Raw genomic sequence first — 173,207 nt, 5'->3', positions numbered from 1 at the left:
CAACTGAACCCGCAACGGCTCCGCCGCATGAATGTCCAGCACCGATCCCAGCCTCAACTCAACCGACATCAGCAACCCTCCCCAATCGCCGTCGCTGTGACGGGTTGATGTTTCTGCACCGCAAGGCTGCAACCGAACGTCTTCAGGCCCGTGACCGCGTCAGACGCCAGGGCGATGGCGAGGGCCGATCGGACTGCAAGGCGTTCCGCCAAGCCGGCGACAGGCCGCGCCGCGCCGCGGGGCGTGGCGATCCGGAGCGGCAGCCCGGATCGCGCCAGACGCATGGACACAGGACGATTCGCTGGCATTTTGCGTAACGGGGCTCTCTCTGTAGAAGGAGCCTCAACGTCGTCCCAACGCTAATATTATTGATGAATCACAGACTAGGTAGGACTACTTAAACTCCGTTCGATTCTGTTTGCCGGGATCAAGGAAGACGAGGCTCCTTTTCAACGCCCCATCCCGGCACCGTCAGGGTTTCCGGCATTTCGTGAAGGACGGGCACAGCGATGACACCCCTGTTGCCCGCCACCGCCAACCACCCCCTGCTGCCCCGCCTTGCAAGGCGGCGAGGCCTTCAGGCCTGGCTGATCGCCCTGAGCCTTGCGGTCATGGCGCTGGCACCCCGGATCTGGATCGGAACGGAGAGCCATCTTTTCTATCTTCTCCCGATCATCGCGGTCGGGCTGAGCGCCACGGTCACGGGACGCAAGCCGACCTTTCTCGTGCTGGCCATCACGACGGCTGCCAACATCTGGACATCTGCCCTTCCGACCGACCTGCCCGCCCTGGCACTTTCCATGCTGTTCGGGGTCATCGCCTGGCTCCTGGCCGAAGTCTTCTGGGAGCTCGGGGCCTATCGGCGGCGCACCGATCAGCTTTCCGTGCATCTGGACCGGCGCCAGGTCATGCTGGAGACGATCCTTGCCTCCGTGCCTGTCATGACCGTCACCCGGGAGGGCATGATCCAGATGTTGACCCACCCCGCCTGCCAGCTTTTCGGAACAACCCAGGCCAGCGTGGGGAAGCCCGTATCGGCCTTTATCGATGGCTTTGATGCCATCGAGGAGTCCGCGTCGGTCGGCCCCAACGACCATGTCTGGACCGGACGTCGCGAGAACGAGATCACCTTCCCCCTCAACGTCCAGGTCGGCGTCCTGCCCGAGCAGCCCGCCAGCGATCATCTGATCCTGTGCCTGACCGACCTCAGCCTGGCACACGCCGCCGATGCCCATGCCCGGGATCTGCATGCCCAGCTGAACCGTGTCTGGCGACTGAACTCCCTTGGCGAGATGGCGGCCACCCTCGCCCACGAGCTCAATCAACCGCTGAGCGCCGCAACAACCTATCTGCACGCCAGCCAGGTGGACGTGGCGCGGGCCGGACTCATGGGAGAGAGCGCGGGACGCACGATCGAGCTGGCCAAGGGCCAGATCCTGCGCGCAGGCTCGATCATCCGTCGCATGCGCGAACTCCTGGCCCACCAGGCGCGCAGCCTGGGGCAGGAGCGCGTCGGGGCCATGGTGGCGGACCTCGCCGGTGTATTCTCGATGATCGAACGGGCGGGCGGGGTCCAGATCCAGATCCAGATCGACGATGTCCACGACCGCGTGCGGGCCGATCGCATCCAGTTCCAGCAGGCCATGGTCAATCTGGTCCGGAACGGCGTCGAGGCGCTGGCCGGCACGGCGGACCCGCAGTTGAGGATCGTCGGGCGGGTCCTGAGCGACGCCGAGTTCCAGATCGTGGTCGAGGACAACGGAATCGGCATCGCCGCCGAGAAGATCGACACGATCTTCAGGCCCCTGATGACGACCAAGGCCGGCGGAATGGGCTTGGGATTGTCAGTGACTCGAACTATCGTCGAGAGTCATGGAGGTGTGCTTCAGGTGGAGAAAAGCGTCCTTGGCGGGGCGGCTTTCAGCTTCTGCCTGATGCGCGAGCAGGAAATGGAGCCTGAGTGAAGAACCATTCGGTCTTCGTGGTCGAGGATGACGAGGCCGTCCGGGACTCGTTGCTCACGCTCCTGCGCGTTCAGGGGATTCGCGCCCGGGGCTTCACCAGCGGCAAGGACTTCTTCGACAACCTGCCTGACGAGCCCTCGGCCTGCGTCATTACCGATGTGCGCATGCCGGATTTCGACGGGACCGAGGTGGTGCGTCGCCTCGCCGAAACCCGCGGCCATGCCTGGCCGGTCATCGTGATTACCGGGCATGCCGACGTGCCGATGGTCATCCAGATGATGAAGATGGGCGTAGCCGACTTCATCGAGAAACCCTTCGATCCCAGTCGCCTCATCGAAGCCGTGAAGGGTTGCATCGGACACCTGGCGGAGTGGGAAGGGGCACAGGAGGCCCGCAAGGCTGCCGAGGCCCGGCGAAGCCAGCTGACCCCGCGCGAGGCCCAGGTCTTCCAGGGCTTGATCGAGGGCAAATCGAACAAGGAGATCGCCCTGGATCTCGATATCAGTCCCAGAACGGTCGAGATCTTCCGCGCCAAGGTCATGGACAAGATGCAGGCTCCAACGCTGTCGGCGCTGGTCAGAATCGGTGTGACCCTGTCGGCCGCCTGATAATCCGGACCGACGGCCTGAACCCCGGCAGGGATGACGGTCTTTCGCGCATGTCCCGGTGCGCCCGGTTCACCGCCACGTGTCCACCCTCATCCAGGACCCGCAGGCTGGAAATCGCGAAAGGACTCAATCACATTGCGGCCTCGGCAGTGCGCCTCTAGCATGCCGGGACGGCTCTGCTTTTGTGAACGAGGGTCCCCGGCCGATGACCACCATCCAAGGCGTGACCAACGATCGCCTCGGGCGCATCGTCGAGGATGCGGCCAGCGAGGTCTATGTCTTCGGCGCCGAGGACTATCTGTTCCGGATCGTGAACCGCGGCGCGCGCGACAACCTCGGCTATACGATTGACGAACTGAGGTCCCTCACGCCCTGGGATATCAAGCCTGAAATCAGCAGGGAAGCCTTCGTGGCCCTGGTCCAGCCCCTGATCCGGGGGGTCGTGGAACGCCTCGACTTTGACACGGTCCACCGTCGTCGCGACGGCACCCTGTACAGCGTCTCCGTCAGGCTCCAGCTGTTCGAGGAACAGGGTGACCGCGTCTTCTACGCCGCCATCCAGGACATTACTGAAAGACAGCAGATCGAGTCGGACCTGCGCGACGTGACCCGACGCCTGGACGCCATTCTCGACAACACCACCATGTCCGTCTTTCTGATGGATGACCGCCAGCAATGCGTGTTCATGAACAAGGCGGCCGAACAGCTGACGGGCTACGCCTTCGCCGAGACCGCGGGGCGGCCCCTGCACGACGTGATCCATCACTCCTACCCGGACGGACGGCCCTTTCCCCTGTCGGAGTGCGCGATCGACCGCGCCTTCCCCAGGAATGCCGGCACCCAGGGCGAGGAGGTGTTCGTGCACAAGGACGGGTCCTTCTATCCCGTCGCCTTTACGGCCAGCCCCGTCCGCGATGAGCGCACCAATGTCGTCGGTACCGTCGTGGAGGTCCGCGACATCAGCGAGGACAGACGCAACAAGGAGGCACGGGACCTGTTGATGCGCGAGGTCGACCACCGGTCGCGCAATGTCCTCGCGATCGTCCATTCGCTGGTTCACCTGACCCGAGCCGATGATCTGGCGACCTACAAGGCGACCCTGGCGGGTCGTATCGACGCCCTGTCGCGGGCGCAGACCTCCCTGGCCAGCCGCCGCTGGGAAGGTGGCGAGCTTCGCGACGTGGTACGGGATTCGCTGGACGCCCTGTGTCCGGGGGACCGTGTCGCCTGTGAGGGGTCGCAGGTGTCCCTGTCGCCGGAGCAGGTGCAACCCATCAGCATGCTGCTGCACGAACTGGCGACCAACGCCAACAAATACGGGGCCTTCAGCGCGGGCGACGGTTTCGTCTCGGTCACCTGGCGGGTGGACGACGGTCAGGTAAGGCTGAGCTGGAAGGAAACCGGCGGCCCACAGGTCGTCGAACCCGAGCGGGAAGGGTTCGGTTCGATCCTCAAGAACAGCCTGATGCGCCAGCTTCGGGGCCGGATCGACCGGCAATGGACCGCCACGGGCCTGGCTGTTGAAATGACCTTCCCGCTCTGAGACCGGATCTGCTGCCTGCGTCAGCAGAGGCCTTGCCCGCGAACAGTCGATGGTTGATCGTGTCTGGAGAACTCCCGTGTCCCCGACAGGACCCCGGAGGACAAGGGGGGCATGATGGTTGATGCAGACAAGCCGGGGGCGGCCCTGGCCGATGATATGCTGGGGTTCGGCGGGCGCGAATTCGTCACGGTCAAACAGCTCGTCCTGCGACCGGCCGGCGTGCTCCAGGCCTGGATGGAACAGGGGGCCGAAGGCGGGGGGGCCTATGCCCGTCCCCTGCGCCTGTATCTCGCCCTGAACGCCTTCCTGATGCTGGTCCTGTTCCTGCGTGGCGGGGCTGGCTACATGCTGGAGGGCCTGCCGCCGGACATGATGGGCGCGCTTCAGGAACGGTCGGGCAAGTCAACCGATGCCTTCGCCGCCGACGCTGACGGCTGGATGACGCTGGTCATGGTGCCCCTGCTGTCCCTGTTCTATGCCCTGGCTGCGGCTCCGCTGCTTCGGCTCTGGGACCAAGAGGACCTGGGCTGGCGGCGCGGATTCAGGGCCGCCTTCGCCTGGCTGTGCGCCTGGACCGTGCTCATCCTCCCCCTCACCTGGTGGGCGTATGGCAAAAGCCCGTTGGCAGCGCTCATCTCCCTTGTCGTCATCCTCCTGGGCGTCATCGCCTTCCTTCGCATGGGCCGGGGACGCTGGTTCCGCACCACCCTCGCCGGCATCGGCAAGGCCATCCTGCTGATGCTGGCCGTGCAGATCAGCGGCCTGATTGGCGGAGCCCTGGTGGTCGCGATCGGCCTGCTCGGAGCCTCGGCCATGCCCTAGGGGGCGAGGTGACGGATTGCAGGAGAAAATGGCGCGCCCGGAACGATTCGAACGTCCGACCCTCAGATTCGTAGTCTGATGCTCTATCCAGCTGAGCTACGGGCGCGCACAGGCCTTTCGGCGAGGGCGGGTCTTTAGCGGAGGGGGGACGGGAGTGCAAGCGGGATCGGCCGGGATTCTGACTTCGTGTGTCCGGGGTTGGCGAAGGGCGGGTGGCGGCCTAATCGTGACGGCCTCCCCGTTTGTCGTCCTGCAAGAAGAGGGTCGCCCATGCGCCCGTTGACCTCCCCTTTCCGGCCCGGTCCGAAGTCACAGCGGCGGGCGGGCATGACTGCCGTCGTCATGGTCGCTGCAGGAGCGCTGGCGGCCTGTCAGGGCGTGGCCCGCACAGCGTCGGGTCCGGCACCGGTCGTGCCGGTCGTGGCCGAGGCCCCGATGGCGCGGGGGCCGTTCGTGGCGGCGGCCAATCCCCTGGCGGTGGAGGCCGGGATGGCGGTGCTGCGGCGCGGCGGGACGGCGGTCGATGCCGCCGTGGCGATCCAGGCCGTGCTGGGACTGGTCGAGCCCCAGTCGTCTGGACTGGGCGGCGGGGCCTTCATGATGCTGTACGACGCCGATACCCGCGAGGTGACGGCCTATGACGGGCGCGAGACGGCACCGGCCTCGGCTACGCCAGACCTTTTCGTCGAGGACGGCCGGACCCTGTCGGTCCCGGATGCCATCCTGAGCGGACGGTCGACCGGCGCACCGGGCGCCGTGGCCATGCTGGGCATGGCGCAGAAGGCGCATGGCGTGCTGCCCTGGGCCTCGCTGTTCGGCGATGCCGAGCGGCTGGCCGACGAGGGGTTCACCGTGTCGCCGCGGCTGGCGGGGATGATCGCCGGCACCCGGGGCCAGGCGCGAAGCCGCTGGGCCAGTGCCTATTTCACCAAGCCGGACGGGACCCGCTATGTCGCCGGCGACACCCTGCGGAACCCGGACTATGCCCGGACCGTGCGGACGCTGGCCGAGGGCGGGGCCGAGGCCTTCTATCGCGGGCCGATCGCAGCCGGGATCGCCGCCACGGTGGCCGAGGCCCCCCGTCCCGGCGGGCTGACGGAGGCCGATATTGCCGCCTATGTGCCCCTCGAGCGCGGTGCCCTGTGCCGTCCGTTCCGGGTCTATGTGGTCTGCGTGCCGCCCCCGCCGTCGAGCGGCCTGGCGGTCCTGCAACTGCTGGCCATGGCGGAAGAGACCCCGGCGATCGATCAGGGGCCCGACAGCGTCGAGGCCTGGACCGCCTTCGCCCAGCTCCAGCGGCTGATGTATGCCGACCGGGACCGCTATGTCGGGGACCCGGCCTTCGTCGGCGTCCCCGTGCAGGGGCTGCTGGACGAGACCTATGTGGCCGAGCGCGCGGCCCTGGCCCCCGGTCTGACCGGGCCTGTCGAGGCCGGCAATCCGCCCGGTGGCGTGTTCCGGGCGGGGGATGCCACCCGGGAGGTCGCCGGCACCTCGCATTTCGTGGTCGTCGACGACCAGGGCAATGCGGTCAGCATGACCACCACGGTCGAGAGCATCTTCGGCTCGGGCCGGATGACCGGCGGTTTCTTCCTGAACAACCAGCTGACCGACTTCTCGTTCAGCGCCACCGACGACCAGGGGCGGCCGGCGGCCAATGCCGTGGCGGCCGGAAAGCGGCCCCGGTCGTCGATGTCGCCGGTGATCGTGCTGGATGCCCGCGGGCGGCTGGTCGGGGCGATCGGGTCACCGGGCGGACCCTCGATCCTGGCCTACAATGCCAAGGCCCTGATCGGGACGCTGATCTGGGGAATGGACACCCAGGCGGCCTTCGACCTGCCCAATCTGGTGGCACGGGGGACCGGGATCGGCGCGGATACCGACCGGTTCTCGCCGGCGCTGCGCGACGGACTGAACGCCAACGGGATCACCCTGCGCCCCAATGCGTCGGAGAACTCGGGCCTGCACGGGGGCTTCTGGAAACAGGGTCCGGCCGGCTGGGGCTGGGATGGCGGCGCCGACGACCGGCGCGAGGGCGTGGCCCGGACCCAGTAGGATCGCGGGGGGCTTTGGCCCCTCACCCTTTCGGCTGACGCATCGCTTCGCTCTGCGAGCCTCAAGCCCTCTCCCGCCGGGAGAGGGGTCAGTAAAAAAAAACCGTCCTGATCGTCTTGATCGTCTTGATCTCCAGAGAGTCTGGAAGGGCTGGAACAGGACCGGGATGTCAGAGACCGGTGTGCAGTCTCCCACGGGTTCGGGTCGTGCTGGAACATCGCCTGCTCTTTTCAGGCAAGCGCTTGTTCTGACGGGCATCACGCGCGGGATTTGTGCGGACTGGAGGGGTCAGGTCTCTCAGACCGGCCACAGAAGCGGGCCCGAAAACCGGTGTCGCGTCACCCGTGAGACCCCCAGAAGAGCTATCGATGGAGCCCAACGAATCTCGCTCGTGCGGGATCTGATCTCCTCATAATCCTGAGCTATGGGCCCCATGGAACCGGGGTGTGAGGGATTTATCGGGCATGAAACGCAGCGGATTGCATCGACGACGGCTCTGGCTCGGCAGTGTCGCCGCATTAGAAATACTGGTGGCAGGCCCGGCCCTGGCCCAGTCGGCCGAAGGACCGCCTGGTCCGGACCGATCGCCGACCGCCCGACTGGGGGACATCGTGGTCACGGCGCGGCGACGCGAGGAGAATGTCCAGGACATCCCGATCGCCCTGAGTGTCGTTTCCAACGAATTGCTGGACAGTACCGGAACCAGCAATGTGGGGCAGCTGACGCAGCTCGTGCCCAGTCTGCAGATCCTGAGTTCCAACCCGCGCAACACGTCCTTCACGATCCGGGGTCTGGGGGCCAGCTATGGCCTGGCCAATGACGGTCTGGAACAGGGCGTCGGCCTGTATGTCGACCAGGTCTACAATGCCCGTCCGGCCACCGCGACGCTGGACTTCATCGACATCGACCGGATCGAGGTGCTGCGCGGGCCGCAAGGCACCCTCTTCGGCAAGAATACGACCGCGGGGGCGCTGAACATCACGACCCGGGCCCCGACGTTCACACTGGAAGGCGTGGGGGAGGTCACGATCGGCGACTATGGTCTGCGGCAGATCAAGGGGACGGTTGCAGGGCCGCTGTATGGCGATGTGGTTGCCGGACGCCTGTCGTTCGTGTCGAACCAGCGCGATGGCTTTCTGACCAATGTCACCAATGGCGAGAACCAGAACAACGTGAACGGCCTGAGCCTGAGGGGACAGCTGCTGATCCAGCCCGACGACCGGCTGAGCGTGCGCCTGTCGGGCGATCACAGCCGTCAGGAGACCAACTGCTGTGCCCAGGTCTATGTCACCTACGGACCGACGCAGCGACCGGCCGCCCAGCAGTTTCCGAACCTGGCGGCGGGCCGTGCCTATGCGCTTGCCAGCCTGAACCCCTATGACCGGCTGTCAGATGTCGATTTCGACATCCAGGCCGACCAGTGGCATGCAGGCGGTTCGGCCATCGTCGACTACGATTTCGGGGACATCGGCTTCACCTCGGTGACGGCCTATCGCGAGTGGGACTGGGAGCCCGCCAACGATCGCGACTATACGGCCCTCGACATCATCCGGCAGTCGGCCAACCCGTCCCACCAGAACCAGTTCAGCCAGGAGTTCCGCATCGGCTCGCAGGGGTCGCGGACGATCGACTGGACCGCAGGCCTCTATTATTTCGACCAGACGATCGATACCGACGGGGTCACCGAATACGGCCGGGATGCGTCCTACTGGCTGCTGGGCCCGACCGTCCCCTCGGCCCTGCTGGACGGCTACAAGGTGTTCAACGTGTCGAGCATCAACACCGAGTCCTGGGCGGTCTTCGGTCAGTTCACCTGGAACATCACGGACCGGTTCCGTGTCACGCCGGGCCTGCGTTACACCGACGAGTCCAAGTCCGGCACCTATACGGCGACGACGGCCGGAGGGCTGGTGACGACCGATGCGACCCTGATCTCGCGTCGCCTGGGTATTGCGCGGCCCCAGACCTATTCCGCCGAGATCTCGGACGGCAGCGTATCGGGCCAGATCGCCGCCTCCTACGACATCAACGACGACGTGCTGGTCTATGGCTCCTATGCCCGGGGCTTCAAGTCCGGCGGCATCAACATGGCGGGCCTGCCGACCCTGGCCAACGGCCTGCCCGCCCTGAACAGCGTCGAGGTCGACCCCGAAGAGGTCACCACCTATGAGCTGGGGCTGAAGACCCAGAGCTTCGACCGGCGCCTGACGGCCAATCTCGCGGCCTATTACACCGAGATCGCGGACTTCCAGGCCAATGTGGTCGATGCGGGGCCGGGCGCACTGCGCGGCTATCTGGCCAATGTCGAGAAGGTCGAGATTCGCGGCGTCGAACTGGACCTGACCGCGCGGCCTACGGACCGGCTGGACCTGTATGCCAATCTTGCCTGGACGGACGGTGAGTATGCGTCCTTTGCCAATGGCCCCTGCCCGCTCGAACGGATCGGCCCCGCGACCGCAGCCTGCGATCTGTCGGGCAAGGAGTTCCCGGGTGTGTCGCCCTGGGCCGGGTCCATCGGCGGCGAATACCGGTGGCGGGTGGAGCGGACCGGGGGCGAGATCCTGGTCGGGGCCGACGCCAGCTATCGCTCGGCCTATTTCGCCGATGCGGCGGTTTCAGAATATGCGCGGATCGACGGCTATGGCCTGGTCAACCTGCGAGCCGGCTATCGATCCGACGCCGGCTGGGAAGCCCAAATCTTTGTCCGCAATGCCCTGGACGAGGACTATCTGCAGTTCGTCAGCATCCAGACCGGCAACTCGGGCCTTGTGATCGGCAATCCGGGCGACCCGCGGACCGTCGGCGTCACCCTGCGCGCGCGGTACTGAGGGCGGGTCAGCCGAAGGCCAGCGCGCCGGCAAGACCCGCCAGGGCCACGATGACCACCGCATTGAACCGGCTTTTCCAGAGGTAGACGATCGCAAGGGCTGCGGCGAAGATCGGCAGGGCGGGCCACAGGGTGGGCAGGCGCGGGACGGTTGCCCACGCCAGCTGGAGCGTGGTGGCGGCGATGATCCCCACCACGCCGGCCGCCACCCCGGCCAGCAGGGTCTGTAGCCCCGCCATGTCCATCACCCGCTCGAGCCGCTCGTAGAAGATCATCAAGAAGGCAAAGGCGGGCAGGAACACACCCGCCGTGATCGCGAGCGCCCCCAGGGGTCCGCCCGCCACATAGCCCACGAAGGTGCAGAAGATGACGAGCGGTGCGGGCAGGACGCCGCTGAGCGCCACACCATCCAGGAACTGGCCTTCGCTGACCCAGCCCCGCCCGACCGTGTCGGCACGGACGAAGGGAATGGCCGTATAGGCTCCGCCGAAGGTCAGGAGCCCGGCTTTCAGCCCGGCAAGGAACAGGGCCAGGATGCCGGCCGCCCCGGCCTGTGTCGCTCCCGTGCTCGCGACGCCCAAATCGGGGCGGGACAATGACGGCCAGCCAACGCCGCTTTCTGCCGCGAGCATCAGCCCGACCGCGCCCGCTGTCGCCGCGAACAGACCGGCGGCGATGGCCAGGCGGGTGCGCCCGGCGTGTCCCAGCCCGTAGACGAGACCGGTCCCGGCCAGAACGATCCAGAAGCTGACGCCCAGCAGGGTGGCGGCACCGGCGATGATCGCGAGGCTCCACAGCAGGCGATCCTCGAGGATATGCTGGCCGATCCGGTGCACCGCGCGCACGATCACGGCGAGGACCGCCACCTGGATTCCGAGGAAGGTGGCGGCGAGCCCGGCCTGTCCGGGCCCGAAAGTCACATAGGCCCAGGCAGCCGCCATCATCAGCACGAGGCCCGGCAGCATGAAGCCGATCCCGGCCAGCAGACCGCCCAGCCGCCCCCTGGCCCGTATGCCGAGGTGGACGCAAAGCTCGTGGGCTTCCGGTCCCGGCAGGACCTGCATGACGGCCAGCAGCCGGTTGAAATGGCCTGGCGACATCCAGCGGTCGCGTTCGATGAGGTCGCGCCGGATCATGGCGATCTGGGCCACAGGCCCGCCGAAGGCCAGGCAGCCGAACATCAGGAACCGCCCGAACAGGGCCGGGAGGCTCATCCGGGCCGGACGAGGGTCATCTGAAGAATCGTGGGTCAGATCCGACACAATACGCGCTCCGAACCCCGCACATCGACGTGCGGCTGAAGGAGCGGACCTTGGACGGCGGGCCGTCTGGACGGGCGTCCGCGACGGCCCGTGCGGAAAGCCTAACGGAGCGCTTCGGCTCGGACAAGGCAGAAGTCACCCCGGGGGAATGGTCCCGGCCTGTCAGGGCAAGGGGATGTCCACCCGCTCATCCTCGGCATAGATGTAGGTCGCCGCGGGCTTGCGGTGCTGGTCGGGGATCTGGCGCTCGAAGCGCTGTGCGGCCCCCAGCGTCTCGCCCGGAAGCCATTCGAGGTGGGGGCGAAGCAGGTCGGTTTCGACCAGACAGAAATAGAACATGCCCACACTCCCCGTGCCCAGCCGCATGTGCGGCAGCTTGACCGTGGCACGCGCCCGCAGCGCGCGAGCGAACATAGGTTGAGATGCGGGGGTGCCTGTTCCCTAGCGGTCCTGGCCAGCAAAGGCCGTCCGCAACCGGCGGTGCAGATAGTTCTCGTCGAAGCCGGCGATCCGGTTCAGCTGAACCGGATCCTCGATGATGAGGCTGCCGCGCTGGAGGGTCATCGCGCCGGTGCCGCGGAGTTCCTTCAGCACCCGGTTCAGGTGAACCGGCGTCATGCCGAGCGAGTCTGCCAGCATGGTCTGTGAAAGGGGCAGGGCAAACGGCGGTTCGAGGGTGATGCCGATGTTGTGGGCCCGGAGGTAGAGTTCGCACATCAGGTGAGCGACGCGCTCAATGCTGGCCCGGCGACCCATGCTGGTGATCCAGGCCCGCATCGTGCCTTCGTCGATCAGTTGCGACAGGTACAAGGCTTTGGCGATGCCGGGATAGCGGGTGAAAACATCATCCATCTCGGGACGGGAAATCGTCGCCACGAGGGCGGGGGTGATCGTCTGGATACTGTGGTCCATTTCGGCCAGCAGGCCGACATGAAGATCGCAGCTGTCACCCGGCATCAGATAGGCCAGGATCTGTCGCGAACCGTTCGGCAGGATCTTGTAGCGGCAGGCCCAACCGTCGAGCACGACAAAGACCGGGCCGGGTCGGTCGCCTTCGCGGATCAGATCATGCCGGGCGGTGTAGAGCCTCTGATCCGCTGTGGCGGCCGTCAGGGCAGCAATGTCATTTGGAGACAGGCGCGAGAACCCGTTCAGCTTTTCGACGAAACGGTTACTCATCGCGCACCATCACACGCCAGCTCAGGCTTAGATATTGATCAAAGTTATAGTTCATTGTTGATGTAGGTGATAGATAACGCCGGACGGTCCCCTAGAAAGCCAGTCAAGCGGCGGCTCGGGCGAACCTTCCCTCGGCCAGAAGTGCGCCGAAGGAATCCGCAGCATGTCCATCGACCAGTCCAACGACAAAACGGATCTTGACGCCGCTCATGGCCCCGACGCCCATGGCCAGGCCGCGATGCTGCTGATCGAGAGCCTGATCCATGGCCTGATCTCGCGCCAGGTTATCACCGTGGCTGACGCGGTCGACATCGTCGACACGGCCATCGAGGTGAAGATTGATGGTGCCGCGGACAGGGGCGATTCACCCGCCAGTCTTCGACAGTCGCTGGGACTGTTGGATGCCATCGGCAACAGCCTGAGCCGGGACGTCCTGCTGGACTGACGCAGACGAGGCCCGGGCTATTCCGGCAGGCGGAGCTCGAAGGTCGTGCCCAGCGGGCCGGTCTCGACCAGCTTCAGCTCGCCGCCGTGGTTGGCCGCCAGTTCGCGCGAAATGGTCAGGCCGAGCCCCGTGCCGCCCGAGGCCTTGGAACTGACGAAGGGCTCGAACAGATGTTCGGACAGGCGCTGGGGGATGCCGGGGCCATCGTCCGCGATCCGGATCACGGTCATTCCATCCCGGCTTTCTGCCGTCAGGCGGACCGTGCCCCGGCCCTTGCGGTCGCCGCGACCGGCATCGGCCTCGATGGCCTGGCGGGCATTGCGCATCAGATTGACCAGGATGCGGTGCAACTGGTCCGGATCGGCATCGACGGCGAACCGGGCGGGGATGGAGCGGGTCAGCCGGACCCCTTCGGGCTCCAGGCCAGCATCCTCGGCCGCAGAGGCTGTCGCGGCGGCCAGCGGGATTCGGATGCGCTGGGGGGCCGGTTCCTCGCTCTTGCCATAGTCCAGCACATTGCGGGTCAGGGCGGCGGCCCGGCCCAGGGCCCGCTCGAGGCGCGGCAGGACGGCGGCGACCTGGGGGTCGGCGGAGCTCGCGAGCCGCTCTGACGCCATCTGGGCCGAGGTCAGCATGTTGCGCAGGTCGTGATTGATCTTGGCCACCGCCTCGCCCAGCGCGACCAGACGGGCGCGGGCCCGCAGCGACAGGCGGACCTCCTCCTGCATCCGGGCCAGCTCGCGCTCGACCCGACCGATCTCGTCGGCGCGGTCGGACGGGTCGGGGCTGGCGTGCTCAGGGTCGCCGGCAAAGCGTTCGATGGATCGCGTGACGCGCCGCAAGGGGTGGATCACAAGGAAGACCAGCGAGGCATAAAGCAGCGTGCCCGCCAGCACGGAGATCAGGACCGAGACCAAGAGGCTGTTCAGCAGGAAGGTCCGCAGTTCCTGTTTCAGCGGCTCGGCGGGGGCCAGGACCTCGATATAGTCGCCCGGGCGGTAGCGGGGCTCGGCCCGGACCCGGATGGAGCGGTCCGGGTGCCCCGTCAGGGTGCGCCAGGGGTCGGTCAGGCGCAGGGGGAGAGGCCGGTTGCGCAGATCGATGAAGTCGGGCGTGCGGGGCAGGCTGGGGGCCTGCAGCAGCTGTGACAGCACCCCCTCCTCGCTCACGGCCACGGCGGACACGCCGCCGATGCGCAGCAGCTGTTCGGCGACCTCGTCGGACACGGCATTGTAGGGCAGGGCTTCGACCCCGACCGAGGCCAGTTCGGCCGACTGGATCCGGTCGCGCAGCCAGCGCTCCTGGAAGGACGAGGCGCTGGGCACGATGATCAGCCCCCCCACTGCGACGGTGAAGACGGCGGTCAGCAGCAGCAGGCGCGAGGACAGGCCGTCGGGGGCCTGGAACGGCGGGCGTCCGGCCAGACGGCGAATTGGACCGGGCATGAGGGCCTTCATGCCGGCCTCGCAGCAGAAACGACGCAGGCGAGCTCCAGCAAGCGCGAGCCCTTCCCCTGGAGGGGGAAGGGTTGGGATGGGGTGGAGGCACGCTGGCACCAATGGTTTGCGTTCACCCGGCGCCCAAGGCCCGGGTGTTGAAGCCCCCCTTTGACAGGCTGCCTCCACCCAATCCCCGGCCCTTCCCCCTCCAGGGGAAGGGAGCATGAAGGATCCCATTTCATGCCGGACGCCGCTTCAGACGCGACTGAACTGTCTTCATGGCCAGGGGCAGGATGACAGCCAGCACGAACACGCCCGCCATCGGGGCCCAGAAGGCATAGAAGAGCGACGGGATATCGGGATCGGGATCGACCTGCAGCAGGTCATGCAGGCTGTCCCCGATCCAGCAGTAGATGAAATGAGCCGGCAACAGGCCGATGACGGTCGCGATCGTATAGGGCGTCAGCCGCACCGCCATGACACCCGCCGCCAGATTGATCATATGGAACGGCACCACGACCGCCAGACGACTGGCCAGCACATACCAGAAGGTGTCGCGGTCGATGGCATCGCAGACCCGCTGCATCAGGCCAGCATCGCGGGCCGCGCGGTTGCGAAGGACATCCCCGAGCGCCGAACGGGCGACGGCATAGACGACCAGGGCCCCGAGGGTGGCCGCGATCGAGGTCGCGATCCCGCCGACCCACGGCCCGAACAGATAGCCGGCGGTGATGGTCACGAAGAAGACACCCGGCACCACACTGGCCGTCAGGACGGCAAAGACCGCCACCAGCGCCAGCAGGCTGAGGACATAATGCCGGTCACAATAGGCCTGCAGGGCTTCGCCATGGTCGCGCAGGGTATCCAGCGACAGATAGCGGTTCCAGCCCATGCCGAAGATCAGGGCGATGACGCAGGCCAGGGCCACCAGGGGCCAGAAGCGGCGGATCAGTCTCATATCGCCCTCCTCTCGCTGGCGTTTCCTGCTCTTTCGGGCCTTCGGGCCGCGAGCATCGTGTTCAGCGGCGTTGACAGCCTGTCCGCTTTCGACTTATACGCCCGCCCTTCCCGCGACGGACGCTTTCTGTCTGGCGCGACCCTTTCAACCCGAGGAGCCGATCGTGAAGCGGACCTATCAGCCGTCGCGTTTAGTGCGCAAGCGCCGTCACGGCTTCCGTTCGCGGATGGCCACCAAGAACGGTCAGAAGATCGTTGCGCGCCGCCGCGCCAAGGGCCGCAAGAAGCTTACGGCCTAAGCGACCTTCCATGTTCGTTTGTCCCGTCGCAAGGCGGGACCCCCAGCACACAGCGGTTACGCGACAGGACTGGGTCCCGGGATCGACCGGGGTAAACGGAATGCAGGGTGACACTCCCAAAATCGAACGTCTGACTTCGCGGCCCCAGTTCCTGGCGGCCGCGAAGGGCGTTTCCCAGGCCCGCGGCGCTGTCGTTGTGCAGCGGCTGGACCGCGGCGACGAAGACGCCTCCATCCGCGTCGGCTTTACCGCGACCCGCAAGGTCGGGGGTGCCGTCGTGCGAAACCGCGCCAAACGACGCCTTCGCGAGGCGGCACGGGCTCTGGTTCCGCTTCATGGCGTGGCCGGCAGCGACTATGTGCTGATCGCCCGCATGGGCACGACGGGCCGTGAATGGGACCGGCTGCTTGACGATGTGAAATCGGCGCTTACAAGGCTGGCGACCCCGCAGGGCGCGGCCCAGACCCCTCAACACACGGCTGCCCACAAACCTCGCGATATTCCCGGCCAGGACCGCTTACCCGAATGAAGAACGAGAATACGCGCAATACGGTGATCTTCATCGTCGCGACGATGGTCATTCTGATCGGCTACCAGTTCTTCGTCATGCGCCCGCAGGCCGAGCGCATGCGGGCCGCCCAGATCGCAGAGGCCGCCCAGACAGCCGAGACGGCAGGGGTTGCAGCCGGAACGGTCGGCTCGATTGCCGCCCCGGCCCCGTCCAGCGCCATCTTCACGACAGACCGGACCCAGGCCCTGGGCACCGCAGCACGGGTGCGGATCGATACGCCACGGGTCCAGGGCTCGCTGTCGCTGCAGGGGGCACGGATCGACGACCTGTTCCTGAAGAACTATCGCGAAACGATCGATGCGGACGCCGCCCTGGTCGAGCTGTTCCGGCCGCAGGGCATGGAGCATGCCTATTTCGCCCAGTTCGGCTGGACCGGCCAGAACGTCGCTGGCGGCGTACCAGGGCCCAATACACTGTGGCGGCTGACGGCTGGCCAGACCCTGACACCGACAACCCCGGTCACCCTGACCTGGGACAATGGCCAGGGCCTGCGCTTCACGCGGGTGGTCAGCGTCGACACAGACTACATGTTCACGGTCGCCGATACCGTCGCCAATCTGGGCACGGCGCCGATCGTCATCGCCCCCTATGGTCGCGTCGAGCGCCAGGGCGTCCCCGCCGTCCTGGGCAAGCAGCAGATCCTGCACGAGGGTGCGATCGGTACCTTCTCCAACGACGGCAAGGCCATCACCAAACAGATCAAGTACGGCAAGTGGGCCGACGAGCCGCGTCAGGACTTCACCTCCACCGGCGGCTGGCTGGGCATCACCGACAAATACTGGATGGCCGCACTGATCCCGCCGCAGACGGAAGAGATCGAGGCCCAGTTCGTCATCACCGATCCTGAGCGTACGAACATCCACGAGGCCCGGATGCTGGGCGAGGCGCGTACCATCCAGCCGGGCCGTCAGGTCGAGGAGGTCCAGCACCTGTTCGCCGGGGCAAAGCGCAACGAGATCCTGTCGGCCTATGAGACGCGCCTCGACATCCCGCGCTTCATCTATGCGATCGACTGGGGCTTCCTGTGGTTCCTGACGCGACCGATCTTCCTCGTCGTGGAGTTCTTCTACGGCCTGGTCGGGAATTTCGGCGTGGCCATCCTGCTGCTGACGGCGACGATCAAGCTGATCATGTTCCCGCTGGCCAACAAGAGCTACGAGAGCCTGTCCAAGATGCGTCTGCTCCAGCCCAAGATGGAGGAGATCAAGACCAAGTTCAAAGACGACCCCCAGGCCCAGCAGAAGGAAACGATGGCGCTGTACCAGCGCGAGAAGATCAATCCGCTGGCGGGCTGTCTGCCCATCCTCGTGCAGATCCCGGTCTTCTATGCGCTGTACAAGGTGCTGTACGTGACGATCGAGATGCGGCATGCGCCGTTCTTCGGCTGGCTGCGTGACCTGTCGGCGCCGGACCCGACCAATATCTGGAACCTGTTCGGCCTGATCCCCTGGGATCCGGCAAGTGCGCCGCTGATCGGCGGACTGCTGGGCGGCGGGTCCGGCGGCGGTTTCACCCTGGCGCTCAGCGTCCTGGCGATCTTCTACGGCTTCACCATGTGGCTGCAGACGGCGATGAACCCGCCTGCGACCGACCCGGTGCAGCGGCAGATCTTCATGTTCATGCCCCTGATCTTCACCTTCATCATGGCGGTGTTCCCGGCGGGCCTGCTGGTCTACTGGGCCTGGAACAACATTCTGGGCATCCTTCAGCAGTACTACATCATGCACCGCTTCAAGGCCGAGAACCCGATCGACACCTTCTTTGCCCGGTTCAAGTCGGCCTGATGACCGACTTCACCGACGAGGAACTGGAGGCCGCGCGGATCCTGTTCGCGCGGCCGGCGACCTTCGTCATGGGGGCGGCCAAGATCGAGCAGCTGCCGGACCCCGACCTGCCCGAGATCGCCTTTGCCGGGCGCTCGAATGTCGGCAAGTCGAGCCTGATCAACGGCCTGGTGGGCATGCACAAGCTGGCACGGGCCTCCAACGAGCCGGGCCGGACGCGCGAGGTCAATTTCTTCGACCTGGACGGCAAGACGCGACTGGTCGACCTGCCAGGCTATGGCTGGGCCAAGGCGTCCAAGACGACGGTGAAGAAATTCCAGGATCTGGGCCGCGACTATCTGCGGGGCCGGGTCACGCTGAAACGGGTCTATCTGCTGATCGACGCGCGCCACGGGCTGAAGGCCGTGGATACCGAGGCGCTGGACGCCCTGGATACGGCAGCCGTGTCCTATCAGATCGTTCTGACCAAGGCCGACAAGATCAAGCCGCACGAGGCCGAGGCGGTCCGGGAAGCCACGCTGAAGGGCGTCTCCAAACGCCCCGCCGCCTTCCCCGCCGTCATCGTCACCTCGGCGGAAAAGGGCACCGGCATGCCGGAACTGCGCGCCGAGATCATGCGCACGACCGGCGCGGTGCTCTGAAGCCCACAGGCACGGGGTTCGATCCCCGATGATCGCGCCCTGCCCCGTTGCTCCACGCCGTCAATGCGCTAGTGTCATGAGCCCTTGTCCCAGCGGCGACTCGCTCGCCGCCGCACGCCGAGCCGAGTCCCCATGCAGCTGACCATTGAACGTTCCGCGCTCCTCAAGGCCCTTGGGCACGTTCAGAGCGTGGTGGAACGCCGGAACACCATTCCGATCCTGTCCAATGTCCTGCTGAGCGCCGGTCGCGACACCCTGTCGTTCGCCGCCACCGACCTCGACATGGAGATGGTCGATCAGGCCGATGCGACCGTCCAGGTCGAGGGCCAGATCACCGCCCCCGCCCACACCCTGTACGAGATCGTCCGCAAACTGCCGGAAGGGGCCGAGGTCGCCCTGACCTATAATGGCGACGATCCCCGGCTGACGGTCGCGGCGGGCCGGTCCCGGTTCAACCTGCCGGTCCTTCCGGCGGGCGACTTTCCGGTCATGTCGACCGACACCAGCGGCACCCGCTACACCCTGATGAAGGAAGACCTGGCGCGGCTGATCGACAAGACCCGGTTCGCGGTCTCGACCGAGGAGACGCGCTACTATCTGAACGGCCTGTACCTGCACACGGTGGCGGAGGCGGGCATTCCCCTGCTGCGCGCGGTCGCCACCGACGGGCACCGGCTTGCCCTGGCCGAGACCCCGGCACCCGAGGGCGCTGCTGGCGGCCCCGGCGTGATCGTGCCGCGCAAGACCATCGACCAGGTCCGCCGCCTGCTGGACGACGGCTCCGGCCCGGTCGAGGTTCAGGTCAGCCCGCAGAAGATCCGGTTCGAATTCGGCCACGCCTCCCTGACGTCCAAGGTCATCGACGGGGCCTTCCCCGACTACATGCGCGTGATCCCCAAGGGGAACGACAAACAGGCCGACATCGACAACACCGTCTTCAAGGGCGCGGTCGACCGCGTGGCCACCATCTCGGCCGAGAAGAGCCGTTCGGTGAAGCTGGCGTTCGAACTGGACCGAGTCACCCTGACGGTGCGCAACATGGAGGCCGGCCAGGGCGTCGAGGAGGTCGAGATCGGCTATTCCGACGAGCCGTTCGAGATCGGCTTCAATGCCCGCTACCTGCTGGACGTGGCCGGCCAGATCACCGGCGAGAACGCCACGTTCCGCTTCGCCGATCCCGCCAGCCCGACCCTGGTCCTCGATCCGGGCGATCCGGGCGTCCAGTATGTTCTGATGCCGCTGCGGGTCTAGGGTTCAGACCCGCTCAGGGCCCAATTCTCACATTCCGCTCAGGGCTCCTGTTTAAGATCCGCTCATCCCGGCGAAAGCCGGGACCCAGTGTTGTTGTGAGGCGCCGTGCGCGGGATGAGCGTTGGCCCGAAACGCTACATACCAGTTAGCCAAAGAACTGGGTCCCGGCTTTCGCCGGGATGAGCGGATTTAGAAACTATCTTTGATTGATTGTGGCCAGAACTTCGTGTTTTGGTTATTTCATGACCTTCTTCCCCTATATCCTGGCCAGCCGGCGGAACGGGACGCTCTACACCGGCTCGACGGACCAGTTGATCAAGCGGGTGAACGAGCATCGCAGCGGTCGGTTCGGCGGGTTCACCAGCCGGTATGGCGTGGCGCTCCTGGTCTGGTTCGAACGCCATGAAACGCGCCACGCTGCATTCGTTCGCGAGCGTCAGATCAAGGACTGGAAAAGGATCTGGAAGCTGGAACTGATCGAGCGATCCAATCCCGGCTGCGTGGATCTGATGGACAGGTTCGGACTGGTGGATTGAACCTAGCTCGCTCGTCCGGGCGCGAGCATTGACGCACCTGCGCCACCGCGTTTCAGGGCCCTGGCCCGGATCCACATTTCCACGCGCTGACCCACGACCAGTCCGATGGCGAAGATGAGGAAGGCGTCGGTGACCGCGCCGATGTTGAGGCCCAGGTCGGCATTCTGAAGCCAGAGCCTGACGGCACTGCGCAGCGCCATCAGACCGACGAGCACCAGCACGGCGAAATTCGACGTCCGGGCCATGACCTGAGCCGCATCGGCGTCATAGCGCATCGACACCGTCTTGGCCCGCCACCAGCCGGTCAGGCCACCCAGACCGGCGGCAACCACGAAGCCGATGTAGGCGACGGGGCCGAAGGGATCATGGGGCGTGAAGGCCAGTCCCATCCCGATCAGGAGGGTCACCAGCACGGGGACCATCCACAGCCGGCCGATATGCAACGGTCGCTCACGCCTTGGCTTAAGGAACAGGACCACCGCGATCCCGAGCGGAATGGCGATGGGCAGGATCGCTGGAAGGTCGCTCGCTCGCACTGAAAATCCCCCCGGATTGCAGGTCAGCCAGCCTCGACCACCTGTTCGATGGCACCGAAGATGGAGTGGTGACGTTCGTCAAGCATTTCGATGCGAACCGTGTCGCCATGCTTCAGGAACGGTGTGACCGCCGCCCCGCCGCTCAAGGTTTCGACCGTGCGGACCTCGGCAATGCAGGAATACCCCAGGCCGCCCTCGGACACCGGCTGGCCCGGACCGCCGTCGGCGTCCCGGTTGGAGACCGTACCCGAGCCGATGATGGTTCCGGCGACCAGCGAACGGGTCTTTGCCAGATGGGCGATCAGGGTGCCGAAATCGAAGGTCATGTCGGTGCCGGCATCGGCCTGGCCGAACGGGGCGTTGTTCAGGGAGACGGTCAGGGCTCCCGACAGCCTGCCGCCGTTCCAGCGATCACCCAGTTCGTCCGGCGTGACGAAGACCGGCGACAGGGCGCTGGCGGGCTTGGACTGGACGAAGCCGAAGCCCTTGGCCAGTTCGGCCGGGATTAGGTTGCGCAGAGAGACATCGTTGACCAGGCCGACCAGGCGGATGTGATCCAGCGCCTCGGTCGCCGAGATGCCCCGGGGCACATCGCCGGTGACGACCACGATCTCGGCCTCGAGGTCGCAGCCCCAGGCCTCGTCCATCAGCGGGATCGGATCGCGGGCACCAAGGAAACCGTCCGAGCCGCCCTGGTACATCAGGGGATCGGTCCAGAAGCTGTCGGGCACTTCAGCACCCCGCGCCTGCCGCACCAGGGCGACATGGTTAACATAGGCCGACCCGTCGGCCCACTGATAGGCGCGCGGCAGGGGAGCGGCGGCATCGCGTTCATGGAAACGACCGCGCGGCACGGCCTCATGCTCGAGGCTCTCGGCCAGGACGCGCAGCAGGGGGGCTGTCCGGTCCCAGTCGTCCAGCGCCGCCTGGAGGGTGGGGGCGATCAGGAAGGCGTCGGTGAACCAGTTCAGGTCCCTGGAGACGACGACGAGGCGGCCGTCACGGCCATGCTTCAGCGATGCGAGTTTCATGCCCGAGGGTTAGCCCCGCCTTGCCGGATTGAAAAGCGGGATCGTGAGCATCTGCTCAGGCGATGGTGCCCTCGACCGGCATGGGCTTGAGGTCCAGCAAAGCGAACAGACGGGCATCCTCGTCCTGCTCAGGGTTCGGGGTGGTCAGCAGGCGTCCCCCCACGAAGATCGAGTTGGCTCCCGCGAGGAAGCACAGGGCCTGCATCTCCGGGCTCATGGTCTCGCGACCGGCGGACAGACGGACCATGGCCCCGGGGCAGACCAGCCGTGCGACGGCGACGGTGCGGACGAATTCGATCGGATCGATCTCGCCCGTCTTCAGGACGCGCTCGCCCAGCGGCGTTCCGGTGACCGGCACCAGGGCATTGACCGGCAGGCTGTCGGGATGTTCCGGCAGCGTCGCCAGGGCATGCAGCAGGCTGGCGCGGTCGCGGCGGCTCTCGCCCATCCCGACGATGCCGCCGCAGCAGGTGCTCATGCCGGCGTCGCGTACATGCTGCAGCGTGTCGAGACGGTCCTGATAGGTCCGGGTGGTAACGACCTGGGTGTAGTACTCCGGGCCGGTGTCAAGGTTGTGGTTGTAGTAGTCGAGCCCTGCGTCCTTGAGCTGGCGCGCCTGATCGGCGGTCAGCATGCCCAGGGTGGCGCAGGTCTCCAGACCGAGAGCCTTCACGCCTGCGATCATGCTGGCCAGCTTCGGCGTGTCGCGGTCCTTCAGCTCGCGCCAGGCGGCACCCATGCAGAAGCGCGAGGCTCCGCCGGCCTTGGCGGCCATGGCCTCTGCGATGACGGCGGTGGCATCCATCAGCTTTTCGGCCTTCAGCCCCGTGTCGAAACTGGCGGACTGGGAGCAGTAACCGCAGTTCTCGGCACAGCCACCGGTCTTGATCGACAGGAGCTGGCTCTTCTGGACTTCCGAAGGATCGAAGCGGGCGCGGTGCACGGTCGCGGCCTCGAAGACCAGCTCCATGAAAGGTCGCGCGAACAGGGCCTCGACCTCATCCAGCGTCCAGTCGTGGCGCGGCAGGGTCATGTCGGACCGGGTCGTGGATTGTGGAACGGTGCGGAAGGGAAATGCGTCATCGGCCATGGACGCTGTCCTGTCCCAACCCGCTGCGAGGTGCAAGCCGGAGGTCTGTTTTTGCGTATGAACGAATTCTGTCGAACGACGTTCAGCCGCGGGTCAGCCTGAGGGATCCAGGATTGGCACAGTTCCCGATGCGTATCGGCCACAGTCGACGAACGACTCGTCCTCCGGGGCCACCTTCTGCCCGCCTTCACCGTTGCTTTCCGCCGCAGCGCGCCCATCCTGACCTGACCAAGAGGACCCAAAGCCCATGACCTCCAATGCCAAGCCCGATAACCCCCTGAGGCTGATCTCGCCGGAAAGCGAGGTCTATGACCTGATGCGCGCGCCCGTGACCACCGCAGAGCGGGTGAAACGGCTGCAGGCCGAGGCCAAGGCCCTGGCCGCCGAACAGGTCGATCAGCTGGAAGCGACCCTGCTGTCTGCGGCTGCCCTGGCCGCCGAGATCGCCAATGGCGGCGATGCCTATGCGATCGGGGCCCGGGAACTGGCCGCGCGCCTGTCCGAGGAGCTGACGGCCAAGGCCGAGACGCTCGAGGCCATCATGTCGCGGGTCAACCGCTAGGTCGCGAGGACGTCGCCTGCTTCCGGGTGGCGCTTGAACCAGACGACGGCATAACTGCAGTGCGGCTGCAGCCGGATCTGCTCGCGGCGCGCATGGTTTGCCAGGCTCTGCATGAACTGGCCCGCTGCGCCCGACCCCCGCAGTGCGGGATCGGCCTCGACGTGCAGGATGGCACGGGTGTCTCCGTCGATGCGGTAATCGGCATGGACCACGCGCATCGTTCCTGCCGCGTCGGTGAACCCCTGTTCGAAACGCTGTTTCGCAGTCACGTCGCGCAGATCGCTCATGGGGAATCTCCCGCCGTTACAAGGCCGACCCGCAAGGGGTCATCCGCCCTGAACCCGTCGACGCATCCACTGTTCCCGCGATCACGCAGGCTTGTCTGAAACCAGGTTCAGCAGACCGATCACGCTCTTCACCGTGAACCAGACACTGAGCAGGAACCACAGCACCCAGAAGACGATCAGGAACGGGATCCCGATCAGGACGAACGACATGGCCACGCTGATGGCGATCAGCACCCACAGGGCGATGGTCCACCAGAACACCGACCAGAACAGCACGATCTGGGCGTCCAGATGCTGGCGCGCCAGCCCCGTCGCCGAGCCGCGTCCCGCATAGGCCACCACCAGCCCGACCAGGACCAGAACGTTCGCGCTGGGGATCGACAGGATATACAGCACCCAGGCGATCAGGGCGGCCGGCTTGCCCTGCCCGTCCCGGCCCGGCTGAAAGATCGGTTCGTTGGTCATGTCGCCTCCTTCAGATCCACCAGCCCAGGGGCTTGAGGATCGGCTGGCCCGCCTTGAGCCGGAACACCCCGACCGCGCCGCGCACCATGACCCACACGGCCATCGTGAACAGGACGAAGACACCGAGGTTGATCACGATCAGCAGCACGCCCAGCACGGCCGCCCCGGCTGCCGTCAGCAGGGTGCGTTTCTGGTAGATGAAATGACTCGCAGCCAGATCCTGTTCCGGCGGCCGGCGCGTCATGACGGAGGCAAGGGCCAGAAGGGCCGAAACCCCGAAGGTCGGCACGGCAAACAGGATCAGCACATAGATGGCGAACAGGCCCACGGCCCCCTCCGGCAAGGCGACCGGCCGGGCGTCTGCGCGCCCGAACGCCTTGCGCACCGGGCTGGCGGGGGCGGCTGTTGCAAAGACCGGGGTCTCCACGGCCCAGGCCGGAAGGGGCTGGGGCTCGGACGCGGCAGGCGCGACGGGCTCGCGCGTGCGACCGGCCAGCGCCGCTGCCGAGGCGAAGCCGATCTGGTCGTCAAGATCGTCGTGATCGCCGGGTTCGGCCATCGAATGCCTCATGGGCCGCGCCTGCGGCAGATCGGGTTGGACAGATCAACAATGGCCGGGCCGGTCGTCCGGCGCAACCGTCACCGGCCGAAGACGACCTCGCAGCCGGGGGCCACGGCCCCGTCCAGCGCCCCAGGCTTCTCGATCCGGACGATGACCCGGCGCACCCTTTCGTCCGCCAGCACGGCCAGCGCCAGCCGCTCGGCAAAGCTCTCGACCAGACCGATATGACCCTCGGCGGCGATGGCGCGCGCGGCCTCGGCGATGGTCTCGTAGTTCACGGTGTCGGCCAGCCGGGTCACGGCCTGGGGCCCCATCTCCAGCGTCACATCGATGATCAGGGTCTGGAGACGGCCGATCTCGTGGTCATGGATGCCGATCCCGGCCTCGATCGCCAGGCCGCGCACGAAGACGGTCAGCCCCTCGTGCCGGGCGGACGTCAGGGTCGGAAAGGCGGCCAGGCCAGCCTTGGGGGAGGTCATCACGCTTCATCCAGAATGTCGGGGGTCTGCCAGGCCAGATGCTGGCCCCCGTCGACGGCGATCATCTGCCCTGTCACGAGGGCGGCGCCCACCAGCCAGGTGACGGCTTCGGCCACGGCCTCGGGACTGCCGGCGCGCTGCAGGGGCACGGCCGCCGCCTCGGCATCGAAATCGGCCTGGGTCTGGTGGATCGACGGCAGGGTCGGGCCGGGACCGACGCCATTGACCCGGATGCGCGGAGCCAGGGCCTGGGCCAGGGTCCGCGTCGCCCACCACAGGCCATTGCGCGACAGGGCATAGGAAAAGAAACGGGGGTCCGGCTTGAGCACCCGCTGGTCCAGCAGATTGACGATGGCGGAGCCGTCGGGGGCCTGGGCGGCAAAGGCCTCGGACAAGACCAGCGGCGCCCGCAGATTGGTCTCGATATGTTTGTCCCAGCTGTCGCGCGCCAGGGTGCCGATCCGGTCGTCCTCGAACACCGAGGCATTGTTGACCAGCACGGCCAGCGGCCCGAGCGCGGCAATGGCGGCAGGGACCAGGTCGCGGACCCGGGCTTCGTCGGTCAGATCCGCCTCGACCACCGCCGCCCGCCGTCCGAGCGCGCGCACTTCGACGGCGACCGCCTCGGCAGCCCCGTCCGATCCGCGATGATGGATGGCGACGTCGAAACCGGCCTCGGCCAGCTTCAGGCAGATGGCGCGCCCGATCCTCTTGCCACCCCCGGTGACGAGGGCCGCGCCGGGACGCGGACGCGTGTCAGTCAACCCGGCCGAACTCGATGAAGTTGATCAGGGCGAGAACGGCGACGAAACCGAGGATGATATAGAGGGCCAGCATGGGAAGCTCCTGTTCGGCTGTCGCAATAAGCCGGGATGCGCCGCGGTTCAAGCGGGGCGGTCGGCGCGGCACGGTCGACAGGGTCACACCGGCGCTCGTGTCGCATGGTTCAGGCTTCGGGAGGCCCTAGTGTTACGGGGCGCGCCCAGAGTGGCGCGAGCCCTTGAACAGGACCATTCCCTTGCCGCCTGTCCGTCCTCCCCTTCAGGGTCTGGCCGTGCCCAGCGGGCGGCTGGCGCGGCTGGCCAAATTCGGCGGGCTGGCGTCGGGGATTGCTGGGACCATGCTGGCCGACGGGGCAAGACAGCTGTCGCAGGGCAAGCGGCCCACGGTGGGCGACCTGCTGATGACGCCCGCCAATGCCATCCGGGTCACCGAACAGCTGGCCCAGTTGCGCGGGGCAGCGATGAAGGTCGGGCAGCTGCTGTCGATGGACGCGGGCGAAATGCTGCCGCCCGAATTGGCCGACATCCTGGCGCGGCTGCGGTCCGACGCGCGTCACATGCCGGAGGTCCAGCTGCGCGCCGCCCTGAACCGCCGCTGGGGCCGCGGGTGGGAAGACCGGTTCGAGACGTTCGACTTTACCCCGATGGCCGCGGCTTCGATCGGTCAGGTCCACCGGGGCCGGACGATCGACGGGCGCGACCTGGCCATCAAGGTCCAGTACCCGGGCGTGCGCGACAGCATCGACAGCGACGTCGACAACATCGCCACCCTGATGCGGGTCTCCGGCGTGGTGCCCAAGACGCTGGATGTCACCGCCATCCTGTCCGAGGCCAAGCGGCAGCTGCACGAGGAGGCCGACTACGACCGCGAGGGAAGGTATCTAGCGCGGTTCGGGGCCCTGCTGGCTGATGCGCCGGACTTCCGGGTGCCGGCGCTGCATGCCGATCTGACACGGCCAACGGTGCTCGCCATGTCCCATGTCGCGGGCGTGCCGATCGAGACCCTGGCCGAGGCGTCACAGGAAGAGCGCGACCGGGTCGTGACCCTGCTGGTCCAGCTGCTGCTGCGCGAGCTGTTCGAGTTCGGCCTGATGCAGACCGATCCCAATTTCGCGAACTATCTGTACGACCCGGTCACGCGCCAGATCGTGCTGCTGGACTTCGGGGCGGCGCGAGACCTGCCGCCGGCCATCGTCGAAGGCTATCGCCGTCTGCTGAGGGCCGGGATCACGGCGGATCGCGAGGCCGCGCGCCGGGCTGCGCTCGACATCGGCTTCTTCGCGGCGGATGCCGATGCCGAACGTCAGGACCAGGCCATGGCGCTGTTCGATCTGGCGATGGAGCCGCTGCGCCGGCCCGGCCCGTTCGACTTCTCGGAGACCGGACTGACCACCCCCCTGCGCGAGCAGGGCATGGCGCTGGCCCAGGACCGCAGCTTCTGGCACGTGCCGCCGATCGACACCCTGTTCCTGCAGCGCAAATTCGGCGGGGTCTATCTGCTGGCCAGCCGGCTCAGGGCAAGGGTCGATGTGCGGGCCATGCTTGAGGCCTACATCTGACCGCTCGTCCCGGCGAAAGCCGGGACCCAGTGCCTTCGCGTGGTACCATGCGCGGGATCGGGGTCCGGTGTCCGATCCGAGCATCTGCTTGCCCAAAGCGCCGGGTCCCGGCTTTCGCCGGGATGAGCGGCTAGAGGTACAGTGACTTGCGATCCAGCGGCAGGCCGCTGGGGCCCGGGCGGCGGCGCTGGGCGACGGTCTGGTAGACCAGCACCGACCCGCGCTCGAAACCCTTGGCGAACAGCGCAAAATAGATCAGCCACAGCCGGGCCCGCGCCTCGCCCACCATCTCGTAGGCAGCCTCGCGGTTCTCATACAGGCGCCGGGTCCATTCGCGCAGGGTCAGCTCGAAATGCTCGCGCATGTCCTCGACATCCAGCGTCTCGAACCCGAGCCGGCCCAGGTTGGTGACCGTCATGCCGATGGTGTCCAGCTCGCCGCCGGGGAAGATGAAGCGGGTGATGACCCGGGTCGTGGCCGTCGGCCGGATCGCATCGCGCCCGCCGCGCCGGACCGAGGCCTGGTGGAAATACAACCCGCCCGGCTTCAGCAGCCGGTGCATCTGGTTGAAGTGGCGTTCGTGGTTGGCAAAGCCGGCATGTTCGAACATCTCGACCTGGGCGATGGCATCGTAGCCGCCCGGCTCGTCGACCTCGCGATAGTCCTTCAGCTCCAGGGTGACGCGGTCCTCCAGCTTCAGCAGCCGGACCCGCGCCCGCGCATGATCGAGCTGGGCCTGGGACAGGGTCACGCCGTGGACATTGACCCCGTAGTTCTCGGCGGCCCAGCAGGCCAGCCCGCCCCAGCCGCAGCCCACGTCCAGCAGCCGCTGACCCGGCTGGAGCCGAAGCTTGCGGCAGATCCGGTCCAGCTTCTCGGCCTGGGCCTCCTCCAGCGAGGCGTCCGGCCTTGTGAAATAGGCGCTGGAATAGACCATACGCGGATCCAGGAAGAGGCCGTAGAAATCGTTGCCGACATCATAGTGGAACTGGATGAAGTCCTGGTCCCGGCGAGCGCCCTTGTCGCGACCGACGCCGTCATCGCCCGTGGCATCCCAGGCGGGCAGCTGGGTCGCTGTGTCGTCCGAGCCACCCAGCAGGAAGGGGACGGCTTCTCGCGCGACCATCATCTTGTCGGCACGTTTCGCCAGATGGACGGCGCGACCATGGTCCCAGCGATCGGCGGCCTCCAGCGGACTGCCGCCCTCGACCCGCAGGTCGCCCGAGGCGAACATCTCGAACAGTGTCATCAGGCCTGGCTTGAGCAGCAGGCGGCGCACGACCGAGGGCCGGGCGATGACGATCTGGATATCGTCGCGGGCATCGGGGCCCAGCGGCAGGACCTCGCCGTTCCACAGTCGCACAGACAGGTCCGCCCGAAGCAGGTCCGCGACATGGGCGATGATGCGGCGCGCGGCAGGCAGTCGGCGGTCGGCGTCGGCAGTCATGGAGCGTTCTCGTCTGGACGGGAGTGCGGCGGTCGGTCGGGCCCGTCTTTGCACGATGGGACAAATCAGGGCTAGGCTTCGTCCGGTTTCGACCCGCAAAGCGGCTTTTCGACCCGATCCGGACGGGTTTTCCGTTGACTCGGGAACACCCCTCCGTATATGTCGCCGCTCTTCGCCCGCGGGGTCTCCCGGCGGGCGCATTCTTTTTTGCGTTTACGCTGAGGCTCAATATGTACGCGGTGATCAAGACCGGCGGCAAGCAGTACCGGGTTCAACCGGGCGACGTCATCGTTGTCGAGAAGCTCGATGGCGACGCAGGTGCGAACGTTTCGTTCGGCGACGTCCTGATGCTTGGCGGCGACAAGGGTGTGACCCTGGGTGCCCCCCTGATCTCGGGTGCGTCGGTTGCCGCGACCCTGATCGAGACCCGCAAGGGCGAGAAGGTCAAGATCTTCAAGAAGACCCGCCGTCAGGGCTATCGCCGTACCAACGGCCATCGCCAGATGGAATCGGTCCTGCAGATCATGGGCATCGAAGGCTCCGGCGAGAGCGCCAAGTGGGACGGCGAGGTCAACATGATGACCAAGGCCGAGATCAACGCCCGCGCCCGCGGCCTGGCCCCGCGTGTCGAGACGACCGAGGTCGAGGCCAAGCCGGCCAAGGCTCCCAAGGCTGAAGTCGCCGCCGAAGCCACCGAGACGCCCGTCGCGGCCAAAAAGGCTCCGGCCAAGAAGGCTGCCACGAAGACTGAACCCGCCGCCGACGCTTCGGCCGACGAAGCGTAAGCATAGATAGAGAGACGGGAGACACACCATGGCTCACAAGAAATCCGGTGGTTCGTCGCGTAACGGTCGCGACTCCGAGTCGAAACGCCTCGGCGTGAAGAAGTTCGGCGGCGAGCGTGCGCTGGCCGGCAACATCCTCGTGCGTCAGCGCGGCACGACCTTCCACCCCGGCGAGAACGTCGGCCTTGGTCGCGACCACACCCTGTTCGCGCTTGAAACCGGCGCGGTGAAATTCACCAAAAAGGCCAAGGGTCGCTGTTTCGTGTCGATCATTCCGGCGAATGACGACCAGGCGATGGCCGCCGCCGCCGAGTAGACCGACCTCCCCGCCAAGGATCGGTCTGCACACCACGCAGCCGATCCGGACCAGGGAATATATTCCACGGGGAGTCTGGATCACCAGGCTCCCCGTTTGCGTTTCCCCGTCTCGAAGTCCGCCCGAGCCCTGATTGCCAAGGAGGTGGACGCGAAAGTCGGGAGTTCAGCGTCCATGTGCGTGATCGAAACCTCACCCGTCATCGAGACGCGGCGACTCCTGCTGCGTGCACCCGACATGCAGGACTGCAGCCGCATCGCCGCCATGGCCAACGACCCTGCTGTGGCCGGGATGACGCTGCGCATGCCGCATCCCTATGGAACGGGAGATGCCGAGGCCTTCGTCGTCGCCGTGGCGGGTCAGGACCCTGCCCGGGCCTCGACCTTCGTCATCGAACACGAGGACCACGGGCTGGTCGGGGTGATCGGCATGTTCGAGGACGGCGATCCGACCCCCGAGACGGGCTACTGGATCGGACGCGATTTCTGGGGCCGCGGCTATGCCACCGAAGCGCTCGAGGGCGCTCTGGTCTGGGCCTCACGGCGCTGGAAGCGACGGGCGCTGGTTGCGGGGCATTTCGAAGACAATCCCGCGTCGGGGCGAGTGCTCGAGAAGGCGGGCTTTCTCTACACTGGCGAGGTCCGCAAGAATTTCAGCCAGGCGCGCAATGCGCCTGTCCGGACCCGCCGCATGGTGTGGCTGGCCTGAAGGTCAGGCGACGCCGAGGGCAGGCCCGAACACGACGACGGCGGTGACAAGCCCGCCCACCAGCGCAGCCGCAGCACCGGCCATGAAGGCCAGGGCCATACGGCTCCGGCGGCGTCGCATGCCGCCATTCCTGACCGAGCGGATCAGGACGAAGGGCTCGCGATCAAAGGCTTCTGATCCGACGATATTGTGCTGGGACATGAACGCGCTCCCCGACCATCGCGCCCCATGTTCGGAACGCATGTCCCAATGGGACGCCGGTTGAGGCCGAACAAAGGCGATCACGGGTCGATGAACGATCCGCGTTCTGATTATCCGTCAGAGCGTGACCGCGAGGGTCCTTCCTCCGCGTGTCTCCACCCGGCGCATCAGGACGATCCGCTCGGCCCCCGCGCTGACCGTGGCGATCAGGAACCAGCTGCCGTTCGGCAAGTCGGCGATGCGGAACTGGTTGTCCGTGCACCGCTCCTGACGCACGAAGGTGCGGTAATCGGCGTTGGGGTCGGGCACATTGCGGGCCCGCACGATCGGCTCGGGGATCGCAGCCCGGTTGACGGATCCGTACAGGGTGTTGAACCGCTGGCGCGTATAGTGGGTATCGGGGGTCAGGACGACGGACCCGGTACAGTTATAGGTTTCGCCCCGCAGGTTGAACGCGATGCGGCCATCGATGGCGGCTCGGCCCGATTGCTGCGACCAAGCGAAATCGGCCGTGTTGAAGGCCGCCGGCGCCACCGGATACGGGCTGCCGGAAGGCGCTGTGGCACAGGCGGCCAGCGTGCTGGCCAATGCAGCGACGGCGAGAATGGAACGCTTGAACATACGGATATTCCCTGGAAAGGGCCGGGCTCCCTGAACGGCGGAGAACGGTCGCGGACATCAACCCAAGCCCTGCCCCGAGGTCAAGCCCAAGGGTGGTCGCGGGCCGGAAATCTTGACCCGCGCAGTCCCGCAGCCTACCTGAACGTCATGGCCGTCAGACGTATCCTCACCATCGACAACACCGCCGACCTGGGCATCCTGAAACAGGTCTCCCGTCCCGTGGACACGGTGGACGCCGACGTGCGCGTCCTGATGGATGACATGCTCGAGACCATGTACGACGCGCCGGGCATCGGCCTGGCCGCTGTCCAGATCGGCGACCTGCGTCGCGTGGTGGTCATGGACCTGGGCGATGGCCCCGCACCGGCAGACGAAGCCGAAGCCGTGTCAGAGTCCGAAGCCGGAACAGAAGCCGGGACGGAAGACAGCGCGCGGCACCCCAATCCCCGCTTCTTCGTCAATCCGGAGATCCTGTGGGCCTCGGACGAGCTCTACATCTACGAGGAAGGCTGCCTGTCGATCCCGGAGTATTTCGACCAGGTCGAACGCCCGGCCCGCGTCCGGGTCGCCTATCTGGACCGCGAGGGTGTCCGGATCGAGGAAGAGATCGAGGGGCTGTACGCCGTCTGTTTCCAGCATGAACTCGACCATCTCAACGGCGTGCTGTTCATCGACCACCTGTCGCGGCTGCGTCGCGACCGGGCCATGACCAAGGTGAAGAAGATCATGCGCACCCGGGAAGCCGCCTGATGGCCCGCGTCGGGAAGAGCCGGATCATCGGTCACGACGGCCGGCGTCGCCTGACCCGGTCCGAAAAGGTGGGGATCGGCAGCGTCGCCACCCTGGTGGGCGTGGCGGTGCTCGGGCTGGTGGTCGGGGTGATCATCGACCGCCTGATGGATTTCGACGATGCCCTGGATGCCGGTGGCGAATGGGATGAGGGCGGTGGGGTCACCACCCGCTGGAGCGACCCGGTCTAGCGCGACGTCCTTCCCCTCTTTACCGGAGACGCCGTGATGCGCCTTGCCTTCATGGGTACCCCCGAGTTTGCCGTGCCGTCTCTGGCCGAGCTGATCGCCTCGGGACACGAAATCGTGGCCGTCTATTCCCAGCCGCCGCGTCCCAAGGGCCGCGGGCAGAAGCTGACGCCGTCACCGGTTCAGGCCTTTGCCGAGGCCATGGGGTTGCCCGTCTTCACGCCGGAGTCGATGAAGGCCGAAGAGGCGATCGCGACGTTCCAGAGCCTGGATCTCGATGCCGCCTGCGTCGTCGCCTATGGCCAGATCCTGAAGCCCGCCGTGCTGGATGCCCCGCGTTTGGGGTGTTTCAACCTGCATGGATCCCTGCTCCCGCGCTGGCGGGGGGCGGCTCCGATCCAGCGGGCCATCATGGCCGGGGACGCGCAGACCGGCGTCCAGATCATGCGGATGTCGGAAGGGCTGGACGAAGGCGCGATCCTGCTGTCGGAAGTGCTGCCGATCCGGCCCGACGACACGGCGGCCAGCCTGTCGGAGCGGATGGCCACGATCGGGGCCACCCTGTGGACCCGGGCCCTGGCCGCGATCGAGCGCGGCGGGGTGACCGAGACCGAACAGGTCGGCGAACCGACCTATGCCAAGAAGATCACGCCAGCCGAAGCACGGATCAACTGGGCTCGACCTGCGGCAGAGATCGACGCCCACATCCGGGGCCTGGCACCCTTTCCGGGGGCCTGGTTCGAGGGACCGGACGGCACGCGGATCAAGGCCCTGATGTCTGCGATGGGTCCTGCGGGTCCCGAGGCTCCAGGCACGGTGCTCGACGATGACCTGCTGATCGGCTGTGGCGACGGCGGGGCTGTGCGGCTGCTGCGGGTCCAGCGCGAGGGCAAGGCGGCCCAGGCCCCGGACGAGTTTCTGAGAGGCTATGCTCTGCCCCTCGGCACGGTCCTCGATCCGGCGGGTGCAGGCCGGACCTGATGCCACGGTATCGGCTGACGATCGAATACGACGGCGGGCCCTATGCCGGGTTTCAGGCGCAGGACGGGCTGCCCACCGTCCAGGGCGTGATCGAGACCGCCGTGACCGCCTTCTGCGGCCAGAGGGTGCGCATCGCAGCGGCCGGCAGAACCGACTCCGGGGTGCATGCAACGGGACAGGTGGTGCATGTCGATCTCGATCGCGACTGGCCCGCAGAGACGGTGATGAACGCCCTGAACGCCCACATGGTCCGGGAAGGCGTGGCCGTGCTGGACAGCGCGGTCGTGCCCGACGACTGGCATGCGCGGTTCTCGGCGACGGGCCGAGCCTATCTGTACCGCATCCTGAACCGGCCCGGCCGCCCGGCGCTGGAGCGGGGGCGGGTCTGGCATGTGCGCAAGGCGCTGGACGCCGAAGCCATGCAGGCCGGGGCGATGCACCTGATCGGCCACCACGACTTCACCACCTTCCGCGACCTGGCCTGTCAGTCGAAGTCGCCTGAGAAGACGCTGGATGTGGCGCGCGTCATCCGGGTCGGCGAGGAGGTCCATCTGGCGTTCGAGGCGCGGTCCTTCCTGCACCGGCAGGTCCGGTCGATGGCCGGCACCCTGGTCGAGGTGGGTCTCGGGCGCTGGACGCCGGACGACGTGAGACAGGCCCTGGCTGCGCGGGATCGCACGGCCTGTGGCCCGGTCGCGCCGTCCGACGGCCTGTATCTGACCGGCGTGACCTACCCTAGCGCTTGAGGAAATTGCTGACGATGTCGCCCAGTCCACCGGGCAACTGGTCCAGGACCCCGCTCACGTCCGGCACCTGGCCGTTCGGGGTCAGCCGGTCGACGGCCTCGGGCAGGAGCCCGGCCAGGGTCTCGGAAGCCTGCTCCGGCGAGATTCCCACACGCGCAGCGAAATCCGCAATCGGGCCCGAGCCCAGCACGGCGGCGATCTGTTCCGGCGAGATATTGGCATTGGCACCGGTGCCGATCCACGTGGCGGCCAGGTCGCCCAGTCCCTTCTGGCCAAACTTTTCGGCCAGCCCGGCCACGCCGCCCTGGCTGTTCAGCAGCTCGCCGATCCCGCCAGCGGCATCGCCACCAAGGCTGCCCAGTACGCCATCCAGAAGTCCCATAGTCCTGCTCCATCACCGTTTGAGCGGTTACCTTGCCCGCACAAGGCAACGCTTTCACGTCAAAAAACGCCAGGCGGACCGAGACGGCAGTGAGCCCCGGCTTTGCGCCGTCCATGGCCAAGGCGCGGCCTGATCTGCTAATCGGCTGCCCATGACACAGCCGCCGAACACCGCCGCCCGCCGCATCGTCGAGACCCTGGTGGTCAATGGCATCGATCGCGTCTTCTGCGTTCCGGGCGAAAGCTATCTGGCGGTGCTGGATGCCCTTGCCGATGTCCGCGACCGCATCCAGGTCGTCACCTGCCGCCACGAGGCCGGGGCCGCCAACATGGCCGAGGCCTATGGCAAGCTGACCGGCAAGCCGGGCGTCTGCATGGTCACGCGCGGGCCGGGGGCGACCCATGCCTCGATCGGCGTGCATACGGCCCATCAGGACTCGACCCCGATGATCCTGTTCGTGGGCCAGATCGCCTCGTCCGACCGCGGGCGGGGTGCCTTTCAGGAGGTCGACTATCGCGAGGTCTTCGGCGGCCTGGCCAAATGGGCCACCGAGATCGAACAGGCGGACCGGACCGTCGAGATCGTCGAGCGGGCCTTTGCCACGGCGCTGCAGGGACGAATGGGGCCCGTGGTCGTCGCCCTGCCCGAAGATATCCTGCATGACGACGGTGGCCCAGCCCCCGTCCGTGCGGTCACGCGCGCACGGGCCGGACTGGACCCTGCCTTTGTCGCGGCTCTGACCGAGCGGCTGTCAAAGGCGGAACGGCCCCTGCTGGTACTGGGCGGATCCGGCTGGACCGAGGACGCCGCCGCCGCGATCGGCGACTGGTCGGAGCGGCTCGGCCTGCCCGTGACCCTGTCGTTCCGGCGCAAGGACATCCTGTCCAATGCCCGGACGAACTATGCCGGGGACCTGGGACTGGGCTGTAATCCTGCGCTGATGCAGCGGGCGAAGGATGCCGATCTGCTGATCGCGGTCGGCGCGCGGCTCGGCGAAAACCCGACCCAGGGCTATACCCTGTTCACGCGGGACCACACGGCGCAGACGCTGGTTCACATCCACCCCGGTGCCGAGGAGCTGGGACGGGTCTGGACCCCGCTGCTGAGCGCGACCGCCGACAATTCTCTGGCCGCCCACGCATTGGCCGGGATCGATCCCGGCCGGACCTGGCATGAGGAGGCGCGCGCGGCCCACGATCACTACCAGGCCTTCTCGACCCCGGTCGACGTCACCGGCGCGGTCAACATGAGCGAATGCATGGCGCATCTGGGCGAGGTTCTGCCCCCGACCGCCATCGTCACCAATGGCGCAGGCAATTTCGCCGCCTGGCTTCACCGCTTCTATCGGCATCGCGCCTGCCGGACCCAGCTGGCTCCGACATCAGGGGCGATGGGTTATGGCTTCCCGGCCGCCATCGCCGCCAAGTCGGTCCATCCCGACCGCGAAGTCATCTGCGTGGCGGGCGACGGCGACTTCATGATGACATCGCAGGAACTGGCCACGGCCGTCCAGCACGGGATCAATGTCGTGACCATCGTCGTCGACAACGGCACCTATGGCACCATCCGCATGCATCAGGAGACGCATTATCCGGGCACGGAGCGGGTCATGGCGACGGACCTCAGGAACCCCGACTTCGTGAAATATGCCGAGGCATTCGGCGCATTCGGCATCCGCTGCGACACGACCGAAGCCTTCCCGGCGGCCCTGGCCAGTGCGCGTGCCGCCGGTCGCCCTGCGGTCGTCCACCTGATCACGTCGGCCGAGGACATCGCCCCGAACCGGACGATCACCGGCCTGCGCAACCGCTAGCCGCAAAAGAAAGCGGCCGCTCCCTTGCGGGAGCGGCCGTGAAGTCGGCGGGAGGAAACGAAGTCTAGAAGCGGGCGGTCAGGCTGATCTGGCCAGACGTACCGGTCTCGTAGTTGTTGATCAGGATCTTGTTGCCGAGCTCCTGGTATTCGTCGAACTCGGTGTTCAGCAGGTTCCGCAACTCCAGACCGAAGCCCAGGTCGCGATTGCCGACCGTGAAATCCTTGCGATAGACGAAGTCCAGGGTGACGCCCGGCTCCTGGATGTAGTCCGGCTCGCGCGAACCCGCCGAACCGGCACCGCGGGCGGTGATCCGCTCACTGACGTAGTTTACGATGATCGTTGCCTGGGACCGCGCCGTGTCGTCTTCCCAGCCCAGTTGCAGGTTGGCGACATGTTCGGACTGACCCTGCAGACGGCTGCCGTCCTCGATGAAGAAGCTCGCCGGTTCCGGCACACCGCCACCGCCGAGCGAGAGGACGGTGTCCCCCGTCTCGACCTGAACCTCGGACTTCGAATAGGTGTAGTTGGCCTGCACCAGCCAGCGCTTGTTCGCGATGAAGGTCGAGGTGTTCTCCGGGAATTCGAAGAATTTCTTGGCTTCGAGCTCGGCCCCGAAGATCGTCGCCTTGGGCGCGTTCAGGAACGACTGCTGGCGGCTGTCGCCCTGCAGGACGATCGTCGACTCGACCGGCTTGTCCAGATCCTTGAAGAAGACGCCGGCCGTCAGATACTGCTGTCGGGCGAAGAACCACTCGTAGCGGGCATCCAGGTTCAGGATTTCCGTATCGACCAGGAAGGGGTTGCCGAAGAAGGTCCGGTTGCTCTCCGGGTCGGTATAGGACTGCGGAGCCAGTTCGCGGAACTGCGGGCGGCCGATCGTCTGGGACGCGCCCAGACGCAGCTGCTGGTCTTCGGCAAAGTTCCAGGTCGCCGTGAAGGACGGCAGGTAATACTGCTCTTCGATCCGGGTCGGGGCGAAGGGGGCCGCATTGCCGAACAGGTCGCGGGTCGTGACCGTCTGCTCGCCATCCTCGAAGCGAACGCCGATCGTGGTGCGCACCAGGGGAATGATCTCGGCATCCACCTGGGCATAGATGGCATTGACCTGCAGCTGGGCATCATAGGCCGCCGCTCCGTTGCCGCCCGTCACTTCGCGCAGCTCGATCGTGGTCGGGTTCAGGTTGAAGTCGGAGTAGAGGAAGTCGACGCGCGATTCCCGCTGCTCGTCCGTCAGCGAACCGACGGCGCGGAAGTTCAGGTCGCGACGGATGGCGTCGCGGGTGTTGTCGAACCCGGCCACGCCGACCGTGAAGATGGCCTCGCGGGCATCCGACAGGGCCAGGGTGTATTTGACGTCCGCGCCGCCCGAGACGATGTCATCGGTCAGCTCGCTGAACGAGATCTGGTTCGAGTCGCGGTGGATGAAGTCACCGGCGGCGTTGATCCCATACTCAAAGCGGGTCTCGTACGGCGAGTTGCGCTCGGTCGTCGAGAACGCCCCGCGCCAGTCGATCTCAAGCGCCCCGTCCATGAAGCTGTGCTCGCCGGCCAGCTGGGTCGAGAACAGCGAGCGCTCGAACCATTCCGTATAGTCGCGACGGATGGTGTTGCCCGCCTGCTGGTCGAAGCCGACCTCGGACCGCGTTTCCTTGGTCGTGTTGCGGACGTAGAAATTGGTCCACTTCACCTCGTGGTCGAGGTTCGACAGCGAGATGGCGGCCAGCAGGTTGGACTGGACGTCATTCTGGTTCGAGCGGACGTCGAAGTCGGTCGTCGGGACCAGGATATTGCCTTCGAAATTGGCTTCCTGCTGGACCGCATTGCGGATGCTCCAGCTGTTGTCGTAGCCAGCCACGGCGATCAGACCCAGGGTGCCCAGGCCGGTCTCGGAGGACAGGCCACCAGCGATGTTGAAGCCGACGTTGACCGGGGTCTTCTCTTCCTGAAGCAGGCGAAGCGGGGCATTGACCAGTGACTGGCCGATCCGGGCGATCTGGGCGGCCGAGAAATTCTGGCCGGTGATGACCTGGTTGCCCGAGGCAAAGGCCACGGCCAGGGGACCGGGGACGTCGCGCGTGCCGTCGTCAAAGCCCAGGAAGTCTGTGCGGCCGCCGAAATAGATCAGGCCTTCCTTGCCGGTCGTTTCAGTGTTGCCGCCGAGCGAGGTCGACAGGCTGAAGAAGGGCTCGTTGGGGGCGTCGATGGTGCGCAGATCGATCACGCCGCCGCCGAACTCGCCCGGATAGTTGGCCGAATAGGTCTTCTGAACTGTAACGCTCTCGAGGATGTTGGACGGGAACAGGTCCAGCGGCACGACGCGCTGCAGCGGCTCGGGGCTGGGCAGGGGCGAGCCGTTCAGCAGGGCCGACGAATAGCGCTCGCCAAGGCCGCGCACATAGATGAAGCGCCCTTCGACAACCGTCAGGCCGGTGACGCGGGTCAGGGCCGCCGCGGCGTTCGAATCGCCGGTCCGCTCCAGATCTTCCGACGTCAGGAAGGCGGCGACCTCGGAACTTTCGCGGTTGGGCTCGGGGATGAAGCGCCCCAGGACGACGATCTCGTCGACGGTCGTCTCGACTTCGGGCTCGGCCTCGGGCTCGGCGTCCTGCGCCTGGGTGGCCGGGGTCTGGGCCGTGGGTGGGACGGCGTCCTGGGCCAGGGCATAGCCCGGCGCGATCAGGGCGCTGGTGGCCAGGAGGATCCCGGTCAGGGTCAGGGTGTGGGTCTTCATGATCAGCGCCTCGGAGGGGTCAAAGGAAATGCGAAAAGCCGGAGGAGGGCTGGTGCCCTCCTCCGCATTTCCCTGATCAGCAGGTGGTGTTGCCCGACAGACCGCAGGTCCAGCCGGTGTACCAGGTGTCGGCAGCGTTCTGGACGGCACCGATGTAGGTCGTGGTGACGAAGAACGGATAGACGGCGGCCGCGTTGACCGGCGTGACAGCCGTTTCGTTGGCGCCGTTGATGAAGTTCAGCGCCTGGTTGGTGATGGTCACGCCTGCCGTCGGAGCCGTGAGGGTCGAGGTGCCCAGCGCGGTGTTGCCGACGCTCGGAGCCGTCGTGAACACGGCCGTCGAGCGGGCCGCGTTGTTCGGGCGGTAGGAGATGCCGCACGACATGAAGACCGAGCGGAAATTGGTGCCGGCGGTCTGGGTGTCGGCGTCGGCGATGTCGAGGCAGCCCGCGACCGACCCGGCCTGGCTGGTGAACACCGAGTTCAGGACGGTCGCAGCCGTACCCGTGTCGAAGTGGGCCACGGTGTGGGCGTCGATCGGCGAGTTGCGGCCGACCAGGGTCCAGTTCGCGATCTGCGGACGCGCGTTGTAGCGCGTGGCCAGCGGGGTCGCCGCCGGGGCCGCCGAGAACTCGAAGCCGGCCGAGCGGCTGGTCGAGTTCGGGGCCCGCTGGGTCACGATGCCGAACTGGGCACCCCCGCGCCAGCCGGTGTCGGTGTCGAACGCGTCATCGTCGGCGCCGGTGATCACGATGCGGCGCAGGTTGACGTTGCCGCCGAAGATTTCGATGCCGTCGTCCGAAGAGTTGTGGACCTGGACGAACTCGACGGTCGTGCCCGAACCGACGCCGGCCATGGTCAGGCCCTGCAGCTCGTTGCCGGTCGAGATTTCGAAGCCCGAGAATTTGATCTGGACGTAGCGGATGCGGCCCGAGTTGTCGGTCGGGGTGTTGCCGCCGTAGAAGGCCGACGTGCCCTCGACCTGGCCGGTGCAGGTGACCGGCGCGGTCAGCTGACAGTTGGCCTGCGGTGCGCGACCGGCGATGACCAGACCGCCCCACTGACCTTGCGAGGTCAGGCTGGTGGTGCCTTCGACGTTCTGGCGGCTTGTGAAGATGATCGGGTTGGTCGCGGTGCCTTCGGCGAAGATCTGCGAACCGCGGTTGACGATCAGATAGTCCGAACCGCCCGAGGCGAAGATGCGCACGCCCGGATCGATCGTCAGCACGCCCTGGCTGCCGGTGGTCGAGGCCGTGTCGATGCCGCGGTCGATACCGACCTGGGTGCGGCCGCTGATGGAGTAGATCGTGCCGGCGCGGACCGAGAGGGTCAGGTTACCGGTGATGTCCGAAGGCAGCTGGCAGACGCGCAGGCTGCCGTTGGCAACCAGACCGGCGTTCAACAGGCCGGTGGGGCAGTCAGCGGCAGGACCCGTGACCGGCGGCGTGACGGGCGGCGTGACGGGCGGCGTCGTGCCGCCACCGCCGAAGTCGCCTTCACCGGGGGAAGCCACTTCGGCCGAGCCGCAGGCGGCCAGCGCCAAAACGGCCGCACCGGCCATGAGTACCTTGGTCAGTCGAAGCATCGGACAGTCCCTCGCATTGAAATGGTCGGGACGCCGCGCATCGGTCTGACACAACTCAGCGACCCCTTCGGGCGGCTTTAGGGCGGGTTTGCGATATACGAATGACAGAAAACCGACAGTTTGTGACAGATGATCCGTTACCGGACGGACTGACAAGAAAGGGTCTTGTTTGTGAAAGTCTGTGTGCGGCAGAGGAATACTTTCCGTCTACGGTACACTATTCTGACAAGCCGGACCTTCAGAAGCGGTCCCGTCACAGATTGCGGAGCCCGCCGCGCGCAGATGCCGCTTGAGCCCGCCGCGCGATCCGCTAGTCTGATCCTGCTTCCGCGGGCGTGATGTAGTGGTAGCCTGAAAGCTTCCCAAGCTTTTCGTGCGGGTTCGATTCCCGCCGCCCGCTCAAGCACTTAGGTCCAATGGACCCCGCTGTTTTACACCTTGTTTTACAGTGCCAGCGACATCACCGCCCCTGGCTGCACTATCTCTGGCAACAACGTCACGATGCCGAACGGGGACGGTCTCAGCCGCATCACCATCCGCACCGCGAGCGTTGGCGCCCATGTTCTTCGCATGGCCCAAGGGTCAGGTGTTCCCCTTCTCCGCTCAATCCGGGGCTACAACCGCGCAACGCCGGGCATTCATTTCATCAACCATGGCAGCGGCGGCGCGACATCAACCAATCAAGCGGCCGTCGGGAATGCTCGATTGAACAACGACAGCCTCGGCTTCGATGCGCCCGATCTGACGATCATTCGCTTGGGCCTCAATGACAACAACTCTGGTGTGACCTCCACCCAGTTCCAGGCGAACCTCGCCGCGATCATCACGAAGGCGCGGCTGACGGGTGACGCGCTGATCGTCAACTCAAATGCTGCCAACCCGACAACCTTTAGCTCGCTGGCCATTCAGAACGAATGGCGTGCTGCGGCCCTGGCTACGGCTGTCAGCATGAACGTTGCCTACTGTGATCTACGGGAAGCGTTCGGCGAGTGGGCGACAGTTGCGGCCCGTACGGCTGACAACACCGTTCACCCCAACCGCCAATTCTACGCTGACATCGGCGCGCTTCAGGCGGCTGCTATTCTGGCGATGTAGTCCGCTACCATTGGCGGGCGCTCTCGCACTCCTCGCATTCTTTCGGACCGTGAATGCATGACATGCCCGATGTCTCCCGAGCCCAGAACGCGATGAACCGGCGACGGATCTCGTCAAAGGGTTTCTTCGGCTTAGGTGTCCAAGGGCCCGTGCGGGAGTCGCGGTTCATGCTGTTACAGTGCCTGACAGCTTCTAACCCTGCAACTTAGCATGGCCCTGCTATTTGCCCGCACTCATAAGAGATCTAAGTCGCCGCCTGGGGCTGACGGCGTTTGAACACTAGCGCTGTCAGCCTTGCTCGAAATGCTTCATCGGCTACTTCCAAAATAGCCGCCACGGGCAGAGTGATCAGAAGCGAAAGAAGTGTTCCCCGGTCCAAATCGAAGTGTTGAAGCGCGACATTGATTGGCCAGTGAACGATGTAAACAGCGAAGGATATCCGGCCGAGATAGTTAAGGACGCGTCCAGCAGAGGGTCCCGTCGAGAAAGCTACGATAAGCGGCAGACCGACTAGGGCTACAGAAAGTTCGACGAACGGGCGAATGTCGTCTGGCATTGGAACAAACAGCAGAATCAGCAGTGCGATTGGGCCGAGTCCCCTGATCTCTTTCGGCAGACGGCCAGCTTTAAACAAGCGGTACAGGCCAACGCCGCATGCAAAGCCCCAGATAACGCGCAAGCTGCCAAACCAAAACGTTGTCCAGTAGGACCCAAGGTCATTGCTGCCATAGCTGAGTATCACCCAACACAGCCCGATGGCTGAAACCCCCAAGATTGCCGTGAGTACCCGGTTTGACAGAAACGGCGCGGCCAACCCAAACGCGATGCTGATGAACATCTCCCACGAAAGCGACCAACCTGGTGGGTTGAAGGGGAACACGAAGATGCCCCCCGGTGCGAGATCCGGCGGAACGGGCAAGAAAGCAGCGTTAAGCCCGGCAGCCGCGATCATTTGGGTGGGCCAGAATGAACCATCGCTGATCGAGGTCAGAAGGTAGGCCGAAACTCCAAGCCCCAGACCAAATAGATACAGTGGGTATAGCCTTATGACCCGCCTAACGATGAATGGCGCAAAGTCCCGGAGGCCTTGAAGCCGGGACTGGTAACTGAAGGCCAGAACGAACCCGCTCAGGATAAAAAAGAGATCGACGGCCAGGCCGCCCCTCGCAGGCGTGAGCCAGTCGGTCGTGCTGTGTTGCATCACGACGGCCAAAGCCGCGAGGCCGCGTAACCCGTCGAGCGTGCCAAAGCGATGCGTATGATTAGTTGCGTTTGCCGTCATCCGCACCGCATGCCTCTGCGACCGGCCAGACGCAACCCTAGCGATGGTTTGCGGATCATTTTCGTATCGGACCTTCGCGCCTTAAGCGAAGTGGAGCCTGCCATGACCCTTCAAATTTACGAGGGCCGTCGCGGCCTGTCGCTCCGCAAACAGTGGCGCTGGCGGATCGTGGCTAAGAATGGTCGCGTCATCGCCAACGGCGGCGAGGGGTACACGAACCGCGCAGATCTGCTCAACGCGCTCGATCTCGTCCGGTCCACCCTGGCCGAGCCCTCTTAACCCCCACAACGAAAGGAGCCCGTCATGGGCGGTGAGCATGTTACTGTCGGGCCGGCATTTCAGATGATGACCGTGATTGACGGTCCAACCTGCACGAGATAGCGCTGGGCACGCTCCCATCCCCAAGGTTTTCATGCTCGCCCGAAGAATATTGGCCTTGGATGCTCTCAGGGGCGTCGCGGCAATTCTCGTTGTCGCTGGCCATATTCAGGCCATTGCTTTTCTCGGCTCGGACAGTTTGCAGCACATGTATCTGTGCGTGGACTTCTTTTTCATGCTCAGCGGTTTCGTTATCGCGCGTGCCTATGAGCATCGAATGTTGGCCGGCCTCAAGCCTCGAGAGTACGCGGCTATTCGTCTGGTGCGGCTCTACCCGCTCATTGCGCTTGGAGCAGTGTTAGGGTTCCTAGCGGCCACTGTCGGCGTCTTCTCTACGTCCACACCGGAGCTTCGGCTCATCGCTCAACTCCTGTTCATTCCGTCGTTGTGGGTCGCTGGCCAGGTCTTTGATCTCAACAATGTTCAATGGTCCCTGCTCATCGAGCTTGTTGTCAATGCGATCCATTTCCGGCTGGCGAAATGGCTAACCCTTTCTCGCCTGCTAGCTATCGTGGTGCTTTCCGGCGGCATCCTTATTGCTGCTGTGAACTACTACGGCATTGGAGGCCTTGGCGTCACGCGAGAGACCTATCTCGCTTCGTTTGCCAGAGGCGCGTTCGGGTTTTTCATCGGCGTCTTTCTGTTTCGGCTGAGCCGCAAGGGGTGGCTCCCAGCGATCGGTGCGCCTTGGCCAGTTGTTGTCCTCGCTTTGCCCGCAGTCGTGCTAGGCGCGACCCTGCCCTTTCTAGAGTGGCGCTGGTACGCTGATTTGGCGCTGACGATTTTCGTCCTGCCGGTCATCCTTTGGGTAGGAATCTTCTCTCGCCTACCAACCGGACTGGAGCGTGTGGCCAAGTTCCTGGGTGACTTATCCTATCCGGTCTACGCACTTCACTTGCCTTTGATCTTCTTCCTGAAGGCACTGACGGTGAAGGCATTCGGATCAGGTGTCCCGGCACCCTTGCTGTGTGTAGCCTGGTTCGGCGTCATATTCAGCGTGAGCTGGCTGGCGATGAAATTTGTCGATGAGCCAATTCAGGCCTGGTTTGCAGCAAGAAGCCGCAAATCGCCCCTACCCGCCTCCTAAGTTTTTCGAGCCGACAAGGCCATCATCGGCTTCGATCAGTGCATTGCCCTTATGCACAGCCAGATAACCGCTCCCCAGAACGCCATGGTCAGTGCGCCGACTGCTACGAATAGCAGGTAGGTCAAAAGCTTGGACTGAGGGCGGGGCAGCTCGTCTTCTTTGTCGTCCATTGGGCGCGCTCCACAACGGGTTGGGCGGCCCGGCCCTATTGTTCGGCACTGGTGCCGAGCCGCCCTCTCACCGGGTGAGGCTGGGCAGACTGCCCAGTGAGAACGATTCAAGTCCCCTACCGGCGGTATGTTCCCTGAGAACGAGTGACGATCCTGCAACTATCAATTGTTGCGCCGCGTCACGTCCGCGAAAATTTCCCCGCCCAACCTGTGCCTTACGGAGCCGTCGATCATGGCCTGGCTATTTGCGGCCGCCTTCCTGTCTTGGGGAGCGGTGTTTCTCTACATGGCTCCTTCCGTCTGGCGGATGTACGTCAAACAGCATCACCGGAACGACCCTGCCCGGCTTCACGCCCTGCTGGTCGCCGCGCTGATGATGGGCTTCCTCGGACGCCGCCTGCTGCATGGCGACTTCGCATCAGACGCGGCCATGATCGGGCTGCTGCTGGCCGACATCGCCGTGGCGATCTTCACCCTGTTTCTTGGTCACTCCTATGGGCGAGGTCGCCGTGCTTGATGCTTTGAGCGGAACTGTTGCGTCGAGCTTCGAACGCGCGCCCTGGGGCTGGGGTGTCCTAGTCATCCTTCTGGGGTTCTTCGTCCGGCTGCGGCCGATCATGGCGAAGCTGGCCAGCGAGCGGGAGACCAGCCTGCTTGCGGCGCGCGCTCAGGATAACGACAGCTTGCGCCAGCGTGTCGAGGCGTTGGAGCGTCGACTAGACGATGAACGAAGAGCTCACGACGCCGAGAGGGCCGTAGACCGGCATCGGATCAACAACCTGACGCAGTGCCTGGACGCTTTGCTGATGCTGTTGGAAATGGCACCGGACAAGGCTGGCGATCATGTCGCCCGGATCAAGGAAATGCGCGAGCGCCAAGCGTCGATGGAGTCGGTCGAGAAGGCCACCATTACGGCTGCGGTCGTCACCATGACCGGACCCGCATCGTGACCGAAGCTCAACGCGCTGCGGACACCGTGGCGTCCATGGTGATGGGCCCGGGCACTCCGGATGCCGCGACGCTGACCAAGCCCGCCAGGGGCCCGTTTGTGGCCATTGCGCTGGCTTTGGCCGTCCCATGCCTCTTCGGCGCGGCCATCATCATCATCCTGACCTTCAAAGCCTGGCCGGATAACGTGGCCTATCTGCGGATCCACTTCCTCGGCTGGATGGGGCTTCTGTCTCTCGGCTGCATCCCGGTCGTCGTCCTGGCCTTCGCCACACCATGGATCGGCAAGGTCAGCGCATCTGCCGGCGTCGGCAGCGTGTCGATCGAGGCGCGCGACTAGAGATCAGACCAGGCCGACACGGCGCCCCGTTGGCACTTAAGCGATGTGTCGGCCTGGTCCTGACGGTCACCCGCTGGGATCCCTCTACCAGCGCCCCCGTGAACCGCAGCTAACCTTAGCTTTTCGCTAAATCGCTCACCATCCTCAACTTTCGGGAGACCAACCGATGGCCTTTGTCCTCGGTGCGCAGTCGCGTGCCAAACTGAAAGGCGTGAAGCCCGAACTGGTCGCTGTCGTCGAGAGAGCCATCCAGATCACCGGCACCAATTTCCGGATCACTGAGGGCCTTCGGTCCGTCACGCGGCAAAAAGAGCTGTTCGCGGCCGGCGCCAGTGAGACGATGAACTCTCGGCACCTGACGGGCCATGCTGTGGATGTTGTCGCCCTGGTAAATTGCAACGTGCGCTGGGACTGGCCGCTGTATCCGAAGATCGCCGCGGCTTTCAAACAGGCCTCGAAGGAACTGGCCACTCCGATCGTCTGGGGAGGTGACTGGCCGCGCCTGCGCGATGGCCCGCACTTTGAACTCGACCGGAAGCGCTACCCATGATCACCGATCGCCTGAAGCTGATCGGAGCGGCAGCGCTATGCGCCGTGTTCCTTTCGACGACGATCTGGCTGTTCTTTGCCGAGGCGACGGTGAAGCGAGACCGCGACCGCCTGGATGCCGAGATCGAGACGCCGGTCACCGGCTTCCGCGACCGTCTGGCCACTTGTCAGGCTCAGTCCCGCAACCTTGAGGGGGCGATCACCTTCCAATCCGAACAGGTCGCTGCGTGGAAGGCTGAGGCCGATCGGATCAAGGCCGAGGGTCAACAGGCAACCAAGGCCGCACAGGACCGCGCACGGACACTGGAGCGCCAGCTAGTCGGTGCCCGGCGAGCCCAACCCAACCCCGGCGAGACCATCTGCGAGGCGGCGGACCGGACTATTCTGGAGCGTGTCGGATGAAGCGGCTTGTTCTGATCGCGGCGCTGGCTGCGACCGCCTGCGCCCCTCGCCCTGCCCCGGAGCCTGTCGTCAGGACCGTGACGGTGAATGTCCCGGTGCCCGTTCCCTGCGACGTCTCGGTGGACCGGAACGACGTGGACATCCGGCCCCTCATTCAGGCGGCGGGTGACCACCTCAATCGCGTCGAGATCGTGCTGGATGCGCTGGCCTATACGCTGGCCCAGCGGGACGCTGAACGCGCCGCACTTGATACCTGTAGACGCGCGAACCATCCCCCTGATTGAAGCTAGGTCTGCCTGTTCCATAAGGCCCGTGTTTCGAGCCTTGGCTGCACAGACAAAGCTCGCAAGCGTGGCCTAAAGCGGTACGGAACGCGGCCTAACTATCAGCATCGCGATACGATCAATGATCGACCTTGGTGCTTGATAGAGAGCCTTAAATCCACAGAAGGAGGCTATCATCAGCAATCCCACGCTGAAAGCTATGGCCATCAATGTCAGAACAAAAGCCGAAACCAGAGCGGGTTCGCCATCGATCGGGACGAGCTGCTGATACCCCACCATCAACAGCATGATCGCAATAGGATGGCCAACGTATAGACCCAGGCTGTTCTTGCCGAACCATCCAATGACAACCCTAACTGCATTGATTTTTCCTAACACGTAACATCCAGAGATTGCTGTCGGGACCGCTATCCAGGTGAGAAGAGCGAATACAAACCCATTCAGACCTTCGCTGAATTTACCGGCTAGACCGATCGTGACCATGACATAAATAAGAGCCAAGACGCCAAAGACTGGGATGCTCTTGAGCTTAGACACGCCAGCCAGATCAACTGCGAAAACGCCCACAAAGAAAAACACCGCGTATTTTGCTACGTGATTGTGGACGAGATTGTCCAATACCAAGACGTTGGTAAAGGAACAGAGCGATATAAACGCTGCGGCGACCATCAAGACAGCAGCGGATCGACCAGAGCACATTGCTGATACGAGCGTGAATAAGACCAGCGCCCAGATAAACCATAGATTGGAAATCGGGTTGATTAGGTATCCGACTGGATCGAAGTGACCGACTGAACCACTGATGGCCGTTCGGATAAACGCTTCGATCAGAGACCAGACAACAAAAACATAAAAGAGGTCGAGGACACGAAAGCCCAGCGGTGAACTCAAGCCACCTCGAACCAACTTTTTGCTGAATAGGCCTGATACGAAAAAAAACAGCGCCATCGGGATTGGTGCGAAGACATGGATGAGCACAAAGACTTTCCCATGCACATCACCTATCGCGTCGAGCGCTAGTACAACGTGGAAAAAGATTACTGTTACAATCGCAAAACCACGAGCAATATCGGCCCACGGTTCGCGTACTCGAACTTCCATACAAACCCCAACAACGCACTCAAACGGCCCCCACTACCGCAGGTCGTCGAGCGGCGTCGTTCTGGCAGGCGGCGCGAGCCAAATCAACAAATTAGCCAAGCTGTTGTATAATGCCGCGTGGACGGTTCATCCCCCCGTTCTCCGGCCGCGTTGCACCCTTGAGGCCATTCGGTTGCGAGGTATCGGCCGGATCGCAGGGCTAGCCAGCGGTGCAGACGACTGCGCTGCATGGACGTCGCGGAACCGGACCGCCCCTGGGCCCCGGTTAGACATTTGCGGCCCGTCCCGGAGCCAGATGTGTTTGATGAAAGGTTCGGGGCGGGCCGCTGGACGACGTACGCAGAGGCCGCCCAGAGAGGAAGGCTACGTATAACTACTTAGCGATGGGTAAATCGTCCGACCGCGTTCAAGCCCCTCGCCTTCGGGGCGGGGGCTTTTTGCTGTTGGGCTGTCTTAGTTGATCATCTTGGGACGATCTCGCTCAATTGTCAGAACGGTGAAGCTATGCGATGAGCGCGCGAAAGGTTTGTTTAACGGGGGAATTTGTAGGTGTTCAGTCGTTTTCATTGCATCTTGGCGGGGCTCGCGCTGGCCATAGGATTGGCGATGACGCCGGTTGTGGCGGAGGCCCAGACCATCGGCCAAACCAGCAGCGACACTGTCTTCAGCGGCTCAGGTCAGGGACAAACCTTCGTCGCGACCGTGACCGGGAATGTCACCCAGATCGCGGTACGGCCTGGCACCAGCGTGTCAGGCGACACATTGAGGGTCTACAATGGCGGCTGCGGAGCCTGCGGAGCGGCGATCAGCACCCAGACCGTGAACACGACGGCGGCAGCCGACGATGCAGCACCGCTCCAAACCATCACGTTGTCCACGCCGTTTCCTGTCGTGGCCGGCAATAACTACAGCTTTGTGTTCAACAGTACGCGACTGCGAGTTTCCACGACCAACACCTACCTCAACGGCGCGCATGTTTTCGGTTTCACCGGCATTGCCCCCGCTTACGACGTGGCGTTTCAGGTCACGCAAGTCATCCCACCCCCCGTCGCCGTCCCGACCCTGTCGGAATGGGCGATGATCCTCTTTGGTTTGGCATTGGCAGGGGCGGCGTCTCTGCTGATATCGAGGCGGCGACAGGCCCTCTGAACAATGTCCGCAATAGCTCGGGTTCTGATACGACCTGGCAGGCGGAAAGCGGACATTCGACCCTATGCCCGGAAGCGGACCTTCCGAATGTCGCCTAAGGGTGGAAAGCGGACATTGCGTGCCGTGCGGGGCCGGGCGAATATCTCGTCATGAGCAAGGGCATCGAAGACTGGGCAGAGGCCAAGCGGGCTGTTGCTGAGGTGGTCGCTGCTCGTCCGGACGAATACGCGGCTTCGGTCGTTCGTAATCTGGACGATTTGCTGGCCCACATTCAGAAGTCCAATCGACCTGCTCCGTCCATCTTGCCGGGCTATTGGCCTACCTTCCTTGTGGAGTGGCAGGTCGAAGAAGCGAAGAACCTCCAGATCGAAGTCTTCGACGACCGCTACGAGGTTTCCCGGTTCTTCGATGGCAGGACCGACATTTGGTATGAGCCCCACGCGCCCGGAGACACCTTCTCCGACCACTTCATAGCTGAGCTACCCAACGCGGGCTGAACGTTTGCAACGGGTCGGGAGCGGGCGTTAGGCTTCCTCTTTGTCGCTGCCCCAGATGCGCGGGCTTAGATCGGTCATTGTGGGATTGCCGCTGAGGATCAGGCTTCGCCTCTGATCTTCTGACATCGACCAAAGACCATCCGCACGGGTTTGGGCTAGCGCAACGTCTGAATAGCCCTCGAACCAAACTAGGTTGTCCACGCCGAACTTCGCGATCCATTCCATGTCGAGGAGCGATGCCGAGACGCCGACGTAGGATTGGGTGAGGCCCTCGCTGGTCGCGATGTAGACGTAGCCGGAGGTTGGGGTGCCCATGGAGGCAAGCTAACCGCCAACCCGGAATGTCTGCAACGGGTCGAAACCGGTCATGACTTTCCAAGCACAAAGCGGACGTTCGGTCCGCCGCCTGGAAGCGGACCCGTCGAAGGGCGGCTACGGGTGGATAGCCGACATTGCGGGCCCGCCATTTCGCAGACTTTCAGCGGTTCGCTGCTCTGGCTCTTTTCAGGCGGTGCCGCTCAGCGAACACCCAGTCGCCCTGCGCCTCAAGCCAAGATTTGCCCGCGGCCGGCGATAGTGTGCCCAACCGCGGCGCAAATGTCCGCTAGGTGCTGATGGCGGCTATTTGAAACGCGCCGTCTTAGTTGATCATCTTGGAAACGACAGGATCCGCGAGCGAGGCCATGACCTCGATAAAAAACGCTTCCTCGGCATCATCTTCGCAAGTCAGGACGCGGGGTTGGTTTGGCCTGAGAGTCGACAGCCTGAAGTAACGCTCGATGACTTTGCCATGGGCGCTCAGATGCTCAATTTCCTCGAGCAGCACACCCGCCTTGGCCTGCACCAGTGTCTGTCGAGTTGCCATTTCGGCAGCTTGCCACAGCTTCACCACGGTGGGGAGTCTGGCCCGACGGTTGAGCCCTTGGCTCGAGGTTGGCTCCCGACCGTTCAAGGCCCAACGACGCTGCGACACAGCGGCATCTTTTGGTACGGAACCGGACAGTTTTAAGCGACTTTTTGTGCGCTTACGGAGCTCTAGAACATGGAAAAATTGACGGTTCTCGTGCTCGACGACGAGCATCTAATCGCTTTGCTGGTCGAAACCGCACTGCTTGAGGCTGGCTTTTCGGTAGTTGTAGAGCACGACGCTGCTTCGGGAATGAGCCAAATCAAGGCTTTGGGTGCAGACTTGTCCGCGTTGGTGACTGATATCCGGCTAGGATCAGGCTCTGGCTGGGATGTGGCAAAGCACGCGCGTGGCATGAGGCTTGGTTTGCCCGTGGTCTATATGTCGGGCGATAGTGCGCATGAATGGGCCGCCGAGGGCGTGCCAAAGAGCGTAATGATCCAAAAGCCGTTCACGGTAGCGCAGATCGTAGGCGCCGTCACAACGCTGCTCAATTCTGAGAGCTCGCTGATCTGAAGGTGTCCTTTCTCGCAGACTAGCTCTCGTGCTTGTGATCCTCATGGCCTGGCACGATGTGGACGCAGTCGTAGAGCCCACCAGCGCCCTTGCGGGGGAACGCAACGAACGGTCCAATGTGGTCAGTAACGAGACGGGCCAGCGCATTGAACTGTTGCTCGCGACCAGGGACTGGCCGGATCAGAAATCCGTCGTCGAGCTGCTCGACCGAATGGTCAGCCGATGGCTCGCGGAGGGTCGTAAGGAACAGCGCCATGGGCTCACAGGGGAACATCGTTAACGACGGCTCTGGTCAAACCTACCTACGTTATATGAAGAAAGGGGTCAGCTTTGTCCATTCAAGTGCGAGGCAAAAAGCACCCGTTTTGGGTATAGAGCAGCGGTAATCTGGCAGACGTGAAGGACTTTTGGTTTGATCGTCCGGAAGCGGACCTTCTGCACCGCCCTTAGGGGTGGGAAGCGGACGTCGCGCACTCGACCGCACACCTTTAGAATAGGCCACTAGAAGAACCGGGGTAGCCTTGCTTGATGCCCGGATTAAACTCCGGGTCCCTGATTGGGAGGGCAGCAATGAACTTTGTGACGCTTAAGTTGGCTTTGGCGCTTTATGCCTTGGGGCCGATGCCGGATCATCCCGCCTCGACGACCGGGGCAATGCTGGAAACTGGTGGTCCAGTGACAGCCGCTGCGGTTACGAACCAGGAGCGCTGGGTCTATTTCGCGGCGAACGGAGGCGGTTTCGGATGGCGGGAACCGTCGGCGGGGTCGATTCCCTCGACCATTGAAGTCATCAGCCGTACCAGCGCCCCGATTACAATCGCGGGGCGAGAGGCGCGCTGGTCCTACTACACCGTTAGGCTGAACTGCGCGGCGCAGACGACAACGGTCACCAGTCATGTGATCACGACTGAGATTGGCGAGCGCATCGCCGACGTCCCTGAAGGACCTAAGCCCATCAGTAGTGATACGCCGCCACAGGCCGCCGGGATGGTGATCTGTAACCGCGCGGCGCTCCCCGGCTCTCAGATCGCGACCAGTAGGGAGTCCATGCTGGCTGCATTGCGAGGGGGCATAGCGTCGGCACCTCTCCCTACCTCTGCCGTCGCCTCACGGTCGACAAGTCCAAGCGCGCCGCCAACGGTGTGGGAGGAGCAATACATGAGCCCGCTTGAGCCCCTCTATGTTCTTGCTCAAGACGCACCGAATGCCGCGTTCTATCGCAGCCTTTCGCGGCCAGCAGAGGGCGGTCGTCATGAGATGTGGGTAGTTGCTGTCCTCCGCGGGGTCGCGAACGATCCTGACGGCGCTTACGATCTCGGCGCTAGCCTCTATTCGATAGACTGCACCGCCCGGACTACACAGGTCCTGCGTGGCCGCGTCTATCGCGACATGGCCGCGATGCGAGACACGCCGATCGAACCAGTCGTGCCTCTGCAGCCGGGCACGGTGAGCCATCAGATGATTATCCAAGTCTGCGACGGCGTCCCGCTCCCGCCATTCGCCGGTAGCCTGTCTCAAGTCCGCCGCGCGGTACCGCTGGGCTGAAGTCCAGGAACAGCCGCTAAGAGTCGCGATCAGTCATCGCCTGCCAGGCTGAAAGCGCACATTCGATCCGTCACCCGACATCGGACCCTCTCAAGGTCCGCTATGGGTCGAGATCGGACATCACCTGGCAGGCGGAAAACGGACATTCGATCCGATGCCCGAAAGCGGACCTTCTGAACGGCAGCTAAGGGTGGGTAGCGGACATTAGCTTTAAGCCAAGGATGCCCCACCGCGTTGGCGCGAATGGTTCAGCGGCGAGTCAAATCCCGTTCAGACCGCCGACCAGCACATCTGCGAGGTTGGATAGCGTATGCATGAGTATGATTAGAGCGACGGACCCTGTGCGCAGCCAGACTGACCCGGCGATAAAACCAAAGCCGATGATAAAGGATAACGCTGCAAGATCGTCCTTCAAATATATCGCGACCTGAGTCCAGTCCTGCGCTAGTATTGGTGCATATAGGAAGGCTGGAAGGTGTGCTAATCCGAACGCTACCGACGAAATCACAAGGGACTGGGTTCGAGACCCCGTAACTTTAAACAGCGCCGTTATTAGCAGGACTCTGTAAATGACCTCTTCCATTGTTGCGCCTAAAAGCGTGTAGCTCCCTCCCAGCGCGAGCTCGAAGAACGATGGAACAGCTCTTTCCCCGTTATAGGTCACCATTCCGACCCAGCAATCTAATGCCGCGAATAACGTTGCCGCCGAAGCAACGATGATGAAGTCGCGTTTTGCGGGTGAGCTTTGTCGGCGAGGCAAGCGCACGACACCAAAGCCGATCATGGCAACCGGCACAGCAGTCCAGACGACGATGTAAATCACACTCGCCCACACCACCGTCATTTCAGCGAACGTGCGAACTAAAACACTGACGGCGATCTGAATAACTGACACCAGCACGATCAGTGCGACAACGCGGGGAACTTGCCTGGGCTCGCTCACAGTCGTCCAATGATATGTCCTGTCACTCGACCCGAGCTTGAGGAAGGCCCACGATACCCCAATCATCGCTAGGGCTAGGTAGGGTGTCGCAGGATAGGCAGTCAGCGTGAGTGCGAGCCAACCGAGCAGTGCAGTGATCCCCGCCACACACAGCCATGTGAGGGCGCCATAGGCGGAGGTAGTCTTCATTGAGCAGCCCCTGCGGCACACGCTGAGTGACATGCCAGACTGGAAGTTGCAGCTATTGCGCTGATTCCACAACTTGCTGACCGCAGCGGTGGGCAAGCAGCAGGTTCGCTTTGCAGTCGCCAGCTATGACCGCAACGGGTCGGGAACGGACTTGACCTGGCAGGCGGAAAGCGGACATTCGATCCGATGCCCGAAAGTGGAGCTTCTGAACCGCCGCTATGGGTGGTTAGCGGACTCCTCGATCCTGAGAGCGGGTATCATCCCAGCGGTTGACCGCCCGTAATGAGGTCACGTGACGTCGCGCCGTCTTCCTTCCATCGGCAGCAGGGTTGTCGGCTTGCTCCGACACTCGGAAACTGAGCTAATCGGCGAAGTTGTCCGCTCATGAGTGACCCCGTGCTTATGGAACCTACTGTGCTCGGGATAGCGGCGGTGCTGACGGCCCTCATCGGGCCAGCCCTTGCTATCGCGGTCCGCGACAGCGGCCCGGTTCGCCGAACGGGCTGGGTTGGTCGCCTTTGCGGTGCGGTCGTTCTCTGGGGTGTTGCAGGTCTCGCGCTATGGCTCGGCTCAAGGGCCGTGGGATCGGACCTACTGGTGCCGCCAGTAGATGGCAGCGCGCTAGGCTGGGGTTTGCTTTTCGGAGCGATCGGCCTTGCGACCTTCCCGGTGCAGATGGCGGCGGCGAAGCTGCTTCGTCGACAGCCCGCGCCGGTCGAGGCGATCGAGGCCATTGCCGCTGTCCCGCTGCCCGGGCGCATCTTCCTCCTGCTCACGGCCGGGCTGATCGAAGAGGTGCTCTTCAGGGCCGTGCCGATCATTCTTCTGCACGATCTGACCGGGTCGCTGACCTTTGCCGTCGTCGTCCCGCTCCTGGTCTTCGTCCTTCTGCACAGGTCGTCGTGGGGGCCTCTCCACCTTCTGTTCGTGGCCCTCGCGGGTAGTGTCCTGACAGCGGCCTACCTCATTGGGGGGCTGTGGGCCGCTGTCCTGGCTCATTTGATCATCGACGCCCCCTTGATGCTGACAGCGCGTTCGATCGCTCGCCGCGCTCGAAGTGGAAGCGTCAGTCCCGGGAGACCGGCAATGGACGAGACCGTGTAAATGCGCCTACCGCCATAGTCTGGCGGGATTTAGGTGAGCGACGTCCGCGATGGGTCGATAGAAGACACGGGGGCACGAGCCCGTTCGCAGACTTTCAGCGCTACTCGGCCCTAGCTCTTTTGAGCCGCTGCCGCTCAACAAATACCCAATCCCCATGCGCCTCGAGCCGGGCCTCACCCTCGGCCGTCAGCAGCTTGCGCATCCATGAGCCGATGCGGACCGAAAACCACACTCGGCCAAGGCACCCGGTCTTCTGGCACCAGGGCGTGCGGTCGGTGAGGTCATAGTCGGGCCCGCGGGCTGCCTGGATGGCCGCGAGATCGGCCTCCCCTGACTTTTCGCAGATGACGCAGTGCCAGCGGACAGCCGTGCCGCTCTCGATCAGAAAGCCGACCGTGTGCATCAGTTCGGCCGCGGCGTGGCGATCTTCTGGATCCGGAGCGCAGCCGCCAGCCGTTCTATGGTGCCGGGCTCAAGTGCCTCGATCTCCATGACCAGGGCGCGGATGCGGGGGTCGGTGCTGGTCAGGGCTTCGGCCAGCGGTCGGGTTCTGTCGTTCATGGTCGTCTCCATCGGTGCCGCCGAGGGAGCGCGTTCGATAGGCCGTGAACGAAAAGAGAACAAGAGACTTCGTGGGAGGCCGAAATTGTTTTACAGACGACCCGTAACCTATTGAAAAGCTTGAAGCCCTAAACGGTCTGTTTTACACGCATGCCGTTGAAATCATTGGCTTGCATCGAGCTTCCCAAGCTTTTCGTGCGGGTTCGATTCCCGCCGCCCGCTCCAGGCACACAGGTCGATCGGACCCTGCTGTTCCACACCCTGTTTTGCAGCCTTCGGTTCCGGCTCGGTCCGATAGAGCTTGCGGGTCATGGCCTGCACGACGGCCTTCCGCCCCAAATATCGACAGATAATCGGGTCGCTGCGGCTCTCCTCACACGCACGCAGGGCTGCGGTCTCGCAGTTCGATACGACAGAGTCACGGGCGCGGATCGCGAAAGCGCCGCTCAGATCGTGGGCGAGCAGATCTCGCTCTGGAATGGCCGTTTCTCAGGCAGATGAGCTAATCCAATCAGGTGAACTTCCGTCCAGCCGGTTCACCGTCTCTCGCGGACGGAGGCGAACCCGTCTGGCGGACACACAACGCCGTCCTGTTGTCAGCCTCCCAGCACCGTCACTGTACATTCACCGATCATGATCAACCGGGCCGCGACCGGTGTCGGCCCGACCTCGGTGTTTCGCGAGATTTCGAAGAGATTGGCTGCCCTCATCTCGAGCGCATCGTTGAGATCCGGATACTGGTAATAGGTCATGGTGAGCACCGCGCCAGGGGGAAACGCGCCTGAAGGCGAGGTCGCCGTCATCACCAGATTGCCGCTGAAACTGGCCGGCACGCTGGCATCGAAACCGGTGACCTGATTGCCGTTCACGTCTGGCGCGGGCAGGGTCAGCCTCTGGTTGATCGGACAAAGCTGGTCCGTGCATTGCGCGGTCACGGTCGTGCCGGCAACGAACCCACGACCCAGCACGCGAAAATGGAAATACTCTGGACCGGAGTTGATGCTGGCGAAGCTGAACGTCCGGATCAGCTGAACCGACCCGCTGGGCTGATAGCTGATGTTGCGCCAGCCGACCGCCGGATTGTTCTGAACCCAGACCGAGAATGCCGCGTTCGTCTGGAAGGACGCGGGAACCTGGACCGGGTGAGCGGCCGTCTGCAGGACCGAGATCAGACAGTAGTGAGGCCCGGAGGGAAGGCCTGTCAGCAGAAACGATGGACTCGACAGGGCGACGCCACCTGCCGCGATGCTGGCTGATCCCGCGCCATCGACCAGGGACACCGAGCCCGACCCGCCAGCGGCGGAAACAGGGATCCAGGACGTGGGCAGCAGAAAGAGCGACGCGTCGGCATAGTAAAGACTGGCGGTTCCGGCGGCCGCCACCGTGTTCAGGTTCCTGGCCCTGACATAGATGTTGTTCACGCCGCCGTTGACGATGCTCAACCCCTGATCCGGGCCGGCATAGGTCGAGTTGGCCGTGACCCATGTCAGGGATCCGCTCTGCAGGGGTATGATGTCAGGGGACTGGCAGGGATTCCCTGAAGAGGGGATCACGCCTGTATCCGAGAAATTATCCCGTATATAGAGGTCGTTATAGCCTGTGGCGGTCGCGGTGCCGGACGCGCGGGCCGGGACGAACATCGGTCGCTCCTGTGATTTGAATAGCCATGACGTTAAGCGCTGGCGGCGAAGATCTGCTGATCGACCAGGCGTGCAAAAGGCAGCACAGACACCGGCGCATCGCCGATGCTGCGTGTGTCGACGAGGACGTTGTGCCGAACGAAGAACAGGGCATTCACCTGTTCGTCATGTCCGCAGAAGGTCACGTCCCCGATCAGAAGATCATCCAGGCGCGGCAATGACACCACCATGGAACCCGAGAGCAGCTCAAGCAGGGCCAACAGGGCCGCGTCGTGACTGGCATGTTCCGTGACGCGCACCATGACGCGGTGCTCGGGCTCCGGAACTTCCTGGAAATAGTCCGCATAGCCCCGGTCCCCGTGCGCGATACGGCGCTCCATGGCCCAGCCGGTAAAGGAACTGCGCAGATCCAGTACGAAGCCGGTGGTCCGCCTCGCCGCTTCCACGCCGACGAGGCGGGGCCAGGCGTCGAAATCGAACCTCTCCTTTGCGGCCTCGATCAGGGCTGTCTGGTCCATATGCTGTTCCTAGATGACCGGTCGCCGGCCAGCGTTGCTGCCAGGGTTCGGACCAAACGGCAGGCATCTCCCAATGCCCGGGACGCTGTTGGCGGCCAGTCCTTCTCGATAGCTGTTTGCCGTGAAGGGCGTGGGGAGCGGCAGTTGCGGAAGCGCTGCACCGAGCGTCGAGAACACGACGTTGGTCGGCAGGCCTGCGGTATGCGGGCCCGTTCCCCAGGGATTGGGACCGGTATCGTATTGAAGGCAGGCGTCGTAGATGGCGTCCGGATAGCTGCCGGTACCGCTCCAGGTGACCTCGTGATAGCTGAAACTGTTGCCCGGGGGGAACGGCGCGGCCCAGGTCGTCTGACCCACAGCCAGGATCGGGTTGCAGGCAAAACCCGTGGACGGATTGGCGGTATTGAGCATGATCGAGGCGAAGACATCGACGCCGGCGATGTTGGCGAAGTTGGTGACGATCGTGGCGCAGTCCGTACAGTTCACCGTCCGGCCATTGCCACCGCCCGTCCTGAGATAGTCCAGGAAAAGACCGCAAAGAAAGCGCGACACGCCAGCGCTCTGGGCCGTGTAGAAGGACGCTCCGGACGTCATGTCGTAGCTCAGGCCGATGCCGGAATTGACCCTGGTCGTGACCATCGTGAGGACCTGGCCAGGGGTCGTCGCGCCCTTCGCCCACTCACAGGTGAAGTCCAGGACGTCCGTCCAGGGCAGCTGTTGATTGGTCCGGAGCGCACCCTGCTGCCAGGGCGCGTTCGGCGGCGAGAGCACGACATATACCCGATGCTGGGTGACGGCCATGGTCATCCACGCCCCGCCATCGACCTGATACTGCCAGGTCCAGGCGACGTCGGTGCGCTGAACGCCGCCAGCGGCCAGGGTATGATGCGACAGCGGCAGCGTCAGCGTTGCCGTCGTCCCGGTGAAGGTCACGCTGACCGGATCGACCGCGCCCAGTATGCCTCCACCTGTCGCCTGTATCCTGACCGAATGTGTCGTCACATCCGCGATGTTCAGCACGACCTGGACGGAGGGTGTCGCGCCGCTGACGCTGGAGATCGCATAGGCGCAGGGCGCATCGACGGCATTCCGCCTTCCGGGAACCCATTCAGGCACTGCCACGTCGTTTCCGTAGTTGCGGCGGATCGTCAAGGCGTCACCCGCCGCCGAGGTGGGTGAATAGTCGAACGCCAGGCTGGCCATGTTCACGACCGGCAGCGGGTCGCAGCTGGCAGGCTTCTGCAGATAGACAGAGATGAAGGTCGCCGCGGTCGCGGTCAGGGAGGCGATCACGCGTACGCTGCCGACGCCCGATGCTGTGAGCAGCAGATTGGCGATGATGCGGATCAGGGTCCAGAAACCCACATCGATGAGCGCGACGATCAGCGGACGGAGCAATCCCGCCGTATAAGCGGCACCGAGTACGGCAAAGACCCCTGCTGCGGTCAGCCTGACGCCCGCCGCCATCTGTGCTGCGACCCGAGGCAGGGTCAGCAAACGGCCCAGCTGGACAATCGCCTTGTCGGTCAGGGTGCTCCCCACGCCCGTGAGAGCGTCGATCGCTCCGCCGATCAGGGTGAAGACCAGACGGATCTTCCACATTGTGCAGTCGTCGAGCGCGGCTTCATCAGCGCGATAGGCCACATACGAGCCAGCGGGCCGGTGGACGACGATCAGGCGGTCGCCGGCGATCCTGTGCTCCGTGACCAGGAACGGAAGGCTTGTCGGCTCAAGGGCGAGTTTGCGCCGCGCTTCCCGCCATGCCGAGGCAATCAGGATCTGGTCCCGGGGATCTGCAAAGGCGACGATGTCCGCATCCATGGCTGCGTCGAAGTCCGCGGCATGCCGCTCGACCAGGTCGGAAAAATCCAGCCCCGCGCGGAGTTCGGCCATCAAGTCCGGATCGAGGCCCATGGGCGGTGGCGGAGCCTCTTCAACCGCCATCGGAACGCCGGCAGAGACCGGGGCCGGTCCGAGCTGTCCCGACAGCACCGCCCCTTCCGCCAGACCGATCGGATGGCCATTCACCTGATTGCGCGCAGGGCTGTTGGAGAACACATAGGCGGCTTCCAGGCTGACGGATTCCAGATCCGGCGGCACCGCCATGTTCGTCACGATGCTGGCCGCCGAGAGGGCGACCGACCAGACGTCGACCTCGCGAACATAGCCCTGCAGTGTGGTGGCTCCGGACGCCACGCCCTGCGCGATCGCCGCGCCGATCACCAGATCGCTGAACTGGCTGTAGAGCGGAATCGGAGCACAGACACGGGTTCGATCCAGGACCCCGTTCAGATAGATCGACAGGGTCACGCCGTCGAACGTGGTCGCGACATTGGCCCAGACACCGACCGGGATGGTCCCCGATGACGTCAGGCTCTGGCCACTGTCGCTGTCCGAGCCGCGCTGCGACACAACCCTGTAGGCCGACACCGTGGCGTCATACTGCAACAACAGGGCGATGCCCGTGTCCAGCATCAGGTCGCTGTTGACGAAGATGGCCTGCACGGGATTAAGCCTCGCGGCCACATAGACCCAGGTCTGGACCGTATAGGGATCGGTCTGGCCGCCGCCCGGATTGACCGCCTTTTCCCCCATGGGTCGGATGAACCCGACGGTGCCCAGAGAAGCCGCCGGCGACACCTTGAACGCGAGGGCAGAGCCCTGAAGGCTGATCGGATAGGCAAACGGCCCGCGATCGACCGCGGGATTGACGCTGAAATCGAAATCCGCGGCCAGCGTCCCCGAGGTCGGCGGGCCGTACATATTGTCCAGGACCGCCTGTGCGCTGAGCGGGACATTGTAGATCCGTATGCGGCGGACGAGCCCCTGCAGACCCTGGCCGAACACAACGGGCAACGTCCCGGCCGGGAGCTGCGCCATGGCGTTCTGGCCCGTGTTGAACCGGCCGTCGATATAGAGCCGAACCATGGCACCATCGAAGGTGATGCAGATGTAGTGCCAGCTGTCGTCCTGGAGTTGAGCCTGCGCCAGATCGGAAAGAATGACGGACTGGGTGCCGAACTGGAAATAGACCGCCGGCCCCTGGCTGCCGAACGCGAAAACACCGTCCTGGCCGATCACGACCGTCTCGGCCGGCAAGCCGTTGAACCGTATCCACGCATCGATCGAGAAGGCCCTGGCTCCCGTCAGCAGGTTGCCCGCTGCCGCGCTGGTCCGAGCGCTGGACAGGGCATCAAGCGCCAGGGCGACGTAACTGCTGTCGGTTCTGAAAGGGCTCTGCATTCGGAATCCCCTGGCAAAAGGCTCTCGGGAGGCGACCGCTAGCGCCTCAGCCTTCGAGGGCGCGCGCTAATGTTCAGGATACATACGGAGCACTGTCTGCAAGCGGGAGGATAAACCTAAAATTGTAAAAACTGCAACCTTTAGAATTCTTAAGGTTGAACACCGGGGGTCGCGTCCCTCGCCCCCCCCTGCAACTCTCGGTTCCCTCGAGCGTCACGAGTGAACGTCCGCAACGGATCGAGCCACGACATTGGCATCAAGCCCTGAAGCGGACCCCGACCTGCGGATGGGGGAAAATCGGACAACAGGCTATAGGCGGCATCTCCAGCAGCCGGTGGACTGTCAGGTCGCAGGCGCGCCAAATCGTGCCAGGACTTCCTCCAGTTGCGCGATCAGGGGCCGGCCCCCCTCGGCAAGCGCGCCCTTCGCCTCCAGGTCCCGCAGAATGGCCAGGGACTGCTCAGCATAGAGGCGCTCCCCCGTGACCGCGGCCATGTTCAGATAGGACACAAACACATCCCGCGCCTTGTCTGCAGCAGCCGGATCGGCCGCCAATAGCCGCTCCCTGATCTCGAGGCTGCGCCGATAGAGCCCCAGCGCCCCGGCGCGGTCGCCCAGGCCCAGAAGAACCTTGCCGATCCTCTCCATCGAGACGCTGACAGCCCGTGCCAGCACCGCAGAGGCTGGATCAGCCGCGGACAGCCGCTCGTCGATCTCAAGGCTCCTTCGATAATTCTCGAGCGCCCCTTCGCTGTTCCCCTGTCTGGAAAGCACGTCGGCGATCAGATCCAGGGAGACGCCGACGTCGCGCTCCTTGTCCGCAGACTCCGGATCAGCCTCGGAGAGGCGCTCCCGGACTTCAAGCGCCCGTCGATGAAGTCCCAGCGCGCCGTCAGGATCGCCCTGGTTCAAAAGCACAATCGCGGTGCGTTCCAGCGAGGCCGTCATATACCTGGCAAATATCGCAGCCTCAGGCTCGGCCGCAGACAACCGTTCGGCAATTTCGAGGCTCTTGCGAAAGTATGCCAGCGCATCGTCGCGGTCGCCCTGGCTCAAGAGCACGTCGCCAATCTTGATCAGCGCTGCGCCTACATTTCCGGAGAGCGCAGTGGACTCGGGCGCGTGCCTGGACAGGCGCTCGGAGATCTCCAGACCTCGCCGAAAGAGCACCAACGCTCCGTCGCGGTCCCCCTGGCTGAGGAGGAGATCACCCTTGAAGGCGAGGGCGACCGACCGGTTCTGGTCATTGCTAGCCAGCGCTTCAAGCCGCTCCGCGGCGGCCAGGGCGTCCGCCCTGCGGCCGGCGTTGGCGTAGAGCTTGAACAACTGAAGCCAGTCCAGATACTCACCCGCATCAAGCCGGACGACCTCTTCATAGCGGGCGATCACTGCCCCGGTATCGAAAGCCGGGTCACTCTTGCCGCGGGCATCCAGCGCCAGCGTCGCGATCTGGCGGGCCTCGGCCGCGCTTTCGATGTTGGCCCGGGTCTGGCGGGCGACATCGCGAGCCCGTCTCAGCCGGTCAAGGACGGCGATGGCCCCGACCCGGTCGCCGGCGTTGAAGCGGGCCAGGGCGTTGGCGCCCTCGGGCGTGGAGGCGATGGTCGTCACCTCGCGGCGGAACACCGCGATCTCTTCGGCATAGGCCCGGTCGCGCGAGGCCAGATCGGCCACGAGCGCTTCGCGGGCCTCGATCAGCTGAGCCTGAAACCGCGTGGCCTCGGCGGCACCGCGCGCTTCGGCCTCGGTCAGGCGCGTCTGCAGCACCGCGATTTCCTGCTGCCGGACCCGGTCACGGGCATTCGCCTGGCGCTCGACGGCCTCCAGCGTCGCGCTCTATCCCGCCACCGCCGCCGAGATCTCGACCCGGGCGTTCACCTCGGGAGGCGCGTAAGCCATCACGACCGGTGCCAGCACCATCGCGGCAACGAACCCCGCCGGACCCACCCCTGAACGCCAATCCATCCACAGCCCCCGCCTTTGTGGGAGCAGTTACCGTCAACGAACAACGGGGTGCAACCGACGGAAACCGGCGGTCTTCGTTCGCACTCGGCCGTCAGGTTGCACGTCCTGCGTCTCGCCTCCGAGGCATTACGGGTCTTCGCCTGGCGGAGACCAGCCTCTGAGTGCCATCCCGTTGACGTTGAGAAATGATTGCAGTCCTCTTGTTCACCCCAAGCAAGCGGGCAGTCATTTGGCTCGGCGTGATTAGGTATATCACCCTATCCGACGATTGGCCGGCCATTAACCAATCTTTGTATTAATGATCGCTCGACTGAGCCATGAACTGGTCACCTGTTCTGTAATGATTTTTAACGTTTCATGTATCGGGCGCATTTCATAATATTGGGGGTAAGCTGTGAGAACAAAGTCGTTGCTGTTGGCCTTTGCGCCGGTCGTACTGGTATCAACCTTCAGCTCAGCCGAGGCATCAGAACGCGGGCCTGAGTCCACGGAAGTGATCCAGACGCAGGCGCAGACCCCGGCTCAGGGGCCTCGGAGTCCTGTCAACACCGAGGCGGTTTTCTCGACGGGTGTCGCGCGGGGGCGAGACAGGCTGGACAGCGCGACCTCGACCAGCGCCCTGAGACAGAACGAGATCGAGCTTCTGGGTGCCCGTTCGCTTGCCGATATCATCCGCAACATCCCCGGGATCCGCACCGAGTCGTCAACCGGTGACGGCAACTCCGCCTACACCATCCGCGGCCTCCCCCTGGCGTCCAGCGGGTCGAAATACATGCAGATCCAGGAAGATGGTCTGCCGGTTCTCGAGTTCGGGGACTTCTTCAACGGGGCCTCGGACATCTTCATCCGGGCAGACTTCAACCTGGCAGCCGTAGAGGCCATCCGTGGCGGATCGTCATCGACCTTTGCCTCGAACTCGCCGGGCGGCGTGATCAATCTGCTGTCCAAGACCGGCGACGTCGAGGGCGGTGCGATCCAGGTGACCAGCGGGCTCGACTACGACACCACGCGCGTTGATTTCGACTACGGTGCCCCGCTCAGCGATACACTGCGTTATCATGTGGGCGGCTTTTACCGGTCCGGCGAAGGTCCCCGCAGCGTCGGCTTCAATGCCTTCGAGGGCGGCCAGCTGAAGTTCAACGTGACCAAGACCTTCACGGGCGGTTATGTTCGCCTGTCGGCCAAATATCTCGATGATCGTTCGCCGCAGTATCTTCCAGGTCCGGTGCGGATCACCGGCACGAACGAAAACCCGATCTTCGGCAGCTTCGACGGCTACGACGTCCGGCGCGATTCCATGCTGTCGGGTTCCCTCCCGAACCTGATCACGCTGGACGGCAACAACAACCCCGTCGAACTCCCGATCAGCCAGGGCATGGATGCCCTGGTCCGGTCGGTCGGTATCGAATCGCAGTTCACGGTCAGCGACTGGACGATCACGCAGCGGGCCCGCTATTCGATGATCTCGGGCGGCACCACGCGCAACCTGGTCTCGGCGGTCTATTCGGGCAACGCCCTGCCGGCGTCGCTGGGGAGCGGAACCGGGACGTTCAGCTATGCCACCGGTCCACGGGCGGGCCAGGTCATCACCAACCTGGGCTCCCTGAACGGGAACGGTCTGGTCGTTGCCAGTTCTCTGAACCGGATCGACGCGAGCGGCCTCGACAATTTCATCAACGACATCCGCGCAAGCCGCGTCTTTGCCGTGAGCGACAATGAGCTGACCGTCACGGCCGGTCTCTACAACTCGCGGCAGGACCTCGAGAGCGACTGGCTTTACGGCAACCACATCCAGGACGTGGCCGGCAACGGCAATTCGGCGCTGCTCAACTGGACCAATGCAGCCGGCGTTCCCCAGACCCAGGGCGGTTATCTGGGGTTCAACCGGTCAGGCAGCACAGCCTTCTTCCGGCGGAAATATGATGTTCAGTATGACATCATCGCACCCTACGGATCCCTGAACTACCGCTTTGGCCGGATCGCGGTCGGCGGCAGTGTCCGCTACGATACCGGCAGGGTTCGGGGCGAATTGTTTGGCGCAGATCTCGGCGGTGGCCGTATCGGCATCCGCCCCTTCGACTTCAACGGCAATGGCGTGATCTCGGGGCCAGAATCTCGGACCGCCTTCACACCGCTCGACCGCCCGGCACCGGTAAACTACGACTATGGATACGTAAGCTACTCCACCGGGATCAATTTCCGGGTGTCAGAACCCTTCGCCCTGTTCGCGCGATACAGTCGCGGGGCGCGGGCCAGCGCGGACAAGGTGCTGTTTTCGAACAAGGTCAGCGCGATCGACGGCAGCATGCCCGACGAGGCCGATGGCTACGATATCGTCGAACAGCTGGAAGGGGGCTTCAAGTACCGCAGGCCTGGCGTGACCCTGAATGTGACCGGCTTTTCGGCCGACACCGAGGACACCAACGTCCAGGCCGGGGCCATCACCACCGATCGCAACTACACCGCCTATGGCGTGGAGGCAGAGGGGACCTTCCAGAGTGGTCCGTTCAGCCTGACGGGCGGGGTGACCTATACCCAGGCCGAGATCGTCGGCGACAAGCTGAACGCGTCGGTCGCCGGATTGGTCCCGCGCCGGCAGCCCGACTTCCTGTTCCAGGCGACACCGCAGTTCCAGACCCGCCAGTTCACGGTGGGAGCCAACATCATCGGCGCGACCAGCAGCTATGCAACCGACAACAATCTGATGCGGATGCCGGGCTATCACCTCGTCAACGCCTTCATCCAGTATCGCCCGTTCGACCGGGTGCAGCTGATGGTGAACGCCAACAACCTGTTCGACGAGGTCGCCTTCTTCGAGATCACGACGCCTTCGGTCCCCGCAAACGGGGTCGGCCTGGGACGGACGGCGAACGGTCGTACGATCTCGTTCTCGGCTCGCTTTGATTTCTGACCGCGCCAGGATCGTCTAGCCGACATCCGGCACGGCGGCCCAGATAGCCGCCGTGCCGGATCTCCATGCGATGCGCCAGAGGGTTGGCCGGCACAGACCGCAGGCCTTGATTTCCTTGCCCGGGGTGCGGTCGTTGAACAGACTTGCCTCACGGCATGGACGGATCAGGAGGCCCGGTCATATGCCCTGGCGCAAGACGGCTGTCCGTCAGGCCCCCGACCGTCGGTCAGCGCTGCCTTGCTGCCGTCGCTCCAGGGCTGGGCTTGCTTGCCGGAGCGCGTCTGGCACGGCGTCGATCCATCCGCCGGATTTCGGCATAGCTCATGGACGGATACAGGCGGACATCACGCCTGAGGCGTTCAACGAATCCCGGAACGAGGGCTGCGGTGATCCCTGCAGCGTCGGCCAGCAGATCAGCAAGACTTGCAGAGCGTCCCGTCGCCGCCTGGGCCAGTTCGATGGCCAGGCCGAACCCCAGAAGCATGATCGCCAGATCCGTCCGGCGCCGACCCGGTGCCACGGTGAAGGCGATGATGGTCAGCGCGTAGAAGGCAATCACGTGCGCCGCAGTATCGTTCAGCCCGATGGACTGTTCGAGCCCCTGAAAAGGCCCGAGCATCAGGATACAGAGCGTGAGCAAGCAACCGGCGCCGGCTGCGCGTGCAAGCACGATGATTTTATGGGGCGTTATGATGGGCTTGATCCTGTGTCAGGCCCCACGATGACAATCCACCTTCCAAAATGCCGTTTAGAAACGTCATTACCGTACCGCTAACTGTAACGGGATGGCGGGCAGGACGTGGCTGGTCAGGCCCGACCCGGAGCGTTCTGCTGCATCGGTCTGGTGAAACAGGCCACAGATTTGAAGGCGTTAACGCTGTCGGCGAGCAATTCGATAACGACACTGCGATTACACTGCGCCCATGCTTCAGGACCTCGATCACCCCGAACGAAGGACCCGCGCGCGCCAGCGCATCGCGTCCGCGTGCGAACTGTATCTCTGCGCGACCGGTGAGACCTGCGCGGGCATCCTCCGTTCGCTGGATTTCGGCGGCGCAAGGGTGAAGATCAGTTCGCGCAGCATCGTGCTTTCAGGACGCGTCCAGCTCCGGAGCCGCACCCAGGACCACGGAACCTTTCGGGTGGTCTGGCAGAACGGCCAGGAAATCGGCCTCCAGGCGCTGATCGTCTAGGCACCGCAAGGCGCAGGACCCACACCCCCGTGACACGTCGGGTCGTGACAGGGGTGCTTTAGAACGTCCGGAAGACGGACAGCACCAGATTGTCGTTGGAGCGATCGGGTCTCGCGTTGCCCTTGATCTGCTGGTTCATATAGCCGCCCTCGACGCGAAGGCCGGGCGCTGCCTGCCAGGCAAGACCGGCAAAGGCCCGGTTCTGGTCGAATCCGTCCCCCTGCCCCCAGTCGGTGTCGTTAAGGCCGACAAAGGTTTCGTTCGACAGGACGACCGACACGGGCCCGCCCTCGATCGGGCGGCTCCAGCGCAGGAACTGGCGCAGTCGCCAGCCCGTGTCGTCTCCACCGACCCGAAACCGCTGCTCGATCCGCGTGCGGCCCGTGAGCCGCCCCCCGGCGATCGTGACCACGGGATAGGTCGCCTGTTGCCAGATGCGATGCTCCTCGACATCGGGGCCCGGTCGGCGCGTCGAGACAAGGGCATAGCCCGCCCACAGATCCAGACGCGGCGAAGCGCGCCAGCCGATGCCAGGCCTGAGGATGGTGGTGTCCAGATTGCTGGCATCGTCCCGGAACCGTGCATGGCCGTCAAACCAGACGAGCAGGCGGCTGTTTTCCGACACCGGTCCACTGGCAAAGACGGCGTTCCAGCTCTGGGTGTCGTCCTGCGCCGCCGCGGCCGAGGCCGCAGCGGTCAGGCACAGACAGGCTCCCGCGGTCGGCAGCCGCGCCGTCCTTCGCGGACGACGACTGGCCGGCGGGAGCCTCGTCATCAGCGGGTAGCCTCGGGCATCATCGACGAGTGCAGGTGGTCGATCTTCCAGTCGCCATTCTCGAACCGGTAGATGAAGGAGTAGCGGGCGCGGACGTTGTTCACAGCCCCTGTGGCGGCGTCGGTCAGGGCGACCGTCCAGGTGCCGACGCGCGTTGCGGTGTTGCAGTCGATCTCGACAGTGGAACTGTTGATCGTGCCGACCGGCTTGGCCTTCAGGAAGGACACGAAATAGTCGCGGACACTGGCGGGATCGGTACGGGGCGTGTTCGAAACCGTGGCCAGAAGCACAGGCTCGCGCGTGAACAGCGCCGTCACCGTATCGGGATTGCCGGTCTGCCAGGCCCCGTTGAAGCGGGCAAACTGGGCCTCGACATCAGCGGCGGTTGCGGTGGCGCAGGTGGTGGTCTCTGCGGCGAATGCCGGAGCAGCGACCAGCGTGCCGGCCGCGGCGAGAAGAGCGAGGGAGGTCCGCATGGGAATATCCTGTGAAGTCCAACCGCCCTTTGCGGTCTCTCACAGTGATGACGATCCTCGCCGGACCTTGCGTCTGCATCCCGGCAGGCCGTGACGCCTATGCCGAATGGCATATGACAGCCCCCTACGGCTCAGCTAGGACATGCGATTATCGGGTCCGATCCTCATGAACGCGCTGGCCACTTCCGACCCTGCCTCGACCGATCTCCGGTCCCTGTTTCGCGACTCCGAGGCGCGGGCGGCAAGGCTGCGTCTTCTGATCCAGGTGAGCCGCGAACTCGAGACCGTGGACAGCGACGGGCTGGAGACCGCGCTTTCGAGGGCCAGCCAGAAGGCGGCGCTGTTTACCGGCTATGCCCATGGCGCCCCGTACAGGGCCGGGAATCCCCTGCCCTCCGATGCCCGGCTTCTGGCGTTCGAGCGTCTGGCCGATCAGGGGGAGACGGGGCACGGCCTTGTCCTCTGGGGATCGCGAAATCCTGCGTCTGCGGGTTCCGGTGAAGATGAGGAGGCACTGAAGCTCCTGGTCGAGATGATCGAAAGCCGCCTGATCATGGCCCATCAGCAGAGCGGGCAGGCCCGTTTGCTGGCTCGACTGGCCCAGCGGGAAAGGGAACTGGAGCAGGTTCTGTCGGAAGTCGTACGCGCCCAGGAGACCGAACGCCGGGCGCTTTCGGCCGATCTGCACGACGGCGTGGCCCAGCAGATCACCGCCCTGCACCGGCGGCTCGAACTGCTGCAGCTTGACCTTCCGGCAGAGGCCGACGCCGCCCTGTCCAGGGATGTGGGCATTCTGATCGATGTCGCCAGACGCTCGGTGAGCGATCTCCGGCGGTTGATCGCCGGCCTCCGCCCGACCAGTCTCGACGATCTGGGCGTGGTTGCGGCACTGCAGGAGGAGGGCCGGCGACTCGAGGCCCTGGGACATCGGGTCCATGTGCGCGAGCGGGGGATGCGCCGGCTTCCCGACTGGCAGGAGACGCTGATCTTTCGCGTCGCACAGGAGGGCCTGAACAATGCCGCAAAGCATGCACCCGACTCGACCGTCGAACTGGAGCTGATCCTGGATGACGCGGCAGGACAGGTCGTACTGACGGTTGCCGATGATGGCGGTCGGCGGCCGGCCGACCCCCACTCGGCTGCGGAGCGCCTTGGGCTGGAGATCATGCGTGAACGGCTGACCGCCGTGGCGAGCACGCTGGAGGCCGGCCCCCTGGGCAACGGTTTCCGGATCCGTGCAACCATGCCTCTGGCCGGAGCCTGAGCATGCTGCGCCTCCTGATCGCCGACGACCACGAACTGACCCGCGAGGGATTGCGGTCCGTATTCGAGCGGGAGCCCGACCTGCAGGTCGTCGGAGAAGCCGCTACGGCGGAAGACGCTGTGGCCCGCGCACTGGCCGGCGGTGTGGACGTGGCTGTGCTCGACATCCGCTTCGGCCAGGCCATGACGGGGCTGGAGGCCGCGCGCGCCATAGTCCGGGGATCGAACGTAAGGGTACTCATGCTCACCCTGCACGACACGCCGGAGTATGTGCGGACGGCGATGTCGGCCGGCGCGACGGGGTTTGTGCTGAAGGATGCCGGCCGGAGCGAACTGCTTCACGCGGTCCGGACCGTTGGCGAGGGGAGGACGGCCGTTCCCCCCGATCTGATCCGGCGCGCGCTGGAGCCGACTGCTGGTCCCCGTGAGGATGACCTGGCCCGCCTCACGCCCCGCGAGCGCGAGGTGCTGACCTGCATCGCCGACGGCCTGACCAACAAGGAGATCGGCCGGGCGCTCGGCATCGGGCCCGGGACGGTGAAGGTGCATGTCGAGCGTGTCATCGCCAAACTGGGCGTCACGGACCGGACCCAGGCGGCGGTCCTGCAGACCCGGGCCCAGCGATGAGCCGGCTCCGCGCATGGCTGCGCCCGGCCACCGCGTGGGCGGACCTGGGTCTGGCAGCCAAGGGGCTGGTCGTGGTGGCGCTGCCTCTTGCCATCCTTCTGGGTGGCATCGGTGCCCTGCATCTGTCTAGCCGCGCGGAGGCCGAGGCGGAACGCGCCGTCCGGCTGACCTTCGCCATCCAGCGCGACATCCACGAGGTCCACGCCCTGCTGGCCGAGGCGGCGAGCGGTGTCCGGGGTTACCGGCTGACGGGACAGGAGGCCTTTCTCGAGCCCTACACGAAGGCCGAGGCCCTGCTGCCCCTGACCCTCGCGCGGCTGCGGGCCAGCGTGCGGGACCCCGAGATCCGGGCGCGTCTGACGCGGGTCGATGCGCTGGTGATCCAGAAGCGGCAGGGTCTGGCCCAGCTGGCCGCCATGCCGGGCGCCGGCAGCCAGGACAGCCTGACGACCCGCGAGGTGGCGGAGGCCCTGGTCGCCAACAAGCGGGTCCTCGACGGACTGCGGGCCGAGATCGAGGCCATGCAGCGCCGGGAGGGCCAGTTGCTGGATGCCCGTCGCGCGCGCGCCGATTCGGAGCGGAGCCGGACTCTCGGGCTGACCGCGGCCATGGCGGTCATTGGCCTTCTGGCCAGTCTTGCAGCCGTGCAGCTTCTGTTCAGCGGCATCGTCCGGCGGGTCCGGACGCTGGAACGCGACGCCGAACGCCTGGAACGCGGCGAACCCCTCACCACACGGGATCATGCCCAGGACGAGATCGGACGCCTTGCGCGCAGACTTGTGGAGGCCGGCGAGCTCCTGAGACGGCGCGAGGCCGAACTGCGCGACGGCGAAGAGCGCTATCGGCGGGTGATCGAGGGCGTTCGCGACTACGGCATCTTCGCCCTCGACACCGAAGGCCATGTCACGAGCTGGAACGTGGGGGCCGAGCGGATCAAGGGCTGGAATGCCAGCGAGGTCATCGGGCACCACTTCTCGATCTTCTATCCGCCGGAAAGCCGCAGGGAGACGCCGTCACGATTGCTGGCCGCAGCGGCAGCCGACGGCCGGGTCGAGGACGAAGGCTGGCGCGTGCGCAGGGATGGCAGCCGCTTCTGGGCCAATGTCGTCATCACCGCGGTCCGCGACGAAGCGGGCGAGCTGCAGGGCTTTTCCAAGGTCACCCGGGACATCACCGACCGGAAGCGGGCCGAAGAAGCCCTCAAGGCCGCCCGTAACGAGGCCGAGCGGGCCAGCATGGCCAAGAGCGAGTTCCTGTCGCGCATGAGCCACGAACTGCGCACGCCCCTGACCGCCATCCTGGGCTTCAACCAGTTGCTGGACATGGATCGCGAGCTCCTCGGCCCCGACCAGGGTCACGCGGTCGAGCAGATCGCGCGGGCCGGCGGGCATCTGCTCGGAATGATCGACGAGGTCCTCGACATCGCCCGGATCGAGGCCGGGGGTCACACGATGAACCCCGAGCCGGTCAGGGTCGATGAACTGGCCCGGGAAGCCATTGCCCTGACGACGCCCCAGGCCCAGGCCGCCGGGATCGAGATCCGCTTCCAGCCCGGCGAGGCCAGGGCCTGGGCCGATCGCCGTGCCACGCTCCAGGTGCTGCTGAACCTGCTGTCCAATGCGGTGAAGTACAACCGTCGGGACGGCCGGGTCGTGGTCGAGGTGCGATCCGAACCGTCGCGCACCGTCATCGATGTCCGCGACCAGGGCCCCGGCGTGGCCGCCGACTTCGTCGACCGCCTGTTCACCCCCTTCGACCGGCTGGACGCCGACCGGTGGAGCGGAGCCCAGGGCTCCGGCCTCGGGCTGGCCCTGTCGCGGGGGCTGGCTCGGGCCATGAATGGGGACGTCCTTTACCGCGCCGCCGAACAGGGTGCCGGCTCGGTCTTCAGCCTTGTCCTGCCCACCCGTCCGGTCGCGGAAGCGGCCCCATCCCGGTCGGAGACAGCGGAATGAGGGTGGTCCCGAACGATGCGACGGTGAAGGCTGCGCGGATTCTGGCCGTCGACGACGAGGCCGCAAACCTCAGCCTGGTCGAGAAGGCGTTTGCCCGCGAAGGCTTCCACGGCGTGGTGACCTTCCTTGACCCCCAGGCGGCCCTTGCGGATTTCGCACAGACGCCGCCGGACCTGGTCCTGCTGGACCTGATGATGCCCGGCATCGACGGCTATGAGCTGCTCGACAGCTTCCGGCGGCTGACACCGGTGGACGCCTATCTGCCCATCCTGGTGCTGACGGCCGACACCAATGTCCGGGCCCGACTGAGGGCCCTGGCCCTCGGGGCGCGGGATGTCCTGCTCAAGCCCTATGACGTGGCCGAGATGCTGATGCGCAGCTGGGTGCTGCTGGAAACGCGACAGGCCTTCCAGCGCCGTCCCTGACGAGACCCGTCAGCGAGCCAGCCAGCCCCCGTCCACTGCCAGCACCGTGCCATGGACATAGGCGGCAGCGTCGGAGGCCAGGAAGACCGCCGCCCCGGACAGGTCAGAGGGATCGCCCCACCGGCCGGCCGGAATCCGCGCCAGGATATCGCGATTGCGGCCCTCGTCGGCGCGCAGGGCCTCGGTATTGTTGGTCGCGAAATAGCCCGGCGCGATGCCGTTGACGTTGATGCCCTTTGACGCCCACTCGCAGGCCAGAAGCTTGGTCAGGCCGGCCAGCCCCGACTTGGACGCCGTGTAGGAGGGTACCCGGATCCCGCCCTGGAAGCTGAGCATCGAACAGATGTTGATGATCTTGCCGCCCCGGCTATCCGCAACCCAGGTGCGGGCAACCGCCTGGCTGAGGAAGAAGGCGGTCTTGAGATTGGTGTCCATCACCGCATCCCAGTCCGCCTCGGAGAAGTCCAGGCTGTCGGCGCGGCGGATGATCCCGGCATTGTTGATCAGGATGTCGATCTGCCCTGCGACCGCGATCGCCTGCTGGACGACGTCCGCGACCGGCGCGATCGACGACAGGTCGGCCGGGATGGCGTGGAACGCCCGCCCTTCCGCCTGCACCAGCCCGGCCGTCTCGGTCGGGGCGGAACGTCCGACGGCGACGATGTCGGCACCGGCCCGGGCCAGGCCGACGGCAATGGCCTGACCCAGGCCCGTGTTGGCCCCGGTGACCATCGCCACCCGGCCGCTGAGATCGAACGGGTTCATTTGAGCTGGCAGATGTCGAGCTGGTTGATGTCGGTGTAGTCCAGGTTCTCGCCGCCCATGGCCCAGATGAAGGTGTAGTTGGACGTGCCCGAGCCCATGTGGATCGACCAGGGCGGCGACACCACGGCCTCGCCGTCGGCCATCACGATGTGACGGGCGGCGTCAGGCTCGCCCATGAAGTGGAACACCCGGTCATTGGGGTTCAGGCCGAAGTAGAAATAGACCTCGGAGCGCCGGTCATGCAGGTGCGGCGGCATGGTGTTCCAGACCGACCCGGTCTTCAGGATCGTCAGGCCGAGCAGCAGCTGGCAGGACTGGCAGGTGGCGGGGACGATGTACTGGTAGATGGTCCGCTCGTTCGACGTCTCCAGCGCACCCCGCTCGAGCGGCACGGCCTGCTCGATCGAGATATGCTTGACGGCATAACGGACATGGGCCGGTGTCGAGGCCAGATAGAAGCGCGTGTCGCCCGAGAAGGTCACGTCGACCGAACCCATCGGAATATAGAGGCCATCCCGCGGCGCGAGCGTATGGGCCTCGCCGTCGACGGTGACCGTCCCGGTCTGCGTGCCGACATTGACCACGCCCAGTTCGCGACGCTCCAGGAACGGATGTCCGGCCGCCGAGGCGGGCTCGGTCTGGTGCGGAAGCGTCACGCTGGCGGGGCCCGGCTGGACGCCCCCGATCACGAACCGCTCGTAGTGGGTATAGTTCAGCCGGATCTCGCCCGCAGCGAACAGGCCATCGATCAGATAGCGGTCACGGAGCTGGTCGTTGGTGACCCCCTGCATCATGTCCGGATGGGTGGCGTGGTAGGTTTTCTGGTACATGACGGGCTCCATTCGGGTCGGGGCTAGGTAACCGGTGTCATGACCGGCTGCAAGACGTGTCTCAGGGGCGAGGGCCCGTCGTCGAGTCCCGCACCACCAGCGAGGGGTCGACCTCGGGCTGGATCATCGTCGCGGCATCGAGGCCGTGCAAGCCTGCGGTGAGCTTTTCCGCCGCCATCCGCCCCATGTCGCGGATCGGCAGACGGACCGTGGTAAGATTGGGCCAGACGCGAGAGGCCATCGGCAGGTCGTCGAAGCCCACGATCGACAGATCGCCCGGCACATCCATGCCGGCGTCGCGGGCCGCCTTCATCACCCCGATCGCCATTTCGTCATTTCCGGCAAAGATGGCCGTCGGTGGCTCGGGCAGGGCCAGCAGTTCGGCCGCAGCCTCGACCCCGGACTCGAACGTGTAGGCTCCCTTGCGCACATAGGCCGGGTCCAGCTTCAGGCCATGCTCGGCGAGACCATCCTGAAACCCGCGTCCACGCTCGTGCGAGGACCGGAAACTGTCCGGGCCCGAGATGAAGGCAATCCTGCGATGGCCCAGCTCGGCCAGATGCCGGGCAGCACGGGCCGCGCCCCGGCTGTCGTGGGTCACCACCATGCATTCCGGCACGTCCAGAGAGACCGAGGCGATCCGGACATAGGGGCAGTCCGCCGCCTTCAGGATCTGCACGACCCGGTCGTCCTCGGACACCGAAGGCGGCAGGATTACGCCGAACAGCTTCTGCCGGACAATGAAACTGCGGACCTCGTCCAGAAAGCGATCGCTGGCCCGGTTGCAGGGATGAACGACCAGTTCGAGTCCGGCACCCCGCACCGCGTCCAGCACGCCCTGCTGCATGTTGACGACATAGTTGGGACTGGGGTTGTCGTAAATCATCCCGACCAGAAACGAACGCCGAAAGGCCAGTCCGCGCGCCTGCGGGTCCGGACTGTAGCCATGTTCGGCGATGACCGCCTCCACCCGCCGGCGGGTGTCCTCCTTGACGAAGGGCGAGTTGTTGATCACCCGCGAGACCGTCTTCTTGGACACTTCGGCCAGGCGAGCGATGTCGTTGATCGTGGCCGGCTTGCCGGAGGGCCGTTTCGGTTCGCTCACTCAGGGGTCTTTCAATCGTGTCTCGACGCTCTAGCCCGAATGGCCAGCGGTGTCAGTCCCCCCGCTCAGGTGCCCCGGCGCTGGGCGGGCCGATCCAGCACGTCGTCCCGCAGGGGCGTCATGAACCGCAGGTCCCAGTCTGCCGGATTGAACGGCTTGCGGGTCGCCTCGACGACAGCAGGATAGCCCCCGACCTCGCGCTCGTGGTCAATGATCTCGCCCCGGCCTTCGGCCACCTCGGCGATCAGGAGGACGTCGCGCTGGTCGCGATCCCAGGGCCGCGCGCCGACATTGGCCAGGACAGCCCCCTGCACCCGCTCGGCGGGGATCGGCTCGAGCCCCTGCCACCAGACCGGCGGACGGCGCACCTCTATGATCCGGGCCGGCGAGGTGGTGTAGCGGCCGAACATGCGGATCGGGTCTCCGACCTGATCGACCGCGATATTGTCCCGACCATAGTATTCCACGTCGCCCGCCCCGCCGATCATCATGAAGGCCAGACGGTCGGTCGGCGTCGAGGGCCCTGCCCGCAGCACGTTTCCGACCACCGACATCTTGCCGACCTCATAGGGGACGGTTCCCCATTCCTCGGGCGCAAGGTTGTAGTGGATGGCGCGCGGACCCGGATCGTAGATCAGATTGTTGACGATCACCCCATGGACGCCGCCCTTGAACAAGGGGCTGCGCTCATAGTTGTGGGCATACAGGTTCCCGACGATCAGCAGGTCCGTGACATTGTCGTGGATCAGCGAACCCTTGGAATGTTCGCCCTTGGAGTGGGTCGAATAGGCCAGGCTCTCGCCGTTCAGATTGTTCGAGAAGGTGATGGCATGACTGGTACCTGCCCGCCATTCGGCCGGCGTGGAGCCGGTGAAACGGGGGCCGGACGCCGACAGGTTTTCGTCGGTGGCCCAGGTCAGGCTGCAGTGGTCGATGATGACGTTGTAGGCCCCGATGGTCGAGATGCCGTCCTCGTCCCAGCCACTCATCCATTCGCCGCCCGCTGAACCGGGGCGGATCCGCAGATGCTGGACCACGACATCATGGGCGGTGATGTCCATACCCCCGCGGATCAGGGTGATGCCCGGCGACGGGGCGGTCTGGCCGGCGATGGTGATGAAGGGGTTGCGCACCCGCAGCGTCTTCTTGTCGAGATCGATCACGCCCCCGACCTCGAACACCACAATGCGAGGGCCGTCATGCTCGATGGCGGCGCGCAGCGAACCCGGCCCCTCGCTGTTCAGATTGGTGACGCGGAGGATTTCCCCGCCCCGCCCGCCGGGCGTGCGAGCGGCCCAGCCCAGGGCTCCCGGGAAGGCCGGAAGCGCAGCCTCGTCCGCCGTGACAGCCGGCGTCTGGGCCATGACCGGCGCGCCGAACAGGGGTGCCGCGATCGCTGCGACAAGAGCCAGCAGGCCGGCGAGGATCGGGCGTGACGACATGGTTTCCATTCCTCTCCACAAGGTCGCCAGGGGAGGCAACCCGGATATACGGCCTCTCGACGGGCCGCTTTCGATTCAAATTGACACCGGTTTCCATCCTGCGCAATGCTGAATGCAAACGGGGAGGCCGCGTGAACCACGCAAACGATTTTTCAGGTTCGGAAGCCATTGCGCACGCCTTTGTCCTGGCGCGATCCGGCAGCCGCGCCCTGACCGACTATCCGGGGGAGCCACCGGTGACCCTGGCCGATGCCTATGCGATCCAGGACAGCGCCATCGCGGCATGGCCGGACCAGATCGCAGGCTGGAAGCTGGGCCGCATCAATGCCCCGCATGATGCCGACTATGGTGCCGGGCGGCTGGCCGGGCCGATCTTTTCGCGCAACGTCTGGAGAGCCGGCGCGACGCCGACCCGGTTCGACGTCATCGACGGCGGCTTTGCCGCGGTCGAGGCGGAGTATGTCCTCGTCCTTGGCGAGTCGCCGCCTGATCGCGATGACTGGACCGCCGAAACAGTACGCCCGCTGGTCGCCCGCACCCTGACCGGGATCGAGATCGCGGGCAGTCCCTTTGCCGGCATCAACGCCCACGGGCCGGCCGTGACGGCGTCCGACTTCGGCAACAATGCCGGTCTGATTCTCGGTCAGGAAATTCCAGACTGGCAGGAGCGGCTGGCAGGACTGACCTGCGAGACCCGGATCGATGGCGTGGTCATCGGCACCGGAGGCGCGGCCTCCATCCCCAATGGCCCGCTCGATTCCCTCGCCTTCCTGCTGAACCTGCTGCATCGGCGCGGACGCAGGCTCGAGGCTGGCCAGATCGTCTCGACCGGCGCTGCGACAGGGGTCCATCCGATCGACATCGGCCAGTCGGCGATCGCCGATTTCGGGCCTGACGGCCAGATTCACTGTCTTGCCGTCGCCGCCGAGGGAGCGCCTGCATGAGCCTGACCCGCCGCACTTTGGGGCTGACCGGCCTAGCCACAGTGGGGCTGGCGAGCTGTGCACCGCGAGGGACAGCCAAGGGCCAGACCCTGTTCAGCGCCGTCGACGTCCACCCGGCCGACTATCCCACGGTATCTGCGGTACGCTGGATGGGCGAGGAGCTGGCCCGGCTGACGAGTGGCCGTCTGGGGATCCGGCAGTTCCCGGCCGGACAGCTGGGGTCGGAAGACGACTCCATCGGCCTGACCCGGTTCGAGGCCGTCGACATCTGTCGCGTGGCCGTCGCGGCTCTCAACAACGCCTTTCCCGAGACCCGGCTTCTGGCCCTGCCCTATGTGTTCCGCGACGTGAACCATGTGCGCGCCGTCGTGGACGGCCCCATCGGCACCGAACTGCTGAATGTGTTCGAGGGTCGCGGGCTGGTCGGGCTGGCCTATTACGATGCCGCCCCGCGCAGCTTCTACAATGTCCGCCACCCCGTGACCGAGCCCGGCCAGCTGACTGGGCTCAAGATGCGGGCTCCGCAGTCGGACATCTTCCTGGATGCCATCCGTGCCATGGGAGCCAATCCGACGCCCCTGACCTTCGGTGCCGTCTTTTCCTCGCTGCAGACCCATTTGATCGACGGGGCCGAGAACAACTGGCCCAGCTATCAGTCCAGCCGCCAGTTCGAGGTGGCCCGGTTCTGGTCCGACACCCAGCATTCCTTCTCGCCCGACGCCCTGCTGATGTCCAAGGCGAGCCTCGACCGGCTGAGCGCCGCCGATCGCGACCTGGTGCGGGACGTCGCCCGCCGGTCGGTCGCCGTCATGCGGGCCGACTGGGACCGTCGCGAGGCTGAGGCCCGCGCCGCCGTCATCGCCGCCGGGGTCCAGGTCGCCACGGTCGACCGCGAGGCCTTCGCCGCCACCGTCCGGCCGGTACTCGACAAATACATCCAGGGTCCGCGCCTGAGCGGACTCTTCGACCGTATCGCAGCAACGGCCTGAACCGACGCGCGATCCATTCGGTGCTCAGGGAGGGCCCGTGAATGTCTGAACCTCTTCGCGGCCTGACGGGTGCGCTGGACCGGCTGACCACGATCGTGATCGGGGCGGCCTGCGTGTCCCTGGTCTTCATGGCCCTGATCCAGGCCTGGCAGGTGTTCGCCCGCTACGTCCTGAACGACAGTCCCGGCTGGACCGAACCGCTGGCACTGCTGCTGATGAGCATCGTGGTGATGTTCGGTGCCGCGGTCGCCGTGCGACGCGAGACCCATTTTGCCTTCCAGTCGCTTCAGGACAGTCTGCCGGGCCCGGGCCGGCTGCTGACCCTGACCCTGTCACGGCTGATCGCGGCCGCCACGGGTGCGGCGCTGATGATCTTCGGCGGCACCCTGATGCTGGACGACTGGTCCGTGGCCATGGCCGGAGCCCCCCTGCCTGCCGGGCTGAAATTCGCCGGCCTTTGCGTCGGCGGTGGCCTGATCCTGCTGTTCGCCATCGAGCGGTTGCTGACCGGCGATTATGCCCACCCCCAAAGCGCACCGGAGCTCTGAACATGGAATTCGTGATCCTGTTCGGCCTGTTCGCCGTGCTGCTGGCGATCGGTGTGCCGGTGGCCTTTTCCCTGCTGGCCGCCACCCTGGCGACGGTCCTGTATCTGGCGGTCCCGCCGATCGTGGTGTTCCAGCAAATGGGCTCCGACATCACCTCGGTCTCGCTGCTGGCCATTCCGCTGTTCATCTTCACCGGCGAGCTGATGATGAAGGGCGGGCTGTCGGACCGGATGATCGCGCTGGCCGCATCCATGGTGGGCCATGTGCGAGGCGGCCTCGGTCAGGTCACCGTAGTCGGCTCGACCCTGTTCGGCGGCGTGTCGGGCAGTGCCATCGCGGACGTCTCGGCCATCGGCGGCACCATGATCCCGCAGATGCAGAAGCGCGGCTATGACGCAGACTATGCCGTTAACGTCACGATATCGGCCGCGCTGGTGGCGCTGCTGGTCCCGCCCTCGCACAACATGATCCTCTATTCCGCCGCAGCCGGAGGCGGAGTCTCGATCTCCGACCTGTTCGCCGCAGGCATCCTGCCGGCCGGGCTTCTGGCCATCAGCCTGATGATCACCGCCTATGTCGTGGCCCGGAAACGCGGCTATGCCGCCGAGGCCTTCCCCGGCTTTGGTGTTGTACTCACGCGGCTGGTCGCCGCGATCCCGGGCCTGCTGCTGGTCGCCATCATCTTCACGGGTATCCGCGCCGGGGTGTTCACCGCGGTCGAGAGCGCTTCGATCGCCGTGGTCTATGCCACCGTCGTGACCGGCCTCGTCTATCGCCAGATGTCGTTCGCCGCCTTCAGGGAAGCCTGTATGGGGGCGGTCAAGACTTCAGGGGCCGTGCTCTTCATCATCGGCGCAGCGGGAGCCTTCGGCTGGCTGATGGCCTATCTGCAGGTCCCCGCGATGATGGTCGAAGGTCTGCAGAGCCTGACCGACAGCCGTATCATCATCCTGCTACTGATCATCGCGATCCTGCTGGTGCTGGGAACCTTCATGGACATGGCCCCGCTGATCATCATCTGCACCCCGATCTTCCTGCCGGTCGCCAAGGCCTTTGGCGTGGACCCGGTGCAGTTCGGCGTCATCCTCCTGCTGAACGCCGGGATCGGCCTGATCACACCGCCCGTGGGGTCGGTGCTGTTCGTGGGGTCGGCCATCGCCGGTGTGCCGATGACCGCCTCGCTGAAGTCGATCTGGCCCTTCTACCTGGCCTGTATGACCGTCCTGATGCTGGTGACCTTCGTTCCGGCCCTGTCGCTGTGGCTGCCCAGCCTGATGAAATAGGTGTCAGGCCAGGCTGTTCAGCCAGTCCTCCAGATGGGTGTAGCCGTCGGCATTGACGTCGGTCGCCCCGTCCGAAGGGTCTGCCGGATCGAGGCCATGGGCCGTTTCCCAGTCGTCGGGCATGCCGTCGCCGTCTCGGTCGGCCCAGGCGATTCCGGGCGACAGGTCCGGCCAACCGCCCACCTCTGCCTGGCTGTCGATGATCCGTCCGGACCGGTCGGAAACACCCGCGATCACACGCTGGTCGACGCCATCGCGCATCTTCGAAGCCCCGGCGCGCTCTAGAACCGCAGCGAGGGTCTGGTCCGGTGTTGCCGCGACGGCCTCGGCCCAGTCCGGACGGGCCTGCAGCCGGTAACCGGGGCGGTCCGCCCCCTTGATCAGGCTCCAGGGATCGGCGGGCACCGCGCCATTCATGGCATTGTTCTCGAACCAGGCCCGGGCCAGCGGATTGTCCTCCTCGAAGGCGATGGCACCGGTGGAATTCGGTCCGGTCAGATAGGCATTGCCGATGAAGGCATAGGCCGACAGGCTTTCGGTGTCGGCATTGTAGCCCGCATGGCCGGCCCCCCAGTTGTAAAAGACGTTGGACCGGAACTCGAACAATGGCCCCCGCGGATCGACCGCCGGCCGATTGTAGTTTCCGGGCCTCGGCATCCGCGCCCGGTGGCTGGCCCACAGATTGTGATAAAAGGTCATGCGCGCGCCATGGCCACCCCGGACCAGCGAACCATAGCCATGGTCGCCCTTGTCATGACCCGAGGCATTCAGGCTTTCCGCGATCAGCGACCACTGGACCGTGACGTCATAGATGCCCCGCTCCGGTGGATCATAGCGGCTGCCGACCGACAGGGTCTCGTCCACCGACCATGAGGCGGAGATGTGATCCAGGATGATGCGCCGGCCGCGCGTGATGGACACGGCATCGGCCTCCACCCCGCTCTCGTCCCCCAGCCGGGACCGGACATAGCGGACCACGACATCGTCGGCGGCAATGACAAGGGGATGATCCCTGAGGGTGATGCCTCCGCCGGGCGCCGTCTGGCCCGCGACCGTCACGAGACCCCGACGCACGGTCAGGGGCGAGGCCAGCCGGATGGTGCCGCCGATGTCGAAGATGATGGTCCGGGGTCCCTCGGCCTCGACGGCGGCCCTGAGGCTGCCGGGGCCCGCGTCGGCCAGCGTCGTGACCCGCAGGACCCGTCCTCCGCGTCCGCCCAGCGCCAGCCGGCCGGCACCCTCTGCGCCGGGAAAGGCGGGGACGGAACGGCTATCCGTGCCGGCGTGAAGCAACGGGTGTGTGTCTGCGCGTGCTTCCCGCGCCACAGCGTTCGTCGAAGCGAGCGACAGAACGGCCACCATGGCCACGCTTGCGTACGACAGGCTTGCAACGGAGGTCGTCATCAGGTTAGGCTTCCATGATACCGGTGTCAGAATGCAGCCATGACACAATGACACCGGTGTCAACAAGATTGAACTTCTAAGCTCGACGACGAGGACGGACGGAAGATCCGCCTCAACCACATAGTCGCTGGTCCAGGGCATCATCCCGGGGCCCGATGTGTCCCTGGGAGGAGGCATATGTACAAGATCATGCAATCGGGCGCGCGTAGCGCCCTTCGCCAGACGCTGGTGGCCGGAGCCTCGGGGCTCGCCATCGCCATGACCCTGGGTGTGGTCGGAGCTTCGGCCCAGTCCACACCGGCATCTCAGGACCCGGCCGAGACCACCGTCGACGAGATCGTCGTCACCGGTTTCCGCGCCAGTCTTGACGCCGCGCTGAACATCAAGCGCCGCGAGGCGGGCGTGGTGGATGCCATCGTCGCCGAGGACATCGCCGACTTCCCGGATCTGAACCTGGCCGAGGCCGTGCAGCGCATCCCGGGCGTATCCATCGACCGTGATGCCGGCGAAGGCCGGTCGCTGACGGTTCGCGGCCTGAGCTCGGACTTCACCCGCACCCGCATCAACGGCATGGAGGCCCAGGCCACGACCGGGGGCACGGACTCGTCCGGCGGCGCCAACCGGGGCCGGGGTTTCGACTTCAACGTCTTCGCAGCCGAGCTTTTCAACTCGATCACGGTCCGCAAGACAGCCGCAGCCGAGACCGAGGAAGGCTCCCTTGGCGCGACGATCGACCTGCAGTCCACACGTCCGTTCGACTATGAAGGCTTCACGGCCGCAGCCTCGGTCCAGGCCGGCTACAACGACCTGTCGGAAAACTACAATCCGCGCGTCGCCTTCCTGCTCAGCGACACCTTCGCCGACGACAAGTTCGGAGCGCTGATTTCGCTTGCCTATTCCGAGCGCGATACGCTGGAAGAAGGATTCAGTTCGGTGCGCTGGGCTCCGGCGGTCGGGACCAACTCCTCGGGCGGCTTCTGCTCGCCGCTCGGCGTCACGCCAGCCAACCCCGGCAACAGCACGGCCACCGGCTCGACTGCCGCAAACTGTGCCACGGGCATTCCCCGCCTGCCAAATACGGCAGCGAACGTGGCGGCCTACAACACGGCCAACCAGCCCAACGTCTTCATTCCGCGCCTGCCGCGCTATGGTCGCCTGACCCACAGCCAGGAACGGCTGGGCGTCACGGGGTCGTTCCAGTACCGGCCGGTCGAGACCACGACCTTCAGCCTCGACGTCCTGTATTCGAAGCTGGACGCCACCCGTCAGGAAGACTTCCTCGAAAGCCTGTCGTTCAGCCGCAACGCCGCGGCCGGTGGCCAGACCCAGATCAACGTCCGCGACGCGGCCGTCGAGAACAACGCCCTGGTCTATGGCATCTTCGACAATGTCGACATCCGCTCGGAACAGCGGTTCGACGAGCTTTCGACCGAGTTCACCCAGGTCAGCTTCACTGCCGAGCACGATTTCAGCGATCGCCTGCGGGGCCGGTTCTACGTCGGGCGCGCCGAGTCGGTGTTCGACAACCCGGTGCAGACCACGGTCACCATCGATCGTTCGAATACCCAGGGCTTCTCCTACGACTTCCGGGGCAATCCGAACACGCCGGTCATCAACTATGGCTTTGACGTCACCAGCCCGGCCAACTGGCAGTGGCGCAACTCCACCCTGGCCGTGCCGCGCTCGGAAATCCGCCTGCGTCCCAATGGCGTGGAGACGGTCTTTGAATCGGCCCAGGCCGACCTCGCCTTCGACGTCAACGACAGCCTGACGATCAAGGGCGGCATCAACTACAAGACCTTCGGTTCGGACTCGTTCGAGCTGCGGCGTACCGACGAGACCGTTGTCCCGGCCCTGCCTGCCGGAACCTCCCTGGCCGACATCACCAGCCTGCTGACCGGCTACGGCCGCAACCTCGTTCCGGCGGGTGTCGACACCTCGTGGCTGATCCCGAACCTCCCGGCCATCGCCCAGTTGTTCAACATCTACTGCAACTGCGACACGGGCCTCGTCGGCGGCGACTTCCGCCTGACGGGCATCACAAACGGCAATGCGCGCGGCGGCAACCGCAACATCGAGGAAGAGGATCTGGCCTTCTACCTCCAGGCCGATTTCGAGACCCAGCTGTTCGACATGCCCCTGCGCGGGAACGTCGGCGTTCGTCAGGTCAATACCAAGCTGCTGGCCGAGGGCTTCTCGTCCACGGGCGGCGGCACGCCGGTGTCGGGCACCAATGAATACGACGACACCCTGCCGTCGCTGAACCTGGCGCTGGAACCGATGGAGGACGTCATCGTCCGCTTCGGCGCAGCCAAGGTCATGGCCAGGCCGCAGATCGGCAACACCCTGGCCGGCACCAACTACCTGGTGCCGACGACCTCGCTGGCCGCGACCGGTCCGAACTACACGGCCAGCATCGGCAACGTCGGCCTCGATCCGTTCCGGGCCACGACCTATGACTTCAGCCTCGAGTGGTATTTCGCGCCCGAGAGCCTGCTGTCCTTCGCCTACTTCTACAAGGACATCGACTCCTACATCCAGATCATCCGCCAGGACCTGGAGTATCAGGCCCTGACCGCGCTGAACCCCTCGGCCTTCGCGCCGGGCTTCTGTTCCGGGACCTGCTCGCCGACCACGATCTTCCAGCTGACCAGTGCGGTGAACACCGAGGGCGGGCCGCTGAAGGGCTTCGAGATCAGCTACCAGCAGCCGTTCACCTTCCTGCCGGGCCTTCTGGCCAACACCGGCGTGCAGCTGAACTACACCAAGGTCGCGTCCGAGATCGACTACTGCAACAACGCCCTGTGCACGACCTTCGTGACGGACGATCTGATCAACCTGTCCCCGACGGCCTACAACGGCACCCTCTACTATGAGGATGACACCTTCTCGATGCGGGTGTCGGCTGCGTTCCGCGAGCAGTATCTGCAGAACGTGCCAGGCCGGAACGGCAACTCGATCGAGGGCAAGAAGGACACCTTCAACCTCGACATGTCGGCTTCCTATAACCTGACGGACCAGGTGACGGTGACCTTCGAGGGGCTGAACCTGACCGACGAAGAGAACCACCAGTACGTCGGCGACGGCAGCCGGTCGTCCACCTCTGTCTATCACCACACGGGCCGTCAATATTACATCGGAGCCCGCTACAAGTTCTGAGCCTCCGCTCTTGCCAATCGTTCTCCTGAACGTGACTCTGGGCCGGCGACGGGCAACCGTCGTCGGCCCTTTTTTCGAGCCTGCCCATGTCCAATCCTCTCCTGACCCTCCGACCTGCCGCCGACTGCCAGTGGGACATGGTCGCGCTCGGCGAGGTCATGCTGCGGTTCGATCCCGGCGAGCGGCGTGTCCGCAATGCCCGGTCGTTCGATGTCTGGGAGGGGGGCGGCGAATACAATGTGGCCCGGGCCGCGGCACGGACGTTCGGCCTGCGCAGCAGCGTCGTCACGGCCCTGCCGGACAATGAGCTGGGGCGCCTGACAGAGGACCTGATCGCCCAGGGCGGGGTGGACCGCCGCCACATCCTCTGGCGTGACTTCGACGGGATCGGCCGAAACACCCGCGTCGGGCTGAATTTCACCGAGCGCGGCTTTGGCCTGCGTCCGGCGCTGGGCGTGTCGGACCGGGCCAACTCGGCTGCCAGCCAGATCGCCCCGGGCGAGATCGACTGGGACCATCTGTTCGGGGTCGCCGGGGTTCGCTGGTTCCACACCGGCGGGATCTTTGCCGCCCTGTCGGCCACGACCGCACAGGTGGCCATCGAGGCTGTGGAGGCTGCCCGTCGCCACGGCACCGTCGTCTCCTATGACCTGAACTACCGGGCCAGTCTGTGGAACAGCCATCCGGACCCGGACGCGGCCCGCGCGGTCAACCGGCGGATCGCGAGCAGCGTCGACGTCATGATCGGCGACCGGCACGGGTTCGAGACCTGCCTCGGCCTCGAGCTGGGCAAGCCCCCGGCGGGCGACCCGATGGATGGCGACGACTTCGCCGCCGTGGCTCCGCAGTTCGCCGCGACCTTTCCCGAGACCCGGCTTGTGGCCGCCACCCTGCGGCGGCCGACGACCTCCAGCCAGAACGGCTGGTCGGCCATCGCCTGGGCGGACGGGCAGGTTCACCGGGCCCCGGTCCGCGAGACGGTCGACATCCTGGATCGCGTGGGCGGCGGGGATGCCTTTGTCTCTGGCCTCGCGGTCGCGCTGATGGAGGGCCATGACCTCGACACGGCGCTCGGTTGGGGTACTGCGCACGGAGCCCTCGCCATGACGACGCCGGGGGATGCCTCCATGGCCAGTCGCGCCGAGGTCATCGCCCTGGCCAGCGGCGGCGACGCCCGCACGATCCGCTAGCCCATGATCACCCGGCGCTCCGCGACGGGCCTGCTGGGGCTGGGGCTGGCGGGTATCGCCACGTCCCGCGCGCGCGCGGCACCGGCCTCGCCCGTCGTGGCCACCCGCCATGGACCGGTCATCGGGACCCGCGACGGCCCGACGCAGGTGTTCAGGGGCATCCGCTATGGGGCGGACACAGCCCCCCGTCGCTTCCAGCCGCCACGCCGGCCCGAGCCCTGGACAACGCCGGTCGAGGCGCTGGCCTATGGTCCGGCCTGCCCCCAGAACAGCCCGGAGCCGGATCAGTCCGAGGACTGTCTGTTCCTGAATGTCTGGACGCCCGGGGTGGACGACGCGGCCCGGCCGGTCATGGTCTATGTCCACGGCGGGGCCTATGCGACGGGGTCCGGGTCGGATCCGCTGTACGACGGGACCCGGCTGTCGCGGCGGGGCGACGTCGTGGTCGTCACCCTGAACCACCGGCTGAACCTGTTCGGTCACGCTTTCCTGAAGCGGCTGGACGGGACATTCGCGGCCTCCGGCAATGCCGGGCTGCTGGATCTGATCCTGGCCCTGGAATGGGTCCGGGACAATATCGCGGCCTTCGGCGGTGACCCCGGCCGGGTCATGGTGTTCGGCCAGTCCGGCGGCGGGGCCAAGATCGCGAGCCTGATGGCGACTCCGGCAGCGGCCGGCCTGTTCCACGCCGTGGCGACCATGAGCGGCCAGCAGGTCACGGCCTCGGGACCCAATAATGCCACGACCCGCACTCGGGCCTGGCTGGCGGAGCTGGGACTGGCCGGGGACCGCGTCGCGGAGCTGGCGACGACGGATCCAGCCCGCTTGCTGCAGGCCGCGCGGATTACCGATCCAGTCCTCGGCTATGGCAGCCTGTATTTCGGCCCGGTGGTGGATGACCTGACCCTGACGCGGCACCCCTTCTATCCGGATGCCCCGGCGCAGTCGGCGGCCATCCCGATGATCATCGGCAATACCCGCGAGGAGACCCTGGCCTTCCTCGGGCCCCGGGTCGCACCCGTCGACCTGACCTGGAACGACCTGCCGGGACGGATGACGCCGGATGTCCTCAGGGTCGATGTCGACCCGGAGACGGTCATCGCCGCCTACCGGGCCATGCATCCCGACTGGTCGCCCTATCAGGTCCTGATCCGAGCCACGACGGCGGGGCGCAGCTGGCGGGCCGCGGTGATCGAGGCCGAAGCGCGCGCCACGGCCGGCCACCCGACCTGGGTCTATCAGCTGGACCTGGCCGGGACGCTGGAGGACGGCCGGACCGGAGCCTTTCACACGGCCGACATCCCGCTGGTGTTCGGGACGCTGGACACGCCGGGCTCGCGGATGATGGGGCCAGACGCCCGCAGCGTGTCAGACCGGATGAGCGATGCCTTCATCGCCCTGGCCCGGACCGGGTCGCCGGGCGCGGTGGCGGGACAGGTCTGGCCTCGCTTCGACCTGGCCGACCGGCCGACGATGATCTTCGACCGTCAGACACGGGTCGAGGCCGATCCGCGGGGAGACGAGCGTCGGTTCTTTGCCCGCTATCCCTATGTCCAGCCGGGGACTTAGGACCCGTTCCATCTCCCTCGCTGCTCATCCCGGCGAAAGCCGGGACCCAGTGCTTTGGGCAAGCCATTCGATGGTGCGAACATCAGACCGCGATCCGGACACCGCGAGTCTCGAAATCACTGGGTCCCGGCTTTCGCCGGGATGAGCGGAAACGAAAAAAGGCCCGGCGCGAGGGCCGGGCCCGATCTCTGGATGCAGAAGCCTATTCGCGGGTAACGGTCACGCCGCGGTCACCGAGGATTTCCTGCACGCTGTCGTCACCGGCCAGGTGAGCGGCCCCGACGGCGATGAAGGTCGTGCCGGATCCGGCGAGCAGGGTCTGGATCTGGTCCGCCCAGTCGGTGTTCCGCTTGACCAGCAGGGCCTGATAGATCTCGTCCGAGGCTTCGCGCATGCCGTCGACGGCGATATCCTCGAGCGTCTGGACGTCACCATTGGACCAGGCCACCACCATCCGGTCGAGTTCGGTTGCAGCTTCCTCATAGTCCTCGAGCGAGGAGCGCAGGAAGGCCAGCTGGGTCTCTTCGCTGAGGCCGGCCAGGATGCCGACCTGTTTGTCGATGGTCTCCAGACCGGTGACAGGCTTGCCGGCGGCCTCGGCCCGGGCCTTCAGGACCGTCTCGACGCCGGATTTCGGGTCGTAGCCCGCCTTCTGCAACGGGGCCATGGCGATCGACAGCGCAGCCAGCCAGGGCCGCAGGGGGTCCATCTGGGCCGCGCTGGCGCCGATGGCCTTGGCGGCCTCGTCCAGTCTGGCGATTTCCTCGGCGTTCAGCAGGCTGGACAGCGGACGATCCGGCGAGATGCCCTGCGACTGGACCAGGGGCATGATGGCGGCCTGATCGTCGGGGTTGGAGATTTCGAAGATCACGTTTCCGGCGCTGGCCAGGGCGGCATCGACCTTGGGCGAGCCCCAGGCGGTATCGGGGCGCAGCACATGGACCGTTCCGAACAGATACAGGGTCGAGTCGGCATCCTTGACGACCCAAAGCGCTGGACCGGCCCCTGTGGCGGGCGGGACGGCCGCGACAGCCGCCGGGACAGCGGGAGCAGCGGACTGGGCAAGGGCCTGGCTCGGGAAGCCGGTAGCGAGGGCGGCACACAGGCCGACACCCAGGGCTGCACCGACGACCCAGCGGCCGACACCGGCGGTGGTCGATTTCAGACGGGAAGCGAGGGTCATGTTGGTTTCCTTGAGTTGAGGTTGGTCAGTCGAGAAGAAGAGGGTCAGTGGATGCCGCGCCGGGCGGCGGCGAGGCAGGAGGCACAGAGGTAGACGCCCATGGTGATGCCGATCAGACCCCAGCTGGATACGGGTCCGACAAGGTCCAGCCGTTCGGCCGCGGCATAGACGAACAGGGCCGCCTGGCAGGCGAAGAAGGCCATGGCCCCGGTCTCGGCCATGATCCGGCGCAACATCTCGTCAGCCTTGTTCCAGAGAAGGACATTGGTCACGGTCTGGATGACCAGCAGGACGATGACGGCCCCGAAGACGACATCCGCCGTGGCGAACTGCCCGCCATAGATGGGCAGCAGGAACATGGCGGACGCCAGCAGCAGGGTGGCGATCTGAAGGAGCCCGCAGCCCTTGGGCACGCTGGCCGGTCGGGTCGCCATGACGACGGCACTGGCGATGGCCATAGCCAGCAGACCCACCGCCATCACCAGGGCGACCTCGTCCGACCAGGCCATGGCCCGGCTGGCGGCAAGGCTCGCCACGGCGGCACCGGTCGCGGCACCGAAACCGGCCAGGGCAAGGATGCCGAGGATCTTGAGCGCGAGCGGGGGTGGAGTATCGGAACGCGTCACCATGTCAGTCTCCTATTCCGAGAAGATGGATTCGATGGGATGGCCGAAGACCCGGGCGATCCTGAAGGCCAGAGGCAGGGAGGGGTCGTAGCGGCCCGTTTCCAGGGCATTGACGGTCTGGCGCGAGACCCCGAGCTGTTCGGCAAGGTCGGCCTGGCTCCAGTCCCGCTCGGCACGCAGCACTTTCAGACGGTTGTTCATCGGTCCGCCCTCACCGGTGCCGCAGCCACCAGACCGCCCAGGCGATCGTGTAACCGAGGACCTGGCAGCCCGCGACGGCGCCCATGCCGGCGGCGAAAAGGTCCGGCCCGGACAGACCTTCCAGAAGGGCCGCCCCTTCGTCCGGCAGGACGACCGACAACAGGATGACACCGCCGACAGCCATGCCGCCGGAGCCACCCCACCACCAGGCGACCTTGTGAGCCTCCCGCGCCGCCTCGTCGATCCCGCGCCACCACCAGACGCAGGCTGTCATTCCCGCGGCCATGGCAACGGTGAAGAAGGCGGCATTGATCCCGACGGCTGCCCAACCCGATCCCTCGCCGAAGATGGCCGAACCGGCCCCCGCGATTGCCGCCACCACCACCGTGGCCAGCATCGTCCCGGCATAGGCCCGGAGGCCGAATGGTCGTCGCGGTCTGGACTGGTTCATGACAAGGCCCCCTGTCTGTTTGACAAGGGTGTTTTACATTATGGTGGCCGCCTGTCAAGCACCCTTGTCAGAGCGGGTTTCGGGGCTCATTCGGCGGCCTGGTCCGAGGGTTCGGGCAGCGCGGCGACCGAGACGACCTCCAGCGCAGGCAGGCTCTCGACATTGCGCAGGCTGTGCACCACGGCCCGGTGCTTGCGGCCGACATCGGCGACCTTGTTCTTGGCCTCGTCCAGCTTCTTGTCGACGGCCTCGAGCGTCTCGCCGTATTTCTCGAACGCCGACTTGACCTTGCCCAGCTCGGTCCAGACCTCGCTGGACTTCTTCTGGATCTGCAGCGACCTGAAGCCGACGCGCAAGGCATTCAGCATGGCGGTCAGCGTGCTGGGACCGGCGATCTCGACCTTGTGACGCGCGCGCAGCTCGGCGGTGAAGCCCTCCCGCCGCACGATCTCGGCAAACAGGCCCTCGGTCGGAAGATACATATAGGCGAAGTCGGTCGTATGGGGCGGCTGGATGTATTTCTCGGCCATGATCTTGGCCTGGGCCATGACCGCCCGCTCCAGCGCCTTGCCGGCCGCCTCGGCCTCGACCGGATTTGCGCTCTCCTGGGCCGCGACCAGACGGGCATAGTCCTCGTGCGGGAATTTGCAGTCGATCGGAATCCACACCTGGCCATCGTCGTCCTGGCCCGGCAGGCGCACTGCGAAATCGACCCGCTCAAGGCTGCGAGGCCGAACCTGGACCTGCGCCGCATACTGCTCGGAGGTCAGGGTGTCCTCGAGCAGGGCCCCCAGCTGGACCTCGCCCCAGGTGCCGCGGGACTTCACATTGGTCAGGACGCGCTTCAGGTCGCCGACACCGGTGGCCAGGCTCTGCATTTCTCCCAGGCCCTTCTGGACGGATTCCAGCCGGTCGCTGACCTGTTTGAAATTGGCGTCCAGCCGCTGGTCGAGCGTGGACTGCAGCTTCTCGTCGACAGTCTTGCGCATCTCCTCCAGCTTGGCCTCGTTCTCCTTGCGCAGGCCCGCCAGGTTGTCGGTCAGGGTGACCCGGACCTTCTCCAGTTCCTCGGCCATGGCCTTGCGGCCCTCGATCTGCTGCGCCGTCAGGGTCTCGGTCAGCTTGCCCAGGGTGGCGTTGACGTCATTCAGGCGCAGCCGCTGGGTCTCGGCCAGGGCATCGCCGGTCTTCTTCTGGACGTCGGCGAACGATGTGAAATGCAGGTTGAGATTGGCGGTCAGGCCGCCCAGCCGGTTGTCTAGACTGTCGCTCAGGGCCTTGAGCCCGTTCTGGAGTTCCATCCTCTGGGTGGCGTTGGCCCGATCCAGATCGGCGCGCAGGCTTGCGAACTCGGCGCGAACGGCGGCCCCGGCCCGATCATCGGTCTCGGCACGGCGCTGGCCTTCGGCAACGGCACCAACGGCCCGCCAGGCGAGAAAGCCGACGATGACGGCAATGCCGGCAAGGAGAAGTATCAGAAGCTGGAACAGGTCGGTTTCGGGCAAGACGGTCCTCGTTGATCGTGGGAGAGGCCGTGACCTCAAACACACCGGCACGACCGAAACGGTCGCACGCCCGTGCGTTCCCGCTCCGTTCCTAGCCAGAGTCGGCGCGGTCGCCAAACCCGGCATGGGGGCGGATTGGCTATTGGAATTTCCATGTTCCGCTCATCCCGGCGAAAGCCGGGACCCAGCGTTTTTTTGAGGCAGGATGCGCAGGATCAGGTGCTGCGCCGAACATATGTGCCGGTAGGGCCAAAACACTGGGTCCCGGCTTTCGCAGGGATGAGCGGATTGATTGCGTAGGGGTTGATAGCTTGCATGCAGGCTCCGTCCCTCTAGAACGCCGTCATGCCTGAACTTCCTGAGGTTGAGACGGTCCGGCGGGGGCTGGAGCCGGTGTTGCACGGGGCGACCCTGACGCGGGTGCGCCAGAACCGGCCCGATCTGCGGTTTCCATTCCCCGACCGGTTCGTCGAGCGGCTGGAGGGGGCAACGGTGCTGTCGCTGCAGCGACGGGCGAAATATCTGTTGTTCCCGCTGTCGACCGGGGAGACCTGGGTCAGCCATCTGGGCATGACGGGCCGGTTCACCCTGGACGGAACGCAACTGGGCGAGTTCGTCGAGGCGGCTCCGATCGCGGGCAAGCACGAGCATATGAGCCTGTGCGCCGTGCAATCCGGAGACGCCGGTGATGCCACGACCCGGATCGGGTTTGCCGATGCCCGCCGGTTCGGCTTCATGGGGCTGATCGGGTCCGACGCGGTGGAGACCCACCCCTGGTTCACGGCCATGGGGCCCGAACCGCTGGGCAACAGTTTTTCGGCTGCGCATCTGCTGGAGGCCTTCCGGGGGCGCAAGCAGAACGTCAAGGTCAGCCTGCTGGACCAGCGGATCGTCGCCGGGCTGGGCAATATCTATGTCTGCGAGGCCCTGTTCAGGGCGAGGATATCCCCGACCGTGGCCGCCGGGGCGATCAGCCGGGCCCGGCTGGAGACCTTGACCACCGTGATCCGCGACGTCCTGAACGAGGCGATCATTGCGGGTGGATCGACGCTCCGTGACTTTGCCAATGCCGACGGTGGCCAGGGCTACTTCCAGCACCGGTTCGACGTCTATGGCCGCGAGGGCGAACCGTGTCGTGCGGACGACCGCCATCCCGTCATCCGGCGCATCGTCCAGGGCGGGCGCTCCACCTTCTACTGTCCGGCCTGCCAGAAGCGGTGAGACCTGTCGGCACCGGGGGTGTTGAGCCCCCTGCCCGGCTCGTGTAACCCCGGCGCAACACAGGCGCGCCGACAGGTCGTCGCCTTTTCGAAGTCTGGAGTGCCCCTTGAGCCAATCCCGATATCCGGCGTCGTTCGATCGCGACGCCCTGCTGGCCTCGGGCCGGGGCGAGCTGTTCGGACCGGGCAATGCCCAGCTGCCCGCGCCACCCATGCTGATGTTCGACCGGATCACCCAGATCAACGGCGACGGCGGCGAGCATGGCAAGGGCTATGTCGAAGCGGAACTGGATATCCATCCCGACCTCTGGTTCTTCCAGTGCCATTTCATCGGTGATCCGGTGATGCCGGGCTGTCTGGGGCTGGACGCCATGTGGCAGCTGGTCGGCTTCTACCTCGGCTGGATCGGCGGCCAGGGACGCGGGCGGGCGCTGGGCGTGGGCGAGGTAAAATTCACGGGCCAGGTCCAGCCGGACGTCAGGAAGGTCGTCTACAAGATCACCCTGAAACGCGTGATCAACCGCCGCCTGGTGATGGGAATCGCCGACGGGGTGCTCGAAGCCGATGGCGTCCCTATCTATACCGCAACGGACATGCGGGTCGGCCTGTTCGGGGCGGCTTCGGACACGGCAACACCCGCAGGCGGTTGAAACATACAATAACCGCGGCCAACGCGGATCGTCAGGATTGAAGTTAGGGATCGAGAAATGCGGCGTGTTGTCGTCACCGGACTGGGTATCGTTTCTTCTATCGGCACAGGTGCCGAAGAGGTTACAGCCTCGCTGCGCTCGGCGCGGTCGGGCGTCGTCGCGGCCCCGGACCACATCAAATACGGCTTCCGTTCGCAGGTCTGGGCTCCACCGTCGCTGGGCGTGACGGCCGAGGACTGGGCCCCGCTGGTCGACCGGCGGGCGGCACGCTTCCTCGCCAATGGCACGGCCTGGGGCCACATCGCCTTCGAGGAAGCGCTGAAGGACTCGGGGATGACCCCCGAAGAGATCCGCGACGACCGGATCGGGGTCATCGTCGGTGAGGGCGGGCCCTCGACCCAGGTCATCCTGCAGGCCGCACAGACCACGATCGAAAAGGGAGCCCCCAAGCGGATCGGCCCGTTCGCCGTGCCCAAGGCCATGGCGTCAGGTCCGTCAGCGGTGCTGGCCACCTGGTTCCAGATGCGCGGCGTCAACTATTCGATCAGCTCGGCCTGTGCGACCTCGGCCCACTGCATCGGCGCGGCCGCCGAGCAGATCCAGTGGGGCAAGCAGGACGTCGTCTTTGCGGGCGGGGTCGAGGATATCGACTGGTCGATGTCGAACATGTTCGACGCCATGGGGGCCATGTCCTCCGACTTCAACGAAACGCCCTCGGTCGCCTCGCGTGCCTATGACAAGGACCGCGACGGCTTCGTCATCGCCGGCGGTGCGGGCATCGTCGTGCTGGAAGAGTATGAGCGCGCCGTCGCCCGCGGAGCGAAGATCTATGCCGAAGTCGTCGGCTACGGGGCCAACTCGGACGGCTACGACATGGTCGCGCCGTCGGGCGAGGGTGCCGAACGCTGCATGAAGATCGCCATGGCCCAGGCCGGCAACCGGCGGATCGACTATCTGAACCCGCACGGCACCTCGACCCCGGTCGGCGACCTGCGGGAAATGGGCGCGGTCCGCAATGTGTTCGGAGACGATCTGCCGATGATCTCCTCGACCAAGTCGCTGACGGGCCACAGCCTGGGGGCGGCCGGGGCACAGGAGGCGATCTATTCGCTGCTGATGCTGAACGGCGGATTTGCCTCCGAGAGCGCCCACATCGAAAACCTCGACCCCGAGTTCGAGGGCATGCCCATCCTGCGCCAGCGCCACGACGGCGAACTGACCACTGTCATGTCGAACAGCTTCGGCTTCGGCGGCACCAACGGGACGGTGATCTTCTCCAAGGTGTGAGGCTAGCCTTCCGCAAGGCACCGGTTCCGTCTAAAGCCGTTAGATGACCGAGACCCACATCCACGGCCCCCATCCTTCCGGCGGCTATATTCTTGACGAACTCAGCGTCGGGATGGTGGCGGAAAAGCCGGTCACCGTGACCGAGGGGCGGATCGAGGCCTTCGCCGAGGCGTCGGACGACTTCAACCCCGTGCACATGGACGAGGCCTTCGCGTCGAAGACCGCCTATCGCGGGCGGATCGCCCACGGGCTGCTGTCAGCCTCGTTCGGCTCGGCCGTGGTGGGGACCATCCTGCCGGGGGCCGGGGCCATCTACCTGAGCCAGACCCTGGCCTTCCACAGACCCGTCCGCATCGGGGACGTGGTGGTGGCGCGGATTACGGTGGCCGCCGTGGACGAGGTCAGTGCCCGCGTCACCCTGAGATGCGAGGGCTATGTCGGCGAGGACCTGATCATGGATGGCGAGGCGATCGTGCGCGTGCCCCGGCGTCGGCGCCCCGCCCGCGACTGACATGGCGATCGACGTCATTCGCGACTGGCACGGTCTGCCGGACAGCCAGCGGGGTGCCGCAGCGGCTGTCGGGGCCTTTGACGGCGTCCATCGGGGGCACCGCGCGGTCATCGCTTCGGCACAGGACGCGGCAAGGCGGCTGGACGCCCCCCTGGCCGTCGTCAGTTTCGATCCCCATCCGCGCCGCTGGTTCCAGCCCGACGCCGCCCCGTTTCGCCTGATGACCGCCGGCCAGATGGCGCGCGCCCTGGAGACCCTGGGGGTCGAGCGACTGTATCTGTTGGCTTTCGATGCGCAAATGGCCGCCATGACCGACGAGGTCTTTGCCCGTGAAGTCCTGTCCGAAGGTCTGGGCATTCGTCACGCGGCAGTCGGATTCGACTTCACCTTCGGCAAGGGCCGGTCCGGCTCGCCCGAGGCCCTGGATCGTTATGGGCGCGATCTGGGGTTCACCGTCTCGGTGACCGACCGCGTCGACGATCCGGACGGACTGAAACTGTCGTCCAGCGCGGTGCGCGAGGCCCTGCATGCAGGAGACATGGCCCGCGCTGCGACCGTCCTCGGGCGGCCCTTCTCCATCGAGGGTGAGGTGGTCCATGGCGAGAAGCGCGGCCGCACCATCGGCGTGCCGACGGCCAATATCCGTCTCGGCGAAGCGATGCGGCCCGCCTATGGCGTCTATGCGACCCGGACACGGCTGGCGGACGGACGGATCGTCGACGGCGTCGCCAACCTGGGCATCCGGCCGATGTTCGAGATCGCGGAACCCCTGCTCGAGGTCTGGTTGCTGGATTTCGACGGCGACCTGTATGGCCAGACGGTCGAGACCGAACTTGTGGCGCTGCTGCGCGGCGAGATGAAATTCGACGGCCTGCCGGCACTGAAGGCCCAGATCGAGCGGGATGCCGCGGCGGCGCGGGCGGTTCTGGCCAAATAGATCCGCTCATCCCGGCGAAAGCCGGGACCCAGGGCTTTGGGCAACCCGTGCGGCCTGACATGCGCAGCTTTTCGTCCGAGCACCGGCCTTTTGAAAGGGCTGGGTCCCGGCTTTCGCCGGGATGAGCGAATGAGGGAAAATGCGCCGGTGGCAGGCTTTTGCCAGGATGAGCCGGTTCTGTGGACTTCGCCTCTTCCCTTTCGTTTCGACCTCCGCTATCAGCCCCGCTCCGATGCGAGCGGTCGTGGCGGAATTGGTAGACGCGCAGCGTTGAGGTCGCTGTTCCTTAACCGGAGTGGAAGTTCGAGTCTTCTCGACCGCACCATCAGATGTATCAGGACACGTAACGGCTACTACCAAGGCTGAAACACACTCGAGGAGGCCAAGCGTGAGCGATACCGCCGCCCTCGAACCTGAATACATCAACGAGGACCACGAGGCCCTCGACGAGGATTACGAACTGACCCCGGCCTTCGTCGAGAAGGTCGTGGATGCCGCCGACGACGGCGATGGCATCCGGCTTCGCAGCCTGCTGGAAGACCTGCACCCCGCCGACGTCGCCGACCTGATGGGCTTTCTGACGTCCGAGCACCGGGCGGTCGTGGTGATCTGGCTGCCGCCCGAGCTGCTGGCCGAGACCCTGCCCGAGCTGGACGACGGCATTCGCGACGAGGTGCTGGAACGGGTGACGCCCGGCACCCTGGCCACCGCCCTCCAAGAACTGGACTCAGACGACGCCGCTGCCGTGGTCGAGGACCTCGAGGACGAGCAGCGCGAGGCCGTGCTGTCGGCCATGCCGCTGCTGGACCGGGCCGCGATCGAGAGCAGCCTGGGCTACCCCGAGGACACCGCCGGTCGCCTGATGCAGCGCGAGGTCATGGCCGCGCCGGTCTTCTGGACCGTGGGCGACACGATCGACCATGTGCGCTCACAGCAGGACGAGCTGCCCGAGCTGTTCTTCGACATCTATGTGGTCGATCCCCTGAACAAGCCGGTGGGCGGGATCCCGATCAGCTGGCTGCTGCGCGCCGGGCGCGACATGAAGCTGGCCGACCTGATGGAGCCGGTGAACGAGATCACCGTCGACCAGGACCAGGAAGAGGTCGCCTACATTTTCGAGAAATACCACCTGATCTCGGCCCCGGTCATCGATGCCGCCGGGCGGCTGGTCGGGCAGATCACCGTCGATGACATCGTCAACATCATCCAGGAAGAGAACCGCGAGGACATCCTGCGTCTGGCCGGTGTGTCGGACGAAAGCCGAGCGGCGGGCGTGTTCGGCGTGGTGCGGTCGCGGATTCCCTGGCTGATCGTCAACCTGGGCACGGCGGTGTTCGCCTCGCTGGTGATCGGACTGTTCGAGGGCGAGCTGGAGGCGCTGGTGTCGCTGGCCATCCTGATGCCGGTCGTGGCCTCGATCGGCGGCAATGCCGGAACCCAGGCCCTGACAGTGGCCGTGCGGGCGCTGGCGTCGCGCGAGCTGACCTCTTCCAACCTGCTGCGCATCGTCAGCCGGGAGGTGATGGTGGGCCTGTTCAACGGCGGCACCATAGGGGCCCTGATGGCCGGCGTGGCCTGGGTCTGGTTCGGGATGCCGCTGCTGTCCTTGACGATCGGACTGGCCGTATTGATCAACCTGGTGGCGGCGTCGCTGGCAGGGACGCTGATCCCCGTGGTGCTGGAGCGGCTGGACCGTGACCCGGCGGTGGCCAGTCCGGTGTTCGTGACCTGGATCACCGACTCGGTCGGCTTCCTGTCTTTCCTCGGTCTGGCGGGCCTGATCCTGCTCTAGAAATTCCGCTCAACCCGGCAAAATCCGGGACCCAGTGCTGTGGGCTACGGGATGGATCGGGTTTGCGCGCTGCCCATGCGGCGTACTGTTCTCGCGAAAGGACTGGGTCCCGGCTTTCGCCGGGATGAGCGGATAAAATGGTACTCAGTGCGCCTCGGGCGGCCGGGCTGCGGGGTCCAGGTACTCGCTCTCGGCATGGGAATCGGCGGACAGCACGAATCGCCGGTCGCAGTAGCCGCACTCGACGAAATCGGCGCCGCCCATGTCCAGATAGACCAGCGGGTGTCCCAGAACGCCACCGCCATCGCAGGCCACGCGCTTGGTCGCGACCACGATCTCTTCGGGGGGCGGGACGGGAGCCTGGAGGTGACGAGGGGGCATGGCAGGATCTGTCGTTGGCGGGATGGCCCCTGACTAATGCCAAATCACTGCCGATGCCATCCAGCGCGGGACATTCTCTGTGCCTGCCGGGTCTTGGCGAAAGCGCCGGCGGGGCCTACCTGTCGGGGGTCGGCGATCCAGCCGTTCCGCCGCCCGAAGACATCGCCTGCATGACCGAGACCCAGACCCTGCCCGTCAATGCCATCGAAGTGCACGGGCTGGAGAAGACCTATGCGGGATCTCGCAAGGCACCGGCCAAGACGGCGCTGCGCGGCGTCGACCTGGTCATTCCGCGCGGCTCCATGTTCGGGCTGCTGGGGCCCAACGGAGCGGGCAAGTCGACGCTGATCAATATCCTGGCCGGCGTGGTCAACAAGACCGGGGGCACCGCCGCCATCTGGGGTCGCGACATCGACCAGCGGCCTCGCGATGCCCGCGCCGCCCTGGGCGTCGTGCCTCAGGAGATCGTCGCCGACGTCTTCTTCACCCCGCGCGAGGCGCTGGAGGTCCAGGCCGGCTTCTATGGCGTCCCCGCCCATGAGCGCCGCAGTGACGAACTGCTGGCTGCGCTCGGACTGTCGGACAAGGCCCATGCCTACGTCCGGGCCCTGTCAGGCGGCATGAAGCGTCGGCTGATGGTGGCCAAGGCGCTGGTGCACAATCCGCCGATCCTGATCCTGGACGAACCCACCGCCGGGGTGGACGTCGAGCTGCGTCGCCAGCTGTGGGAGTATGTCCGCCGCATCAATGCCGAGGGCGTGACCATCCTGCTGACCACCCACTATCTGGAGGAAGCCCAGGAGCTGTGTGACACCATCGCCATCATGAACCGGGGACAGGTTGTGGCCTGCGAGCCAACGCCGCAGCTGCTGCGCCGCCTCGATACCCGCAATGTCGTGGTGACCCCGGAGGTGCCCCAGGCCACTGCGCCGGTCCTGCCCGGGTTCGATGTTGCCGTCCGCCCGAACGGGGCCTTTGCCGTCACCTATCGCAAGGGTCAGAGCTCGGTCGAACAGGTGCTGGCTGCCGTCCGGGCCGCCGGCATCACCATCTCGGACATCACGACCGAGGATCCCGATCTGGAAGATGTCTTCCTGGCCCTGACCTATGGCGATGCGGCCCAGGTCAGCCCGACGAAGGACTGACGGCCGCCACCGCAGGGCCGGCGGCGATCACTCACTCCATGTGAAGTGCGACACCCGGCAGCGTCGCAGCTCGTCCGTCCGAACGGTATTCGGCACATCATGCACGATGAGATTGGGCGTCCGGCGCCGGGCCGCCTGGACGACCGGGTCAAGGACCGTGGGCGGGCCGGGCCGCCAGTTCACGGCCACACCGTGGAAGGACGCCTCGCGGTAGACGGTTTCAACATCCGCCGGGGTCCTGACCACGGCCGTGACCACCCGGAAGAAGGGTCTGATCATGGCGACGGTTTCGCGGATCAGACCGGACGGCACCCCGGCATTCAGGCCCGTGATCTCGGCGATCACCGACCGCCGCATGACATCGCTGAGTTCCGCGCAGCGATTCAGAAGGGCCATTCGCGGCCGCCGTGCCGAAAGGGCGGAAAAGGACAGCGGCACGATCAGCGCGAACGTTCCGCCTTCCCTTCGATAGTCCTCGAGGATCGGAAGCAGGTGATCGATAACCAGCTGGCTCAGGGCCTCCTGGTCCAGGTCGGACAGACGGTCGGGGCCTGCGTTCAGTCTCAGGCGGACGGCATAGGCGCTGATGGTTTCAAGATCGAGCCGCCAGACCGGTGCGATTTCGATGTCATAGCCCGTGCGTCCCTGATGGCTCAGCTTGATCGTACCGCTGGCGCGGCGCTCGGTCAGCGGCGGCGTCCAGTCCTGGGGTCGGCGGGGCGGGTCGGCCCTTGCCGGGCTACCCGTGCGGACATCCGTGGAAGGCGAGACGTCGACGGGCTCGGCATGCAGGGCATCGCCGTCGATGCTGGCGATGCGCGACAGGGCAATGTCGGCGTCGGCGGATCGCCCGAGGAAATGGAACAGCAGCGACTGGAGGGTCTCCACACACCGGATCTGGCCCTCATAGCTGTTGGTCGAGGCCACGGCGACGATCACGGTGGTGTCGTTCAGCCGGACGAAAACGTCTGGTGGCGGCATCTTCCTGTGCAGGGACCGCTCCACAGCCTCCCAGATGACCTCGGCCCGGCCGGGCCACCGGGTGCCCATCTGGATCTTGATTGGTTCCAGCGACAGCAGGAAGACCCGGCCCTGGGACACCAGGCCGGCCTCATGGATACGCTGGAGCTGCTCCCGTCGCGAGGCGCTGAGCGTGCTCAGTTCAAAGGCCGGTGTGGTCCATTCCATCGGGGATTCGCACAATTCAGGATAGTATTGTCGAATACTATCCTGAGCTGTCCGTCTAGAGGTCAAGGTCCCCTATTCGACCGGCTGGGATCGGTCAGTCGCCGCCTCCGCCCCCACCCCCGTCGCCGCCACCATCCGAAGAACTGCTGTCGCCACCGCTGGTGAAATCACTGACGGACGACAGACTGTCGAACAGGCCAAAAGCATCGAACGACAGCGCCAGATCGCCCAGTTCCAGCACGGCCTCCCATTCACCTCGATCCTCGGCTTCCATCGGAAGGATGCACAGGGTCACCATATCCTCGCCCCGCTGTTCGAACAGTCTGCGCAACTGCGGGATCTGCCGCTGCGCCTCGGGTGACAGGATCAGCAGGGCCCCCGCCGACCGGGCCAGATGCAGCGCCTGTTCCGGGTCGGACTTGAGCAGGGCAGGCAGCCGCTCGATCGCCGTCATCAGCCGTCGCAGGGGGGCCGTCATCACCTCTCCGCTCGCGGTGCGCTCATAGGTGATGCGGGGAAACAGGCCGAGCCACTTGTCGTCGGTCCGGGTCAGCAGGTTGCGGCGGATCAGTTCGGGCGCCACCTCGTCGCGCAGATAGCGGCCGTAGTCATGGCCGAACCGCTTCTGCAGCGCGTGCAGGACCTCGGCGGCCTTCAGCGGGCTCCCCTTGCCCGCATCGACCAGCGCCGCCTCCAGCACCGCGAGATGGCGCGGCAGCGGCCCTGTCGTCCCCGCTCCTGCTCCCTTGAGCACCAGGGCGGCTGGCCGGGATGGCCCGTCCGGTTTCTCGAACGCGATCCGCCCCGCCGCCAGCAGGGACAGCAGCCCCGCCTGCAGACATTTCGTCGCCGTCCGCCCCGCGGGCGTGATCAGCAGCGCCGCCTCTGCCGGCGTGATCCGTCGCCTGTCCATCCGAGCCCCTCCCACGGTGGTGATGTCGTGCCGAAAGGTATCAGAGAAACCCGGCGTAAGGCCAACAACAGGAGAGGGGCATAGTATAGTTCAAGAAACTCCATGATCACCTGGCCCACCGGAACCACGTAGAAATACGTAGTCTGAGTTCTTCATGTCTAAAAACTTGGACGTCAAACAACTTGGACTGTGACAGCCCGTCACATCTGAGTTCTGGTAACACGTTGTTAGCCGAACCTCCGTAAAGGCTCACACAAGGCGTCAGGGAGCGCCAAACCCCAAATCCGCAGGAGCTGCTGTCATGTCAAGTCAGGCCCTTGAGAGCCGTATCAAGTTCATGAAGCTTGACGATGCTGCTCGCGCACGCATCAAGTCCATCAAGCCGCTCATCATGAAGGAGATGCCGGCCGCTCTGGACGGTTTCTACGAACAGGTTCGAGCAACCCCGGAAACAAGCGCCTTCTTCAAGAATGACGGGCATATCGACACCGCTCACAAGAAGCAGCTTGCCCATTGGGATGTCATCTCGAGCGGTCTTTACGACGAACAGTATGCTGCCGGTGTGACCAAGGTCGGAGAGGTCCACGCGCGGATCGGCCTGGCACCGCGATGGTATATCGGCGGCTATGCCCTGGTTCTTGAAAAGATGGTCGCCAAGCTGCTGGAGGCCCGCTGGCCGAAGCATGCCTTCAACACACGCGGCGTAACGGCAGAGACGACGGCAGGCGAACTGGGTGCCCTGGTGAAGGCCACCCTGCTCGACATGGACCTGGCCATTTCGGTCTATCTGGAATCTCTCGACGCGGTCGAGACCAAGCGTCAGCTCGAAGAGGCCGAGCAGCAGAACGTTCTGCTCACGGCGCTGGCCGATGGTCTCAAGCGCCTGGCGTCCGGAGATCTGACGTCCCGGCTCGAGGTCGAGGTCGATGGTCGCTTCCAGGGCGTGAAGGATGATTTCAATACGACGATTGCAACACTGGCCGAGACCATTGCGTCCATTTCGGGCTCGGCCAACGCCGTGCTGACGGGCTCGGAAGAAATCGCAGCGGCATCGGACGACATGTCCAAGCGATCCGAGCAGCAGGCCGCCTCGCTCGAGGAGACGGCAGCCGCGCTCGAAGAAATCACGGTCACGGTCAACCGGACTGCGGACGGATCCCGTCAGGCCGCAGAAGCCGTGGCCTCGGCAAAGGCCGACGCCCAGGCCTCCGGTCAGGTCGTGGAGCGCGCCATCGCGGCCATGGGAGAAATCGAGAAATCATCCGCAGAAATCACCCAGATCATCGGCGTGATTGACGAGATTGCCTTCCAGACCAACCTGCTGGCCCTGAACGCCGGCGTCGAGGCCGCGCGCGCGGGCGACGCCGGTCGGGGTTTTGCCGTGGTCGCCCAGGAAGTCAGGGCCCTGGCCCAGCGATCGGCGGAGGCCGCCAAAGAGATCAAGGGGCTCATCTCGACGTCCAGCAAACAGGTCAGCCACGGGGTCTCGCTGGTTGGCGAGACCGGCGACAGTCTGGGTCGGATTGTCCAGCAGGTTGCCGCCATCGACGGGCTGGTGTCCGAGATCAGCTCATCGGCCCAGGAACAGGCCTCCAGCCTTGGCCAGGTGAACAGCGCGGTAAACCAGATGGACCAGATGGTTCAGCAGAATGCCGCCATGGTGGAGGAGTCGACAGCCGCCGCCTTTGCGCTGAAGACCGAAGCCACCGAGCTCCAGGGGCTGGTCTCCAGCTTCCGGATCGACGCCGATGCTCGCACGGCCCGCCACGCATCCGGGCGGTCAAACCCGGTTCACGCGGCCCAGGCGCGGATCCAGTCCTATGCCGGTCGCGCCGGCACACCGGCGGCGGCCAAGGCGCAATCTCGCCCAGCGGCCAAGTCCGTCGGCAATACCGCGCTCAAGGTCGTCGACGAGTGGAAGGAATTCTGACCGTGACGCCACTTGAGATAAAGACGGCCGCCGGGCTCGATCTGAACGGGACGCTCGAGCTGATCTCCTTCGAGATTGGTGGACAGGAATACTGCATCGACGTCCGCTCGGTGCGCGAGATCCGCGGCTGGACTCCCACGACGCCCATGCCCCAGACCCCGAACTACATTCTCGGGATCATCAACCTGCGCGGTGCCGTGATGCCCGTCCTGGACCTGCGCTGCCGGCTCGGGCTCGGCACGACAGAACCGACGGCGCGCCATGTCATCGTGGTGATCCAGCACGAGACCCGCATGGCCGGCATCCTGGTCGACGGCGTGCAGGAGACCTTCCAGCTCGCCGCGTCCCTGCTCCAGGCCCCGCCGGCCATGGATTCGGACGCCAACAACCAGTTCGTCGACGCCATCATCCCTCTCGAAGGCCGGATGCTGTCCCGGCTGGTCGTCGGGTCCCTGCTTCCGGTCGAGCACAGGGCCGAGGCAGCCTGACGGTTGTCGCTGGCCTATAAGTCCGCACGGTCCCTGGCGTGCCAAAAATGACCGAACAAGCCTGGTGGAGCCGAGGGGAGTCGAACCCCTGACCTCGTCATTGCGAACGACGCGCTCTACCAACTGAGCTACGGCCCCGTGTCCGGGGTGTCCAGGCAGCGCGGACTTAGGCGGGCGATCCGGCGGGAGTCAACGGGTCAGGTGTTTCGCGTCGCCCGCTACGCGTGCCGCATTGGCCTTGAGCGACGCACGCGCTAGAAGCGTTACGAAATGGCCCCGCGGCGGGTGCCATGTTCGGGAGTTTTCGATGGGTGAAGCGATCGTCTGGCTGGTCAATGCCATCATTCAGCTGATGATCTGGTTCATCATCGCCTCGGCGATCCTGAGCTGGCTGTTCGCCTTCGACGTCATCAACCACCGCAACCGGTTCGTCAGCCAGCTGGCCAGCTTCCTGGACGGAGTGACACGGCCGCTGCTGGAGCCATTCCGGCGGATCATCCCGACCTTGGGCGGCATCGACGTCTCGCCGATCGTGGTGCTGCTGCTGCTGAATTTCGCGCGCATCCTGTTCAACAACACCGCAGCCCCGGTCCTTTACGGGTTCTGAGGCCGGTCTTTCGACCAACGAAGCCTTGCGTCAGGGGCCCGCCTCCGTAAGGTGCCGGGCCACGGGCGAGACGCCGCAAGATCATCACCGACTTCATGACCACCCTTCGTACAGTCTCGATCATCGGCGCCGGACAGATGGGCGCGGGCATTGCCCAGACCGTGGCCCTGGGCGGCTACGACGTGCGGCTCTACGACATCGATACGGCACGACTGCCGGTCGCGGTGGCCAGCATCGCCGCCAGCCTGGCGCGGCAGGTCGGACGGGGCGGGATCGACCAGGCCCAGGCCGATCAGGCTATGGCCCGGATCACCACGACCGAACATCTGGCCGAGGCCGGGGCGGTCGATCTGGTGCTTGAGGCGGCGGTCGAGGACGAGGCGGTCAAGAAGGCCGTCCTGACCGGACTTCTGCCGCATCTGGGCCCCGACACCCTGCTGGCGTCCAACACCTCCTCGATCTCGATCACCCGGCTGGGGTCGGCAACCGACCGGCCCGAGCGGTTCATCGGCCTGCATTTCATGAAGCCGGCACCGGTGATGAAACTGGTCGAGATCGTGCGCGGCATCGCCACTTCGGCCGAGACCTATGAGGCTGCGGTGGCCTTTGCCGAGTCGCTGGGCAAGACCGTGACCCGGGCCGAGGACTTCCCCGCCTTCATCGTCAACCGCATCCTGGTGCCGATGATCAACGAGGCCATCTTCACCCTGTACGAGGGGGTGGGTGACGTCGTCTCGATCGACAAGGCGCTGAAGCTGGGCGCCAACCATCCGATGGGGCCGCTGGAACTCGCGGACTTCATGGGGCTGGACGTCGTCCTGGCCATCATGAATGTGCTGTATGACGGCCTGGCCGACAGCAAGTACCGGCCCTGTCCGCTGCTGGTGAAATATGTCGAGGCCGGCTGGCTGGGGCGCAAATCCGGCCGCGGCTTCTATGACTATTCCGGCGAGACGCCGGTTCCCACGCGATGAGCCTGAAACTGGACCTGCCGTTCCGGTTGCCGGGGCAGCAGCCGGTCAACTGGCGTCGGGGCAGAGGCCGGCTGATCGCAGCGGGCGTGGCCGCCGTATGCTGGCCGCCGCTGGTGCTGACCATGGCCATCTGGCCGCCGCTGAACTGGGTGCCGGGACGCGAGACCGACTGGCGGCTGATGCTGCTGGTGCTGGGAGCCATCGCCATTCCGCTGGGACTGCGCCTCGTGAAGAACGAGCGGGAGCGGTCGGGAAGGCCGGCCACGCGGCTGGGCATCGTCTGGCGGTTCATGTTCTACGGCGGACTGTTGGCAGCCGGGCTTCAGGCCCTGATGGCGGTGGTCATGATGGTGCTGGGCCTGTTCGAGGCCGGCAGTGTCTGGCAGGCCATGGGGGCCACCGAGACGACCCTGCTGATCTATGGCGTGATGATGCTGCCGCCGGCGATCGTCGTCGGGGTCAGCTATGCGCTGTGGGCCGGGCTGTGCGTGGCCTTTCTGGCCTTCGAGCACGCGCCGGAAATCCCGGACCGGCTGGGCGTACTGAGCTCCGCCGCAGACGCGAGCCCCAGCGCCTAGCGACCGACAGCGTGCAGGGCCGGGCCGTGTTCGCGCAGCCAGGCGCGGAACGGTCGGTGATCCCCGACGAGCCCATGCACCACTGACCAGTAGGCGGGGCTGTGATCGGCATGGACCAGATGGGCCACCTCGTGCGCGGCCAGATAGTCGAGCACCGCCGGCGGGGCCATGACCACCCGCCACGAATAGCGGATGGATCGATTGTGCGGACTGCATGAGCCCCAGCGCGACCGGGTGTCGGCAATCGAGATCCGTACCGGCTTCTGCTTCAGAGTCCGAAGATGGACCTCGGTACGGGCGGTCAGGGTATCGCGCGCCAGGCGTTTCAGCAGCGCTTCCACGCGCCGGGCAAAGGCCTCGCCTTCCCCGCCGGACCGGATGACAGGCCCCTCGGCGTCAGCCGTCAGGCGCGCGGCCCCGGTCTTGCCCGAGGCCTCCAGCCGGGTGGGCTGGCCCTGAACAAGGATGGTCTGGCCGGGCGAGAGCGGCTGGCCCTCGAGGCGGGCTTCCAGGCGCTCCGTGATCCATCCGGTCTTCGCACGCACAAAGGCAACGGCATCGCCCAGTCGTCGCTCGCTGGGCGCGATGGCCACCGCCTCGCCCGCACGGCCGTCGATGCGGATGGAGATGCGGCGCGCGCGCGGATTGACGCTCAGACGGACGGTGCCGCCACCGTCAAGCGGCAGCCTTTGTCCGTTGCGGTACGACACACAGTTTCTCGTTTGCGGCGATGAAGTCGCGCGTCCGGGTGTAGATCTCTTCCCGGAACCGGCGACCGTTGAAAACCCCGTAGTGGCCCACGTCCGGCTGGACGTAAAGCACCCGGCGCTCGTCCGCGATATTGGGACACAGGCCATGCGCCGCCTGGGTCTGGCCGACGCCCGAGATATCGTCCTTCTCGCCCTCGACGGTCATCAGGCCGATGTCGGTGATGGCCGTCAGATCGACCCGCTGGCCGCGGTGCTCCAGCAGGCCCCGCGGCAGCAGATGCTGCTGGAAGACGATGTCGATGGTCTGGAGATAGAACTCCTCTGTCAGGTCCAGCACCGACAGATATTCGTCGTAGAAGGCCTCGTGCTTGTCGGTCTCGTCGCCATCGCCGGCCACCAGATTGCGGAAATACTCCCAGTGGGCGTCCTGGTGGCGTTCCTCGTTCATCGACATGAAGGCGTACAGCTGGACAAAGCCCGGATAGACCTCGCGGCCAAAGCCCGGATAGGGCCAGGGCACGGTGTGGATCATGTTCGACTGGAACCAGGTGAAGGGCTTGGCCTCGGCCAGCTGGTTGGTCACAGTCGGCGACAGGCGCGCATCGATCGGCGACCCCATGAAGGTCATCGACGCGGGCCGGTTCGGATCATTGTCCATGGCCATCACGGCCGCTGCGGCGAGTACGGGCGGGCCGGGCTGGCAGACGCCGACGACATGGGCGCGCGGACCGATCTGGGCCAGCATCGTGCGGATGTGGTCGATATAGTCGTGGAAGTCGAACCGCCCTTCCAGCATCGGCACCTGGCGGGCATTGACCCAGTCGGTGACATAGACGTCGTGGTCCTGGAGGAAGGTCTCGACGGTGCCGCGCAGCAGGGTGGCGTAATGGCCCGACAGCGGTGCCACGATGAGGACGCTGGGCGCATTGCCCGGCTTGCCCGCCCGTTTCAGGTCGCCGATGTTGCGGGCGAACCGGATCAGACGGCACCAGGGGCTGGACCAGATCACCTGTTCGGTCGTGCGGACTTCGCGGCCGTCGATGGTCAGGGTCTCAAGCCCCCAGGCCGGCTTGCCATAGCGGCGCGTGACGCTCTCGAAAAGCTCTGCCGAGGCATAGGCTGTGCGACCGATCGCGGTCTCGCTGGCCGGGTTGAAGGGGGAGGTCCAGAACTGGCGGGCGATCCGCGCACCGATCCGGAAGGGGGACGCCGATTGATAGGCGAGCTCGTGAAGGGCGTAGAGCATGCAATCCTGTTCAGGCCGGACTGGCCGAATACCGCAAGGCACCATAGAACGCGCCGCACTGCAAAAGGATTTATGTCGGGTGCCCATTGAGGGCGCGATAAATCCGATCCCGTCCGCCTGGCGGCCGAAAAGGGCAACCGGCCTCACACGCGCCCGAAACATGGCATGAAATTGGCGGTTGGCGGACAGCCTGCGATCGTGCAGGGTTCAATCCTTAACAAATCGTGAGGGACGGTTGGGCCACCGGGGCGTCTTTGTTGTCGGACTTGGGATGCTGGGGGCGCTGGCGTCCCCTGCATCCGCTCAGGTCTGGATCGACGACGCAGAGCCGCCCGCAGCCCGAGCAACGGCGCGGCTGAACCAGCAGGATACGCTCCAGATCGACCCGGCACGGGCGTTTGGCCCCGCCATCAGCCTGGACGCCGTCCGGGACCTCCCCTCCGACCGCTCGCAGGCCTGGGCTGTATCGACCCGGCGGGACGTGTGGCACGAAGGCACGACGTTCACGGATCGGCTGAGCCTGACCACGCGGGGTGAACTGCGCCGCGCCGACGGCTCCCCCCTGCCGGTCACGCCCCTGGATGCCGCGGCGCTGGACATGGCTGACTATGACGTCCGCTTCGTGCGCGGATGGCCGGTCGCGCGGGGCTATACGGCTTCGGGACTGGAAGTCAGCCTGACACCCCATGCCGGGATCGGCGTCGGATCGCGCGGTGGATCGGCCGAGGCCGGCGCCACCCTGCGCATTGGCGGAGACCTCGGGAAGGTCGTCCCGGAAGGGTCCGAAGCCTTCGGCGAACGGGCACGCTGGTATGTCTATGCGGCGGGATCAGGAACGGCCGTCGGCTATAATTTCGCGCGAAACCGCGATGGGGACTTTGCCCGGTCCGGGGTCAGCCGTGACTCGGGGAGTTTCCTGGGGGACGCCTCCATCGGCGTGGCCCTGCGCAAGGGTGACATGCAGGGCTCGTTCGGCGTCGTCTATCGAGAGATCGAGGCCGAGGGCCTGCGCGGCGGCGAGGGGTTCGATCGCGATGTTGCCGAGGGGCTGGTGGCCTTCCAGCTGTCGATCAAGCCGGAATGGTAGTCGCTCGGGCTTGGGCCTTGGGGACGAGCGCACCGCCAAACGCCCAAACTGACTGCCTTCTCGCTACGCACTCCCCCTAGAGCCACCCCTTCTTCCGGAACCACAGCAGCGGGGCAATGGCGGCAACGACCATGGCGGCGAGCGCCATCGGATAGCCCGCCATCCAGGCCAGTTCGGGCATGTGTTCGAAATTCATGCCGTAGATCGAGGCGATCAGTGTCGGCGGCATGAAGGCCACGGCAGCGACCGAGAAGATCTTGATGATCGAGGACTGCTCAATATTGATCAGTCCGAGCGCTGCCGACAGCTGGAAATTGATGCTGGCGGCAATAGCCTGGTTGTGTCCGATCAGGCTCAGGGCATCGCGGCTGAGCGACTTCAGGTGTGCGGTCGTTTCGCCCCGGTTCTCGATCATGTCGTCCAGCGAGACGAAGGCGAACACGCGCGACAGACCCGACAGGCTCTGGTCGATCCGGGCGTTGGCCATCTGGGCCCGGCCCAGCTTGGCGATCAGCTTATCGAACCCGACTGCCTTCTTGTCCTGGAAGATATGGGTCGAGATGACCTCGACACTGACGGAAGTGCTCGAGAGCACTTCCGAGGTCCGGTCTATGATGGTTTCCATCAGATGCAGGAACAGATCAGCGCCCGTCGAGCAAAGCGCAGGATCCCGGTCCAGCTTGTCCCCCAGCATCACGAACGATCGCGGCTCGACATAGCGGACGGTGACCAGCGGGCCGGACGTCAGGACAAAGGTGACCGGATCGACCGCCGGCATGTCCTCCGTCCCCGCATGCATGATGTCGGCTGTGACGAAGGTCGCTCCATTCTCACGATACATCCGGCTGGAGGCTTCCAGCTCGGACATCTCTTCGCGGGTCGGGATCGACAGATGAAGAGCGCGTTCGACCGCGCGGTCTTCCTCGGGTGTGGGATGGATCAGATCGACCCAGATGGCGTCGGCCGGCAGGGTCCAGTTCGCAGGATCACCGGTCGTGTCGAGGCAGGCCTGGTTTCCACGGCAGTAGACGCGGATCATGGAAGCGGCCTCGGCGGTCCGTCAGGGCTGGCCGGACGACGTGGCGGCTTCTGCCATCTGCATGCCGTTCGGCAGGCTGCCCGGTGCTTCCTTGTAGATGAAGCCATAGGTCGGATAGACGGTCGTGCCCAGATCATGGATCGGGCTGTACCAGACCTTGACCTGGCTCCAGTCGTTTTCTCCGGATACGTCAACGACGGTGACGTTTTCCTCGACCTTGCCGCGGCTGCCGCCCCAGTTGGCGTGGGTGATGCGGATCACGCGGTCGGTCAGAACATCAGACACAACGGCCACATGACCCCGGCTCATCCGGCCCTCCGGTCGGAACACCAGCACAGAGCCGGTCGCGGGCGCGTCGCCGGTGCGGAATTTGTCAGCGGCCTGACGCCACCAGGTCCAGGCATCGCCGAAGATGTTGATGCCCGAGAACATCCGGGCAAAGGTCACACACTGCCAGTAGGGATCGTCGGCGCGGGCCGTCGTCGGGGCGACGGCAAAAAATCCGAGGGACGCTGCAACCACAGCGGCGGTGAGCCGTTTGTTCATGTCGTCTTGTTTCCGACTGTTACGCCCACTGACAGACCTAACCGACAAAGAGGCGGTGTCAAACCCCTTTGTTCATATCGCGGGTTGGGCGGTCTGACGCTTTTTGGATCCGAGATTGGCCCCTTCACCCATGCGCCGCAGGGCGCGCCGGGCGGGATATTCCACCAGATGATAGGAAAGGGCGGCCACGACCGGCAGCCCGGCCATGACGGCCAGCCACACGAGCACCGGCAGGGACTTGTCCGGTCCGGCATCGGTCAGGCGCGCCGCCACGTTCACCGCCAGCAGCTTCCATGGCACCACCACCATATAGACCGAGTAGCTTATCTCCCCGAGGTAGACGGCCGGTCTCGAGGCCAGCCAGCCGGCCTTGTCATTGGCCAGCGAGGCCAGGCTGAGGATCAGCAGGCCGAAGAGGGTCACTGTCACAGCATCCGGCAGCGTCAGGGTCGCGCTGATGGCGATGAGCAGAACCGCAGCAAAGGCAGCCAGCCACGGAGTCTTCAGCGGCGACCGGCGGAACAGCAGATACAGCGCACAGCCGAGGGCGAAACAGGGCACGATGCGCAAGGCTCCCCAGGCGATGGTCGCCTGGGTCAACGGAAAGCCGGCCAGAGGCTCGAACGCGGCATAGAGCGCGGCCAGGAACACGACCGCTCCGAAGACGGCCAGGATGGGTCGGTGGCGCAAGGACCATGCGACGACCGCAAAGGCAGGAAAGCCGAGATAGGCAAACCATTCCGCCGAGATCGACCATGACGGATGGTTCCAGCCCGCCTCGGGGGCCAGCCCCCAGGCATGCATCATCGTCAGATTGGCGGGCAGCGACGCCCAGCTCAGGATATTGCCGTCCACGCTCATGCCGGCAGCCAGGGCCGCCACGGCCAGCGCCCCGACCCCGAGCAGGGTCGCGACGTGCAGAGGATAGACTCGCGCGATGCGGGCCCAGAGGAAGCCCCTATAGCTGAACCGCTTCTCGCCGTGCGGTTCGAGATAGACATGGCACAGGATGAAGCCGGACAGGACGAAGAACAGCTCGACGCCGAGATAACCCTTGGCCACGAGGTTCGGGAAAACGGCGACATCGAGGTTCGGCCAGAAGGCGAACAACGCCACCCACATGGCCGCGATGAACCGCAGGGCGGTCAGGGCGCGCAGGTCAGCTGGGGGCGCCGGAGCCGCCATCGGGATCTGGGTCATGACGATCATCATGTGACAAACGGCTTTGAGAACCGTTAAAGGGCCGCCATGAGCCCACAGACACAGCCGACCCTGACCTTCGACACCCTGATTGCACGCGCAGCGGAAGCGGTCGACCTGACCCCCGGTCAGGTCCGCGCAGCCCTGACCGGGGCGCTCGGACTTCTGGACAAACATGCCGATCGCGGGCCGCTGGCCGACCTGTATGCTGCACTTCCGGGAGCCGAGCACGCGGCCGGTTCGCCGGAAGCCCGGCCGCGCGGCGGCGGTCTGTTCGGGGGGCTGATGAAGAGCGCGGGCGGTGTGTCCGGTGCCGCAATCGCCGATGCCATGGGTGCTCTTGACGGCATGAAACGGATCGGCGTGGACAAGGATGACCTGAAACGCCTGCTGCCCGTCGCCCGGGAGCAGGTGACGCAGGCGACCGGGCAGGACCTGCTGGGTGATGTCATCCGCACGGTGCCCGGCGTGGGACCCATGCTGGGTGGCTGAGCTCTAGGGACGGGGTTCGACGGCAAGCGCTGAAACGGACTGGGCACAGCCGTTCAAGGTCTCGTCCCCGATCTCAACGGTGGCCGTGAGGGGATAGAGGCGGTCGCTCATCCCGTCCGAACATTCCGTCGCCATCAGGGTAACGGTCATCGACGCCCCCGCTGCAGCCTCCACCGCATAGACAGCGGTCGTGCCCTGAACATCGGGGCCGGGATTGGCGACTGTCAGCTCGGGACGCTCAACGCCGGACCATGTCAATGCGGCGGGCGTGATCTCCACCGCCCAGAAGGGCTCGGTGCCGATCGCCCGCAGAGGCTGGTTCAGGTCGACCCCGCCCAGCATGACCGGCTCCGCGACCGCTTCGGCGGGCCCGGGTGCCGATGTCTCGCCGGAACAGGCGAGTAGCAGGGGCAGGGTCAGAAAAACGGCGAGAACGCGCATGATGAACCTCTTTCAGCGCTCGCCATCCACACCGCCGGGGTGACCGGGTCAAGACCGGCGGCTCGCCTCCGGCGCCTCTGCCACGTAAGTTGTCACCATGATGGCTTCCGATTTGCCCGGCGACGCACTGACAGCCTTCGAGTTCTTCGCCGGGGGTGGCCTTGCGGGTCTTGGGCTGGAAGGCTTTCAGGTCACGTTTGCCAACGACATCGACCGGGCCAAGGCATCCAGCTGGCAGGCCAATCACGCGGGGGCCTTCCATACCGGCGACGTCCGTGACCTGACGCCGGAGGACCTGCCGGGCCAGCCGGACCTGGTGTGGGCGTCGTCCCCCTGTCAGGACGTCAGCCTCGCCGGGACCAGGGGCGGACTGGCTGCTCGGCGTTCGGGCACCTTCTGGAGCTTCTGGCAGCTCATGCAGGCTCTGGACCGGGAGGGGCGCGGCCCGCGAGCCATTGTGGTCGAGAACGTCGTCGGCCTGCTGACCTCCGGACAGGGGCGCGATTTTCCGGCCATCTGCTCGGCGCTGGTCCAGGCCGGCTACAGGGTCGGGGCGCTGGAGATGGATGCCGCACTCTGGCTGCCGCAGTCGCGTCCCCGGCTGTTCATGGTCGCATTCAGGGATGCGGAAGCCCCGACAGGCTCCCATCCGGCCCCGCCTTTCCACACCCCCCGGCTGATTGCAGCCCATGACCGGCTGCCGAAGCCCGTGCGGTCAGCATGGGCATGGTGGAAGGTCGGCCCGCCATCCCGCCCGAACCTCGACATCGGTGCCCTGCTCGAGCCGGATGACGCGGTGCAATGGCTCGGGCCATCGGACGTGGGGCATCTTCTGGAGCTGCTTGCACCACTGCATCGCGAGCGTCTGGACGCCGCGCAACGCTCCGGTGAACGCCGGGTGGCGACGGGCTTCCGGCGCGTCCGGACCGAGGGCGGCGTCAGGGTGCAGCGACTGGAGCTCCGGTTCGACGGTGTGGCCGGCTGTCTGCGCACTCCGTCGGGCGGGTCGTCGCGCCAGTATGTGCTGGTCTGCGATGACGGCCGTGTCCGCGCCCGTCGCCTGACCGGCCGGGAGGCGGCGCGCCTGATGGGCCTGCCCGACACCTATGTGCTGCCGAAGGGCGAAACGGCCGCGCTGAGGCTCATGGGGGATGCGGTTGCCGTGCCGGTGGTGCGGACCCTGACGGACGCCCTGCTCCGTCCGGCTCTGATCCGGGCCCGGATTGCCGCCTAGTCGATGTCTAGTAGATGTCCTTCGGGGTGTCCCGGCCGGGATCCAGACGGTTGTCCACCTGATCGTCCCAGCCGTCGCGATGGGACCGGAAGGCCAGGCTCATCAGCCCCCAGGCCAGCCCCACGGTGCCCAGGACGCCGAGGCCCATGGCGATCCAGCCATGGACTGACATCGCCCCGCCGCCGATCGCGATCCAGAACAGGCCGAGGCCCAGGGTCGCGACCGCTGCGACGAACAGCGACAGGCTCAGCAGCAGCAGAAATCGGAGGATCCGGTCCTTCATGAGCGCGTCGTATCACAGCGCCCGCTCAAACGCTTGATCCCCCGGGTGCGGCCGATTGCGCGGCCGGTCCTACTTCTGGACCCAGCGGCCCTGGGCGTTGCGATACCATTCACCGGGGGCAATCCGGGGGAGGAGCAGGGTCTCGAACATGCGCGCACCCGCGACATCGGCACTGGTACCGGCTTCCGTTCCACGACGGGCATAGGCGGCCCGGCGGGCGTCATTGGTCGTGGTCACAGCCGATTGCAGTCCGGTGTCGCTGGTCGGAACGCGGAACCCGAGAAATCCGTCCGCCTGTTCACCGACGGTGCCGCTGGCCTTGGCGGCGTCGATCATGGATTTCTGGGCAGCGGTCTGGGCGAAGACCGGAACGGGAGCGGCAGCCGCGGCCACGCCCAGGGCCGCGATGGCAGCGCCGATGACGAAGAGCTTGCGGAGGGTCATTTTTGGGGGTTCCAGACGATATCGGGTTTGACAGTGAACGCGCGGGGTCAGAACAGGTTCGGGTTTTCGCGCAGCAGGTCCTGCAGCTGCTGATCCAGCCGGACGCGGACGTCGGCGTCCAGCTTGGCATAGATCTGGATCGGGTCGACCTGCAGCCGAACGGTCGGAGTGCAGGCCCCGACGCTGGTCACGATCCCGACCGCAATCAGTCCCGACAGGGCGACACGCCGCAAGAGGGCGGACTTTCCGGGGGTGATCATGGCGACGGTCTCCTGAACGCGTACGGGCTATAGCATGGTTTCTGACAGCCTGGCGGTGAACGCCGTCTGAACGCGCAACATCATGGGACGGGCGGGGTCGCCTCCGGCTCCGGTCGCGCCGGTTCGCCCTTGCGGGCCCGGCTCACGGCCAGCAGGTCACTGAGAAGCTGGTTGACGTTCAGTGTGGTGTCCAGCGTCAGGTCGATCCCGGTATCCGACGGCAGGGGCAGCGTCCGCTCGAGGAATTTGCGGCTGATGAATTCGGCGATGCCGACGCGCATCTCCTGGCGCTGCGGCGGGTCATGGCGCCCCCGGATGCGGAACAGGACACCCAGCCGCCCCTCGTCCAGGCTGTTGACCTCGGCACTCAGGATGTCGAAGGCGAGGTTTTCCATGGCCTGATAAGCCAGGTCCTCGACGGTTCCCGGGGGCACGGCTCCACCGCCGCCCGCAGAGATGCCGGTCAGGGCCGTGCGGTTGATCGACAAACGGCCGGGCTGCACGGCCGCTAGGGATCCCGCGAGAATGCGCACGCCGGCAACAGGGTCTGCGAGGAAGGGCAGGCGGCCGGAGACCACCGCATCCATCGACACCTTGTCGCCGAACCCGGCCTGGGTCACCAGGTCACCCAACTGCACCCGGTCCAGGACGATCACGCCACTGAAGGGCTTTGTGCGGTCCAGGGGAACGACGAAGGGCTCGACGCTGACCGTGCCGCCCGCTGCCGCGATCGACCCGCCCGCGACCTTGATCGATTCCGTGTCCAGTTCGAACGTCAGATCGACGTCGGTCAGCTCGGCCATGGCATCCAGCCGCGTCACGCTGAGGGTCTGGCCGGGTGCCGTCGTGAGCGGCGCAAGACTGGTGAAGGTGACGGCACCGCTCAGGCCTTCGACAGCCCCGGCAGGGCTGGTGAAGTCCAGATCGTCGAGCCTCAGCACGCCTGAACTGGAGGCGACGTCGGGGGCCGCCCAGTCGAACCGCCCGCTGAACCCCGCCGATCCCGTGACCGGCGATTGCACCCAGTCGGCCGCAAGCGGGCTGAGATCGTCGGGCTGCAGGCCATCCGGCGTGAACCGCAGGGCCGGGAAATCGAGGGTCACCCCACCGGCGGCTGCCAGGCCGTCGTGCGCCAGCCGCACCTGGCCCAGGGGGTTCGTTCCCCGTGCCACGTCGAACAGGCCAGTCCAGCGATCGGCGGCCAGACCCGCCGTGCCGCTGGCGGTCAGGGGCAGGAACCGCGTCGGCTCCAGCGTATCCCTTATCCGGGCAGAGGAGAGCGTCGCGTCCAGACCGAGGCCCGCAGCCGATCCCGAGGCCACCATCGATCCCTGTACCTGATCGAACTGCATCGAGAGGAAGGGGGTCGTCGCCGCGACATCCAGCATCGTCGCGCTGGCACGCCAAGTCCCGTTCCGGGCCGTGACCAGCGGCGCGTCTGTCGAACACAGAGACCCTGACAGATCGGTCGCGTCGTTCTCGTCCAGCTCCAGCCGCTCGATCGTGAAGGGCAGGCAGCCGTCGGCGACATAGGTCAGTGTTCCGCCGGTATTGGCGAGCAGCCCCGCCGTCGACACGGCGATCCCGCGCGCAACGCCGAAATCAAGACCCGCGCGACCGTCCAGCCGGGCTTCGAAGCCACCGGGCGTCAGACGCCAGTCGGGGATGGCGAAGGCGGCCTCGGGCAGTCCCTGACCCCGCGTCGCGCTGAGGCTCAGGGCCCCGCCGCCCAGTTGTCCGGGTTCGGCGGAATACAGCGCCCGGGCGACCGGCTGCAACGTCAGCACGCCGCCGTTGGCCGGGACCAGCCGCGCGGGTCGGGTCAGACGGACATCCGTCCCGGGACTGCCGGTGGTCAGCGATATGCCGGGCATGTCGAGCGCGAAATTGCCAAGCGCCCGCTTCATCGCGGCCAGTTCCGGCACGTCGTCGCCGGCCACGACACCGAACAGGGGCCAGGCACCCTCGCTCGCGCGAAGGGCCCCGCTCGCCGTCACCAGGGTGGCACCGTCGTGCGCGACATCGACATCCAGGGTCCCGATGGCTCCGCCCAGTGAAAGATCGCCGAAGCCGAACCTCCGGGCCGTGACGGCGACGGGACCGGAGGCCTCGAACGCCCCGTCCCGTCCGCCAGCGACCAGACGTCTGGCCCGCAGCGTCGTCGTCGCCAGCGCCAGATCACCAGACCGGGCCGAAGCAGCCTGCAGGGTCGCCGGTCCCTCGAGCCGCCAGCCGAGCCCCGCTGACCCGCGCGACAGATTAAGGGCTGCGTCGGCCACGGCGATCGAGGCCATGCGCGCCTCCAGCCCCGGCAGCGACACCTGGCCGGCCTTCATTGTTGCCGAGGTCTGCCCCCGCAGGCGGAAAGCCTCGACCCAGCCCCGGGTCTCGCCATCAAAGGCCAGCCGGGTCTCGGTCTCGCGGACATCGGCATCACCCCAGGACAGCCTTTGACCGGCCAGTGTCAGGTCGACGACCGTGCGCCCGTCTCCAGACCTCTTTTTCAGATCGGGATAAGGCAGGTCCCCTCGTCCCGACAGCCGCAGGGCCTCGCCCGAACCGCCGGCGGTGTTGAATGCGTCCGCCGAGGCCTCGACGACGAGGGTGACCCGATCACCCGTCGTGGTCAGATCGACCGTGCCACCCAGCGACCGGGCCTCGACGTCGCCACTCTTAAGGGACGCCGCCGGCATGCGGGCCTGCAGTCGCATCAGCTTGCCGTCTTCCAACCGGGCATCGCCCAGAAGCTGGAGCGGACCGTATTCCGTGGTCAGCCGGACGCGCCCGGACTCCACGATCACCACGGGCCCCCTGGCATCAGGCCTTGGCGGACGGCCGGTGAACTCTTCGATCAGAGGGTCCAGTGACCCCAGGGACAGGACCCCGTCCTGCCAGGTCGCCCGCAGAACCGGCCGGACCAACCGGATCCGGCTGGGGGTGACGCCCGTCCCCGTCGATGACCAGGGGGCACTGAGCGCATAATCGACCTCGACCCGTTCGACGACGACGTCCGGGTCGCTCGGGTCTCCGATGCGGATCGAGCCGACGAAGCCGTCGATCTCGATCCGGTCGACCTCGACCTGGGCCTCGATGCCGCGCTGGTCGAGCCAGCCCGTCAGCACCTGACGCGCTGCGGCGCGCCGGTTCACATAGATCAGGCCCAGGGCGAGGCTGACCACCAGCAGGGCGACGATCAGACCGACCACCGACCGCCGAAGCACGGTCCCCCCACGCGGTGCGCGCGGGCGGGGCACCGGGGCCTCTGTGGACAGGGTTTCGGTCAAGCGGGAATGGCTCCTGAGCGGGGCTTATACGGCGCGGATAGGCTCAGCATCGCGACAGTTTCGCAAGCTACAAAACCCGCGACCTGCGTGCAACATTGCGTGACAGTTGCGCCACAGTTAATGGTCACGTCAGCAGTCGCAATTGCCATTTGAGCATTGCTCGACACTCTTCTGAAAATGACTGTCACCATAGTGGTCGCCCATCAAAAAAGCCCGGAATCTACAGGCTTTCGGACACCGATTAATCATTTGTAACACTCGGCCTTCCAAAATGGGATTCACCGCGCTATAGGGATTCCTCTGCGGACTTGGGACGTCGTCTGCAGACTGCATAATTCTTGATGGGTTGGCGCTGTTCGGCGTCGTCGATTTTTGGGGACCGATGGCTCAGTTTGATCCACGCCGTCAGCCAATGCGCATCGCGCCGCATCTGTTCACGGCCGCTGCGGCCCTGACGGTTGCGGTGTTCGGCGGGCGCGTACATCAACCGGCCATCGCCGAAGATGTTCCGCAACTGACCGACACACAGGTCGATATTCTGGAAGCCCGCGCGTTTGCAGCGGCCTCCGCCCCCCAGGGTCTCACGGCACCCGAAGCCGTTGCGGTCCAGATCCGTCGCGGCGAAACCTTTGAACAGGCGATGCGGCGCACCGGGATCGGTGCCGACGAAGCCTCCGCCGTCGCCGCCACCCTCTCCAACGCCTTTGATCTCAGGGACCTCGGCGCCGGCCTACGGTTCGAGACCGCCATTTCCAAGCCTCGCGGCGGTCGCGGCGATGCCCGCCTGATCGGCCTGACCATGCGCACGGGCCCTGCCAGCCAACTGACGGTGTCGCGCAGCTTCGACGGTGCCCTTCGTCTGCGGGCCCTCGATGAAAAGGTCACCGCCGAGACCGTCGTCCTGACCGGCAAGGTCGAGGGCTCCCTGACCGCCAGCGCCCAGCGCCTCGGCGCTTCGGCCCCAATCCGTCGCGCGGCCAACAAGCTGTTTTCGCACAAGCTCGACATGGATCGCGACGTGCGGGCCAACGACAATTTCACCCTGGTGTTCGGACGTTCGGTCACCGAGACCGGCCGCACCGTGGCCACGGATGACCTGCTGTATGCCCAGCTGAAGGACGTCGTCTATTACCGCTTCCAGCCCGCCGGTGCCAAGGAAGCCCAGTATTTCGACGCGACGGGCAAGAACATGCGCTCGACCATGATGCGCACGCCGCTGGATCGCGGGTTCCGCGTCTCTTCCTCGTTCGGCTTCCGTCGCCATCCGATCGCCGGCTATCGCAAGATGCACCAGGGCATGGATTTCGCGGCCTCCACCGGTACGCCTGTGATCGCGCCCGCCGATGGTGTGGTCGTCGAGGCCCGGCGCTGGGGCGGCTATGGCAACTGGCTCCGCATCCGTCACGCGAACGGGCTGGAAACCGGATACGGTCACCTGTCGCGCTACGGTTCGGGCATTCGCGCCGGACAGCGCGTCAGCCAGGGCCAGACGGTTGCCTTTGTCGGATCGACCGGTGCTTCCACCGGCCCGCACCTGCACTATGAGATCTGGCGCAACGGCCAGCGGATCAATCCGGCCGGCATCAAGACCAGCGAAGGCACCGTGCTTGCCGGAGCCGACCTGACCGCGTTCCGGGCCGAAAAGGCGCGCATCGACCGCATCATCGCCGCCGGTGGGGAGCGCAAGCCCGCTGTTCTGCAGGCCTCGGTTCCCGGACTGCGCCCCGCCGCTCAGGGCTGACCGCCGGCGCTCAGTGCGCCTGCATCACGGCGACAGCCTCGACCAGCCGCGCCAGATCGGCCGCTGTCGACAACCGGTGGTCGCCGCCCTCGACGAGGTCCAGCCGCACATCGCCGCCCTGCAGCCTGTCGACCAGCGCCATCGCATGACGCCAGGGTACGACGTCGTCAGCACGCCCCTGCAGGATATGAACCGGCGCGGCAATCCCGACGGCACCGTCCAGCAGCAGCCAGTCGCGGGCCTCCTCGAACATCCGTCGCGTCAGGACATAGGATCCCAGTCCCGGCTCGGCCACGGTCGTCTCGCCGTCCCTCAGGATCGCCTGCCGTTCATGATCGGCCAGCCCCGGCCACATCAGGCGTTCGGTGAAATCCTGGGCCGGATTGATCAGGACCAGCCCCTGAATTCGCTCTGGCCGGGCCAGAGTCAGCAAAAGCGCCAGCCATCCGCCCATCGATGAGCCGACCGGGATGACGGGGCCCTCGATGCTGTCAATCACGGCGATGGCATCCTCGCGCCAGCGTCCGATGGTGGCCGCCCGCCAGTCGCCGGAAGACCGGCCATGGGCGAAATGGTCATATCGCAGGAAGCGCCAGCCTTGCGCGCGCGCCGCAGCATCCAGCGCCAGGGCCTTGGTCCCCTCCATGTCAGAACGGAACCCGCCGATCCAGACGACGGTCGCCCCGTCGCCCTCGACCTGTTTGAAGGCAAGGGCCTCGCCGTCCGGCCGGGTCAGGTGCCGCACGGCATCGTCATTCATGGCCTCGATCATCGGACGGCTCCTCTCGCGCAAATCGGTCCCGCCTGATAGCGAACGCATCTGATCGCGCGAAGGCCCACCTTGACCCCGACCCCGCCCAAAGTCCTGTTCGTCACGTCCAATCGCATCGGCGACTGCGTGATCTCGTCCGGCATCATCCGCGAGATCGGCCGGCAGCTGCCGGGGGCCCGGATCACCGTGGCCGTCGGTCGCCCGCCGGCCCCCCTGTTTCGTTCGGCACCCGGAGTCGAGCGGGTGATCATCCTCGACAAGAAGAAGGCGGCCGGTCACTGGCTGGACCTCTGGAAACAGGTCGTCGGCACACAGTGGGACCTCGTGATCGACATCCGCGGCTCGGCCCTGGCCTGGCTGGTGCCGACGCGCCGGCGCATCATCTACACCCGGAAATGGGAGACGGGCCTTCGCAAGGTCGAGATGGTGTCGCGTCTGATGGGCTCTGCGACCCCGCTCGATCCCGAACTGTTCATCGATGACGCGGCCCGCGCCGAAGCCGCCGCCATCATCGACCCGCAACTGGCGAGCGCGCCGGGACCGATCCTCGCGATGGCCCCCATCGCGCATCAGCCGGGCAAGAGCTGGCCCGCGGACCGCTGGGGGGCGCTGGTCGAGCGGCTGAAGGCCGAGCCGCGCTTCGACGGCTGGCGGTTCCTGCTGGTCGGAGGGCCGGGCGACCATGCCCCGGCGGCCCCCGCCCTGGCCGCAGCCGGGGCACGCGGAATCGACGGCGTGGGTCGCAGCGACATCCTGGCCTCCGCCGCCATGATCGACCGGGCGGCTCTGTTCGTCGGCAATGATTCCGGACTCATGCATGTATCGGCGGCGGCCGGCCGGCCCACGCTGGGGCTGTTCGGCCCGACCGAATGGTGGCTGTACGGGCCATGGGGCCCCCGGACGCGGACCGTGGCCTCCAACGAGACGCGCGGCCAGTTCGCACCGATCGAGGACCTGAGCGTCGACCATGTGTTCGAAGGCGTTCTGGCCCTTCATGATGCCTTCATCACTGGCGACCGTTCCGGGTCAACTTGATAATCCGGGGTTTCGGGCGCATATGGGGGCCCGTGGGGAACGCGGTGCACAGCCGTGCGCTGTGCCCTGCGGCACGCAATACCTTCGACCCGAAGACCACACCGTTTTAATCACACAAGGAAACGACGCTCATTCGCCGTCCTATGAACCAGCCGCCCGTCAAGGATGGGCCGCCCATGAACCAGGAAATCCGCGCTCCCCGCGTTCTGCTGATCGATCAGAACGGCGAGAAACAGGGCGTGATGCCGACCTCCGCCGCACTCGAGGCCGCCGAAGAGGCGGGCATGGACCTGGTTCAGATCGTGTCGACGTCCGAGCCGCCGGTCTGCAAGATTCTCGATTACGGCAAGTTCCGCTTCCAGGAGCAGAAGAAGAAGGCCGAGGCCCGCAAGCGGCAGAAGGTCGTCGAGCTGAAAGAGATCAAGCTCCGCCCCAACATCGACATCCACGACTATGAGGTGAAGGCCAAGGCCATGCATCGCTTCTTCGACGAGGGTGACAAGGTCAAGGTGACCCTGCGCTTCCGCGGCCGCGAGATGGCCCACCCCGAACTGGGCATGAAGCTGTTGAACAAGGTTCAGGCCGACTTCGACGAAATCGCCAAGGTCGAATATGCGCCGCGCATGGAAGGCCGCCAGATGATCATGATCCTGGCCCCGAAATAGGCTTCCGCACGAGACGGCAAGATCAGACGCCCCGGTTCACGCCGGGGCGTTTTTCGTTCAGGCGGCCCGGGCGCGAACGGGCTCGTCATCGAGGACCGGGGTCAGGGCGGTCCGGATGACATTCAGCAAGGCATCGGGCTGGATCGGCTTCTGTGCAACGCCGTTCATGCCTGCGGCCAGATAGGTGGCCGCATCGCCGTCTTCGGCATTGGCCGTCAGGGCCACGATCGGCAGCGTCGACTGCGGTCCTGGCAGCTTCCGTATGGCCCGGGTCGCAGCGATCCCGTCCATCACCGGCATCTTGATGTCCATCAGCACAAGATCGAACGGCCGGCTGGAAACGGCCTCGACCGCCTGTGCCCCGTCCTCGACGCTCTCGAAGGTGCAGCCGAACATTTCGAGCAGCTTGCCGGCGACGAAGCGGTTCGTGGCATTGTCGTCGACCACCAGAACATGCAGCGTCTCGTGCGGCGTCGGGGCGGCCATGACGGGCTCGGCGACGCGGGCCGTCGCGTCGGCGCCGATGACCGGAAGGCTGAACTGGAACCGAGCGCCCATGCGGGGTGATTGCGAGACCGTGATCGTGCCGCCCATCTGCTCCACGATCTGGCGACAGATGGCCAGGCCGAGCCCCGCCCCCGCCCCCTCGCGCCCGGCATTGCCGGTATTGAAGGGTTCGAAGATCGTCGCGGCGGCGCTGGCGGGGATACCCGGACCGCTGTCGTCGACCGTGGCCTCCAGCCGCAGCATCCCGAGCTCCGCGTCGCGCCGGGTCGCCAGTCTCACCACCACCTCGCCGGCCTGAGTGAATTTGAGGGCGTTGCCGATCAGGTTATTGAGCAACTGCTTGAGCCGCATGGTATCGCCGACGACCCAGGCCTGGTCTGCCGTGTCGCAGATCATCTTCAGCGCCAGCCCCTTCTCGTCGGCCCGCGCGCGCCACAGGGCATCGACGTCCGCCCCCAGCGCATCAATGTCGAAGGGAGCCTCCACGAGACCCAGCATGCCGGCCGAGGCCCGCGACATGTCCAGCGCATCCGTCAGTAAGCGCAGCAGCGACTGGCCGGACTCCAGGATCGTGTGAACGTAGCGACGCAGTTCCGGCTGCTCGAGCTTGCGATCGAGCAGGCCCGCAACGCCCAGCACGCCGTTCAGAGGAGTCCGGATCTCGTGGCTCATGACCGCCAGAAACTCGGACTTGGCCCGGCTCGAGGCCTGGGCCTCCGCCTCTGCAGCGGCCAGGTTCCGCGCCAGTTCGCTCATTTCCTCGGCCCGGCGGCGATACAGGGCACTGCCGGCCTGAAGCACCTGCAGTGCGGTGCCTACACCGACATATCGGCCCTCCGACACCACGATGAAGCCCCTCAGCAGGGCCCCGAGTTCAGCGGCGTCGATGGTCCGGAAGAAGGTCTCGGCTCCTGCATCGGCCTCGACCAGCAGGGGCTCGCAATCCATCAGGGCCGAGATCGGCCGCCGGGCATAGAGAGCGCGACCGAATTCCGCAGCCATCTGCAGACAGAAGGCGTTGCGCTCGACCAGACCGAGCGGGCGGTTTTCGTCATCGACGACAGCAATGGCGAGCGTGTTGGGCTCGGCCTGGAACCGGTCGAACACCACCGATCCATAGGTCTCGGCCAGGACAGGCAGGCTCGCTTCGATATGGTCGCCGATACGAGCCATGACACCTCCAGGTGGAGGTTCCCTAGAGCAGAGGCTTTAACGGCCGGTTCTCCCCGTTTGAAGATTTTGCGAACCTTTTCAGTTATATACTCCGCCTACTGACTGAACCGGAGCCTTCGGATCCGGGGAACGCCGGTATTGGAATTCAGTGGCGTGTGCAAACAGGCACATATGACTTGCTTCAACACATTTGCGGCCTAGGGTTGTCTCTGATGAGGCAGATCAGATTTGAAATTCCCGGGCTCTCCCGCTTGAAATCAGGGCTTTGGGCCGTGGGACTGCTGAGTTGGGGCGCTGCTGTTGGCGTCGCCCACGCTCAAACCCCTCCGCCCCCACTCTCGGCCTATGGAGCCTTGCCGGCGACCGAGCTTGTCGCGGTGTCGCCCTCGGGTGACCGCGTCGCGTTCGTGACCGTTGTGGGCGAGCAGCGCGCCATGGCGACCGTCGACCTGATCAATGAGCGACCTCTCGGCGTCGTGGCCATCGGATCGGCCAAACTCCGCGACCTCGAATGGCTGGACGAGGAACGCGTCCTCGTCACCCTTTCCACCACAGAAACCCTGCCGCAGATCGGGCTCGACAAATCCGAGCTGTATCTGGGCCAGGTGTTCAACGTGACGACCGGTCGGATCGTCCGGATGCTGAACGCCAACCGAAAACTGTTTCCCGTCCTGATGAGCGGTGTCTACGTCAGGCCGGGCGATGCAAGGCCTGACGTCCTCGTACGCGCCTACGAGCTCGACAACTACGGGGTCCTGAACCTTTACCGGGTCGACCCGGACACCGGGAGCGCGCGACTGGCCGAGAGAATGTCTCGCGATGTCGAGGATTTTCTTCTGGATGACGAGGGGCGCTCGATCGCCCGCAGTCTCTATGACGAGCGCAGTCGGGTCTGGAGCCTGCAGGTCCGCAAGGACGGACGTCTCCAGGAAACCTGGCGGATGTCGACGCCCGTTGATCCACCCGAGCTGCTCGGTCTGGGGCTGAATGGAGACAGCGTGATCGTCTCGGCGGAACGGCCTGATCTGAGCCGCGAAGGGCGCGAGGATGCCGTCTTCTTCGATGTCGACATCGCCAGCGGCACCTGGCGTCCCGTCCGTTTCGACTTCAATCCCGACCGTCTGCTGTTCAGCCCGACAACACGGCACCTGATCGGGGCGGGTCGCATGCAGGATCAAGGCATCCGTTACGCGTTCGCCGATCCGACGGCCGCTGTCCTCTGGGCGTCCGTCACCCAGGTCATGCCCGATGCGGCTCCGGTCCTTGCGAGCTGGAGTGACGACATGCGGACCGCTGTGGTCTTTACCAGCGGGGCAGAGGACCCTGGCACCTACAGCCTCATCGACCTCGACGGGGGACAGGTCCGCCCCGTTGGCCGCGCCTATCCCCAGATCGAGCCATCGCAGGTCGCGCCCATGCGACCTGTTCAGTTCAAGGCTGCCGACGGACTCACGCTGCATGGATATCTGACGACGCCCCTGAAAAAGGAGGCGCGTGATCTGCCCCTTGTTGTCCTGGCCCACGGGGGTCCCGCAACGCGCGATACCGCTGGCTTTGACTGGTGGTCGCAGGCGATCGCGTCCCGCGGCTATGCCGTCCTTCAGGTCAATTTCCGCGGTTCGACCGGCTATGGCGAGGCCTTCATGGAGGCGGGATTCGGCGAATGGGGTCGCAAGATGCAGACCGACCTGTCGGACGGTGTCCGCTACCTGGCAGGCGAAGGGATCGTCGATCCGGCCCGGACCTGCATCGTGGGCGCCAGCTACGGCGGCTATGCAGCCCTGGCCGGGCCGACGCTGGATCCCGGTGTCTATCGCTGCGCCGTATCGGTGGCGGGAGTCTCCAACCTTCGGGCCATGCTGAGCTATGAGGCCGAGCGCGGCGAACGCCGCGACAGCAGCCGGGTCCGGTACTGGAACCGGTTCATGGGCGGCGACGGGCCCGGCGACCGGTCCCTGGACGCCCGCTCGCCCTCCCGGCTGGTGGAGACGGTGGAAGTCCCCATCCAGCTCCTGCACGGTCGCGACGATGTCGTCGTGCCGATCTCGCAGAGCCGACAGATGGCGGACGCCCTTCGCCGTGCGGGCAAACCTCATGAATTCATCGAGCTGGACGGCGAGGATCACTGGCTCTCGCGGGCCGAAACGCGGACGCGGATGCTGACGGAAACGATGCGGTTCATCGAGACGCACAACCCCGCGCGGTAACCGCAGAACAACCCTTCGCGGACACCATATCTCGCCGTCCAGCCTGCAGATTTTTCGAACGTCGTTTCAGTGATTTAGCGCACGGACCAGTCATGCCACCCGGCCTGCGGCCCTCCGTCTCTTTGCGTGACCGGCGAAGGCGGATAGTCAGGGATGACGCGCGTCAGGGATTGCGATGACCTTCAACACTCCGCCTGAACCCCCGGCGAAACAGAGCCGTCGCCAGGTCCCTGCCCTGGCCGTGCTCTTCCTGGTGGTCTTCATCAATCTGGTCGGGTTCGGCCTGGTCGTTCCCCTTCTGCCGTTCTTTGCCCGGAGCCTCGACGCCGCGCCGTGGCAGGTGGCGCTGCTGTTCTCGGCCTATTCCCTGGGCCAGTTCTTTGCGGAACCCTTCTGGGGGCGACTGTCGGACCGGATCGGGCGCAAGCCTGTCCTGCTGATCACCGTGAGTGCCAATGCCGTCGGCTATCTGCTGCTGGCCTTTGCGCCGAACATCTGGGTCGCGATCGGCATCCGGCTGTTCACCGGCCTGGGGGCCGGCAATGTCTCGACGGTCCAGGGCTATGTGGCGGACGTCACGCCGCCGGAGAAGCGCGCCGGGCGGCTGGGCCTGATCGGCGCGGCCTTCGGGGCCGGTTTCGTGGCTGGACCTGGCCTCAGCGGCCTTCTGGTGCGCGAGGACATGGGAGCGCTGGGCTACCAGCTGCCGATCTTTGCGGCCTGTGGCCTGGCCGTGATCGCTGCCATCGGCGTGCTGGTATTTCTGAAGGAAAGCCTGGTCAGCCAGGCCGACGCGCCCGCGCGGCCGCCGTTCCTCGGGGGCGTTCGGGATGCCGTGTCCAGCCCGGTGGTGTCACGGGTGCTGCTGGTCACACTGATCTATATGGCGGCCTTCTCGGGCATGGAATCGACCTTCGGCCTTTGGACCGAGGCCCGCTACGACTGGGGTCCGCGCGAAGTGGCCTGGGCCTTCATGGCCGTGGGGATCGTGTCGGTGATCTGCCAGGCGGGTGTGACAGGGCCCCTTTCGCGTCGGTTCGGCGAAAGTCGGCTTCTGGCGGGGGGCTGTCTGATCTTCGGCGTCGGCCTGCTGGGTCAGGTATTCTCGCCCATGGCATGGGGTGTCCCGGTCATGATGGCGATCGGCGCCTTCGGCATGGCCATGACGATGCCGAATATCTCGGCCCTGATCTCGCGCGCCACCCCGGCCGACCAGCAGGGTGCCATGCTGGGGCTCAACATGGCGGTGTCCTCGACCGCTCGGATCCTGGGGCCGGTCATTGCGGGGTTCATCTTCTCGACCGTTGGTCATGACTGGCCGATGCTGATCGGGGCCGCCCTGACGGTGCCGGCCGCCCTCATGGCCCTCAACGCCGGACGGGCCGCCCGACGTGTTCAGGCCGAGCCGGTACCAGCGGAATAGGCTCGCGGGCGACAGGCCGTGCTTGCCTTTCGGCCCCGCTTCGACTACTAGCCGCGCCTTCGCCTACGAACCGCCGGGCTAATGGCATGCCTTGGCGGTTTTCGAACCACACGCCACCGATCAATCCTGCAGGCCCCCGGGCCCTACGGACGGTAGCCCATAGAGAGAGTGAAAATGCCGAAACTGAAGACGAAGTCGGGCGCCAAGAAGCGCTTCAAATTCACCGCGACAGGCAAGGTCAAGGCCGGCGTTGCGGGCAAGCGTCACCGCTTGATCAGCCACAACTCCAAATACATCCGCCAGAACCGCGGCACCTCGGTCATGGCCGACGCCGACGCCAAGAAGATCAAGTCCTACATGCCCTACGCGTAAGCGTCGGCATCCAGACCCAAGACTTCTCACCGCATCTGAATTTGAACGATGCCCCTCAAACAGTGAGCGCCCGCGGCGCACACGATAGGGGCTCCCGAAGGGACTAGACAAAATGGCTCGCGTAAAAAGGGGCGTCGTATCGCACGCCCGCCACAAGAAGGTTCTGGAACAGGCCAAGGGCTTTTCCGGCCGCCGCAAGAATACCATCCGTACGGCCAAGGCCGCCGTCGATCGCGCCGGGCAATATGCCTATCGTGACCGTCGCACGAACAAGCGCAATTTCCGCGCCCTCTGGATCCAGCGCATCAACGCCGCTGCCCGCCAGGAAGGCTTCACCTACTCGCAGTTCATGCACGGCCTGTCCAAGGCCGGGATCGAGCTGGACCGCAAGGTTCTGGCCGCGATCGCCATGGACGGCACCGGCTTCGCCGACATCGCTGCCAAGGTCCGCGACGCGCTGAAGTAAGGCTTTCGGGCAACCGAAACGACCAAAAGCCCTCCGGCCCGCGCCGGGGGGCTTTTTGCTTTGACCTGCACCCGCTAGACGAACGCCACCATGACCGATCTTGCCCAACTCGAACTCGACCTGATCAATGCCATCGGCAGCGCCGACAGCGTCGCCGCCGTCGAGGCCATCCGCGTCTCGGCCCTGGGCAAGACGGGGGCCATCTCCGGCCTGCTGAAGGGCATGGGGGCCATGAACCCCGACGAACGCCGCGAACAGGGGCCGGTCATCAACGGCCTTCGCGACAGGGTCACCGCGGCGCTGACGGCCAAGAAGGCCGAACTGGAAGCCGCCGAGCTGGACGCCCGCCTGCTGAGCGAGCGCATCGACCTGACCCTGCCCGCCCGCCCGCGGCGCAAGGGCAGTGTCCATCCGACCATGCAGGTGATGGACGAGATGATCGCCGTCTTCGCCGAGATGGGCTTCGCCGTCGCCGAAGGCCCCGACGTCGAGGACGACTTCCACAATTTCACCGCGCTGAATTTCCCGCCCAAACATCCGGCGCGGGAGATGCACGACACCTTCTTCCTGAAGCCCGATCCCGCGACGGGAGAGCGCAAGGTCCTGCGCACTCACACCAGCCCGGTGCAGGTCCGCACCATGATGTCGCAGAAGCCGCCGATCCGGATCATCGCGCCCGGCCGGACCTTTCGGAAGGACTCCGACGCCACCCACACCCCGATGTTCCACCAGATCGAGGGTCTGGTGATCGATCGCGACATCCACATGGGTCATCTGAAGACGACCCTGACCACCTTCATGGCCCGGTTCTTCGAGCTGGACGATGTCGACGCGCGGTTCCGGCCGCACCATTTCCCCTTCACCGAACCCTCGGCCGAGATGGACATCCGCTGCGATCGGTCTGGCGGCAAGCTGACCCTGAACGAGGGCACCGACTGGCTGGAGATCCTCGGTTGCGGGATGGTGCATCCCAATGTGCTGAAGAACTGCGGCATCGACCCGGACGAATATCAGGGCTTCGCCTTCGGCATGGGCGTCGACCGTCTGGCCATGCTGAAATACGGCATCCCGGACCTGCGGCCCATGTTCGATGCGGACACCCGCTGGCTCGGGCACTATGGCTTCTCGGCCTTCGCGGCCCCCAATCCTGCCTCGGGACTGAGCTGATGGCTGACACACCCCCGCCCATCACCCGCCCGGTCAATGTCGCAAGGGACCTGAGCGTCAGCGATATCCGGGACGTCGACTTCTCGCTGTTCGACCTGTTCGCCGCCGAGATGATGCTTGGGCGCAGCCTGGTCGAAGGCAAGACCGTCACCGGCTGCCGGATTCAAGGCCCGGCGGTCCTGCTGGCCTCGACCGGCGTCACCTTCGACGGCGTCAATTTCGGCGACAGCGGCGGCGACATCCGTAACCTGATTATGAAACCCGAAGGCTCCAAGGCCATCGGGGCCATCCCGTTCCGCGACTGCGCCTTCGTGAACTGCGAGTTCTATGGCGTCGGCTTCACGGGCGACGCCGCATTTCTCGAACAGATCCGCGCGTTGCAGACGCTCTCCCTGCCTGTTTCCTGACACGACGGTCTCCCGACCGACCCTTCTGCCCGATGAGTAAGCCCATGACCGAACCGACTGCCACGATGTCGACCGACGAAGCCTTCGGCCGCGCCCTCGTCGCGCGGACCGACTTCACGCGAGAAGCCGTCTGGCTGCCGTCGCTTTCGGTGCATCATCTCAATGCCGGCCAGACGACGATCGACGGCAAGACCTTCACCGAATGCGTGATCGAGGGGCCGGCCGTGGTGGCGATCCTGGCGGGCGTGACGCTGGACGGCTGCAATCTGGGTGTCGCGACCAACCCGCGGTCGCTGCTCTACAAGCCGTTGGGTGAAAAGCTGGCGGGCGTCATCGGTGTCTCCAACTGCCGGTTCGTCAACTGCCGTTTCGTCCAGGTCGGATTCACCGGCTCGGACGAAATGCTTGAGCACCTCGAGACCATGCTGGTCAGCGCGCGCAGCCAGTCCGCCGGAGACCAGACCTCGTGAAATTCACTCTCGGCTGGCTGAAGGATCACCTCGACACGACGGCGGACGCGGCGGCGATCGCCGAGGCCATGACCATGGCCGGGCTGGAGGTCGAGCACGTCAGCGACCCTACCGTCTCGCTCGCCCCCTTCACGGTCGCCCGTATCGTCGAGGCCGTGCAGCATCCGAATGCCGACCGCCTGCGCGTCTGTCAGGTCGAGACCGTCGACGGGCTGAAGGAGATCGTCTGCGGCGCGCCCAATGCTCGCGCCGGTCTGACGACCATCTATGCCCCGATCGGGGCCTATGTGCCCGGGCTCGGCGTCACCCTGGTCGAGAAGCCGGTGCGGGGCGTCGTGTCCAACGGCATGCTGTGTTCCGCCTCCGAGCTGGAACTGGCCGACGAGAGCGACGGCATCCTCGACCTGCCCGAGGCCATCCCGGTCGGGACCCCGGCCGCGAAAGTGTTTGCCGTCGAGCCTGTCATCGATTTCGAGGTCACCCCCAACCGGCCCGACTGGCTGGGCGTCGCCGGCATCGCCCGCGACCTGGCTGCGGCCGGCGTCGGCACGCTGAAACACTATGACGTCGCCGTGGTGCGCGGGGCCTTCCCCTCGCCGATCACGGTACGCATCGAGGCCCCGGACCTCTGTCCGGTCTTTGCCGGTCGGCTGATCCGGGGCGTGAAGAACGGACCGTCGCCGGAGTGGCTGAAGCGCCGCCTCGAGGCCATCGGCCTGCGCTCGATCAACCGCCTGGTCGATGTGACTAATCTGATCGCCTACGACCGCGCCCGGCCGCTGCATGTCTATGACGCGGGGAAACTGGTCGGGTCGGAGATCGTGGTGCGCGGCGGCCAGACCGCCTCCGACAGCGGGGAGCACGAGCACCTGATCGCCCTGGACGGCAAGACCTATGCGGCCGACCCAGGCATGGCCGTGATCGCTGATGCAGGTGGCGAGCGGCCGATCGGCCTCGGTGGCGTCATGGGTGGCGAGTCGACCGGCTGTTCCGACGACACCACCGACGTCTTCATCGAAAGCGCCTGGTTCGATCCGATCGCGACGGCCCAGACCGGCCGGACGCTGAGCCTCAACTCCGATGCCCAGTACCGGTTTGCCCGGGGTGTCGATCCGGCCTCGGTCGTGCCGGGTCTGGAACTGGCCACGCGCCTGATCCTCGACCTGTGCGGCGGCGAGCCGTCCGAGATCGTGGTCGCGGGTCAGGCTCCGGCCGACCCCGTCGGCTTCACCTTCGACCCGGCCTATGTGAAGCGGCTGTCGGGACTGGACCTGCCTGACGACCGGATCGGGACCATCCTCGGCCAGCTGGGCTTTCTGGTTCAGGCCGGGGCTCCCTGGACCGTGACGCCGCCGTCCTGGCGCCGGGATGTCGAGGGCCCGGCCGACCTGGTCGAGGAAGTCGCCCGGATCGAGGGCTTCGACGCCCTGCCCGCCACGCCCCTGCCCGATCAGAAGACCTCGTCGCGCGGCGTGCTGAACCCGCGTCAGGCGCGGGTGCGCATCGCCCGCCGGGCCCTGGCCGCCATGGGCTATGCCGAGGCCGTCACCTGGTCCTTCACCCGCCAGGGCATCGCCACCCTGTTCGGCGGGGGCGATGACCGGCTGGTGCTGGAGAACCCGATCGCCGCCGATCTGGACTGCATGCGCCCCTCGGTCCTGCCCAATCTGATCCAGGCCGCCGCCCGCAATGCCGCACGGGGTCACCCCGACGCCGCCCTGTTCGAGATCGGGCCCATCTATCTGACCGACCAGCCGGACGGACAGCGCACGGTCATCGGCGGCCTGATCGCCCCGCGCGCGCCGCGTCACTGGTCCGGCACGACCGAGGATGCCCTGTCCGGCCTGAAGGGTGACCTGATGGCCCTGCTGGAGACCCTCGGGGCCCCGGTAGGGTCGCTGCAGCTGGTGCAGGGTTCGAACCGCGACTGGTGGCACCCCGGCCGCTCCGCCCGTCTGCAGCTGGGCCCCAAGACCGTCATCGCCGAGTTCGGGGCCGTACATCCGCGCGTGCTCAAGGCCCTGGACGCCGACGGCCCCATGCTGGCGTTCGAGATCGTGCTGGAGTCGGTGCCCGAACCCCGCGGCCAGAAGACCAAGACCCGTGGCCCCGCCAACCTGCCCAATCTGATGCCGCTCACCCGTGACTTCGCCTTTGTGGTCGCAGAGGCGGTTGCTGCCGGCGATCTGGTCCGCGCCATTGCCGGGGCGGACAAGGCGCTGATCACGGACGTCCGGGTGTTCGACGTCTATCGCGGACCGGGTGTCGCCGAGGGATCGAAGTCGGTCGCCCTGGAGATCGTGATCCAGCCGCGCGAGGCGACCTTGACCGATACGGAAATCGAGGCACTCTCGGCCCGGGTCGTTGCCGCTGCCGCCAAGGTCGGAGGGACGCTCAGGAGCTGAGCATGGGGCTGAAACCGCTCATCGAGACCCGGTTCGAACGCGCGCTGTTCGCCTCGCGCTGGCTGATGGCCCCGATGTATCTGGGCCTGATCGTCGCCCTGGCCATGCTGGTCATCGTGTTCGGTAAGGAGCTGGTCTACTACGCGCCGAAGATTCTCGTGATGGATGCCGAGGATGTCATCCTGGTCGTCCTGACGCTGATCGACCTGTCGCTGGCCGGCAATCTGCTGCTGATCGTGCTGTTTTCGGGCTACGAGAATTTCGTGTCCAAGCTGGACATCGCCGACACGACGGATCGTCCGCCCTGGATGGGAACCGTCGACTTTTCCGGCCTGAAGATGAAGCTCATCGCCTCGATCGTGGCCATCTCCGGCATCCATCTGCTCAAGCGGTTCATGGAGATCGGCGAGGTCGATGCCGAGGCCCCGTTCAATGAGCCCCAGCTCTACTGGCTGGTCGTGATCCATCTGACCTTCGTGGTTTCCGGCGTGCTGCTGGCCCTGATGGACTGGCTGGCGGCGAAGACAGACAAACATTGATCCCCCGCCACTGCGGCCTTCAAGGGCCGCCGACGCGCCTGGATCGCACGTGTGGCAAGCTTCCGTTAACCTTGACGCCGCAAGGCTGACTCAAACGCCGGACACCCTGCGGCCAAGCCCGCGCTGACGGGTGCCCCCCATTCGAGACGAGGCCACCATGCACCGCCGCCACCTGATCCAGACCGGTTTCGCCGCTGCCGCGACAACGGCCCTCGGGGCCTGCGCCACAGCCCCTCGCCCCGCCGGCGATCCCAACTATCCGATCGCGTCCGACAGCACGGCCCAGGCCTATACGGCCGATGAGCTGGTGGCCGCCGGCTCGCGCGAACTGGGTATCGCCGCCGAGGCCATGGGCGGGGCCATCGAGCGCATCTTCGCCGACCAGGGCGACCGCCCCACCGCCTACATCGCCGGCGAGGAGGGCTCCGGTGCCGCGGCCGTCGGCCTGCGCTACGGGCGTGGCGCGCTGCACATGAAGACCGGCGCAGCACCCCAGGACGTGTTCTGGCAGGGCATATCGATCGGCTGGGACGTCGGGGGCAATGCCAGCCGCGTCTTCACCCTGGTCTATGGCCTGTACACGCCGGACGCCATCTACCGACGCTATCCAGGCGTCGAGGGCACGGCCTATCTGATTGCCGGGCTGGGCGTGAACTACCAGCGCGCCGACGGCATCGTCCTGGCTCCGGTCCGCACCGGCGTCGGCCTGCGCCTGGGTGCCAATGTCGGCACCATGGCCTACAGCCGACAGCGCAACCTGCTGCCGTTCTAGGCGGACTTCAATCCCGCTCATCCCGGCGAAAGCCAGGATGAGCGGAAGGTTTATCTGCGCTCGGGTGTCGGGCGGTTGCCGGGCGTGATCTCGGGGGCGCGCGCTGGTGGCGCGTCCGGATCCGGGGTCGGCGTGACCGCGGGCGGCGTCGGTGTCGCGGCCTCGTCTTCCTCGGGCAGGAACGGACCCTCGGTGCCGGCAGGGCTGACCACGATACCGGCCGGGGCTGCGGCCAGTTTCGTCAGGTCGCCGCCCGCCCTCAGGACGTCCAGCGCGCGCTGCAGCTGGTAATCGGTGTCTTCATCATAGTCGCGACCGGGGCTCTCGATCGGAACGTGAGCCTTCTTGCGCTCCTCGCCGATCGACGAGTCGAGGGCCGTGGAATAGGCCGCCTCGGAATAGATGAAGCTGGACCGCGACACGATCCGCGCCTCGGCGGTGGACCGCGCCACCTCGAGGTCCGGCTCGATTCCGATCTTCTGGATCGACCGGCCGGATGGCGTGTAATAGCGCGCCGTGGTGATCGACAGGGCCCCGTCGCGGCCCTGGTTCATCGGGATGACGGTCTGGACCGATCCCTTGCCGAAGCTGGTCAGGCCGACGATCGTGGCCCGCTCCTGATCCTTGAGCGCGCCCGCGACGATCTCCGACGCCGAGGCCGAGCCATAGTTGACCAGCACCACGACCGGCAGACCGCCGGTCAGGTCACCCGGTCGCGCGGCATAGCGTTCGATCTGTTCGGCGGTCCGGCCCCGCTGACTGACGATTTCGCCACGCTCCATGAAGGCGTCGGAGACCTCGATGGCCGCGGTCAGCAGACCGCCTCCGTTGTTCCGCAGGTCCAGCACGAAGCCCTTCACATCGGGCTTCTCGGTCTTGATCTTGGCGATGGCGACGGCCAGCTCGCGGCCGGTGTTCTCGTTGAAGGTCGAGATCCGCAGATAGCCGAAGTCGCCCTCCACACGGCCGGTGGCGGATTCGATCTTGATCACCTCGCGGGTCAGCACGACCTCGCGCGGCTCCTCGCCGTCGCGCAGGAAGGTCACCGTGACCGATGTCCCAATCGCGCCGCGCAGCTTGTCCGACACCTGCGAGACCGTCAGGCCCGCAGCGCTCTGGCCATCGATGGCGGAAATGGCGTCACCCGCCTGGACCCCTGCGCGCCCTGCTGGCGAATTGTCCATCGGCGAGATGACCTTCACCAGTCCGCCCTCGGTCGAGATGGTCAGGCCCACACCGGAATAGGCACCCGAAGTCCGCTCCTGCAGATCGTCGAAACCGGCGGGCGGCAGATAGTTGGAATGCGGGTCCAGCGCGGTCATCATCCCCGCCAGCGCCGCCTCGATCAGCTTCTTGTTGTCGACCGGGACCACATAATACTGCTCGACCGTCGACAGCACGTCGCCGAAGAGCTCCAGCATCCGGAACGTCTCGTTGCGCGGCGTCTGTGCCGCCACAGTCATGCCTCCCATGCCGAAGGCGAGGATGGCAGTTCCGACGATCAGGCGTTTCTTCATCAGATGTCTTTCGAAGGCGACTCCCGAAGGCTCGGGATCACCGGTCTGTAGGGTCCGGACGTTGAAGTCACGACGAAATCGTGGCCGTGGCGCGTTGCCGCGATAAAATCAGGGTGATCGGCGGTTTGAAAGGGGGCTGTCGTTCGGGCCCCTACTCCAGCCAGGGGCCCGGATCGACCGGTCGCTCCTCGCGCCGCAGTTCGAAATAGACCTCGCCGTCGTCGCCGGTCCGCCCCAGGGACTGGCCGTCGGCCACACGGGCCCCGACCTCCACGTCCACCTGGTCCAGACCCGCGATCACCGCACGCCATCCCGGACCGAGATCCAGGATGATCACCTGCCCCCAGCCACTCAGCGGCCCCGCATAGTCGACGCGGGCCGCCGCGGGGGCTGTAACCGGACCGGCTCCGGCAGCCCAGCGCCAGCCGCCCGAACCCTGGCCGAAACGGGCCGCCGGTGCGCTGCGCACCGGTGGCGACAGGCGGGTGCGGCCACCGGGCAGCCGGGTTGCGACGGCGCTGGCCTCGGCCGCGTTCAGACGGGGCGTCGTGCCGCCCAGAGCCCGGATCCGGGCCTCCAGCGCCTCGGCGGCCCGGTCCGCGCGCGCGGCATCGGCCCTGAGCACGGCCGTCAGGGCGGTCTTGCGCGCTGTCAGCCCTTCGATCTCGGCGCGCCGGTCGCCCTGGGCACTTTCGGTCGTGAACAGCCGTTCCGAGGACATCACGGCCAGCCGGCGCACGCGCGAAACCTCGGCCTGCCGGTCGACCAGGGTCCGGGTCCGGGCCTGAAGTGTCGGGGCCATGGCCTTCATCAGGATCGAGGCCCGGACGGTGTCCACGGCCCGTTCCGCCGGGATCAGCAGCGGTGGCGGCGGATCGCGGCTCATCATCTGCAGCGCGGACAGCAGTCGACCCTGCGCGCCGCGCTCCTTCGACAGGGCCTCGACCAGGGCCGCTTCCCGACGCCCGAGTTCGTTCAACCGGGCGCGCTGGGCCTCGAGCTGGACATCGTCGACGCTCTGGGCCCGGGTCAGGGCGGCCAGCTGGCGATCCAGGGTGCGGATTTCGGCTGTCGCGTCGGCGGCATCGGCCCGCAGGCGGCGCGCACGGACCTGTTCATCGCGATATTCGGCCTGAAGGCTGCGCAGTTCACTGTCCTGCGGCCGCTGCCCCACGGCGGGCGAGGCGGCGAGGATCGCCAGCAGGGTCAGGGGAATCAGGCGCGCCATCAGTCGCGATGATAGGGCGAACCCGACAGGATCGTCACCGCCCGATAGAGTTGTTCGGCCAGCATGGCCCGGGCCAGGGCATGGGGCCAGGTCTGGGGCCCGAAGGCCAGGGTCGAGGACGCGGCCTCCAGCACACTGGCATCCAGTCCGTCCGCCCCGCCGATCGCGAACACCAGCCGCCGCTCGCCGCGGTCGCGCAGCTGGGCAATGTGATCGGCGAAGGCTCGCGACCCGTAGGTGCGCCCCCGTTCGTCGCAGGCGATCAGGTGCGCGCCGTCGGCGGCCCCCAGCAGCAGCTCGGCCTCCGGCGCCTTGCCCGGCTTTCGGGGATCAAGGTCGATGAGATCCAGTGGGCCCAGTCCCAGGGCACGACCGGAGGCCGATGCCCGCGCAGCATAATCGGCCGCCAGCGTCGCCTCCGGCCCCCGTCCGGGCTTGCCGATCGAGAGGATGGCCAGTTTCATCTGTTCGCTGAACCCGCTGGTCCGCCGAAACCGGGATGTCAGTCCCGGGCGGTGCGGTGGGCGCTGTCGACGGCCCAGATCTTCTCGATGTTGTAGAACATCCGCACTTCGGGCCGGAACAGGTGGATGATGACATCCCCGGCGTCGATCAGGACCCAGTCGCAATGCGGCAGGCCCTCGACCTTGGTGCGTCCCAGGCCGTGCTGCTTGATCGTGCGCTGCAGGTGATCGGCAAGGGCTCCGACGTGGCGGTGCGAGCGGCCTGAAGCCACGATCATCGTGTCGGCCATGGGCGACTTGCCCTTGAGGTCGATCAGGACGATGTCCTGCGCCTTGTCCTCGTCAAGCTTGGCCAGGATGGCGTTTTCCAGCTCGGTCGCGCCCGTCGGCAGGACCGCCTGCGCGCCAAAGGATACGGTGTCGTCGTCCTCGCCGTCGTCGGCGCTGAACAGCGGAAAATCGGCGGCGGAGTCGTCGCTCAGATCATCATCCTGATCGCCGGCGGCGGCACCATGTTCATCGTGGATCGGATCGATGGCATCCATTTCGTGGGCCGTGTTGGACACGGCATCGGCTTGCGCATCGTGCGCGGTCGAGGGGGTCAGCGGAAAGCTCCGGGAGGACTATAAAGACGAGCCATAGCACGAACGGCCACAAACGTCACCCCGCGCTGCAGGATCACCCCGTTGTGCCTCGTCGCGCCCGCAACGCCGTCGAGGAGCTGCTGTTCAGCGGGGCCCGCAGATAGGTCCAGGCCGGAGCGGCCAGATAGGGCAATGACTGGGCTTCCCGCGACGAGACCCTGTGCCCTGCGAACCGTCGCGCAGCCGGAGCGGAACGGCTTTCCAGCATCGTTCCCGGCCGGGCCACGACCGCGACCGGCATCATCTGCATGATGTCGATCCAGCCGCGCCAGCGGTGAAAGCTGGCCAGATTGTCCGATCCCATCAGCCAGACGAACCGAACGCCGGGGTGCCGGGCCGTCAGGGCCCTAAGCGTGTCGATGGTCCATTGCGTCCCCGCCCGGGTCTCGAAGTCCGACACGATCATGGACGGCCCCTCGGCCATGGCCCGGGCCGAAGCCATGCGCTGGGCCAGCGGGGCCATCTGGTCGGCCGACTTCAGCGGATTCTGCGGCGAGACCAGCCAGATCACCCGGTCCAGGCCCAGTCGCCGCAACGCCGTCGTGGCCACATGGGCGTGCCCGTCGTGAGCCGGATTGAAGGAGCCGCCGAACAGCCCGACCGTCAGTCCGGGGCTCAGGGTCAGACCATCGCGCAACGCCCCGTGTCGCGGGCCGAAAGTCTTGGGCGCGGGACCGGCATGGAAGAAGGACACGTCGCGCTCTGGCTGATCACATTTGGGCGGGAGCTTATGCTCAGGTCTGAGCTAACACGCCGGTTCCCGGCTGTCGCCTCCGATGACGGACGATCGTCAGCCCTTGGGAATGGGGTTGGTGCGCGGGTCCGGACCGTTGGTCACGACGCGGTTCCGGTCGCCGAGGTCCTTGACCACGCGCACGCCCTCGAATCCCGCCTCGACGAACAACGACCGTACCGCCGCGGCCTGGTCCCAGCCGATCTCGACCGCAAAGATCCCGTCGGGCTTCAGGATGCGCCGGATCTCGGGGGCCAGTTCGCGATAGGCCGTCAGGCCGTCCGGCCCACCATCCAGCGCCAGGATCGGATCGTGCTCGCGCACCTCCGGATCCAGTCCGGGAATGTCGTCCGAAGGAATATAGGGCGGGTTCGAGACGACCAGGTCAAAGCTGTGGTCCCCGAAACCGGCGGCCCACTCGGTGCGCAGGAAGACCGCGCGCCCTTCGAGATCCAGATTGGCCGCATTCTCCTTCGCGACCGCCAGGGCCTCGGACGACACATCGGTCCCGACCCCGGTCGCGCCGGCTCGCTCTGCCAGGATCGCCAGCAGAATAGCCCCTGACCCGGTCCCCAGGTCGATCACGCTGAAGGCGCGGTGGGGCTCGAAGGCCAGCAGCGCGATATCCAGCAGGGTCTCGGTATCGGGCCGGGGACTGAGCACATCGGGCGTGACGTTCAGCATGATCTTCCAGAAAGCCTTGCGGCCCAGGATCCGCGACACGGGCTCGCGCTTCAGTCGCCGCTCGACATAGCCGTCCAGCACCGCTTTCTGGTCGTCCGAGACGGCCCGGTAGGGATCGGTCAGAATGTCGACGCGCCCGGCACCGGTTGCCGCCTCCAGAAGCAGCCGCGCGTCGATGGCGGGGCTGTCGATGCCCGCCGTCTTCAGCCGCGCCTGCGCCGCCTTCCAGGTCGTGACCAGCGTCTGTGCGGGGTCGTTCATGCGAAAATCTCCACAGGGTCGCCGATCGCGACGGGCCCGTCCGTCATCACAGACAGATAGAGGCCGCACCAGCGATGGCCATAGGTCTCGAACAGGGCGGGCACCAGATCGATGTCCCGTTCGCCCGTCGCCGGATCGACATGGGTCGCGCCGCAACGGACGATCGGCTTGACCACCGCCAGCCGTGCTCCGCCGACCGCGATCTCGCGACCAGCCCAGTCGTTCTCGACCCAGGCGGGCCAGCCCTCGACATGGATATTGGCCCGGAACCGCAGCGGATCGACCGGTCGACCCAGCCGCGCCTCGAAATCCCGGACACTGGCCAGGTTGAGGATCGACACATGGCCGGCCGGATCATCCATGAACCGGTGGCCTTTGGCGGACAGAACCTTCAACGGGGCATCCACGTCGTCGCCCAGGGCCTCGCTCAGCCAGGCCTCCAGCCGTCGCCGGTCCGCGGGATCGTCCAGATCGACATCCAGATCGGGCCGGCCCTCCCGCCGCGCCGACAACAGACCGGTGGCTGCGTCCCAACGGGTGCGCACTTTCGCGACCGCCGCAAACCGGGCGAGGACCACGAATTTCATCTTCGACACATGGCCCGGGGTGTCGGGGTCGAAGCCTGACGGGCCCACCTCGACGGCGTACAGGCGGTCGCCTGGAAAATGCCGTCCAGCCGTCAGGCTGACGCGATCCAGCGGCTCGGGCGTGAAGCCCTTTACAGGATGGCGATACAGGGCGGAGACGGAGGCGGACACGCGATGCTGAGTGCCCGACCCGTCTGTCTCAGGCAAGTCGCAAGCCCCACGGGAACGCACGGCGTCCGCCCCCGTTTGAGGCACCGATGCCTTTTCAGTTCCCGATCCGTCACCCGCGCCGCCTCGTCGGTCGCCTGCAGGGCCGCTCCGGAGACGGACGCGGGTCGGTCCTGAAATTCATCGGTGCTGCCCTCGGGGGCCTGACCGCGGGGGCGACCGCCGCGCATCTGCTTTACAGCCAGGGCCACAAGATCGGGATCGACCTGCGAACCGAACGGCCGGTTCCACCGGGGACTCCGGATCCGACCCCCCACGATTATGATAGCCGTGAGCCCGGCCGGGGCCGGCTGGCCGAACGCCCGCACCATATCCCGCTGAAGGGCTGGACAGACGTCCTGTGGCGGACGGGCGGAGCCTATTTCGGCGACCGTGTCGGCTTCGTGGCAGGCGGTGTGACCTTCTTCTTCCTGCTGTCCCTGTTCCCGACGCTCGCAGCCTTTGTGACCATCTACGGCCTGTTCGCGGACCCCGCGGACGCGGCCACGCGCGTGTCGTTCCTGTACACGACCCTGCCCTCCAACGTGGCCCAGTTCATCAATGGCGAGATGCAGCGGCTGGCCGAGAACAACAGTTCGGAGCTGACCTTCACCCTCGTCTGGACGCTGGCCCTGTCCTTGTGGGTCGCCAACAACGGGATCAAGACCCTCTTCTACGGCATCAACGTTGCCTACCACGAGGTCGAGAAGCGCAATCTGGTCCACTACAACCTGTTGTGTTTTGCCTTCACCCTGACCGGGCTGGCGGCCGTGTTGCTCAGTGCGGCCCTGGTCGTCGGCGTGCCGCTGGCGCTGTCCGTGTTCGGCCTGCAGGACGAATGGGCCGCGCTGGCCCCACTCCGCTGGCCGGTCCTGTTCGTGCTGTATGCCGCCGCCCTGACCGTGATCTACCGCTTCGGGCCGTGCCGGGCGCGGGCGCGGTGGCGCTGGCTGACGCCGGGCGCGATCTTTGCTGCGACGGCCAGCGTGGCCCTGTCCGTCCTGTTCAGCTGGTATCTGAGCAATTTCGTCCGCACCGACAGCTACGGCCCGCTGGCGGCGATGATGGGCTTCCTGCTGTGGACCTGGCTCTCGGTACAGATCGTCCTGATGGGCGCCGAACTCAACGCCGAGATCGAGCACCAGACCGCCATCGATACCACAACGGGCGATGCGGCCCCCATCGGCACGCGGGGTGCGATCGTTGCGGATTCGGTTGGGGCACGCCGAGGCAATCCGGCAGCCCTTGCCTTCACTCTGAAGCATGCCGAACAGGTCGCTGACCGGGTCACCAAGCGGAAGGCCCGCTCACAAGGCTGAGACTTTGCGACGCTGGCAGGGCAGGCTAGGTCTCGCCCATGACCGACGCACACCTGTCCCACGGCCCGCTTCAGGGCGTTCGCATACTGGACCTGTCCCGTGTGCTTGCTGGCCCGTGGGCCACCCAGACCCTTGCCGATCTGGGGGCCGAGGTGATCAAGATCGAGCGACCGGGCACGGGCGACGACACCCGGCAATGGGGCCCGCCCTTCACCACACGGACCGACGGCACGCCGGGCGACGCGGCCTATTTCCTGTGCGCCAACCGGGGCAAGAAGTCGGTCGAGCTGGACATTGCCTCACCCGAGGGGGCGGCCATGGCCCGCGAACTGGCCCTGACCTGCGACGTCGTCGTGGAGAATTTCAAGACGGGGGGTCTGGCCAAGTACGGGCTGGATTTCGCCAGCCTGACCGCCATCCACCCCCGGCTCGTCTATTGCTCGATCACCGGTTTCGGCCAGACCGGTCCCCGCGCCGGTCAGGCCGGTTATGACTACATGATCCAGGCCATGGGCGGGCTGATGAGCATCACCGGCCAGGCCGATGGCCGACCCGGCGCCGAGCCGATGAAGGTCGGCGTCGCCGTCACCGACCTGTTCACCGGCATGTATGCGTCGAACGCCATCCTGGCCGCCCTGCTGCATGCCCGCGCCACGGGCGAGGGCCAGCACATCGACATCGCCCTGTTCGATGTCCAGGCCGCCATGCTGGCCAATCAGGCGGCTAACTATTTCGTCTCCGGCACGGCTCCGACCCGCATGGGCAACGCCCACCCCAACCTCGCACCGTATCAGCCCTTTGCCTGTACGGACGGAATGGTGGTGATTGCGGTGGGCAATGACGGGCAGTTCCGGGCCCTGTGCCGAGCGCTAGGCGACCAGGATCTGGCGACCGACGCCCGGTTCCTGACCAATGCCCTGAGGATCGGCTTCCGGGACGCCCTCACCCTGCGTCTGACCGCCGTGACGTCCGGGTTCACCATGGCGGACCTGATGGCGGCCCTGGAGACAGCCGGTGTGCCCTGCGGTCCCGTCAACACCATCGACCAGGTCTTCGAGGAGCCACAGGCGATCGCGCGGGGACTGGTCGTCGAACAGACCCGCGCCGACCTCGACGCGCCGGTCACTACCGTGGCATCTCCGATCCGCATGTCGCGAACACCTGTGGGGGCGGGTGCGCCGCCGCCGGCGCTTGGGCAGGACACGCTCGCTGTGCTGGAGACGCTCAAGCCGTAGTGGCCCCTCCACCCCTTCGGGGTCCCCCTCCCCATGGCTGCGCGATGGGGAGGACAGGCGTTTTCCTCCCCACGCAGTGGGGAGGGGGACCGCGAAGCGGTGGAGGGGCAGCTTTCCCGGCTTACAGGTCCAGAAGCGCCCGCTGCGGGTCTTCCAGCAGCTCCTTGATCCGGACCAGGAAGGTCACGGCTTCCTTGCCGTCGACGATCCGGTGGTCGTAGCTGAGGGCCAGATACATCATCGGACGGATCACGACCTGACCGTTCACGGCCATCGGGCGCTGGACGATGTTGTGCATCCCCAGAATGCCCGACTGCGGCGCGTTCAGGATCGGGGTCGACATCAGCGACCCATAGGTGCCGCCATTGGTGATGGTGAAGGTGCCGCCCTGCATCTGGTCCATGGTCAGGTCGCCGTCGCGCGCGGCCTTGCCCAGCGCGGCGATGCCCTTCTCGATCCCGGCCAGGCTCAGGGTATCGGCATCGCGCAGCACCGGCACGACCAGACCCCGGTCGGTGCCGACGGCGACGCCGATGTCATAGTGGTTCTTGTAGATGATGTCGGTGCCGTCGATCTCGGCATTCACGGCCGGAAGCTCGTGCAGGGCCGCGACGACCGCCTTGGTGAAGAAGGACATGAAGCCGAGTTTCACGCCGTGGCGCTTCTCGAAGACGTCCTTGTACTGGGTCCGCAGGGCCATGACACTGGTCATGTCCACCTCGTTGAAGGTGGTCAGCTGGGCGGCCGTGTTCTGGGATTCCTTGAGGCGGCGCGCGATCGTCTGGCGCAGACGGGTCATCTTGACCCGCTCCTCACGCGGCTGGTCCGCCCGGGGGGCGATGGTCGCAGGCGCAGCCGGGGCTGCCGCCCTGGCCGGCGCGGCTCCACCGATGGCGGCAAGCGCGTCGCCCTTGGTGATATTGCCCTTGGGTCCCGAGGCGGCGATCGCCTTCGGATCCAGATTGTTCTCGGCAACCACGCGCTGGACCGCCGGCGACAGCGGCGCATCGGCCGCGGGTGCCTTGAAGGCCGCCGATCCGGCATTGGCCGAACCGCCCGTGGCCGGGGCCGCCGGGGCGGCCGCTGCACCGCTTGCGCCCGCGATGCGGGCAATGGCCTGCCCCGGGGTGACCGAGGTGCCTTCGTCGACCAGGACTTCCAGCACGCCGTCGGCGGGAGCGGAGACCTCGACCGCGACCTTGTCCGTCTCGATCTCGACCAGCAGTTCGTCCTTCTTGACGCTGTCGCCATTGGCCTTGTGCCACTTGCCCATCGTCCCCTCGGCGACGCTCTCGCCCATGGTCGGAACGGCGATGGTCACGGCGGCGGAGGCCGGAGCCGGAGCAGCCGCCGCCGCCGCAGCCGGGGCCGGCGCGGCGGACGCAGCCTTGGCGGCAGGCGCCGACTTGGCGGGCGAGGGTGCTGCAGCGGCTCCCTCGGTCACGACGCCCAGCACCGTGCCCGGCACGACGGTGTCACCGTCCCCAGCCCTGATGTCCGACAGGACGCCATCGGCCGGTGCCACGACTTCCAGCGAGACCTTGTCAGTTTCCAGCTCGACCAGGATCTCGTCCTTGGTCACGGGATCACCGACCTTCTTGGTCCATTTGGCGATGGTCGCTTCGGCAACGGACTCGCCAAGCGTCGGGGTCAGGATATCGGCCATCGGTCGGTCTTTCGGTCATCAATCAGGGGTCATCCCGGAGACGGCATCGCCGTCACCCGGGACGGGGAAGATCAGGCAAAGGCTTCGTTGGTAAAGGCTTCGAGTTCCTTCAGGTGGCGGCTCATCAGACCCGCCGCCGTCGACGCCGAGGCCGGGCGGCCGACGTATCGGGCCCGCTTCGACTTCACCGACAGCTTGTCGAGCGTCAGTTCCAGCCACGGATCGACGAAGGTCCAGCCCCCCATGTTCTTGGGCTCTTCCTGGCACCAGACCAGCTCGGCCCCCGGGAAGCGCGCCAGTTCGGTCAGGAGCGACTTCATCGGCCAGGGATAGAACTGCTCCAGACGCATCAGATAGACGTCGTCGACAGCCTCGCCGGCCGCCGCCTTCTTCTCGCGGACGTCGAGCAGGTCGTAATAGACCTTGCCGGAGCAGAGGACGACACGGCGGATGTCCTTGTCTGCCTTGATCCTGATGCCGCTGACCTCGGGGCGCGTCTGGGCGTCGTCGTGCAGCACGCGGTGGAAGCTCGAGCCCTCGGACAGGTCGGCCAGGGTGGAGACCGCCTTCTTGTGCCGCAGCAGCGACTTGGGCGTCATGATCACCAGCGGCTTGCGGAACGGGCGATGCATCTGGCGACGCAGGATGTGGAAATAGTTGGCCGGCGTCGTGCAGTTGGCGACCTGCATATTGTCTTCGGCGCACTGCTGCAGGAACCGCTCGAGGCGGGCGGAGGAGTGCTCCGGGCCCTGGCCTTCATAGCCGTGTGGCAACAGCATCGTCAGGCCGCACATCCGCAGCCATTTGCGTTCGCCCGAGCTGATGAACTGGTCGATCACCACCTGGGCCCCGTTCACGAAGTCGCCGAACTGGGCTTCCCACATGACCAGGGTGTTCGGATCGGTCAGGGCATAGCCGTACTCATAGCCGAGCACGGCCTCTTCCGAGAGCGCCGAGTCGATCACCTCGAACTGGGCCTGGCCCTCGCGGATGTTGTTCAGCGGAACGTAGCGGGCCTCGGTGGTCTGGTCGATGATGCCCGAGTGACGCTGGCTGAAGGTGCCGCGCACCGAGTCCTGGCCGGACAGGCGGACCGGAAACCCCTCGTCCAGCAGCGACCCGAACGCCAGGCTTTCGGCCGTTGCCCAGTCGATGTTCTGTCCCGAGGTGATCATCTCGCGACGACCCTCGATGACCCGCTTCAGCGTCTTGTGGATGTCGACCTGATTGGGGATGGTCGTCAGGCCGTGGCCGATCTCGACCAGCTTCTGACGCGCCACACCGGTGTCACCGCGGCGTTCGTCGCCATCGGGCAGGCCCACGCCTTTCCACTGGCCGTCCAGCCAGTCGGCCTTGTCGGCGGCAAAGGTCTTGCCGGCCTCGAATTCGGCATCGAGGAAGGCATCGAACCGCGCAATCTCGGCGTCGATCTCGGCCTGGGTGATGACCCCTTCTGCGACGAGGCGTTCGGAATAGATCTCGCGGGTCGAGGGCAGCGCGCGGATCTTCGAATACATCAGCGGCTGGGTGAAGGTCGGATCGTCGCCCTCGTTGTGGCCGAAGCGGCGGTAGCAGAACATGTCCACCACCACATCCTTGTTGAACTTCTGGCGATACTCGGTGGCCACCTTGGCGGCGAACACCACGGCCTCGGGATCGTCGCCGTTGACGTGGAAGATCGGTGCCTGGACCATAAGGGCCACGTCCGAGCAATAGGGTGTCGAGCGGCTGTTCCGCGGCGAGGTCGTGAAGCCGATCTGGTTGTTGATGACGAAATGCATCGAACCGCCGGTCCGGTAGCCCTTCAGACCCATCAGCGCGAAACACTCGGCCACGACGCCCTGGCCGGCAAAGGCGGCATCGCCGTGGATCAGCAGCGGCATGACCTTGGACCGGTCCAGCGCCCACTGGTCTTCCGGCAGGCCGGCATTGGCCTCGCGGATATCGAACGCCTGTTTCGCCCGCGCCTTGCCCAGCACGACCGGGTTGACGATCTCGAGGTGGCTGGGGTTGGCGGTCAGCGACAGGTGGACGGTGTTGCCGTCGAACGACCGGTCCGAGCTGGCCCCCATGTGATATTTGACGTCGCCCGATCCCTCGATGTCGCTGGGCACGGTCGAGCCGCCCTGGAACTCGTGGAAGATGGCCTTGTAGGGCTTGCCCATCACGGCCGCGAGCGTGTTCAGGCGACCCCGGTGGGCCATGCCCAGCACGATCTCGTCGACACCCAGATTGCCTCCGCGCTTGATGATCTGTTCCAGCGCCGGGACCATGGCCTCGCCACCGTCGAGGCCGAACCGCTTGGTGCCGGGGAACCGCTTGTGAAGGAACCGCTCGAAGCCCTCGGCCTCGATCAGCTTGTTCAGGATGGCGATCTTGCCCTCGCGGGTGAAGCCGTTCTGCTCGAACTTGTCCGGCCCCTCGATCCGCTGCTGCAGCCAGGACTTCTCCTCCGGCTCGGCAATATGCATGTACTGGATACCGATGGTGCCGCAGTAGGTGCGCTCCAGCAGCGCCATGACCTCGCGCACACTGGCGTATTGCAGCCCCAGCACGCCATCCAGATAGATCGGACGATCCAGGTCCGCCTCGGTGAAGCCGTAGAACTCGGGCGTCAGCTCGGCATTCTCGACGGGCTTCTCGATGCCCAGGGGGTCCAGTTTGGCGTGCAGATGGCCACGGACCCGATAGGTCCGGATCAGCATCAGCGCCCGGATCGAATCATGCGCGGCCGCACGGATGTCTGCCGCACTAGTCGATGCTGCAGGCGCGGGAGCCGCTGTAGCCGGAGCTGCGGGCGCGCCCGGCTTGGCCGGAGCGGGCCGGGGTGCTGGCCAGCGCCCGTCGAACACGCCGGTCTCGTCGCTGGGCTCGGTGAGCGGGGCGCGTCCCCAGCTTCCGGCATCGGCCGAAGCCCTCACCGTCTCCGCATTGTCCCGGAGCTGGTCGAAGAAGGACCGCCACTCGCCCGAAACCGAACCCGGATCATTGGCCCAACGTTCGTGCAGGTCCTCGATAAACCCGGCGTTCGCGCCATACAGGAAGCTGGTCTCGGCAAAGACCTGGTTCAGCCGGCCGGCATCGTCCGCCATCGTATTCGTCTCGTCCCTTGGTCGCCACACACCCGTCCGCGCGGAAAGCGACGCGCCTATATAGGGAGTGTTTTCGCGCCGGTCATGACCGAAGCGGGGCAATCACGCGAGAAAATTGCCGCGCACGGCGCATTTCGACGAAGGTCGCGGGTGCTGGCCGCAGTCGCATGGGGGACCCGGGGGGAACAGGTCGTTAACCGACTTGGCGCAAAGTCCGGATCCGTCGTTCAGACCGGAGCCCGACGTGTCCAGCATCATGACCTCCAGCTACCGCCGCCAGAGCGACCATTTCGAGCCCCAGGACATCGATCCTCAGGAGCAGCGCCGCCTGCGCGGCCTTCTGGAGCAGATCGACTACACGGCCTTTGTGTCCAACCGCGAGGTGATCGGCACGACCCTGGCCAAGGTCGATGCCGGGACGTTCCAGCGCCTGGCTGTGATGGTCGCGGCGGCCCGGGCCCGCTGGGTGGCCGAGGCCCTGCGACTTTCGGAGTCCGGCTCGCCGGTCACGCCCGACCAGACCGCCCGCCTCAACGCCTTTCGGCTCGCCTATGAGGAGCTGGCCGAGGTCTATGAGGGCATGCGGCGCATGGTCGAACGCAACTACCTCACCCTCAAATAGACACTAGTCCAGCGGCTGGGGCCGGGTCAGGATCGGGGCGTCGGGGTCGGTCTGCGAAGGCTGGGCCACCGTCGGCGGCGGACCGGCAGGCACAGGCTCCAGGGGGGCGACCACGATCGCCGGCGCTTGCGGTTGGGATGACGGGACAGACTCGGTCCGAGCCGGGCTCGCCGTCCGGATTGCCGCCACCGGGCGGTTGGAAGCCGGTGTCGCTGATGGCGACGGGCCCGATGCAATCGGTGACGCGGGCGGGGGGGCCTCGACAGCATTCGGCTCCGCTGGATCGGGCTCGACGTCCGGAACCGATGCCGCAACCTGCGCCGGAGCGGCTGGCGGCGTCGTGATCGACGCTGCCGGGACCGGGATCTCAGGTGTGGTCGCAGAGCCGGGCCTGAAGGCGAACCAGGCGGCCGCCGCCACGCCGATCACGGCCACCGCGGCAATCCCGGCATAGATCGGCGTGCGGCTGGCCGGTCGCGCCCGGACAGACGGGGGGTTCTGGACCCCGTCCGCCGGGGGTGCCGACGATTCGAAGGCCGGTGCCTCGACCGCAAGCCGGGTTGAGGGTGCGGGTTCGGCAGGAGGCGGCGGCGGGGTCTGCGGAGCCCGGGTCGCAACCGGGGCCTCAGCCCTTGGCGGCAGCGGCGCGGCGACGGCTTCCGGCGTCGGCGTCGGCGTCGGCCGTGCAGGCGCGGACGTCGGCAACGGCCCCGTCGCAGCGGAGGGTCGGGCGCGGGGAATCAACGAGCCGGAATGGATACTGCCGCCAAAGGCCGACGCCTGCCGAACCTGTGGAGCGACAGGACGGGGCGGAGGCTGGGACGGCGTTTCCGGCAGGGGCTCCAGCCGCTGTCCGCGCGGCAAGGGTCCGGCCTGGAAGACGACCTGAGGGGGACGCCCCCACTGCATCGGTGCCCGGACGAAGGGCGTTGCCGATCGTGCCGGAACCGGCGTTTCCGTTTCGGGGGCGGCAGAGGTGTCGTCTGGGCGGTCGGAAGACATGGCGATCTCGAAAACAGGACCGGTCCCGCCCGTCAAGGCGCGACCGGTCGGAACGGCTCTGCGACCTGCCCGCTCAGTTCGTCCGTTTAATGACGCGGATCAGCGAACCTCGACGCCCTTCCAGAAAGCGATACGGTCCTTGATCTCGGCGGCGGCAGACTTCGGCTCGGCATAGTACCAGGCCGCATCCGGGTTCGTCTTTCCATCGACGACCAGCGAATGATAGCTGGCCGTGCCCTTCCAGGGGCAGCCTGTCGTCGTCGCGCTGTCGGTCAGGACACTGGCATCCACGGAATTGCGCGGGAAATAGTGGTTGCCTTCGACAACGACCGTGTCGTCCGACTGGGCGATGATCTTGCCGTTCCAGGTCGCTGTGGTCATGGGTCGATCCTCCTTCAGGATTTCAGCCGGTAGCCGGTCTTGAACATCCACCATACGACGCCAAGGCAGGCGAGGAGGAAGCCGAATGTCGCAGCCACGCTCCAGACGATGCCAACGTCACCCGAGCCGTAGAAGCTCCAGCGGAACCCCGAGATCAGATAGACGACCGGATTGAACAGGGTGATCGTCCGCCAGACGGGCGGCAGCATGTCGATGGAATAGAAGGACCCGCCGAGGAAGGTCAGCGGCGTGATCACCAGCATCGGGATCATCTGCAGCTGCTCGAACCCGTTGGCCCAGATGCCGATGATGAAGCCGAACAGGCTGAAGGTCGTCGCTGTCAGGATGAGGAAGGTCAGCATCCAGACCGGGTGCAGGATCTGCAGCGGCACGAAGAACGCCGCCGTCGCCAGGATGATGAGCCCCAGCACCGCCGACTTGGTCGCCGCTGCACCCACATAGGCCAGCACGATCTCGAAGGGCCCGACCGGCGCAGACAGGATCTCGTAGATCGTCCCGGTGAATTTCGGGAAATAGATGCCGAACGAGGCATTGAAGATCGACTGGGTGAACAGGCTCAGCATGATCAGGCCGGGCACGATGAAGGCCCCGTACGGCACGCCGTCGATCTCGGTCATGCGCGAGCCGATGGCCGAGCCGAAGACCACGAAATACAGGGCCGTGGTGATCACCGGCGTCACGATCGACTGCCAGACGGTGCGCAGGGCCCGCGCCATCTCGAACCGGTAGATGGCCCAGACGCCATAGGCATTGAAACCGGTCATGCCGCCTTCTCCTGTGACGAAGACTGGTGGACCAGGCTGACGAAGATGTCCTCCAGCGAGCTCTGGCGGGTGTTCAGGTCCTTGAACCCGATCCCCAGCGCCTCCATCCGGCGGATCAGCGACGGCACGCCCGTGTCCTCGGCATTGGCGTCGAATTCGTACTGCAGTTCATGTCCGTCCGCGATCAGGGTCGGGTTCCACTCCGCCAGCTCGGCCGGAACCGCCTCCAGTGTCTCGATCAGGTTCAGCGTCAGCGTCTTGCGACCCAGCTTCTTCATCAGCGTCGTCTTGTCCTCGACCAGGATCAGCTCACCCTTCAGGATCACGCCAACCCGGTCGGCCATCTCCTCGGCCTCCTCGATGTAATGGGTGGTCAGGATGATGGTGACGCCCCTGTCGCGCAGGGTCCGGACGAGGGCCCACATGTCGCGTCGCAGCTCGACATCCACGCCCGCCGTGGGCTCGTCGAGGAACAGGATTTCCGGCTCGTGGCTCAGCGCCTTGGCGATCATCACCCGGCGCTTCATGCCCCCCGACAGGGTCATGATCTTGTTGTCCTTCTTGTCCCACAGGCTGAGGTCGCGAAGGATCTTCTCGATGAAGGCGGGATTGGGTGCCCGGCTGAACAGACCCCGGCTGAAGGTCACGGTGGCCAGCACGGTCTCGAAAGCGTCGGTCGTCAACTCCTGCGGCACCAGACCGATTCGGGTCCGCGCCTCGCGGAACTGGGTCTGGATATCGTAGCCGTCGGCCAACACCGATCCCGTGGTCGGATTGACGATTCCGCAGACGATCGAGATGAGCGTCGTCTTGCCAGCCCCGTTCGGTCCCAGCAGGGCAAAGATTTCGCCCTTGGCGATGGTCAGATCGACGGGTTTCAGGGCCTGAAGCCCGGACGCATAGGTCTTGGTCAGCCCCTGGATCACGATGGCGGGGGCGTTCGGGGATGTCGTCATGCGATACCTGCGTCCACGGCTCGTGGCCGCGCGCTGAATATGGCGACAACCCGGCAGGTCTCAAGGCCGGCGTGAATTTGCTTGCGACCGGTGGTGCCGCCCCTCCTGACCGCTCATCCCGGCGAAAGCCGGGACCCAGTGCCTTTTCAGGCGCAGATACCCTCGCGCGCACCCGCTACGCCCTGACCAGCCCAGAGAAGGGGGTCCCGGCTTTCGCCGGGATGAGCGTAATGAAATGGACTTCTGCCCCTCACAGTCCCCGCGATCCGACCGAATGAAATCAGCATCTTGCAGAAATCGGCACAGCCCGAGCCCGGCACGCTCCGAAACCGTGCGATCGTCTCGCTGTCCCGAAGGCCCGGAGGGCGGATCAAGACGATCGAGACGATCACGACTGTTTTTTCCGCACTCCCGACCCACTCATCCGGCTTTCGCCGTTGGAAGCGGTCAGGAAGGGCGGGACGTCGGGGCGCGGAGCCTTTCGTCACATGACGAGTTCCAGCCATCCTGAACGGATGCCCCATGACCCGACTCGCCGTCCCGAACCCTTTTTCCCGAACCAGCCCGACCGTCGACAAGGTCGTCCAGCTTGTGGCCCGGTTCGGCTACGGTGCGCGAGGGTTCGTGTATCTGTCCATCGGCCTGCTGACCCTGATGGCTGCGCTGGACATGGTGGATTCGTCGGTGGGCACCGGCGGGGCCGTCGGGGCTCTGGCGCGGCAACCGTTCGGCCGCACCTGGCTGATCCTGCTCGGTCTGGGCCTCTGGGCCTTTGTGCTCTGGCGCGTGCTGCAGGCCGTGTTCGACGCCGATCGCGAAGGCACCCGCCCCAAGGCGCTGATGTTGCGCGCCGGTCAGGCGGTCAGCGGGCTGTTCTATGGCTTGCTCGCCGCCACGGTCTTCGAATTGCTGGATGAGGTCGGAGCCGATCCCAGCGCAGACGATATTGCGGAAAACCAGCAGAAGGCGTCCATGGTGCTGGACCTGCCCTTTGGCGACTGGCTGCTCATCGGAGTCGGGCTCACCATTGCCAGCGTTGGCATTGGCAATATCCTGAAGGGCATCGGGGCAGATTTCGGCGAGGACCTGGCCTGTACGCTGGAGCAGAAGCGCTGGTTCACCGTGATCGCCCGGGCAGGCTATGTGGCCCGGGGTCTCGCCTATCTGCCGCTGGCCCTGTTCGTCGCCCTTGCCGGCCTGCGGGCCAGGGCGGAGTCCGTCACCAGTTTCGGCGCGTCGCTGGATGCCCTGGAGGCCCAGCCGGGCGGATCGTGGATGCTGGGGCTTACGGCGCTTGGGCTCATGGCCTTCGGGGCTTTCGCCTTCGTCGAGGCGCGGTTCCGGCGTATCCGTACGCCCGACCTCAACCCGCTCAACGGATGAGGCGTGGAACGCGACGATCAACCGCGTCCGATGGTGGAACAGATGACGTATCTGCGATCTAACTTGGCTTCAGACCGGAACAGAGCATGACCTTTCGCGCCCTCGCCATCGCCGCCATCAGCCTCCTCAGCCTCGGGGCCTGCGTCACCGCCCCCTCACCGTCGGAAGTGCGCGCCCCCCAGCCGCTGAAGCCGATCGAGATTTCACGCTTCTATGAGGGACGCTGGCTCGAAATCGGCCGCCTGCCCCTTCGGCTGACAGACGGCTGCGTGGCGGGAGCCACGATCTACACCGAGGCCACGCCGGAGCGGGTGGCCGTGCGCGATACCTGTCAGGTGGGCACACCGCAGGGCAAGGAGCGGGCGATCACGGGATCGGGTGCGATCATGGACCCCGGCACCAACGCCAAGCTCCGCGTCCGCTACCTCGCAGGTCTGATCACCTGGGACTACTGGGTCCTGGACCGGGCCGACGACTACAGATGGTTCATCTCGGCCGACCCGACCTTCGACAAGCTCTGGATCTATACGCGTGACGTGCCCAGTCCAGCCGAACTCGCCCGCCTGGTCGATCGGGCACGCGCGCTTGGCTACGACACCACACGGCTCGAGTTCCCCGAAACCGCCCCGCAATGAGGTACGTCATGCGCTCTCCGAACCGTGCGGTCCTGATTTCGGCCGCCGCCCTGACGCTGGCGGCCTGCGGCAGTGGTCCGGCGCTTGATCCCTCGGCCGGGTTCGGAGCCAGTCCGCAACTGCCCGAGCCTCGGAAAGGCCTCGTACCGACCGTCAAGATCGCGCCCGCTGTCGGGTGGCCAGTCGGCCAGATGCCGACGGCGGCCCCGGGATTTTCCGTGAATGCCTTTGCGACAGGCCTGGACCATCCGCGCTGGATCTATCCCCTGCCCAACGGCGATGTGCTGGTCGCTGAGTCCAACGCGCCGCCCAAGCCCGAGGACAAGAAGGGCGGGATCCGCGGCTGGGTCATGCGCCAGGTCATGGGCCGTGCCGGTGCCGCGGTACCCAGCCCGGACCGGATCATCCTGCTGCGTGACGCCGACCGTGACGGGACCGCCGAAACCCGCTCGGTCTTCATGCAGGACCTGACCTCGCCCTTCGGCATGGCGCTGGTGGGTGATCGCCTGTTCATTGCCAATGCCGATGCGGTGGTCGCCGTGCCCTATGTCACGGGCCAGACCCGGATCGAGGCGACGCCGGTCACCCTCAGCCCCTTGCCCGCAGGACGCAATCACCACTGGACCAAGAGCCTGGTCGCAAGCGCTGACGAATCGAAGCTCTATGTCGGCGTGGGGTCGAACTCCAATGTCGGCGAGAACGGCATGGACGAGGAGGTCGACCGTGCCGCCATCCTCGAGATCGACGTCGCCACCGGAGCCCGCCGCCTCTATGCCTCGGGTCTTCGCAACCCGGTCGGCATGGACTGGCAGCCGGACAGCGGCATGCTGTGGACGGCCGTCAACGAACGCGACGAACTGGGTAACGACCTCGTCCCGGACTACATGACCTCGGTGACGCCGGGAGCCTTCTATGGCTGGCCTTACAGCTACTATGGCCAGACGGTGGACACGCGGATCAAGCCCGCAAGGCCCGACCTCGTCGCCCGCGCACTGAAGCCCGATTATGCCCTGGGCGCGCACACGGCCTCGCTGGGTCTGACCTTCTACCAGGGTGCCAGCTTCCCGGCGGCCTATCGCAACGGGGCCTTCATCGGCCAGCACGGGTCGTGGAACCGCAACCCGCCGTCCGGCTACAAGGTGGTCTTCGTGCCGTTCACGGCCGGAAAGCCTTCGGGCCCACCGCAGGATATCCTGACCGGCTTCCTGAACGGGGACGGCGAGGCCCTGGGTCGTCCGGTCGGCGTCGAGACCGACCAGACCGGTGCCCTGCTGGTCGCCGATGATGTCGGCAATGTGATCTGGCGCGTGCAGGCCAGTGGACCGGGGGCTGTCACCCGACGCTGAAGCCCCCGGCCTCGACCCGGACGAAGCTCGCGCGGGTCCCCAGATCGCCGAACAGCGACGCCTCGGTACCGGTCATGAAGGCCTGAAGGTCGAGGGCAATGATCTCGTCGAACAGCGCCGCTCTCCGTGGGGTATCCAGATGGGCCGGGGCCTCGTCCAGAAGCAGGACCGGACGCGGTGATCCCGCCATGCCCAGCCGCGCGACCTGGGCGAGGATCAGGTTCAGCACCAGCGCCTTCTGCTCGCCCGAGGACCCCTCTGCAGCCGGACGGTTCTTCTCGCGATGAAGCGCGGTCAGGTCGGACCTGTGGGGTCCGTACAGCGAACGGCCTGCCGCCGCATCCCGGCCGCGGGACCGTCGCAGCCCCTCGCGGATCGTCTCCGATATCGTTTCGGTCGTTGCACCCTCGGCTGCCAGCGCCTCGGCCTCACCGGTCAGCGACAGGTCGGCCTGCGGGAAGGGTCGATCGGCGCGGGCGTCGATCCCGGTCTGCAGGGTCTTGAGGGCTGCGGCCCGGGAAAGCGCGGCGCGGGTGCCGGTCTCGGCCAGCCGAAGCTCCAGCGCATCCAGCCAGAGCGGGTCGGCCTCGCGCCCCTCCGCCCCGTCGACCAGCAGCCGCAGGCGTTCCCGGAGCGCCTTGTCATAGGCCGAGACCACCGCCGCATGCGCGGGCTCGGCGGCGAAGACCAGCCGGTCGAAGAATTTCAGCCGCTCGGCCCGGGCGTCGGAGAACAGCCGGTCCTGCTCCGGCGTGGCCCAGACCGGCCTCAGATAATCCAGCAGGCGACCGGGGGCGGTGGTCTCGCCCTCGATCCGCACCATCCGCCGGCCGGCACCGGCGGTCTGGACCCCGGTGCCTAGCCGGACCGGGTCATCGCCGGCGTCTGCATCCGGGGCTTCCAGCGTCAGGGCCACGGCCCAGGCCCGTCCGACCGCTTCGCCGGGCTCGCGTCGGCCCATCTCATGGGCTGTCGCCCCGCGCAGCCCTCGACCCGGTGTGAACAGGCTCAAGGCCTCGAGAAGATTGGTCTTGCCCGCTCCGTTCGGCCCGTGCAGCACGACGGGTCCCGGGCCGATCGCCAGGGTCGCGGCCGCATAGGAGCGGAAATCGGTCAGGGTCAGGCGGGTGATCAAGGCGGACGAAATCTCATGCGACGAGGCCGGTCGCTGACGCGCGCCGGATCAGGCCCGCCGCATTCCAGCCGGGCTCTGATCCCGGTCAGCGGACAGGCGGGACCCCGCTCTCGGCATCGGCGGAATCGCGATCCATGTCCACCTCAACCGCTCCGCCTTCAGCCCTCGCCGTTCGCAAGCCGGCGTCAGTTGTCGGCCGTCACCTGCCGCTGGCCGAAGGTTGGGGCGCGTTCCTTCTGCTCGGCCCAGTAGGTCGGGCCGTCGTCCGGCTTGAACATGGTTCGGGCTGTCCCGTCGCGCGCGACGACGGCAAATGTGTTGGTCGAGGCCTGATACAGAAGGGTGTCGCCATTCGGCCGACTGACCTTTTCGACCCCGGCGGGCGGGTTCTTGGTGAAGGCCTCGACCCTTGCCACGAAGTCCTCGGGCGAGCGGGCCCCGAAGTCCGCCCCGTTCCGCTCATAAAGCCGCAGGATCTTGGCATCGACGGTTTCGCGTCGATTGGCGGTGAGGACGGTCGGCTCGGGCAGAGCCCTGGCCGTCAAGGCGTCCGGGTTTGCCGCGTTCGAGATTACGGCCACATCGGCGACCTCGGGCGAGCGGTCGCGAGTCGCGACGGCCGATGGCCCGTTGTCACATCCGCCCAGCACAGCAAACACCGCCACCCCGGCGACGATGAAAAAGTCACGACCAGCCATGCCCTGCAGTCTCCCGTTAAACCTGTGAAACAGATTTATGCACGTCGATTTCGTTGCTGCAATGTTCTTTTCAACTTTAACGTCAGGCTCGACGCACGCGGGCGTGCTCGCTAGGACGGGCCTCATGTCGAACGATGCCCTGATCCATCGCAAGATCCTGCTGATCGTCGGCGGCGGTATCGCAGCCTACAAGGCGCTGGAGCTCGTGCGGCTGATCCGCAAGGCGGGCGGCGAGGTCCGGGCGCTGCTGACCGCCTCAGGGGCCGAGTTCGTCACCCCGCTGTCGCTCGCCGCCCTGACGGGCCATCCTGTCCATCAGGCGCTGTTCTCGCCCGAGGATGAGACGACGATGGGCCATATCGAACTGTCGCGCTGGGCCGATCTGGTCGTCGTCGCTCCGGCCACCGCCGGACTGATCGCCAAGGCAGCCAACGGGCTGGCCGACGACCTGGCGTCCACGACCCTGCTGGCGACCGACAAGCGGGTGCTGCTGGCTCCGGCCATGAATGTGCGGATGTGGCTGCATCCCGCGGTCCAGGCCAATGTCCTTCGGCTCAACACCTTTCCCGGCGATCACGCCATGACGCTGGTCGGGCCGGATGACGGCGAAATGGCCTGCGGCGAGTTTGGCCCCGGCCGCATGGCCGAGCCGGCAACGATCCTTTCCGCCATCGAGGCCCTGCTGATACCGTCCGTCCGTCCATTGTCCGGGCGGCGGGCCGTCGTCACCGCCGGCCCCACCTTCGAGGCCATCGACCCGGTGCGGGGCCTGACCAACCGGTCTAGCGGCAAGCAGGGCTATGCGATCGCCGCAGCCCTCGCCGAGATGGGGGCCACGGTCACACTGGTTTCGGGCCCCACCGGTCTGCCCACGCCACGCGGTGTGGATCGCGTCGATGTCGAGAGCGCCATCCAGATGCAGGCTGCCACGGTCGCCGCCCTGCCGGCCGATGTCGCCGTGCTCAGCGCGGCCGTGGCCGACTGGCGGGTCGACACCGTCGCGGGCGGCAAGATCAAGAAGGGTCCCGGGGGGCCCCCGACCCTGGCCCTGATCGAGAACCCGGACATCCTGGCCGGGATCGCGGCACCCGGCCCTGACCGCCCTCGCCTCGTCATCGGCTTCGCGGCCGAGACGACGGATCTGGAAGCCAATGCCCGGGCCAAGCTGTCGCGCAAGGGCTGCGACTGGATCGTCGGCAATGACGTCTCGGATGATGTGTTCGGCTCCGACGGTAACGCCGTCATTCTGGTCAACCGGGCCGGGACAGAAAGCTGGCCCCGCCAGTCAAAGGCCGACATTGCCCGCGCCCTGGTGGCGCGCATCGCCGACCATCTGGCCATCACTGCCACCGGGACCTGACATGACGACCTTGCAGATCCAGCGACTGCCGCATGCCGAGGGGTTGGCGCTGCCGGCCTATGAGACCGCCGGATCGGCGGGCATGGACCTGCGAGCCGCCGTGCCGGAGGACGCCCCGCTGACCCTGCAGCCCGGCGCGCGGATGCTGGTCCCCACAGGTCTCAAGATTGCGCTGGAACAGGGCTGGGAGGCTCAGGTCAGGCCACGCTCGGGGCTTGCGCTGAAGCATGGCATCACCTGCCTGAATTCGCCGGGGACGATCGACAGCGATTACCGTGGCGAGGTGGGCGTGATCCTGATCAACCATGGCGCAGACCCATTCGTGATCCGGCGCGGCGAGCGCATCGCCCAGATGGTCATCGCCGCCCACGCCCGGGCGATCGTTGCCGAAGTCGAGGGTCTGGACGAGACCGCAAGAGGGACCGGCGGCTTCGGCTCGACCGGCCGCTGATCCGGACCGGCGCAAGGGCGCCACGCTCGGCACCAAACCGTAACAACCGCTGTTCGGCATCTCGCCAGCCGTTGACCGGGTCGGACGCCTTGTCCATCAGGGTGTCGGATCTCATCCCCTAGACGGAGTACATGTGACCATGGGCCTGGCGGCAAACATCCGACGCGATCTGAGATTCGCCGGTGGCCTGCGCCGTCTGCTGTCCCGGATCAAGCCGATCCAGCTGGACGGCAAGGATCTGGTCTGCGACGACTTCGAGGAAGCTGTCGACAAGTTCGGCGACAATATCGCCATCGTCGACGACCGTGGCTCGCTGACCTATCGCGAGCTCGACAGCCTGGCCAACCGGTATGCCAACTGGGCGCGCGCGCGGAACCTGCGGCGCTCCGATGTGGTCGGCCTCGTGATGACCAATCGCTCGGATTATATCGCCGCCTGGATGGGATTTTCGAAGGCCGGGATCGCGACCGCCCTGATCAATACCAACCTGACGGGCCGCTCGCTGGCCCATTGCCTGAACATCGCCGGCGTGGCCCAGGTCGTGGCGGACGAGGACTGCTGGCGCTGCGTCGAGGACGCGCGGCCCTTCGCGGACAAGCCGCTGATGCTCTGGGTGCTCGGACTGTCAGAGGCCGACGAGGCCAGCACGCGGCGCAGTCTCGACAGCGCCGTCCGCAGTGCCTCCTCGGTCCGGCCGGCACGCCAGGTCCGGGACGGTCTGACCAATCGCGATACAGCCCTGTACATCTACACCTCGGGCACCACCGGCCTGCCCAAGGCTGCACGCATCCATCATGGCCGGGCGCGCACCTATATGCGGGCGTTTGCCGGAGCCACGGCTGCCACGGCCAAGGACCGGATCTTCAACGTCCTGCCCCTGTATCATTCTACAGGTGGACTGGTCGGTATCGGCCCGGCCCTGCTGAACGGCGGGCGGGTGATCGTCCGTCGGAAATTCTCGGCCTCGAGCTTCTGGAGCGATGCCCGCGAGAGCGGGGCGACCATGTTCGTCTACATCGGTGAACTTTGCCGCTACCTCGTCAACTGCCCGGAGCACGAGGACGAGCGCGCTCACAAGCTTCGGCTGGCTTTCGGCAACGGCCTTCGGCCTGACGTCTGGCCCGACTTCCAGAGCCGGTTCGGCATCCCCGATGTTCTGGAGTTCTATGGTTCGACCGAGGGCAATGTCTCGGTCTTCAATTTCGACGGCAAACCGGGTGCCATAGGGCGTGTGCCCTGGTTCCTGAAGACGCAGGTCAACATCCGGCTGGTCAAATTCGACATCGACACCGAACTGCCGGTTCGCGCGACAAACGGACTGTGTCTCGATGCGCCGGTGGGCGAGATCGGCGAAGCCATCGGGGTCATCAGCAACGACATCCGCCACGACTTTTCCGGCTATGCCGACAAGGCCGCCTCCGAGAAGAAGATCCTGACCGACGTGTTCGCCAAGGGCGATCGCTGGTTCCGCACAGGTGATCTGATGCGCCAGGACCGTGAGGGCTATTTCTATTTTGTCGACCGGATCGGCGACACCTTCCGCTGGAAGGGGGAAAATGTCTCCACGTCCGAGGTCGAGCAGCAGCTCAGCGAGGCCCCCGGAATCTCCGAAGTGATCGCCTATGGTGTTCCCGTTCCGGGCACCGACGGCAAGGCGGGCATGGTCACCGTCCTGGCAGACGGCAAATTTTCGGCCCGGGCCTTTGCCGATCACGTGGACCAGGCCTTGCCCGTCTACGCCAGACCGGTCTTCGTGCGACTGGCCAAGACGCTGGAGACCACGGGCACGTTCAAATACCGCAAGGTCGATCTGGTCGCCGACGGCTTCGATCCGGACAAGGGGACGGGCATCGTCTATGTGCGTGGTGGGAAGAGCGGCTATCAGAAGCTGACACCGGACGCGCACGCCGCCATACTGGCGGGTGACACCCGGCTCTAGCGCCCGCCCGCCAGACGGACGGGTCACGGCGCACGTCGGCCGGCTTCAACCTCGCCTTAAGCATTAATGGCCATGGTGCGCTGCGCACGTCTGCGCTGCCCGGGCATCCTCATGTTTCAGATCATCGGCATCGTCATGCTCTTCGGCATGGTCTTCGGCAGCTATCTGCTGCACGGCGGCAAGATGGACGTGATCATGTACACCCTGCCGTACGAGATGATGGCCATCCTCGGCGCCGCGGTTGCGGCCTTCCTGATCTCCAACAGCCTGCCCAATATCAAGGGCACCCTGGGCGGTCTGGGCAAGGCGTTCGCCGGTCCGAAATGGAAGAAGACCGACTACAAGGATTTGCTCAGCCTGCTGTTCGCGCTGACCAAGACGATGAAATCCAAGGGCGTCATCGCCCTCGAAAGCCATATCGAGAAGCCGGCCGAGTCGACCATCTTCCAGAAATATCCCCGCATCATGAAGGACCATTTTGCCATCGACTTCATCTGCGACACGCTGCGGATGATGACGATGAACCTCGAGGACCCTCACCAGGTCGAGGACGCGATGGAAAAGCAGCTCGAAAAGCACCATCACGAGGCCGCCGGTCCGCCCCATGCGCTGCAGGCCATGGCCGACGCCCTGCCGGCGCTGGGCATCGTCGCGGCCGTTCTGGGGGTGATCAAGACCATGGGCTCCATCACCGAGCCGCCGGAAGTTCTCGGCGGCATGATCGGCGGGGCCCTGGTGGGAACGTTCCTGGGCGTGTTCATGGCCTATGGCCTGATCGGTCCGCTGGCGGCGCGCCTGCAGGCGATCGTCGATGAGGAAGCCGCCTTCTACAAGATCATCCAGTCGGTCCTGATCGCCCACCTGCATGGCAATGCGGCCCAGATCTCGGTCGAGATCGGCCGCGGCGACATCCCGTCCACGGCCCAGCCCTCGTTCGCCGAGATGGAAGAACATCTGTCGGCGACGCCGGTCGACGCATAAGGTTTTCCCGGCTCCGCGCCTCACACCTGTAACCGGACCGATCACGAAGCCGTAACCCTCTCGACGGACGACCGCGCATTCTGCGTCGGCGACGTTGCGCGCGCGGATGATCCACGCGCGCGATTCTTTTCGAGGGGAACTTCATGTCCATTCGCCACCTGTTCGTCGCCGTCGCCGGGGTCGCTGCCCTGTCGGTCGCCGCCTGTTCGCCCGCCGAGGAAACCAAGACCGAGGACGCCATGGCACCCGCCGAAGGCGCGATGGCTCCGGCTGACGAAGCCATGGCTCCTGCTGCCGAAGGCGCGATGGCCGCTGACGGTGCCATGGCCGCAGAGGGTGCCGCTGCTGCCGACGGTGCCATGGCTCCGGCCGCTGATGGCGCAATGGCTGCGGACGACAAGATGGCCCCTGCGGCTGACAAGATGGCTCCGGGTCAGTAGAAACCGCGTCCAGGCGACCCGCGCCGGACGGCCGGCCGGGTCGCTTTCCTTCCGTCGATCACGCTCGATCACGGTTTCGTGAGATAAAGCTTGCGATTTGGCTCACGAAGTCGTTATCTGGCGCTGCGAGGATTCATGCCCTCGTTTGACCCCCTTCTGAAGGATAACACTCATGCGCATCGTCGCTCTGATGGCCGCTTCGGCCGCCGCCCTGGCCCTGGTTGCTTGCACCCCCGCCGCTGAAGACAAAGCTGAAGACGCATCGACGGAAGCTGCTGCTGCCGCCGAAACCGCAACCGACGCTGCTGCCACGGCAGACGCCGCTGCAACCGACGCTGCTGCCGCCGCTGGCGAAGCTGCCGACGCTGCTGCCATGGCTCCTGCTGCCGACGCCGCAATGGCCCCGGCTGCCGACGCCGCTGCTGCTCCGGCTGCCCCGGCTCACTCGAACTAAGCCTTACGGCTTGAACGAGCACGATGGCCCTCGGGTCATCGCGGAAAGGGGTCGCTCCGGCGGCCCCTTTTTTCGTGCCCGCACCGCAGGCCAGGGTGTAAGCGCATCGGCGATGTCCGAAGCCGCGCCGTCTCCTGCCGACCGTTCGCCCCAGCTGGTCTGGGCTGATGACGGATCGCCGCGGTCCGGGCGCTTCGACGACGTCTATTTCTCGACCGACGACGGCCTGGCCGAAAGCCGCGCGGTCTTCCTCGCCGGTTGCAGTCTCCCGGAGGCCTGGGCAGGCCGCAAACACTTTACGGTCGCCGAGCTCGGATTCGGGACCGGCCTGAACATCATCGCCCTGCTGGATCTGTGGACACGGTCCGGCCCTTCGGGCGGCCATCTGCATATCGTCTCGGTCGAGGGGTTTCCGGTGTCGCGCGAGGAAGCCGCCCGGGCGCTGGCGAACTGGCCGGAAGTGGCGTCCGTTGCGCGACACCTGCTCGACGCCTGGCCCGCCAGCCAGCCCGGGTTTCATCGCGTCGACCTTCCCGACCTGAATGCCACGCTGGACCTCATGGTCGGTGACGCCGCCGATGTTCTGGGCCGCTGGTCGGGTCAGGCGGACGCCTGGTTCCTCGACGGATTCTCGCCCGCGACCAATCCCGGCATGTGGTCGCAAACCGTGCTGGACGCCATTGCCGCCCGGTCCGCACCCGGAGCCCGGATCGCGACCTTCACCGTCGCCGGAGCTGTCCGCCGGGGGCTGAACGAGCGAGGGTTCGTCGTCGAGAAACGTCCCGGCCATGGTCGCAAGCGCGAACGGCTGGAGGCTTGCCTCCCGGGGTCGAAGCCCGCCTCCGCACCCTCCAAACGGGTCGCCGTGATCGGCGGGGGGATCGCGGGAGCCGCCCTGTGCCGGGCCCTGACGGCGGCAGGCCAGACCCCCCTGCTGGTCGAGCGCGAGGCTCCGGGCGCGGCAGCATCGGGCTTTCCTGCGGCACTGGTCACTCCCCGCCTCGACGCCGGAGACAGCGTCATCGCGGGGCTCCATGCGCAGGCGCTGGAACGCGCCGGAGACCTTTATCGCCAGATCCCGGAGGCCGTGACCGCCGAATCCGTCCTGCAACTGGCTCCGGCGCCTCGCGACCCGGCCCGATTCGCCAAAATCGCGACCCAGACCCTCTGGCAACAGGATGCCATGGTGCCTTTTGGCCCGGACGAAGCCTCGGAACGCCTGGGCGAGCCGGTCGATGCGTCCGGCCTGCTGATGCACGCAGCCTTCGCCATCCAGCCCCGACCGATTCTCGAGGCCTGGCTGGAGGGGGTGGAAAAGGTGCGCTGTGACATTGCCCGGATCGAGCCGGCTGTTTCGGGCTGGATCCTGCGCGATGCCGGAGGGCAGGCTGTGGTCGAGGTCGATGCCGTCGTCATCGCTTCCGGCTGGGGGACGGCGGCCCTGCTGCCCTCGCTTCCACTGGCCCCGGTCCGTGGGCAGGCGGACTGGGTCTATGGCATAGCGCCCATGGCCACAGCCTGGGGCGGCTATGTCGCGCCGTCACCGACCGGTTTTCTTTACGGTGCGACCCACGACCGGGACGATGTCGGGACCGACGTCCGGCCAGAGGACAGCCTGCGGAACCGCGCGACCCTGTCCGCACGCCTGCCTGAACTGGCCAAAGGCCTGACCGGCAGCGAAGGTCAGGCCCGGGCCGCGATCCGGGCGACCACGCCGGATCGCCTGCCGATCTGCGGGCCTGTCGAGGATCGTCCGGGGCTATGGGTCCTGTCCGGTCTCGGGTCACGGGGCTTCTGCCTCGCCCCGCTGCTGGCCGAGCATCTGGCGGCGATGATCGCCGGCACGCCCTCGCCCCTGCCGACGGACTATGCCGACCGGCTCAGGCCTTCGCGGTTCCCGGCCCGCCCGACCTAGGCCTTTGGCTCGGGCTGGGCATAGCCGAGGCGCTGGTTCAGCTTCTCGATCAGGTCGATCGCCGTCTCGGCGATGACCGAGCCGGGCGGGTAGACGGCAGCCGCCCCCATGTCGATCAGGGTCTGGACGTCGCCGGGCGGGATAACCCCACCGACGGTGATCATGATGTCAGGCCGTCCCAGCTTCTCCAGCTCGGCCTTCAGCTCAGGCACCAGCGTCAGATGTCCTGCTGCCAGCGAGGATGCCCCGACAACATGGACATTGTTTGCCACGGCATCGCGCGCGGCCTCGGCCGGGGTCTGGAACAGGGGGCCCGCCACGGCATCCAGGCCGAGATCACCATAGGCGGTGGCGATCACCTTCTGGCCCCGGTCGTGGCCGTCCTGACCCAGTTTGGCGATCAGGATCCGCGGCGGACCCCCGTCATTCTCGACGAAGGCGGCGACCATGTCGCGCGCCCGGCTGATCTTCGGATTGGATCCGGCCTCGCGGGCATAGACCCCGGTCACAGTCTGGACGGTCGCCACATGACGCCCGAAGGCGGCCTCGAGGGCGTCCGACATCTCGCCGACTGTGGCATGGGCCCGCGCGGCCTGAACGGCCAGTTCCAGCAGATTGGCCGACCCGCGCGCCCCTTCGGTCAGGGCCGACAGGGCGGCCTGCGTCTTCGTCTCGTCCCGCTCGGCGCGCAGCTTCTGAAGCTTCTCGATCTGCCGGGCCCGGACCTCGGCATTGTCGACCTTCAGCATCGGGATGTCGTCTCGGGTGTCGGACAGATAGCGGTTCACCCCGACCACAGTCTGCTGGCCCGTATCGATCCGGGCCTGGGTCCGGGCCGAGGCCTCCTCGATCCGCAGCTTGGGCACGCCCGCCTCGATCGCCGCAGCCATGCCGCCGAGGCCCTCGACCTCGGCCATCAGGACCCGCGCGCGTTCGGCCAGTTCATGGGTCAGGCGCTCGACATAGAAACTTCCGCCCCAGGGATCGATGGTGCGGGTCAGGCCCGTCTCCATCTGCAGCAGCAGCTGGGTGTTGCGCGCGATCCGGGCCGAGAAATCGGTCGGCAGGGCCAGAGCCTCATCGAGGGCATTGGTGTGCAGACTCTGGGTCTGCCCCCCGGCGGCGGCCATGGCCTCGACCATGGTCCGGGGCACATTGTTGAACACGTCCTGCGCCGCCAGCGACCAGCCGGAGGTCTGGCAGTGCGCCCGCAGGGAGAGGGACCGCGCGTCCTTCGGCTTGAACTCTTTCTGCACCGCCTCGGCCCAGAGCAGCCGCCCGGCGCGCAGCTTGGCCACCTCCATGAAATAGTTCATGCCGATGGCCCAGAAGAAGCTCAGGCGCGGCGCGAACCGGTCGACGTCCATCCCCGCCGCGACTCCCGCCCGGATGTATTCCAGTCCGTCGGCCAGGGTGTAGGCCAGCTCGATGTCGGCCGAGGCTCCGGCCTCCTGCATGTGATAGCCGCTGATCGAGATCGAGTTGAATTTCGGCGTTTCCTGCGCCGTCCAGGCAAAGATGTCGGCGATGATCCGCATGCTGGGGGCCGGCGGATAGATGTAGGTATTCCGGACCATGAACTCCTTGAGGATGTCGTTCTGGATGGTCCCGGTCAGGGCGGCGTGCGGCACGCCCTGCTCCTCGGCGGCCACGACATACAGAGCCAGGATCGGCAGCACCGCACCGTTCATGGTCATGGACACGCTCATCTGGTCCAGCGGGATGCCGTCGAACAGGGTCCGCATGTCCAGGATGGAGTCGATCGCCACACCGGCCATGCCGACATCGCCGGCCACCCGGGGATGGTCGCTGTCATAGCCCCGGTGCGTCGCCAGATCGAAGGCGATCGACAGCCCCTTCTGACCCGCCGCCAGATTGCGGCGGTAAAAGGCGTTCGAGGCCTCCGCCGTCGAAAACCCGGCATACTGCCGGATCGTCCATGGATTGCCCGCATACATGGTCGGATAGGGCCCGCGCACATAGGGGGCGAGGCCGGGCAGGCCGTCGACGAAGTCCAGTCCCGTGCGGGCTTCCGGGCCATAGGCGGCGGCGACCGGAATGCCCTCGGGCGTCAGCCAGGGGTCGCGCGGCAGCGACGGGCCGGCAGGCGCGGTGTCCAGCGCGATCTTCGAGAAATCGGGGAAACCGGTCATCGGGCCATCTCCGTCTCGGGCGTCTCGAAGGCTTCGGCGAAGCGGACAGGGCTCAGGGATTCGCATCGATCCCCGCCGGTGCCGACGGTGACGGAGGCCGCCGCTTCGACGGGAGCCTCGCGCACATCCGGATCGACGAATTTGGTCACCCCGACCAGATGGGCGGCACCCTTCTCATAGGCTGCGACTGTCGCTGCCCGCGCGGTGGCCACGCGGGACTGGATCGTGCCGGCCTTCAGGGCCGCGATGACGCCGCCTTCGGCCTCGATCGCCTGAAAGGCCGCCCAGCCCGCCTCGGCCAGCTGACGGGTCCGGCTGTCGAGGAACCAGGACCCGGCGGCCGGATCATCCACCCGCCCGATATGGGCCTCTTCCATCAGCACCAGCTGGGTATTGCGGGCCTGTCTGCGGGCAAAGGCATCGGGGCGACCCCGGGCCCGGGTGAATCCGTCCAGCACAACGGCATCCGCACCCCCGACCGCCCCGGCAAAGCCCGCCGCCGTCAGGCGCAGCAGGTTCGGCCAGGGATCCCGCTCGCTCAGCATCCGGCGCGACGACCGCGCCTCGATCCGTGCCACCATCTCGTGGCCGAACGCCCGGCTGATCGAGGCCCAGATCAGCCGCATCGCCCGGACCCTGGCCAGGCTGTCGAAATATTCGGCGTCCACCGACACCCCGAGCACCGTGCCCCGCAGCGCCGCCTCGACCGTCATCCCGGCATCGACTGCGGCACGGGCATAGGCGATGGCACAGGCGGCGGCGAAGCCCAGTTCCTGACCTGCGGACCCTCCGGCCTCGTGCACGACCCGGCCACTGGCGAGAAAGAACGTCGCCTCCGGATAGGCCCCCGCGTGGCGCGCCGCCGTATTGGCCGCGAGCGAGACATGCTCCCCGATCGACCGGGGTGATCCGCCCGCCCCGGCGAAGGCCGAGATCGGGTCGAGATGGAACATCAGCCGAGCGCGCGGCGATCCCTTGGCCGCCACCGCCAGCGCATTGGCCGCATCCGGCCCGCGCAATCCGGCATCCAGAGCTACCGGCGCCAGCTCCATCGCCACCCCTGCCAGGGCCCGCCCCAGCGGTTCGGAATCGTCCAGCACCGTCCCCGACAGGATCACCGAGGCCGCGCCGCCTTCGAGGTCTGCGAGCACCGCGGCATTCACGGCCTCCGGGTCCTCGCGTTCCACCCGGGTCCGCAGATCCCAGGCCCGTTCGTCCGCATCCGACCCCCGTGGTGCCGACAGGGCCCCGGTGCCATTGGCCTCGGCATAGAGGGGCAGCACGGCCAGGCCGTCGGCATCCAGATGCACCAGGCTCTCGATCGGGCGGTCCTTCAGGGCCTTCTGGGCCAGATCACGCCAGGCGGCAGGGGTTGGGACAGGAAAGGTCTCGGTCATGTGCCCCTAATGCGTCCACTCGCGCCGGGGGTCCAGACCCGAACGCGGGCGTCAGGCCTGGCCGAGGCAGCGCAGGGCGACTTCCAGATTGCGCAGCCCGTCCTCGCCCGTCACCGCCGGGGTCTCGCCGGTGCGGATCGCGTGGGCGAAGGCTTCCAGCTCGCGCTTCAGCGGCTCGCTGGGCCAGCTGTTGACGGCGCGGGTCTGGTAGCTGCCGTCCGGGGCCTGGCCGAAATACTCGGTCACCTGGCGCGTGATCAGGTCGGCGACGACGAATTTGCCCTGGGTCGCGACCTGCAGGGTCCGGACCTTGTAGGGGGTCACCCAGTTGGTGGTGATGTGGGCGATGACCCCGTTTTCCATACGGAACTGAAGCAGGGCCGTGTCCTCGCGCTCGGCACGGGTGCGGGCCAGCTGCGGCTGGACCTCGGCCACTTCGGAGCCGGTGAGGTGCCGGATGATGTCGATGTCGTGCACGGCCAGATCGATGACCACGCCCACCTCGCCCATGCGCGGCGGGAACGGTCCGACGCGGGTGATCTGGATCGAGATGACCTGTTCGTCAGCAATGGCGCGTTTCACGGCCTCGACCGCCGGATTGAACCGCTCGACCTGACCGACCATCAGGACCCTGTCATTGGCCCTGGCCGCGTCGATCATGCGACGGGCATCGGCCACGGTGGCGGCGATCGGCTTTTCGACCAGCACATGGACGCCCCGTTCCAGCAGGGCGACGCCGAGGTCGGCATGGGTCCGGTTCGGGGTCGAGACCACCGCCGCATCCAGCCCGGCATCGACAAAGGCCTCTGCCGTCGTCACGGCCGTCGCGCCATAGACATCCGCGACGCCCTGGGCCGTGACGGCATCCATGTCGAAGACGTGGGTCAGGTCATAGTCGCGCAGATCGGCCAGCACGCGGGCGTGGTTGCGCCCCATGACGCCAACGCCGGCGACGCCGACACGCAGGGGGGGATTCGGGTTCGAGGTCATGCCCCCCTTTACGCCCTCCATCGGAGCCTGCGAAGGGCCTGCGCCGACAGAGGGAACGGCGTGACCTAGTTCCGGCCCGGGCGGCGCGTCGGGTCGGTCAGGCGGAACAGGCTGGCATCCAGACCTGACGCCGGCGTCAGGGTGGTCAGCTGGGTGCGCGTACGTCCCCCCTGGGCATCGGTGATGGTCCACTCCTGCAGACGCACCGGATTGCCGGCAAAGGCCAGGATGACCGAGCCTTCGTTCGGCTTGCCCTGGTCCCGCGCCGTGATCGCGAACGCCCCCGACTGCATCCGGGTCACGCGGTCGATGCGGACACCCTGATCCAGCCGCACATTTCGCGCGAGGAAGGTCGACAGCGGGGTGGCGCTCAGCGGCACCTGCTGGAAATTGTTCAGGCGCGGATCATAGCGTTTGACGTTGTTGCCATCCGACACGACCAGCAGCCCGGCCGGGTCGGTATATTCGAACCGCATCTTGCCCGGACGCTGGATCCAGAAGCGACCGGTCCGGCGCTGGCCACCCGGGCCGGTCTCGACGAAATTGCCCTGGGCCGTCGTCATGTTCTGCAGATAGCTCTGGGCCTGGGCCAAGGTCGCGCGGTCGGCGGCCGACAGGCTGGACTGGGCGGCGGCAGGCAGGGCGGACACGGTCGCGATGGCGGCAAGGCCGAAGCCGAAAGTACGGCGTGAAGCGTTCATGGTCAGTCTTTCTCCTCCGTCGTCCCGGGCGGACCGGGAAGCGGGATCGTGGGTCAACGGTGACGTTCTGGCCCTGCGGCTTGTCGGTCCTATGACCCCAGCCTGACCATATTCCGGCGACGGGATGAAGCCATGTTCAGCTTTCCGGTTCCCCGGACGTGCCTTTACATCGGTGGCGGAGCCGCCAGGATGTCGCGCTTGCCGGCATGGTTGGCCTGGCTGACCACGCCTTCCTGCTCCATCCGCTCGATCAGCGAGGCGGCGCGGTTGTAGCCGATCTGCAGCCGCCGCTGGACATAGGAGGTCGAGGCCTTGCGGTCGCGGGTGACCACGGCCACGGCCCGGTCGTACAGGTCGTCGCCCGATCCGCCGCCCCCGCCGCCTTCGTCCATGACTCCGTCGCCATCGCCATCCGGGTCGTCGGTGATCAGGTCCAGATAGTCGGGCTCGGCCTGGGCCCGCAGATGTTTGCAGACGTCCTCGACCTCGGCATCGGTCACGAACGGACCGTGCAGGCGCGTGATCCGTCCGCCGCCGGCCATATAGAGCATATCGCCTTGGCCCAGCAGTTGCTCGCCGCCCTGTTCGCCCAGGATGGTCCGGCTATCGATCTTGGAGGTGACCTGGAAGGAAATCCGGGTCGGGAAATTGGCCTTGATGGTGCCGGTGATGACATCGACCGAGGGCCGCTGCGTCGCCATGATCAGGTGAATGCCCGCAGCCCGCGCCATCTGGGCCAGGCGCTGGACGGCGCCTTCGACGTCCTTGCCCGCGACCAGCATCAGGTCGGCCATCTCGTCCATCACCACGACCAGATAGGGCAGAGGCTCGGGCCGGATCTTTTCGGACTCATAGACCGGGCGACCCTGGTCGTCGAAGCCGGTCTGGACCGTGCGCTCGAAATGCTCGCCCTTGGCCTGGGCCTCGCGCGCCCGCTCGTTGTAGCTGGCGACATTGCGCACCCCCAGCTTGGACATGCGGCGATAGCGGTCCTCCATCTCCCGGACCGTCCATTTCAGGGCCACGACGGCCTTCTTCGGATCTGTGACCACGGGGGCCAGCAGGTGCGGGATGCCGTCATAGACCGACAGCTCCAGCATCTTGGGGTCGATCATGATGAAGCGGCACTCGGCCGGCGAATGACGGTACAGGATCGACAGGATCATGGCATTGACCCCGACCGACTTGCCCGAGCCGGTTGTGCCCGCGATCAGCAGGTGGGGCATCCGGGCCAGGTCGGCGACATAGGGCTCGCCGCCGATCGTCTCTCCCAGCGCCAGTGGCAGCAGGTTGGACGGCTTGTCATATTCACCGGAGGCCAGCAGGTCGCGCAGATAGACGGTCTCGCGCTTGGCATTGGGCAGTTCGATACCGATGGCATTGCGACCCTGCACCACACTGATGCGGCAGGCGCGGGCCGACATCGAACGGGCGATGTCGTCCGACAGGGCGACAACGCGCCCGTGCTTCACGCCGGCGGCCGGGACCAGTTCGTACAGGGTGACGACCGGGCCCGGGCGGATCTGGTCGATCGATCCCTTTACCCCGAACTCGGCCAGCACGCCTTCCAGCATCTTGGCATTCTGTTTCAGCGCCTGTTCGTCGACGCCACCCACCCGGGCCGTCGGCTTGGACAGGATGCCGAGCGGTGGCAGGTCGAAGGCTCCGGCCGGGCGGACGAATTCGAAGGCCGGCTGTTCGTCCTCGAGGGCCCGCTTCGAGGTTTTCGGGGCCTTGACCGGGGCGACGCGCGGCTCGTTCGCGGCGATGGGCGGGACCGGGGATGCGGACGGCGGCTCTGAGAGAAGCGCCTCCGGGGTCTCGTCCCATGGCGGAATGTCCGCGACCGGGGGCACGACGGGCAGATCGTCTTCGGGAAGCTCCAGCGCCGCTGCGCGCCGTGCAACCCGGGGCGCTTTGGCGGGACTGGCGCGGCCCGCGGGCGGTCTGGCTGCAGGTGCTGCCTTGCGCAGACCGCGGCTCCAGCTCAGGGCCTCGCCGAAATCGGAAATCCTCAGGCCGATGGCATAGCCGCAGCCCCACAGGCCCAGACCGGCAAACAGCAGGCCGCAGATTATGGCCCCGCCAGGGATCCGGAGGGCGGTCAGGCCTGCGACAGCCGATCCCGTGACCGCATCGCCCCATAGTCCGCCCAGACCGGTCGCCAGTGGCCAGGCCGCCGGAGGGGCCAGGGCCGACAGGGCCGCGGACACCAGCAGCACCCCGGCAAACGCCGACAGGGCCTTCAGCGGCGTGGGCTTCAGCCGCTGCTGGATGGCCTCGCCGATCGCGGTGGCCAGACCGAAGGCGACGATGATCAAGGTTGCAGGCCAGGCCGCCAGACCCAGCGACTGCATGAAGATGTCGGCGAACAGGGCGCCGTTGGCCCCCAGCCAGTTGGTCGCCGCCTGCCCGGATGCCGCGTTCAGGCTGGGATCCGCCGGGTTCCAGGACATCAGGGCCACAACGAGCAGAGTCGCCAGCAGGGCCTGCAGCACGCCGCGGAACCGCACCATGAAGGGCGCGTCCCAGATCACCCGGGCGCTCAGCCAGGCGCGCTGGCCGATGACGAGGACGGCAGACATAGAGGCACAACTCCGGACGGCAGGCGTTTGGTCCCTCTTTTTGCCCGGACAGGGTTAAGGGGGCATTTACCCAATCCCGCTTCCTGCCCGTGCGACCCCCTTGCCACTGGACGGCGAGGCACCGTGGCGCGACAAGTCCGGCATGACGACCCCCATGACCCATGACGTGATCATCGCCGGTGCCGGCATGGCCGGTGCGACCTTCGCGC

General features: G+C 66.1%; 174 protein-coding genes, 4 tRNA genes and 1 pseudogene (1 of these 179 cut by a window edge). 94 read left to right on the top strand and 85 right to left on the bottom strand.

All coding sequences use genetic code 11. The annotated features are described in order from the left end of the window. The first annotated feature begins 509 nt into the window (after positions 1–509). The 4 genes from GGR13_RS15280 to GGR13_RS15265 all read left to right on the top strand — a co-directional run bounded on the left by GGR13_RS15280 (position 510) and on the right by GGR13_RS15265 (position 4,937). Positions 510–1,964 (top strand): sensor histidine kinase, encoded by a 1,455-nt coding sequence (locus GGR13_RS15280; protein WP_183214436.1) that lies wholly within the window; start codon positions 510–512, stop codon positions 1,962–1,964. Next, positions 1,961–2,572, top strand: coding sequence for a response regulator (locus GGR13_RS16895; RefSeq protein WP_183214435.1), 612 nt, complete (start codon positions 1,961–1,963; stop codon positions 2,570–2,572). Before GGR13_RS15280 ends, GGR13_RS16895 begins: the two co-directional genes overlap by 4 nt. A gap of 205 nt (positions 2,573–2,777) precedes the next feature. Beyond that, positions 2,778–4,115: a PAS domain S-box protein gene (locus tag GGR13_RS15270; protein ID WP_183214434.1), complete on the top strand. Its 1,338-nt coding sequence runs from the start codon at positions 2,778–2,780 to the stop codon at positions 4,113–4,115. Between the two features lie 111 nt (positions 4,116–4,226). Then, the gene (locus tag GGR13_RS15265) at positions 4,227–4,937 is read left to right on the top strand and encodes a hypothetical protein (RefSeq protein WP_246347900.1); all 711 of its coding nucleotides are present in this window, start codon (positions 4,227–4,229) and stop codon (positions 4,935–4,937) included. 29 nt (positions 4,938–4,966) lie between these two features. Here GGR13_RS15265 and GGR13_RS15260 read toward each other — a convergent pair. Continuing rightward, positions 4,967–5,043: transfer RNA gene (locus GGR13_RS15260), tRNA-Arg, on the bottom strand. A 221-nt stretch (positions 5,044–5,264) separates the two neighbouring features. On the opposite strand from GGR13_RS15260, the gene GGR13_RS15255 reads away from it, so the two are divergent. Together GGR13_RS15255 and GGR13_RS15250 are read left to right on the top strand one after the other, a co-directional pair. After that, complete coding sequence (locus tag GGR13_RS15255) at positions 5,265–6,992, top strand: gamma-glutamyltransferase family protein (protein WP_183214433.1); 1,728 nt, start codon at positions 5,265–5,267, stop codon at positions 6,990–6,992. 464 nt (positions 6,993–7,456) lie between these two features. After that, a complete protein-coding gene (locus tag GGR13_RS15250; RefSeq protein ID WP_183214432.1) occupies positions 7,457–9,820 on the top strand; it encodes a TonB-dependent receptor in 2,364 nt (787 codons plus the stop codon). A gap of 7 nt (positions 9,821–9,827) precedes the next feature. Here GGR13_RS15250 and chrA read toward each other — a convergent pair whose 3' ends face one another. The 3 genes from chrA to GGR13_RS15235 all read right to left on the bottom strand — a co-directional run bounded on the left by chrA (position 9,828) and on the right by GGR13_RS15235 (position 12,260). Then, the gene (chrA, locus tag GGR13_RS15245) at positions 9,828–11,033 is read right to left on the bottom strand and encodes a chromate efflux transporter (protein ID WP_183214431.1); all 1,206 of its coding nucleotides are present in this window, start codon (positions 11,031–11,033) and stop codon (positions 9,828–9,830) included. Between the two features lie 210 nt (positions 11,034–11,243). Continuing rightward, complete coding sequence (locus tag GGR13_RS15240; RefSeq protein ID WP_183214430.1) at positions 11,244–11,495, bottom strand: hypothetical protein; 252 nt, start codon at positions 11,493–11,495, stop codon at positions 11,244–11,246. 27 nt (positions 11,496–11,522) lie between these two features. Then, positions 11,523–12,260, bottom strand: coding sequence for a Crp/Fnr family transcriptional regulator (locus GGR13_RS15235; RefSeq protein WP_183214429.1), 738 nt, complete (start codon positions 12,258–12,260; stop codon positions 11,523–11,525). A 163-nt stretch (positions 12,261–12,423) separates the two neighbouring features. Between GGR13_RS15235 and GGR13_RS15230 the strand changes: the two genes are divergently transcribed. Continuing rightward, positions 12,424–12,705, top strand: coding sequence for a hypothetical protein (locus GGR13_RS15230; RefSeq protein ID WP_183214428.1), 282 nt, complete (start codon positions 12,424–12,426; stop codon positions 12,703–12,705). 17 nt (positions 12,706–12,722) lie between these two features. Here GGR13_RS15230 and GGR13_RS15225 read toward each other — a convergent pair whose 3' ends face one another. Then, a complete protein-coding gene (locus GGR13_RS15225) occupies positions 12,723–14,150 on the bottom strand; it encodes a sensor histidine kinase (RefSeq protein WP_246347899.1) in 1,428 nt (475 codons plus the stop codon). Between the two features lie 232 nt (positions 14,151–14,382). Next, positions 14,383–15,102: a TVP38/TMEM64 family protein gene (locus GGR13_RS15220; protein ID WP_183214426.1), complete on the bottom strand. Its 720-nt coding sequence runs from the start codon at positions 15,100–15,102 to the stop codon at positions 14,383–14,385. Positions 15,103–15,265: 163 nt separating this feature from the next. Between GGR13_RS15220 and rpmH the strand changes: the two genes are divergently transcribed. The 6 genes from rpmH (at position 15,266) to GGR13_RS15190 (ending at position 20,183) form a co-directional block, all read left to right on the top strand. Next, positions 15,266–15,400, top strand: coding sequence for a 50S ribosomal protein L34 (gene rpmH / locus GGR13_RS15215; protein WP_013268133.1), 135 nt, complete (start codon positions 15,266–15,268; stop codon positions 15,398–15,400). Between the two features lie 100 nt (positions 15,401–15,500). Next, a complete protein-coding gene (gene rnpA, locus GGR13_RS15210; RefSeq protein ID WP_183214425.1) occupies positions 15,501–15,929 on the top strand; it encodes a ribonuclease P protein component in 429 nt (142 codons plus the stop codon). Continuing rightward, a complete protein-coding gene (gene yidC / locus GGR13_RS15205; RefSeq protein WP_183214424.1) occupies positions 15,926–17,755 on the top strand; it encodes a membrane protein insertase YidC in 1,830 nt (609 codons plus the stop codon). Before rnpA ends, yidC begins: the two co-directional genes overlap by 4 nt. Then, positions 17,755–18,396 (top strand): ribosome biogenesis GTP-binding protein YihA/YsxC, encoded by a 642-nt coding sequence (gene yihA / locus GGR13_RS15200; protein ID WP_183214423.1) that lies wholly within the window; start codon positions 17,755–17,757, stop codon positions 18,394–18,396. The genes yidC and yihA overlap by 1 nt, the downstream gene beginning before the upstream one ends. A 132-nt stretch (positions 18,397–18,528) precedes the next feature. Next, complete coding sequence (gene dnaN / locus GGR13_RS15195) at positions 18,529–19,647, top strand: DNA polymerase III subunit beta (protein WP_183214422.1); 1,119 nt, start codon at positions 18,529–18,531, stop codon at positions 19,645–19,647. A 242-nt stretch (positions 19,648–19,889) separates the two neighbouring features. Beyond that, on the top strand, positions 19,890–20,183 hold the full coding sequence (locus GGR13_RS15190; RefSeq protein WP_183214421.1) for a GIY-YIG nuclease family protein: 294 nt from the start codon (positions 19,890–19,892) through the stop codon (positions 20,181–20,183). A gap of 2 nt (positions 20,184–20,185) precedes the next feature. Here the strand turns inward: GGR13_RS15190 and GGR13_RS15185 are convergent, their stop codons facing one another. From GGR13_RS15185 to bioB, 3 genes are read right to left on the bottom strand one after another with little or no spacing between them, the layout of a single operon-like run. Next, on the bottom strand, positions 20,186–20,719 hold the full coding sequence (locus tag GGR13_RS15185) for a CcdC protein domain-containing protein (RefSeq protein WP_183214420.1): 534 nt from the start codon (positions 20,717–20,719) through the stop codon (positions 20,186–20,188). Positions 20,720–20,742: 23 nt separating this feature from the next. Continuing rightward, the gene (locus tag GGR13_RS15180; RefSeq protein WP_183214419.1) at positions 20,743–21,750 is read right to left on the bottom strand and encodes a fumarylacetoacetate hydrolase family protein; all 1,008 of its coding nucleotides are present in this window, start codon (positions 21,748–21,750) and stop codon (positions 20,743–20,745) included. Positions 21,751–21,805: 55 nt separating this feature from the next. Then, entirely contained in the window at positions 21,806–22,783 is a 978-nt protein-coding gene (gene bioB, locus GGR13_RS15175) for a biotin synthase BioB (RefSeq protein WP_425486105.1), read from the bottom strand. Positions 22,784–23,087: 304 nt separating this feature from the next. Between bioB and GGR13_RS15170 the strand changes: the two genes are divergently transcribed. Beyond that, a complete protein-coding gene (locus GGR13_RS15170; protein ID WP_183214417.1) occupies positions 23,088–23,402 on the top strand; it encodes a hypothetical protein in 315 nt (104 codons plus the stop codon). On the opposite strand, the gene GGR13_RS15165 is transcribed toward GGR13_RS15170, so the two are convergent. The 6 genes from GGR13_RS15165 to GGR13_RS15140 form a co-directional block, all read right to left on the bottom strand. After that, a complete protein-coding gene (locus GGR13_RS15165) occupies positions 23,399–23,689 on the bottom strand; it encodes a GNAT family N-acetyltransferase (RefSeq protein WP_183214416.1) in 291 nt (96 codons plus the stop codon). The genes GGR13_RS15170 and GGR13_RS15165 overlap by 4 nt on opposite strands. Before the next feature lie 81 nt (positions 23,690–23,770). After that, the gene (locus GGR13_RS15160; protein ID WP_183214415.1) at positions 23,771–24,154 is read right to left on the bottom strand and encodes a hypothetical protein; all 384 of its coding nucleotides are present in this window, start codon (positions 24,152–24,154) and stop codon (positions 23,771–23,773) included. Positions 24,155–24,164: 10 nt separating this feature from the next. After that, a complete protein-coding gene (locus tag GGR13_RS16705; RefSeq protein WP_246347898.1) occupies positions 24,165–24,713 on the bottom strand; it encodes a hypothetical protein in 549 nt (182 codons plus the stop codon). A gap of 80 nt (positions 24,714–24,793) precedes the next feature. After that, positions 24,794–25,195, bottom strand: coding sequence for a dihydroneopterin aldolase (locus GGR13_RS15150; RefSeq protein WP_183214414.1), 402 nt, complete (start codon positions 25,193–25,195; stop codon positions 24,794–24,796). Then, positions 25,195–25,959 carry an SDR family oxidoreductase gene (locus GGR13_RS15145; protein WP_183214413.1) on the bottom strand — a complete coding sequence of 255 codons (765 nt, stop codon included), beginning with the start codon at positions 25,957–25,959 and terminating at the stop codon, positions 25,195–25,197. The genes GGR13_RS15150 and GGR13_RS15145 overlap by 1 nt, the downstream gene beginning before the upstream one ends. Continuing rightward, positions 25,952–26,119: a hypothetical protein gene (locus tag GGR13_RS15140; protein WP_183214412.1), complete on the bottom strand. Its 168-nt coding sequence runs from the start codon at positions 26,117–26,119 to the stop codon at positions 25,952–25,954. The genes GGR13_RS15145 and GGR13_RS15140 overlap by 8 nt, the downstream gene beginning before the upstream one ends. A gap of 94 nt (positions 26,120–26,213) precedes the next feature. Here GGR13_RS15140 and GGR13_RS15135 point away from each other — a divergent pair, with 94 nt between their 5' ends. Continuing rightward, complete coding sequence (locus GGR13_RS15135; RefSeq protein WP_183214411.1) at positions 26,214–27,536, top strand: ABC1 kinase family protein; 1,323 nt, start codon at positions 26,214–26,216, stop codon at positions 27,534–27,536. 130 nt (positions 27,537–27,666) lie between these two features. Here GGR13_RS15135 and GGR13_RS15130 read toward each other — a convergent pair whose 3' ends face one another. After that, entirely contained in the window at positions 27,667–28,983 is a 1,317-nt protein-coding gene (locus GGR13_RS15130; protein WP_183214410.1) for an SAM-dependent methyltransferase, read from the bottom strand. A 230-nt stretch (positions 28,984–29,213) separates the two neighbouring features. Here GGR13_RS15130 and rplU point away from each other — a divergent pair, with 230 nt between their 5' ends. The 3 genes from rplU to GGR13_RS15115 all read left to right on the top strand — a co-directional run bounded on the left by rplU (position 29,214) and on the right by GGR13_RS15115 (position 30,792). Beyond that, entirely contained in the window at positions 29,214–29,768 is a 555-nt protein-coding gene (gene rplU / locus GGR13_RS15125; RefSeq protein WP_183214409.1) for a 50S ribosomal protein L21, read from the top strand. Positions 29,769–29,796: 28 nt separating this feature from the next. Further along, positions 29,797–30,084, top strand: coding sequence for a 50S ribosomal protein L27 (gene rpmA / locus GGR13_RS15120; RefSeq protein ID WP_183214408.1), 288 nt, complete (start codon positions 29,797–29,799; stop codon positions 30,082–30,084). A gap of 174 nt (positions 30,085–30,258) precedes the next feature. Beyond that, the gene (locus GGR13_RS15115; protein WP_183214407.1) at positions 30,259–30,792 is read left to right on the top strand and encodes a GNAT family N-acetyltransferase; all 534 of its coding nucleotides are present in this window, start codon (positions 30,259–30,261) and stop codon (positions 30,790–30,792) included. A gap of 3 nt (positions 30,793–30,795) precedes the next feature. On the opposite strand, the gene GGR13_RS15110 is transcribed toward GGR13_RS15115, so the two are convergent. Both GGR13_RS15110 and GGR13_RS15105 read right to left on the bottom strand, forming a co-directional pair. Continuing rightward, the gene (locus tag GGR13_RS15110) at positions 30,796–30,993 is read right to left on the bottom strand and encodes a hypothetical protein (RefSeq protein ID WP_183214406.1); all 198 of its coding nucleotides are present in this window, start codon (positions 30,991–30,993) and stop codon (positions 30,796–30,798) included. A 117-nt stretch (positions 30,994–31,110) separates the two neighbouring features. Continuing rightward, positions 31,111–31,614 carry a hypothetical protein gene (locus GGR13_RS15105; RefSeq protein WP_183214405.1) on the bottom strand — a complete coding sequence of 168 codons (504 nt, stop codon included), beginning with the start codon at positions 31,612–31,614 and terminating at the stop codon, positions 31,111–31,113. 147 nt (positions 31,615–31,761) lie between these two features. Between GGR13_RS15105 and GGR13_RS15100 the strand changes: the two genes are divergently transcribed. From GGR13_RS15100 to truA, 4 genes are read left to right on the top strand one after another with little or no spacing between them, the layout of a single operon-like run. Further along, positions 31,762–32,364: a peptide deformylase gene (locus GGR13_RS15100; RefSeq protein WP_183214404.1), complete on the top strand. Its 603-nt coding sequence runs from the start codon at positions 31,762–31,764 to the stop codon at positions 32,362–32,364. After that, positions 32,364–32,594: a hypothetical protein gene (locus GGR13_RS15095; protein ID WP_183214403.1), complete on the top strand. Its 231-nt coding sequence runs from the start codon at positions 32,364–32,366 to the stop codon at positions 32,592–32,594. Before GGR13_RS15100 ends, GGR13_RS15095 begins: the two co-directional genes overlap by 1 nt. Before the next feature lie 36 nt (positions 32,595–32,630). After that, positions 32,631–33,572, top strand: coding sequence for a methionyl-tRNA formyltransferase (gene fmt / locus GGR13_RS15090; protein ID WP_183214402.1), 942 nt, complete (start codon positions 32,631–32,633; stop codon positions 33,570–33,572). Next, positions 33,572–34,318, top strand: coding sequence for a tRNA pseudouridine(38-40) synthase TruA (gene truA / locus GGR13_RS15085; RefSeq protein ID WP_183214401.1), 747 nt, complete (start codon positions 33,572–33,574; stop codon positions 34,316–34,318). The genes fmt and truA overlap by 1 nt, the downstream gene beginning before the upstream one ends. Here the strand turns inward: truA and GGR13_RS15080 are convergent. After that, positions 34,308–34,700, bottom strand: coding sequence for a YidB family protein (locus GGR13_RS15080; protein WP_183214400.1), 393 nt, complete (start codon positions 34,698–34,700; stop codon positions 34,308–34,310). The genes truA and GGR13_RS15080 overlap by 11 nt on opposite strands. A gap of 151 nt (positions 34,701–34,851) precedes the next feature. Between GGR13_RS15080 and GGR13_RS15075 the strand changes: the two genes are divergently transcribed. Next, complete coding sequence (locus GGR13_RS15075) at positions 34,852–36,513, top strand: thiamine pyrophosphate-binding protein (RefSeq protein WP_183214399.1); 1,662 nt, start codon at positions 34,852–34,854, stop codon at positions 36,511–36,513. A 64-nt stretch (positions 36,514–36,577) separates the two neighbouring features. On the opposite strand, the gene GGR13_RS15070 is transcribed toward GGR13_RS15075, so the two are convergent. Next, positions 36,578–39,247, bottom strand: coding sequence for a TonB-dependent receptor domain-containing protein (locus tag GGR13_RS15070; protein ID WP_183214398.1), 2,670 nt, complete (start codon positions 39,245–39,247; stop codon positions 36,578–36,580). A 76-nt stretch (positions 39,248–39,323) separates the two neighbouring features. Further along, positions 39,324–40,832 (bottom strand): hypothetical protein, encoded by a 1,509-nt coding sequence (locus tag GGR13_RS15065; protein ID WP_183214397.1) that lies wholly within the window; start codon positions 40,830–40,832, stop codon positions 39,324–39,326. Between the two features lie 329 nt (positions 40,833–41,161). Between GGR13_RS15065 and GGR13_RS15060 the strand changes: the two genes are divergently transcribed. Further along, positions 41,162–41,232, top strand: a tRNA-Gly gene (locus tag GGR13_RS15060). 38 nt (positions 41,233–41,270) lie between these two features. Next, the gene (locus GGR13_RS15055; RefSeq protein WP_183214396.1) at positions 41,271–41,927 is read left to right on the top strand and encodes an SGNH/GDSL hydrolase family protein; all 657 of its coding nucleotides are present in this window, start codon (positions 41,271–41,273) and stop codon (positions 41,925–41,927) included. 244 nt (positions 41,928–42,171) lie between these two features. On the opposite strand, the gene GGR13_RS15050 is transcribed toward GGR13_RS15055, so the two are convergent. Next, entirely contained in the window at positions 42,172–43,209 is a 1,038-nt protein-coding gene (locus GGR13_RS15050; protein WP_183214395.1) for an acyltransferase family protein, read from the bottom strand. 102 nt (positions 43,210–43,311) lie between these two features. Here GGR13_RS15050 and GGR13_RS15045 point away from each other — a divergent pair, with 102 nt between their 5' ends. Both GGR13_RS15045 and GGR13_RS15040 read left to right on the top strand, forming a co-directional pair. After that, positions 43,312–43,488: a YegP family protein gene (locus GGR13_RS15045; protein WP_183214394.1), complete on the top strand. Its 177-nt coding sequence runs from the start codon at positions 43,312–43,314 to the stop codon at positions 43,486–43,488. A 157-nt stretch (positions 43,489–43,645) separates the two neighbouring features. Next, positions 43,646–44,674 (top strand): acyltransferase family protein, encoded by a 1,029-nt coding sequence (locus tag GGR13_RS15040; protein ID WP_183214393.1) that lies wholly within the window; start codon positions 43,646–43,648, stop codon positions 44,672–44,674. A gap of 35 nt (positions 44,675–44,709) precedes the next feature. Here GGR13_RS15040 and GGR13_RS16805 read toward each other — a convergent pair whose 3' ends face one another. Then, on the bottom strand, positions 44,710–44,844 hold the full coding sequence (locus GGR13_RS16805; protein ID WP_281380612.1) for a hypothetical protein: 135 nt from the start codon (positions 44,842–44,844) through the stop codon (positions 44,710–44,712). Positions 44,845–45,076: 232 nt separating this feature from the next. On the opposite strand from GGR13_RS16805, the gene GGR13_RS15035 reads away from it, so the two are divergent. The 6 genes from GGR13_RS15035 (at position 45,077) to GGR13_RS15010 (ending at position 47,367) form a co-directional block, all read left to right on the top strand. After that, positions 45,077–45,361, top strand: a complete 285-nt coding sequence (locus tag GGR13_RS15035; protein ID WP_183214392.1) for a hypothetical protein — start codon at positions 45,077–45,079, stop codon at positions 45,359–45,361. After that, complete coding sequence (locus GGR13_RS15030) at positions 45,339–45,794, top strand: hypothetical protein (protein WP_183214391.1); 456 nt, start codon at positions 45,339–45,341, stop codon at positions 45,792–45,794. Before GGR13_RS15035 ends, GGR13_RS15030 begins: the two co-directional genes overlap by 23 nt. After that, complete coding sequence (locus tag GGR13_RS15025) at positions 45,791–46,132, top strand: hypothetical protein (protein WP_183214390.1); 342 nt, start codon at positions 45,791–45,793, stop codon at positions 46,130–46,132. The genes GGR13_RS15030 and GGR13_RS15025 overlap by 4 nt, the downstream gene beginning before the upstream one ends. 166 nt (positions 46,133–46,298) lie before the next feature. Further along, on the top strand, positions 46,299–46,682 hold the full coding sequence (locus GGR13_RS15020; protein ID WP_183214389.1) for a M15 family metallopeptidase: 384 nt from the start codon (positions 46,299–46,301) through the stop codon (positions 46,680–46,682). Beyond that, positions 46,679–47,083 (top strand): hypothetical protein, encoded by a 405-nt coding sequence (locus GGR13_RS15015; RefSeq protein WP_183214388.1) that lies wholly within the window; start codon positions 46,679–46,681, stop codon positions 47,081–47,083. Before GGR13_RS15020 ends, GGR13_RS15015 begins: the two co-directional genes overlap by 4 nt. Continuing rightward, positions 47,080–47,367 (top strand): hypothetical protein, encoded by a 288-nt coding sequence (locus GGR13_RS15010; RefSeq protein ID WP_183214387.1) that lies wholly within the window; start codon positions 47,080–47,082, stop codon positions 47,365–47,367. The genes GGR13_RS15015 and GGR13_RS15010 overlap by 4 nt, the downstream gene beginning before the upstream one ends. A 72-nt stretch (positions 47,368–47,439) precedes the next feature. Here GGR13_RS15010 and GGR13_RS15005 read toward each other — a convergent pair whose 3' ends face one another. Continuing rightward, on the bottom strand, positions 47,440–48,468 hold the full coding sequence (locus GGR13_RS15005; protein ID WP_183214386.1) for an acyltransferase family protein: 1,029 nt from the start codon (positions 48,466–48,468) through the stop codon (positions 47,440–47,442). 606 nt (positions 48,469–49,074) lie between these two features. Between GGR13_RS15005 and GGR13_RS15000 the strand changes: the two genes are divergently transcribed. Together GGR13_RS15000 and GGR13_RS14995 are read left to right on the top strand one after the other, a co-directional pair. Next, complete coding sequence (locus GGR13_RS15000) at positions 49,075–49,617, top strand: IPTL-CTERM sorting domain-containing protein (protein WP_183214385.1); 543 nt, start codon at positions 49,075–49,077, stop codon at positions 49,615–49,617. 149 nt (positions 49,618–49,766) lie between these two features. Continuing rightward, positions 49,767–50,114, top strand: coding sequence for a hypothetical protein (locus GGR13_RS14995; RefSeq protein ID WP_183214384.1), 348 nt, complete (start codon positions 49,767–49,769; stop codon positions 50,112–50,114). 27 nt (positions 50,115–50,141) lie between these two features. On the opposite strand, the gene GGR13_RS14990 is transcribed toward GGR13_RS14995, so the two are convergent. Both GGR13_RS14990 and GGR13_RS14985 read right to left on the bottom strand, forming a co-directional pair. Further along, complete coding sequence (locus GGR13_RS14990; RefSeq protein ID WP_183214383.1) at positions 50,142–50,429, bottom strand: GIY-YIG nuclease family protein; 288 nt, start codon at positions 50,427–50,429, stop codon at positions 50,142–50,144. Positions 50,430–50,754: 325 nt separating this feature from the next. Continuing rightward, positions 50,755–51,006 carry a hypothetical protein gene (locus GGR13_RS14985; RefSeq protein WP_183214382.1) on the bottom strand — a complete coding sequence of 84 codons (252 nt, stop codon included), beginning with the start codon at positions 51,004–51,006 and terminating at the stop codon, positions 50,755–50,757. 150 nt (positions 51,007–51,156) lie between these two features. Here GGR13_RS14985 and GGR13_RS14980 point away from each other — a divergent pair, with 150 nt between their 5' ends. Continuing rightward, on the top strand, positions 51,157–51,537 hold the full coding sequence (locus GGR13_RS14980; protein WP_183214381.1) for a response regulator: 381 nt from the start codon (positions 51,157–51,159) through the stop codon (positions 51,535–51,537). A gap of 19 nt (positions 51,538–51,556) precedes the next feature. Here GGR13_RS14980 and GGR13_RS14975 read toward each other — a convergent pair whose 3' ends face one another. Further along, complete coding sequence (locus GGR13_RS14975) at positions 51,557–51,793, bottom strand: hypothetical protein (RefSeq protein WP_183214380.1); 237 nt, start codon at positions 51,791–51,793, stop codon at positions 51,557–51,559. A 314-nt stretch (positions 51,794–52,107) separates the two neighbouring features. Here GGR13_RS14975 and GGR13_RS14970 point away from each other — a divergent pair, with 314 nt between their 5' ends. Next, on the top strand, positions 52,108–53,082 hold the full coding sequence (locus tag GGR13_RS14970; RefSeq protein ID WP_183214379.1) for a hypothetical protein: 975 nt from the start codon (positions 52,108–52,110) through the stop codon (positions 53,080–53,082). 259 nt (positions 53,083–53,341) lie between these two features. Here the strand turns inward: GGR13_RS14970 and GGR13_RS14965 are convergent, their stop codons facing one another. Next, the gene (locus GGR13_RS14965) at positions 53,342–54,214 is read right to left on the bottom strand and encodes a CPBP family intramembrane glutamic endopeptidase (RefSeq protein WP_183214378.1); all 873 of its coding nucleotides are present in this window, start codon (positions 54,212–54,214) and stop codon (positions 53,342–53,344) included. A gap of 402 nt (positions 54,215–54,616) precedes the next feature. Between GGR13_RS14965 and GGR13_RS14960 the strand changes: the two genes are divergently transcribed. Further along, a complete protein-coding gene (locus tag GGR13_RS14960; RefSeq protein WP_246347916.1) occupies positions 54,617–55,318 on the top strand; it encodes a CPBP family glutamic-type intramembrane protease in 702 nt (233 codons plus the stop codon). Between the two features lie 100 nt (positions 55,319–55,418). Here the strand turns inward: GGR13_RS14960 and GGR13_RS14955 are convergent, their stop codons facing one another. From GGR13_RS14955 to GGR13_RS16800, 8 genes are all read right to left on the bottom strand, one after another. Then, entirely contained in the window at positions 55,419–55,721 is a 303-nt protein-coding gene (locus GGR13_RS14955; RefSeq protein ID WP_183214376.1) for a hypothetical protein, read from the bottom strand. Continuing rightward, a complete protein-coding gene (locus tag GGR13_RS14950) occupies positions 55,721–55,879 on the bottom strand; it encodes a hypothetical protein (RefSeq protein ID WP_183214375.1) in 159 nt (52 codons plus the stop codon). The genes GGR13_RS14955 and GGR13_RS14950 overlap by 1 nt, the downstream gene beginning before the upstream one ends. A 162-nt stretch (positions 55,880–56,041) precedes the next feature. Further along, positions 56,042–56,191, bottom strand: a complete 150-nt coding sequence (locus GGR13_RS14945) for a hypothetical protein (protein WP_183214374.1) — start codon at positions 56,189–56,191, stop codon at positions 56,042–56,044. A gap of 284 nt (positions 56,192–56,475) precedes the next feature. Beyond that, a complete protein-coding gene (locus GGR13_RS14940; RefSeq protein WP_183214373.1) occupies positions 56,476–57,519 on the bottom strand; it encodes a hypothetical protein in 1,044 nt (347 codons plus the stop codon). Between the two features lie 32 nt (positions 57,520–57,551). Beyond that, the gene (locus GGR13_RS14935) at positions 57,552–58,037 is read right to left on the bottom strand and encodes a hypothetical protein (protein WP_183214372.1); all 486 of its coding nucleotides are present in this window, start codon (positions 58,035–58,037) and stop codon (positions 57,552–57,554) included. Positions 58,038–58,046: 9 nt separating this feature from the next. Next, positions 58,047–61,280 carry a LamG domain-containing protein gene (locus GGR13_RS14930; protein WP_183214371.1) on the bottom strand — a complete coding sequence of 1,078 codons (3,234 nt, stop codon included), beginning with the start codon at positions 61,278–61,280 and terminating at the stop codon, positions 58,047–58,049. Between the two features lie 342 nt (positions 61,281–61,622). Further along, positions 61,623–63,047 (bottom strand): tetratricopeptide repeat protein, encoded by a 1,425-nt coding sequence (locus GGR13_RS14925; protein ID WP_183214370.1) that lies wholly within the window; start codon positions 63,045–63,047, stop codon positions 61,623–61,625. Between the two features lie 69 nt (positions 63,048–63,116). Beyond that, complete coding sequence (locus GGR13_RS16800) at positions 63,117–63,245, bottom strand: hypothetical protein (protein ID WP_281380611.1); 129 nt, start codon at positions 63,243–63,245, stop codon at positions 63,117–63,119. Between the two features lie 493 nt (positions 63,246–63,738). On the opposite strand from GGR13_RS16800, the gene GGR13_RS14920 reads away from it, so the two are divergent. Then, positions 63,739–66,156, top strand: a complete 2,418-nt coding sequence (locus GGR13_RS14920; protein WP_343060438.1) for a TonB-dependent receptor domain-containing protein — start codon at positions 63,739–63,741, stop codon at positions 66,154–66,156. A 226-nt stretch (positions 66,157–66,382) separates the two neighbouring features. On the opposite strand, the gene GGR13_RS14915 is transcribed toward GGR13_RS14920, so the two are convergent. After that, a complete protein-coding gene (locus tag GGR13_RS14915) occupies positions 66,383–66,775 on the bottom strand; it encodes a VanZ family protein (RefSeq protein WP_221230732.1) in 393 nt (130 codons plus the stop codon). A 304-nt stretch (positions 66,776–67,079) separates the two neighbouring features. Here GGR13_RS14915 and GGR13_RS14910 point away from each other — a divergent pair, with 304 nt between their 5' ends. Continuing rightward, a complete protein-coding gene (locus GGR13_RS14910) occupies positions 67,080–67,349 on the top strand; it encodes a hypothetical protein (protein ID WP_183214369.1) in 270 nt (89 codons plus the stop codon). Positions 67,350–67,407: 58 nt separating this feature from the next. On the opposite strand, the gene GGR13_RS14905 is transcribed toward GGR13_RS14910, so the two are convergent. After that, positions 67,408–68,124, bottom strand: a complete 717-nt coding sequence (locus tag GGR13_RS14905; protein WP_183214368.1) for a DUF2490 domain-containing protein — start codon at positions 68,122–68,124, stop codon at positions 67,408–67,410. Beyond that, positions 68,124–68,600, bottom strand: coding sequence for an SgcJ/EcaC family oxidoreductase (locus GGR13_RS14900; protein WP_183214367.1), 477 nt, complete (start codon positions 68,598–68,600; stop codon positions 68,124–68,126). Before GGR13_RS14900 ends, GGR13_RS14905 begins: the two co-directional genes overlap by 1 nt. Positions 68,601–68,766: 166 nt before the next feature. Here GGR13_RS14900 and GGR13_RS14895 point away from each other — a divergent pair, with 166 nt between their 5' ends. From GGR13_RS14895 to GGR13_RS14880, 4 genes are read left to right on the top strand one after another with little or no spacing between them, the layout of a single operon-like run. Next, complete coding sequence (locus GGR13_RS14895) at positions 68,767–69,864, top strand: sensor histidine kinase (RefSeq protein WP_183214366.1); 1,098 nt, start codon at positions 68,767–68,769, stop codon at positions 69,862–69,864. Between the two features lie 2 nt (positions 69,865–69,866). Next, positions 69,867–70,490, top strand: a complete 624-nt coding sequence (locus GGR13_RS14890) for a response regulator (protein ID WP_183214365.1) — start codon at positions 69,867–69,869, stop codon at positions 70,488–70,490. Continuing rightward, complete coding sequence (locus GGR13_RS14885) at positions 70,487–72,445, top strand: sensor histidine kinase (protein WP_183214364.1); 1,959 nt, start codon at positions 70,487–70,489, stop codon at positions 72,443–72,445. The genes GGR13_RS14890 and GGR13_RS14885 overlap by 4 nt, the downstream gene beginning before the upstream one ends. Then, entirely contained in the window at positions 72,442–72,870 is a 429-nt protein-coding gene (locus tag GGR13_RS14880) for a response regulator (protein WP_183214363.1), read from the top strand. Before GGR13_RS14885 ends, GGR13_RS14880 begins: the two co-directional genes overlap by 4 nt. Positions 72,871–72,879: 9 nt before the next feature. Here GGR13_RS14880 and kduD read toward each other — a convergent pair whose 3' ends face one another. The 4 genes from kduD to GGR13_RS14860 form a co-directional block, all read right to left on the bottom strand. Beyond that, positions 72,880–73,635, bottom strand: coding sequence for a 2-dehydro-3-deoxy-D-gluconate 5-dehydrogenase KduD (gene kduD / locus GGR13_RS14875; RefSeq protein ID WP_183214362.1), 756 nt, complete (start codon positions 73,633–73,635; stop codon positions 72,880–72,882). After that, on the bottom strand, positions 73,632–74,465 hold the full coding sequence (gene kduI / locus GGR13_RS14870; RefSeq protein WP_183214361.1) for a 5-dehydro-4-deoxy-D-glucuronate isomerase: 834 nt from the start codon (positions 74,463–74,465) through the stop codon (positions 73,632–73,634). The genes kduD and kduI overlap by 4 nt, the downstream gene beginning before the upstream one ends. A 61-nt stretch (positions 74,466–74,526) precedes the next feature. Further along, positions 74,527–75,570: a substrate-binding domain-containing protein gene (locus GGR13_RS14865; RefSeq protein ID WP_183214360.1), complete on the bottom strand. Its 1,044-nt coding sequence runs from the start codon at positions 75,568–75,570 to the stop codon at positions 74,527–74,529. Positions 75,571–75,635: 65 nt separating this feature from the next. After that, entirely contained in the window at positions 75,636–77,012 is a 1,377-nt protein-coding gene (locus GGR13_RS14860; RefSeq protein ID WP_183214359.1) for a pectate lyase family protein, read from the bottom strand. A 131-nt stretch (positions 77,013–77,143) separates the two neighbouring features. Between GGR13_RS14860 and GGR13_RS14855 the strand changes: the two genes are divergently transcribed. From GGR13_RS14855 to GGR13_RS14840, 4 genes are read left to right on the top strand one after another with little or no spacing between them, the layout of a single operon-like run. Further along, positions 77,144–77,956, top strand: a complete 813-nt coding sequence (locus GGR13_RS14855; protein ID WP_183214358.1) for a 2-keto-4-pentenoate hydratase — start codon at positions 77,144–77,146, stop codon at positions 77,954–77,956. Further along, complete coding sequence (locus GGR13_RS14850; protein WP_183214357.1) at positions 77,953–78,945, top strand: TRAP transporter substrate-binding protein; 993 nt, start codon at positions 77,953–77,955, stop codon at positions 78,943–78,945. The genes GGR13_RS14855 and GGR13_RS14850 overlap by 4 nt, the downstream gene beginning before the upstream one ends. A 41-nt stretch (positions 78,946–78,986) precedes the next feature. Beyond that, the gene (locus GGR13_RS14845; protein WP_183214356.1) at positions 78,987–79,493 is read left to right on the top strand and encodes a TRAP transporter small permease; all 507 of its coding nucleotides are present in this window, start codon (positions 78,987–78,989) and stop codon (positions 79,491–79,493) included. A gap of 2 nt (positions 79,494–79,495) precedes the next feature. Next, complete coding sequence (locus GGR13_RS14840) at positions 79,496–80,776, top strand: TRAP transporter large permease (RefSeq protein ID WP_183214355.1); 1,281 nt, start codon at positions 79,496–79,498, stop codon at positions 80,774–80,776. Positions 80,777–80,779: 3 nt separating this feature from the next. On the opposite strand, the gene GGR13_RS14835 is transcribed toward GGR13_RS14840, so the two are convergent. Further along, the gene (locus GGR13_RS14835) at positions 80,780–82,180 is read right to left on the bottom strand and encodes a pectate lyase family protein (protein WP_183214354.1); all 1,401 of its coding nucleotides are present in this window, start codon (positions 82,178–82,180) and stop codon (positions 80,780–80,782) included. 177 nt (positions 82,181–82,357) lie between these two features. Here GGR13_RS14835 and GGR13_RS14830 point away from each other — a divergent pair, with 177 nt between their 5' ends. The 3 genes from GGR13_RS14830 (at position 82,358) to GGR13_RS14820 (ending at position 88,098) form a co-directional block, all read left to right on the top strand. Continuing rightward, positions 82,358–85,339, top strand: a complete 2,982-nt coding sequence (locus GGR13_RS14830) for a TonB-dependent receptor (protein ID WP_183214353.1) — start codon at positions 82,358–82,360, stop codon at positions 85,337–85,339. Positions 85,340–85,425: 86 nt separating this feature from the next. Next, positions 85,426–86,529, top strand: a complete 1,104-nt coding sequence (locus tag GGR13_RS14825; RefSeq protein WP_183214352.1) for a sugar kinase — start codon at positions 85,426–85,428, stop codon at positions 86,527–86,529. 3 nt (positions 86,530–86,532) lie between these two features. Then, the gene (locus tag GGR13_RS14820; RefSeq protein WP_183214351.1) at positions 86,533–88,098 is read left to right on the top strand and encodes a carboxylesterase/lipase family protein; all 1,566 of its coding nucleotides are present in this window, start codon (positions 86,533–86,535) and stop codon (positions 88,096–88,098) included. Positions 88,099–88,300: 202 nt separating this feature from the next. On the opposite strand, the gene GGR13_RS14815 is transcribed toward GGR13_RS14820, so the two are convergent. From GGR13_RS14815 to GGR13_RS14795, 5 genes and pseudogenes are all read right to left on the bottom strand, one after another. Beyond that, on the bottom strand, positions 88,301–89,281 hold the full coding sequence (locus GGR13_RS14815) for a TraB/GumN family protein (protein WP_183214350.1): 981 nt from the start codon (positions 89,279–89,281) through the stop codon (positions 88,301–88,303). Between the two features lie 44 nt (positions 89,282–89,325). After that, positions 89,326–89,910 (bottom strand): hypothetical protein, encoded by a 585-nt coding sequence (locus GGR13_RS14810; RefSeq protein WP_183214349.1) that lies wholly within the window; start codon positions 89,908–89,910, stop codon positions 89,326–89,328. Between the two features lie 9 nt (positions 89,911–89,919). Next, positions 89,920–90,108 carry a helix-turn-helix transcriptional regulator gene (locus tag GGR13_RS14805; protein WP_183214348.1) on the bottom strand — a complete coding sequence of 63 codons (189 nt, stop codon included), beginning with the start codon at positions 90,106–90,108 and terminating at the stop codon, positions 89,920–89,922. 183 nt (positions 90,109–90,291) lie between these two features. Beyond that, a pseudogene (locus GGR13_RS16945) lies at positions 90,292–90,370 on the bottom strand (hypothetical protein); the annotation flags it as partial. A gap of 275 nt (positions 90,371–90,645) precedes the next feature. Next, positions 90,646–92,064 (bottom strand): DNA recombination protein RmuC, encoded by a 1,419-nt coding sequence (locus GGR13_RS14795; RefSeq protein WP_221230730.1) that lies wholly within the window; start codon positions 92,062–92,064, stop codon positions 90,646–90,648. Positions 92,065–92,409: 345 nt separating this feature from the next. On the opposite strand from GGR13_RS14795, the gene mutM reads away from it, so the two are divergent. The 7 genes from mutM to mgtE all read left to right on the top strand — a co-directional run bounded on the left by mutM (position 92,410) and on the right by mgtE (position 98,461). Continuing rightward, positions 92,410–93,285 (top strand): bifunctional DNA-formamidopyrimidine glycosylase/DNA-(apurinic or apyrimidinic site) lyase, encoded by an 876-nt coding sequence (gene mutM, locus GGR13_RS14790; RefSeq protein WP_183214346.1) that lies wholly within the window; start codon positions 92,410–92,412, stop codon positions 93,283–93,285. A gap of 106 nt (positions 93,286–93,391) precedes the next feature. After that, positions 93,392–93,934 (top strand): 3-hydroxyacyl-[acyl-carrier-protein] dehydratase FabA, encoded by a 543-nt coding sequence (fabA, locus tag GGR13_RS14785; protein ID WP_183214345.1) that lies wholly within the window; start codon positions 93,392–93,394, stop codon positions 93,932–93,934. A 57-nt stretch (positions 93,935–93,991) separates the two neighbouring features. Further along, entirely contained in the window at positions 93,992–95,221 is a 1,230-nt protein-coding gene (gene fabB / locus GGR13_RS14780) for a beta-ketoacyl-ACP synthase I (RefSeq protein ID WP_183214344.1), read from the top strand. 43 nt (positions 95,222–95,264) lie between these two features. Next, positions 95,265–95,732, top strand: a complete 468-nt coding sequence (locus GGR13_RS14775) for a MaoC family dehydratase (protein ID WP_221230728.1) — start codon at positions 95,265–95,267, stop codon at positions 95,730–95,732. 1 nt (position 95,733) lies between these two features. Then, a complete protein-coding gene (locus GGR13_RS14770; protein WP_183214343.1) occupies positions 95,734–96,669 on the top strand; it encodes a bifunctional riboflavin kinase/FAD synthetase in 936 nt (311 codons plus the stop codon). A gap of 238 nt (positions 96,670–96,907) precedes the next feature. Further along, a tRNA-Leu gene (locus GGR13_RS14765) sits at positions 96,908–96,994 on the top strand. Positions 96,995–97,057: 63 nt separating this feature from the next. Next, positions 97,058–98,461: a magnesium transporter gene (gene mgtE / locus GGR13_RS14760; protein WP_183214342.1), complete on the top strand. Its 1,404-nt coding sequence runs from the start codon at positions 97,058–97,060 to the stop codon at positions 98,459–98,461. Between the two features lie 144 nt (positions 98,462–98,605). Here mgtE and GGR13_RS14755 read toward each other — a convergent pair whose 3' ends face one another. Continuing rightward, a complete protein-coding gene (locus GGR13_RS14755) occupies positions 98,606–98,842 on the bottom strand; it encodes a zinc-finger domain-containing protein (RefSeq protein ID WP_183214341.1) in 237 nt (78 codons plus the stop codon). 170 nt (positions 98,843–99,012) lie between these two features. Here GGR13_RS14755 and GGR13_RS14750 point away from each other — a divergent pair, with 170 nt between their 5' ends. Then, positions 99,013–99,987, top strand: a complete 975-nt coding sequence (locus tag GGR13_RS14750) for an ABC transporter ATP-binding protein (RefSeq protein ID WP_183214463.1) — start codon at positions 99,013–99,015, stop codon at positions 99,985–99,987. Positions 99,988–100,014: 27 nt separating this feature from the next. Here the strand turns inward: GGR13_RS14750 and GGR13_RS14745 are convergent, their stop codons facing one another. Further along, positions 100,015–101,175 (bottom strand): hypothetical protein, encoded by a 1,161-nt coding sequence (locus GGR13_RS14745; protein WP_183214340.1) that lies wholly within the window; start codon positions 101,173–101,175, stop codon positions 100,015–100,017. 94 nt (positions 101,176–101,269) lie between these two features. Continuing rightward, positions 101,270–102,088 (bottom strand): GPP34 family phosphoprotein, encoded by an 819-nt coding sequence (locus GGR13_RS14740; RefSeq protein WP_183214339.1) that lies wholly within the window; start codon positions 102,086–102,088, stop codon positions 101,270–101,272. A gap of 301 nt (positions 102,089–102,389) precedes the next feature. Between GGR13_RS14740 and GGR13_RS14735 the strand changes: the two genes are divergently transcribed. Continuing rightward, positions 102,390–104,018, top strand: coding sequence for a globin-coupled sensor protein (locus tag GGR13_RS14735; protein ID WP_183214338.1), 1,629 nt, complete (start codon positions 102,390–102,392; stop codon positions 104,016–104,018). A gap of 2 nt (positions 104,019–104,020) precedes the next feature. Beyond that, positions 104,021–104,506, top strand: coding sequence for a chemotaxis protein CheW (locus GGR13_RS14730; RefSeq protein ID WP_343060436.1), 486 nt, complete (start codon positions 104,021–104,023; stop codon positions 104,504–104,506). Positions 104,507–104,568: 62 nt separating this feature from the next. On the opposite strand, the gene GGR13_RS14725 is transcribed toward GGR13_RS14730, so the two are convergent. Then, a tRNA-Ala gene (locus GGR13_RS14725) sits at positions 104,569–104,644 on the bottom strand. 169 nt (positions 104,645–104,813) lie between these two features. On the opposite strand from GGR13_RS14725, the gene GGR13_RS14720 reads away from it, so the two are divergent. From GGR13_RS14720 to GGR13_RS14710, 3 genes are all read left to right on the top strand, one after another. Further along, positions 104,814–105,113, top strand: a complete 300-nt coding sequence (locus GGR13_RS14720) for a YggT family protein (RefSeq protein WP_183214337.1) — start codon at positions 104,814–104,816, stop codon at positions 105,111–105,113. Positions 105,114–105,208: 95 nt separating this feature from the next. Beyond that, entirely contained in the window at positions 105,209–106,087 is an 879-nt protein-coding gene (locus GGR13_RS14715) for a 3-hydroxybutyryl-CoA dehydrogenase (protein ID WP_183214336.1), read from the top strand. Further along, positions 106,084–106,665 carry a phthalate transporter gene (locus GGR13_RS14710; RefSeq protein WP_183214335.1) on the top strand — a complete coding sequence of 194 codons (582 nt, stop codon included), beginning with the start codon at positions 106,084–106,086 and terminating at the stop codon, positions 106,663–106,665. Before GGR13_RS14715 ends, GGR13_RS14710 begins: the two co-directional genes overlap by 4 nt. Here GGR13_RS14710 and GGR13_RS14705 read toward each other — a convergent pair. After that, the gene (locus GGR13_RS14705; RefSeq protein WP_183214334.1) at positions 106,662–107,375 is read right to left on the bottom strand and encodes a YgjP-like metallopeptidase domain-containing protein; all 714 of its coding nucleotides are present in this window, start codon (positions 107,373–107,375) and stop codon (positions 106,662–106,664) included. The two genes, GGR13_RS14710 and GGR13_RS14705, sit on opposite strands and share 4 nt — an antisense overlap. Next, positions 107,341–108,621: a polyhydroxyalkanoate depolymerase gene (locus GGR13_RS14700; protein ID WP_183214333.1), complete on the bottom strand. Its 1,281-nt coding sequence runs from the start codon at positions 108,619–108,621 to the stop codon at positions 107,341–107,343. Before GGR13_RS14700 ends, GGR13_RS14705 begins: the two co-directional genes overlap by 35 nt. Before the next feature lie 271 nt (positions 108,622–108,892). Between GGR13_RS14700 and GGR13_RS14695 the strand changes: the two genes are divergently transcribed. After that, positions 108,893–109,708 (top strand): lipid A-modifier LpxR family protein, encoded by an 816-nt coding sequence (locus GGR13_RS14695; protein WP_183214332.1) that lies wholly within the window; start codon positions 108,893–108,895, stop codon positions 109,706–109,708. Positions 109,709–109,784: 76 nt separating this feature from the next. Here GGR13_RS14695 and GGR13_RS14690 read toward each other — a convergent pair whose 3' ends face one another. From GGR13_RS14690 to GGR13_RS14680, 3 genes are all read right to left on the bottom strand, one after another. After that, positions 109,785–110,747, bottom strand: a complete 963-nt coding sequence (locus GGR13_RS14690; RefSeq protein WP_183214331.1) for a magnesium transporter CorA family protein — start codon at positions 110,745–110,747, stop codon at positions 109,785–109,787. A gap of 21 nt (positions 110,748–110,768) precedes the next feature. Next, a complete protein-coding gene (locus GGR13_RS14685; protein ID WP_183214330.1) occupies positions 110,769–111,293 on the bottom strand; it encodes a CHAP domain-containing protein in 525 nt (174 codons plus the stop codon). A 72-nt stretch (positions 111,294–111,365) separates the two neighbouring features. Continuing rightward, a complete protein-coding gene (locus GGR13_RS14680) occupies positions 111,366–112,478 on the bottom strand; it encodes an acyltransferase family protein (RefSeq protein ID WP_183214461.1) in 1,113 nt (370 codons plus the stop codon). A 63-nt stretch (positions 112,479–112,541) separates the two neighbouring features. On the opposite strand from GGR13_RS14680, the gene GGR13_RS14675 reads away from it, so the two are divergent. Further along, entirely contained in the window at positions 112,542–112,985 is a 444-nt protein-coding gene (locus GGR13_RS14675; protein ID WP_183214329.1) for a hypothetical protein, read from the top strand. A gap of 3 nt (positions 112,986–112,988) precedes the next feature. Here GGR13_RS14675 and GGR13_RS14670 read toward each other — a convergent pair whose 3' ends face one another. Next, positions 112,989–113,426: a COG3650 family protein gene (locus GGR13_RS14670; RefSeq protein WP_246347895.1), complete on the bottom strand. Its 438-nt coding sequence runs from the start codon at positions 113,424–113,426 to the stop codon at positions 112,989–112,991. Positions 113,427–113,523: 97 nt separating this feature from the next. Here GGR13_RS14670 and GGR13_RS14665 point away from each other — a divergent pair, with 97 nt between their 5' ends. Next, the gene (locus GGR13_RS14665) at positions 113,524–114,660 is read left to right on the top strand and encodes a DNA cytosine methyltransferase (RefSeq protein WP_246347894.1); all 1,137 of its coding nucleotides are present in this window, start codon (positions 113,524–113,526) and stop codon (positions 114,658–114,660) included. Positions 114,661–114,667: 7 nt separating this feature from the next. Here GGR13_RS14665 and GGR13_RS14660 read toward each other — a convergent pair whose 3' ends face one another. The 4 genes from GGR13_RS14660 to GGR13_RS14645 form a co-directional block, all read right to left on the bottom strand. Continuing rightward, complete coding sequence (locus GGR13_RS14660; protein WP_183214328.1) at positions 114,668–114,943, bottom strand: hypothetical protein; 276 nt, start codon at positions 114,941–114,943, stop codon at positions 114,668–114,670. Positions 114,944–115,012: 69 nt separating this feature from the next. Further along, positions 115,013–115,387 carry a DUF1318 domain-containing protein gene (locus GGR13_RS14655; protein ID WP_183214327.1) on the bottom strand — a complete coding sequence of 125 codons (375 nt, stop codon included), beginning with the start codon at positions 115,385–115,387 and terminating at the stop codon, positions 115,013–115,015. Between the two features lie 47 nt (positions 115,388–115,434). Beyond that, complete coding sequence (locus GGR13_RS14650; protein WP_246347893.1) at positions 115,435–115,647, bottom strand: YnbE family lipoprotein; 213 nt, start codon at positions 115,645–115,647, stop codon at positions 115,435–115,437. Between the two features lie 80 nt (positions 115,648–115,727). After that, a complete protein-coding gene (locus tag GGR13_RS14645) occupies positions 115,728–118,931 on the bottom strand; it encodes an intermembrane phospholipid transport protein YdbH family protein (RefSeq protein ID WP_183214326.1) in 3,204 nt (1,067 codons plus the stop codon). Positions 118,932–119,313: 382 nt separating this feature from the next. Here GGR13_RS14645 and GGR13_RS14640 point away from each other — a divergent pair, with 382 nt between their 5' ends. Further along, positions 119,314–120,672, top strand: coding sequence for a M23 family metallopeptidase (locus GGR13_RS14640; protein WP_183214325.1), 1,359 nt, complete (start codon positions 119,314–119,316; stop codon positions 120,670–120,672). 10 nt (positions 120,673–120,682) lie between these two features. On the opposite strand, the gene GGR13_RS14635 is transcribed toward GGR13_RS14640, so the two are convergent. Then, entirely contained in the window at positions 120,683–121,444 is a 762-nt protein-coding gene (locus tag GGR13_RS14635; protein ID WP_246347892.1) for an alpha/beta fold hydrolase, read from the bottom strand. A gap of 69 nt (positions 121,445–121,513) precedes the next feature. Here GGR13_RS14635 and GGR13_RS14630 point away from each other — a divergent pair, with 69 nt between their 5' ends. Next, positions 121,514–122,479 (top strand): glycosyltransferase family 9 protein, encoded by a 966-nt coding sequence (locus GGR13_RS14630; RefSeq protein ID WP_183214324.1) that lies wholly within the window; start codon positions 121,514–121,516, stop codon positions 122,477–122,479. A gap of 143 nt (positions 122,480–122,622) precedes the next feature. Then, the gene (gene infC, locus GGR13_RS14625) at positions 122,623–123,144 is read left to right on the top strand and encodes a translation initiation factor IF-3 (RefSeq protein ID WP_183214323.1); all 522 of its coding nucleotides are present in this window, start codon (positions 122,623–122,625) and stop codon (positions 123,142–123,144) included. A 57-nt stretch (positions 123,145–123,201) separates the two neighbouring features. On the opposite strand, the gene GGR13_RS14620 is transcribed toward infC, so the two are convergent. Then, entirely contained in the window at positions 123,202–124,824 is a 1,623-nt protein-coding gene (locus GGR13_RS14620; RefSeq protein WP_183214322.1) for an ATP-binding protein, read from the bottom strand. Positions 124,825–125,096: 272 nt separating this feature from the next. Here GGR13_RS14620 and GGR13_RS14615 point away from each other — a divergent pair, with 272 nt between their 5' ends. The 10 genes from GGR13_RS14615 to GGR13_RS14570 all read left to right on the top strand — a co-directional run bounded on the left by GGR13_RS14615 (position 125,097) and on the right by GGR13_RS14570 (position 135,052). Then, on the top strand, positions 125,097–127,031 hold the full coding sequence (locus GGR13_RS14615) for an alpha/beta hydrolase family protein (protein ID WP_343060433.1): 1,935 nt from the start codon (positions 125,097–125,099) through the stop codon (positions 127,029–127,031). A gap of 175 nt (positions 127,032–127,206) precedes the next feature. Beyond that, positions 127,207–128,454 (top strand): MFS transporter, encoded by a 1,248-nt coding sequence (locus tag GGR13_RS14610; protein ID WP_183214321.1) that lies wholly within the window; start codon positions 127,207–127,209, stop codon positions 128,452–128,454. A gap of 174 nt (positions 128,455–128,628) precedes the next feature. Beyond that, the gene (gene rpmI / locus GGR13_RS14605; RefSeq protein ID WP_003166435.1) at positions 128,629–128,826 is read left to right on the top strand and encodes a 50S ribosomal protein L35; all 198 of its coding nucleotides are present in this window, start codon (positions 128,629–128,631) and stop codon (positions 128,824–128,826) included. A gap of 112 nt (positions 128,827–128,938) precedes the next feature. Beyond that, a complete protein-coding gene (rplT, locus tag GGR13_RS14600) occupies positions 128,939–129,292 on the top strand; it encodes a 50S ribosomal protein L20 (protein WP_183214320.1) in 354 nt (117 codons plus the stop codon). A gap of 90 nt (positions 129,293–129,382) precedes the next feature. After that, on the top strand, positions 129,383–130,459 hold the full coding sequence (pheS, locus tag GGR13_RS14595; protein WP_183214319.1) for a phenylalanine--tRNA ligase subunit alpha: 1,077 nt from the start codon (positions 129,383–129,385) through the stop codon (positions 130,457–130,459). Next, a complete protein-coding gene (locus tag GGR13_RS14590) occupies positions 130,459–130,866 on the top strand; it encodes a hypothetical protein (RefSeq protein ID WP_183214318.1) in 408 nt (135 codons plus the stop codon). The genes pheS and GGR13_RS14590 overlap by 1 nt, the downstream gene beginning before the upstream one ends. Positions 130,867–130,910: 44 nt before the next feature. Next, positions 130,911–131,336, top strand: coding sequence for a hypothetical protein (locus GGR13_RS14585; protein ID WP_183214317.1), 426 nt, complete (start codon positions 130,911–130,913; stop codon positions 131,334–131,336). Further along, positions 131,333–133,741 (top strand): phenylalanine--tRNA ligase subunit beta, encoded by a 2,409-nt coding sequence (gene pheT, locus GGR13_RS14580; RefSeq protein ID WP_183214316.1) that lies wholly within the window; start codon positions 131,333–131,335, stop codon positions 133,739–133,741. The genes GGR13_RS14585 and pheT overlap by 4 nt, the downstream gene beginning before the upstream one ends. A gap of 2 nt (positions 133,742–133,743) precedes the next feature. Further along, complete coding sequence (locus GGR13_RS14575) at positions 133,744–134,280, top strand: TIGR00645 family protein (RefSeq protein ID WP_183214315.1); 537 nt, start codon at positions 133,744–133,746, stop codon at positions 134,278–134,280. A 157-nt stretch (positions 134,281–134,437) separates the two neighbouring features. Then, positions 134,438–135,052, top strand: a complete 615-nt coding sequence (locus GGR13_RS14570) for a DUF1134 domain-containing protein (RefSeq protein ID WP_183214314.1) — start codon at positions 134,438–134,440, stop codon at positions 135,050–135,052. Between the two features lie 50 nt (positions 135,053–135,102). Here GGR13_RS14570 and GGR13_RS14565 read toward each other — a convergent pair whose 3' ends face one another. From GGR13_RS14565 to GGR13_RS14535, 7 genes are all read right to left on the bottom strand, one after another. After that, positions 135,103–136,569 (bottom strand): S41 family peptidase, encoded by a 1,467-nt coding sequence (locus GGR13_RS14565; protein WP_183214313.1) that lies wholly within the window; start codon positions 136,567–136,569, stop codon positions 135,103–135,105. Positions 136,570–136,720: 151 nt separating this feature from the next. Then, positions 136,721–137,797, bottom strand: coding sequence for a murein hydrolase activator EnvC family protein (locus GGR13_RS14560; RefSeq protein ID WP_183214312.1), 1,077 nt, complete (start codon positions 137,795–137,797; stop codon positions 136,721–136,723). Next, the gene (gene rlmH, locus GGR13_RS14555) at positions 137,797–138,261 is read right to left on the bottom strand and encodes a 23S rRNA (pseudouridine(1915)-N(3))-methyltransferase RlmH (protein ID WP_183214311.1); all 465 of its coding nucleotides are present in this window, start codon (positions 138,259–138,261) and stop codon (positions 137,797–137,799) included. The genes GGR13_RS14560 and rlmH overlap by 1 nt, the downstream gene beginning before the upstream one ends. A gap of 38 nt (positions 138,262–138,299) precedes the next feature. After that, a complete protein-coding gene (gene rsfS / locus GGR13_RS14550) occupies positions 138,300–138,827 on the bottom strand; it encodes a ribosome silencing factor (RefSeq protein ID WP_343060431.1) in 528 nt (175 codons plus the stop codon). 112 nt (positions 138,828–138,939) lie between these two features. After that, entirely contained in the window at positions 138,940–139,599 is a 660-nt protein-coding gene (locus GGR13_RS14545) for a nicotinate-nucleotide adenylyltransferase (protein ID WP_183214310.1), read from the bottom strand. Positions 139,600–139,695: 96 nt separating this feature from the next. Continuing rightward, entirely contained in the window at positions 139,696–140,583 is an 888-nt protein-coding gene (gene prmC, locus GGR13_RS14540; protein WP_183214309.1) for a peptide chain release factor N(5)-glutamine methyltransferase, read from the bottom strand. Next, positions 140,580–141,341 carry an MOSC domain-containing protein gene (locus GGR13_RS14535; protein WP_183214454.1) on the bottom strand — a complete coding sequence of 254 codons (762 nt, stop codon included), beginning with the start codon at positions 141,339–141,341 and terminating at the stop codon, positions 140,580–140,582. Before GGR13_RS14535 ends, prmC begins: the two co-directional genes overlap by 4 nt. Before the next feature lie 86 nt (positions 141,342–141,427). On the opposite strand from GGR13_RS14535, the gene GGR13_RS14530 reads away from it, so the two are divergent. Together GGR13_RS14530 and GGR13_RS14525 are read left to right on the top strand one after the other, a co-directional pair. Next, a complete protein-coding gene (locus GGR13_RS14530; RefSeq protein ID WP_183214308.1) occupies positions 141,428–142,696 on the top strand; it encodes a YihY/virulence factor BrkB family protein in 1,269 nt (422 codons plus the stop codon). A gap of 38 nt (positions 142,697–142,734) precedes the next feature. Next, positions 142,735–143,931 carry a CaiB/BaiF CoA transferase family protein gene (locus tag GGR13_RS14525; protein ID WP_183214307.1) on the top strand — a complete coding sequence of 399 codons (1,197 nt, stop codon included), beginning with the start codon at positions 142,735–142,737 and terminating at the stop codon, positions 143,929–143,931. A 121-nt stretch (positions 143,932–144,052) separates the two neighbouring features. Here GGR13_RS14525 and odhB read toward each other — a convergent pair whose 3' ends face one another. Next, positions 144,053–145,597, bottom strand: coding sequence for a 2-oxoglutarate dehydrogenase complex dihydrolipoyllysine-residue succinyltransferase (odhB, locus tag GGR13_RS14520; RefSeq protein WP_183214306.1), 1,545 nt, complete (start codon positions 145,595–145,597; stop codon positions 144,053–144,055). 71 nt (positions 145,598–145,668) lie between these two features. Then, positions 145,669–148,689, bottom strand: a complete 3,021-nt coding sequence (locus tag GGR13_RS14515) for a 2-oxoglutarate dehydrogenase E1 component (protein ID WP_183214305.1) — start codon at positions 148,687–148,689, stop codon at positions 145,669–145,671. Positions 148,690–148,933: 244 nt separating this feature from the next. Here GGR13_RS14515 and GGR13_RS14510 point away from each other — a divergent pair, with 244 nt between their 5' ends. Then, complete coding sequence (locus GGR13_RS14510) at positions 148,934–149,311, top strand: hypothetical protein (RefSeq protein WP_183214304.1); 378 nt, start codon at positions 148,934–148,936, stop codon at positions 149,309–149,311. 3 nt (positions 149,312–149,314) lie between these two features. Here the strand turns inward: GGR13_RS14510 and GGR13_RS14505 are convergent, their stop codons facing one another. The 4 genes from GGR13_RS14505 to GGR13_RS14490 form a co-directional block, all read right to left on the bottom strand. Continuing rightward, the gene (locus GGR13_RS14505; RefSeq protein ID WP_183214303.1) at positions 149,315–150,313 is read right to left on the bottom strand and encodes a hypothetical protein; all 999 of its coding nucleotides are present in this window, start codon (positions 150,311–150,313) and stop codon (positions 149,315–149,317) included. A gap of 99 nt (positions 150,314–150,412) precedes the next feature. Beyond that, positions 150,413–150,694 carry a DUF427 domain-containing protein gene (locus GGR13_RS14500; protein WP_183214302.1) on the bottom strand — a complete coding sequence of 94 codons (282 nt, stop codon included), beginning with the start codon at positions 150,692–150,694 and terminating at the stop codon, positions 150,413–150,415. Between the two features lie 14 nt (positions 150,695–150,708). Further along, positions 150,709–151,479 carry an ABC transporter permease gene (locus tag GGR13_RS14495; RefSeq protein ID WP_183214301.1) on the bottom strand — a complete coding sequence of 257 codons (771 nt, stop codon included), beginning with the start codon at positions 151,477–151,479 and terminating at the stop codon, positions 150,709–150,711. Beyond that, entirely contained in the window at positions 151,476–152,435 is a 960-nt protein-coding gene (locus GGR13_RS14490) for an ABC transporter ATP-binding protein (protein ID WP_183214300.1), read from the bottom strand. Before GGR13_RS14490 ends, GGR13_RS14495 begins: the two co-directional genes overlap by 4 nt. Positions 152,436–152,957: 522 nt before the next feature. Here GGR13_RS14490 and GGR13_RS14485 point away from each other — a divergent pair. From GGR13_RS14485 to GGR13_RS14475, 3 genes are all read left to right on the top strand, one after another. Beyond that, positions 152,958–153,818 carry a DUF1206 domain-containing protein gene (locus GGR13_RS14485; RefSeq protein WP_183214299.1) on the top strand — a complete coding sequence of 287 codons (861 nt, stop codon included), beginning with the start codon at positions 152,958–152,960 and terminating at the stop codon, positions 153,816–153,818. Between the two features lie 86 nt (positions 153,819–153,904). Beyond that, a complete protein-coding gene (locus GGR13_RS14480) occupies positions 153,905–154,453 on the top strand; it encodes a lipocalin family protein (RefSeq protein ID WP_183214298.1) in 549 nt (182 codons plus the stop codon). A gap of 8 nt (positions 154,454–154,461) precedes the next feature. Next, on the top strand, positions 154,462–155,799 hold the full coding sequence (locus GGR13_RS14475; RefSeq protein ID WP_183214297.1) for a PQQ-dependent sugar dehydrogenase: 1,338 nt from the start codon (positions 154,462–154,464) through the stop codon (positions 155,797–155,799). On the opposite strand, the gene recF is transcribed toward GGR13_RS14475, so the two are convergent. Both recF and GGR13_RS14465 read right to left on the bottom strand, forming a co-directional pair. Continuing rightward, on the bottom strand, positions 155,786–156,934 hold the full coding sequence (recF, locus tag GGR13_RS14470) for a DNA replication/repair protein RecF (protein ID WP_183214296.1): 1,149 nt from the start codon (positions 156,932–156,934) through the stop codon (positions 155,786–155,788). The genes GGR13_RS14475 and recF overlap by 14 nt on opposite strands. Before the next feature lie 185 nt (positions 156,935–157,119). Further along, the gene (locus GGR13_RS14465) at positions 157,120–157,632 is read right to left on the bottom strand and encodes an S-type pyocin family protein (RefSeq protein ID WP_183214295.1); all 513 of its coding nucleotides are present in this window, start codon (positions 157,630–157,632) and stop codon (positions 157,120–157,122) included. A gap of 124 nt (positions 157,633–157,756) precedes the next feature. Between GGR13_RS14465 and coaBC the strand changes: the two genes are divergently transcribed. From coaBC to mnmC, 7 genes are all read left to right on the top strand, one after another. Continuing rightward, positions 157,757–158,992, top strand: a complete 1,236-nt coding sequence (gene coaBC / locus GGR13_RS14460; RefSeq protein WP_183214294.1) for a bifunctional phosphopantothenoylcysteine decarboxylase/phosphopantothenate--cysteine ligase CoaBC — start codon at positions 157,757–157,759, stop codon at positions 158,990–158,992. Between the two features lies 1 nt (position 158,993). After that, positions 158,994–159,443 (top strand): dUTP diphosphatase, encoded by a 450-nt coding sequence (dut, locus tag GGR13_RS14455; protein ID WP_183214293.1) that lies wholly within the window; start codon positions 158,994–158,996, stop codon positions 159,441–159,443. Between the two features lie 139 nt (positions 159,444–159,582). Beyond that, the gene (locus GGR13_RS14450) at positions 159,583–161,382 is read left to right on the top strand and encodes a long-chain-acyl-CoA synthetase (protein WP_183214453.1); all 1,800 of its coding nucleotides are present in this window, start codon (positions 159,583–159,585) and stop codon (positions 161,380–161,382) included. A 111-nt stretch (positions 161,383–161,493) separates the two neighbouring features. Continuing rightward, entirely contained in the window at positions 161,494–162,363 is an 870-nt protein-coding gene (gene motA, locus GGR13_RS14445; protein ID WP_183214292.1) for a flagellar motor stator protein MotA, read from the top strand. A 143-nt stretch (positions 162,364–162,506) separates the two neighbouring features. After that, entirely contained in the window at positions 162,507–162,803 is a 297-nt protein-coding gene (locus tag GGR13_RS14440) for a hypothetical protein (RefSeq protein WP_183214291.1), read from the top strand. Positions 162,804–162,975: 172 nt separating this feature from the next. Continuing rightward, on the top strand, positions 162,976–163,257 hold the full coding sequence (locus tag GGR13_RS14435; protein WP_183214290.1) for a hypothetical protein: 282 nt from the start codon (positions 162,976–162,978) through the stop codon (positions 163,255–163,257). A 112-nt stretch (positions 163,258–163,369) separates the two neighbouring features. Next, positions 163,370–165,172 (top strand): bifunctional tRNA (5-methylaminomethyl-2-thiouridine)(34)-methyltransferase MnmC2/FAD-dependent 5-carboxymethylaminomethyl-2-thiouridine(34) oxidoreductase MnmC1, encoded by a 1,803-nt coding sequence (mnmC, locus tag GGR13_RS14430; protein ID WP_183214289.1) that lies wholly within the window; start codon positions 163,370–163,372, stop codon positions 165,170–165,172. On the opposite strand, the gene scpA is transcribed toward mnmC, so the two are convergent. The 5 genes from scpA to GGR13_RS14405 all read right to left on the bottom strand — a co-directional run bounded on the left by scpA (position 165,169) and on the right by GGR13_RS14405 (position 172,998). Continuing rightward, a complete protein-coding gene (gene scpA / locus GGR13_RS14425) occupies positions 165,169–167,325 on the bottom strand; it encodes a methylmalonyl-CoA mutase (RefSeq protein ID WP_183214288.1) in 2,157 nt (718 codons plus the stop codon). The two genes, mnmC and scpA, sit on opposite strands and share 4 nt — an antisense overlap. Continuing rightward, a complete protein-coding gene (locus tag GGR13_RS14420) occupies positions 167,322–168,722 on the bottom strand; it encodes a methylmalonyl-CoA mutase family protein (RefSeq protein WP_183214287.1) in 1,401 nt (466 codons plus the stop codon). The genes scpA and GGR13_RS14420 overlap by 4 nt, the downstream gene beginning before the upstream one ends. Positions 168,723–168,773: 51 nt before the next feature. Further along, a complete protein-coding gene (locus GGR13_RS14415) occupies positions 168,774–169,712 on the bottom strand; it encodes a Gfo/Idh/MocA family protein (protein ID WP_183214286.1) in 939 nt (312 codons plus the stop codon). 65 nt (positions 169,713–169,777) lie between these two features. After that, positions 169,778–170,413, bottom strand: coding sequence for a LolA family protein (locus GGR13_RS14410; RefSeq protein WP_183214285.1), 636 nt, complete (start codon positions 170,411–170,413; stop codon positions 169,778–169,780). A gap of 164 nt (positions 170,414–170,577) precedes the next feature. After that, complete coding sequence (locus GGR13_RS14405; protein ID WP_183214284.1) at positions 170,578–172,998, bottom strand: FtsK/SpoIIIE family DNA translocase; 2,421 nt, start codon at positions 172,996–172,998, stop codon at positions 170,578–170,580. 142 nt (positions 172,999–173,140) lie between these two features. Between GGR13_RS14405 and GGR13_RS14400 the strand changes: the two genes are divergently transcribed. After that, a protein-coding gene (locus GGR13_RS14400) for a UbiH/UbiF/VisC/COQ6 family ubiquinone biosynthesis hydroxylase (protein WP_183214283.1) crosses the window boundary here: on the top strand, positions 173,141–173,207 show its 5' end (the start). 1,187 nt of this gene lie beyond the right edge of the window; only the first 67 of its 1,254 coding nucleotides appear in the window; its start codon is at positions 173,141–173,143; its stop codon lies beyond the right edge, outside the window.

This window comes from Brevundimonas variabilis (assembly GCF_014199945.1).
Classification (GTDB): domain Bacteria; phylum Pseudomonadota; class Alphaproteobacteria; order Caulobacterales; family Caulobacteraceae; genus Brevundimonas; species Brevundimonas variabilis.
The sequence above is the reverse complement of the archived record's forward strand: the minus strand, read 5'-3'. Positions and strand labels throughout refer to the sequence as shown.

Excerpts from the sequence above, each read along its gene's own strand:
- GGR13_RS15280 (WP_183214436.1), top strand. The coding sequence starts at position 510 with ATGACACCCCTGTTGCCCGCCACCGCCAACCACCCCCTGCTGCCCCGC.
- GGR13_RS15270 (WP_183214434.1), top strand. The coding sequence starts at position 2,778 with ATGACCACCATCCAAGGCGTGACCAACGATCGCCTCGGGCGCATCGTC.
- GGR13_RS15265 (WP_246347900.1), top strand. The coding sequence starts at position 4,227 with ATGATGGTTGATGCAGACAAGCCGGGGGCGGCCCTGGCCGATGATATG.
- GGR13_RS15255 (WP_183214433.1), top strand. The coding sequence starts at position 5,265 with ATGACTGCCGTCGTCATGGTCGCTGCAGGAGCGCTGGCGGCCTGTCAG.
- GGR13_RS15250 (WP_183214432.1), top strand. The coding sequence starts at position 7,457 with ATGAAACGCAGCGGATTGCATCGACGACGGCTCTGGCTCGGCAGTGTC.
- chrA (WP_183214431.1), bottom strand. The coding sequence starts at position 11,033 with ATGAGCCTCCCGGCCCTGTTCGGGCGGTTCCTGATGTTCGGCTGCCTG.
- GGR13_RS15240 (WP_183214430.1), bottom strand. The coding sequence starts at position 11,495 with ATGTTCGCTCGCGCGCTGCGGGCGCGTGCCACGGTCAAGCTGCCGCAC.
- GGR13_RS15235 (WP_183214429.1), bottom strand. The coding sequence starts at position 12,260 with ATGAGTAACCGTTTCGTCGAAAAGCTGAACGGGTTCTCGCGCCTGTCT.
- GGR13_RS15230 (WP_183214428.1), top strand. The coding sequence starts at position 12,424 with ATGTCCATCGACCAGTCCAACGACAAAACGGATCTTGACGCCGCTCAT.
- GGR13_RS15225 (WP_246347899.1), bottom strand. The coding sequence starts at position 14,150 with ATGCCCGGTCCAATTCGCCGTCTGGCCGGACGCCCGCCGTTCCAGGCC.
- GGR13_RS15220 (WP_183214426.1), bottom strand. The coding sequence starts at position 15,102 with ATGAGACTGATCCGCCGCTTCTGGCCCCTGGTGGCCCTGGCCTGCGTC.
- rnpA (WP_183214425.1), top strand. The coding sequence starts at position 15,501 with ATGCAGGGTGACACTCCCAAAATCGAACGTCTGACTTCGCGGCCCCAG.
- yidC (WP_183214424.1), top strand. The coding sequence starts at position 15,926 with ATGAAGAACGAGAATACGCGCAATACGGTGATCTTCATCGTCGCGACG.
- yihA (WP_183214423.1), top strand. The coding sequence starts at position 17,755 with ATGACCGACTTCACCGACGAGGAACTGGAGGCCGCGCGGATCCTGTTC.
- dnaN (WP_183214422.1), top strand. The coding sequence starts at position 18,529 with ATGCAGCTGACCATTGAACGTTCCGCGCTCCTCAAGGCCCTTGGGCAC.
- GGR13_RS15190 (WP_183214421.1), top strand. The coding sequence starts at position 19,890 with ATGACCTTCTTCCCCTATATCCTGGCCAGCCGGCGGAACGGGACGCTC.
- GGR13_RS15180 (WP_183214419.1), bottom strand. The coding sequence starts at position 21,750 with ATGAAACTCGCATCGCTGAAGCATGGCCGTGACGGCCGCCTCGTCGTC.
- bioB (WP_425486105.1), bottom strand. The coding sequence starts at position 22,783 with ATGACCCTGCCGCGCCACGACTGGACGCTGGATGAGGTCGAGGCCCTG.
- GGR13_RS15170 (WP_183214417.1), top strand. The coding sequence starts at position 23,088 with ATGACCTCCAATGCCAAGCCCGATAACCCCCTGAGGCTGATCTCGCCG.
- GGR13_RS15165 (WP_183214416.1), bottom strand. The coding sequence starts at position 23,689 with ATGAGCGATCTGCGCGACGTGACTGCGAAACAGCGTTTCGAACAGGGG.
- GGR13_RS15160 (WP_183214415.1), bottom strand. The coding sequence starts at position 24,154 with ATGACCAACGAACCGATCTTTCAGCCGGGCCGGGACGGGCAGGGCAAG.
- GGR13_RS16705 (WP_246347898.1), bottom strand. The coding sequence starts at position 24,713 with ATGGCCGAACCCGGCGATCACGACGATCTTGACGACCAGATCGGCTTC.
- GGR13_RS15150 (WP_183214414.1), bottom strand. The coding sequence starts at position 25,195 with ATGACCTCCCCCAAGGCTGGCCTGGCCGCCTTTCCGACCCTGACGTCC.
- GGR13_RS15130 (WP_183214410.1), bottom strand. The coding sequence starts at position 28,983 with ATGACTGCCGACGCCGACCGCCGACTGCCTGCCGCGCGCCGCATCATC.
- rplU (WP_183214409.1), top strand. The coding sequence starts at position 29,214 with ATGTACGCGGTGATCAAGACCGGCGGCAAGCAGTACCGGGTTCAACCG.
- rpmA (WP_183214408.1), top strand. The coding sequence starts at position 29,797 with ATGGCTCACAAGAAATCCGGTGGTTCGTCGCGTAACGGTCGCGACTCC.
- GGR13_RS15115 (WP_183214407.1), top strand. The coding sequence starts at position 30,259 with ATGTGCGTGATCGAAACCTCACCCGTCATCGAGACGCGGCGACTCCTG.
- GGR13_RS15110 (WP_183214406.1), bottom strand. The coding sequence starts at position 30,993 with ATGTCCCAGCACAATATCGTCGGATCAGAAGCCTTTGATCGCGAGCCC.
- GGR13_RS15105 (WP_183214405.1), bottom strand. The coding sequence starts at position 31,614 with ATGTTCAAGCGTTCCATTCTCGCCGTCGCTGCATTGGCCAGCACGCTG.
- GGR13_RS15100 (WP_183214404.1), top strand. The coding sequence starts at position 31,762 with ATGGCCGTCAGACGTATCCTCACCATCGACAACACCGCCGACCTGGGC.
- GGR13_RS15095 (WP_183214403.1), top strand. The coding sequence starts at position 32,364 with ATGGCCCGCGTCGGGAAGAGCCGGATCATCGGTCACGACGGCCGGCGT.
- fmt (WP_183214402.1), top strand. The coding sequence starts at position 32,631 with ATGCGCCTTGCCTTCATGGGTACCCCCGAGTTTGCCGTGCCGTCTCTG.
- truA (WP_183214401.1), top strand. The coding sequence starts at position 33,572 with ATGCCACGGTATCGGCTGACGATCGAATACGACGGCGGGCCCTATGCC.
- GGR13_RS15080 (WP_183214400.1), bottom strand. The coding sequence starts at position 34,700 with ATGGGACTTCTGGATGGCGTACTGGGCAGCCTTGGTGGCGATGCCGCT.
- GGR13_RS15075 (WP_183214399.1), top strand. The coding sequence starts at position 34,852 with ATGACACAGCCGCCGAACACCGCCGCCCGCCGCATCGTCGAGACCCTG.
- GGR13_RS15070 (WP_183214398.1), bottom strand. The coding sequence starts at position 39,247 with ATGAAGACCCACACCCTGACCCTGACCGGGATCCTCCTGGCCACCAGC.
- GGR13_RS15065 (WP_183214397.1), bottom strand. The coding sequence starts at position 40,832 with ATGCTTCGACTGACCAAGGTACTCATGGCCGGTGCGGCCGTTTTGGCG.
- GGR13_RS15050 (WP_183214395.1), bottom strand. The coding sequence starts at position 43,209 with ATGACGGCAAACGCAACTAATCATACGCATCGCTTTGGCACGCTCGAC.
- GGR13_RS15045 (WP_183214394.1), top strand. The coding sequence starts at position 43,312 with ATGACCCTTCAAATTTACGAGGGCCGTCGCGGCCTGTCGCTCCGCAAA.
- GGR13_RS16805 (WP_281380612.1), bottom strand. The coding sequence starts at position 44,844 with ATGGACGACAAAGAAGACGAGCTGCCCCGCCCTCAGTCCAAGCTTTTG.
- GGR13_RS15035 (WP_183214392.1), top strand. The coding sequence starts at position 45,077 with ATGGCCTGGCTATTTGCGGCCGCCTTCCTGTCTTGGGGAGCGGTGTTT.
- GGR13_RS15030 (WP_183214391.1), top strand. The coding sequence starts at position 45,339 with ATGGGCGAGGTCGCCGTGCTTGATGCTTTGAGCGGAACTGTTGCGTCG.
- GGR13_RS15020 (WP_183214389.1), top strand. The coding sequence starts at position 46,299 with ATGGCCTTTGTCCTCGGTGCGCAGTCGCGTGCCAAACTGAAAGGCGTG.
- GGR13_RS15015 (WP_183214388.1), top strand. The coding sequence starts at position 46,679 with ATGATCACCGATCGCCTGAAGCTGATCGGAGCGGCAGCGCTATGCGCC.
- GGR13_RS15010 (WP_183214387.1), top strand. The coding sequence starts at position 47,080 with ATGAAGCGGCTTGTTCTGATCGCGGCGCTGGCTGCGACCGCCTGCGCC.
- GGR13_RS15005 (WP_183214386.1), bottom strand. The coding sequence starts at position 48,468 with ATGGAAGTTCGAGTACGCGAACCGTGGGCCGATATTGCTCGTGGTTTT.
- GGR13_RS15000 (WP_183214385.1), top strand. The coding sequence starts at position 49,075 with ATGACGCCGGTTGTGGCGGAGGCCCAGACCATCGGCCAAACCAGCAGC.
- GGR13_RS14995 (WP_183214384.1), top strand. The coding sequence starts at position 49,767 with ATGAGCAAGGGCATCGAAGACTGGGCAGAGGCCAAGCGGGCTGTTGCT.
- GGR13_RS14990 (WP_183214383.1), bottom strand. The coding sequence starts at position 50,429 with ATGGGCACCCCAACCTCCGGCTACGTCTACATCGCGACCAGCGAGGGC.
- GGR13_RS14980 (WP_183214381.1), top strand. The coding sequence starts at position 51,157 with ATGGAAAAATTGACGGTTCTCGTGCTCGACGACGAGCATCTAATCGCT.
- GGR13_RS14975 (WP_183214380.1), bottom strand. The coding sequence starts at position 51,793 with ATGGCGCTGTTCCTTACGACCCTCCGCGAGCCATCGGCTGACCATTCG.
- GGR13_RS14970 (WP_183214379.1), top strand. The coding sequence starts at position 52,108 with ATGAACTTTGTGACGCTTAAGTTGGCTTTGGCGCTTTATGCCTTGGGG.
- GGR13_RS14965 (WP_183214378.1), bottom strand. The coding sequence starts at position 54,214 with ATGAAGACTACCTCCGCCTATGGCGCCCTCACATGGCTGTGTGTGGCG.
- GGR13_RS14960 (WP_246347916.1), top strand. The coding sequence starts at position 54,617 with ATGGAACCTACTGTGCTCGGGATAGCGGCGGTGCTGACGGCCCTCATC.
- GGR13_RS14955 (WP_183214376.1), bottom strand. The coding sequence starts at position 55,721 with ATGCACACGGTCGGCTTTCTGATCGAGAGCGGCACGGCTGTCCGCTGG.
- GGR13_RS14950 (WP_183214375.1), bottom strand. The coding sequence starts at position 55,879 with ATGAACGACAGAACCCGACCGCTGGCCGAAGCCCTGACCAGCACCGAC.
- GGR13_RS14945 (WP_183214374.1), bottom strand. The coding sequence starts at position 56,191 with ATGACCCGCAAGCTCTATCGGACCGAGCCGGAACCGAAGGCTGCAAAA.
- GGR13_RS14940 (WP_183214373.1), bottom strand. The coding sequence starts at position 57,519 with ATGTTCGTCCCGGCCCGCGCGTCCGGCACCGCGACCGCCACAGGCTAT.
- GGR13_RS14935 (WP_183214372.1), bottom strand. The coding sequence starts at position 58,037 with ATGGACCAGACAGCCCTGATCGAGGCCGCAAAGGAGAGGTTCGATTTC.
- GGR13_RS14930 (WP_183214371.1), bottom strand. The coding sequence starts at position 61,280 with ATGCAGAGCCCTTTCAGAACCGACAGCAGTTACGTCGCCCTGGCGCTT.
- GGR13_RS16800 (WP_281380611.1), bottom strand. The coding sequence starts at position 63,245 with ATGGATTGGCGTTCAGGGGTGGGTCCGGCGGGGTTCGTTGCCGCGATG.
- GGR13_RS14915 (WP_221230732.1), bottom strand. The coding sequence starts at position 66,775 with ATGCTCGGGCCTTTTCAGGGGCTCGAACAGTCCATCGGGCTGAACGAT.
- GGR13_RS14910 (WP_183214369.1), top strand. The coding sequence starts at position 67,080 with ATGCTTCAGGACCTCGATCACCCCGAACGAAGGACCCGCGCGCGCCAG.
- GGR13_RS14905 (WP_183214368.1), bottom strand. The coding sequence starts at position 68,124 with ATGACGAGGCTCCCGCCGGCCAGTCGTCGTCCGCGAAGGACGGCGCGG.
- GGR13_RS14900 (WP_183214367.1), bottom strand. The coding sequence starts at position 68,600 with ATGCGGACCTCCCTCGCTCTTCTCGCCGCGGCCGGCACGCTGGTCGCT.
- GGR13_RS14895 (WP_183214366.1), top strand. The coding sequence starts at position 68,767 with ATGAACGCGCTGGCCACTTCCGACCCTGCCTCGACCGATCTCCGGTCC.
- GGR13_RS14890 (WP_183214365.1), top strand. The coding sequence starts at position 69,867 with ATGCTGCGCCTCCTGATCGCCGACGACCACGAACTGACCCGCGAGGGA.
- GGR13_RS14885 (WP_183214364.1), top strand. The coding sequence starts at position 70,487 with ATGAGCCGGCTCCGCGCATGGCTGCGCCCGGCCACCGCGTGGGCGGAC.
- GGR13_RS14880 (WP_183214363.1), top strand. The coding sequence starts at position 72,442 with ATGAGGGTGGTCCCGAACGATGCGACGGTGAAGGCTGCGCGGATTCTG.
- kduD (WP_183214362.1), bottom strand. The coding sequence starts at position 73,635 with ATGAACCCGTTCGATCTCAGCGGCCGGGTGGCGATGGTCACCGGGGCC.
- kduI (WP_183214361.1), bottom strand. The coding sequence starts at position 74,465 with ATGTACCAGAAAACCTACCACGCCACCCATCCGGACATGATGCAGGGG.
- GGR13_RS14860 (WP_183214359.1), bottom strand. The coding sequence starts at position 77,012 with ATGTCGTCACGCCCGATCCTCGCCGGCCTGCTGGCTCTTGTCGCAGCG.
- GGR13_RS14850 (WP_183214357.1), top strand. The coding sequence starts at position 77,953 with ATGAGCCTGACCCGCCGCACTTTGGGGCTGACCGGCCTAGCCACAGTG.
- GGR13_RS14845 (WP_183214356.1), top strand. The coding sequence starts at position 78,987 with ATGTCTGAACCTCTTCGCGGCCTGACGGGTGCGCTGGACCGGCTGACC.
- GGR13_RS14840 (WP_183214355.1), top strand. The coding sequence starts at position 79,496 with ATGGAATTCGTGATCCTGTTCGGCCTGTTCGCCGTGCTGCTGGCGATC.
- GGR13_RS14835 (WP_183214354.1), bottom strand. The coding sequence starts at position 82,180 with ATGACGACCTCCGTTGCAAGCCTGTCGTACGCAAGCGTGGCCATGGTG.
- GGR13_RS14830 (WP_183214353.1), top strand. The coding sequence starts at position 82,358 with ATGTACAAGATCATGCAATCGGGCGCGCGTAGCGCCCTTCGCCAGACG.
- GGR13_RS14825 (WP_183214352.1), top strand. The coding sequence starts at position 85,426 with ATGTCCAATCCTCTCCTGACCCTCCGACCTGCCGCCGACTGCCAGTGG.
- GGR13_RS14820 (WP_183214351.1), top strand. The coding sequence starts at position 86,533 with ATGATCACCCGGCGCTCCGCGACGGGCCTGCTGGGGCTGGGGCTGGCG.
- GGR13_RS14815 (WP_183214350.1), bottom strand. The coding sequence starts at position 89,281 with ATGACCCTCGCTTCCCGTCTGAAATCGACCACCGCCGGTGTCGGCCGC.
- GGR13_RS14810 (WP_183214349.1), bottom strand. The coding sequence starts at position 89,910 with ATGGTGACGCGTTCCGATACTCCACCCCCGCTCGCGCTCAAGATCCTC.
- GGR13_RS14805 (WP_183214348.1), bottom strand. The coding sequence starts at position 90,108 with ATGAACAACCGTCTGAAAGTGCTGCGTGCCGAGCGGGACTGGAGCCAG.
- mutM (WP_183214346.1), top strand. The coding sequence starts at position 92,410 with ATGCCTGAACTTCCTGAGGTTGAGACGGTCCGGCGGGGGCTGGAGCCG.
- fabB (WP_183214344.1), top strand. The coding sequence starts at position 93,992 with ATGCGGCGTGTTGTCGTCACCGGACTGGGTATCGTTTCTTCTATCGGC.
- GGR13_RS14775 (WP_221230728.1), top strand. The coding sequence starts at position 95,265 with ATGACCGAGACCCACATCCACGGCCCCCATCCTTCCGGCGGCTATATT.
- GGR13_RS14770 (WP_183214343.1), top strand. The coding sequence starts at position 95,734 with ATGGCGATCGACGTCATTCGCGACTGGCACGGTCTGCCGGACAGCCAG.
- GGR13_RS14755 (WP_183214341.1), bottom strand. The coding sequence starts at position 98,842 with ATGCCCCCTCGTCACCTCCAGGCTCCCGTCCCGCCCCCCGAAGAGATC.
- GGR13_RS14750 (WP_183214463.1), top strand. The coding sequence starts at position 99,013 with ATGACCGAGACCCAGACCCTGCCCGTCAATGCCATCGAAGTGCACGGG.
- GGR13_RS14745 (WP_183214340.1), bottom strand. The coding sequence starts at position 101,175 with ATGGAATGGACCACACCGGCCTTTGAACTGAGCACGCTCAGCGCCTCG.
- GGR13_RS14740 (WP_183214339.1), bottom strand. The coding sequence starts at position 102,088 with ATGGACAGGCGACGGATCACGCCGGCAGAGGCGGCGCTGCTGATCACG.
- GGR13_RS14735 (WP_183214338.1), top strand. The coding sequence starts at position 102,390 with ATGTCAAGTCAGGCCCTTGAGAGCCGTATCAAGTTCATGAAGCTTGAC.
- GGR13_RS14720 (WP_183214337.1), top strand. The coding sequence starts at position 104,814 with ATGGGTGAAGCGATCGTCTGGCTGGTCAATGCCATCATTCAGCTGATG.
- GGR13_RS14715 (WP_183214336.1), top strand. The coding sequence starts at position 105,209 with ATGACCACCCTTCGTACAGTCTCGATCATCGGCGCCGGACAGATGGGC.
- GGR13_RS14710 (WP_183214335.1), top strand. The coding sequence starts at position 106,084 with ATGAGCCTGAAACTGGACCTGCCGTTCCGGTTGCCGGGGCAGCAGCCG.
- GGR13_RS14700 (WP_183214333.1), bottom strand. The coding sequence starts at position 108,621 with ATGCTCTACGCCCTTCACGAGCTCGCCTATCAATCGGCGTCCCCCTTC.
- GGR13_RS14695 (WP_183214332.1), top strand. The coding sequence starts at position 108,893 with ATGCTGGGGGCGCTGGCGTCCCCTGCATCCGCTCAGGTCTGGATCGAC.
- GGR13_RS14690 (WP_183214331.1), bottom strand. The coding sequence starts at position 110,747 with ATGATCCGCGTCTACTGCCGTGGAAACCAGGCCTGCCTCGACACGACC.
- GGR13_RS14685 (WP_183214330.1), bottom strand. The coding sequence starts at position 111,293 with ATGAACAAACGGCTCACCGCCGCTGTGGTTGCAGCGTCCCTCGGATTT.
- GGR13_RS14680 (WP_183214461.1), bottom strand. The coding sequence starts at position 112,478 with ATGGCGGCTCCGGCGCCCCCAGCTGACCTGCGCGCCCTGACCGCCCTG.
- GGR13_RS14675 (WP_183214329.1), top strand. The coding sequence starts at position 112,542 with ATGAGCCCACAGACACAGCCGACCCTGACCTTCGACACCCTGATTGCA.
- GGR13_RS14670 (WP_246347895.1), bottom strand. The coding sequence starts at position 113,426 with ATGCGCGTTCTCGCCGTTTTTCTGACCCTGCCCCTGCTACTCGCCTGT.
- GGR13_RS14665 (WP_246347894.1), top strand. The coding sequence starts at position 113,524 with ATGATGGCTTCCGATTTGCCCGGCGACGCACTGACAGCCTTCGAGTTC.
- GGR13_RS14660 (WP_183214328.1), bottom strand. The coding sequence starts at position 114,943 with ATGAAGGACCGGATCCTCCGATTTCTGCTGCTGCTGAGCCTGTCGCTG.
- GGR13_RS14655 (WP_183214327.1), bottom strand. The coding sequence starts at position 115,387 with ATGACCCTCCGCAAGCTCTTCGTCATCGGCGCTGCCATCGCGGCCCTG.
- GGR13_RS14650 (WP_246347893.1), bottom strand. The coding sequence starts at position 115,647 with ATGATCACCCCCGGAAAGTCCGCCCTCTTGCGGCGTGTCGCCCTGTCG.
- GGR13_RS14640 (WP_183214325.1), top strand. The coding sequence starts at position 119,314 with ATGGCTCAGTTTGATCCACGCCGTCAGCCAATGCGCATCGCGCCGCAT.
- GGR13_RS14635 (WP_246347892.1), bottom strand. The coding sequence starts at position 121,444 with ATGATCGAGGCCATGAATGACGATGCCGTGCGGCACCTGACCCGGCCG.
- infC (WP_183214323.1), top strand. The coding sequence starts at position 122,623 with ATGAACCAGCCGCCCGTCAAGGATGGGCCGCCCATGAACCAGGAAATC.
- GGR13_RS14620 (WP_183214322.1), bottom strand. The coding sequence starts at position 124,824 with ATGGCTCGTATCGGCGACCATATCGAAGCGAGCCTGCCTGTCCTGGCC.
- GGR13_RS14610 (WP_183214321.1), top strand. The coding sequence starts at position 127,207 with ATGACCTTCAACACTCCGCCTGAACCCCCGGCGAAACAGAGCCGTCGC.
- rpmI (WP_003166435.1), top strand. The coding sequence starts at position 128,629 with ATGCCGAAACTGAAGACGAAGTCGGGCGCCAAGAAGCGCTTCAAATTC.
- rplT (WP_183214320.1), top strand. The coding sequence starts at position 128,939 with ATGGCTCGCGTAAAAAGGGGCGTCGTATCGCACGCCCGCCACAAGAAG.
- pheS (WP_183214319.1), top strand. The coding sequence starts at position 129,383 with ATGACCGATCTTGCCCAACTCGAACTCGACCTGATCAATGCCATCGGC.
- GGR13_RS14590 (WP_183214318.1), top strand. The coding sequence starts at position 130,459 with ATGGCTGACACACCCCCGCCCATCACCCGCCCGGTCAATGTCGCAAGG.
- GGR13_RS14585 (WP_183214317.1), top strand. The coding sequence starts at position 130,911 with ATGACCGAACCGACTGCCACGATGTCGACCGACGAAGCCTTCGGCCGC.
- GGR13_RS14575 (WP_183214315.1), top strand. The coding sequence starts at position 133,744 with ATGGGGCTGAAACCGCTCATCGAGACCCGGTTCGAACGCGCGCTGTTC.
- GGR13_RS14570 (WP_183214314.1), top strand. The coding sequence starts at position 134,438 with ATGCACCGCCGCCACCTGATCCAGACCGGTTTCGCCGCTGCCGCGACA.
- GGR13_RS14565 (WP_183214313.1), bottom strand. The coding sequence starts at position 136,569 with ATGAAGAAACGCCTGATCGTCGGAACTGCCATCCTCGCCTTCGGCATG.
- GGR13_RS14560 (WP_183214312.1), bottom strand. The coding sequence starts at position 137,797 with ATGGCGCGCCTGATTCCCCTGACCCTGCTGGCGATCCTCGCCGCCTCG.
- rlmH (WP_183214311.1), bottom strand. The coding sequence starts at position 138,261 with ATGAAACTGGCCATCCTCTCGATCGGCAAGCCCGGACGGGGGCCGGAG.
- prmC (WP_183214309.1), bottom strand. The coding sequence starts at position 140,583 with ATGAACGACCCCGCACAGACGCTGGTCACGACCTGGAAGGCGGCGCAG.
- GGR13_RS14530 (WP_183214308.1), top strand. The coding sequence starts at position 141,428 with ATGCCTTTTCAGTTCCCGATCCGTCACCCGCGCCGCCTCGTCGGTCGC.
- GGR13_RS14525 (WP_183214307.1), top strand. The coding sequence starts at position 142,735 with ATGACCGACGCACACCTGTCCCACGGCCCGCTTCAGGGCGTTCGCATA.
- odhB (WP_183214306.1), bottom strand. The coding sequence starts at position 145,597 with ATGGCCGATATCCTGACCCCGACGCTTGGCGAGTCCGTTGCCGAAGCG.
- GGR13_RS14515 (WP_183214305.1), bottom strand. The coding sequence starts at position 148,689 with ATGGCGGACGATGCCGGCCGGCTGAACCAGGTCTTTGCCGAGACCAGC.
- GGR13_RS14505 (WP_183214303.1), bottom strand. The coding sequence starts at position 150,313 with ATGTCTTCCGACCGCCCAGACGACACCTCTGCCGCCCCCGAAACGGAA.
- GGR13_RS14500 (WP_183214302.1), bottom strand. The coding sequence starts at position 150,694 with ATGACCACAGCGACCTGGAACGGCAAGATCATCGCCCAGTCGGACGAC.
- GGR13_RS14495 (WP_183214301.1), bottom strand. The coding sequence starts at position 151,479 with ATGACCGGTTTCAATGCCTATGGCGTCTGGGCCATCTACCGGTTCGAG.
- GGR13_RS14490 (WP_183214300.1), bottom strand. The coding sequence starts at position 152,435 with ATGACGACATCCCCGAACGCCCCCGCCATCGTGATCCAGGGGCTGACC.
- GGR13_RS14485 (WP_183214299.1), top strand. The coding sequence starts at position 152,958 with ATGACCCGACTCGCCGTCCCGAACCCTTTTTCCCGAACCAGCCCGACC.
- GGR13_RS14480 (WP_183214298.1), top strand. The coding sequence starts at position 153,905 with ATGACCTTTCGCGCCCTCGCCATCGCCGCCATCAGCCTCCTCAGCCTC.
- GGR13_RS14475 (WP_183214297.1), top strand. The coding sequence starts at position 154,462 with ATGCGCTCTCCGAACCGTGCGGTCCTGATTTCGGCCGCCGCCCTGACG.
- GGR13_RS14465 (WP_183214295.1), bottom strand. The coding sequence starts at position 157,632 with ATGGCTGGTCGTGACTTTTTCATCGTCGCCGGGGTGGCGGTGTTTGCT.
- coaBC (WP_183214294.1), top strand. The coding sequence starts at position 157,757 with ATGTCGAACGATGCCCTGATCCATCGCAAGATCCTGCTGATCGTCGGC.
- dut (WP_183214293.1), top strand. The coding sequence starts at position 158,994 with ATGACGACCTTGCAGATCCAGCGACTGCCGCATGCCGAGGGGTTGGCG.
- GGR13_RS14450 (WP_183214453.1), top strand. The coding sequence starts at position 159,583 with ATGGGCCTGGCGGCAAACATCCGACGCGATCTGAGATTCGCCGGTGGC.
- motA (WP_183214292.1), top strand. The coding sequence starts at position 161,494 with ATGTTTCAGATCATCGGCATCGTCATGCTCTTCGGCATGGTCTTCGGC.
- GGR13_RS14440 (WP_183214291.1), top strand. The coding sequence starts at position 162,507 with ATGTCCATTCGCCACCTGTTCGTCGCCGTCGCCGGGGTCGCTGCCCTG.
- GGR13_RS14435 (WP_183214290.1), top strand. The coding sequence starts at position 162,976 with ATGCGCATCGTCGCTCTGATGGCCGCTTCGGCCGCCGCCCTGGCCCTG.
- mnmC (WP_183214289.1), top strand. The coding sequence starts at position 163,370 with ATGTCCGAAGCCGCGCCGTCTCCTGCCGACCGTTCGCCCCAGCTGGTC.
- scpA (WP_183214288.1), bottom strand. The coding sequence starts at position 167,325 with ATGACCGGTTTCCCCGATTTCTCGAAGATCGCGCTGGACACCGCGCCT.
- GGR13_RS14420 (WP_183214287.1), bottom strand. The coding sequence starts at position 168,722 with ATGACCGAGACCTTTCCTGTCCCAACCCCTGCCGCCTGGCGTGATCTG.
- GGR13_RS14415 (WP_183214286.1), bottom strand. The coding sequence starts at position 169,712 with ATGACCTCGAACCCGAATCCCCCCCTGCGTGTCGGCGTCGCCGGCGTT.
- GGR13_RS14410 (WP_183214285.1), bottom strand. The coding sequence starts at position 170,413 with ATGAACGCTTCACGCCGTACTTTCGGCTTCGGCCTTGCCGCCATCGCG.
- GGR13_RS14405 (WP_183214284.1), bottom strand. The coding sequence starts at position 172,998 with ATGTCTGCCGTCCTCGTCATCGGCCAGCGCGCCTGGCTGAGCGCCCGG.